This is a genomic window from Citrobacter sp. Cpo091, assembly GCF_030332645.1.
GTDB lineage: Bacteria > Pseudomonadota > Gammaproteobacteria > Enterobacterales > Enterobacteriaceae > Citrobacter > Citrobacter portucalensis.
Window position 1 is genome coordinate 865,072 of the sequence record NZ_JAOWHL010000028.1, and the last position, 230,686, is coordinate 1,095,757.

Sequence of the window (230,686 nt, forward strand, 5' to 3'; positions counted from 1 at the left end):
TTGCCGGTACCACACCGCCTTCACCCTGCACAGGCTCCACGATAACCGCACAGGTGGTGTCATCAATCAGTTGGCTGGCAGAATCGAGATCGTTGTATACGGCATGACGGATATCCGGCGGCAGCGGCGCGAAATCCTGTGAGTAGGCAGGCTGTCCTCCGGCGCTGACGGTAAACAGCGTGCGTCCATGGAAAGCATTTTTAAACGCTACAATCCCGCTCTTCTGACTGCCAAAACGATCGTGGGCATATTTACGCGCCAGTTTTAGTGCCGCTTCGTTGGCTTCCGCACCGGAGTTACAGAAGAAAATGCGCTCGGCGAAGGTGGCGTCAATCAGCTTTTTCGCCAGACGCAGTACCGGCTCGTTGGTGTAGCCATTTCCCGTATGCCAAAATTTGCTCGCCTGGTCGTTTAATGCCTCGCGCAATGCCGGGTGGGCGTGACCCAGCGCGTTAACCGCAATGCCTCCCGCGAAATCGATATACTCTTTACCCTGCTGATCCCACAGACGTGAACCTTCACCCCGCACCGGAATAAAAGGGGCCGGAGCGTATACGGGCATCATCCATTCATCAAAATTTTCACGCGTAATTGACAGAGACATAGCGACCTCAACGGTAAATAAAAGGTTATTTATATGTTAATAAATATAGTGTTTGCGGTGTAAATGTAGATTGCAGGGTTCGTGCCAGCCAGCGAAAAAAGTGCATAAACGGAGGTCGATGACGGAATATCAACAGGTTACAACGTGGCGATATTCACTGCATGTGCATATAAAGTGAATATGTTTGCGCATCAGGCGACTAAACAGAGGAAAAAACGCAGTTTTATTCAGTCGCCAAATATAATTCTGGAATTGTGATCGTATACGAAATTTTTCGGAAATTATTGCCCCATTCCGACGCGCTTCGCGCCAAAACGGTGCAGTTTTTGCTCCATCGTTAACACCATTAGCAATCATTGTTGGAATCAGGTGACAAGAAGCAGTCAGGCTGCAGAAATTCTGCTACCATCCTTGCACTATTCATCTTGCAAAGTGGCAGCGACTATGAAATTTGTCTCTTTTAATATCAACGGCCTGCGTGCCCGTCCCCATCAACTGGCAGCCATTGTCGAAAAACACCAACCGGATGTTATTGGCTTACAGGAGACAAAAGTCCACGACGATATGTTCCCTCTCGAAGAGGTAGCAAAGCTCGGTTACAACGTCTTTTATCACGGCCAGAAAGGTCATTACGGCGTGGCGCTGTTAACGAAAGAAACGCCAATTGCGGTACGTCGTGGCTTCCCGGGCGATGACGAAGAAGCGCAGCGTCGGATCATCATGGCAGAAATTCCGTCCCCTCTGGGCAGCATCACGGTGATCAACGGCTATTTCCCGCAGGGCGAAAGCCGTGACCATGAAACCAAATTCCCGGCCAAAGCCGCGTTTTATCAGAACCTGCAAAACTATCTGGAGACAGAGCTGAAACGCGACAATCCGGTATTGATCATGGGCGATATGAATATTAGCCCAACCGATCTCGATATCGGCATTGGCGAAGAAAACCGTAAACGCTGGCTGCGTACCGGTAAATGTTCCTTCCTGCCGGAGGAGCGTGAGTGGATGGAACGCCTGCTGGGTTGGGGTCTGGTGGATACTTACCGTCACGCAAATCCTGAAAAGAATGACCAGTTCTCGTGGTTCGACTATCGTTCAAAAGGCTTTGACGATAACCGTGGCCTGCGTATCGATCTGCTGCTGGCGAGCAACCCGCTGGCGGAACGCTGTGAAGAAACCGGCATCGACTATGAAATTCGCAGCATGGAAAAACCGTCCGACCATGCGCCTGTATGGGCTAAATTCCGCGTCTGACCTTCTGCGTCTTTTTACTCTCCAGGCCCGGCCTGGAGAGTCTGTTTATTCTGTGCAAAATCAATAAAGTGACGGTAATACATTGTTACGGCCGGGAATTTATTATATCTTCGCGCGCGCTTTTCGCTGACGAAAATGCTCCATTGCACTCGGTTTTACAGGAGAACCCCCATGAAAAAGAAGTTCGCATAAAGCAGAATACCGGCTGCTGATTGTCGCGGTCCTGTTCTGCGTTCTGGCGGGAGTTTTCCATCATTATGGTCTGACCGACCTGATAACCAATTTCCATCATTTACAAGACGTCATCCGCCAAAGCGGTATGTTCGGCTATACGCTTTATATCCTGCTGTTTATTGTTGCAGCGCTGTGTCTGATCCCAGGCAGCATCCTGGTGATCGTCGGCGGTGTGCTGTTTGGCCCCGTGGCTGGGACGCTTATCTCGTTAGTGGCAGCAACCGTGGCCTCAGCGCTGTCGTTTTTGCTGGCTCGCTGGCTTGGACGGGATCTACTACTGAAATACGTTGGGCACACGGCGACGTTTCAGGCTATCGAAAAAGGCATTGCCCATAGCGGAGTAGACTTTCTAATCCTGACCCGGCTCGTGCCGCTGTTCCCCTATAATATTCAAAATTACGCCTATGGGCTGACGGCCATTCCGTTCTGGTCATTTACCGTAATATCGGCACTTACCACCTTACCCGGTATCTTTATCTATACGCTGATGTCGCATGAACTCGCCAGCGAAGGCATTACCCTGGTATTCATCGGTAAGCTCAGCGTGGCAGGGCTGGCGTTATTCGCCCTCGTTCAGGCAGCCAAAGCCTGGGCCCGATATAAGCACATCGATCCGTCAGCCAACCATGAGTGTACGGGTAAATGATAAAACGGAATAAAGCGCGGCTGACTCGCTATTACCGGGCGGGTTTGATTGCTCTGCTACTGCTCGGGCTAATGGCATGGGCATGGATACCTGGCGTGAGTGATTTTCTCCACGGCAGCCTGACAGCATTTACCACACTCGATCAGCATGCTCTTGAGAACTTTATTCGTTCTTATGGAACCCAGGCGGCGGTGGTGTCGTTCTTCCTGATGATCTTACAGGCCATCGTTGCACCGCTTCCTGCGTTTGTGATCACGTTTGCCAATGCCTCGCTGTTTGGCGCATTTTGGGGCGGCGTACTATCCTGGAGCAGCGCAATGGCAGGTGCGGCGCTGTGCTTTTTTATTGCCCGCATTTTAGGTCGCGGTGCGGTGGAAAAGCTGACCGGAAAAACGGTGCTGAACAATATGGACGCTTTTTTCGAGCGCTATGGTAAGCACACTATTCTGGTCTGCCGCCTGTTACCTTTTGTGCCGTTCGACCCGGTAAGCTACGCGGCAGGCCTGACCTCAATTCGTTTTCGCCATTTTTTCATCGCCACAGGCATCGGACAGTTACCCGCCACTATCATCTACTCATGGGCGGGAAGCCTGTTAACCGGCGGCACATTTTGGTTTGTGACGGGTCTGTTTGTCCTGTTTGCCCTAAGCGTGGTGATATCGGTGGCGAGAAGCCTTTATCTTGATCGCCAACGGAAAAAAAGCTGAGACCTTCCCCCATTTTTAGCCATGGAGATATTATGCGTTACTGCTTATTGTGTCTGAGTTTGTTGCTCTGCCCGCTGGCGACGTTTGCCCAGGACGCCAGCTGGCAACAAATCAAAAATGACGCCCGTGGTCAAACGGTGTGGTTCAACGCCTGGGGTGGCGACAATGCAGTTAACCAGTATCTCGACTGGGTTAGCGGCGAGATGAAAACGCACTACAACATTAACCTGAAAATCGTGCGCCTGGCAGACGCCGCCGATGCCGTAAAACGCATCCAGACGGAAGCGGCATCCGGGCGAAAAACCGGCGGCTCTGTCGATTTACTGTGGGTTAACGGCGAAAACTTCCGTACGCTAAAAGAAGCCGGGCTGCTGCAAACCCAGTGGGCACAATCGCTGCCTAACTGGCGCTATGTTGATATACAAAAACCGGTGACCGAAGATTTCTCCGTTCCAACAGAGGGGGCTGAATCACCGTGGGGCGGTGCCCAACTCACCTTTATTGCCCGGCGCGATCTCACCGCGCAGCCGCCGTTATCTCCGCAGGCACTTCTTGAATTTGCGCAGGCGCACCCTGGCACGGTGACCTATCCACGCCCGCCAGACTTTACCGGAACGGCTTTCCTTGAACAGTTGCTAATTTCGCTCACCACCAAACCACAGGCATTGAAAGTTGCGCCAGATGCGGCGACATTCGCTGAAGTTACCGCGCCATTGTGGCAGTATCTTGATACCTTGCATCCTGTACTTTGGCGTGAAGGCAAAGATTTTCCGCCCACGCCAGCACGAATGGATTCACTGCTCAATAGCGGCACCCTGCGTTTATCATTGACCTTTAACCCTGCCCACGCGCAGCAAAAAGTAGCCAGCGGCGAGTTGCCTAAAAGCAGCTACAGTTTTGGTTTCTCACAGGGCATGCTCGGCAACGTGCACTTTGTTGCCATTCCGGCGAATGCCCACGCCAGTGCCGGAGCAAAAGTCGTGGCAAACTTCCTGCTTTCTCCTGAAGCGCAACTGCGCAAAGCTGACCCGGCTGTCTGGGGAGATCCTTCGGTGCTTGATCCACAAAAATTGCCTGACGAACAGCGTGATGCGCTGCTGGCGCGGATCCCTCAGGGGCTCCCTGCCGTGTTGCCAGAACCGCATGCAGCCTGGGTAAACGCTCTGGAACAAGAATGGCTACGCCGCTACGGTACGCATTAATTCTGCTACTCTGGGCCATCATGGCGGCAGTTTATCTGCCGTTGGCGCCAGCGGCATGGTCTCTGATAACACCGGCGCTTAGTATCACACACTGGCTGGCACTCTTTGCCGATCCTCAACTTCCGCAGGCGTTACTGGCAACGCTGGTTTCCGTCGGCCTCGCGGCTGGGGGCGCGCTGATTATCGCGCTGCTGGCGATCCTCGCCTTGTGGCCCGGCGCAGGCTGGGTACGTCTGTATACGCGTCTTCCGTGGCTGCTGGCAATTCCGCACGTTGCCTTCGCCACCAGCGTGCTGTTGATTTTTGCTGAAGGCGGCATACTTTGGCAATGGCTCCCGTTCCTCAGCCCACAGCCGGACCGCTACGGCATTGGACTTGGCGTAACGCTGGCGGTGAAAGAGAGCGCTTTTTTGTTATGGATTCTCTCGGCCCTGCTGAGTGAAAAACAACTTTCTCAGCAGGTTATCGTATTGGATTCGCTGGGTTACAGCCGACTGCAATGCCTGAACTGGCTGGTTCTGCCCGCTATCGGCCCGGCATTAGGTAAAGCTATGCTGGCGATTGTTGCCTGGTCACTCTCCGTTGTTGATGTGGCAATCGTTCTTGGCCCCGGCAATCCGCCAACGCTTGCCGTATTGAGCTGGCAGTGGCTCAGTCAGGGCGACGTCGAACAGCAGGCGAAAGGCGCACTTGCCAGTCTGTTGCTGGTGCTGTTGCTCCTTGTTATCGCGCTGGTGGGTTATCTGCTCTGGCGTGCCTGGCGACATACTATTCCGGCAGTAAACGGTGAACGCCAGCATTTTTCATCTATGACAATCGTACGCCCGCTGGTACAGATTTTGCCCGTCAGCGGTGTGGTATGCGCGCTGGTGCTGGCGCTTATCGCCAGCTATTCCTCGCTAAACAGCGAGGCGCTCAGCAACAGCCTGCAACTGGGGCTCCTTTCCAGCGTGCTGGCGCTTCTGATACTTTTTGCCTGGCTGGAATGGGGTCCACAAACCGGACACCGCTGGGTCTGGCTACCGCTCATTTTGCCTGCGCTACCGCTGGTAACCGGACAATATCTGCTGGCGTTATATGCCGAACAAGATGGACTGATGACGACCATTATCTGGGGCCACCTGCTGTGGGTGATGCCCTGGATGCTATTTGTGCTTAAACCGGCGTGGCAGCGCATTGACCAACGATTAATTTTGATTGCGCAAACCCTGGGCTGGACGCGGTGGCGGATATTCTGGCTGGTGAAATGCCCACAACTGGCACGCCCGGCATTGATTGCCTTCGCGGTTGGCTTCTCGGTTAGTATCGCCCAGTATATGCCAACGCTGTGGCTAGGTGCCGGACGCTATCCCACGTTAACCACCGAAGCGGTGGCATTAAGCAGCGGCGGTAGCAGTGCGATTCTGGCAACACAGGCGTTGTGGCAGCTGCTTTTACCACTGCTCGTTTTCGCACTTGCAGCCTTTCTCACCGCGTGGATTGGCCGCTTTCGACAAGGACTCCGCTAATGCTTACTGTACGAGGCGCTTCGTTGTGCCAGGGCGTGAAAGCGCTGGTGAAAGACGTTAATTTTCAGGTCAACAAAAGTGACATCGTCACTATTATGGGACCTTCCGGCAGCGGGAAATCTTCGCTGTTTTCATGGATGATCGGGGCGTTGTCTCCCCAGTTCCAGGCCTCAGGCGAACTGTGGCTTAATGAACGACGCATCGATACGTTACCTACCGCGCAGCGCCAGATTGGCATTTTGTTCCAGGATGCGCTGCTGTTTGACCATTTCAGCGTTGGGCAGAATTTACTGCTGGCCTTACCCGCCAGCCTGCAAGGTCCCGCCAGACGCCATGAGATTGAATGCGCTCTCGCGCGCGCTGACCTGGCAGATTTTTATTCGCGCGATCCGGCGTCACTCTCCGGCGGACAACGCTCACGTGTCGCCCTGCTCCGCGCACTACTGGCGCAGCCCCAGGCGCTGTTACTTGATGAACCCTTTAGCAGGCTGGATGCGTCGCTACGCGATAACTTTCGCCAATGGGTCTTCACCGAGGTGCGTAAGCTGGGGATCCCGGTGGTACAGGTGACCCATGACGCGCAGGACGTTCCGCCTGCAGGCCACGTATTTCAGATGGAAAACTGGGCGTGAATGTGGCGATATGCTGCGTTAACGCAAGGTTTTTACGTAACTGGCGGCACAGAATGTCGTCTTCTTTTTTTCAACGTCGGGCTATTCGATGAAACGTGTTTCTCAAATGACCGCGCTGGCACTGGCTTTAGGGCTCGCTTGCGCTTCTTCCTGGGCTGCTGAAACAGCACAGACGCTCACCCTCAACCAGTTACAGCAAAAGCAAGGCGCGGCGATCGATACCCGTCAGAGCGCTTTTTACAACGGCTGGCCACAATCGCTCAATGGTCCTTCAGGACACGAACCTTCCGCACTGAACCTGTCTGCCGCCTGGCTCGACAAGATGAATGATGAACAACTCAGCGCCTGGGTTAAGTCACATCAACTTAAGACCGACGCTCCGGTGGCGCTGTATGGTAGCGATAACGACATGCAGGCCGTTAAATCCCGTCTGCAAAAAGTTGGCTTTAACCAGATTTCAACCCTCAGCGATGCGCTGACAGACCCTGCCCGTCTGCAACGTCTGCCGCACTTCGAACAGTTGGTTTACCCACAGTGGCTGCACGATCTTCAGCAGGGTAAAGACGTGACTGCCAAACCGGCGGGTGACTGGAAAGTGATTGAAGCCGCCTGGGGCGCGCCGAAGTTGTATCTGCTCAGCCACATCCCCGGCGCGGGCTACATTGATACCAATGAAGTTGAAAGCGAACCGCTGTGGAATAAAGTTTCCGACGAGCAGCTTAAAGCGATGCTGGCGAAACACGGTATCCGCCACGACACCACGGTAATTTTATACGGCCACGATGTCTATGCCGCCGCTCGCGTGGCGCAAATTATGCTGTACGCAGGCGTGAAAGACGTTCGTCTGCTCGACGGCGGTTGGCAAACCTGGTCCGACTCAGGTTTACCGGTCGAACGCGGCACTCCGCCAACGGTGAAACCAGAGCCTGATTTCGGCGTGAAAATCCCTGCCCAGCCGCAGCTTATGCTGGATATGGAACAGGCGCGCGGTCTGCTGCATCGCCAGGATGCATCTTTGGTGAGCATTCGTTCATGGCCGGAATTTGTCGGTACCACCAGCGGTTACAGCTACATTAAGCCAAAAGGTGAGATCGCAGGCGCGCGTTGGGGTCACGCGGGCAGCGACTCCACCCACATGGAAGATTTCCATAACCCGGATGGCACCATGCGCAGCGCGGATGACATCGCCGCCATGTGGAAGCAATGGAATATCCTGCCGAATCAACAGGTCTCTTTCTATTGCGGCACCGGCTGGCGTGCTTCAGAAACGTTTATGTATGCCCGCGCGATGGGCTGGAAAAACGTCTCTGTTTACGATGGTGGCTGGTACGAGTGGAGCAGCGATCCGAAAAACCCGGTCGCCAGCGGTGAACGGGGTCCGGACGCCAGCAAGTAAGACTGGCATTATTGCCGGATGCGGCGAGAACGCTTTACCCAGCCTGGATATATCATCGTTGTAGGCCGGATAAGCGAAGCGCATCCGGCAACGCATTACCTTACGCCTGACGCTGAACGGTTTTCAGCGTCAGATATCCGCTCCAGATCCGGGTGAACGTTGTCATCCAGCACAACGCGCCAAAGACCCACGCCAGCACGGCAAAATAGTCCGGGAACAGACACCCCAACACAAACAGCAAAATTGTCTCAGTTCCTTCGGTCAGCCCGCCAAGATAATAAAACGATTTATGCGCGTAACCGGGGTTATCAATCTGATGTTTCGCTGCCAGTGCGGCGAAGGCCAGAAAGCTGCTACCGGTGCCAATAAACGCGAACAACAGCCAACTGCCTGCCAGCGCATTCTGCGCCGGAGCGGCAAGAATAAAACCAAACGGCACAAGGGCGTAAAACAAAAAGTCGAGCGAAATATCGAGAAATCCGCCGGCGTCGGAGAGCCCTCTGCGCCGTGCCAGCGCCCCATCCAGTCCGTCAAACAACCGATTGAGCACAATGGCCACCAGCGCCGCCAGATACCAGCCTAACGCCAGAAATGGCAACGCCAGCACGCCAATGGCAAATCCGACCAGCGTAAGTCCGTCCGGGGTAATCGCCGGTTTATCGATAATACCTACGCACCGATGCAACAGCGGTTTTAATCGTGGATGAAGATGGCGGTCAAGCATGCGGGCGTCCCTTAAAACTGTCGCACAGTCCCTGCGAGGGAATATCGAGAGCGGCATTAAAACGCGCCGAGAGATTTTGAAACGCAATCAGCGCGGTCATTTCCGTAATGGCATCATCGGTAAAATGCTGCTTCATCTGCACTTTCAGCGCATCGTCAACCTGTGGAGGCGTTGCGGTAACCGCATCGGCATAGGCCAGCGCTACGCGTTCTTCAGCGCTAAACAGCGTCGAATCTTGCCAGTTGGCAACCTGCATGACTTTATCCAGCGCGCCACAGCGTTCTGCCAGCCGTAAACTATTCGCATCAACACAGAAAGCACAGTGGCAGACCTGAGAAACGCGGGTCATCAACAGCGCACGCATCACCGGCGTTAAGCGCGCCTTTTTACGCTCCAGAAACCCGACAAACAGCGCCACCAGCCAGAACAGAAACGGCATCCGCCCCCACCAGCGCGTGGGATGCAGCACATCGCCATAATGTTTTTTCTGCGTGGCAACGAGCGGTTTTAAACTGGAAGGGATACGCGTTAACGGCTTTACCCACGACTGAGGTTCGTTCAACGGTGGCTCCTGAATACTTTAGATAAAACAAAGATAACGATAGTATGTCATTTTCTGCTGTTAGATCTTGATGAATATGATGAAAACCCTCGACGTGGTCGCCGCTATCATTGAACGTGATGGCAAAATTTTACTGGCTCAGCGTCCGCTGCATGCGGATCAGTCAGGCATGTGGGAGTTTGCCGGGGGTAAGGTTGAGCCGGGCGAAAGTCAGCCCGAGGCGCTGATCCGCGAACTGCGTGAAGAGTTGGGTATTGAGGCAGTCGTGGGGCGCTACATTGCCAGTCATCAACGCGAGGTTTCAGGCCGATTGATTCACCTGCATGCCTGGCATGTGCCTTCGTATCAAGGGGAACTTAGAGCGCATGAACATCAGGATATCGTCTGGTGCTCACCCGAAGAGGCGCTGCGTTATCCGCTGGCACCCGCCGATATCCCGTTGTTAGAGGCGTTTATCCTTTTACACGCCGCCAGACCAGCGGATTCGTGCTGATCGTTTTATCATCGCGCTGGCACTGCAACAGAACGCCATCGGCTTTAATCACCGCCCCTTCAGAGTAGTTTTGATCCTGATAAATACAGCACTGGCTACAGGGCTGAGCCCGCTGACCGCTGGAACTGAACACTTCCGGCGGTACATTCACCTGCACATCCGGGCGATAAAGCTGATTTGCCAGCGTCGCGCTGGACACCAGTACCAACGCTCCTGCCATGATTAAACGGCGCATTGTGTTTCCTTTTTAACTGACATTTATGCTCAGTATAACGGTATAGATCGGCAGAAACTTTAGTCCCTTCCATCATCGCTTTTGGTTATGACCCACGGCGCAATATTAATTTACTTAGCGGGGTTAATTTTTTCTTGCGTCACGTCACACTGCTGATGGTATAGTCAAAAACTGCACAACACATAACATAAATATCAAAAATATAACCATATCAATACATAAGAGGTTCTTATATCTATGGATCAGACATGTTCTCTGGAGTCATTTCTCAACCATGTGCAAAAGCGCGACCCGAATCAAACCGAGTTCGCGCAAGCCGTTCGTGAGGTAATGACGACGCTGTGGCCCTTTCTTGAGCAGAACCCGCGTTATCGTCAGATGTCGTTGCTGGAACGTCTGGTTGAACCGGAGCGCGTGATCCAGTTCCGCGTAGTTTGGCTGGACGATCGCAATCAGGTGCAGGTCAACCGCGCGTGGCGCGTACAGTTTAGCTCTGCCATTGGCCCGTACAAAGGCGGTATGCGTTTCCACCCTTCCGTGAACCTGTCGATCCTGAAATTCCTGGGTTTCGAGCAGACCTTTAAGAACGCCCTCACCACGCTGCCAATGGGCGGTGGTAAAGGCGGGAGCGATTTCGATCCGAAAGGTAAAAGCGAAGGCGAAATCATGCGTTTCTGCCAGGCACTGATGACCGAACTGTTCCGCCATTTAGGTCCTGATACCGACGTCCCGGCGGGCGATATCGGCGTGGGTGGTCGTGAAGTCGGCTTTATGGCCGGGATGATGAAAAAACTGTCCAACAACAGCGCCTGCGTCTTTACCGGTAAAGGTCTCTCTTTTGGCGGCAGCCTTATCCGCCCGGAAGCCACCGGCTACGGTCTGGTGTACTTCACCGAAGCAATGCTCAAACGCCATGGTCTGGGCTTTGAAGGCATGCGCGTGGCGGTTTCTGGCTCCGGCAACGTAGCGCAATTCGCCATTGAGAAAGCCATGGAGTTTGGCGCGCGAGTAGTTACCGCCTCCGATTCCAGCGGTACCGTAGTTGACGAAAGCGGATTTACTAAAGAAAAACTGGCGCGTCTGTGTGCGATCAAAGACAGCCGTGACGGTCGCGTGGCGGATTACGCCCGTGAGTTTGGCCTGACCTATCTGGAAGGCAAACAGCCGTGGTCGGTTCCGGTCGATATCGCCCTGCCGTGCGCCACTCAGAATGAACTGGATGTCGATGCAGCGCGCGTACTGATCGCCAACGGCGTGAAAGCTGTCGCCGAAGGGGCAAACATGCCGACCACTATCGAGGCCACCGATCTGTTCCTCGAAGCGGGCGTACTGTTCGCACCGGGTAAAGCCGCCAACGCCGGTGGCGTAGCGACATCCGGTTTGGAAATGGCGCAAAACGCCGCTCGTCTGGGCTGGAAAGCGGAGAAAGTGGATGCGCGCCTGCACCACATCATGCTGGATATTCACCATGCCTGCGTTGAATACGGCGGCGAAAGCAAGCAGACCAACTACGTACGTGGCGCCAACATCGCGGGCTTCGTGAAGGTTGCCGACGCGATGCTGGGTCAGGGCGTGATTTAATATTGTCTCTGCAGGCCAGTAGGCCGGATTAGGCACAGGTGCCGCATCCGGCTAAGCCTGATGCGCTATGCTTATCAGGCCTACAAACTTACAGACCCGCCTCTTCAGATGGCGGGCTTTTTTTCGCCGGACGTTTACGCGGCGCGCTTTTTTTCTTATCGCTACCACTACCGCCAGGTGCAGCAATTCCACGAAAGCGTCGTACCGGTGTGCTGCGCGCCTGATCGATAAGCTGATACAGCGTCCCCACCAGCGGCTGCATGAAATCCTGATAGCGACACTGCTTTTCGCTGATTTGGGTCAGGATAGATTCCCAGTGCGCTGTCATGTCCGGGCGCGTCGCCATTTCTGGCAACGAGTGGAACAGCGCTTTTCCCGCGTCAGTCGAATGGATATAACGTCCTTTTTTCACCAGGAACCCGCGCTTAAATAGCAGCTCGATAATTCCGGCGCGCGTCGCTTCCGTACCTAAACCATCCGTTGCGCGCAGGATCTTTTTCAGATCTTTATCCTGCACGAATCGCGCAATCCCGGTCATCGCTGACAGCAGAGTTGCATCAGTAAAGTGCCGCGGGGGCTGGGTCTGACGTTCAACTACTTCGCCTTTTTCGCATAGCAGTTCGTCATCTTTTGCCACCACCGGCAGCGGCGTCCCGTCATTATCTTCGTCGCGCTCTTTGTTGCCGAGCAGCGTGCGCCATCCGGCTTCCGCCAGAAAACGCGCTTTGGCGACAAACTTGCCTTTGGCGATGTCCAGCTCAATGACGCACTTCCTGAATACTGCATCTGCGCAAAATTGCATCAGATACTGACGGGCAATCAGGTTGTAAATTTTCGCTTCGTTGTCATTCAGGTTGATGGATGAACTACGCGCGGTAGGAATGATGGCGTGGTGCGCATCCACTTTTTTGTCGTCCCAACAGCGATTTCGCGTATCGGGATTGACCGCCGGCTGCGGGAGCAAATCCGGCGCATGGACGCTAATCGCGTTCAGTACCGCGTGACGTCCGGCAAAGTGTTCTTCCGGCAGATAACGGCTATCCGAACGCGGATAGGTAATCAACTTATGGGTTTCATACAGCTTCTGGCAGATATCCAGAACGTTATGCGCACTTAAACCGAAGCGCTTCGCCGCTTCAATCTGCAACGCAGACAGCGAGAACGGCAACGGCGCGGATTCTGATTCCCGTTTATCGTTATAGCTGGTGACTATCGCCGGCTGACCGTTAATGCGGTTCACCACGTGTTCAGCCAGCGTGCGGTTCAGCAAGCGCCCTTCTTCATCCTGATACGGCTCACACGCTTCGCTCGGCTGCCAGATAGCGGTAAACCGCTCATCGACGGGCGTTACGATATGCGCTTTCACTTCGAAGAAGTCTTTGGCGACGAAGTTCTCTATCTCTTCATCGCGGCGCACAACCAGCCCGAGCACCGGCGTTTGTACGCGCCCGACCGAAAGTACGCCCTGATAGCCCGCGTTACGTCCAAGAATGGTGTAAGCGCGCGTCATATTGATACCGTACAACCAGTCCGCACGCGCTCGCGCCAGTGCCGACACGCACAGCGGGATAAACTCACTGTTGGCACGCAGCCGCTCAATAGCCCGCTCAACGGCCTGCGGGTTGAGGTCGTTAATCAGGCAACGCTGCACCTTCTGACGCTTTTCAGGTGCCAGTTGCAGGTAATCCAGCACTTCATCTACCAGCAGTTGCCCTTCACGATCGGGGTCACCGGCGTGAATAACTTCGCTGGCCTCATGCAAAAAGCGCTTAATGACGTTGAGCTGTTTGGTCACCGAGGGGCGCGGTTGCAGTTGCCACTTTTCAGGGACAATCGGCAGATCGACCAGACTCCAGCGAGCATAACGACTGTCGTAGGCATCCGGCTGCGCCTGTTCAAGCAGGTGACCAATACACCAGGTCACCACTTGTCCATTTCCGCATTCGATAAAACCATCGCCTTTGCGATGCGGCTTCGGCAGCACATCGGCGATAGCACGCGCCAGACTTGGTTTTTCGGCAATAAACAACCGCATCGAGTTAACGAATCTCAACCATGGCGCGACCGCCACGAGCTTCCACTAACTCACCAATGGCGGTGAGATCGATACCGAACTGCGCCGCTGCCGCTTTCACTTCGGCTTCAGCTTCCGGCGTTACCGCCAGCAGTAGACCACCTGAAGTTTGCGGATCGCACAGCAGATCGCGTACCGATTGCGGCATTTCACTCATCAGGTGTCCGTAGCTGGCAAAGTTACGTTGGGTACCACCCGGCACCGCGCCCTGCGCGATGTATTCTTCAACGCCAGGCAGCTTAGGAATATCCTGGTAGACGATCTGTGCCTGAACGCCTGCGCCCTGGCACATCTCACTCAGATGCCCCAGCAGACCAAAACCGGTAACATCGGTCATGGCTTTCACGCCGTCAATATCGGCGAATGCAGCACCGGCAATGTTCATCCGGCACATCACTTCTGTCGCCAGTCCTTTATGTTCTTCCTTCAGCAGTGATTTTTTCTCTGCGGTTGTCAGAACACCTATGCCCAGAGGCTTGGTCAGGAACAACTTACACCCTGCCTCAGCGGTGCTGTTTTTCTTCACGCGTTCGGTCGGCACAACGCCGGTTACCGCAAGGCCGAAGATAGGCTCTGGGGCATCAATAGAGTGGCCGCCCGCCAGCGCAATACCCGCCTGACGGCAGGCAAAGCGTCCGCCTTCGGTGACTTCGCGGGCGATTTCCGGTGCCAGTTTATCCAGCGGCCAGCCCAGAATAGCAATTGCCATAATCGGTTTGCCGCCCATGGCGAAAATATCGCTGATGGCGTTAGTCGCGGCGATGCGTCCAAAATCAAACGGATTATCGACAATCGGCATAAAGAAATCGGTGGTGCTGATAACGCTGGTGCCGTTTCCCAGATCGTATACGGCCGCGTCGTCGCGGGTTTCATTACCCACCAGTAAGTTCGGATCAACAAACTTCGCCTGCTCGCTGTGCAGGATGGTTTCCAGCACTTTTGGGGAAATTTTACAACCGCAACCGGCTCCGTGGCTGTATTGCGTTAAACGAATAGCTTGCTCGCTCATGGACATCTCCTGTCATTGCAATCCGGATATGGTAGCGCTCATTCCTTGATGTGGTAAGAGTGACTGTCTGAATTCGGGTGTCTTTGCTCAGAATCCAGACAGTTTTGCCGTTGATATCAGAAATAACGGACGAATGCGCTCGGATCGGCAAGGTTAATCGTCGTGGATGCTTTTAGCTGCGGTGTGCCCAGATAGAGGAAACCGACGATTTTATCTTGCGGGCGACAGTCGAATGCTTCGCGAACGACCGCACTTTCGGTTAATGCACCACTGCGCCAGATACCGCCAAAGCCCTGGGCAATTGCGGCCATCTGCATAGCCATCACCGCACAACCGGCAGACATTTCTTGTTCCCACAGAGGAACCTTGTCGTTTTCTTCACATTTCGCCACCACGGTAATAATCAACGGCGCGCGAAACGGTGCGCTGCGCGCTTTTTCCTGGGCTTTCTCGTCACTGCCTGCGGCAATCGCCCCTTTTTCAAGCACCGCGCTAAAACGCTCACGCCCTTCGCCCTCAATGACAAAGAATTGCCACGGTTGCAGCGTTTTGTGGTCTGGCGCGCGCATTCCCGCACGCAGAATGTTTTGCAGCTGCTCTCCTGTCGGGGCTGGCTCGACGAGACGAGAGGCGCTACGACGGGTAATCAGTAATTCGAGTGCATCCATTTGCTTAACTCCAACAATGAGATTTGTTCACAAAATTAACACGTGAGCGGATTTTGTTACAGCACAGGCGGTGATTCCTGCTGACAAGTGCCTGTCGGGTCATTACGATAGCCTCATCTTATCGCCTTTCTCCGGAATTTCGGGATGGCGTGTTGTTAATCGGTAGGGAGAATACATGCGAACCCTGTGGCGATTTATTGCCGGATTTTTTAAATGGACATGGCGATTACTCAATTTCGTCCGTGAATTTGTGCTTAACCTGTTCTTCATCTTCTTGGTGCTGGTGGGCGTGGGCATCTGGATGCAGGTCAGCAGCAGCAATACCAGTGAACACGCTGAGCGAGGCGCACTGCTGCTGGATATCTCGGGGGTGATTGTCGATAAGCCTTCGAGCACCAGTCGCTTAAGCGTTATTGGTCGTCAGCTGTTTGGCGCCAGTTCCGATCGTCTGCAGGAAAACTCCCTGTTCGATATCGTGAATACTATTCGCCAGGCAAAAGATGATCGCAACATCACCGGCATTGTGATGGATCTGAAAAATTTTGCCGGGGCCGACCAGCCTTCCATGCAGTATATCGGTAAAGCGCTGCGGGAATTCCGCGACAGCGGCAAACCGGTCTTTGCCGTGGGCGATAACTTCAGCCAGGGGCAGTACTACCTCGCCAGTTTCGCCAATAAAATTTATCTCTCTCCGCAGGGTTCCGTTGATCTGCACGGCTTTGCCACCAACGGTTTGTACTACAAGTCCCTGCTCGACAAGCTGAAAGTTTCCACGCACGTGTTCCGTGTCGGGACTTATAAGTCTGCAGTAGAACCGTTCATTCGTGATGATATGTCTCCTGCCGCGCGCGAGGCCGACAGCCGCTGGATCGGCGAGCTGTGGCAGAACTATCTCGACACGGTCGCTGCCAACCGCCAGATCCCTGCTCAGCAGGTGTTCCCGGGCGCACAGGCCATGCTGGACGGTTTGACAAAAGTCGATGGTGATACCGCGAAATATGCGCTCGACAACAAACTGGTGGATGCACTGGCCTCCAGCGCCGAAGTCGAAAAAATGCTGACCAAACAGTTTGGCTGGAGCAAAGCGGATAAAAATTATCGCGCCGTCAGCTATTACGATTACTCGCTGAAAACGCCAGCGGATACTGGGGACAGCATTGGCGTCGTCTTCGCGAATGGCGCAATTATGGACGGTGAAGAAACCCCTGGGAATGTGGGCGGTGACACGACTGCCGCGCAGATCCGCGAAGCGCGTCTTGATCCGAAAGTGAAAGCAATTGTGCTGCGCGTGAACAGCCCTGGCGGCAGCGTCAGCGCTTCCGAAGTCATTCGCGCTGAGCTGGCTGCGGCAAAAGCGGCAGGCAAGCCGGTTGTCGTGTCCATGGGGGGCATGGCGGCATCCGGCGGGTACTGGATCTCCACCCCAGCAAGCTACATTGTGGCGAACCCCAGCACGCTGACCGGTTCAATCGGGATCTTTGGTGTGATCAACACTGTGGAAAACAGTCTGGATTCCATTGGTGTACACACCGACGGCGTGGCGACATCCCCACTGGCGGATATCTCCATCACCAAAGCGTTACCACCTGAAGTGCAGCAAATGATGCAACTGAGCATCGAGAACGGCTATAAGCGCTTTATCACGCTGGTCGCCGATGCGCGTAAGACAACACCTGAGCAGATTGACAAAATCGCGCAGGGCCACGTCTGGACCGGCCAGGATGCGAAAGCCAACGGTCTGGTAGACAGTCTGGGTGATTTTGATGACGCCGTGGCGAAAGCGGCTGAGCTGGCCAAACTGAAGCAATGGCACATTGAGTATTATCAGGACGAACCGACATTCGTTGATATGGTGATGGATAGCATGTCCGGTTCCGTTCGTGCCATGCTGCCTGAAGCTATCCAGGCGATGCTCCCGGCGCCGCTCGCTTCTGCGGCGAGTACGGTTAAAGCGGAGAGCGATAAGCTGGCCGCGTTTAACGATCCGCAAAACCGCTATGCGTTTTGCCTGACCTGCGCCAACGTTCGCTAATCTGCCAATGCTGCCCCAAGTCGGGGCAGCATTTTTTATGCATTCTGATGTCGCGTACTGCGACAATCTCCAGGCGTACAGCCAAACTCCCGACTAAACAAACGAATAAAGTGCGCACAGTCGCTAAATCCCAGACGCAGCGCAATCTCCGTGACGCTCTCTCCAGAATTCATTAGCAGCCAGTGGGCATAACGCAAACGCGCACGTCGGATAAACTCTCCCGGCGATTGGGCGAACTCGGCGTTAAACAACCGGGTAAGCTGTCGCGGGCTCAGGTTGACTTCAGCGGCCAGCCAACGGGTCGAAATGGGCTTTACCAGTCCTTGCTCAATTAAAAAGACCGCTTTGCGTAACCGACTGTCGCTCACGTGGGTAAAACCTATCGCTCTGGAGACCGCCACTGACGTGCTGTCTATGCGGTTGGGGACGGACATCTGGAAGATGGCTTTTGTCGCCCTGTCGGGACCACAGTGGCGGCGAATAAGCTCTGTTGCCAGCCCTATCGTCGAAATGCCCCCCGGACATGTCAGAATCCCTTTTTCCTCAACAAAATCGACCCCGCTACGGGCAGCCAGCTGAGGAAATTGCGTTTTAAAATCATTCAGATGCCAGGGATGAATCGCCGCCATCAGCCCATTGAGGAAACCTTCTTGCGCCAGAACAAAGCTGCCCGTGCAGATACCTACCAGCGGAATGTTGAGCTGATGCGCAAGATGCAGGTAACGTCGCGCGGCCCGATCGGCTTTCGCCATACTGCGCAGCAAGCCGCCAATCACCACCACATAATCAAATTGTTCCGGTGCAACGAATGCGCTATCCGGCATCATCGCCATTCCTGAACTGCTTAGAACAGGTCGGTCTGGTGTAGCGCTCATCAGACGCCAGGAGCAGCGAATTTTCTGGCTATCATCCCCCATATCCGCCGCATGACGTAACGCATCGGTTAACCCCGCCAGCGCCAGCAGAGGAAATTCCGGCCACAGAAGAATGCCGACATTCAACTGTGGTCTGCGCGGTGTCTCTGTCTGACTCGCATCGATAGCCGTAATGATGTCTCCATCCGCCCACTCGCCTGTCTGAAAAATTCTCAGGTCTTTCTTCACTTCAGGCTCCATGCGTATTGTCATTAGGACGAAACATGATAACGGCAATCGCTATATCCAAAAAGCAAGGCTGCTACTGTAGGGCCGAGGGTGCAAAACCACACTGAACAAACGGGACAAGGCACTGAACATAAATGACATATTGATCGGATGGCAGGTATGCGTCATTTGCACTGTATTTTTTCAGGGGGGACTTTATACTGCGCCTGTTTATGCACAACTTAACCTGTGACGCCCATGCAAAAGAAATCGATTTACGTTGCCTATACCGGCGGTACCATTGGTATGCAGCGCTCAGAACAGGGTTATATTCCTGTTTCCGGTCATCTCCAGCGTCAGCTGGCACTAATGCCTGAATTCCACCGCCCAGAGATGCCAGACTTCACCATCCACGAATACGTCCCGCTGATGGATTCCTCAGACATGACGCCAGAAGACTGGCAGCATATTGCTGAAGACATTAAAGCGCACTACGACGATTACGATGGTTTTGTCATTCTGCACGGCACTGACACCATGGCGTTTACGGCTTCGGCGCTCTCATTTATGCTGGAGAATCTGGGCAAGCCAGTCATTGTGACAGGGTCACAAATCCCATTAGCAGAGCTACGTTCTGACGGACAAATCAATTTGCTGAATGCGTTGTACGTTGCAGCAAATTATCCGATCAATGAAGTGACCCTGTTTTTCAACAACCGACTGTTTCGCGGTAACCGGACCACTAAAGCGCATGCTGATGGTTTTGACGCGTTTGCCTCACCCAACCTTGCACCACTGCTGGAAGCCGGGATCCACATTCGTCGGCTGGGAACACCGCCCGCACCTCACGGCACAGGTGAGTTGATTGTCCATCCTATCACTCCGCAACCGATTGGCGTGGTCACTATTTATCCTGGGATCTCCGCTGATGTAGTACGCAACTTCCTGCGCCAGCCGGTAAAAGCATTAATTTTGCGCTCCTACGGCGTGGGCAATGCGCCGCAGAATAAAGAGTTCCTGAAAGAACTTGAAGATGCGAGCTCGCGTGGCATTGTGGTGGTGAACCTTACGCAGTGTATGTCCGGCAAGGTGAACATGGGGGGCTACGCGACAGGGAATGCGCTGGCGCATGCTGGCGTGATTGGCGGCGCGGATATGACCGTCGAAGCCACTCTCACCAAACTGCACTATTTGCTGAGTCAGGGACTGGATACGCAGACAATTCGTGAAGCAATGACGCAAAATCTGCGTGGTGAGCTCACGCCTGACGATTAAAGGAGTCTATGCCCATGGCCCGAGCCTTACTGTTGGTCGATTTACAAAATGACTTTTGTGCCGGTGGTGCCCTCGCGGTCCCACAAGGTGACAGCACGATCGATATCGCCAACCGCCTGATTGACTGGTGTGCCATACGCGGCGACACGGTCGTTGCCAGTCTGGACTGGCACCCGGAGAATCACGGTAGTTTTGCCAGCCAGCATCAGGTCGAGCCCTACAGCCTGGGACAACTCGATGGCCTGGCGCAGACGTTCTGGCCCGATCATTGCGTACAAAACAGCGAAGGTGCTGCCCTGCATCCGCTGCTGAACCAGCGTGCGATAACTCAAACGTTCACTAAAGGTGAGAACCCGCTGGTCGACAGCTACAGTGCTTTTTTTGATAACGGTCGTCGTCAGGCAACCGCGCTGAATGCATGGCTACTCGAACACCGCATTGCCGAGCTCATCATCATGGGTCTGGCTACCGACTATTGCGTTAAATTCACCGTTCTGGATGCGCTCGATCTTGGCTACACCGTCAGCGTTATAACCGACGGCTGCCGTGGCGTTAATATTCAACCCCAGGACAGTGCAAACGCCTTTATGGAAATGGCGGCTGCGGGCGCAACGCTGTATACGTTGGACGACTGGCTGGAAACCCAGTCGTAAGCGATGCCGACAGGGTCACTCCTGTCGGCGCGTTATCTCAGGCCAGCGCTGAAATCTCTTCCAGCGATACTTTGCGTGTTTCGATGCCAAAACAAAAAAGAATCAGCGCGCATAGCACCAACATTACTCCTAGCACGATAAAGACCGTAACCGAGCCATAGCGGGTCAACAAAATAGCGACGCCATAAGGCGTAAACACAGCGACAATCCTCCCCACCGCATTCACAAAACCCGATCCTCTCAATCTAAGATGCGTGGGCCATAGTTCCGGGACATAAACTGCAGAGGCAAAGCAGACATACATATACAGAAAAAAAATCATCACCAGCCCGTAGCTCAGAATTGCCCACTCTTCAGTTTGAAGCGAATAGAAATACCCAAGCAAGGCGATAATAATCAACAAGAATGAGCCAAACAATCGCCGAGGAAAGCGATCGATAATTAACGCGGCAATAAATATCCCAACCGGCGCGCCAATCATAATTATCGCGGTCATAAATATGGATTTCGTTACATCGATTCCCGAATTAACAAATATCGTCGGGATCCATACCGTAATGGTATAGAGCGAAATATTCATTGCAATAAGCACCGTGATCGCCACCAGCGTACAGCGCAACATTGGCCCCTTAAACAAGAGCCAAAATGAACCACTTATCGTGCTTAAATCCGCCGACGAGCATTCGTTCCGGCAGGATGGTAAAGTGATGTTTTTTTCTTTCTCAATTTGCGATTCCACCTGCATAAGATGTTTTTCAGCTTCGCTTCTCTGCCCTTTGCCAGCCAGCCAACGCGGGGATTCAATATAGTATTTTCCCGACAGATACCAAGCCAACAGCATTGCCATGCCGCCGAGCAGAAACATCACCCGCCAGCTTAAAAGTGCAATAATCACGACGCCAATTGCCGCAGATAGCATTGGTGCCCAGTTGCCGACAAATGACAGACGGGCAGACCATTTCCCACGAACCGCGGGTGGAATGAATTCTGTAAATGAGGCATAGCCCACCATAATTAGCGCCCCCATTCCTATCCCCATCAGACAGCGGAAGAAAATAAGCCAGTACATGTTGGGCACAAACGTTGCAGCGCAGGCTGAGACCCCGACGATTAACAAATTGACGCGGAACGCTTTGCGTCGACCGAGATAATCACCAATAAAGCCACCGGCTAGCGAACCGATAAAGTAACCGAACATCAGCGCTGAAGTAAACGCGGCATTGAGATAATTGTTTGACCAGCCTGTGCTGACTAGTTTTGCTAATACCACATTCCCGGAATAGCTGAGAAAACCAGTTATTAACAAACTAACACTAATAATTCCAAAAATACGAAAATGAAATCGAGATAAAGGTAAGCGATCTAATCTTGCGCCGATAGGGTCACATTGTTCCATCTGGATGCCTCAAATTCAGCTAAATAGAAAGTATGGCGATCGCGGCAGAAAAATTTTGCCGCGCCATCCATCATCATTAGATTCTTATGGCATTTACCCGGTGCAAACTTAAAATAATATCGACACAACCCTCGTTATAGCTAATAAACGAGTTGAATATTATTCTCTTTGCAAAATGCAATCCACTCTGCACCCGGTGCCTTATTGGTTATTAGGTAATTAATATGGCTAAAGTCCACGAGCTGAACGAAAGCTTTACGGTCAAACTTTGAGTGATCAACTAACAGGGCCACCTCAGTCGCCTGGCGGATCATGGTTTTTTTGATTTCCGCTTCCGCTTCATTAGAATCAAGCGCCCCACTCTGCATATCCAAACCTTTGCAGCTCATCACCATGATATCAACATGATAACGGCTGATAATCTCCTTGGTGATTCTTCCCTGCAGCGACAGCGTATTCTTATTCAACTCACCGCCGGTAGAAACCACGTTAATTTCTGACTGCGCCAACTCATGAAATGCTTCAGCCGAATTGGTAAGCAACGTCAGATCGTTTCTTTCCTTCAACAGCTTTAATAATTCCATCGCGGTACTGCTGGAGTCGGCAGCCATTGTGGTCTTATTTTTAATAAACGGTAATGCATTACGGGCAATAATCTGCTTTTCTTCGAAGAAAGATTTTGCACGCTTATAAAAATGAATATTGTCGGACAACGCGGTGGTATTGAGCACTGCACCGCCATATGTTCGGGTCAAAAAACCTTCATCTTCCAGTTTTTCAAGATCGCGGCGAATCGTTTCCTCAGTCACCTGAAAGATTGAACTTAAATTAGATACCGCCACTTTCTTATCGTTAGCCACCATTTGCTTAATGGCTTGAATCCTGTCTTTTGCCGCCACGATGACACCTCTGTTTCCTGCAAAGTAATAATAAGACCCTAGTATCTCACAGGCTATGTTTATTTTCAAAAGAACATGTCTGAATCACAGATTTCAATACTTTTTTACGCAGAAACAGAGGTCAATTCTATCCGACTTAATTTATATCCAACGCTTCCGCCATTCGCCTCATCAATAATGAATCATCATCTGTCAGGGGAATGGTTAACGCCTCGACGTTCTCGCGAACCTGTTCAGGTGCGGTTGCACCACTCAGTAAGGTGATCAAATCGCTTTGCTTTAAAATCCACGCCAGAGCTAATGCGGGGATTGTGCAGCGGTATTTTTCACACAGTGGCTGCCACTGCTCTAGCATATCAATCACCCGCAGCATATTTTCCCGCTGAAACCAAACCTTGTTAGCCCGTGCGCCGCCAGGAACATAATCTCGGGCGATAGTACCAGTCAACAACCCCTGCTCAAGCGGTGAATATACCTGCACGATGATGCCATTCTGCTGGCATAGCGGCAGCAGATCAGCTTCCAGCGCCCGGTCAAGAATGCTGTACTTGGCCTGGATGATATCCAGCTCACCGTGTTTGAGATACTCCCTTATATGCCCGGCATCGACGTTCGCCGCACCAATCGAACGGATTTTTCCCTCTTTTTTCAGTGTGTTCAGCGTGTCTACGGTTTCCGCAATCGGCGTAAAACAGGGTTCAACCGACTGCCAGTGGGTCATATAAATATCAATACTGTCGATACCCAATCTTTGCAGGCTGGCATCAACCTCCTCACGAATCGACTCAGGCGTGAGGTTTTTATACAGCTGGCGATCGCCCACTTTGTTAAACAGGCTGCCTGTTCGCTCCCAGACGATGCCGCATTTGGTTTCAACCACTACCTCGCTGCGCGGTAACTTTTTCAGCGCCTGACCGACTATCACTTCACTGTTGCCAAAGTTGTATCCTGGTGCGGTATCAATCAGATTAATACCGCAGCGATGCGCCTCAACAATGGTATCAATACAAATCTGCAAATCGAGATCGCCATTCCATGCCGGACCGCCGCCAATGGCCCATGTACCTAATCCCATGCGGGAAAGCGTAATATCCGTACTGCCTAAAGGAATCATTTTCATCTGCCGCTATTACCCTTCGTATTCGTCAAGAAGTTGTTCAACCAGCTTTCTGTTCTTCACACCCGTTGTCGCACCCACGCTCAGTACCGATATTGCCGCCGTTGCATTAGCAAACAGCGCGCAGTCGCGAAGCGGCTTACCTTCAAGCAGCGCGGAGATAAATCCTGAAGCAAAGTTATCCCCCGCGCCGATGGTGTCGATGGCGGTAATCCCCGACACGGCCGGGACTACCATTTTCATATCGACACGTTTGATAAAGCAGCCTCTTTTACCGGTCTTAATCACGACGGTTTTCACACCACAGTTCAGGAAACTGTCGGCAATCTCATCCAGCGTATCTTTCCCGGTGAGCAGTTTTGCCTCTTCAAAATTGGGAAACAGATAATCCACGTAGCTCAGCGCTTCACGGATGTCGTCCAGCGTTTCGTTAAGCCGTGGCTTAATCATGTCGGCGCAGATAATTAATCCATGCACTTTGGCCTGAGTGAAAATATCCGTTAACGCCTGGCCATCAAGCAGCGGACTATTAAAAATACTCGCCAGCGACAGCAGCTTTGCCTGCGAGAATCGGTCAAAATCAACATCGTTTATATTCAGTTTCCATAAACTGCCGTTACGGTTAGTCACAAAGGTGCGTTCACCATCAGCGGTGACTAAACCCACGTTAATGGAAGTATCAATATCAACATCCTGCTTCAGGCTTTTAATATCAATATTCTCCCGATGGCAGTGGTCGACAATAAAATAACCGGCTGCATCATTACCTATCCGACTCATTAACGCCGTGCGATGGCCAAGGCGAGAAATAATCGTCGCCTCATTAATAGCGTCACCTCCCGTGGTCATTGCTATTCGTTCTAATGGATAAGAGTCAACATCAAAGATATTTTTACTCACTGGTTGCAAGGGAATATCAACAATTGCCGCCCCTATACAAATAACCTCGATATTATCCATATTGTCATTCCGCTTTACCGTCAGAGCCAAACAGTTTGATTTTCTCCAGCGCGCGCTCTTTTACCGCTTTGCGAACTTCACGCTCAACGTGCAGGAACGGCTGGTTCTGGTTCTCCTGCACCGCCGCCATTGCCGCCTGGCACAGTTCGGTATGAATATTGATTTTCGAAATACCTAATGAAATGGCTTTTTTGATATCCGCATCGCTAATGCCGGACGCGCCGTGCAGCACCAGCGGAACGGATACCGCCTCGCGCACGCGTTTGACCACATCGAAATTCAGTTTCGGTTCAGAGGTATAAACGCCGTGCTGGTTACCAATCGCCACCGCCAGAGAATCGCAGCCGGTACGCTCGACAAATTCCGCCGCCTGGCTCGGGTCAGTATAGTGATAGCCCGCCAGCGCTTCTTCATAAACCGTTTCATTCCCCACGTGGCCCAGCTCCGCCTCAACCGGAATACCCAACGGATGGAAGAAGTCCACCGCCTCTTTAGTCAGGCGAATATTCTCTTCGAAATCAAAAGCGGAGGCGTCGCGCATCAGTGAATTCATGCCGTGAGTCCAGGCGTTATGGATAATTTCCATACTGCGCCCGTGGTCCCAATGGGTAATAACCGGCACTGAGGCTTTTTTCGCCATCGAAACCATCATATGCGAAAAATCTTCAAACGATGTATTACCCACAAAACCGGTGCCGAATGAAATAATTACCGGCGATTTAGACTCTTCCGCCGCATCCATCACCCCCATTAACATTTCCGCATTCCACACGTTAAAGTGGGCAATCGCATAATGTTTATTCTGGGCATCATTTTCCCAATATTTAATATCTGCCAGCATAGTTGTTTCTCCCTTTTCAATAAATTAATGGTTAACTTTAATAACGCCTTTGATAATTTCGCGTTTGTTGTTGACTGACTCATCAAACGCGCGCTGAACATCTTCATAATCATAAATATGCGTCACCATCGACTTGACATCGAAACGCCCGGAGGAAATGGCTTCAATAGTGACCGGATAGCGGTTGGCGTAGCGGAAAACGGTCTGAATGGAGACTTCGCGGTTAATTTTGAGGAAATTAATCGCCGAATCACCGGGAACTGTCCCAACGATCATGATTTTCCCACCGCGCATCACCAGGTACGGAGCCTGCTTAACGGTGATCGCCGAGCCGGCAGTTTCAAAAACAATGTCAGCCCCCATATCGCCGGAGAACTGCTGACAGCGGGCAACGGTGTCCTCTTTCGCCCCGTTGATCACAGTCGTCGCGCCAAGCTGCTCGGCCATGGCCAGACGCTTTTCCAGGACATCAACAACGGCGATGTCGGTAGCACCCAAACATTTACAGGCTTGCAGGGTCATTAAACCAATACAGCCCGCCCCCAAAATGACGATTTTCTTGCCCGGTTTAACGTCCGCCAGCATTGCGGCATGCATCCCTACCGCCGCAGGCTCTACCAGCGCGCCTTCCATGGTGTCCATGTTATCGGGCAACTTGTAAGTGAAGCTCTCCGGATGGCACAGATAGTGGGTTAGCGCGCCGCGATAATTAGGCTGCGTGGCCATAAAGTCGACATCAGGACAGATGTTGTATTTGCCCTCCAGACAGTAGCGGCAGTGACCGCACGGCACGCCGGGTTCAATGTTCACCCGGTCGCCCGGTTTAAATTTACTGACGCGATTTCCTACCGCCACCACCGTACCGGCACATTCATGTCCGAGGCCAATTTCCTGGTTCGGGTCTTTTGGCGGAATAAAGGGACCTGATTCGAAACCGTGAACATCTGAACCGCAAATACCTACGTATTCAATTTTGATCAGTACTTCATGCTCTTTGGGTACCGGGATATCGGCGGCAATAATTTTCATCGTGCCCGGCGTTTTTAATATCGCTTTTGAATTTTTCATTTTATTTCCCATCAATATTATTTGCTGGTAACTGCATCAATACCGAGACTTTCGACAGAGACGCCTTTGGTTTCAATTCCGATGGTAGCAATGGCGACAGCGACAATAATGGAGACCGCACCCAGCAGTACAAATACACCCGTCACTCCATAACCGTTAAGCAATACCGCGACCGCATAAGGCGCGGCGATACCGCTGATACGCCCTACCGCATTCGCCAGACCAGAACCGCGAAGTTTCGCTTCGGTCGGCCATATTTCCGGAACATAGACTGCCGAGGCGTAGCAAACGTACATATAGACAAAAGTAATCAGGAAGAAACCTATTAGCGTAATCAGTAGCATGCTGGTTTGCAGTGAATAGATATATCCCAGCACGGCAATTAACACTAATAATCCCACACCCGTTGTCTTCCTGGGAATTTTATCCATTACCAGCATGGCTATAAAAATCCCAAACGGCGCGCCGAACATACTCATGGTATTTAAGACAATGGAGTCTTTCAGATTAATTCCCTGAGTCATAAATATTGTCGGTAGCCAATTAATTAAGGTGTACTGGACGACGTTCATGGCAATCAGGACAAAGGAACCTAAAATAACGCGCTTCAGTAACACACCCGTTAATAAGGCCGAGTAAGGAACCGTGCGCGGGGCTTTGCCGTCATCTTCAAATACCACAGGCGGCAGTGGCTTGCCGGTCTGCTGAACAACCCCTTCTTCAATGGCCCGCATCACCTTTTCAGCTTCGGCGTAGCGTCCGCGGGATTCCAGCCAACGAGGCGACTCCGGGAAACTACGCCAGGCAATAACGGTCGCCACCAGCGACAGTACGGCCGGGATCAGCAACTGCACGCGCCAGTTCCATTCGGCGCTGATCAACGGCGTCAATCCCATCGCGATCAGCGAACAGAGCGGATAAGACCAGTTACCGATAAACGAGACCCGGCTTGACCAGGTGCCGCGATTCCTGCCTGGCATATATTCGGTGAACCCGGCAAACAGAGTCACCAGCAGCGCGCCTAATCCAACTCCCATTACAAAACGGCAGGCGATCAGGAAAGTCATATTGGGTGAAAACGCGCCAACGATCATAGAAATAATATGAATCGCTTCATATAAAATAAATGCGTTTTTACGTCCGGTTTTATCGCCGATAATTCCCCCACCGAGCGCGCCGAGAAACATTCCCGCTGTCGTAATGGCTGAAAACGTGGCGGTGGTGGAATTATCGGTCCAACCAAGCTCTTTTAACTGCGCGAGAATTAATCCGCCAACGGCATTACTCCAACAAACCAGTAATCCAAAGGCAACCATCGCAAACATCGATGTGTGCCAACGGCAGTCAGGTAGCCTGTCCAGCCTTGCGCCGCAGTGCGGTTTTGCTATTTGTTCCATGCGATAACGTCCTTTTAATAAACATGTTATTCATCAAAGTCGTAAGTCATGATGACTTTAATCGCGGTTTTATCGACCATGGCGTCAAAACCTTCGCGCCATTGCGACAGGCCGATACGGTGAGTGATCATCGGTTTAACGTTGATTGCACCGCTGGCCAGCAGGCGTATGGCGTTGCGCCAGGATGTGGAATCGTAGGCCATATGGCCAATGATGCTTTTATTCCACGCGGTGATGTCGTTGATGGAGAAATCGAGAGGTTTAAAGCCCATACCGACGCGAACGACTTCACCATTCGGGCGCAGCATTTCGATTGATTGTTTAAGGGCGATATTCGCACCAGAGCATTCGATGACCAGCCCCAAATTGTCTTTACCGCAAATTTCCTGGCAGCGTGCAACCACATCTTCGGTCGAACCGTTAACGACAGCTGTCGCGCCCAGCTCTTTGGCGATCGGGAAGCGTACGGCAACATCCTCTTCCAGCCCGACCATCACAATATTAACGGCCCCCATAATGCGCGCCATTTGAACAGAAAAGAGTCCTAACGGACCGGTACCAAAGACCACCACATCCTGGCCTGGAAGAAATTTGGATTGCTGAGCGATAGATTTGTAGGCATTGCAGATAGGATCCAGTACAGCCGCCTCTTCATAATCTACCCCTGCCGGGATTTCCCACAGAGCATGGCGGTGAATTTTGAGGATTTCCCCAGGGACCAGACAATATTTAGAAAACCCACCGCCCCAGGTATTGTTGTCCAGACCTAAATTCACCTTTTCTGTACAACAAAGAAAATCGCCCTGTTCACAGGCCGGACAAACGCCGCAAACGTGCCCGCTGTTGTCAGACACAACTCGCTGTCCCACCTTCCAGTCCTTAACCTTGTCGCCAACCTGCACAATTTGACCCGCAAATTCATGACCACGAATCGAATTAAACTGCTCGGATCCACTGTCGACATTGTAGTGTTTCATGTCAGCGCCGCAGATAGCAGCAGCCTTAATTTCAATCACAACGTCATCCGGACCACATACCGGTTCCGGAACATCAATCATCTTGTAGCCGCCAAAGGCCTTGCCAAATCTCGCCAGTGCTTTCATGGAATTTTCCTTTGTGTTTAGTTTTGCATCAGTGACCATCATACTTATCCATATAATTTTTGAGGTCAACATCAAATCTTTAAAACACAGATTTTGATCTGTATTTCACAACCAAGATCACAAATAAATGCAAAGATGAACTGAAACCCAGGTGAACGTGGCTGCCGCTTCGCTAAAATGGCGTGAACCCCTTCGCATTTTTCCTGTTATGAAACTGTTAACCTGCGGGTGCTGTTTTTTTCGCCACGCCATTTCCGTGGCGTGTTTGCTTGTTTAAATGTCAAAGAGGAACACCGATGAAACTATTGCCTTTGTTGGCAGCATTACCCCTGCTCTGCGCCAGCGTTGTTTCCGCCAGTTCACTGATGTCAGTTGGCTACTTTAATGGTGGTGGCGACGTCACTGCCGGTCCCGGTGGCGACATCAATAAACTGGATGTTCGCCAGATAACCCATCTCAACTATTCGTTTGGCCTTGTCTACAACAACGAAAAAGACGAGACCAATGACGCCTTAAAAGACGCCAGCAAACTGCATCAGATTTGGCTTTCACAGAAAGTGCAGGATGATTTGCTGAAAATTCCACAGCTGCGTAAACAAAATCCAAACCTAAAAGTTTTGCTTTCCGTCGGCGGTTGGGGAGCGCGTGGATTCTCTGGCGCGGCAGCAACGAAGGAAACACGCGCAGTGTTTATTCAGTCTGCGCAGGAGATAATTGCGAAATATGGTCTGGATGGCATCGATCTCGACTGGGAATATCCGGTTAACGGCGCCTGGGGACTGGTTGAAAGTCAACCGGCTGACCGCGCTAACTTCACCGCGCTGCTAACAGAACTGCGCGCCGCATTGGGGCATAAAAAACTGCTGACCATCGCCGTGGGCGCGAATGCGGAAAGTCCGAAAAGCTGGGTGGATGTAAAAGCCATTGCCCCATCGCTCGACTACATCAACCTGATGACCTATGACATGGCTTACGGCACCCAGTATTTCAACTCGAACCTGTATGATTCGACGCAATGGTCGACGGTCGCCGCAGCGGATAAGTACAGCGCCGATTTTGTGGTCAATAACTATCTCGCCGCCGGTCTGAAACCGAGTCAAATGAATCTGGGCATTGGCTTTTATGGACGGGTACCAAAACGCGCCGTTGAGCCAGGTATTGACTGGAGCAAACCTGACGCGCAGAAAAACCCGGCTACCCAGCCCTATTTCGAGTCAGCTCAAATTGAGTTGTTCAAATCACTGGGCGTCGACCTGAGCAAAGACACCTACGTGAAGTACAACGATATCGTGGCGAAGTTGATCAACGATCCGCAAAAACGCTTTAGCCAACATTGGGATGATGAAGCGAAAGTGCCGTGGCTGTCGGTACAATCTGCGGATGGAAAAAAACTCTTTGCCCTCTCCTATGAAAACCCGCGTTCGGTGGCGATCAAAGCCGACTACATCAAAAGCAAAGGGTTGGCAGGCGCTATGTTCTGGGAGTATGGCGCAGATGACAATAATCAGTTGGCGAAGCAGTTAGCCGATTCGTTAGGCATCAAACACTGATCCCAACGCCTGACACAATAGGTTATGATTAGCGCATTCCGCTGCGCCAGCTTTTGGCGCAGCTCTTCATTTCTACTGGAGGCATGCGCTTTTATGGCTTTTATCCCTAAAAATTACGCCCGTCTGGAAGTCGGTTACCGGGAAAAGGCGCTTAAACTCTTTCCCTGGGTCTGCGGACGCTGTTCCCGTGAGTTCGTGTATTCAAATTTGCGCGAGTTGACGGTACACCATATCGATCACGATCACTCGAATAACCCGGAAGATGGTAGCAACTGGGAAATGTTGTGCCTGTACTGCCACGATCACGAGCATTCCAAATATACGGAAGCGGACCAGTATGGTTCAACGGTGGTTGCAGGAGAAGATGCGCAAAAGGCCGTAGGCGAAGCGAAATACAACCCGTTCGCCGATCTGAAGGCGATGATGAACAAGAAATAACATCAACTGCAGGCCCGACACAGATATTTGCCGGGCCTGGGTAATCAGGATTTAAACGTCGCAATCGGTTCTGGCGTAATACCAAACTCAACCTTCAACTGCTGCTTGCTCTTCATCACCATCTCACCGTTGGTATCAATCGTCATATGCTGCGCGTCAATATTGTTTCGCGCCTGCCATAACATCACCAGCTGTAAGCTATTCTCTTTTTGTTCTGCCGTTAGCGCTACGCCATCCGGCCATTTTCCGAGTTCAACGGCAGTCGATAAGCGCTGATAAACTTCCGGCGTCATGCTGTTGATCATCTCATCAAGATTCATGTTAAATCCACTCTCCGTAGAATAATTTGCTGAATCGTTTCTTCAACCCTTGGTTTGCTCACCGTTTTCACCATCGGTGAAGTTCAAAGACGCTGAGTTAACGCAGTACCGTTCACCGGTAGGTTTCGGGCCATCCGGGAAGACGTGTCCCAGGTGTGCATCACAGTTTCCGCAGCGGATTTCAATGCGCTGCATGCCGTGTGACGTATCTTTTATGTAACGGATAGCCTCATCGCTGACAGGCTCGTAAAAGCTGGGCCAACCGCAGCCAGAGTCATATTTTGTCTCGGAACGAAATAGCGGATTATCGCAGATCAAACAGTGGTAGATGCCGTCACGTTTGTTATGTAGCAAACGTCCGGTAAATGGCGGTTCTGTCCCGTGATTCTGCGTCACATAGAACTGCATTTCGGTTAAATTTTTTTTCAGTTCTTCTGGAGAAGGTTGATTAGCCATTTGCTCACATCTCGCTTTATCTAAACTCACATCGCGAGACAGATTCTAACAAAACATTAACACCGGAGTGCGAACTTTTGTTCTAAACTTGATCCTTGCGAAATGGCAGCCTGTAATTCGTGATCAGAATCACGTTTTTATCTTGATTGCCCTTTAAAATTCGGGCCGCCGACCCCATGTGGTTTCAAGCCCAAAGGAAGAGTGAGGCGAGTCAGTTGCGCAAAGCTTAGGCAGCAGATTGATTTGTCGCAATGATTGACACGATTCCGCTTGACGCTGCGTAAGGTTTTTGTAATTTTACAGGCAACCTTTTATTCACTAACAAATAGCTGGTGGAATATATGACTATCAAAGTAGGTATCAACGGTTTTGGCCGTATCGGTCGCATTGTTTTCCGTGCTGCTCAAGAACGCTCTGACATCGAGATCGTTGCAATCAACGACCTGTTAGACGCTGACTACATGGCTTACATGCTGAAATATGACTCCACTCACGGCCGTTTCAACGGTACCGTTGAAGTGAAAGACGGTCATCTGATCGTAAACGGTAAAAAAATCCGTGTTACCGCTGAACGTGATCCGGCTAACCTGAAATGGGACGAAGTTGGTGTTGACGTAGTAGCTGAAGCTACTGGCCTGTTCCTGACAGATGAAACCGCTCGTAAGCACATCACTGCTGGCGCGAAAAAAGTGGTTCTGACTGGTCCGTCCAAAGATAACACTCCGATGTTTGTTAAAGGCGCTAACTTTGACAAATACGAAGGTCAGGACATCGTTTCTAACGCTTCCTGCACCACTAACTGCCTGGCTCCGCTGGCTAAAGTTATCAACGACAACTTCGGCATCATCGAAGGTCTGATGACTACTGTTCACGCGACCACCGCTACTCAGAAAACCGTTGATGGCCCGTCTCACAAAGACTGGCGCGGCGGCCGCGGCGCATCCCAGAACATCATCCCGTCCTCTACCGGTGCAGCTAAAGCTGTAGGTAAAGTACTGCCAGAACTGAACGGCAAACTGACTGGTATGGCGTTCCGCGTTCCTACCCCGAACGTATCCGTTGTTGACCTGACCGTTCGTCTGGAAAAAGCTGCTTCTTACGAAGAAATTAAGAAAGCAATCAAAACTGCTTCCGAAGGCCCGATGAAAGGCGTTCTGGGTTACACCGAAGACGACGTAGTATCTACCGATTTCAACGGTGAAGTTTGCACTTCCGTGTTCGATGCTAAAGCTGGTATCGCACTGAACGACAACTTCGTGAAACTGGTATCCTGGTACGACAACGAAACCGGCTACTCCAACAAAGTTCTGGACCTGATTGCTCACATCTCCAAATAAGTTGAGATGAAACAGTAATCTGTAAGAGCGACTCAGGTCGCTCTTTTTTTTGCCTGAAGAAAGGATTGCGTAATGATTAATAAAATTTTTGCACTTCCGGTAATCGAACAAATTACCCCTGTCCTCTCCCGCCGTCAGCTTGATGAGCTTGAGGTTCTTGTTGTCGATCACCCACAGGTTAAAGCTTCTTTCGCACTGCAGGGCGCACATCTTCTTTCCTGGAAACCAAATGGTGAAGAGGAAGTCCTGTGGTTAAGTAATAATACCCCGTTTAAAACCGGCGTAGCGCTGCGTGGCGGCGTACCAATTTGCTGGCCGTGGTTTGGTCCGGCTGCTACGAAGGGCCTGCCTTCGCATGGTTTTGCCCGCAACCTGCCATGGACGCTGAAAGCGCACAACGAAGACGACAATGGCGTGGTGCTGACGTTTGAACTGCAGAGTAACGCTGAAACGCGTCAGCTATGGCCGCACGAGTTCTGCCTGCTGGCCCGCTTCAAAGTGGGAGTCACCTGTGAAATGGAGCTGGAAGCTCATGGTGAGTTTGAAACCACCTCGGCACTGCATACCTATTTCAACGTTGGTGATATTGCGGCAGTGAAAGTCAGTGGTCTTGGCGATCGCCTGATCGATAAAGTGAATGATGCTAAAGAAGATGTGCTGGCTGATGGTATCCAGACCTTCCCGGACCGCACCGATCGCGTTTATCTGAATCCGGAAGCGTGCAGCGTGATTCATGATGATGCGTTGAATCGCAATATAGATGTTGTCCACCACCACCATCTGAATGTCGTGGGCTGGAATCCTGGCCCGGCGCTGTCCGTCAGCATGGGCGACATGCCGGATGATGGCTACAAAACGTTTGTTTGTGTAGAAACGGCTTACGCGACCGCTCCGCAGAAAACCACAGAAGAAAAACCATCTCGCCTCGCGCAAACTATTCGTGTAGCTAAACGCTAACACAGCTCTGCGCACCATGCCGGATGCGGCTAACGCCTTATCCGGCCTACAAACTACACGCAGCCGCAGGTCTGATAAGCACAGCGCCATCAGGCAGTTACACGTCCCCATGCCGGATGCGGCTAACGCCTTATCCGGCCTACAAACTACATGCAGCCGTAGGCCTGATTAGCGCTGCGCCATCAGACAGCTTTACGCACCGTGCCGGATGCGGCTAACGCCTTATCCGGCCTACAAACTACATATAGCCGTAGGCCTGATAAGTGCAGCGCCATCAGACCGCTCTGCGCAACGTGCCGGATGCGGCTAACGCCTTATCCGGCCTACAAACTACATACAGCCGTAGACCTGATAAGCGCTGCACCATCAGGCAGTTCCGCGCACCATGCCGGATGCGGCTAATGCCTTATCCGGCCTACAAACTACATACAGCCGTAGGCCTGATAAGCACAGCGCCATCAGGCAGTTCCGCGCACCATGCCGGATGCGGCTAATGCCTTATCCGGCCTACAAACTACATACAGCCGTAGGCCTGATAAGCACAGCGCATCAGGCAGTTCCGCGCACCGTGCCGGATGCGGCTAACGCCTTATCCGGCCTACAAACTACATGCAGCCGTAGGCCTGATAAGCTGCGGGAACATCGGCATTTGGCAAATCAGGCCATATCCAGCGCGGTTTTACCGTTTGGCGCCGGATACGCCTTATCTAACTGCTTCAACTCATCTACAGAGAGCGTTATCTCCAGCGCGGCGGCATTTTGTTCGACATGCGCTACGCTTGCGGCTTTCGGGATGGCTATTACACCCGACTGACGAATCACCCATGCCAGCAAAATCTGCGCAGCGCTAACATTGTGCGCACGCGCGATGTCATTCACCACAGAGTTAGAAAGCAAATCGCCACGCAGTCGTCCCGCCTGGGCCAACGGACTGTAAGCCATGACCGGCATCTGCTGCTGCTGGCACCACGGCAGTAAATCATATTCAATACCGCGCGAGGCTAAATGATAAAGCACCTGATTAGTTGCACACTCTCGTCCACCGGGTACCTGCCATAACGCCTGCATATCATCATAATCGAGATTTGAGACTCCCCAACGGCAGATTTTCCCCTGCGCAATCAGTGTTTCCATGGCATCGATGGTCTCTGCAAATGAAAAATCGCCCATCCAGTGCAGCAAATAGAGATCCAGATAATCAGTTTTCAGTCGACGCAGGCTCGCTTCGCAGGCGGCAATGGCTTTCTGTCGACCGGCATTCCATGGGTAAACTTTCGAGACTAAAAAAGCGCTATCACGCCGTCCCGTTAATGCTTCACCCACCACCTCTTCCGCTGCACCATCAGCGTACATTTCTGCGGTATCAATCAATCGCAGGCCGAGATCCAGTCCGGCCTGCAGCGCAGACACTTCATCCCGGCGTCGGCATGGATCCTCGCCCATGTACCATGTTCCCTGCCCAATAGCAGGAAGCGATACCTGGTTTGTAAACGTCACCTGTTTCGCTGTCATCGCACCCTCCTGTGTTAATGCACCACAGTAAAGCAAAACAACGTGCATGTGTCCTGTTAGGGTGCACAAATTGCACCATTATGGATTGGAAACCGATCGTTAAGGCGAGCGAAATAAAAAGCCCGGGAACAGCAAATGTTCCCGGGCCGAAAAAATACAAAATCTTATCTACGAAGTGGTTATTTCAACCGACCCAAATATTTTCCCTCTTTCATAGCGTTGATTTTTCCGTTTTTATAGACGATGACGGAAATCAAACCTGCGCTATAAGACTGAGCTTCAGCACTATTCTCATCATTTGCCGCAGGTTTGCCATTAATATAAGCAATGCCATCAGCACCACGTTTAAAGTCCACTCCAAGTTTATTCACATGCACGGGCGTGATTTTACTGGCGTGTACCGGGGCATTCGTGTCACTGACCATGGTTTTATGTTCATGCTGTAACTGTTGACGATAAGCCTCACTGATGGCATACGCAGGCGCAGCAGAGGAAGCCACCAGAGCAGCGATAATAATTAATTTCTTCATTAGTTAAACCTTAATATTTATCGTGTTTGTGGTGGTGACTGGAATTTGTATCATTTGTGCCATACAAGTTTTGCGCATTTTCCATAGCCTGTTTTTCAGCGGCAGCATTGATTGTCGCCTGACGGTTTTGCTCCGCAACATAACAGGCATCACGGCTCACACCCTTGCTTTCGCAAGCATTCATGCGTGAAGCCTCGGTGGAACAACCAGCCAGAATCCCGCCCATCACAGCTATCATGATTAACTTTATCATTATATATACCAGGTTTATTCTCAAAAAATCCACATGGCGCATTATATTTAATGCTATGAAGAGTTGCTGTCGATACTTTAAAGTTTACTTAATATCTGCAATGGGATATTTAATGTCAATTTAATTTTTTTCAGATAAATACCTAAAGATGTAAAATTAAAATCAATCGATTAATTTTTGTTTTTTTCACATGAAAGTTAACTTTCGCCATGAGATAAACATGCTAAAAGAGTTATCAATAATTTTCATTGTGCTTAACAATAAGAAAATAACGCTTACCTCGATCATAAACCCTAGTATTATCAACGCATTGTATAGCTACAAACCATTACCTCATGACAATGACTTGCTAAACCTTCACGACTATATTTCATTCAAAAATGAATAGATAACAGGCTAATAAAATAGCAGGTTTATTTTTAGTAACAGCGACAGGAATAATACGTTAAAAATTCGTTGTCGCCTGACAGAATGCCAAAACAGCACAAAAAATCAAATCTCATGTTTTAGATCAATATTCATCTCCGTCACGCACAAAAAAGCCCGCACTGATGCGGGCTAGTGCTTGACGCGCAGTAGCATCAGAACTTGTAAGTTACACCCACCGAGAAGATGCCAGACCAGGACTTATCGACCATCGGACTGTCCTTCACTTCATCACTCAAGCGCACATAACGGCCAGTTCCGTATACGTTCCAGTTTCCAATGAAGTTATAGCTCGCGGTCAACTCCAGGTACGGATCCCATCCATCGTCAGCGTTGTAGCTTTTCAGACCACTGCGGCGAGACTCGTGATTGGACACGCCATAATAATAGTCGTTGTAGTTTTCGCTGCTGTACTGCACACCGATACCCGGCGTCAGAGTCAGCCCACCATTAGTGTAACGGTAGAGCCAGGCCAGATCCCAGATAAAGCCGTTGCTGTTATCCAGAGTATCACCCGCCAGTGCAGTACGCAGGAAACCATACTGGGTGTTATGTACATACGAAAGGCCAGCCATCATGCTGCTTTTACGCTTGTCGAGTTGGCGCAAAGCATGGCTATCGCTATCACCTGGCTTGAAATGCGTCGGATCATAGTACGCCATGATGGAAAGCTTATCTGTCGTATCATTCCACAAATAGTAACCGCCACCCAAGCCGTGGAACCAGACATTATCGCCTTCATAGGTGACAACCGGAACAGGGTAAACATCGCGGTCATACTGTTTGTACGGGCTGTTAATCACGCCGACACCCGCGCCAACAGTCCACTGACTTTCCGCCTGTGCGGTGCTAACTGCGGTTGCGGCAAGGACGCCAAGTGCCAGAAGTTTGAGTTTGGTCACAATCCATAATTCCTTATTCAAATGTGTAGCGGTCAAAGTGTAACCGCCAATACGCTTCAGCCCAACTATTTTACGTATTCGCCCCAGAATGTAACCCCCTAATTTCTCAGCGAGTGATGACATTTTGCTTGCAGGACGGTGAACACCGCATGAATCCCGCTCCAATTCTTTACATAAGATGTGCTTTTTTTGCTGATGAGTTATTGATATGCCATTGAAATTCATTTGCGCACACAGGCAAGTTTTGCAAATGCCATCTACGCTTAATTTTAGAAGGTGTATCACCGAATACGTTGATCTCCTGACCACCAAAATGGCATGAGAGTTGCTTATTTATTCAGCAGCGACGTCGTTCAGTTTACCTCTTCAGGGGCCTCTACTATTCATATGAACGGCTCTTAACATGTGCTAAAAAACGAAAGGACGGCATACCATGAATATATTCGATCACTATCGCCAGCGTTATGAAGCTGCCAAGGACGAAGAGTTCACGCTGCAGGAGTTTCTTACCACTTGTCGGCAAGATCGCAGTGCTTATGCCAACGCGGCAGAGCGGCTATTAATGGCTATTGGTGAGCCTGTCATGGTCGACACTGCCCACGAACCTCGACTTTCTCGACTCTTTTCGAATCGGGTAATTGCACGCTATCCCGCCTTTGAAGAGTTTTACGGCATGGAAGATGCCATTGAGCAAATTGTTTCTTATTTGAAACATGCGGCTCAGGGTCTGGAAGAGAAGAAGCAGATCCTGTATCTGCTGGGGCCTGTGGGAGGGGGGAAATCATCTCTTGCTGAGCGACTGAAGTCGCTGATGCAGAGAGTACCGATTTATGTCCTGAGTGCCAATGGCGAACGTAGCCCGGTCAACGATCATCCGTTATGCCTGTTTAATCCGCAGGAAGACGCGCAGATCCTGGAAAAAGAGTATGGGATCCCGCGTCGCTATCTCGGTACGATCATGTCGCCCTGGGCTGCGAAACGTCTGCACGATTTCGGCGGGGACATTACAAAATTCCGCGTCGTCAAAGTCTGGCCGTCTATTCTGGAGCAGATCGCAATCGCCAAAACGGAGCCTGGTGATGAAAACAACCAGGATATTTCTGCGCTGGTCGGGAAAGTGGATATTCGTAAACTCGAACACCACGCCCAGAACGATCCTGATGCCTACGGTTATTCGGGTGCACTGTGCCGCTCAAACCAGGGGATTATGGAGTTCGTTGAGATGTTTAAAGCACCGATTAAAGTGCTGCATCCTCTGCTGACCGCCACCCAGGAAGGAAACTACAACGGGACAGAAGGTATCTCTGCCCTGCCGTTTAACGGGATTATTCTTGCCCACTCGAACGAGTCCGAATGGGTAACGTTCCGTAATAACAAAAACAATGAGGCGTTCCTTGACCGTGTTTACATCGTCAAAGTGCCTTATTGCCTGCGTATCTCTGAAGAGATCAAAATTTACGAAAAACTGCTTAACCACAGTGAGCTGACCCATGCGCCTTGCGCACCGGGCACACTGGAAACGCTCTCTCGCTTTACCATTCTTTCTCGCCTGAAAGAACCTGAGAACTCGAGCATTTACTCGAAGATGCGCGTTTACGATGGCGAAAGCCTGAAAGATACCGATCCGAAAGCGAAATCCTATCAGGAGTATCGGGATTACGCCGGGGTTGATGAGGGAATGAACGGTCTGTCCACGCGTTTCGCGTTTAAGATCCTCTCTCGCGTCTTTAACTTTGACCATGCCGAAGTGGCAGCTAACCCGGTACATCTGTTTTACGTACTGGAGCAGCAAATCGAACGTGAACAGTTCCCGCAGGAACAAGCTGAGCGTTATCTTGAGTTCCTGAAAGGTTATTTGATCCCGAAATATGCTGAATTCATCGGCAAAGAGATCCAGACGGCTTATCTCGAATCCTATTCCGAGTACGGACAGAACATTTTCGACCGTTATGTCACTTATGCGGATTTCTGGATTCAGGATCAGGAGTATCGCGACCCGGATACCGGTCAGCTGTTTGACCGCGAGTCACTGAACTCAGAACTGGAGAAAATTGAGAAACCGGCGGGTATCAGTAACCCGAAAGATTTTCGTAACGAGATCGTCAACTTTGTTCTGCGTGCCAGAGCGAATAACAGCGGTCGCAATCCAAACTGGACCAGTTACGAAAAACTGCGCACGGTCATTGAGAAGAAAATGTTCTCCAATACCGAGGAGCTGCTGCCGGTCATTTCGTTCAATGCTAAAACCTCGACTGACGAGCAGAAAAAACACGACGATTTTGTCGACCGTATGATGGAAAAAGGCTACACGCGTAAACAGGTGCGTTTACTGTGCGAATGGTATTTGCGCGTACGTAAATCGTCTTAACATAAGTGCCCGGTGGCGCATGCGCTTACCGGGCTTGCAAAACAATGTTCCGTAGGCCGGATAGCGCTAGCGCCATCCGGCACTTACAGACATGGCGAACAGTTGGCAGTACGGGGGGCTTATGACCTGGTTTATTGACCGGCGTCTTAACGGCAAAAACAAGAGCACGGTAAACCGCCAGCGCTTCTTACGCCGTTATAAATCGCAAATTAAACAGTCGATCTCCGAGGCCATTAACAAGCGTTCGGTGACTGATGTGGATAGCGGCGAATCTGTCTCTATTCCGACTGATGATATTAGCGAACCAATGTTTCATCAGGGACGTGGTGGCCTGCGCCATCGCGTGCATCCGGGTAACGACCATTTTGTGCAGAATGACCGCATTGAACGCCCACAGGGCGGCGGTGGCGGTTCAGGAAGCGGACAAGGCCAGGCCAGCCAGGATGGTGAGGGTCAGGATGAGTTCGTCTTTCAGATCTCTAAAGATGAATATCTCGATCTGTTGTTCGAAGATTTAGAACTTCCTAACCTGAAGCAGAATCAGCAGCGTCAGCTAACGGAGTACAAAACGCACCGGGCAGGTTTTACCTCTAACGGTGTGCCTGCCAACATCAGCGTGGTGCGATCCCTGCAAAACTCACTGGCGCGCCGCACGGCGATGACAGCGGGTAAGCGTCGCGAACTGCATGCTCTCGAAGCGGATCTGGAAACCATCGCGAAAAGCGAACCAGCACAGTTGCTGGAAGAGGAACGGTTACGCAAAGAGATTGCCGAACTACGGGCAAAAATCGAACGCGTGCCATTTATCGACACCTTTGATTTACGCTACAAGAATTATGAAAAACGCCCCGACCCTTCCAGCCAGGCGGTAATGTTCTGCCTGATGGACGTTTCTGGTTCAATGGATCAGTCGACCAAAGATATGGCTAAACGTTTTTATATCCTGCTGTATCTGTTCTTAAGCCGGACCTATAAGAACGTGGAGGTGGTTTATATTCGCCACCATACCCAGGCGAAAGAAGTGGATGAGCATGAGTTCTTCTACTCTCAGGAAACCGGGGGAACCATTGTCTCCAGTGCGCTGAAGTTAATGGATGAAGTGGTGAAAGAGCGCTACAACCCTGCCCAGTGGAACATCTATGCTGCACAGGCATCGGACGGTGATAACTGGGCTGATGATTCACCACTGTGTCATGAGATTTTGGCGAAAAAACTGCTGCCAGTGGTCCGCTATTACAGCTATATCGAAATCACTCGCCGCGCTCACCAAACCTTGTGGCGTGAATACGAACATCTGCAATCAACTTTTGATAACTTTGCGATGCAACATATTCGCGACCAGGATGATATTTATCCGGTATTCCGCGAACTGTTTCATAAACAAAGTACGACCAGCAATAGTTAACCACCTAAACAAATCAGCCAGAGGTTATCTTCTCTGGCTGATTTGTTACGGGTGCTGTTTTTTCATCTTATCAATATTCATCCGTTTATCCTTTTTATTTTCCCTTTACAGAGCAGCAGGCAATGTAATTGAGTTGATGACGTTGCGAACGGAAGAAGCGAAACATTTTCAGGAAACGACGACGATTTTCGCTCGTGCGTAAGCCGTTAAACACAATTTTTACCGCCCCCGTAAGCCCTTCATCACGAACTAATCCGCGCGGCGACATCAGCGACATGTTGCCATTCTGCTGCAGGACCTGTTCGAACCCGCAGTTAAGAAACAAATCACGCCAGCCTTGTCTGGTCATTGGGCTAACGTTTGATTTCACCACATCGACAAGCTGGCCCTGATCGCCCGCGCCCAGTTTTTGGGCGGTGAACATAATATCGTGGGTGAGCAGACGCCCACCGGGCTTCAACACGCGATAATATTCGGCAATTAACTTCGCCTTCGCTTTATCGGCATACATTGTCAGCATGGCTTCGTTAATCACAACATCGAAACTGTTATCCGCAAAAGGAAGAGTGTTGGCGTTAGCAGCCATCACATGAATATGATTTTCCAGACCATTTGCCGCTACGTTATTCCTTGCATTTGACAGTGCGGTTTTATCCATATCAATGGCGTATACGGTACAGCCATAGCGTTGAACTAACTCTATCGCCGTCGTGGCCATGTTGCACGCCACTTCAAGTACCTGGCTGCCGGGCGTCAGCTGTGACTGGCTAAACAACCATTCTGTTGCTTCAACGCCGCCCGGACGCAGACGGGTTTTGCCCAGGCTGGCTAAAAATGTATGACCCGCTTTTTCAGTCGCGCTCATTGGCCTGTCTCCTTTCCATAAGTTGCATTATAAATACAACATTAAGAGTTAAAGGTGAAGTACGCGAATGATTTTTATTTCAAAATGTCCTTTCCCGTAGCGTTAGAGCGGATGTATGCCGTGTGATAGACTGAAGTATCAGACTTACAGGGCTGTAAATCATTATGAAATTGCATCATAAAGCGCTCAGGATCTTTATCTCCGTCAGCGTAATTGTTTTGACATCTTCTTTTTTGGTTTATGAGCTCATTGCTAGTGATAAAGCAATGAATGCGTACATGCGCTATATCAATGAGAAAGCCGACTCCTCGTTTCTCTATGATAAGTACACAAATCAGAGCATCGCAGCCCATCTGATGCGCACATTTTCGTCCCCTCAGGGGCCTGCTTCTCTCGAACAGCAAAAAGTACTTTGCAACGCTTTCGACAGCGTTAACGGCACTCATGGGCTCAATCTCACTAAGCGCAACTATCTGCCATTACACGGTACGTTGCAGACCACCTCAACAAAATGTAGTGAACAGCTTGATGACATTTTTCTGCTGCCCTCTTTTGACCGGGCGGTCAATGTTAATCGCCAGCAGAAAGATTACGGTCAGGGATTAGGGACGCTGGAGTATAAATTTCGATATTACGTCGATCTCAAAAATAACTACGTTTATTTCTATGATGTGATCGACTCGCGGAAATTTGCGATACACAACTGGTCGTTTTTGCAAAAAGGTACGTTGGGAATCGACCAGAATGATATTGACGGTATTTTTACTGGCCGCACGGTGATCTCCAGTATTTATGAAGATAACCTGACCGAGAAAAAGGTGATGAGCTTTTTAACACCGGTTTACTACGCCAATAAGCTAAAAGGCGTGGTGATGGTGGATATTAATAAAGAGAATTTACAGAATATTTTCTATACCAGCGACCGCCCTCTCGTCTGGCGTTATCTTAACGTAACGGTCTCTGACACCAGTTCAGGTAAAGAGATCCTCGTTCACAAAAGTGAAACCGATCTGTTCCGCTATGTTCACTATGAGAAGGACATACCTGGCGGTATACGTATCACCCTCTCACTTGATGTTATGTATTTTATTGTCTCGTCCTGGAAGATATTCGCCTTCTATCTACTGGCAACGATATTGCTGCTGAATATGGTCAGAACGCATTTTCGCTTGTATCACAACGTCACACGGGAAAATGTCAGTGATGCGATGACAGGGCTCTACAACCGTAAAATTTTAACGCCAGCGCTTGAGCAGCGTTTGCAACAGTTGGTGAACACGGGAACGCTCGTGACCTTTATCGCCATTGATTGTGACAAACTAAAAGTTATTAATGATACGTTGGGGCATAAGGAAGGCGATCGCATTATCACCATTTTGGCCAAAGCTATTCAAACGTCCATTCGCAAAAGCGACTATGCCATCCGCCTCGGCGGCGATGAGTTTTGCATTATCCTCATCGATCACCCCAGTGAATTAACGCCCCGCCTGCTGGAGAGGATTCGCTATAACTTACAAATTATTGCGCAAGATAGATCAATCAGCTTCTCTGTCGGGATTTATAATATGCAGCCAAACGACACCATTGATGATGCCTACAAAGCATCTGATGCACAGCTCTACCTGAACAAACAGAAAAAACGCACCGATGCGTAATTATTTTTCTGACAGGATTTTCATTGTTGTACCAGGAGTAAGTCATGACGGAAGTAAACAAAGGTAACGCAACGCACCAGCGTTTAATCTCCCTGTTGTCAGAACACGGTGCGACCTACCGCGTAGTCAGCCATGAAGCCGTAGGCAAATGTGAAGCTGTCTCTGAAATTCGCGGTACCGCACTGGGTCAGGGTGCAAAAGCGCTGGTCTGCAAAGTAAAAGGCAACGGCGTCAATCAGCATGTTCTGGCGATCCTCTCTGCCGATCAGCAGGCCGACCTGAGCCTGTTGGCCAGCCATATTGGCGGGTTGAGAGCGTCACTTGCCAGCCCGGCGGAGGTAGATGAACTGACTGGCTGCGTATTTGGCGCTATCCCACCGTTTAGTTTTCATCCGAACCTCAAGCTGGTCGCCGACCCGCTGTTGTTTGAGCGTTTTAATGAAATTGCGTTCAATGCCGGAATGCTGGAAAAATCCGTGATCATGGATACCGCAGATTACCTGCGCATCGCACAACCGGAATTAATCCCGTTCCGCAGAGAACAATAACTTCACAAGTTAGCAGTAAAAAACATCGCTTCGTGCGTTAGCCCAAAAAAAATCATAATCATTAAAAAAAGCCTGTTCCGTCACGCATTTACGCGTACAGTAAGCAGGCTTATTTTTTCTTTTGGCAAGGAAACTACGATGTTTGATGTCACTCTGCTGATCCTGCTCGGACTGGCAGCTCTGGGCTTTGTCAGCCACAACACCACTGTCGCTGTTTCAATTCTGGTGCTGATTATTGTCCGTGTTACCCCACTGAATACCTTCTTTCCCTGGATTGAAAAACAGGGCCTGACCGTCGGGATTATAATTCTGACTATTGGCGTCATGGCGCCGATCGCCAGCGGAACGCTACCGCCCTCCACGCTCATCCACTCCTTTGTGAACTGGAAATCACTGGTTGCTATTGCCGTTGGGGTATTTGTCTCCTGGCTTGGCGGACGCGGCGTTACGCTAATGGGTAGCCAGCCTCAGCTTGTTGCTGGTTTACTGGTGGGCACGGTACTGGGCGTGGCGCTGTTTCGCGGTGTGCCAGTGGGGCCGCTTATTGCGGCAGGTCTGGTCTCATTGATTGTTGGGAAGCAGTAGCCAGCCCGTTCAGATAACGGCCTGGTGTCTGTCCCAGGCCTTTTTTGAACATAGAGATAAATGCCGTGGTCGAATCGTACCCGAGCATTTGCGCGACCTGTTGTACATTGCGGCCATCAATCAACGCCTGCAGCGCCAGAATCAGCTGGAGCTGGTGACGCCAGCGGCGAAAACTCAACCCCGTTTCTTTGACGACCAGGCGAGCAAGGTTACGTTCACTCATCGCAAATACGCTGGCCCATTGCCCCAACGTCTGCCATTGTGCAGGCTCTCTCGCCATCGTTGCGACCATTCTGCGAATTTTCGGGTGATCGGAAACCGGCAACTGCATTTGCTCCTGGGGTTGCTGCGGCAGTTCATCAAACAACACTTGCGTAAGCCGCTGGGTTGCCGGCTCCAGCCGTTGGGCATCCGTTTTGGATGCCAGCGCCAGAATAAGCTCCCGGCACAACGGAGCAATTTTCAGCGTGCAGCAACGATCGGGCATCACGACGGCCTGCGGCTCAATAAACAAAAAGCACAATTGTGCGCCAACGGTAACGTGGTTGCTGTGTGGAATTTCACCGGGGATCCACACCGCATATTGCGGGGGCACCATCCACATAGCATTCTCAACCTCACAGGTGATCGCGCCATGCAGTGCCAGAATCAACTGGCCTTTACGGTGCTGATGCAGCGGACTGAAAAGTTCATCTTCCCGGGCCTGAATACAAAACGCCACCGCCGCATCGTGGTGAAGATCGGGTTCGTATCCATCCAGCCTCAGTCCTAACATAAAAATGTCCGATTTAAGCGATAAACTGTCATTTTAGCTTGATTCATCCATTGAGTAAAAACGCTAAGGTATCGCCTCGCCTGACGATATGAGAAAAAAATGACAAATACTCCTTCCTCCCGTGGCAAGAACGCAGCGTTGCTGATCGCGGGGATCCTGATGATTGCCACCACATTGCGCGTCACCTTTACCGGTGCAGCCCCGTTGCTGGATGCAATTCGCGCCGACTACGGTCTGAGCACCGCCCAGACGGGGCTTCTGACCACCCTGCCACTGCTGGCTTTCGCACTGGTTTCACCTCTGGCTGCCGCCGTTGCGCGCCGTTGGGGTATCGAACGCAGCCTGTTTGTCGCTATGCTACTCATTTGCGCGGGTATTGCGATACGTTCGCTGCCCTCACCAGGGTTCCTGTTTAGCGGCACCGCTATCATTGGTTGCGGAATCGCATTGGGAAATGTGCTTTTACCCGGACTGATTAAGCGTGATTTTGCTCAGCATGTGGCGAAACTCACTGGCGCATACTCGCTGACCATGGGCGCAGCAGCGGCACTGGGTTCCGCCATTGTGGTACCGCTGGCGTTGAACGGGTTTGGCTGGCGCGGCGCGCTGATGGTACTGATGGCCTTTCCGCTGCTGGCACTGATTATCTGGTTACCCCAATGCCGCCAGACGGCCAATGCCAGCTTGAGCAACTCACGCGCTCTGCATTCCCGCGCGATCTGGCGCTCCAGCCTCGCCTGGCAGGTGACGCTGTTTCTGGGGATCAATTCGCTTATCTACTACGTCATCATCGGCTGGTTGCCCGCCATTTTGATCAGCCACGGCTACAGCGAGGCGCAGGCCGGTTCGCTGCATGGTTTACTGCAGCTGGCGACCGCCGCGCCGGGATTATTGATTCCTCTCGTCCTGAACAGATTTAAGGATCAGCGCGCCATCGCCGCTCTGGTTTCATTAATGTGCGCCGTCGGCGCGGCGGGATTCGCCATAATGCCCGACCAGGCATTGCTATGGACCATCCTGTTTGGCTTTGGCTCGGGCGCGACGATGATCCTCGGCTTGACCTTTATTGGCCTGCGCGCAAGCTCAGCGCATCAGGCTGCAGCCCTGTCCGGCATGGCACAATCTGTTGGGTATTTACTGGCCGCCTGCGGGCCACCGCTGATGGGGAAAATTCACGACCTCAACGATAGCTGGCTGATTCCTCTTGGCGGGGTCGCCGTGTTAGCGATGCTGATGGCGGCATTTGGTTTGTGCGCGGGGCGCAATCGGGAGATCGCGAGCGCATAATGCACAGGGCAGGTTCGTGAACAACTGCCCGTTTTTTTATCCGCGCGCGGCGCGCAGCATCGCCTGAACTAACGGCACGGGTTTTCCCGCCAGCGCTCCGCGTTCATGCTGAAAGAGCGTGCCAACATAAAATGGATGCGTCACCAGCTCAATGGCACGAATATCACCAGCCTCATCCCAACCGGTCACCCGAAGATCGCCGCTTTCAAGCTCGGCGGCAAAATCCTCCGATACGCCATAGTTGCAGTGATATCCCTCGGTGATAACATCCCGCCCGTAGGCTTTGGCAATCAGCGTATTGGCCCGCAGCTCAATATCATCCGTTTTTTCTACCAGCGAGCAGGTCAATGGTGCTATCACCATCCGACCCGTGGTGTCAGTCTCGGCGTGGGCGGCGTCGCGCCAACCCAGCACGTTGCGGGCGTACTCCAGAATTGCATGTTGAAAGCCGCCGCAGGTCCCCAGGAACGGGATGCTGTTTTCACGCGCGTAGCGTATCGCTATCAGCGCCCCTTCAAGATGGCGATATGGACTGCCTGGAACGACCCAGATGGCATCATAGCCAATCAAGTCCTCACTGCTGTTGATATCAGATGTAGTTAGCCAGTCATAATCAGCCACCAATTCCAGGACGGCGGCAGCATCATCGATAGCAAGGGGAATAGCCTGGTGCGCCACAATATCGGGGCTGTAATCGCCCACCAGCGCAATGCGAAGCGTATCTTTAATTGGGGAAATTTCCATTAAGCTTTCCTTGTGTCCTGACAATAAGGGACAGCATAAGGAGCCTCAGCCTACCGACTTTTTAGTGGTATCACAATCCCTTAAATTGGGAGTCAGGGTGGGCAAAATGCTATAATGGTCACGTTTTACGATCTTATTTAACCGTAATAAAGTTGATGAGCAATACCTGAGCGGTAGCTGAAAGGAGCGGATGAAGAGATGAAGATTCAGTGTAAACGCGTGTATGACCCGGCAGAAAAAAGCGATGGTTATCGCGTGTTGGTCGACCGGTTGTGGCCACGCGGGATAAAAAAGACTGACCTTGCTTTCAACGAATGGAATAAAACGCTGACGCCATCCTCTGAATTGCGCAAAGCATTCCACGCAGAACTGATCGATTTTTCACACTTTTCCGAGCAATATCGCGCAGAGCTGGCCCAACGGCAGCAGGAAGGAAAGCGCCTCGCAGAGATTGCCCGACAGCAAACCTTAACGCTACTGTATGCGGCGAAAAATACCCAGCAAAACCACGCGCTGGTGCTCGCTGAATGGCTACGTCAATGCTGACCGCGTATTACTTGGCCGTTGCCGGATGATCTCTACGCCAGAGTGACCATTCATCAATTACTTCCCCGTTGGGTAGTTTGCAGTCAGACTTAACACCTTGCGGAGTCTGCACCGCAATCAGCGAGCCGCCCTTTTGTTCGCAATACACCGATGCTGGATTCGCCATGCCAACTTTCGGTGGCACAGGCGCTTCCGATTCCGTGGTACACCCCGCCAGCACCAGCAAGCCGGGCAAAACAATAAATGCCAGTTTCATATTTACTCCTGTTTAAAACCTTATCTTGGCAGGTTACCCCGACTTTCCATCTATCTCCATATTTTCCTGCCAGCTATCCATTTTATGTTTACATTCTGAGCTGGATGGCGTGTTTCATCTTTCACCTCGATGTTCTATCATGCGGGCAACGTCAGCCCAGTCATTACTCAGGAGCATTTACATCTCATGTCGGACATGATCCTTGCCAGAGTCTCACAATCCTTAGCCACGGAGCAGTCTGTTGAAAGTCTGGTTCGGCAACTTCTGGAGATGCTGGAGATGGTGACTGAGATGGAATCGACCTACCTGACCAAGATCGATCTGGATGCCCGTCTGCAGCATATTCTGTATGCACGTAATAGCCGCCAAATGCAGATCCCCGAAGGGCTATCCGTGCCGTGGGATGAAACGCTGTGCAAACGCGCTATTGAGGAAAACTGTCTGTACAGTGACAACGTGCCCGCACGCTGGCCGGAATGTACCGCCGCTCGCGCACTGGACATCACCACCTTTCTGAGCACTCCCGTTCATCTTCCTGACGGAACGTTTTACGGTACACTCTGCGCTACCAGCCGCCGCCAGCAGGCATTGAGCCAACGTGGAGAACAAGTATTACATCTGTTTGCCGGTCTGATCGCCCAGTCGATTCAAAAAGAGTCGCTGGTTGCTCAGTTACGTGAAGCGAACGCTGCGCTGATTGCTCACTCCTACACCGATGCCCTGACCGGTTTACCGAATCGGCGCGCAATATTTGAAAATGTGGAAACCCTTTTTTCGCTTGCCCGCCATCTCAGGCAGAAGATAGTTGTCGCCTATATCGATTTGGATGATTTCAAACTGATTAATGACCGCTTTGGCCACGAGGTTGGTGACCAGTTCCTGATCCAGATTGGGCAGCGCCTGCTCCGTGAATGTAATGATAATGACATTCTCGGTCGACTGGGCGGTGACGAATTTTTAGTCGTTCGCCTGTCAGCGGAAGATGAACTTGATCAACTTATGCGTCTGCAGCAGGTGAAAAATCAGCTGCAACAGCAGATTTGCGGTGACTACCACCTGGGTGACATTCATCTGTATTATCCTGGTGCCAGTCTGGGTGTGGTGGAAATTGATCCTCTGGAGACTGATGTAAACTGTGCGCTTCATCTTGCAGACAGCGCAATGTATCAGGATAAAAAGCGTCAGGATAAAACCCCTTTTGTCGTACATTAAGCCCTGCTATGCTGGCTCGTCTTTAAATAACTCTGGTAGATAATCGTATGCGACTCGGTATTATTTTCCCTGTCATTATTTTCATTTCCGCTGTCGTTTTCTTATCCTGGTTTTTTATTGGCGGCTACGCTGCGCCGGGAGCATAACGATGAAAAAAACAACGATTATTATGATTGGCGTGGCGATCATCGTGGTTCTGGGCACGGAACTGGGGTGGTGGTAACCAAAATAAAGGCCACTTATCAGTGGCCCCTATTATCTGTATGTTTACTTAGCTTTTGATTTTTCTATAGATAAACAACACCACAATCGCACCGATAACCGCTACGACGAAACTGCCGAAGTTGAAACCATCAACTTTACCAAAACCAAAGAAGGTACTGATCCAGCCACCCACTACCGCACCGACAACCCCTAAGATAATGGTCATAAAGAATCCGCCGCCATCTTTACCCGGCATAATCCATTTTGCCAAAATCCCAGCGATAAGACCGAAAACCACCCATGAAATAATGCCCATAATTTTCCTCACTTATGTTTTTAAATTAACGATTCACTCGTTGTATAAAAGCATAGCATAGCGCTGAAAAATTAAAATTTGTGATCGTCATCACTTCATATTTTCATCTTTTTCCGATGTTTCATAAGGTTATGACTGCTGACCGGCAGGCTAAATTTTTGCCGCTCCTCGTCATTAATGTCGAATCGTCAGTCATTATGCTTAACTCTTTTGCCGTCAGCCCCGTTATTGCTGGGTTTTCACTTCTGGCACACTTTATGCTTAAACAACCCGTCGATACGACAAATCGTAGTCCGCGGTGCTTATCGCGCGGCTGCGTCTACAATTCGCGCTATTTCAGCATTTAACAGGTCTGTTATTGATGAAAAAAATCACCAGTGTTTGCCCATACTGTGGGGCCGGGTGCAAGCTCAAGCTTGTTGTCGAAAATAACAAAATCATCCGCGCCGAAGCCGCAGAGGGTGTAACGAACCAAAATCAGTTATGCCTGAAAGGCTATTATGGTTGGGACTTTCTTAACGACACACGCCTCCTGACTCCCCGTCTGACTCGCCCGATGATCCGTTATGAAAAAGGTGGCAAATTCACGCCCGTTAGCTGGGATGAAGCCATTCGTTACACCGCAAAACGCTTATCTGAAATCAAAAATACCTATGGCCCTCGCGCCATCATGACCACCGGCTCCTCCCGGGGAACCGGAAATGAAACTAACTACGTGATGCAAAAATTCGCACGTGGCGTACTTCATACCAATAATGTCGATTGTTGCGCCCGCGTCTGTCACGGTCCTTCCGTTGCCGGGTTACAAGAAACGTTAGGCAATGGCGCCATGAGCAATTCCATCAGCGACATTGAAAACTCAAAATGCCTGCTGATCTTTGGTTATAACTGCGCCGACTCGCACCCAATCGTAGCCCGCCGGGTAATTAAAGCTCGCCAGAACGGCGCAAAAATCATTGTCTGCGACCCACGTCGTATTGAAACCGCCCGTATTGCTGACCAACATTTGCAGTTGAAAAACGGTTGCAACATGGCGCTGGTTAATGCCTTTGGTCATGTTCTTATCGAAGAGCAACTCTACGATCGCGAGTATGTGCAAAAGCATGCGGAAGGGCTGGAAACATACTGGGAAACCGTTAAGGACTATGCGCCTGAAGCCGTTGAACATTTGACCGGCGTTCCCGCACAGCAGGTTCGTCAGGCAATGCGTACATTTGCCGCAGCACCATCGGCAACCGTAATGTGGGGGATGGGCGTCACCCAGTTTGGTCAGGCCGTTGATGTGGTTCGCGGTTTGTCGAGCCTGGCGTTGTTGACCGGGAATCTGGGTCGCCCTAACGTCGGCGTTGGTCCGGTGCGCGGGCAAAATAACGTGCAGGGTGCGTGCGATATGGGGGTACTACCTAACCAGTTCCCGGGGTATCAGGATGTGACCGATTCCGCCGTCAGGGAAAAATTCGCCAGCGCATGGGGCATTGACGTTAATCAGATGGATGACAAGGTTGGAACGCGCATCACTGAAGTTCCACATCTGGCTCTCGAAGGCAAAATAAAAGCCTACTACATCATGGGAGAGGATCCGCTGCAAACTGAAGCCGATCTGGGCCTGGTCCGCGAAGGGTTTAACGCGCTCGATTTTATCGTCGTGCAGGATATCTTCATGACTAAGACAGCGGAAATGGCCGACGTCCTCCTGCCGGCCACCTCATGGGGCGAACATGGCGGTGTCTTTACCTGCGCCGATCGTGGCTTCCAGCGTTTTGAGAAAGCGATTGAACCCACCGGTGATGTAAAGCGTGACTGGGAGATTATCAGCCTGCTGGCCAGCGAAATGGGCTATCCGATGCAGTATCAAAATAACCAACAAATCTGGGATGAAATGCGCGAGCTGTGCCCGCTGTTCTACGGCGTGACCTATGAGAAAATGGGGGAAATGGGGCATGTTCAGTGGCCGTGCCCCGATCTCGATAGTCCTGGTACGCCGTACCTTTACGCGCACAGCCAGTTTGATACCGCCAACGGCAAAGGCAAACTGTTTGCCGCACCGTGGCGAGCGCCCGCAGAAGTTCCGGATGACAATTATCCGCTGGTGTTGTGTACCGTGCGTGAAGTTGGGCATTACTCCTGTCGCTCGATGACCGGTAACTGCGCAGCGTTACAAGCGTTGGCTGATGAACCAGGATATGTGCAAATCAATACCCATGATGCCGAAAAACTGGGTATCCGTCATCGTGATCTGGTGTGGGTCAGCTCGCGTCGGGGTAAGGTCATCAGCCGTGCGGATGTATCCGAGCGTATCAATTCCGGAACGGTGTATATGACCTATCAATGGTGGATTGGTGCATGCAACGAGTTGACCCAGGATAACCTCGATCCAATCTCGAAAACGCCGGAAACCAAATATTGTGCCGTAAATATCGAGCACATTAGCGATCAGAGATGGGCTGAAAAGTATGCCGCTCAATCGTATAGCGACATGAAATCACGCTTATGTGAGGCCATTGCGTAATTCCCCACCCTCGCCACCTGAGTCTGGATACCCAGACTCAGGTTTTATCTCATTACTTTACCAGGTGTGGTTCACTGAAGCGGATGGAGGAAGATTCCTCCTGCATATCCCGCTGCATAAAACCGAGGTTCATCAGAAACAGGCCAGCCATAAACGGCAGTTCGTACAATTCTTCAATCATATCGCCATATTGGACATTGTGCAGGAAGATGGGAGCCAGCAGACGATGATGCTCTACCGTATCGGAAATCAAAAATGCGCAGGCGGTGATCGCCAGCAGCCAGAGCGGTAGCGGTTCATTACGCACGCGTCGGACAATATCCAGGCGTAAGCGCTTCGACAACAGCACCGGCAGAATAATCATGGAAATCATTACAACAGAGATAGCTCTGAACAGAAGTTTAGGCTGCTCCGGGAAATAGTCACGGCCCCAACTGGTGCTTCTCCCCAGCAATACCAACCACCACACGGCTGCCCAAAGCCAAAATTGCTTCTCGCCTTCAGGGCGTGATAAAGGCCGGATATAGCCAAGGGTAAATACGGCACCAAACAGTAGCCATAGCGCCTGCCCATTTTCGATCCATCTGACGACAGTGCCGTTAAGCAGCGGAAGATTCCAGTTCGCGGTGAACGGGATCGCCACAATGACCAGTCCTAGAATAAGTGTGGGGAATGTAATTTGGGTATTCAGTTTCATAAGCGCGATGTTCTGTATTGTTACTGTTTTGCGATCATAACTCCTGTGAATGATCGACAATTAGCATTCAATGCGAATCTCTTAAGGTATTCTTAAGGAATCTTTTTTCGGACATCACTACGTTCAACACAAATAAAAAAACCGCACGGCGCCGTCAAAACGCTGTGCGGTTAGTACATTAAAATTCTGTGTATTCAATCAGTAAGAGTATTTAACGCCTACCATCCGCAGACTTCATGCTCATTCTCGGTATCGTACGAACGAACGGTATTGACCAAGTCTTTGACCACTTCTGCTGCCACATCCGGCACCAGTAATGTCATCGGCGCTTCTGTTTCATAATCAACAGAAACACCGTTACTGTTATTGGTCACGGTTACGGTATAGGTTGCTTTGCCCATGATTTACTCCTTGCCGGTGCGCACGACTTTTCGTTGATTTGCACTCTCCATCAGAACTTCCGGTGCAACGAAAAAATCGATATTAAAGTAAGTGTCGTCGGTCATCACTTCGATGTTATGCCATTTTTCCGGCGGAAAAACGCCAAACTGACCGGCTTCAATAACCATCACCTCTACTGGCTCCGGACTGTGTTCATCGGCGTATCCGAGATATTTGACCGCCCCCTGCATAACAGAAAGTCGTGGATAAACCCCGGCACGAGTTCCTTTATCAAGGTGGCGTTCGAAAATTCCGGCAGGCGCAGTTTCTTTGTTCCAGAATGGTGTAGAGCGTGTATGGATATGATTCTGTGGAATTTGAAGCATTTTTCTTCCCTTTTCCAGTCGACAACCAGCGAGTCTTATTGAATCGCTGCTGTACACAGGGTACGCCTCAAAATATACATTTAAAATACCATTTATTGGTTATAACCCTACAATTATAAATGAAAAGCAAAGCGTCATATTGAAGGCCCGCCGCAACCAGCGGGCCGATAGCATCACGACTGAAGCGTGGCCAGACGAGCGGCAAAACCAACGAAAATCAGGCCGATTAGGGAATTACCCACTTTGGCCAGTTTTTTCTTCGTGCGAATATACTGTGTCACGAACGCGCCGGAGAAAATAAGGAAGCTCAGATAGAAAAAGCTCACTACTTCAAGCGTAATGGCCAAAATAAAGAATGACAGCCCTGAGTGCGGTGCATTGACATCAATAAACTGCACAAAGAACGAAACATAAAACAAAATAGCTTTGGGATTCGTCAGGCTCAGAATTAATGCTCGCTTAAAAATAGCGCCAAACGGGACTTCCTCAGGTGCGGAGTCGCTTGCTTTCGATTTCAGTGTCGCATACAGGATCTTCGCACCGAGGTACAGCAGATAAAACGCGCCAAGATAGCGAACGATGTTGAACAAAACGGGCGTTGTTTTGATCAATGCGGCAACACCGGCATAGGCCAAAAACATCAACACGGCATCACCGATAAACACACCACTTGCGGCGAGATAACCACCCTTCACTCCCCGACCGACGCTGTTCTTCAACACAAATATCGTATTTGGCCCCGGTACCAACACGATAAAAATGGCTCCCACCAGATACGTCCAGTAATTCAGAACTCCATACTCTGCGAACACGTTAACCTCTTCCTGAAAAAACACATGCACTTGCTGCGATACAATATGCTAACGAATGCATCGGGTGATGGAAAGAGAAGGTTATGAATTAAAAAACCCGCCACTGGTGACGGGTGTGTACAGATAAGGTTAGCCCGGATTAATGGTGCAGCATCTCATCCACAACCTCTTCTCCCTTCAACTGATAAGGGTAGTAGGTAGGCCAGTTTTCCATCTCTTCAAGCAAGGCTGCCTGCGAGGTATTTCCCATAAAGATATGGAAGTGGCTCGATTTACGCGGCGCGATAATATGATCGCTAAATTGCACATATTTAGGCGCTTTGCTGTCAGCAGCTTTACACTCAAACAGATACCGTACACCTTTCTTGCCTGATTTATAATTCAGGATCTTATATCCGGCGTAGTCGTATTTACATGATGCAACCTGATTCCCGGTATGAAACTCCATCACGCCATTTTCAATACCGATAGTGTCTACGTTGGTTGCATAGCCTGTACGGTAATACGCTTTGATTTGTTCTGCCGTTTTGCTTTTATCTTTCTCCGCTTTCTTTTTGAATACTGGGTCAAGTTCGCCGCTGACCAGATACGGATAAACAGATTGCCACATGCCATCCCAGTCGGTCAGCGCCCTGTTCTGCACCTGGTTGTCATCAAATACCCCTTCCGACGCCTTTTGTTCTGCTTCACTCATTGGCGCACCATGGGAATGATGACCATGCGCCAGAACCGAACTACTGACTAAAAGCATCCCCAGAGCGATTGTCAGTTTCTTAAAACGAATAGCCAAAATTTCACCCTCAAATCATTTGCGAGTGAATTGTTATAATATAACATCACATTTAAATCAACGGCGTTGTGAAGCATTTAACCGCTCTGGTGCGCGATTTTCCAACGGCTGTCAAAATGGGCCTGATACTGCGCAACAACGGCAGGTTCGTCACGAATAACTAACACATTTTCAGAGTTGGCAAATTCTGCGGATTTGGCAAAGTTGAACGAACCGGTTTCCAGCGTGTCGCCATCAATAATCATTACCTTGTCATGCTGGATGTGGTAGTGACCATCCAGTTGCACATCAACCCCATTCGCGGCAGCAAACGCGATGGCCTTCTGGCTAACCTTGCCCTGGTTACGTTTCTTATCGATCACAGCCCGAACCACTACGCCTCTCTTTTCAGCGTTTACCAGGGCCTTAACAATATCTGCAGACTGAAATGAATAAGCCATCATATCGATGCTGTGCTGCGCATGGTTAATTGAATCCAGCACTAAAGCCCGAGCCGACCCTTCCGGTGAAAAACCCACCTGAATGGAAGCATGTGCTGCAAAAGCACCCGCCCCGTACATTAGCGCAGCCACAGCGATAGTTTTTACGATCACGTTAGTTATTTGCCTGAAATGCGAAAGAGACCTAAGAGAGTAGCGCTCGCGTGCAGATCTGATCAAGCAGCGCCTGCTGATGACTGATAATGAGCATACCCAATGGCCGACGCTGAGATTCTTCAAGCAGCAGCGCCCAGATATCCCGTTGAATAGAAGGATCAAGCTGGGCTGTAATTTCATCGGCAATAAGAAAACGTGTCCGCGGGTCCAGCGCGCGAAGTAAAGCAATTCGCGCCAGTTCACCACCAGAAAGTTGTCCGGGACGGCGGGTTAACCACTCTGGATTGATGTGAAGACGGGTAAGCATTGCAGCATCCGGTCGCCATGCATCATGCACCGCATCACCGGTGCTGCGTCGGGGGTTAAAAGTTAATTCTGGATGCTGTGGCACCAGTTGCACCGGACAATACTGGTGCATCGGCAACGGTTGGTCATCAATCAGAATGTCACCGGAAGTTGGTTTCTGCCAGCCCGCCAGCACGCGTCCCAGCGTCGTTTTGCCAGTTCCACTGGGCGCACAAATCCCAATACGTTCTCCAGGGCGTAGAGAAAAGGTCAGATTTTGCCACAGAACCTTTTCCCCCTGACGGGTCGTTACATCACGACAGCACAGCATCGCGCTCTCCAAAAAGTTGATTTCTTTCAGGCAGCGCCCGCCATTGTCGTTGCAGGTGTTCGCTAATCTCTCCGCGTAACAACTGTTCCCGGCTGACGTTATCCGACACTCTTCCCTGATGCAGCGCGACAATACGATCCGCATGGCGGGCCGCCAGCGTGAGGTCATGTGTTACCCATAAAACGCCAGCCCCTTGCTCACATTGCTCACGCAACTGTTCAAGCAGTTGATTAGCGAGAGGTGCATCAAGCCAGGCGGTAATTTCATCCGCCAGAATATAGCGAGCCTGACTCAGAGACGCATGACAAGCCAGAACACGTTTTGCCATACCGCCTGAAAGCTGACGCGGAAAAGCATCTAATACGCGACTTTCCAGTCGGCTACGCTGGAGCAATCGTTCAATTTTTCCGGCATTCCATTGCTGGTCAGAAAGCTGGCATGCCCTGCGCAGATGCTTTTCAATCGAGAGCAGCGGGTTAAGTGCCTGAATACCTTGTGGGACGTAGCTGAAGGTATTGCCACGACATTTGCGAATATCATCACTGCCCAGCGCTTTACCTTCCAGGGTAATAACGCCGTTGAAACGCAAATTGTCTGGTAAGAGATCGAGCAGACATTGCAGCAACAGGCTCTTACCTTCCCCACTTCCCCCAACTAGCGCCACCATCTGACCAGGCGCTACGTCGAAAGAGATATCCTGCAACAGCGAAGACCAGTTTTTCGCGCCGTACCAGCGATAACGCGCCACGTCCAGCGAGACCTGCCTTAAACTCAACATGCGTCACCTCGTAACCATAAACGATGCACCGCCCTTGCGAGCTGATCGAATAACATCACCAGACTGAACAGCATCAGTCCTGGAAACAGCACTAACCACCAGTCGCCATGACTGATAAACCTCAGCGCATCCGCCAGCAGCAGGCCCAGCGACGGTTCATGCGGTGCCAGTCCAAAACCGAGGAAGCTTAACGCCGCGCTGTGTAACACCGCATGGGGAAACATCAGCAATGTCCCGGTTAACCACTGGGGTAACAACGCCGGTAGATAGTGATGCCGCCAGCAGTAAAAATGGCCGTGTCCCAGACGCCAGGTCAACGTCAGATAGTCACTGTGGGCCACGCGCTGCGCTTCAGCACGCAGGATCAGCGCCAGACGCGGCCAGTGCGTTAGTGCAACCGCCATGATTACCCCGTTTTTCCCACCACCCAGCGTAAAACAGATCAAAATAAGCAACAGCAGATGCGGCATCGATAGCATGGCATCAGTAATCAGACGCATAAGCACATCCAGACGCGGATGCATGCGCGAAACCGCCGCCATCATTAGCGCAATCAAGCCACTGCACAACGCCGCACCAATACCAATTTGCAGACTGGTTAGTGCCCCCTGAAAACAACGGATCCACAGATCGCGACCGAGGTTATCGGTGCCAAACCAGTACATCGCATCAGGTGGAAGATGACGGGCAAGCAGATTAACGCTCAACGGGTTATCCAGCATTGCGGCACCATACACTGCAATGAATAACAGGCAGCTAAAAGAGAACAAAAGACGAATTAGCGTCGGCGTCGGGTTATAGAGCATCAGGTCGCTCCAGAGCACGGTTCAACATACGGACAAGCCAGGTAGACAGCGAGTTGCCAATGAACACCAGTACGGTACTGAACAACACAATCCCCATCAGTAACGGCAGATCGCCGCGTAACCCGGCATCAATTGTGGCCTGCCCCAGTCCTGGATAAGCAAAGACTTTTTCGGCCAATAGTGCACCTCCCAACAGTTCTCCCAGTGAGGCAAACTGCAAACACAGCGCAGGCGTAATTGCATGACGCAGAACCTGATGGCGTAACAGTGACCAGCCTTTATCTCCCTGGGAACGTGCAAAACGGACAAATTCGCTTTTCATTACGCTGGCGATGCTTTCCCGCGTGTGAAGCGTAATTTGCCCCAGCCCCAGCAAACTGAGCGCGCAAACGGGAAGCACCAGATGACGCAGACGCTCGGTCAGCGTCGCCATATCGCCGCTGTTGCCCGGCTCCCACGCGCAGCAGACCGGAAATACCGGCCAGCGCACGGCAAATAGCGCCAGCAGCAACATGCCAACCCAGAAGGTCGGCAGCGAAGAAAGCAGATAGCTGAGGCGACAGATTGCTTTGTCCGGCCAGCGATTCAGGTAGCGACCCGCGACAAACCCCATTGCCGTTCCCAATATGCCGGAGAGTAGCCACGCGCCGCCAAGCAGCGCAAACGAGGTGGAAAAGCGTTCCTTGATCACGCTGGCAACCGGCGCATTAAACAACATGGAATAGCCGAGATCGCCCTGCAATACACGAACAAACCAGTGACCAAAACGCTCCCATAGCGGCTGGTCCAATCCCCAGCGAGCAGCAATGCGTGCATATTGCTCCGGCGGCACATGCAGGAGATCGTTGCCGATATAAGCGCGAATCGGATCGACTGGAGAAAAACTGAGCAGCACAAAAGTGCCAGCCGCAACCAGCACTAATAGCACAATCAGCCGTAGAAAATGGCCCACAACAGACTTCATCAACGGCAGGTCCAGGTCCATTCGTCCAAATTATTGAGCAGTGACCAACTACCGTGAATCTCCGGTGCGCCTTTGCCTAAATCAATACACGGATTTGCCAGATAAGTGTGCTGAATATTCAGCAGCCATGCCCAGGCAGCATCGCCCTGCACGCCAGCCCCTTGCTTACCATCCCACTCCACCTGTTGCCAGAAAGGTAACGCCTTTTGCCAGTCTGGGGCGTCGATAGCCTGTTTAAGGTGCTGTTCAACAACAGGATTGCTGTAATAACCTGGGTTGTAATATTCCACGCCCGCGGCCTGATTACTGTAATGATGGAAAAGCTCCATCGGATCCAGACTTCCCCAACCAAATAACGTCGGGTTCGCATGCATGTGACGTTCAACGGTTTCCCAGCTTCCTGACTGTAGTGATACCTGAATGCCCACCGGTTCCAGCATTGCGCGAACAGCTTCGGCTAAATCCCGGCGCGTACTGTCACCGCTGGCGTACCATAAAGTCAGTCGAGCCTCTTTGCCGTCTTTCACTCGTACGCCATCTTTACCCACCTTCCAGCCGGCTTCTTCCAGAATCGTGCGTGCTTTTTCGCTGTCACCATCTTTGAACGCAACGGATTGCCCCTGCCACGGCAGCCCCTGCACTGCGCTATACGCAGGAATCGCATGACCCTCCATGACCTGATCGGCAAGCTGCTTACGGTCGATGGCATAGTTGATGGCGCGCCTGATGGCAACATCGGCAGTGATATCGTTCCCAATCGGATAGCCATTGGCATCTTTTTTACCTGCAGGAACCATCGGGAACACAATGCCCCGGTTTTCCACGCTATCGCGTACCCAAAGTTTCAAATTTGTCTGCTGAGGAGCGACCGCCATCGACGGCGCGATACGTACGAGTCCCAGTTGGCCACTGCGCGCTGCGGCATAAGCGTTATCTTCATCAAGGAAGACAAACACCAGCTTACTGAAATCATTTTTCTTACCGGCATACCAGGGGTTAGCCTCCACGATCAACTGCTGTCCCGGCTGAAAACTCACCAGCCGATAAGGACCTGCGCCAATCGGATTTTTGGCAAATGTTTTTTCGTCATACCGTTTCGCCGGAACAATACCCAAAGAACCCAGCACATTCACAAAGGTGCTCTGTGGGCTATTTAGCGTAATTTCTACCGTACGGTTATCTTTCAGGCTGGCATGGGTGAAGTTTCCCATGTCGATTTTGCCGCCGCTTTTTGCTGCTTTGTTATAGGTGAACACCACATCTTCAGCGGTTAGCGGGGAACCATCAGAGAATTTAAGGTCAGGTTTTAACGTCAATGTCCAGGTTTTGCCGTCTGCGCTGGTTTCTACTTTTTCCGTCAGCAGGTTTCCCCAGCTCATATCTGCATTTTGTTTTAATAATGGTGCATGCAAAAGCAAATAGCTGCCATGACTCCAGCCCAGCATCGGGTCAAACCCTTCCGTTGGTTCTGGTCCAATTGCCAGTTTTAACGTCTGCCCTTCGCTCGCATTTTGCGCGGCAAGAAGTGGTGAGGTTAATGCGAGAGTCAATGCGCACGTAAGCAGTGCCAGCTTGCCTTTGATCATTATGTTATCCAGATTTACGTTATTTTTATGCCGCATAACGATTTACCGTCGTTAAGCAGTCTCCTGGGGAAGGGATTATGGCGGACAGAAATGACGAAAAAAATGATGCGGCGCAGAAAAGTATGACGATTTTCTAAAATTATCATACTTTTTTCTGATACTCCGTTATGAGTACGATGTGAATCTCAGAAAATAGATTAATCCCTCGCCATTTATTCACAGAAATATTAATCCCGAACTAATAATTGCCTATGCGGACTATTGTCCCTTCCTGCTAATTCCTTATCTAAAACTCATGACAATTTATGTATATTTATTCAAGAAAAACACCAGAAGTGACAAGTTATGTAAATTTGTAATGATAATTATTTGTATTATCATTTCCATCAATTATCTTACTGCCTTTGAATTTTTAACAAAGGAAGTTTGACTATGCGTTTAAAACCAGTTGCCTCTGTCGTTCTGTCCTGTTTAGGATTTTCCAGCCCCCTGGTATTTGCTGAAGATGTCATGGTGGTAACCGCTTCCGGTTATGAAAAGAAAATCACCAATGCCGCCGCCAGCGTCTCTGTTATTTCTCAGCAAGAGTTACAAACCAATAAATATAATGACTTAGGTGAAGCCCTGCGTTCTGTTGAAGGGGTAGATGTTGAAAGCAGCACCGGTAAAACCGGCGGTCTGGAGATCAGCATCCGTGGCATGCCTGCCAGCTATACCTTGATCCTGATTGACGGTATTCGTCAAAACGGCAGCAGCGACATAACGCCAAACGGTTTCTCTGCCATGAATACCAGCTTTATGCCCCCGCTGGCGGCAATCGATCATATTGAGGTGATCCGCGGCCCGATGTCGACACTTTATGGGTCCGACGCAATCGGTGGCGTGGTGAATATCATCACCAAAAAAAGCACCGATAAATGGAGCACTTCCATCAATACCGGCGTTAACCTGCAAGAGAGTAATAAATGGGGTAACAGTACGGTCGCCAACTTCTGGTCAAGCGGCCCGTTGATTGCGGGCGTACTGGATATGCAGGTTCGGGGGAGCACAACCCAGCGTCAGGGTTCCAGCGTCACCTCCCTCAGCGATACCGCCTCCACCCGCGTACCTTATCCTACCGAATCGGAAAACTATAATATTGGCACGCGCCTCGACTGGAAAACCAATGAGAACAATACGCTGTGGTTAGATCTCGACTCCGCCAGACAGCGCTATGACAACGATGACGGGCAGTTGGGCAACCTGACAGGGGGGTATGATAAAACGCTACGCTATGAGCGTAACAAAGTGACCCTCGGCCACGATACAGCCTTAACGTTCGGCACCTGGAAATCCTCCCTCGGCTGGAATGAAACCGAAAACAAAGGCCGGCAATTGGTATCTTCCGCACTCACACCAGAGAACGCAGGCCGGGCCGGTGACGCGCGTGAACTGAAGAACACCAACGTCATTCTTGACTCAGTGCTGCTGACGCCATTAGGTGATTCGCACCTCTTAACCCTTGGCGGAGAATACTGGGATGCCCGGATGAAAGATGGTGTGGTACTGGCCAATACCGGCGAGACGTTCCATCAAAAAACGTGGGCAGCCTATGCGGAAGATGAATGGCATATTCTCGACTCGCTGGCCTTAACCGCAGGAACACGCTATGAGCATAACGATGTCTTTGGCGGTCATCTCAGCCCACGAGCCTATATGGTATGGGACGTTTCCGACGCCTGGACGCTCAAAGGTGGCGTGACGACAGGTTATAAAGCACCATCACTAAGCCAGTTGCATAACGGGATCAGCGGTGTAACCGCACAGGGAACGGTGAATACGGTCGGTAACCCGGACCTCAAACCTGAGGAAAGTATCAGCTACGAAACCGGGCTGTATTACGAGAACGACGCCGGGCTTAACGCCAACATTACCGGCTTCTATACCGAATACAAAAATAAAATTGTCTCATATTCTATCGATGATAATACCAACAGCTATACCAACAGCGGCAAGGCGAGGACCGATGGCGTTGAATTTGCCAGCACCTTCCCTCTATGGTCGGATGTGCTGACCCTATCTCTCAACTACACCTACACTCAGAGCAAGCAAAAAGATGGTGACAATAAAGGCGCGCCATTAAGTTACACCCCAAAACATATGGCTAACGCCCGTCTGAACTGGCAGGCAACGGAAGATATGAACGCCTGGCTCAGCGCACGTTATCGCGGCAAAGCCCCACGCTTTACCGAAAATTACGACAACCTTAGCGCGGTACAAAAGGCCGTCTATGACGATAAAGGCGCTGATTTAAAAGCCTGGACCGTTGTCGATATGGGGATGTCTTATAAGCTGACCAAAGATCTGACGCTTAATACGGCGGTTAATAACGTGCTGGATAAAGACTTTAGTGAGGTCAAATTGTACCAGGTGGGCCGCAATAGCACCTACGCAGGTGATTATTATCAGACTGCACAATCCACTACCGGATACGTAAACCCTGGTCGTAACTACTGGGTATCTTTAAATTATCAGTTCTAATTTTATAAGATCCTGCTGGTCGGGGCACACTAATACCCCGACCAGCAGAATATTATTGAAAGAAGACACAAGATATAATCAGCAACTTATTTTAACATATAAGAATATTTAAACAATTAATACAGAAACACCCCTTCCTGCACCATAAGATATAATGCCAAAACAATAACCCCGACGATACCGCCTAAAAATAGTACTGCGGCAATCGCAAGCTGGTTGCGATTTGTGTTCTTCGCTTTGCTTCGCACATCCAACTTATTTTTCGCCGCTCTATGACTTGAATCACGCTCCATCGCGAATGTTATATCTGCCATACCATTATCCAGTTGCTGTATATGAAAACATAAATAACCACCACATCGATAAGGGTATAGATTTTAACTAACAGAATCTGAGATTTGTCTCACGATAAAGATAATCGTCGGATTTTTGCTACCGAAGCAGATTTCATGCTCACTTTTCATCAATTAGGTTATCTTGTATTTATTCGACAAAAACCTTCACTTTAGGCTTTGACAGCAGAATCATGACGAACTCAGTGAAGGTTACTGGTTTATAGAAATAGTACCCTTGCAGGAAAACAATGTTGTTTTTGTTGAGATAATCAAGCTGAGCCTTTGTTTCAACCCCTTCTGCAACGATGCTTAAAGACAGCTTGCGCGCCAGATCGAGGACACAATCTAAAATTCGGGTTGAATCGGGAAGCTCATTTACCCTTCCCACAAAGCTCTGATCGATTTTAATGTAATCAATGTGCAGGTCATGCAAATAAGAAAGCCCAGAATAGCCCGTACCAAAATCATCCAGCGCAATCACAAAGCCATTCTCATGCAGGATATTGAGCCTCTGCACAAGATCTTCATCCACATCTAACGGCTCGCGCTCAGTAACTTCGATTACCAGATTGAGGTCATCGCGGTTAAAACTATCCCTGTAATGCAGACACTCCTGCACGAATGTAGGGGATGTGATATGGGATGCGCTGAAGTTAATGCCGACATGGAAGCCGGATGGCAGTTTGCTGGCAATGGCGTTCATGTTTTCCGCGACCTGCCTCATCAGGCTTTGAGTTAGTGGCACTATCAGGCCTGATTTTTCAGCGACGGGAATGAAGGAAGCAGGAGAGATATATCCGGCCTTAGGATGTTTCCATCGGGCCAGCACTTCAACACCGCGTAACGTCCCCTCGCGACCATTTACGATAGGTTGATAAAAAGGCACGATCTCTCCTTTTACTATCGCCCTGCGCAACGTTTCTTCAGGGGTATCGTTCTTGTTCAGATACTTATCAATGGCATAAGCGGCGGCGAGCGATATCAGTAGGATAAAAATCAGGATCCCTAAGCCATGCCTGATCAGCCTGTTAGCACTAAACAATGGTGGTTCAGCGTAAATGATGCTGAAGGAATATTTCGCGGAATTCACTTGGCCAAACTTCTGTGCATTTGCAGCAACAGGTTTCACATCGCCCAATAAACCGAGTACTGCGTCACCCACAAGCAACGAGTAGGTTACTCCCGCTAACGGGACATTCAGTGCCCCTCGGATATGCACGCCACTTATAGTGACGATGATACGGCCTGTGCGAAAACGTGTTTGATACAGCAGAACTGGTATTTCATTCTCGGTATTGCTTGCGGGAGTCAGTTGTAAATTAGTATCAGCTATAACGGGAATATGCTTAAGTAATATCCGATTACCCGGCAAAGAGGTACACCAAACCTTCCCCTGTCGAATAATTATCAGCGTTCGCAAATGGGGTCGGAGCGCAGCTTCGGTTCCAAGTTGGTATTGCCCCTCCAAATCGCATTTTTTTTCAGCGATGTGCATAGCGGTACGGGTTGCCTGGAAAGCTTCATCAAGTATGTTATCCATATTTTTCGCGGCATATCTGGCCCCCCCGAGGGTTTCCATCGAGGAGGAATACCAAAGCTGCATATTAAGAATAAAAACACCGATTAAAAAAAGACACACCGCAGCAGTTACCGGTAAAAGTGCTTTGCGCATTCTCATGTCCTGTGGTGAAAACTGATCAGTCGTTGCGATGAGCATTGACGTGTTCTAATTTATCTCTACAGAGCATGGTAGACAGAAACAAAAGTCGCCATGCGCCCAGTCACATTTCCTCAATAACAACGTAACTTACTAATTTATTGATAAAATCATTACTGAAATTCGCAGTACAAAACCGGCGTTGCACCTCATCCAATTTTGCTATCATAGGAATGCACTAATAAGAGGTAATCAAATGAAAATCTTTATCACTGACAATGACGGGAACCTGATTCCTGTTGACGGAAAAAGCGTTGTCATCGAATTGAATAGTGGCGGAACCATCGAGATCGCCGAGGAGTACAGCCGGGACGATGTTCCTGAAGGCATTAATCTGTGGGGCGGACGAGAACCCTCCCCTTCACTCTCTTTCGAGGAAATCAAAGCCAGAACAGAAGGCCTGGGCGTTTATCCCATCGCAGCCAACGCTCTGCATGTATTTCCGTACAAACTTTCAGCAAAAGAATAATTGCACACAGCAGACGAAGCGTTTTTCTCAAACCAAAGTAAGGCCATGGTTATCATAAAAAACTCTGGCTTTGGGGGGAAGTCAGCTCGCTGATATCTGCTACTTTCTAATTGCAGCCCATGCCGGCGCTGCATTATTTCATCACTATATACAGAAGGATAATACGCTTTTGAGAGTGAAGACTGAGCATAACCATTTGAATAATTAATAAATGATTAAAATATCAAGAACATAAGCACTCAAGACCGTATGTGCGTGTTCTTAAATATTAATCGTCATCATAATGCTTATGTTTCTTGTGATCACTCATAGCCTCTTTGAAAGCATCCGCTTGTGTATTAGCGGCCTGCAGTCGACTCATATTAGCACTGTAATTATTCCAATATTCTTTTTCTTCGTGATAACAAACATCACGGCTAATTCCCTTCGCTTCGCACTTTGCTAAGCGTTGTTCTTCTGATACACAACCAGACATCAAGGAAACAGCAGAAAACGCACCCAATATTATCATTAATTTATTCATATAAATAACCTTAGAATTTCCAGCCGGCGCCGACTACAATACTATTAGCTTGTGCGCCAAAGACCTTAGAACCTTCATAGCCTGCATCAACAGTGAAACCTGCAATGGGGATAAACTGAATACCAGCGCCATAGGCAAAACCTGTAGAAGTGTCAGTTTCACCATTAGCTTTGATCGCACCTCTCCCAATACCCGCCATTACATAAGGTTTTACCACATCATTTACTTTATAACTTGCGCCGACTAATGCAGAACCATAATCACGATCTATATCATTATCGTCATTTGCTGAAATGGTTAAGGATGTCATAACACCAAAATCACTCTCATCTGGGGTATAACCATATTTAGCGTTAAAACCATTAAGGTTCTGCCCATCTGTCCGGGTATGTACATAACCGCCGGTGACTACGCTTTCTCCTGCATAAACCGTCATAGCAAAACATAATGTAACAGCCACTAAACCTGTTTTTAAACTTAGCATTTTAATAACCATTTTCGTCATCAACTAATAGTGAGTAACACACATAATAAGGAATCATGCTTTGAGTTTTATTTCTCAAGCATGTTGCCAAGAGAAAAACAGAAAGGTAAAAAAACATCAATCGGAGAAAATGTTCTTTTTTGGACATTACTAATGCTCAGAATAATCAACTGTCATAACACGCTGATAAAAATAGATTTAAAATTAGAGTAAAAAATCTTAAAACGCTTCTTCTTTATAAAAATTTCCGATATTTTTCTTATTTTTAAAATGATTATTTCCCATCTGATAATCAATAAGATACAAACACCACTCAATTATAGTTAGTTCTCATACCCGAATAGAGTTAAATAAAGCAATATTGACAGCCATGGGAATTTTTATCAAAAAATAAAATTGTAATGGCAAAGATAAAAATTTGTTCTCCAGTGCTATTTAAATGAGTTTAATAGTATGAGCGCCAGGAAAGCGTTTTGCAGGTAAAAAAAACGGGAACCTCTCGGCTCCCGTTCTCATACAACCCAAGGTCTGGATTACATGTTTTCGATGATCGCGTCACCAAACTCTGAACATTTCAGCAGCTTAGCGCCTTCCATCAGACGTTCGAAGTCATAGGTTACGGTCTTGGCGTTGATCGCGCCTTCCATACCTTTAACAATCAGGTCAGCCGCTTCTACCCAACCCATGTGGCGCAGCATCATTTCAGCAGACAGAATGATGGAACCTGGGTTCACTTTATCCTGACCTGCATACTTCGGTGCAGTACCGTGGGTTGCTTCGAACAGAGCGCATTCGTCACCGATGTTTGCACCCGGCGCGATACCAATACCACCAACCTGTGCGGCCAGCGCATCGGAGATGTAGTCACCGTTCAGGTTCATACAGGCAATCACGTCATACTCAGCCGGACGCAGCAGGATCTGTTGCAGGAACGCATCGGCGATAACGTCCTTAACCACGATCTCTTTACCGGTTTTCGGGTTCTTGATTTTCACCCATGGACCGCCGTCGATCAGTTCACCACCGAATTCTTCACGCGCTAACTGGTAACCCCAGTCTTTGAACGCGCCTTCGGTGAACTTCATGATGTTGCCTTTGTGTACCAGGGTAACTGAATCACGATCGTTGGCGATGGCGTATTCAATCGCTGCACGCACCAGGCGTTTAGTCCCTTCTTCAGAACACGGTTTGATACCAATGCCGCAATGTTCCGGGAAGCGGATTTTCTTCACGCCCATCTCTTCGCGCAGGAATTTAATCACTTTCTCAGCATCGGCAGAGTCAGCTTTCCACTCGATACCCGCGTAGATGTCTTCGGAGTTTTCGCGGAAGATGACCATGTCGGTCAGTTCAGGGTGTTTAACCGGGCTTGGTGTGCCCTGATAATAACGCACCGGACGCAGGCAGACATACAGGTCAAGTTCCTGACGCAGAGCTACGTTCAGAGAGCGAATACCGCCGCCAACAGGGGTGGTCAGAGGGCCTTTAATGGCAACACGATATTCACGAATCAGATCTAAGGTTTCAGCAGGCAGCCAGACGTCCTGGCCATAAACCTGAGTGGATTTCTCGCCGGTGTAGATTTCCATCCAGGAGATTTTACGCTCGCCTTTATAGGCTTTCTCGACAGCAGCATCGACAACTTTGATCATCGGTGGGGTTACATCAACGCCGATACCGTCGCCTTCAATGAACGGGATAATCGGATTTTCAGGAACGTTGAGTTTGCCGTTTTGCAGGGTGATCTTCTTACCTTCCGCCGGAACAACTACTTTGCTTTCCATTCACCTCTCCTTCGAGCGCTTCTGGTTCTGCTCGTCTGTCATCACGCTGCATGTGCGTTTGCGTCCTGCTACACGGATGCGTTAGAGCAACTTTTTGTTAATGATTTGTAATGAGCGTGTCAATACTACCCTATTGTTCGCCGCCATGAAAGACACTCGTTCTTAGGCTATAATGCGGCAATTGATATAATCTGAAAATACCATGCAAAAAACTTCTTTTAGAAATCACCGGGTTGAGCGATTCAGCTCACGACAAGTCACTAAGCAGCGTAAAGAAAACCAGCCAAAACGCGTGGTTTTGTTCAATAAACCCTACGATGTTTTGCCACAATTTACTGACGAGGCTGGCAGAAGCACGTTAAAAGATTTTATTCCCGTGCCGGGAATTTATGCGGCGGGCCGACTCGACCGGGACAGCGAAGGGCTTTTGGTGCTGACCAATGACGGCGCGCTGCAGGCGCGGTTAACGCAACCTGGTAAGCGTACCGGGAAAATTTATTACGTCCAGGTTGAAGGCGAGCCGACAGCAGAAGCGCTGGACGCCCTGCGTAACGGAGTAACGCTCAATGATGGCCCCACGCTACCCGCAGGCATTGAAGTAGTAGAGGAGCCCGTATGGCTGTGGCCGAGAAATCCGCCGATTCGGGAACGGAAAAACATTCCCACCAGCTGGTTGAAAGTTACCTTATATGAAGGTCGCAACCGTCAGGTACGTCGTATGACAGCGAATGTTGGATTTCCTACGCTGCGCCTCATCCGCTATGCCATGGGGGATTACACGCTGGAAAATCTTGCTAACGGCGAGTGGCGGGAACTGAAATCGTAACCGTACGGTTTAACGTGAGTGTTAACAGGGAAGAATGATAAAAAATGGATAAGCAGCTTTTTGCAGCATTCATCCTGCTCGGCGTGTCACCGTTTTGTTCAGCAAAACTGGACTGTGAGACAATTGCCGGAACAGCAGCCGGAGAGGCAAACTACCTTTATGAGTCTGCCAAAGTAAAAACCGACTCACGCCTGCATTTCTATTCTGCACCAGCAACAGAGTGTCAACTCCCCGCGTTCATGGTCAATGGCGACACCGTCGAGGTACTCAGGAGTTCACAGCGCTACAAAAGCACGGGCATGCTTTCCAAAGATGAGCCTTATAGTTACGTACGTTATCGGGACGCTAAAGGAACCTTCGCCACCGGCTGGGTCTCGGTAGATGGATTAACGCCGTTATCCAGTCCGCTTGCAGTAAGCGCGTCTTGCCAGACATGGGCAAATAAAGCGATGTCGCAGCGCGGGTTCTTACCCTCCTCCTCCACAAACCACTATCAGGTAACAGGAGACACCCGCGCATGGTTCTATACGATGCCAACCGAACAGTGTCGCAGCCCGTCCGTATTTTTAGTGCCCGGCGACCTCGTCTCTGTACAAGAACAATCCAACGATGATTTTATGGAAGCGGTCTACTACACCACCGATCGCCAAATTATACGCGGTTGGTTAAAAAAGTCGCAGTTACAGGCTATAAACAGCGGTGACCACTATCGCGACGACATCAACCCGCTGTCGACAGAAAAGGCAACGAGAGTCGCCACCCTTGGGCTACGTCACGACCACCAATGTATCTTTTATGAAAGCTGGAATGCTAAAAAGGCCATTGAGATTATCGTGCGCGAGGATCATCAAACCGCATTGTGCCGTGGAGGGGCCGACCCACAAACGTCACCTCCCGTGGCTTATATCAGTATCGACAAGGCCAGCGGCGAAATTAGCTGGCCAGATGTTACCGAAGGATTTGCTGAGGAATAAGGGGAAAACATGTTCAAACCGCACGTCACGGTCGCCTGCATTGTGCATGCAGAAGATAAATTCTTAGTCGTTGAAGAAACGATCAATGGCAAAGCCTTGTGGAATCAACCAGCAGGACACCTGGAAGCCGATGAAACGCTGGTGCAAGCCGCAGCACGCGAACTGTGGGAAGAAACGGGCATTAAAGCGCAGCCGCAGCATTTCATTCGTATGCATCAATGGATTGCGCCGGACAGAACGCCCTTTTTGCGTTTTCTTTTCTCTATCGAGCTTGCCAATATGTGCGCTACAGAACCCCATGACAGCGATATAGATTGCTGTCGTTGGGTCAGCGCAGAAGAGATTTTCTCTGCGCCAAACCTGCGTTCGCCGTTGGTTGCAGAGAGTATTCGCTGTTATCAGAGCGGACAGCGCTACCCACTGGCCATGATCGGCGAATTTAACTGGCCGTTTACAGAGGGTGTCAAGTAAAGGGCTGCGTGCTAGAATATGCCGCCTTGAAGTTCAATGTCGTGAGTATTCCTATGTCTGAAAGCCCAAAAAAAGTGATCGTCGGCATGTCCGGCGGTGTCGATTCCTCCGTTTCTGCCTGGCTGTTACAACAACAGGGCTATCAGGTAGAAGGCCTGTTCATGAAGAACTGGGAAGAGGACGATGGCGAGGAATACTGCACAGCGGCCGCCGACCTTGCGGATGCGCAGGCTGTCTGTGACAAACTCGGCATTGAACTGCATACCGTCAACTTTGCCGCAGAATACTGGGACAACGTCTTTGAACTGTTCCTTGAAGAGTACAAAGCGGGCCGTACGCCAAACCCGGATATTCTGTGCAATAAAGAAATTAAGTTTAAAGCCTTCCTTGAGTTTGCCGCCGAAGATTTAGGTGCCGATTACATCGCCACCGGTCACTACGTGCGTCGCGCGGATGTCGACGGCAAAAGCCGCCTGCTGCGTGGGCTCGATGGCAATAAAGACCAGAGTTATTTCCTCTATACACTCGGCCATGAGCAAATCGCGCAAAGCCTGTTCCCGGTCGGTGAACTGGAAAAACCGCAGGTGCGTAAAATTGCCGAAGATCTTGGTCTGATTACGGCCAAGAAAAAAGACTCCACCGGCATCTGCTTCATTGGCGAACGTAAGTTCCGCGAGTTTCTTGGTCGTTACCTGCCGGCTCAGCCAGGCAAAATCATCACCGTTGACGGCGAAGAGATTGGCCAGCATCAGGGGCTGATGTACCACACTCTGGGTCAACGTAAAGGTCTGGGTATTGGCGGAACGAAAGAAGGGACAGAAGATCCATGGTATGTGGTGGATAAAGACGTTGAGAACAACATTCTGGTTGTCGCTCAGGGTCATGAACATCCACGTCTGATGTCCGTTGGCCTGGTGGCGCAACAGCTGCATTGGGTCGATCGCGAACCGTTCACCGGCACCATGCGCTGCACGGTGAAAACCCGCTATCGTCAGACCGACATTCCGTGCACCGTTAAGGCACTGGATGCTGAGCGTATTGAAGTCATTTTCGACGAGCCAGTCGCGGCGGTCACGCCGGGTCAGTCGGCTGTCTTTTACAATGGCGAAGTGTGCCTCGGCGGCGGCATTATCGAACAACGATTGCCTCTGCCGGTATAATTACTTACACATTTGATACAAGGAAGCAGTGAACGTGGCAAAGAATTATTATGACATCACCCTCGCCCTGGCAGGCATTTGTCAGTCGGCACGTCTGGTGCAGGAACTGGCGCACCAGGGGCATTGTGATGCCGATGCATTACACGTTTCACTGAACAGTGTCATCGACATGAATCCCAGCTCTACGCTGGGCGTGTTTGGCGGCAGCGAAGCCAACCTGCGTCTTGGCCTTGAAACGCTGCTTGGCGTGCTGAACGCCAGCAGTCGTCAGGGACTGAATGCGGAACTCACCCGCTATACGCTAAGCCTGATGGTGCTGGAGCGTAAGCTGTCAGCGGCCAAGGGCGCTATGGACACGCTGGGAGACCGTATTAGCGGCTTGCAGCGCCAGCTGGACCATTTTGATTTGCAGTCAGAAACGTTGATGAGTGCGATGGCTGGCATTTATGTTGACGTCATCAGCCCACTCGGCCCGCGTATTCAGGTCACGGGTTCCCCGGCCATCCTTCAGAGCCCACAAGTACAGGCTAAAGTACGCGCTTCGCTGCTGGCTGGCATCCGTGCTGCCGTGCTCTGGCATCAGGTTGGTGGAGGCCGTCTGCAACTCATGTTTTCTCGTAATCGCCTGACGACTCAGGCAAAACAAATTCTTGCTCATTTAACCCCGGAGTTGTGATCTATGGAATTATCCTCACTGACCGCCGTTTCCCCTGTCGATGGACGCTACGGCGATAAAGTCAGCGCGCTGCGCGGGATTTTCAGCGAATACGGTTTGCTGAAATTCCGTGTACAGGTTGAAGTACGCTGGCTGCAAAAACTGGCCGCGCACGCAGCGATCAAGGAAGTTCCTGCTTTTGCTGCCGACGCAATCGGTTTCCTTGATGCGATCGTCGCTAACTTCAATGAAGAAGATGCTGCGCGCATCAAAACCATTGAGCGTACGACCAACCATGATGTGAAGGCAGTTGAGTATTTCCTGAAAGAGAAAGTGGCGGATATCCCGGAACTGCACGCTGTTTCCGAATTTATCCACTTTGCGTGTACCTCAGAAGACATCAACAACCTGTCTCACGCGCTGATGCTGAAAACCGCACGCGACGAAGTGGTTCTGCCGTACTGGCGTAAGCTTATCGACGCGGTGAAAGATCTGTCTGTTCAGTATCGCGATATTCCTCTGCTCTCCCGTACCCACGGTCAGCCAGCCACCCCGTCTACGCTAGGCAAAGAAATGGCTAACGTGGCTTACCGTATGGAGCGTCAGTATCGTCAGCTCAACCAGGTTGAAATTCTTGGTAAGATCAATGGTGCAGTCGGTAACTATAATGCCCACATCGCTGCTTACCCGGAAGTTGACTGGCATCAGTTCAGCGAAGAGTTTGTCACCTCGCTGGGCATCCAGTGGAACCCGTACACCACGCAGATTGAGCCGCACGACTACATTGCCGAGCTGTTTGACTGCATCGCCCGTTTCAACACTATCCTGATCGACTTTGACCGCGATGTCTGGGGTTACGTGGCGCTGAACCATTTTAAACAGAAAACCATCGCGGGTGAAATCGGCTCTTCCACCATGCCGCACAAAGTTAACCCCATCGATTTCGAAAACTCCGAGGGTAACCTGGGTCTGTCTAACGCGGTTCTGCAGCACCTGGCGAGCAAACTGCCGGTCTCCCGCTGGCAGCGTGACCTGACTGACTCTACCGTTCTGCGTAACCTGGGCGTAGGTATTGGCTATGCGCTGATCGCCTATCAGTCCACGCTGAAAGGCGTGAGCAAACTGGAAGTGAACCGCGATCATCTGCTGGATGAACTGGACCATAACTGGGAAGTTCTGGCAGAGCCGATTCAGACCGTGATGCGTCGCTACGGTATTGAAAAGCCGTACGAGAAGCTGAAAGAACTGACCCGCGGTAAGCGTGTTGACGCCGAAGGTATGAAGCAGTTTATCGACAGTCTGGCGCTGCCGGAAGAAGAGAAAACTCGCCTGAAAGCAATGACGCCTGCCAATTATATTGGTCGCGCCATCACCATGGTTGATGAACTGAAGTAATCTGTTTGATGCCGGAGCGCGCTTGCACCTGTTCCGGTATTTCGTTCATATCGTAGTAAGCCGGAATGCATCAGCGTTTCCGGCTTTTTTATTGCCCACGAGATTATCCCTTCCCCCGGTTTATTAAATGTTTATCCCCACAGCCACATAATCAGCGTTAAACTATTCATACCATTATTTTAGGGAGAAACGATGATGCGCGTACTGGTTGTCGAGGATAATGCTTTATTACGCCACCACCTCAAGGTTCAGTTGCAGGATTTAGGGCATCAGGTGGATGATGCAGAAGATGCGAAGGAAGCGGACTATTATCTGAATGAACATCTGCCGGATATCGCGATCGTTGATTTAGGACTCCCCGATGAAGATGGTTTGTCGCTGATCCGCCGCTGGCGCAGTAATGAGGTTTCGCTGCCGATTCTGGTATTAACCGCACGCGAAGGCTGGCAGGATAAAGTGGAAGTCCTCAGCGCCGGTGCTGACGATTACGTCACCAAACCGTTTCACATCGAAGAAGTGGCTGCGCGCATGCAGGCACTGATGCGCCGCAACAGCGGTCTGGCATCGCAAATTATCTCCCTTCCGCCTTTTCAGGTGGACCTCTCTCGACGCGAGTTATCCGTCAATGATGAAGTTATCAAGCTCACTGCGTTTGAATACACCATTATGGAAACGCTCATCCGTAATAATGGCAAAGTGGTCAGTAAAGATTCGCTCATGCTGCAGCTTTACCCGGATGCCGAGCTGCGCGAAAGTCACACCATTGATGTTCTAATGGGACGTCTGCGTAAGAAAATTCAGGCGCAATATCCGGACGACGTCATCACCACCGTGCGTGGTCAGGGATATCTTTTTGAACTGCGCTAATGAATAAACTATTGCGTCATTTTTTCCCGCTATCGCTACGGTTGCGCTTTTTACTGGCAACCGCAGGCGTTGTATTAGTGCTCTCGCTGGCCTACGGCATGGTTGCTCTGGTGGGCTACAGCGTCAGCTTTGATAAGACAACGTTTCGCCTGCTGCGGGGTGAAAGTAATCTGTTTTATACCCTGGCAAAGTGGGAAAACGGCAAGATAAACGTCGAGCTGCCTGAAAATCTCGATATGCAAAGCCCAACAATGTCGCTGATCTATAACGAAAGCGGTGAGTTGTTGTGGGCTCAGCGCAATGTTCCCTGGCTGACGAAAAGTATCCAACCGGACTGGCTAAAAACGAACGGTTTTCATGAAATTGAAGCCAATGTAGACGCCACCAGCACTTTACTGGGCGAAGATCACTCCGCTCAGCAGCAGTTAAAAGAAGTCAGAGAAGATGATGACGACGCCGAAATGACCCACTCGGTGGCGGTGAACGTCTACCCCGCCACTGCCAGAATGCCGCAACTGACCATTGTAGTTGTCGATACCATTCCTATAGAGCTGAAGCGCTCTTATATGGTCTGGAGTTGGTTTATTTATGTGCTGGTCGCCAATCTGTTGCTGGTCATTCCGCTGTTATGGGTGGCCGCCTGGTGGAGCCTGCGGCCGATTGAATCGCTGGCCCGCGAAGTCCGTGAGCTTGAGGAACATCATCGTGAGATGCTAAACCCCGCTACCACACGCGAATTGACCAGCCTGGTTCGTAATCTCAATCGACTTTTAAAAAGTGAACGTGAGCGCTACGATAAATACCGCACCACGTTAACCGATCTCACTCATAGCCTGAAAACGCCACTGGCGGTACTGCAAAGTACGTTGCGCTCAATGCGTAATGAAAAGATGAACGTCAGCGACGCAGAGCCTATCATGCTGGAACAAATCAGCCGTATTTCCCAACAGATAGGCTATTACCTGCATCGCGCCAGTATGCGTGGCAGCAGTGCCCTACTCAGCCGCGAGCTGCACCCGGTCGCGCCGTTGCTGGATAAGCTCACCTCGGCGCTGAATAAGGTATATCAGCGCAAAGGGGTCAACATTAATCTCGATATCTCACCTGAGATCAGCTTTGTGGGCGAACAGAATGATTTTGTCGAGGTATTGGGCAACGTCTTGGATAACGCCTGTAAATATTGTCTGGAGTTTGTCGAGATTTCGGCGCAACTGTCTGAGGAGCAGCTGCATATTCTGGTCGAAGACGATGGTCCTGGTATTCCGCAAAGCAAACGGGAAGTGGTGTTTGACCGCGGACAGCGCGTAGATACACTACGTCCCGGACAAGGCGTCGGTCTGGCGGTGGCGCGAGAAATCACCGAACAGTATGACGGGCAGATTATTGCTGGTGATAGCCTGCTGGGTGGTGCGCGCATGGAAGTTATTTTTGGTCGCCAGCAGCCGGGCCAGAAAGACGAGTAACCGTCGCATGTAATAAATATGTACTGACTTCACGCTTGAGGTTAAGTATCCGTTATAATCGGTTGCAGATACCAGCCTGCGGGATGCTCACTATGGAATACCAACTCACACTTAATTGGCCCGATTTTCTTGAACGCCACTGGCAGAAACGCCCGGTGGTCTTAAAACGCGGGTTTAACAACTTTATTGATCCTCTTTCTCCTGACGAACTGGCTGGACTGGCAATGGAAAGCGAAGTCGACAGCCGACTCGTCAGCCATCAGGATGGTAAATGGCAGGTTAGCCACGGTCCCTTCGAAAGCTACGACCATCTTGGCGAGAACAACTGGTCTTTGCTGGTGCAGGCGGTCAACCACTGGCACGAACCTACCGCCGCGCTGATGCGCCCGTTCCGTGAATTACCGGACTGGCGTATCGACGATCTGATGATTTCTTTCTCTGTACCCGGCGGCGGCGTTGGCCCGCACCTGGATCAGTACGATGTATTTATCATTCAGGGAACCGGTCGTCGTCGCTGGCGCGTAGGCGAAAAGCTGCAGTTGAAGCAGCACTGCCCTCACCCGGATCTCCTTCAGGTCGACCCGTTCGAAGCCATCATTGATGAAGAGCTGGAACCCGGCGATATTCTGTACATTCCACCGGGATTCCCGCACGAAGGCTATGCGTTAGAAAACGCGATGAACTATTCGGTTGGCTTCCGTGCGCCAAACACTCGCGAGCTGATCAGCGGCTTCGCCGATTACGTTTTACAACGCGAACTGGGCAGCACCTATTACAGCGATCCTGATCTGCCACCGCGCGATCATCCGGCAGATGTTCTGCCGCAGGAAATGGACAAGCTGCGCGAAATGATGCTGGGCCTGATTAATCAGCCAGAACATTTCCAGCAGTGGTTTGGCGAGTTTATTTCTCAGTCTCGTCATGAGCTGGATATTGCCCCGCCGGAGCCACCGTATCAGCCAGACGAAATTTATGATGCCCTGAAACAAGGTGATGTGTTAGTGCGTCTGGGCGGATTGCGCGTATTGCGCATTGGCGACGACGTCTACGCTAACGGTGAGAAAATTGATTCACCGCATCGTCCTGCGCTGGAAGCGCTGGCCAGTCATATTGTGCTGACGGCTGAGAACTTTGAGGATGCGCTGGAAGATCCTTCTTTCCTTGCAATGCTTGCCGCGCTGGTCAACAGCGGGTACTGGTTCTTCGAAGGGTAATGCGGACTGTGCCTGATGCGACGCAATGCGTCTTATCAGGCTACTGGAGTGAAATATTGTAGGCCGGATAAGCAAAGCGCCATCCGGCAACTACACATATTTTATTTTTGTTTCGCGGCCAATTCAGCAATACGCACAATCACCTGCACCGCTTTTTCCATTCCTTCCAGGGTTACAAACTCATGCTTACCATGATAGTTGTAGCCGCCGGTGAACAGATTCGGACACGGTAATCCCATAAATGACAGCTGTGCGCCGTCAGTGCCGCCACGGATCGGTTTCAGCACCGGCTCAATATCGCAATCGCGCATCGCCTGCTGGGCGATATCCAGCACGTGCGAATGCTCAATCACTTTTTCGCGCATATTGTAGTAACTGTCTTCAATCACCAGTTCGATATAGCAGTCCGGGTGTAACCCTTTGCCGACCTTCTTGGCGATATCCATGATCTTGCGTTTACGCGCTTCAAACTGCTTACGGTCAAAATCACGAATAATGTAGTGCATATCCGCCCGATCGACCGTCCCTTTCATGCTCGCCAGATGATAAAAGCCTTCGTAGCCTTCCGTCTTCTCCGGGCTTTCATCTGCCGGGACCTCAGCGTGAATACGCGCCGCCAGCGACAGCGCATTCACCATCACCCCTTTTGCGGTGCCGGGATGCACATTGTTGCCAACAATTTTGATATTAACCGACGCGGCGTTGAAGTTCTCAAACTCCAACTCACCTACGCCACCACCGTCAACGGTATAGGCCCACTGCGCATCGAATGCCGCAACATCAAAATGCTTCGCCCCTTTACCCACTTCTTCGTCCGGCGTAAAGGCCACGCGGATATCACCGTGCGGAATATTTTTTTGGATAAGCACAGCCAGTGCGGTCATGATTTCCGCCACGCCTGCTTTATCATCCGCGCCCAGCAACGTTTTACCGTCTGTGGTGATCAGCGTCTGACCCAGAAGTTGATGCAGCACCGGGAACATCACCGGCGATAAAACTTCATCACCAATGCCTAACGCAATATCGCCACCGCGATAGTTTTCAACGATTTGCGGATTGACATTTTTACCGCTGAAATCCGGTGAGGTATCCACATGGGAAATAAAGCCGATCGCAGGAATATTGCCAGCAACGTTCGCGGGTAACGTTGCCATCAGCGTGCCTTTTTCGCTCAGTGAAATATTAACCAGCCCCATCTCTTCGAGCTGTTGTTTGAGCAGTTGCAATAATTTCCACTGTCCTTCGGTGCTGGGTACCTGCCGCACGCCCGATTTTGATTGGGTGTCCAGCGACACGTAGTGTAAAAAACGCTCAAGTAGTTTATCCATGCAGTCACCCTCACTTTTTGTGACAACATTATCAATAAGCAACAAAAGACAAATATTGCGTCAGGTCACTTTTATCCCCGCAAGTGAGAATATTTCGCCCTGACATCCCCTCTGACTATAGGGCTAAGTCAGTAATTCGCAACAAGGATTGGCGATTACAATGGTTTGCCGTAGAATAACGGCCCTCATTAAGAGTCATCAAGGTGGTTAACCACAAACCCCGCATCGGTCAGCCATCCGTTGCGTTTACATGGGACAGAGTAAAAAATTGAATAAACAACCGCGTTCGCTTTCTCCACTGGTGCAATTAGCGGGAATTCGCAAAAGTTTCGATGGCAAAGAGGTGATTTCCAGCCTGGATTTGACCATCAATAATGGCGAGTTTCTTACGCTGCTTGGCCCCTCTGGCTGCGGTAAAACAACCGTTCTTCGCCTGATTGCCGGTCTGGAAACGGTTGATTCCGGTCATATTTTGTTGGACAACGAGGACATCACTCACGTTCCAGCGGAAAATCGCTACGTGAATACCGTCTTCCAAAGCTATGCGCTATTCCCCCACATGACTGTGTTTGAAAATGTGGCCTTTGGTTTGCGCATGCAAAAAACGCCCGCAGCCGACATTTCTCCCCGCGTTACCGAAGCCCTGCGCATGGTGCAACTGGAAGAGTTCGCCCAGAGAAAACCGCATCAACTTTCCGGCGGACAGCAGCAGCGCGTAGCGATTGCCCGAGCAGTGGTCAACAAACCCCGCTTACTCTTGTTAGATGAATCCCTCTCTGCGCTGGACTACAAACTGCGTAAGCAGATGCAGAATGAACTGAAAGCACTGCAGCGTAAGCTTGGTATCACTTTTGTCTTTGTCACACACGATCAGGAAGAAGCGCTAACCATGTCCGACCGCATCGTGGTGATGCGCGATGGTAAGATTGAGCAGGACGGTACGCCGCGCGAAATCTACGAAGAGCCAAAGAATCTGTTTGTCGCCGGGTTTATCGGCGAGATCAATATGTTTAACGCCACGGTGATTGAACGTCTGGATGAACAGCGTGTTCGTGCTAACGTTGAAGGCCGCGAGTGCAATATTTATGTCAACTTCGCGGTAGTTCCCGGACAAAAGCTGCACGTCCTGTTACGCCCTGAAGATTTGCGCGTTGATGAAATCAATGATGATAATCATATCGAAGGCCTGATCGGCTACGTGCGCGAACGCAACTACAAAGGCATGACGCTGGAGTCGGTTGTAGAACTGGAAAATGGCAAGATGGTGATGGTCAGTGAATTCTTCAACGAAGACGATCCTGACTTTGACCACTCGCTCGACCAGAAAATGGCAATTAACTGGGTAGAAAGCTGGGAGGTCGTACTGGCTGATGAAGAGCACAAGTAAATTCCAGAGTGTGGTGATCTTCACCATTGTCGGTTGGCTTGTGTTATTTGTCTTTCTGCCCAACCTGATGATCATCGGCACCAGCTTTTTGACCCGTGACGACGCCAATTTCGTCAAAATGGTCTTTACGCTGGAGAACTATACGCGCCTGCTCGATCCGCTCTATTTTGAGGTACTGGTTCACTCCCTCAATATGGCGCTGATTGCCACGCTCGCCTGTCTGGTACTCGGCTACCCGTTTGCCTGGTTTTTGGTGAAACTGCCGGAAAAAGTACGCCCGCTGCTGCTGTTCCTGCTGATTGTTCCGTTCTGGACCAATTCTCTGATTCGCATCTACGGACTCAAAATTTTCCTCAGTACCAAAGGCTATCTCAACGAGTTTCTGTTATGGCTCGGCGTTATCGATACACCCATTCGCATTATGTTTACCCCCAGCGCGGTGATTATCGGGCTGGTATACATCCTGCTGCCGTTTATGGTGATGCCGCTCTATTCCAGCATTGAAAAGCTCGATAAACCGCTGCTGGAAGCCGCACGCGATTTAGGCGCCAGTAAGCTTCAGACCTTCACCCGCATCATTATTCCGTTGACGATGCCGGGGATTATCGCCGGATGCCTGCTGGTCATGCTGCCCGCAATGGGGCTGTTTTACGTTTCCGACTTAATGGGCGGCGCGAAAAACCTGCTGATTGGTAACGTAATTAAAGTTCAGTTCCTGAACATTCGTGACTGGCCGTTTGGCGCCGCCACCAGCATAACGCTGACTATCGTGATGGGGCTGATGCTACTGGTCTACTGGCGCGCCTCCCGCTTACTGAACAAGAAGGTGGAACTCGAATGATCGGTCGACTGCTTCGCGGCGGTTTTATGACCGCTATCTACGCGTATCTGTATATTCCAATCATCATTCTGATTGTGAACTCCTTTAACAGTTCGCGCTTTGGCATCAACTGGCAGGGTTTTACTACTAAATGGTACGGCCTGCTGATGAATAACGACAGCCTGTTGCAGGCGGCGCAGCACTCGCTGACGATGGCGGTGCTATCCGCCACCTTTGCCACCTTGATCGGCTCACTCACTGCGGTTGCGCTGTACCGTTACCGTTTTCGCGGTAAACCGTTCGTCAGTGGCATGCTGTTCGTGGTGATGATGTCGCCGGATATTGTGATGGCAATATCTCTGCTGGTGCTGTTTATGCTGATCGGCATTCAACTGGGCTTCTGGTCGCTGCTGTTCTCGCATATCACTTTTTGTCTGCCTTTTGTGGTGGTGACGGTTTACTCTCGCCTGAAAGGTTTTGATGTCCGCATGCTTGAGGCGGCTAAAGATTTGGGTGCCAGCGAAGTAACTATTCTGCGCAAGATAATACTACCACTGGCTATGCCTGCGGTGGCTGCGGGTTGGTTGCTGAGTTTTACGCTGTCGATGGATGATGTTGTTGTTTCATCTTTCGTCACCGGACCGGGTTATGAAATTTTGCCATTAAAAATCTACTCAATGGTTAAAGTCGGCGTATCACCAGAGGTGAACGCGCTGGCGACCATTTTGTTGGTTCTGTCGCTGGTTATGGTGATTGCCAGCCAGCTTATTGCACGTGATAAAACCAAGGGCCGCTAAGGCCCTTAATTCAGGGGACGTTAAATGATGAAAAAATGGTCACGCCACCTGCTCGCGGCGGGTGCTCTGGCACTGGGCATGAGCGCCGCTCACGCGAATGACAACAACACGCTCTATTTCTATAACTGGACTGAATACGTCCCACCGGGTCTGCTGGAACAGTTCACCAAAGAAACCGGCATTAAGGTTATCTATTCGACCTACGAGTCGAATGAAACCATGTACGCCAAGCTCAAAACCTATAAAGACGGCGCATACGATTTGGTGGTCCCGTCCACCTATTACGTCGATAAAATGCGTAAAGAAGGCATGATCCAGAAGATCGACAAGTCGACGTTGACCAACTTCCACAACCTCGATCCGGAAATGCTCAACAAGCCGTTTGACCCAAACAATGACTACTCCATCCCGTATATCTGGGGTGCAACGGCCATTGGCGTCAACAGCGATGCTATCGATCCGAAAACCGTCACCAGTTGGGCCGATCTGTGGAAGCCGGAGTACAAAGGCAGTCTGCTGTTAACGGATGATGCGCGAGAAGTGTTCCAGATGGCGCTGCGCAAGCTGGGATATTCCGGCAATACCACCGATCCCAAAGAGATTGAAGCCGCCTATAACGAGTTGAAGAAGCTGATGCCTAACGTTGCGGCATTTAACTCTGACAACCCGGCCAATCCGTATATGGAAGGCGAAGTCAATCTGGGAATGGTGTGGAACGGCTCCGCGTATGTTGCGCGTCAGGCGGGCACACCGTTGGAAGTGGTATGGCCGAAAGAAGGTGGCATTTTCTGGATGGACAGCCTGTCTATTCCGGCTAACGCGAAAAACAAAGAAGGTGCGCTGAAGCTGATTAACTTCCTGCTGCGCCCGGACGTCGCGAAAGAAGTCGCAGAAACTATCGGTTACCCGACGCCGAACCTGGCAGCACGCAAGCTGTTAAGTCCTGAGGTCGCGAACGACAAAACGCTCTACCCTGACGCGGAAACCATCAACAAAGGGGAATGGCAAAACGATGTCGGTTCCGCCAGCGCTATCTACGAAGAGTATTATCAGAAGCTAAAAGCAGGACGCTAATACTCGTGCAACCCGGCAGGCGTCGCTGCGCCGGGTTGCTACCTGCCAATCCCTACTTTTTACGCCTTTCGGCTGATTCCCGCTCCCCAGTTTCTGGCTATGCTTACAGTATTCCAGGCCGGCTTCTGAGGCTTCCAATGACAACGTTCTGGCTGCTACTTGAGTTGGCTAATCTGATCGTATTTACGCTGGTGATTCTCCCACGTAAGCAACCGGTAAACGCTCGTCCTTTGCTGCCTGTCACCGCAACCCGCCTGCTACGGCTCACCTTTTTAATACCGATCCTGGTTTTTGGTTATAGCCTGTTTTTCAGTCATCAGATTGGTCCGGTGGAGTGGGGATGTCTGATTTTGGCGATCGTAGGTAACGCGCTGGTCATCAAAGGAAAATGGGATTTGGGGGAGAGCCACACATGGACAGGCTACTATTTACCTCGTGCAAAAAGGGTTACGCGCGGCATTTTTGCCTGGATTGCGCACCCCATGTATACCGGAATTATTCTGGTGATTATCTCGTGCAGCCTGGTTTACATTACCCGACTACCCATATGGCTGAGCGCACTGGGGCTGATCTGTTGTTTTTACATCGTTGGATTTTTGATTATGGCGGCCCTGCGTGAGGACCGCCAGCTTGTACAGGCTTAAACAGTATTATCCGGATAGCCGTTACAGCCCTTTCAATAACTTCTCAACGAACTCAGGCACTACCTGGCTTGCCGGACCGTAATACTTCTCTTCAAACTCACTGCCTACCTGACTCGGTTCGAGATTGAGTTCTACCGTATGTGCCCCATGCAGCCGCGCCTCATGCACAAAACCCGCTGCCGGATAAACATGTCCCGATGTGCCAATCGCAATGAACACATCTGCCATTGCCAGTGCCATATAAATTTCATCCATACCCAGCGGCATTTCACCAAACCACACTACGTGTGGTCGCAGCGGTGCCGGAAACTGGCAGCAATGACATTTATCTTCCGGTGTCACATCGCCCGTCCATTCCAGAATCTGCCCGCTTTGCGAACAGCGAACTTTGAGCAACTCGCCGTGCATATGGATAACGTTCTGGCTACCCGCACGCTCATGCAGATTATCAATGTTCTGCGTCACCAGTAAAAAACGATCGCCCAGCTCGGCTTCGAGTTTTGCCAGTGCGATATGCGCCGCGTTGGGTTGGATTTCAGGCTGCTGCAACTGATGGCGACGGGCGTTATAAAACGACTGAACCAGTTCCGGGTTTCGACTAAATCCTTCTGGAGTCGCAACGTCCTCTACCCGATGTTCTTCCCAGAGACCATCCGCCGCGCGGAATGTTCGAATTCCTGACTCAGCGGAGATTCCCGCTCCAGTCAGTACCAGCACTCTTGGTTTTTCCATCAATTCAGGCACCACTCTGTCTCTGAAAAAGATTCGTTGACGCAGGCGATCGCGCAAATGGCGTTTATTTTTACGAAAGCGGCTTAACCGATGACCCCGACGCGACAGCATAACAACCTCTTTGTATTAATCGGTAAGATGTAGGAAAGCAGCCCCGCGCATCCCGCCGGCATCACCGTGCCGTGCCTGCTCAATACGCGGTACCCGGGCAACCGGCAGCAGATGACGTGGCAGTCGATCCGCCAGTTGCGTCGTAATAGCGGTAAAATTCGACAAGCCTCCGCCAATCACCACCAAATCAGGATCGACGATAGTCAGGATATTCCCAAGACACACCGCCAGCAAATCCAGATAGCGTTCAACGTGGGCACGCGCGTGTTCATCACCCTGCTCCCACAGCGCGATAATTTCGCGGGCATCCAGCGGTTGATGGTAGTAATGCTGATACAACCACGCAAATCCACCGCCGGAAAGATAGCTTTCGATGCATCCCAGTTGACCGCATCCGCAGCGGCGCAGCGGGAAATCAAAGCCCATCAGCGTCAGCGCATCGACCGGCAAACGAATATGACCAAACTCACCTGTGATATAGCTGCGTCCGGTGATGGATTTCCCGTTAAGCACCAGGCCGCCGCCGACGCCCGTACCGAGGATCAACCCCATTACCAGCGGATATTGGGTGAACTCGTCATCCCAGGCTTCGGAGAGAGCAAAACAGTTCGCATCGTTATCCAGACGCACATCGCGGTCAAGGCGAGCGCTGAGATCGGCGCGGAGCGGTTTGCCACTGGCGGCAGGAACATTGGCCGCGTACAGCGTGCCGTCTTCGGTTTCCGGCATGCCCGGAATGCCGATGCCTACCGAACCTTTGATGCCGAACCGCTGATCCGCTTCCGTCACCAGATTGCAGACCGCATCAAGGAAAGCGTCGTAGCTGTCGCGAGGCGTAGGAACGCGAGTTTCCCATTGCAGACGACGTTGCTTATCAAACACGCCCAGCGCAATTTTGGTCCCGCCGATGTCAAATCCGTAATACATCACCGCTCCTTGATACACGTCATCCTTCAAGATGCCTCTACGTTGGCTACGCCTTGATGCAGCATGAATGCTGTCGTGTATTATTGTTGTTATTGGCCGCTAAGTACTCTCGCAGGATCAATATTGCTGGCGCGACGCGCCGGATACCAACTTGCCAAAAGACTCAGCACGAGTGCTGTCACCAGCACGTAAATCACATCCAGCCAGTGTAATTCCGATGGCAGGAAGTCAATGAAATAGATATCGCCGGACAGGAACTGATGGCCGATAAGCGCCTCAATCCCGTTTATGATCGGCGTCAGTTGCAACGACACAACCACCCCTATGACGACGCCTATCAGGCTACCGAACAGACCCGCCAGCAGGCCGTACCAGACAAAAATGGCACGGATCAACCCATCTTTCGCCCCGAGGGTTCTTAATACCGCAATATCGCCGCTTTTGTCTTTTACCGCCATCACTAACGTGGAAACGATATTAAAACAGGCCACGCCAATCACCAGCACCATAGCCAGATACATAATGGCGCGGATCATCTGAATATCGCGGTACATATAGCCGTAGGTGCCGATCCAGCTCTTGATGTAAACATAGTTATTGGTGACTTCACCCGCGTCTCGCACCAGCTTATTGGCTTTAAACACGTCGTTAACCTTCAGCGCGATCCCGGAAACGCTGGTTCCCATATCAAGATATTGCTGCGCATCTTCCATTGGGATCATGGCAAAGCTGTGATCGAGCTGACCACTCAGTTGCAGGATCCCCGTCACGTGCAAACGCACGCGTTTAGGCTGCTGTAGCTTATGATCCGCACTGGCGTTAGGGATCATAATCGACACCCAGTCGCCCTGCTTCACCTTCAGCGCATCGGCAATACCCTTACCAATGATGATTTGTTGTTCACCGGCTTTAAAATTATCCCAGGCGTGGTTTTGCACAAAGGATGGCAACGCGCTTAAACGCTGTTCCTGTTTCGGGTCAACGCCCTTCACCTGCACCGCGCGTAAGTTCGCCCCGCTCTCCACCAGTCCGGTAAAGTTGATATAAGGCGCCGCGGCGACAATACCCGACACTTTTTGTACCTTGTCGAGCGCTTCCTGCCAGTTATTCCACGGCTGATTTACGGCTTCAATCTCTCCGTGTGGGACTACGGCCAGAATACGGTTGTTCAGCTCACGCTCAAATCCGTTCATGGCACTTAAACCGACGATCAACACCGCCACACCCAACGCGATGCCAACGGTAGATATCACCGAAATTAACGAAACCATACCGCCGCGCCGCCGACCACGGCTAAAGCGCAGACCAATCAATAACGATAAAGGCGAAGCCATTACTCAGCTCCCATCAGGCTCAGTTCAGCCGTCAGGCGACCATCGCGCATTTCAAGCTGGCGACTCATTCGCTTCGCCAGTTGCAGATCGTGCGTCACCACCAGAAATGCCGTGCCCTGAGAGCGGTTCAGCTCACCCAGAAGCTCGAAAATGCTGTCCGCGTTACGCGCATCCAGGTTACCCGTTGGCTCATCTGCCAGGACCAGGCGCGGGTTATTCACCAGCGCACGCGCGATGGCCACCCGCTGACGTTCGCCGCCAGACAGTTCAGACGGGCGATGACTGGCACGATGATCCAACCCTACCGCTTTCAGCATATCCCGTGCGCGCTCGGTGATTTCAGCCGGTTTTTTCTTGCCGATCAGCAGCGGCATCGCTACGTTTTCCAGCGCCGTAAAATCCGGCAGCAAATGGTGGAACTGGTAAATAAAGCCCAGCTTCTGATTACGCAGTTCCGCTTTCGCCGCCGACGAGAGCTTGCTCATTGGCTGACCGCTAAAAATGACGTCGCCGGAAGTCGGGGTATCCAACCCACCTAACAGATGCAGCAACGTACTCTTGCCGGAGCCTGAGCTGCCGACAATCGCCATCATCTCACCTTCGCCGACGCAAAAACTGACATCGTGCAGTACATCGGTCTGCACAGTGCCTTCCTGATAGCGTTTGCACAGGTTGTCGCATTGCAACAGGATCTTATTCATAACGTAAAGCCTCAGCGGGTTGAGTGGCGGCAGCGCGCCAGGAAGGATAAAGCGTAGACAGCAGCGCGATGGCCATCGCCACCAGCGCAATGACGATAACCTGCAGCGGCTCGATAGCGACCGGCAGCGCAGCGCCATCCAGCAGCACACCAATAATTGGCATCAGATTGTTCAGTTGGCTGGCGAGCAAGGCACCCAGTACAGCGCCCAGCAGCGCGCCAATCACCCCGGCACTGGCCCCCTGAACCATAAACACCATCATTATCTGCCGCGGCGTTAGCCCCTGCGTTTGTAAAATCGCCACTTCCCCTTGCTTCTCCATTACCATCAGACCCAGCGAGGTAATAATATTAAAAGCCGCCACCGCCACGATCAGGCTAAGCAGCAGCCCCATCATGTTCTTTTCCATGCGCACGGCCTGGAACAGTTCCCCTTTGCGCTCGCGCCAGTCCTGCCATTTGGTGCCTTGCGGCAGCGTTTGCTGGCTCAGCGTGTCAACTTTTAACGGTTCGTTCAGCCACAGACGCCAGCCAGTGATATTACCCACCGGATAGCGCATCAGACGCGAGGCATCCTGAATGTTGGTCAGCATCTGGTAGCCATCGACTTCGCTGTTGGCGGCGAAAGTGCCAATCACCGTAAACAAACGCTGGCTCGGCAAACGCCCCATCGGCGTAAACTGGCTGGCCGAGGGCACCATCACACGGATTTGATCGCCACGGTTCACGCCCAACTGCCCGGCAAGCTGCTCGCCGAGGATGACATTATACTTACCCGGTTGCAGATCTGTTTGCTTCACATTGACCAGATACGGCGTTAACGGATCTTTTTGCGCCGGATCGATACCGAGCATCACGCCGACCGCCACGCTACGCGCACTTTGCAGCACCACATCTCCCGTAGTTATGGGTGCAACGCGGTTGACGCCGTTCAACACCACCGCTTTTTCCGGCAGTTGTTGCGGGTTGAGGGAACCCTGTTCAGACGAGAGTACGGCCTGAGGCATCAGGCCAAGAATATTGTTTTGCAGCTCGCGCTCGAAACCGTTCATCACCGACAACACCGTGACCAGCGCCATTACCCCGAGAGTAATGCCTATGGTGGAGAGCCAGGAAACGAAGCGACCGAAGCGATCTGCTGCACGCCCACGCATATAACGCAGGCCGATGAATAGAGCGACAGGTTGGTACATGAAATCCGTCTGGTTGCTGTTAGCAAAGTCACGAGTATATAAGCGAAAGCGGAATGGGTAAATGACTGAACCGTAAGTGTTCGTCAGCACTATTCCTAAAAGTATAAATAAATCAATTCGCTAAAGTTGTCCCTCTTTCCTTCAGCCCGGGTCCCTGATCTTTATCTTAAAAAAACAAAATGCAGACAGTTACGCATTACAGCGCACAGCGGGTTGCGCAGGATGGCAGGCTATAGCCAACAATATGGATACGCCGTCTCGATGAAGAAAAAAGAACTATGGATTAATCAAATCAAAGGGTTATGTATTTGTCTGGTGGTAATTTACCACTCGGTAATCACGTTTTACCCGCACCTCACTACTTTTCAGCATCCGCTTTCAGAGCTGCTGAGCAAATGCTGGATTTACCTCAATTTGTACCTGGCGCCGTTTCGCATGCCGGTCTTTTTCTTTATTTCGGGGTATCTGATCCGTCGCTACATTGATAGCGTCCCGTGGACAACCTGCGTGGATAAGCGGATCTGGAGCATTGCCTGGGTGCTGGTGCTTTGGGGAGTGGTGCAATGGCTGGCGTTAGTCGCGCTCAATAACTGGCTGGCCCCACAGCGCGATCTGAGTCATGCCGCCAACGCCGCGTATGCCGATTCGATCGCGGGTTTTACCCACGGAATGCTGACCGCCAGCACCAGCTTGTGGTATCTGTACGCGCTGATTGTCTATTTTGTTCTGTGTAAGATTTTCAGCCGCTGGGCGGTGCCGCTGTTGGCGTTATTTGTGGTGCTGAGCGTGGCGATCAATTTTGTCCCGACGCCGTGGTGGGGAATGAACAGCGTGATTCGCAATCTGCCCTGGTACAGCCTCGGTGCATGGTTTGGCGCAACGCTGATGGTATGGATCAAGGAGGTGCCCCTGCGCCGCCATGCGGTCATTGTTCTGGTTAGCGCAATCGCCGCCGTCGTCGCGTGGCTGGCAAATGTCTCACTATTACTTTCTCTGCTTTCCATTGTGCTGATCATGAAGCTGTTTTATCAATTTGAGTTGCGCTTTGGTATGCGTGAGTCCGGCCCGTTAAGCGTGATTGGTGCCAATACCATCGCCATCTACACCACCCACCGTATTCTGGTTGAGCTGTTCAGCTTAACGCTAATCCCCAAAATCAATCATACCGCCTGGCCTGCATATGCGGAGCTGGCCCTGCTGCTGGTGTATCCGTTCGCCTGCCTGCTACTGTGCACCTTGTTTGGCCTGTTGGTACGTAAAATTTCACAAAAAACAGTGGCCGACCTGCTCTTTTCTCCACCTTCTTTATCAGCCGTCTCGCGCTAACCCCAACGCGCTTTTTGCCCCCATCAGGGGGCGAATCAATTTGCTTATGAGAAACGATCACGGATAATAAAGAACATTGCTTATCAGATGTATATCTAAACGAGATCCTGACAACCGAATGCCTGAACAACATCGTTACACGCTCCCAGCGAAAGCAGGCGATCAGCGCCAGTTGGGTGAGCTTACCGGCGCCGCCTGCGCAACGCTGGTTGCCGAAATCGCCGAACATCACGCGGGTCCAGTGGTCCTGATCGCGCCGGACATGCAAAATGCGCTGCGTTTGCATGATGAAATTCGTCAGTTTACCGACCAGATGGTAATGAACCTGGCCGACTGGGAAACGCTGCCTTACGATAGCTTTTCCCCTCATCAGGAGATTATCTCCTCGCGTCTCTCCACGCTGTATCAGCTGCCTGCCATGCAGCGCGGCGTGCTGATCGTTCCGGTAAATACCCTGATGCAGCGTGTCTGTCCGCACAGCTATCTGCACGGCCATGCGCTGGTCATGAAAAAAGGTCAGAGGCTTTCTCGCGACGCCCTGCGCGAACAGCTGGACAGTGCGGGCTATCGCCATGTTGATCAGGTCATGGAACACGGCGAATACGCCACACGCGGCGCGTTGTTGGATTTGTTCCCGATGGGCAGCGAGTTGCCTTATCGTCTGGATTTCTTTGATGACGAAATCGACAGCCTGCGTCTGTTTGATACCGACACCCAGCGCACGCTGGAAGAAGTCGATGCCATTAATTTGCTTCCCGCACACGAATTCCCGACTGACAAAACGGCCATCGAGCTATTCCGCAGCCAGTGGCGTGATACCTTTGAGGTGAAACGCGACGCCGAACATATTTACCAGCAGGTCAGCAAAGGCACGTTACCTGCGGGTATTGAATACTGGCAACCGCTGTTTTTCAGCGAGCCGCTGCCGCCGCTGTTCAGCTACTTCCCCGCCAATACGTTATTGGTGAATACCGGTGATATCGAGACCAGCGCAGAACGCTTCCAGGCCGATACCCTGTCACGCTTTGAAAATCGCGGTGTTGATCCGATGCGCCCACTTCTGCCGCCGGAATCGCTGTGGCTGCGGGTTGATGAGCTTTTTTCTGAACTTAAACGCTGGCCGCGCGTTCAACTGAAAACCGAGAGTCTGGCGAACAAAGCAGCGAATACTAACCTCGGGTTCCAGAAGCTGCCGGATATCGCCGTTCAGGCACAGCAAAAAGAGCCGTTAGATGCGTTACGTAAATTCCTTGAAGGCTTCACCGGTCCGGTGATTTTCTCGGTGGAAAGTGAAGGCCGCCGTGAAGCACTTGGCGAACTGCTCGCCCGTATCAAAGTGGCGCCGAAGCGGATATTGCGACTCGATGAAGCCGTAGATAACGGTCGTTATCTGATGATTGGCGCAGCTGAGCACGGCTTCATCGATAGCAAACGCAATCTGGCGCTGATTTGTGAAAGCGATCTGCTTGGGGAACGCGTGGCGCGCCGCCGCCAGGATTCTCGTCGCACCATCAACCCGGATACGTTAATTCGTAACCTCGCAGAGCTGCATCCCGGTCAGCCGGTGGTGCATCTGGAGCATGGCGTGGGTCGTTATGCCGGTATGACCACGCTGGAAGCGGGCGGCATCACCGGTGAATATCTGATGCTCACCTATGCCAACGACGCCAAACTGTACGTGCCGGTGTCGTCACTGCATCTGATCAGCCGCTATGCAGGTGGCGCAGAAGAGAATGCGCCGCTGCATAAACTTGGCGGCGATGCCTGGTCACGTGCCCGACAGAAAGCCGCTGAGAAGGTGCGCGATGTTGCGGCAGAGCTGCTGGATATTTATGCCCAGCGCGCGGCGAAAGAAGGCTTTGCCTTTAAGCATGACAGTGAACAGTATCAGCTGTTTTGCGACAGCTTCCCGTTTGAAACCACGCCTGACCAGGCGCAGGCGATTAACGCGGTACTCAGCGATATGTGTCAACCGCTGGCCATGGACCGACTGGTCTGCGGCGACGTCGGCTTTGGTAAAACCGAAGTCGCGATGCGCGCGGCCTTTCTCGCCGTAGAGAACCACAAGCAGGTTGCCGTGCTGGTGCCGACCACCCTGCTCGCACAGCAGCACTTCGACAACTTCCGCGACCGCTTTGCCAACTGGCCGGTACGCATTGAGATGTTGTCCCGTTTCCGTAGCGCCAAAGAGCAAGCGCAGATTCTGGAGCAAGTTGCCGAGGGAAAAATTGATATTCTCATCGGCACGCACAAACTGCTGCAAGCGGATGTGAAGTTAAAAGATCTGGGTCTGCTGATTGTCGATGAAGAGCACCGTTTCGGCGTGCGCCACAAAGAACGCATCAAGGCGATGCGCGCAGATGTCGATATTCTGACCCTGACGGCAACGCCAATTCCACGTACGCTCAATATGGCAATGAGCGGCATGCGCGATCTGTCGATTATCGCCACGCCACCCGCTCGTCGTCTGGCGGTCAAAACCTTCGTGCGCGAATACGACAACCTGGTGGTACGCGAGGCGATCCTGCGTGAAGTTCTGCGCGGGGGACAAGTTTATTATCTGTTTAACGACGTCGAAAACATCCAGAAAACCGCTGACAGATTAGCAGAACTGGTGCCGGAAGCGCGTATTGGTATCGGTCACGGACAAATGCGCGAGCGCGAACTGGAACGCGTGATGAACGATTTCCACCATCAGCGTTTTAACGTGCTGGTGTGTACCACCATTATCGAAACCGGGATCGACATCCCCACCGCTAACACCATCATCATCGAACGAGCGGATCACTTCGGTTTAGCGCAATTACACCAGCTGCGCGGTCGTGTGGGACGTTCTCACCACCAGGCTTACGCCTGGCTGCTGACGCCGCATCCGAAAGCAATGACCACCGACGCGCAAAAACGTCTGGAAGCCATCGCCTCGCTGGAAGATTTGGGTGCAGGTTTTGCGCTGGCGACCCACGACCTCGAAATTCGCGGCGCCGGGGAATTACTGGGTGAAGATCAGAGTGGTTCCATGGAAAGCATCGGCTTCTCGCTGTATATGGAACTGCTGGAAAACGCGGTCGATGCGCTCAAAGAAGGGCGTGAGCCGTCACTGGAAGATCTCACCAGCCAGCAAACCGAAGTTGAACTGCGCATGCCGTCTCTGCTGCCGGATGACTATATTCCCGATGTCAACACGCGACTGTCGTTCTACAAGCGTATTGCCAGTGCGAAAGGCGAAAACGAGCTGGAAGAAATTAAGGTCGAGCTGATAGACCGTTTTGGTCTGCTGCCCGATCCGGCCCGTACGCTGCTGGATATCGCCCGTTTACGCCAGCAGGCGCAGAAACTGGGGATCAGAAAGCTCGAAGGCAATGAAAAAGGCGGTACCATTGAATTTGCCGAGAAAAACCACGTCAACCCGGTCTGGCTGATTGGTTTACTGCAAAAGCAGCCGCAGCACTTCCGTCTGGACGGTCCAACCCGGCTGAAATTCATGCAGGAGTTGAGCGAGCGTAAAACGCGGATCGACTGGGTCCGCCAGTTTATGCGTCAGCTTGAAGAAAACGCCGTAGCATAAGCATAGTGAACAGGCCGGGTGAGCACACCACTCACCCGGCCAGATGAATTTACAAACTCTTTGCACTTCCCTGCACTTCCCGACACAGCAAACAGCCATAATTCTCGTTTACTTTTACATAATAAAAACCACGTAAAAACAATGGATTTATGGTGATGTTAAACAATAAACGACTCTCTCGCTGGCTCGCGTTTTTTACGCTTGCAGCGACATTCGCGTTAGCACTTCCGGCTCAGGCAAACACCTGGCCGCTGCCGCCACCGGGAAGCCGTCTGGTGGGTCAGAATGCCGTTCACGTTGTTGAAGACAATGGCGGTTCTCTGGAAGCGATTGCTAAAAAGTACAATGTCGGCTTTCTCGCGCTGCTGCAGGCCAACCCTGGCGTTGACCCTTACGTACCACGTCCGGGCAGCGTTTTGACGATCCCGTTACAAACTCTGCTACCTGATGCCCCGCGCGAAGGTATTGTTATCAACCTCGCCGAACTGCGTCTTTATTATTACCAGCCGGGGACCAATTCGGTGACCGTGTATCCTATTGGTATTGGCCAGTTAGGTGGTGACACGCTGACGCCTACGATGGTAACCACCATCTCAGATAAACGCGCCAACCCCACCTGGACGCCGACGGCAAATATCCGCGCGCGATACAAAGCAAACGGGATTGACCTGCCTGCCGTTGTGCCTGCCGGTCCGGATAACCCGATGGGCCATCATGCGATTCGCTTAGCGGCATACGGCGGCGTGTACCTGTTGCACGGTACAAATGCTGATTTTGGCATCGGAATGCGCGTCAGTTCCGGCTGTATTCGTCTGCGCGACGGTGATATCGAAACCCTGTTCCGTCAGGTAACGCCCGGAACTAAGGTCAATATTATCAATACGCCGATCAAAGCATCCGTTGAGCCTAACGGCGTGCGCCTGGTGGAAGTACACCAACCGCTGTCCGAAAAAATCAATGACGACCCGCAACTGCTGCCGATCGTGCTGAACGCGTCCATGCAGACATTTAAAAATGCGGCGCAAACAGATACCGCCGTCATGGATCATGCGATGGAGATTCGCTCAGGCATGCCGGTCGATGTGACCCGTCATCATGACGTTGCTCAACAACCGCTGTAAACGTAGCGTATAAAAAAACCCCCGCTGGATTTTATTCCGCGGGGGTTTTTTATTTAACTCGCAGTGGCATTGCGATGGGTTAAATCTTATTTGTAGATAACAGCAGTTCCGTGAAGAGTGTTAGGACCGGTAACGGAAGTAATACGGAAAGACTTCGCACCCATCTCATCGGCTTTCTGCGCCAGTTGATCTTCCAAAGAACCTAAGTTAGTCCCCGCATTCGCAGAAATAGTACCGACTTTCTCTTGGCCCGCAGGAGTGGATTGAACTTCAACAGCGGCAAAGCTTGCAAATGACAGTGAGCTAAGAACAGCAGCAACAAACAGTGTTTTTACGTTTTTCATAATAGTGACCTTTAGCAGATGAATGGGTGTCGAAAAGATTAACTTAACGATCGATAGGTAAATCATAGATGTGATCCAGGTCACACGTCAACATTTTTTTATAATGATCGTTATATAAAATATAAAGGTCTTATTTTTCATACTAATAGCTATAAATTATTTTTATCGTGAATCCGCTGGAGTGTGCAGTCGAATATTTTTATAATGGTTATTCAATAAACCCAACAAAGGTACATCGGCGCCATGACAACTGAAACGACAGGTTGTGCAAAAAAAAGCCGTGGCCGACCAAAAGTGTTCGACAGGGAAGCCGCGCTTGATAAGGCCATGACACTCTTCTGGCAGCACGGATATGAAGCGACCTCGCTCGCCGATCTTGTGGAAGCCACCGGCGCAAAAGCGCCCACGCTGTATGCGGAGTTCACCAATAAAGAAGGGTTGTTCCGTGCCGTACTGGACCGCTACATCACCCGCTTTGCGGCGAAACACGAAGCCCAGCTGTTTTGTGAAGAAAAAAGCCTTGAGTCCGCACTGGAAGACTATTTCACCGCTATAGCGACCTGCTTTACCAGCAAGGACACCCCGGCTGGATGTTTCATGATTAATACTTCTGCGACGCTGGCAGCCTCTTCCCGCGATATTGCGCACACGGTGAAATCCCGCCATGCAATGCAGGAACAGACGCTTACCCAGTTCCTTCACCAGCGCCAGCAACAAGGCGAAATTCCGGCCCATTGCGACGTGCAAAAACTGGCCGAATACCTGAACTGTATTTTACAAGGTATGTCGATCAGCGCCCGTGAAGGCGCAACGTTTGAAAAACTGATGCAGATCGCACACACAACTCTGCGGCTGTGGCCCGAACTCGTCAAAGCTTAACCCTTTCCCGCAATTCCCCCGCTGTACTCACACCACCGGGAGCTGATAAAGCCCCCGGTTAGATTCCCGTTCTATTGTCCCTACATTTCTCATTGTTTTCATCGTGTTACCCGATCATTTTTTGTAAAAAGTATTGATAACGACAATTATTATCAGCAATATTCGCATTTGTTTTAATGCCTGTTTCACAATGTAACCATCGGTTTCTCTACCGCTATAACAAAAACAGACCGACTTTTTTTAAAAGGAATACAAATGCATAAGCGTCTCTGGGTGCTCAATCCTCTTCTGTTATCTTTAACTTTACCCGCTGTTGCGGCTGAGGAAGAGAACCTCATCGTCAGCGCCAACCGTAGCCAGCGCACAGTAGCAGAAATGGCGCAAACAACCTGGGTTATTGAAGGAAGCGAGATTGAACAACAGGTTCAGGGAGGAAAAGAGTTCAAGGATGTTCTTGCTCAGCTAATCCCAGGAATCGATGTTAGTAGCCAGGGACGCACAAACTACGGCATGAACATGCGCGGTCGCGCCATTGTCGTGCTAATTGACGGCGTCCGTCTGAACTCCTCGCGAACCGACAGCCGTCAGCTTGACTCCATTGACCCATTTAACATTGCGCATATTGAAGTCATTTCAGGCGCAACCTCTCTTTATGGCGGTGGCAGTACCGGCGGATTAATCAACATTGTCACCAAAAAAGGTCAGCCGGAGCGTGAAGTAGAACTCGAACTGGGGAGCAAAAGCGGCTTCAACAATAGCAACGATCATGATGAACGCGTTGCCGCGGCGGTGAGTGGCGGAACCGATCGCGCTTCCGGGCGTATGTCCGTCGCGTATCAACGATTTGGCGGCTGGTATGACGGTAATCACGATGCCCTGCTGCTCGATAACACCCAAACCGGGCTACAGCACTCCGATCGCCTGGACGTCATGGGCACCGGGACGATTGAACTTGACGACAACCGTCAGTTGCAACTGGTTACGCAGTACTATAAAAGTCAGGGGGATGACGATTACGGGCTGGATCTCGGCGAGAACATGTCCGCCGTGACCGGAAACGGCAAAGCATATACCAGCAGCGGACTGAATTCCGATCGTATTCCCGGCACCGAACGTCATCTTATTAGTCTACAATATTCAGATGCGGATTTTTTTGGCCAGAACCTGGTCAGCCAAATCTATTACCGTGACGAATCGCTGAAATTCTACCCCTTCCCTACGCTCAGCAAAGGCAAAGTCACCAGTTTCTCCGCATCACAGCAGGACACAGACCAGTTTGGTGCCAAAATTACCCTCAACAGCCAGTTGATGGATAACTGGGAGCTGACGTGGGGTGTCGATGCCGATCACGAAACCTTCGACTCTAATCAGAAATTCTTCGATCTGGCCTGGTCCCTGCCCTCCGGCGGCATGGACAACCGTACCGCTTATACCACCGGACGTTACCCCGGTTACAGCATCACCAACTTCGCGCCTTTCCTGCAAAACAGCTATGACATTAACGATATCTTTACCCTCAGCGCCGGCGTGCGCTATCAGTGGACCGAAAACAGGGTTGATGATTTCGTTGGCTATGCTCAACAGCAGGGAATCGCGACCGGGCTTGCGAACTCTGCCGATACTATTCCGGGCGGCAAAACCGATTACGATAATTTCCTGTTCAACGCCGGTATCCTTGCCCACCTGACCGACCGTCAGCAAACGTGGTTTAACTTTTCTCAGGGCGTGGAGCTTCCGGACCCAGGGAAATATTACGGTAATGGTACCTATTCGCTGGTTGGCGATCATTACCAGCTCCAGCGCAGCGTCAACGTGGCGGATTCACGTCTGGAAGGGATTAAAGTTAACTCGTACGAACTGGGGTGGCGCTACACCGGCGATAGTCTGCGCACGCAACTGGCCGCTTACTACTCGACTTCAGATAAATCGATCGTTATCAACCGCAGCGATATGACCATTAACGTTCAGCCCGACGATCGCCGCATTTATGGCGTTGAAGGTGCGGTGGATTATTTCATTGCGGACACGGACTGGAGCCTGGGTGGCAACTTCAACGTCATTAAATCGGAAGTGAAACAGAACGGTAAATGGCAAAAATGGGATGTCACGCTGGCCTCACCGTCCAAAGCAACCGCGTGGGTCGGCTGGGCACCAGAACCGTGGACCTTGCGCGTACAGAGCCAGCAAACATTTGATCTGACCGACGCCAGCGGTAACAAGCTGGATGGCTATAACACGATGGACTTTATCGGCAGCTATCAGCTCCCGTTGGGTAAGCTGACCTTCAGCGTGGAAAACCTGCTGAATGAAGAGTACACCACACTGTGGGGACAACGTGCGCCACTGCTGTATAGCCCAACCTACGGCAGCCCGTCACTGTATGAATACAAGGGCCGGGGTCGTACTTTTGGTCTGAACTACGCCTTAACCTTCTGATAAAAAAAGCCCCCCAGCCTGAGCGAATGGGGGGCTAATGTTCAGGATAATGCTATTTTACGCTTTGTTATTCAGTACCAACTGTCCGTTGTTATCCAACGGAATTTGCGCGCCGGGGTCCTTATCCATACGGATTTTCCCCTGCTGATCGCCAATTTTGTACGTCACGTCGTAGCCCAGCATCTTTTCAGATTTGTCATACACCGTTTTACAACGCTGCTGCGTGGTGGTGTAAGTATCGTTTTCCTGCATCGAACCCTGAATCTGGTTACCTGCATAGCCGCCGCCTAAAGCACCGGCCACGGTAGCAATATCTTTACCACGTCCACCGCCAAACTGATGCCCAATAACACCACCCGCAACCGCGCCCAGTACGGAACCCGCGATACGGTTTTCATCTTGTACCGGCTTGCGGTGGGTGACCGTTACGTTCCGGCACTCCTGACGCGGTGTTTTTACCGACTCTTTAATCGGTGTTGCAGAGACAACTTGCGCATACTGTGGGCCACGCTCGAAAACGTTCAGACTGGCCACCGCTGCAACACCCAGCGCAGCAGCTACGCCAATCCCTATACCCGCCAACATTGATTTATTCACGGGACTACCTCCTTTTTTGCTATTAGCAACAACTTTGCAACAGAAGGTAAGGAATGCCAATCAGATTACGGATGAAAATAGCGGGAGGTGGAGCGAAAGCGGAATGATTCAGACAACTCTGAAGGAAGGCGTCGGATGCGTAAAATCATCCGACGCCACAGGTCGATATTAATGCAGTTTCAGACGCGGGCGAATCACCCGGTTGATACTGCCGACCAGCATCATCAGCCCGGTTTTGAAGTAGCCGTGCAAAGCAATCTGGTGCATGCGGTACAGTGAGATGTACACAAAGCGCGCAATACGTCCTTCCACCATCATCGAACCACGGGTCAGGTTGCCCATCAGGCTACCCACGGTAGAGAAGTTAGAGAGCGAGACCAGAGAGCCGTGATCTTTGTACTGATACGCTTTCAGCGGCTTACCGTTCATCTGTGCCAGAATATTGTTCATCGCGCAGGTCGCCATCTGGTGTGCTGCCTGAGCGCGCGGAGGCACAAAACCGCCTTCCGGGCGAGCGCAGGAAGCGCAATCGCCAATCGCGTACACGTCAGGATCGCGCGTGCTCTGCAGAGTTGGCTCAACCACCAGTTGGTTAATACGGTTCGTTTCCAGACCGCCAATGTCTTTCATAAAGTCTGGCGCTTTGATACCCGCCGCCCACACCATCAGATCGGCTTTAATGTATTCGCCATCTTTGGTGTGCAGTCCGCCTTCATCAGCGCTGGTTACCATCGTCTGGGTCAGTACGCGTACGCCCAGTTTGGTTAACTCATTATGCGCAGCACCGGAAATACGCGGCGGCAACGCAGGCAGAATACGCTCACCGGCTTCGACCAGCGTAACGTTCAGCGCGTCATTGGTCAGCCCTTTGTAACCATAGCTGTGCAGTTGTTTTACCGCATTGTGCAGCTCAGCGGAGAGTTCAACACCCGTCGCACCGCCGCCCACAATGGCGATATTCACTTTTCCGTTAGCGCCCAGATTCGCGGAATACTTCAGGAACAGATTCAGCATCTCCTGGTGGAAACGACGCGCCTGATGCGGGTTATCGAGGAAAATGCAGTTTTCTTTCACGCCAGGGGTGTTGAAATCGTTAGACGTACTGCCCAACGCCATCACCAGCGTGTCATACGGCACTTTACGCTCAGGAACCAGTAGCTCACCCTTCTCATCGCGCAGCTCAGCGAGAGTAATGGTCTTCGCTTCACGATCGATATCCACCACCGAGCCTAACTGGAACTGGAAGCCATGGTTACGGGCATGAGCCAAATAACTCAGCGCATCCACACCTTCGTCCAGTGAACCCGTCGCCACTTCATGCAGTAACGGTTTCCACAAGTGACTGTGGTTTCTGTCTACCAGTGTGATTTTGGCCTTTTTCTTACGCCCGAGTTTTTTACCCAGCTGCGTCGCCATTTCCAGTCCGCCAGCACCGCCGCCGACAATCACGATCCTTTTCAATGGTGTAGTCAACGTGACCCCCTCAAATTTATTAACCAATTGTTAATTAAAAGTTATGAGCATAGCCTTTAATTAACAACAAGTTACGGCAATGAAAATGTTCTTCGAGAGTGAGAATAACACGAACGGTGCATTGGTCATACCAAAATTGATATGTATCAAGTTTTGATGCTGAAAAGATAGACAACCGGAACTTTAAGAACAAAAAAACCAGCCCGATGGCTGGTTTTTTACACACTCAATAAGAATTAACCTAACGTCTTGAACGCTTTGATGCGCTGCAAATGCGGAGAGATATTCTTAAACTTATGCGTCTGCTCTTCGTCCCAGACTATCTCGTAAAAATGATGCAGCTCTTCCGACGAACGCTGACTGTTAAGCGCTTCATCATGACGTGACAGGATCACCAGGCAGCGATCGCGATTCTTCTCACGGAAATTGGTCACGCATTTTGTTGCGATGTCTGCATACTCCTCAGGTCTGTCGATTTTGCCTTCCATGTTCTCATACGGGAACAGGTTGGGATTAAACACTACCTGACGAATATCACACAGGAAACCAATCCGTTCAGCCCAATATCCCCCGAGCCCCACACCACAAATCAGCGGACGGTCATCCACATTCAGCTGCAGCATTTTGTCCACTTCTTTCAGCAGATGCTGCATATCATGTTTAGGATGCCGCGTACTGTAGCTAATCAGCCTGACATCCGGGTCGATGAATTGCAGCTGCAACACCTTCTCATGGTTGCCCGGGCTGTTAGAGTCAAAACCGTGTAAATAGATAATCATCGCATCCTCGCCAAACTTGCGTTAATGACCTGCTTTCTCTTCCTGCCAGCGCTCATGAAGTTGGTTAAGCTGAGCGCTTACCGTCTTCCAGCGTGCCGAGTCCATCAGTTCCTGACGTGAAAATGAACCTTTATGATACAAACGTGTAACACGTTCTGCATTGATCGGCGACAGATTATCTAACACACTGACCGCTCCCTTACGATTATTGCAGACCAGGATCATATCGCAACCTGCATCCAGCGAGGCCTGTCCACGCTCCGCATAGCTTCCCATAATCGCCGCCCCTTCCATCGACAAATCGTCGGAGAAAATGACACCATCGAAGCCAAGCTCCTGGCGTAGCACCGTTTTCAACCAGTGAGGTGAACCACTCGCCGGACGCGGATCGACATCACTGTAGATGACATGCGCAGGCATAATGGCATCCAGTTTGTTTTCCGTAATCAACGTCTGGAACACGGACATATCTTTCGCACGAATCTCGGCTTCTGGGCGTGGATCGGTTGGGGTTTCTTTGTGTGAATCCGCCGTCACCGCCCCATGTCCTGGGAAATGTTTACCAGTCGTTTTCATGCCAGCAGCATGCATCCCGTCAATGAAGCGGGTCGCCATCGCCAGCGCTTTTAGCGGATCGGCATGGTAAGAACGCTCGCCGATTGCCGCGCTGATATGGCCCACATCCAGCACGGGTGCAAAGCTGATATCAATGTCCATCGCGATCATTTCGCTGGCCATCAACCACCCAGCGTCCTGAGCCAGTTTGCCGCCCTCTTCCAGACCGTGCAACGCAGCAAAGGATTGAGCTGCAGGCAGGCGGGTAAAGCCCTCACGAAAACGCTGTACGCGTCCGCCTTCCTGATCTACCGCCACCACCAGATGGTTACGTGACGCAGCCCGGATCTGACGCACTAATTCACGCAGCTGTTCCGGGTCATGATAATTTCGGGTAAAGAGGATCAACCCACCTACCAGCGGATGTGCCAGAATCTCACGCTCTTCAGCGTCCAGCTCATACCCTTCGACATCCAACATTACTGGGCCCACACTGCTCTCCTTATCCTTTCATTGTTAGCTGCCGCCAGGTTTCATCGGCCAGCCTGATAAATTGTCGATCGCCGGTTTGCCGCCAGCGATACTCAAACCACCCCGCCTTCAGCATCATTATCCAGGGTTGCCATTGTCTGACCTGTCGCCACAAAACGTCTGGCTCAATGTGCGCTCGTTGGGCGTAGGTGCTAACCAACTGTTGGTGCTGGGATTCATCGCTAACCCATACTGCCGCCAGCTCCAGGGCAATATCACCGTCTCCGGCGTATTCCCAGTCAATCAGCCGCAGCCCTGATGCCGTACGTACGATGTTGTCACCGTGAACATCCATATGCAGCGGCCCCAGGCGCAAAGGTCGAGGCTCACCTCGTTTCCTTAGCCGCTTCAGCGCGCGCAGCCAGCATGGTGTACGACGCGCCGGATCGCCACACTGCCAGTACTGTTCAAGTAGCGGAAGCAGGTTGATTCGCCAGCCCAATCGGGGTTGCTGGTGCAGATGATACAGTAAGCCTGCGAGTTCGTCGGCGTCCGGTAATCTGGATTCTACCTTACCGTGAAAAAACTCGACTGCCATCCACCCACGCGTATAAAAGTGAGGACGTGGCGCAAGGCTTTCTGGCAGGTGTTTTAGCGCATGATATTGGCGTAAGAAATGAGATTCCGGCGCGTCAGGGTCGTGATGGCAGCGCAGTACCAGTCGGTGGGAACGGTGTTCAATGATGCAGCTCCCGCCGCTCAGGCCGGTTTGGCTGGTTGCGACGGGATGATACTGCGGGAAATAGCGCGACAACACTTCGCCGCGCGTGAGTCTGTTATTGTTGCTGAACGGCACCTTTACCTGACCAGATTATCTCGCCAGTTTGTACCAGCATTAATTGCATTTGCAGCGCAGGCGAATTGACGTTGCCGGATGCGCTGGAATAAAGCACATACTGCGCGCCAACGTTACGGGCGATACCAATCGCTTTACTGCGCGTTCCCAGACTGTCATTCGGCGACAGACCTAACTGCTGTTTGGCGACAGCCAGCTGTTGGGCAGAAATCAGCGTAAACTTACCGTTATTCGCCAGCGCGTTACGTAAGGTTTCGGTGGCTTCACCCGCGTTCAACGAGCCGTTGGTGCGGTTATTCACGCTATCAACCAGCAGAACGCCGCCCGCTTTGACGCCGTCTGCCTGCAGCATTTTGCCGACCATCGGCTGCATAGCCCCGTTCCAGTCATAGTGACGTTGACGTGGCGTAGGCTGCGCTGTTTGGTCCTCGTGCTCAATTGGACCCGGCTGCTGCGGTATGCTTGGCACCGTTGGCACAACCGGCACCGGCTGTTGCGGCTGCGCAGGCTGTTCCGGTACCGGCTTCACTTCCTCTACCGGCGCGGGCTCACGTTGCACCACACAGCCTGAGAGAAACATCGCCAGCGCGGCAATCAATGCGTAGCGATTCATTTTGTTCATCAAGATTCACCCCTTACAAATAAAGATAAAGTCTAACCTTGTGCGCCCCCAGAAAATTGGCGCTGCCGTACAGCGTCACCGACGAATGAGCCGGAATAGTCACACTGCGTGGCGCTTCCAGAGGGTGCATTTCCAGCCCTCTGGCGTCATACCAGTAAAACCGATAATGAACGGTAACGGGTTCTTGTCTTTCGTTATAGAGTCGAGAGGATGCCGAAGCCTGAATATCAGACGTTGTTAACGTGGGCTGCTCTGCTGTAATACCCGCCGCCAGAATTGTTGATTCCATCACCAGCGACTGTTCATCACTTACCGGGATTTCAGGATGTGTTCGACAACCCGCCAGCAACAACAAGCCCAGTGAAAGCGCAATGCATCCTCTGGTCATGCTTACAGACCTTTATGCGCAAGCATTGGGCCAAGCGCACGTCCACCCAGCAGGTGCATATGAATGTGATACACCTCCTGCCCCCCGTGGCGGTTGGTGTTCATGATTAAGCGGTACCCATCTGCAGCAATGCCTTCCTGCTCAGCAATTTTCGCCGCAACGGTGATCATGCGGCCCAATGCCTGTTCATGTTCCGCCGTCACATCATTGACAGTTGGGATCAGAATGTTAGGAATGATCAGGATATGCGTTGGTGCCTGAGGGGAAATATCACGAAACGCAGTGACCAGTTCGTCCTGGTATACGATATCCGACGGAATCTCACGACGAATAATTTTGCTGAATATAGTTTCTTCTGCCACGACGTTTTCCTTTTTCATTATCAGCCCAAGCGTTTTGCCATGCTACGCCGGGTAACTCTGCGAGTATAGAGTATGAGCGAGTTACTCACGCTCTTTCAACTTTAACCCTCGATTTTTTAAGCGAAAACCCCAGTCAGTGCTGCTCTTATAACCATTTCCCTGCGCTATTGCTCAAGCATAGTACTGAAACAATATTTCATTTATGCCGTAGCATCTGTTTACACATTGAGTGCTAATGCGTATATTTCGCATTTGTATTTACATGCGCATTTAATAATTTACAACCAAAGGGTTCATCACAACTACCGGTGATTTGAACTTAATATTAATAATTATCAAGGACTTTTCGATGTCTTTCACAACACTCAACGGGAATGTTCAACGCCAACCGGGCCTTGCCCCTTCTTTGCTGGCAGCATGCATCACGCTAGCGCTTTTACCTTCCACCAGCCTCGCAGCCCCTGCTGAAGAGACAGTGATCGTGGAGGGTTCTGCTCCAGCCGCATCCAGTGAGGAGCAGGATTACAGCGTTAAATCGACGACCGCTGGAACAAAAATGCAGATGACACAGCGCGATATCCCGCAATCAGTCAGCATTGTCAGCCAGCAGCGCATGGAAGATCAGCAGTTGCAAACGCTGGGCGATGTGATGGATAACACGTTGGGGATAAGCAAAAGCCAGGCGGATTCAGATCGCAGCAGCTATTACTCGCGCGGATTTCAGATTGATAACTATATGGTCGATGGGATCCCGACCTATTTTGAATCCCGCTGGAATCTCGGTGACGCCCTTTCTGACACCGCCCTTTTTGAGCGTGTCGAAGTGGTCCGTGGCGCAAACGGGCTAATGACCGGGACGGGTAACCCTTCAGCCTCCATTAACATGATCCGTAAGCATGCCACCAGCCGCGAGTTCACCGGTAATGTTTCAGCGGAATATGGCAGTTGGAACAAACAACGCTATGTGACCGATCTGCAAAGCCCGCTTACAGCAGACGGCAACGTGCGCGGTCGCATCGTGGCGGGTTACCAGAATAACGACTCCTGGCTTGATCGCTACAATAGCGAAAAAATGTTCTTCTCCGGGATTGTCGATGCCGATTTGGGTGACACCACCAGCCTGTCTGCGGGCTATGAATATCAGCGCATTGATATCAACAGCCCAACCTGGGGTGGATTGCCGCGCTGGAATACCGATGGCAGTAAAAACAGCTACGACCGTTCGCGCAGCACTGCACCGGACTGGGCTTACAACGATAAAGACTTCAACAAAGTGTTTGTCACCATCAAACAACGTTTTGCCGATACCTGGCAGGCGACCATGAACGCCACCCACTCCGAGGTCAAGTTCGACAGTAAAATGATGTACGTCGATGCCTATGTTAATAAGGCCGACGGCACGCTGATTGGCCCATATGGTAACTATGGTCCAGGATATGACTACGTCGGAGGAACCGGCTGGAACAGCGGCAAACGTAAAGTGGATGCTGTCGATCTATTTGCCGACGGCGGTTACGATCTGTTTGGTCGTCAGCATAATCTGATGCTGGGCGGCAGCTACAGTAAACAGAATAACCGTTATGAAAGCTCGTGGGCGAACGTTTTCCCCAACGAAATCGGCAGCTTCTATACCTACGATGGTAACTTCCCGGAAACCAACTGGAACCCGCAGTCATTAGCTCAGGACGATACCACGCACATGAAATCGCTGTACGCCGCAACGCGTATTTCGCTGGCCGACCCACTGCATTTGATTGTTGGCGCACGTTACACCAACTGGCGTATCGACACCCTGACCTACAGCATGGAGCAAAACCACACCACGCCGTATGCGGGTCTGGTCTATGACATTGACGATAACTGGTCTACCTACGCCAGCTATACCTCAATCTTCCAGCCGCAGAACAAGCGCGACAGTTCCGGTAAATATCTCTCTCCGATCACCGGCAACAACTATGAGCTTGGCCTGAAGTCCGACTGGATGAACAGCCGTTTAACCACCACGCTCGCGGTGTTCCGCATTGAACAGGATAACGTAGCGCAATCAACCGGCGTGCCAATCGCCGGTAGCAATGGCGACACGGCCTTTAAAGCGATGGATGGTACGGTCAGCAAAGGGGTCGAATTCGAAATTAACGGTGCGATCACCGATAACTGGCAGATGACGTTTGGTGCGACACGCTATGTTGCTGAAGACAACGAAGGCAATGCAGTAAACCCGAATCTGCCGCGGACCACGGTCAAACTGTTTACCCGTTATCGCCTGCCAGCCATGCCGGAACTGACCGTCGGCGGTGGAGTTAACTGGCAGAATCGTGTTTACAGCGATACGGTCACGCCTTATGGCACATTCCGCGCGGAACAGGGAAGCTACGCCCTGGTAGATTTGTTCACCCGCTACCAGGTAACAAAAAACTTCTCAGTGCAGGGTAACCTTAATAACCTGTTCGATAAAACCTACGACACGAATATCGACGGTTCTATCGTTTATGGTGAGCCGCGCAACGTCAGCGTTACCGCCAGCTATCAGTTCTGACACCGGGTATTGCGTAGAATCGCTAACTCGCTGACTTAGGTTGCAAATTCTCATCAAACTCCAGCCGCTTTCTGTCGGGTTCTACCGCAGTCAGCGGCTCCACTTCTGCAAGCGTCTGCTGACAGCGCCCCACCAGCACCTGATACTCGCGAGTGCCCTGTTTTTTCCACACCAGTTCCTGCTCAGTTAACATGCGAATCGCTTTCGCCGGGCTGCCGACAATCAGATGGTTGGCGGGCATCTCAGCGCGCGCTTTCACAAACGCCGAAGCACCAACGATACTGTTTTCACCGATGATCGCGCCATCGATAATCACCGCGCTCATGCCGATCAGCGCGTTACGCCCAATCACACAGCCGTGCAGAATCGCGCCGTGGCCGATATGTCCGTCCTCTTCCACCACCGTATCCTGGCCGGGAAATCCGTGCATCACGCAGTTATCCTGGATATTCGCCCCATCTTTAACCACGATACGCCCAAAATCTCCGCGCAGGCTGGCGTTGGGACCAACATAAACACCTTTGCCGAGAATGACATCGCCAATCAGCACTGCGGTTGGGTGAACATAGCTTTCTGCAGGAACTACCGGGATCATCCCGTCAATCTGGTAAATCGGCATGGCTTCTCCTGTTACACCTCGGCTAATCCGCCGAAGCGTTGATAATAGAGCGGACCCGGCGCGGGCAGTTCCCCCACCGAGCTCTCGCCTTTTTCGCTGACGAAAACCTGGGCGCCGGGCGCAACACGTTGATAAATATTAATGCACAGCTGACGCGCCGTCTGACCCAGCCAGTGAGCAGGCAACAATTCTTCCGGCAACAGCGGATCTTTGAGCACAACCCGACGATAGAAGTGAATGAGCAACAGGCGGATCTGGAAGCAGCGCTCTGGCGTAAGTTCGTCCGGCCCGGCGTCACGCAGTAGCGGTAACAACGGACGGAACAGCGTGATAAACGCCTCGTACATGGCATTTTGTTCGGTTAAGTGCCAGCACCCTTCTACCCGCTCACGCAGCGCAGCGCGGGAGAGTGCCAACGGCGAATGCGCCTCAAAAACGATGACGTTTTCCGCTACCCCAGCTTCATGAAGCAGCGACTGTACGTCCGCCAGCTTTTGCGATGGCGACGCCAGCAGACTCGGCGCCAGTACGCCAAAACCTTGCCATAACAGCTGCTTTTTAACTTCGGCCAGGGTATTTTTCTCCAGCCCCTCCGACAGCAGCAGCAGCCAGGTACCGTCCCACTCAGGGGCGCTGGCACGGTAGATTTTGCTCTCGGCGCGGCGCGTCAAGCGTAGCCCTTTATCACTCAGGCGGTAGAAACTGCGGCGGCCGATACGTACTACGTCCAGCCATTCTTCTTTATTAAGGCGAAACAGCGCGGTACGTACAAAACGTTCACCGAAGCCAAGCCCTTCCAGCAGCGCGGCAACGCTACCGAGCCAGACTTCTCCACCGCGTTGCGATAAACAGTCCCCGTAAAGCGAGGCGATAAGAGAGGTGCCGCTGACCGGCATTGCGGTTACCGCCTGCTGAATAAAACTATCGAGTTTTTCCATATGATTCATACTGTTGTCTTTTTTGTCCTTTTTGAATCATAGCACAGGATAATTTCCGCGATATGGCAGGAATTTGTAGGCCGGATAAGGCAACGCCGCCATCCGGCAACTTGTGCGCTCTCGCCTGGTGGCGCTGCGCTTATCAGGCCTACGAGTCTTAACCGTTGGCGGCAACTTTGCGCAGGTCGAACACCCGGCACGCCTTTCCTTCTGAGCGCGGAATGCTGCCGCAGTTAACAATGCTTACGTCCGTTGAAATACCGACCATCGACTTAATACGATGACGCAAATGATGGCAAATCTGGCAGCGCTGCTCATGGCTTAGCACCAGGCTACTCTCTTTAAGCTCCACGCGTACCGAAAGCGAATCAAGATGCCCTCGGCGATCCACTTCCAACTGGTAATGCGGAGCCAGATGTTCAATCTTGAGGATCTCTTCTTCCACCTGCGATGGGAAGACGTTGACGCCGCGAATAATCAGCATATCGTCGCTGCGCCCGCTAATGCGATCCATACGACGCATCGTGCGCGCGGTACCCGGCAGCAGGCGCGTCAGGTCGCGGGTACGATAACGAATGACCGGTAGCGCTTCTTTCGTCAGCGTGGTGAACAGCAGTTCGCCGTGCTCGCCGTCGGCCAGTGGCGTACCGTCATCCGGATTGACCACTTCCGGGAAGAAATGATCCTCCCATATTGTCGGACCATCACCCGTTTCGATGCACTCCATCGCCACGCCCGGCCCCATCACTTCCGAGAGGCCATAAATATCCAGCGCCGTAATACCCAGGCGACGTTCGATCTCCGCGCGCATCCCCGTTGTCCACGGCTCTGCGCCAAAGACACCGGTACGCAGCGAACAACCCCGTGCGTCACCGCCCATCTGGCGCTCCAGCTCTTCAATCAGGTTCAGACAGTAGGATGGCGTGACCATAATCATGTCAGGTTTGAAATCGCGAATCAGCTGCGCCTGTTTCTCGGTTTGACCGCCGGACATCGGGATGACCGTTGCCCCCAGGCGTTCCGCGCCGTAGTGCGCGCCCAGTCCGCCGGTGAAAAGGCCATAGCCATAAGCGACGTGGATTTTATCTTTCGCGGTACCGCCTGCGGCACGCAGCGAGCGGGCGACGATGTTAGCCCAGGTATCGATATCATTTTGCGTATAGCCCACCACCGTCGGTTTACCCGTGGTGCCGGATGATGCATGGATACGCACCACCTGCTCCATCGGTACCGCGAAGGTGTCGAAGGGATAGTTGTCACGCAGGTCCTGCTTGGTGGTGCAGGGAAACTTGCTCAGATCGCTCAGCTCACGGAAATCATCCGGGTGAACCCCCGCCGCGTCGAACTTACGGCGGTACATCGGGACATTTTCATAGGCGTGTTTTAACGTCCATTTCAGGCGCTTGGTTTGCAAAGCCTGTAATTCGTCACGCGATGCGGTTTCAATCGGATCTAATTTTGTTGTTGTCGTTGTCATTTTGTAGGGCACTCGCAGGTCAATTAGCTCACACTCGCTCAAGGATCATGGCAATGCCCTGACCCACGCCAATACACATCGTACACAGCGCATAACGTCCATTGCGTCGTTCCAGCTCCAGCGTTGCAGCCAGCGCTAACCGCACACCGCTCATCCCCAGCGGGTGACCTAAAGCGATAGCCCCCCCATTGGGATTCACGTGTTCTGCGTCATCTGCCAGTCCAAGCTGTCTCATCACACCCAACGCCTGGGCGGCAAAGGCTTCATTCAGCTCAATCACATCCATATCGTTGATATTCAGCCCGGCGCGCTCCAGCACTTTTCGTACCGCAGGAACTGGCCCAAGCCCCATAAACTTCGGCTCCACGCCCGCCGTCGCCATCGCGACAATGCGTGCACGCGGCGTTAGTCCCTGGGCCTTTATGTGTTGCTCGCTGGCTACGATCATTGCTGCCGCGCCGTCGTTCACCCCAGAGGCATTGCCTGCGGTGACCACGCCGTTCTTACGAAACGGTGTTTTCAGTTGTGCGAGTTGCTCCAGCGTGGTTTCTGCACGCGGATGTTCATCTTCACGTACTGCGCTAACTGCCCCTTTCTTGCCAATGATTTGTACCGGCACAATTTCCTGCGCCAGAATGCCGTCACGCTGGGCTTTCGCCGTGCGCTGCTGGCTGCGATACGCAAAGGCGTCCTGGTCCTCTCGGCTTATATTTAACAATTCAGCTACATTCTCCGCCGTTTCCGGCATGCTGTCAGTTCCGAATTGTTGCTGCATGAGCGGGTTCACAAAACGCCAGCCAATGGTGGTATCAAACATCTCGGCCTGACGCTGAAACGGCGCGGTGGCTTTGCCCATTACAAACGGCGCGCGTGACATTGACTCAACACCACCAGCGATCAGCAGGTCGGCATCACCGGCTTTGATCGTGCGAGCAGCGAAGCCGATCGCATCAAGCCCGGAGCCGCACAGACGGTTGATGGTCGTGCCGGCAACGCTGTGCGGATAACCCGCCAGCAGGGTCGCCATATGCGCCACGTTGCGGTTATCCTCGCCCGCCTGGTTGGCGCAACCGAAGATCACATCGTCAATAGCACTGGGATCCAGGCGTGGGTTGCGGTTGAGTAATTCACGCAACGGGATGGCCGCCAGATCGTCGGCACGCACGCCTGCCAGCGCCCCGCCGTAGCGACCAATCGGGGTACGAATACCGTCACAAATAAATGCGTCACGCATTAGACTTCTCCTGTAATCGTGCCACCGATGCGGTGGGATTTGCCGCGAAACAGAGCCACGGTTTTGTGTTGCTGATTGACAATTTCAATGTCGTAAACGCCAGTGAGTTTGCCTTGCTGCTTGACCCGCGCGGTGGCGGTCAGTTTGTCACCTGCAAAGGCCGGACGCAGAAAGTCGATACTGGCCGCTGAGGCTACTGCCGCCAGTCCCTGACTGTTGCAGGCGTAAGCAAAGGCAGTATCCGCCAGTGAAAACAGTTGCCCGCCGTGACAGGTCTGATGGCCATTCAGCTGCGACGGCGACACGGTCATAGTCATCTGCGAATAACCGTCGTCCATCTCAATAATTTCAATCCCCAGCGCCTGCGCGCAGGTGTCTTTCACATACATGGCGCGGGCGTTGCGCCAGGCTTCGTTACTCATGACACATCTCCATCAGCGCTTTCTGGCGCAGCAGCGCACTCGGGCGATAGCGTTCTTCGCCGTAGTGCTGTTGTAGATTTTCCAGCAGACGAAGCACACGTCCCCAGCCTAGCGATTCGCCCCAGGCCAGCGGCCCGTGCGGGTAGTTGACCCCCAAGCGCATGGCGGCATCGATATCCTCGGCGCTGGCGACTCCTTTTTGCAGCGTATCCAGCGCTTCGTTCACCAGCATCGCTACCGTGCGCCATACCAGCAGCCCTGGGTAGTCGGCAATACGCAGCACTTTTTTGCCCTGCTGCTGGAAGTAGTACACCGCTTTGTCGGTGGCTGAAGCCGGGTTGGTTGGTGCGCTTGCCAGCACGACGGTGTCGCCCGCAGCATGGTCATACACCACCACCGGGCGCTGGTGCCGCACGCTTAAGGCCAGCGCGGTTTCACCGGTAGTTTCAAGGAGCAGCACATCATCCAGTTCAGTGACAACGTCACTCTTGATATTTTTTGCTGCATTTTCAGGCGCTACCGCTGCAATAGCCAGTTCAGGCGATACTTCAGCAGGCCAGCGATAGACGCCGTGGCCGCTCTTCTTTCCCAGACGCCCCGCCAGAGCGAGCTCCTGTTGCAGCAAAGACGGTAGAAAACGGCGGTCCTGCCAGAAGGCGTTAAACACCGAACAGGTCACGGCAAAGTTGACGTCCTGACCAATCAAGTCGGTCAGCGCCAGCGGTCCCATCGGGAAGCCGCCGCCATCACGCAGCGCCGCATCAATCACTTCCGCTGACGCAACCTGTTCTTCCAGCGCGCGCCAGGCTTCAGCGTAGTACGGACGCGCCACACGGTTGACGATAAAACCCGGCGTTGAGCGGCAGCGCACCGGCTGCTTGCCCCAGGCAGTCACGCACTGGCAAAGCTGCTCGACTACCTCGGTTGAGGTGGCAAGCCCGCTCACCACTTCCACCAGTTTCATCACCGGTGCCGGGTTAAAGAAATGCAGCCCCGCCACACGTTCCGGATGCTTCACTCCCGCCGCAATTGCGGTAATTGAGATCGACGAGGTATTACTGGTCAGCAGCGTTGACGGCAAACAGATCTCCGCCAACTGACTAAACAGCGCTTTTTTAATTTCCAGCCGCTCGGAAGCGGCTTCAATCACCAGTTGTGCATCGGCAAGCTGATTCAGTTCAGTCGCGGGGGCGATCCGTGCCAGCAGCTCACTAGCCTGTTCCGCACTGATTTTTCCACGACCAACACGAACGTCAAGTCGCTGGCGAATACCCTCAATGGCGCGAGTAATCGCCTCAGCGGAAATGTCATACAGCAGGACCGAATGTCCGGCGCTGGCAGCCACCTCGGCAATGCCTGCACCCATTGTTCCGCCGCCGATCACGGCAACGCGGTGAAGAGTTTGCGTCATGGCTTATTTCCCGCTGAACTGTGGTGGACGTTTGGCGAGGAAGGCGCTGACCCCTTCGCGATAGTCGTCGCTGCGACCGGCCATGCGCTGGTAGTCGCGCTCAAGCTCAAGCTGCTGATCCAGCGTGTTGGTTTCGGAAAGCTGCAAGGCTTTCTTAATCAGCCCCAGGCCATAGGTCGGCTGCGTCGCGAAATGGCGCGCCATGGTCAACGCGGTATCTTTCAACTCGGCATCGTCGACCACTTGCCAGATCATGCCCCACTGCGCGGCCTGTTCGGCGCTGAGGTTATCGCCAAGCATCAGCAAACCCACGGCACGAGCGCGACCGGCTACGCGCGGCAGCACCCAGCTTCCGCCGCAGTCCGGCACCAGACCGAGCTTGCTGAAGGCCATGACAAACTTCGCCGAGCGCGCGGCGAGGACGATGTCGCAGCCCATTGCCAGCGTGGCACCAGCACCAGCGGCAACGCCGTTGACGGCGCAGATAACCGGCTTCGGCAGCGCGGCTAAGCGGCGCACCAGCGGGTTGTAGAAGCGTTCCACCGACATGCCCAGATCCGGCGCGGGGCCGCTCGGGTCAACGTTACGGTCGTTCAGATCCTGTCCGGCGCAAAATCCGCGTCCGGCGCCGGTGATCAGCAGGCAACGAATGGTGTCGTCGCGCTCGGCCTGTTTCAGGCAATCGGCAAGCTGCTGGTGCATCACGTCGTTAAAGCTGTTGAGTCGGTCCGGGCGGTTCAGGGTGATAGTCATCACGCCCTGCTCCACTTCGCTGAGAATAAATGCGTCCACGATTAGCGTCCTTTAAATTCCGGTGTGCGTTTTTCTAAAAAGGCGCTGACGCCTTCACGACGATCTTCGGTGCCGCTCAGCAGCGTAAACAGCTGACGTTCCTGCACCAGACCGGCCTGGAGACCCACTTCTTGCGCAGCGCGTAGAGACTGTTTTGCCGCCCGCAGCGCCAGCGGTGAGTGACGGGCGATGGTCGCCGCCAGCTTGAGCGCGTATTCATCGGAGAGGTTCGCCGGGTGAATGTCACTCACCAGCCCGGCCTGTTGCGCTCGTTCGGCATCAATGCTTTCACCGCTCAGCACCATTCGGCTGGCCAGCGCTTTGCCAACACAACGGATAAGCCGCTGCGTACCGCCCGCCCCTGGCATGGTGCCGAGAGTAATCTCCGGCAGACCAAAGCGGGCGTTATCCCCGGCAATCACCAAGTCGCACAGCAGAGCCAGCTCGCACCCGGCTCCCAGCGCGTAACCGTTAACCACCGCGATCAACGGCTTGTTGAAGGCATCAATACGTGCCCACAGGCGAGGACGAATATCGTCGAAAGTGGCGGGCAGATCTTTTTCCGCCATTTCATTAAGATCGGCCCCGGCGGCGAAATAGCGCGGGTTGCCGCCAATCACGCAAACGCTGATGCTGGCGTCCGCCGCCGCGCTTTCCAGCGCATCAGCAATCTGCGTTAGCAGCGCATTGTTCAGGGCGTTACGCGCCTGCGGACGGTTCAGGGTCAGTTGCAGTACACGGTCGTGACGGGAAATCAGCAGTTCGCTCATGCCATCCCCCGCGCATCGAAGTCGACCACTACGTCACCGCTGGTTGGCAGCGCCTGGCAGCTCAGCACATAGCCCGCCGCCAGTTCATCGGCTTCAAGGCTGTAGTTGGCGGCCATCGCCACCTCGCCGCTGACCACCTTGCATTTGCAGGTGGCGCACACGCCGCCTTTACAGGCGAACGGCAGGTCAGCGCCCTGGCGCAGCGCGGCGTCGAGAATGCTGTCATCTTCCGCATTCAGTGAAATCAGGCGATCGCGCCCATCCTGACGAAGGGTGACCGTGCGGCCTTCCGCCTGCACGCCGGTGGCGCGTTTCACGCTGGTCCCCGGCGTATTGAAACGCTCAAGGTGAATGGATTTTTCCGCTATGCCCAGTTCGCGCAGTGCCACTTCGGCTTCATCCATCATTGCCGATGGGCCACAGATAAAGGCGTCGTCAAAGCGGCTGAAATCGAGCAGGTTTTTGCCCAGCGCACGCAGTTTGTCGCCGTCGATACGACCCTGTAGCAGATCGCTGTCCATCGACTCCTGACTGAACAGGTGCACCACCTGTAAACGCTGCGGATAGCGGTCTTTCAGATCGGCCAGCGCCTGACGGAACATCATGCTGTGGCTGCTGCGGTTGCCGTAGATCAGGGTGAACTGGCTGGCCGGTTCGGTCGTCAGCGTCGCTTCAATAATCGCCATCATCGGCGTAATGCCGGACCCGGCGGCAATCGCCAGATATTCGGCTTCGCGCTCGGCCTGCGGCTGGTAGCCGAAGTGCCCCTGCGGCACCATCACCTCCAGCGCCATACCCTGCTGGATATCCTGCTGGGCATAGCGGGAGAAACGCCCACCGTCGATAGCTTTAACCGCGACGCTAATTTCCGACGGCGAGCGGCTGCGACAAATGGAGTAACACCGACGCAGCTCTTCTCCACCGAGGTGAGCTTTCAGCGTCAAATGCTGGCCCGGTCGGAAGGCGTAGTCATTACGCAGCGCGTCGGGAATGGTGAAAGTGATGGTCACCGCATCGCGCGTTTCCGCTTCGACGTTGGCCACGGTAAGCGAATGAAATGTTGTCATCGCAACCTCAGATGCATTTAAAGTAATCAAAGGGTTCACGGCAACTGTCGCAGCGATACAACGCTTTACAGGCCGTGGATCCGAATTCGCTAATCAGCGAGGTATGGGTGCTGGCGCAGCGCGGGCACTGTACGTCAGTTGGCATTTCGGCATGACAGGCATGGGCCTGCGGCGGGCTGATACCATACTGGCGCAGGCGTTCGCGGGCGTCCGGGCTCATCCAGTCAGTGGTCCACGGTGGGTCAAGCTGCAGGACGATATGTACTGGCGTATAGCCGTGCTCCGCCATCACCATGCGAATTTCACCCAGTAGATGCTCGGTGGCCGGGCAGCCGGAGTACGTCGGCGTAAAGCCGATTACCCAGCCGTCGCCGCAGCGCTCAACGCTGCGTACCATGCCGAGATCGGTGATGGTCAGCACCGGCACTTCCGGATCGGAAATCGCACTTAACAGCCCCCAAACGGTGTGCACCTCTGGCGGTGCGATCGCGGTAAGACGTTGCATAGCCACCTCCTGCTACCACTGCTGCCCAGGATACGCACGCTGCAAGTACTGCATCTCGGCCAACATCGGCCCGAGATGTTCGCTGTGTAGCCCCTGCTTACCGCCGTTGCGAAACGCCGCCTCTTGCGGAACCTGTAAACCAGAATCAATCAGCGCAGTGTGTACCGTCGTTTGCCATTCGGTTTGCAGTTCGCGCGGATCGACGGCAATACCCTGCCTGGCCAGAGCGAGCTCCAGTTCGTCGGCAAGGAACAATTCGCCGGTGTAACGCCACAGATTGTCCACCGCCTTCTGCATCAGTTGCGCGGAGTAATCAGTACCATTCCCCAGTCGTTCCAGCCAGCCGCGGCTGAAGCGCAGGTGATAACGCACTTCTTTCAGTCCTTTGGCAGCGATAGCGGCAATCTGCTTATCGCGGCTGTTAACCAAACGAGTGAACAGCGCCACATGCCAGACGTCGATAAAGAACTGGCGAGCGATCGTGTCGGCAAAGTTGCCGTTAGGCTGTTCCACCAGCAACAGATTGCGGAACTGACGCTCGTCACGACCAAAAGCCAGTGTGTCTTCGTCGCCGCTACCCGCCAGTTCGGCGGCGTAGCTGAGGAAATTGCGCGCCTGCCCCAGCAGGTCGAGGCCGATATTAGCCAGCGCCAGATCAATCTCCAGCTCCGGCGCATGACCGCACCAGGCACCCAGACGCTGAGCCAGCACCAGGCCGTTATCGCCCAGACGCAGGGCATAGGTTGCAACGGGATTCAGGTTATTCATCGTTGCCTCACATATGTTCCATGCCGTCCGGCACGGTGTAGAACGTGGGATGGCGATAGACTTTGCTCTCCGCCGGGTCAAAAAACTCACCGCGTTCTTCCGGCTGTGACGCAACAATTTCGCTGGCTTTCACCACCCAGATGGAGCAGCCTTCGCTGCGGCGTGTATAGGCATCGCGGGCATTTTCCAGCGCCATCTGGTCATCGGCGGCATGCAGACTGCCAACGTGACGGTGTGATAACCCCTGTTTGCTGCGGACAAAAACTTCGTATAACGGCCAGTATGTTTTGCTCATGACTCTCTCCTTACGCCGCGTCGCGGGCCTGTTGCTTTTCGGCGTGCGCCAGTGCGGCCTCGCGCACCCATGCCCCTTCTTCCCAGGCCTTACGCTTTGCGCCCAGACGTTCGTGGTTGCAGACACCACGACCGTTGATGACCTCATTAAATTCCTGCCAGTCGATCTCACCGAATCGATATTTCCCCGTCGCTTCATCAAGCTGTAGGTCGGCGTCCGGCACGGTCATACCGAGAATTTCTACCTGCGGGACCGTGTTATCAACAAAGCGCTGACGCAGTTCGTCGTTGGAGTGCAGTTTGATTTTCCACGCCATGCTGCGGGCGCTGTTCGGTGAGTTGTCGTCGTTCGGGCCAAACATCATTAGTGCAGGCCACCAGAAACGGTTGATGGCGTCCTGCAGCATCTGACGCTGATCCTCGCTACCGGTAGCCAGCGCCATACACGCTTCGAAGCCCTGACGCTGATGGAAGCTCTCTTCTTTGCAGATTTTGACCATCGCCCTGGCATACGGGCCGTAGGAGGTACGACACAGCGCCACCTGGTTAACAATCGCCGCGCCATCGACCAGCCAGCCGATCACACCGATATCCGCCCAGCTCAGGGTTGGGTAGTTGAAGATGGAGGAGTATTTCATCTGGCCGTCGAGCATCTTCTGGTACAGATCTTCACGCGCGCAGCCCAGTGTTTCCGCCGCGCTGTAGAGGTACAGACCGTGTCCGGCCTCGTCCTGTACTTTTGCGAGCAGAATGGCCTTACGCCGCAGCGTGGGTGCGCGGGTTATCCAGTTGCCTTCCGGTAACATGCCGACAATTTCCGAGTGCGCATGCTGGCCAATCTGGCGGATCAGCGTCTTACGGTATGCGTCCGGCATCCAGTCCTGCGGCTCGATGGCCGTTTCCTGCGCGATGCGCTGGTCAAAGCGTTGTTCTTCTGTCACGTCATCACCTTATGATTCCGATAATTTCAACAAATCAATATTTGCGAATCACTTTGTTTTATAAAAGTTACATCTTGGTTAAATAAAACCACAAATTTTGTTTGCTGATTTTGCGATACTTGTCGCAAATGGTTTTTGTTTATTCATTAATAACAGATAGATAACCAATAAAGGTAAAGTGTTCGCGATCTCATTGTTAACAAATTATTAAAATCCCACTTGCATTTTGTGATTCATAAAAGAACTATTTAAAGAGATATTACGGAACACATCTGGAGATTAACGATGCAGCAGTTAGCCAGTTATTTATCCGGTGCCTGGCAGACAGGCCGGGGCCGCACCCGCACCATCCACCACGCCCTTACCGGTGAAGCGCTTTGGGAAGTGACAAGCGTTGGACTGGATATGGCGCAGGCGCGCCGCTTTGCTATTGAGCACGGCGGCAAAGCGTTACAGGCAATGAGTTTTATTGAGCGCAGCGCGATGCTAAAAGCGGTGGCGAAGCATTTAATGGAACTGAAAGCCGATTTCTATGCCATATCCGCGCAAACCGGAGCAACGCGCGGTGACAGCTGGGTCGATATCGAAGGCGGTATTGGCACGCTTTTCACTTATGCCAGTCTCGGTGGCCGCGAGCTGCCGGACGATACGCTGTGGCCGGAAGACGAACTGATCCCGCTGTCCAAACAGGGCGGTTTTGCCGCACGCCACGTGCTGACCTCCAAATCCGGTGTTGCGGTGCATATCAACGCCTTTAACTTCCCCTGCTGGGGTATGTTAGAGAAGCTGGCGCCAACCTGGCTTGCCGGGATGCCTGCCATTATCAAACCTGCAACCGCCACCGCGCAGCTCACTCAGGCAATGGTGAAAGCGATTATCGACAGTGGCCTGGTACCGAACGGCGCAATTAGCCTTATCTGCGGCGGCGCGGGTGACCTGCTCGATCACCTCGACAGCCAGGATGTGGTGACCTTTACCGGTTCTGCTCATACCGGACAGCAGCTGCGCGTGCACCCCAATCTGGTGGCTAAATCGGTTCCTTTCACCATGGAAGCGGATTCACTCAACTGCTGCGTGCTGGGTGATGACGTCACCCCAGAACAGCCTGAGTTTGCATTGTTTGTACGTGAAGTCGTGCGCGAGATGACGACCAAAGCCGGGCAGAAATGTACCGCTATCCGCCGCATTATCGTGCCACAGGCGCAGGTGAAAGCGGTCAGCGAGGCGCTGATTACCCGTCTGCAAAAAGTGGTAGTGGGCGATCCGGCGCAGGAAGGCGTGAAGATGGGGTCGCTGGTGAATAACGATCAGCGTCAGGACGTGCAGGATAATGTGAATCGTCTGGTTGAAGCCGGGTGTGAGGTGCTGCTGGGTGGAAAAGCAGATCTGAGCACGGCTGGGGCTTTCTTCCCGCCAACTCTGCTGTTTTGTCCGCAGCCGGATGAAATTGCCGCGGTACATGCAATTGAAGCCTTTGGTCCGGTCGCCACGCTGATGCCGTATCAAAATACCGAGCATGCCATGACGCTGGCGCGCGCCGGTGAAGGCAGTCTGGCAGGAACGCTGGTGACGGCGAGCGGCGAACTGGCGCGAGAGTTTATCCTCGGTGCGGCCCGCGCCCACGGGCGTATTCAGGTGCTGAACGAAGAGTCCTCGATGGAATCGACCGGTCACGGATCTCCGCTGCCACAGTTGGTCCACGGTGGGCCTGGACGTGCAGGCGGCGGTGAAGAGCTGGGTGGGCTGCGCGCGGTGAAACACTACATGCAACGCACCGCCATTCAGGGCAGCCCAACCATGCTCGCGGCGGTAAGCCAACAGTGGGTGCGTGGCGCTCGGGTGGAGGAAGATCGTATTCACCCGTTCCGTAAATACTTCGAAGAGATCCAGCCGGGCGACAGCCTGCTGACGCCACGTCGTACACTGACCGAAGCGGATATCGTTAACTTTGCCTGCCTCAGCGGTGACCACTTCTACGCCCATATGGACAAGATTGCAGCAGCCGATTCCATTTTCGGCGAGCGCGTGGTGCACGGTTACTTCCTGATTTCCGCCGCAGCCGGTCTGTTTGTTGACGCGGGCGTCGGTCCGGTGATTGCCAACTATGGCATGGAAAACCTGCGCTTTATCGAGCCGGTTAAGCCGGGCGACACTATCCAGGTGCGTTTAACCTGCAAACGCAAAACGGTGAAACGTCAGCGCAATGCCGAAGAAAAAGCGACCGGCGTGGTGGAGTGGTCGGTGGAGATCTTTAATCAGCACCAGCAGGCGGTGGCGCTGTATTCCATTCTGACGTTGGTTGCGCGTCAGCATGGGGATTTCCCGGCGTAAGATTCCGGCGTAGCTTCGCTCGATCAGGCTTGAAACAAAAAAGCAAAAAGCCTGCTTAGTTTCCTAAGCAGGCTTCTTAAATATGGCTCCTCTGACTGGACTCGAACCAGTGACATACGGATTAACAGTCCGCCGTTCTACCGACTGAACTACAGAGGAATCGTTGTGGAGGCTTATCTTAGCGGCGAAAAAAATTTTGTCAAACTCCATTTCCTCAAATGCGAATCAATTGATGCTTCTCTCGACAGTTTGTTGCATTTACAGACATTTTAAATAGAAAAAACTTTGCAGCTTTTTTGATTCTCCCTCATCATTTGAAATGAGGTTTCAACTTTCTTCGTTAAGGTCCACTTTGAACGTCTCCGCTGCCTTACGCCAGGTCGCTTCCCGCACGCCCTGGTATGCCAAACGCAAGAGTTATAAGGTTCTCTTTTGGCGCGAAATCACTCCGCTGGCTGTCCCCATTTTTCTGGAAAACACCTGTGTGCTATTGATGGGTGTTCTGAGTACTTTCCTGGTCAGCTGGTTGGGAAAAGAAGCGATGGCCGGGGTTGGACTCGCCGACAGCTTTAATATGGTCATCATGGCATTTTTCGCCGCCATCGATCTGGGCACCACCGTGGTTGTAGCATTTAGCCTCGGGAAACGAGATCGTCGACGGGCCAGAGCCGCGGCCAGACAATCACTGGTGATCATGACAATTTTTGCTACCGTGCTGGCAGCTGTCATTCACTATTTTGGTCAACAGATTATTGACGTTGTCGCAGGTGAAGCAACGCCAGACGTTAAAGCTTTGGCACTCACCTATCTGGAGCTGACGGTGCTCAGCTACCCGGCGGCAGCCATTGCGCTGATTGGCAGTGGCGCACTACGTGGAGCCGGAAATACAAAAATACCGTTGTTGATTAACGGCGGCATGAACATCCTGAATATCATCATCAGTAGCATCCTGATTTACGGGATCTTTTCCTGGCAAGGTCTGGGATTTGTGGGAGCAGGCCTGGGACTGACCATTTCGCGCTACATCGGGGCGATTGCCATCATCTGGGTACTGATGATTGGTTTTAACCCCGCGCTGCGAATTCCCTTCAAAAGCTATTTTAAGCCACTCAATCTCGCCATTATCTGGGAGGTGATGGGGATCGGCATTCCGGCAAGTATCGAGTCCGTGCTGTTCAATGGCGGTAAACTTTTGACGCAGATGTTTGTTTCAGGCATGGGAACCAGCGTTATCGCCGGGAACTTTATTGCATTTTCTATCGCCGCGCTTATCAACTTACCGGGGAATGCTTTAGGTTCCGCGTCGACAATCATTACCGGCAGGCGTCTGGGAAATGGCCAGATTGCCCAGGCTGAAATCCAGCTACGGCATGTATTTTGGCTGTCGACGATCGGCCTGACGGCAATTGCCTGGTTAACCGCTCCTTTCGCCGGGGTGATGGCCTCATTTTATACCCACGATCAGGATGTAAAAGAGGTCATAGTCATCCTGATTTGGCTCAACGCAGCATTTATGCCGATATGGGCAGCCTCCTGGGTGTTACCAGCAGGCTTTAAAGGTGCGCGAGATGCACGTTTTGCTATGTGGGTATCGATGCTGGGCATGTGGGGCTGCCGCGTAGTCGCGGGTTACACCCTGGGTATCGTATTAGGATGGGGAGTTGTCGGCGTTTGGTTAGGTATGTTCTTCGACTGGGCCGTACGCGCCGCGTTATTTTACTGGCGTATGGTCACCGGCCGCTGGCTGTGGAAATACCCGCGCCCCGAACGCGAAAAGTGCATAAAACAACCGGTTGCGTCTGAATAAGCGGCGAAATGGGGAATATTTCAGCAAACGATCGCATTTATCCATTCAGGCTTTGACAACGCTGAGCGGCATCGCTAATATTCGCCTCGTTCAAACGATTCCTCTGTAGTTCAGTCGGTAGAACGGCGGACTGTTAATCCGTATGTCACTGGTTCGAGTCCAGTCAGAGGAGCCATATTTAAGAAGCCTGCTTAGGAAACTAAGCAGGCTTTTTGCTTTTCTGCGATCCCATTCGCCAGGTAGAGCGCTTCACTCCACACCAGGTTTTTCCATACTGCCGACGGGAGAATGTCCGTCTGCTTATGCAAAATGTCTCTATGATCCAATTCGTTAACGTCAGGGTTAAGTATCTTATCGTGCAACGACATCAGAATGAGACCCATACTTGCCCATGCCGATACTGCTGAAAGCAGCGCTAACCGCTTTATTAGTAATCCCACTGAGTACAATAGCCGGTGAGAAAGTCACGCTACGTTGCCCGGACAGAGGCTGGGCGGAGGTGACATTTCATTTGTTCCAGCACGTTAGCGTGCTGTGGGAAAACAATAGTTTTTATATTTCCGATGCCCGCCGTAGTCAGAGTAATAAATTCTATACGTTTACCAATCGAGATGTTCTTTCGGTGAAGAATGGATTTCAGTTTATTTATGCGGATTCGGGCCGGGCGGTGTCTTGTTCGATATTGTCGCGGGTGCCGACGCAGGATCTGAGGCTGGAGACCTTGAGGTAACGCAGCTTTCTACCCGCCATTCAGCGACGTCAGAGAAGCCCGTTCGCTCACGGGCTTTTGTAGTTAAATCTGATAATCAATCACCGCCTCATCTGGCTCCATCGCCTGGCGCTTAATTTCATCGACGGATAGCCCTGCATTGCATAGCTCGATGAATCGCCAGACGTAGTTGCGCTGCAGCTGTCCGCGTTTAAGCCCCAGCCAAACGGTATTTGCATCAAACAAATGCCGGGTATCCAGACGGGTTAAGGTCCCCTCTTCCTGCTCGCCGCTGGATTGCTCTGCCACCAGCCCAATCCCCAACCCCAGCGACACGTAAGTTTTAATCACATCTGAGTCCTGGGCGCTGAGAATAATATCCGGTATCAGCCCTTTGCGAGCAAATGCTTCATCGATGCGGGAACGCCCTGTAATCCCCTGACGATAGGTAATTAACGGCCAGTGAGCAATAGACTCCAGCGTGAGCGGAGAGGCTTTCACTAACGGATGGTCATGAGGAACAAGCAGGCTGTGGTGCCAACGAAACCAGGGAAAAGCCACCAACAATGGATCGCTGCTCAGCCGCTCACTGGCAATTCCGATATCTGCCCCGCCATTTTGTAGCAGGACATCAATCTCCTGTGGCGTACCCTGAATAAGTTCCAGACGCACCTCAGGGAACAGCTCACGAAAATCTTTTATCACCGCAGGCAAGCTATAGCGTGCCTGGGTATGCGTGGTGGCAATCGTCAGAACGCCGGACGTGTCATTGGTAAACAGATCCGCCAGTCGACGAACATTGCTGGCCTCATTCAGAATACGCTCGGCAATAACCAGCAAGGCTTTACCCGGTTCGGTCATGCCCAACAGGCGTTTACCGCGACGGATAAAAATCTCGATACCAAGCTCATCTTCAAGTTCACGAATGTGTCGGCTGACGCCCGACTGCGAGGTGTACAGTATATTCGCGACCTCTGTCAGGTTGTAATCCTGACGGGCCGCCTCGCGGATTATTTTAAGTTGCTGGAAATTCACGTTTCGCTCCGGGCACATCAGACATTACGTTATTGTTAAAGTCTGATGCCCGGCATAACAAATAATAAAAACCTGCATCTTATTCCTTGCGGGAATAAGGTTTAGCTGACCAGCTGCAGCTCGCGATTTTCCAGCGCCGGACGGCTGACCAGCGACAACAGGATCTCCTTCACGGCCTGCGCCTGGGGCGATAAGCTCCCTCTGGCGGATACGTTCAACGATAATGGCAGATTCATCGACGGTGTTGTGATGCGCGCCATCCAGCCGTTAGCCGCATTGCATAATGAACGGGCGGCCGACTCAGGCAACACTGTGACACCCATACCACTGGCAATGGCGGCCGTTAGGGTGGAGATAGACTCAATTTCGCCAATCACTTTAGCCGTTAAGCGACGTAGCGAAAAAGCTTCATCCACGCGCAGGCGAACCGCGCTGTAATCCCGTGGCAAGAACAAATTCATCTGCGCCACTGCGGCTAAATCGACGCTTTGCCCCGGACACTCACGCGTGCCAACCAGGTACAGATCCTCTTTAAGCAACGGTTGACTGCTGATGCCCGCCACGGGTGAACGCTCATAGAGCACTGCCATATCTAATTGCCCGCTGAGCAGCTTGTCATTCAGCACTGCCCCACTGTTTTCATGCAAATAGACCAGCACATCAGGCAGTTCGGCACGTAGCGTCTGTAATAACGGCATGGTAATGGATGACGCGGCTGTCCCCGGCGCAAGGCCGATAGAGACCTGTCCACTCAAGGTCTGGCCCACGTTATTAACCGCAAGTTGCGCCTGTTCGCACTGACGTAAAATCGTCCGGGCGTGGGTATATAGCACTTTTCCTGCTTCCGTCGGCGTGACGCCACGCTTGGTACGAATCAGCAATTGCTGATCCAGCTCACCTTCCAGCGTAGCGACCTGCTGGCTCAGCGCGGGTTGCGCAATGTGCAACACTTCCGCTGCCTGGGTCAGGCTACCAATATCGACGATTTTCACGAAATATTTCAGTCGTCTGAAGTTCATTTTGCCTCCTGTCGGAATACCAGAACCCGTGCTGGCAGTCATTAAATTCAGGATTGCAAGATGCTTGCCACTTTCGTCTAAAACGGTGTTTTACGGTTAAAGCCGCGTAAAGTCAGGAGTAAAAGCGAAGGAAGATCATTCTGCACACCTAAGTATCTCATTCAGGCTGCCCTGGAAGAGGTAGACACGCACCAGAATGGGGCAAAAGCATAAAAAGACGGAAAGATCGCCGCTTTGCTGATTTTGTCAGCAAACGAACACACAAATGTATTTACCCCTTTGACAAGCCTCACCACCCTCGCTAATATGCGCCTCGTTCAAACGATTCCTCTGTAGTTCAGTCGGTAGAACGGCGGACTGTTAATCCGTATGTCACTGGTTCGAGTCCAGTCAGAGGAGCCATATTTAAGAAGCCTGCTTAGGAAACTAAGCAGGCTTTTTGCTTTTATGCCATTGCTCATTGCGCATATCAAAACCTCAACTTAGTCTGGCCAACACTTCATTCATAATAGCCGCAGGTATTTGTTCCAGACGCTTGCCGTTCCAGGCTTCCATATCAATAGACCGGAACAACAATGAGTTGAGATGTCCACTCTTCGCTCACAGTAGACTTTAAACTCACCCAGTACGTCCGCTCTGTGCCCAGAAGCGGCGTTTTCTATCACCGCTGATATATTAATCAATGTAGAGCAGGCCATATTTATAATATAAATTGACGGGTACGCTGAATTTTACAGGAACATCTCCAATGAATATTGCCGCCTCAATTGCCCTTTTGGGCGCTTGCCCATTTGTGAGTCTGGCGGCAGTACCGGTGACCTTTTCCGAAACTGCCCTGGATGCCGCAGGGCCAAAAGGCCCTTTGAAAGGCACGTTACTCACCCCGAATTCAAAACCAACAGCCGTTGTTCTTATCGTTCCTGGCTCCGGGCCAACCGATCGGGATGGAAACAACCCGCTTGGTGTGAATGCATCGCCTTACCGACTTCTTGCTGAAGGCCTGGCTGCCAAAGGTTTTGCGACGCTTCGTATCGACAAACGTGGAATGTTCGCTAGCGCAATGGCCGTAGACGATGCCAATGCGGTGACGATTGCTGACTATGTTGACGACATTCGATCCTGGGTAGACGTGCTTAGACGTCACATGCACACTCCCTGTGTTTGGGTTTTAGGACACAGCGAAGGGGGTGTAGTCGCACTTGCCTCGGCTCAAGAAGAGAATGTGTGCGGTGTGGTTCTTATCGCAACGCCTGGGAGGCCGATGGGCGAGGTGTTGAGGGGGCAACTTAACGCTAATCCGGAAAATGAAATTCTATTAAAGCAGGCGCTGCCGATAATTGATGCTCTGGAGCATCGGCGGCGAGTCGATATTACGAATATTCACCCAGCACTGCAAAGTATCTTTAATCCTGCTGTTCAGGGGTTTTTGATCAATGCATTTTCATATAATCCGGGTCATCTCATTTCGAGTATTTCCAAACCCGTGTTAGTGCTACAAGGGCAACGCGATCTCCAGGTGGAAGAAACGGATGCAAGACTGCTTAAGGCCGCGAATCCTCAAGCGTCCCTGGTTATACTGCCCAATATGAACCATGTTATGAAAGAGGTGACTTCGGACGATCGCAAAGCGAATATCGCGACATACGCTGAACCCGCGCTCCCCTTAGCTCCCGGTTTAATCGACTCGATTGAGCATTTCCTGATCCGCAACTCACCTTTTCCCGAAAAGTAACAGCTGCTCTGCTCTCGGTGTCCTCCCAAGACGGTTTACTTTTAAAGAGTTCAGCATGCTTTAAAGCATTCGTCTGCTCCATGCTCACAGCAGACATGGTCAGATGTCATTCCAACCGTCACATGCCAGAAGCAGACTCCCCTTCCCCATCCGATATCCACCTCATAACATTTTTATAAATAACAACGCATTAAGAAGTTCAACGTAATACAATTATATTTATAATTGTAATGATAACCATTCTCATATTACTATAATCGCGTGATAATTAACTTTTGATACATTCCACATGTCTGACCACGCCACTACCACTGCTTCCTTTACGCTCGAGTCGCTTTATGGCGCACATCACGGCTGGTTGAAAAGCTGGCTGACGCGCAAACTCCAGTCCGCCTTTGATGCAGATGACATTGCCCAGGACACTTTTCTACGGGTAATGGGCAGCGACTCGCTCTCGACGATCCGCGATCCGCGCTCCTTTCTGTGCACTCTAGCCAAACGGGTGATGGTCGACCTGTTTCGCCGAAACGCGCTGGAAAAAGCCTATCTGGAGATGTTGGCGCTTATGCCGGAGGCGCTCGCGCCTTCCCCCGAGGAACGCGAGAGCCAGCTCGAAACCCTGCAACTCATCGACAGCATGCTTGACGGGCTGAACGGAAAAACACGAGAAGCGTTTCTGCTTTCGCAACTGGATGGTCTGACATACAGCGAGATCGCGCTGAAGCTCGGTATCTCCGTCAGTTCGGTGAAAAAGTATATGGCAAAGGCTATCGAACATTGTCTGCTGTTTCGTCTGGAGCACGGTCTGTGAACGCTTCTATCACCGATTCTCGCCGCCAGGCATTGCGCTCGGCATCGCACTGGTATGCTGTATTGAGCGGCGAGCGTGTCAGCCCACAGCAAGAAGCGCGCTGGCAACAATGGTACGAAGAGGACAAAGATCATCAGTGGGCCTGGCAACAGGTTGAAAACCTGCGCAGCCAGCTCAGCCGCGTACCGGGCGATGTTGCCAGCCGGGCGCTGCACGATACGCGCCTTACCCGTCGTCATGTCATGAAAGGGCTACTGCTGCTGCTCGGCGTGGGCGGCGGCTGGCAGCTCTGGCAGTCTGAAGCCGGTGAAGGTCTGCGCGCGGATTACCGCACCGCCAAAGGCGCGGTCAGCCATCAGCGGCTGGAAGATGGCTCGCTGCTGACGCTCAACACACAAAGCGCCGCGGACGTTCATTTTGATACGCGTCAACGCGCTGTCCATCTCTGGTACGGAGAAATTGCTATTACTACCGCAAAAGACGCGCAGCAGAGACCTTTCCGCGTTGTGACCCGTCAGGGCCAGCTCACCGCATTAGGCACAGAATTTACCGTCTACCAGCATGACAACGTCACACGCGTTGTCGTTCAACAACACGCTGTTGAAGTCTTACTGGCAAATCGTCCGCAGGAAAAACGCATCGTCAGCGCTGGCGAGAGCCTGCAGTTTAGCGCGTCTGAATTTGGTGCAGTAGCCTCAGCGGATGATGAAAGCGCCACCTGGACGCAGGGCATTCTGAGCTTCAGCGATAAACCTTTGAGTGAAGTGATTGCCACGCTGAGCCGTTATCGCAACGGCGTGCTGCGCTGCGATCCGGCTGTAGCCGGGTTACGCCTGAGTGGCACTTTCCCGCTGAAAAATACTGATGCAATCCTGGATGTTATTGCCAAGACTCTTCCAGTGAAAATTCAGTCAGTTACGCGATACTGGGTAAATATTTCCGCACTGTAAGAAAAATAATTCTCATTTCGATTGTCCTTTTTCCCCTTCTCATTCGACTCATAGATGAACACAACAAAAATGATGATGGAGAAGGTATGACGCCTTTACGCGTTTTTCGCAAAACAACACCTTTGGTTAACGCCGTTCGCCTGAGCCTGCTGCCGTTGGCCGGGCTGTCGTTATCCGCCTTCGCAGCGCAGGTTGATATTGCACCGGGTTCGCTCGACAAAGCCCTTAATCAGTATGCCGCGCTCAGCGGAATTACCCTGTCGGTTGACGCCAGCCTGACGCGCGGCAAACAGAGTAACGGTCTTCACGGTGACTACGACGTCGAAACCGGCCTGCAACACCTGCTGAACGGTAGTGGCCTGCAGGTGAAACCGCTGGGTAATAACAGCTGGACGCTGGAGCCCGCACCAACACCGCAAGAAGATGCCCTGACCGTGGTGGGCGACTGGCTGGGGGATGCGCGCGAAAACGACGTTTTCGAACATGCTGGCGCACGTGACGTTATCCGCCGTGAGGATTTCGCCAAAACCGGCGCAACATCCATGCGCGAGGTACTGAACCGCATTCCTGGCGTTACCGCCCCAGAAAACAACGGCACCGGTAGCCACGATCTGGCAATGAACTTTGGTATTCGCGGCCTGAACCCGCGCCTGGCCAGCCGTTCAACGGTGCTGATGGACGGTATTCCCGTGCCGTTTGCCCCTTACGGCCAGCCGCAGCTTTCACTGGCGCCCGTCTCACTCGGAAATATGGACGCCATCGACGTGGTTCGCGGCGGTGGCGCGGTGCGTTACGGGCCACAGAGCGTGGGCGGGGTGGTGAACTTTGTTACCCGCGCTATTCCGCAAGACTTCGGCATGGAAGCCGGCGTGGAAGGCCAGCTCAGCCCAACATCTTCACAAAATAACCCAAAAGAAACGCACAACCTGATGGTGGGCGGCACGGCGGATAACGGTTTTGGTACCGCCCTGCTTTACTCCGGTACACGTGGAAGCGACTGGCGCGAACACAGCGCGACCCGCATCGACGACCTGATGCTGAAAAGCAAATATGCGCCAAACGAAGTGCATACCTTCAACAGTCTGTTGCAATACTACGACGGTGAAGCTGACATGCCCGGCGGCCTGTCTCGCGCGGATTACGACGCCGACCGCTGGCAATCCACGCGCCCTTACGATCGCTTCTGGGGGCGCCGCAAGCTGGCAAGCCTCGGCTATCAGTTCCAGCCGGACAGCCAGCATAAATTCAATATTCAGGGCTTCTACACTGAAACCCTGCGCAGCGGCTACCTGGAACAGGGAAAACGCCTCACCCTTTCACCGCGTAACTACTGGGTACGCGGCATTGAACCACGCTACAGTCAGAGCTTTATGGTGGGGCCTTCCGCGCACGAAGTGGGCGTGGGATACCGTTATGTGAGCGAGTCGACGCATGAAATGCGTTACTACACTGCCACCAGCAGCGGACAACTGCCGTCCAGCGCCAGCCCTTACGATCGCGACACTCGTTCGGGCACCGAAGCGCACGCCTGGTATCTGGATGACAAAATCGACATTGGCAACTGGACTATCACACCGGGTATGCGCTTTGAACATATCGAGTCATACCAGAACAACGCCATCAAAGGCACACATGAGGAAGTAAGCTACAACGCCCCACTTCCGGCGCTAAATGTGCTTTATCACCTGACTGATAGCTGGAATCTTTATGCAAACACTGAAGGCTCATTCGGCACCGTACAGTACAGCCAAATTGGCAAGGCTGTGCAAAGCGGCAATGTGGAACCGGAAAAAGCGCGAACCTGGGAGCTCGGAACCCGATACGACGATGGCGCGCTGACGGCGGAAATGGGGCTGTTCCTGATTAACTTTAATAATCAGTACGATTCCAACCAAACCAACGACACCGTTACTGCACGCGGTAAAACGCGCCATACCGGACTGGAAACTCAGACTCGCTATGATCTCGGCACATTGACGCCAACGCTCGACAACGTTTCAGTCTACGCAAGCTATGCGTATGTGAACGCTGAGATTCGCGAGAAAGGCGATACCTATGGCAATCAGGTGCCGTTCTCGCCGAAACACAAAGGCACGTTGGGCGTGGACTATAAGCCGGGCAACTGGATCTTCAACCTGAACAGCGATTTCCAGTCCAGCCAGTTTGCGGACAACACCAACACCGTTAAAGAGAGCGCTGACGGCAGTACCGGTCGCATCCCTGGCTTTATGCTCTGGGGCGCACGCATGGCCTATGACTTTGGTCCGCAGATGGCAGACCTGAACCTGGCGTTTGGCGTGAAAAATATCTTCGACCAAGAGTATTTCACCCGCTCTTACGACGACAACAACAAAGGCATCTACGCAGGCCAGCCGCGCACGCTGTATATGCAGGGTTCGTTGAAGTTCTAAACCCCGTTTACCCGGCCTGCATGCTGTTTTGTAGGTCGGGCAAACGAAACGCCACCCGACACAGGCAATTTACATGTTCACACCATTACGCACGCTATTCGCCGCTCTGCTGCTCACCGGCCATGCTTTTGCCGCCACGGTTCATGACGAACATGGCACCTTTACGCTTGATAAAACGCCACAACGGATAGTGGTGCTGGAACTGTCGTTCGCGGACGCACTGGCTGCTGTCGATGTCAGTCCGGTCGGCATTGCCGACGATAACGATGCCATGCGCATTCTTCCAGAGGTTCGTGCCCATCTGAAACCCTGGCAGTCTGTCGGCACGCGTGCGCAGCCGAGTTTAGAAGCCATCAGCGCGCTGAAACCGGATCTGATCATTGCCGACAGCAACCGCCATGCGGGTATTTACAGCGCCTTACAGCAAATCGCACCTGTGCTGCTGCTCAAGTCCCGCAATGAAACTTACGCTGAAAATCTGCAATCTGCGGCCATCATCGGTGCAATCGTGGGTAAAAAGGCACAGATGCAGTCACGCCTGGCGCAACACCAACAACAGATGTCAGCGTGGGCCAACCAACTGCCAAAAAACACGATGGTGGTGTTTGGTACGTCCCGGGAGCAGCAGTTCAACCTGCACACGCAGGAGACCTGGACCGGGGGCGTCCTGACCTCTCTGGGGCTGACAGCGCCTGCGGCTATGGCGGGTTTGTCTATGCCGTCCATCGGTCTGGAACAGCTGCTGGCGCTCAATCCGGCATGGCTGCTGGTCGCGCACTATCGTGAAGAGAGCATCGTGAAACGCTGGCAACAAGACCCGCTGTGGCAGATGCTAACTGCGGCGCAAAAACAGCAGACGGCGTCGGTCGACAGTAACGCCTGGGCGCGGATGCGCGGCATTTTCGCAGCCGAACGCATTGCCAGCGACACGGTAAAAATCTTTCACCACCAGCCTTTATCCGATGTGAAATGACAGTTTTCAAACATCCAGCGCTACAGTGGGGGCTTCCCCTTGTCGCGCTTATCGCTATCTTCTGGCTGAGTCTGTTTTGCTACTCGGCCATTCCTGTTTCTGGCGTTGATGCCATTCACGCCCTGCTGCCAGGCCATACGCCGACGCTTCCACAAGCGCTGGTGCAAAACCTTCGTTTGCCGAGAAGCCTGGTCGCCATTTTGATCGGCGCAAGCCTGGCTCTGGCGGGAACGCTGCTGCAGACCCTGACGCATAATGCAATGGCCTCCCCTTCACTACTCGGTATTAACAGTGGCGCAGCGCTGGCGATGGCGCTTACCAGCGCTATCAGCCCTGCGCCAGCTACGGGTTACTCCATCGCCTTTATCGCCGCCTGCGGCGGTGGCGTAAGCTGGCTGATGGTGATGACCGCAGGTGGTGGATTTCGCCACACCCAGGACAGAAACAAACTGATCCTCGCGGGCATCGCGTTCTCGGCTTTCTGCATGGCCCTTACCCGCATCACTCTGCTGCTGACGGAAGATCACGCCTACGGCATTTTTTACTGGCTTGCGGGAGGCGTATCCCACGCACGTTGGCAGGAGTTCTGGCAGCTTTTCCCAATGGTAGTGGTTGCTGTACCGGTGGTATTGCTGCTGGCTAATCAACTGAACCTGCTTAACGTCAGTGACAGCACCGCCCGCACGCTGGGGGTGAATCTGCCGAAGCTCCGTTTGATCATCAATATTCTGGTGCTGCTTCTGGTCGGTACCTGCGTCAGCGTGGCAGGTCCGGTGGCGTTTATCGGTCTGCTGATGCCGCATCTGGCTCGCTTCTGGGTGGGATTCGATCAGCGCAAGGTCCTGCCGATGAGCATGCTTATGGGCGCCACGCTGCTGCTGCTGGCTGATGTTCTGGCCCGAGCGCTGGCCTTCCCTGGCGAATTGCCCGCGGGGGCAGTAGTGGCGCTGATTGGTGCACCCTGTTTTGTCTGGTTGGTCAGGAGGCGTGGATGAAAATTGCGTTCGTCATTTTCATCGCCCTCGCGTTGGCAGGACTTTCGGCTTTGTCACTACAAATGGGGGTGATCGCCGTTCCCTGGCGTGCTCTGCTGAGCGACTGGCAGACCGGGCGCGAATATCATTACGTATTAACGGCGTACCGCCTGCCGCGACTGCTGCTGGCGCTGCTTGTCGGTGCAGCCCTCGCGGTGGCAGGCGCGCTGGTGCAAGGGATCGTGCGTAACCCTTTGGCATCACCGGATATCCTCGGCGTAAACCATGCCGCCAGTCTTGCCTCTGTAGGCGCACTGCTTCTCTTACCGTCACTACCGGTGATTGCTCTGCCGCTGCTGGCCTTTGCCGGTGGCATGGCGGGCCTGATCCTGCTGAGAATACTGGCGAACACCAGCCAGCCGATGAAGCTGGCGCTCACGGGTGTTGCGCTCTCTGCCTGCTGGGCCAGCCTGACGGATTATCTGATGCTTTCGCACCCGCAGGATGTGAACAGCGCCCTGCTGTGGCTGACCGGCAGCTTATGGGGCCGTGACTGGAGCTTTGTGAAAATAGCCGCCCCACTGCTGATTTTGTTTCTGCCGCTGAGTCTGCGTTTTTGCCGCGATCTCGACCTCCTGGCATTGGGCGATGCGCGCGCCACCACGCTCGGTGTGTCGGTGCCGCGTATTCGGCTCCAGGCTTTACTACTGGCCGTCGCCATGACATCGACCGGCGTGGCCGTCTGCGGCCCAATTAGCTTTATTGGTCTTGTGGTGCCGCATATGGTGCGCAGCATTACCGGTGGAAGTCACCGCTGGCTGCTGCCCGTTTCAGCCATGGCAGGTGCGTTGCTGCTGGTGGTTGCCGACCTGCTGGCGCGAATTGTTCATCCTCCTCTGGAACTTCCGGCTGGCGTGCTGACCGCCATTATCGGTGCACCATGGTTTGTCTGGCTGCTTGTGAGAATGCGATAAATGACATTACGAACTGAAAATCTGACGGTCTGTTACGGTACAAACAAGGTGCTTGATGGCGTTTCACTCGCCCTACCAGCGGGGAAGACAACCGCCCTGCTCGGCCCTAACGGCTGCGGGAAGTCAACGTTGTTAAACTGTTTTTCACGACTGTTAACGCCGCAGTCCGGCGGCGTATTTCTCGGCGATAGTGCCATCAATACGCTCTCATCACGCCAGCTAGCCCGCAGGCTGGCGCTGCTGCCCCAGCACCATCTAACTCCCGAGGGGATCACCGTCCAGGAGCTTGTTTCGTACGGTCGCAACCCGTGGTTGTCACTCTGGGGGCGTCTCTCCGTTGAAGACAATACGCGGGTCCATGATGCTATGAGCCAGACGCAGATCCAACATCTTGCCGACCGACGGTTAACCGATCTTTCTGGCGGTCAGCGACAGCGCGCATTTCTGACGATGGTCCTGGCGCAGGATACGCCCGTTGTACTACTCGATGAGCCAACCACCTATCTCGATATCAATCATCAGGTGGAACTGATGCGGCTGATGGGCGGGCTCCGGGCTCAGGGGAAAACGGTGGTCGCCGTGCTGCACGACCTTAATCAGGCCAGCCGGTACTGTGACCATCTGGTGGTCATGGCGAACGGACATATTATGGCGCAAGGCACACCAGAAGAGGTGATGAACCCTGGATTGCTGAGAACCGTATTCAGCGTGGATACGGAGATACACCCCGAACCAGTATCTGGCAGGCCGATGTGTGTAGTGAGATAGATGATACAGTCTGTAATGGTAGCAGGGTCTCAACAGGTCGCTTGTCATATCACGCATGCTGCGATGACTTCACTCTGCCCTGTGAGTTCAATCGGTCGATGCAACGCTATCCTTAATCGAAGGGGGACGTTGGACGCTGTATGTTCACTAGAATACGGTAGATTCAGGTATGATGATTAACCATTACGCGTGGTTGCCGTTGTATCAACGTACTATCCTGGAGAGGATAAAATCCACACATCCCTCTATAGAAGCGCATAGCAATTCATAAGAAAATCTGTCGGCGCATCACCACTGATTTTTTTATGAAAATTATTTGACTGATCGTTCCATAATCAATACTATGCCGCCTCAACTCATTTCAAGTCCCACATCCCTATGAGTGCTGAAAAACCAACCTTTCCAGGTCGTCCACGAAAGTTCGAAGATCAGGATGTCATTGATGCTGCCGTCGCTGTTTTCAGCGCCAATGGTTATGCAGGCACCTCTGCGCAAGATTTATGCAATGGTACGGGATTAGGGCGGGGAAGCCTATACAATGCCTTTGGAAGCAAGCAAGCCCTGTACGAGCAAGCTTTGTTGCGCAGCCACGAACAAACTATGTCAGCACAGTTAACAATACTCACACAACCAGGTCTGGTAAAAGAGCGATTGCATACCCTTCTGCTCTGGGGTATTGCCGAAGATCTTTCTCAGCCAGAGCAGCATGATGCGATGGTCTTATTTTCAGCCTTAGAGATGGGCAGTAAAGATGAAGCCGTTGCGAGCCTGAATAATGAATATCGTCAGCATTTAGAAAAAACGCTGGTGTCGGTATTCATCGAAGGCCAACGAAGCGGCGAACTGAACAATAAAGCATCAGCCGTCGAAATGGCGAGAGGCTTTATGGCAGGCTATTACGGTTTACGTGTCCTGAATAAAAACATTACAGATAGAAAAATCCTCGAAGATGTCGTCGCTGGTCTGTTAATCAATTTATAAATTTAAGCGAAAAAATTCATTATTTACTTGCACTCATTTTTGTAACGATCATTCCAATACAAGGAAAAATAAAAAAACATGCCATTAGTCGTTTATATTTTAGGGTTAGCCATTTTTTCATTAGGTACAGCAGAGTTAATGGTGGCGGGTATGATGACCACGCTATCTGAAGCATTTGGTGTTACAGTCGGCGAAGTCGGGCATTTGATTTCATATTATGCATTCGGTGTAATGCTAGGTGGCCCGGTATTAACCTACACCTTTCTTAAGTTTAAAGCGCCCTATCGCTCAACGTTATTATGGCTGTTAGGGTTATATGTTATCGTACAAGGATTAAGCGTCTTTGCCTCTGATTACAATGTGTTAGTTGCTATTCGAATCGTGACAGGTATTTTATGTGCAGGGTGTTTAAGTCTTTCACTCGCGACAAGTATGGCTCTTGTATCTGTTGAAAATCGCCCTCGTGCCGCATCAATAGTGATAGCTGGTTTTATGGTATCCAATGTCTTTGGTGTACCTATCGCGACAATCATTGACCAGCACTGGGGCTGGAAAATGAGTTTTGGGCTGGTTGCGGTCCTGGTTTTCATATGCCTGCTAGCATTAGTACGTTTATTGCCACATATGAGCGGCGGCGGTGCTATCAAGATGGCTGAAGAGATTAAGGCATTTAAAAATAAAGCCTATTGGAAAGCCTGTGCAACTAGCTGTTTGATTTTGGGAGCAAGTTTTGCGGCATTCAGTTATTTTGTCCCCGTGCTGACTGATGTCAGTGAATTTACAATGCAGACGGTTCCCTTAATTTTGATGCTTTATGGACTAGCCAATATCATCGGGAATATGGTAACGGGACGTCTTGCATATCGCCATAGTTTAACTGTTATGGTTGTCGGCTTAACAATATTGAGTATTTCTTTGCTCGGCATGGCGCTATTTGTTCAATATCAGGTCATTGCTATTCTGGCTGTTATACTTATCGGTTTATCTGGCGTACCAATGAATCCGGCAATGATGGCAAGAATTGTCAGCGTGGCACATCCAGGGCCAATGGTCAATGCCGTTCATACTTCCGTGATCAATATTGGATTAGGTGGCGGTTCTTATTTAGGTGGAATGGCAATTTCATCTGGATTCGGTTTACGTTCAGCTCTATGGATTGGAATGGTATTAGCGGTTCTGGCTTTATTATCCGTATTACCTTATATCCGTCGTAGTAAACAAGGCTGGAGTTAATAGGTTCTGAAGATAAAAATGCCCCACTTATAAAAATTACGGGGCGTCGATTTATCCGTTAAATTTTATTCAAAACTCACTGGCTGCATGTCGCTCAAAGTTGCCCCTCAGTTCCACGACAGGTGCGGAGTAAACCCATCCGTGTAAGTGCACAATTTTCATGTGTTACTAAAGCAGTGTGTTCCCATCAACATTCAGTCAGTTTTATACGCCTGCCACTCGCGCCAGACATTCTCAGGATCAATATCGCGGTAGCCGCGCTCTCTGATTATATCCTCGGCTGCTTCGGCTGGCAGGCGGATGGCTGTAGCGCCATCGCGAATGGACTCAACCTCATAGCGGGTCAATTCCCGTCCTATGTCCTGTTCTTTATCAATCAGAACTACGATCAACGCAGGGATAAAAACAATCTTCATACTGATAAGCCTCTGAAATGTTCGCATCCCACTGTATCACTGACAGTTTTGATATAGTTCAGTAATCGTTAATTTATTACCAGGACAGGAATCATTCATGACATTACAAATCCGTGAAGCCACACCTGCCGACGCGATGTTGCTTAATGCGCTGGGCTACCGCATCTACCGCGCACACTTTGAACATCTGTGGGAGTCAAAGTCTGAACTGGAAGCTTTTTTAGCAAGCGAATATTCTCTGGACGAGCTGGAACAGAGCCTGAATGAGCAAGCGGTCTGTTGGTATGTAGCAGAGACCGATAGGCCAATTGGTTTTGCGAAAGTGACCTATGAAAGCAGCATCCCTGATACGAATATGTCAGGGATGCTGCTTAACAAACTCTATCTTGATCCTGCAGACACCCGTAAAGGTTACGGTCAGGTCATGTTTGACACCGTCAAAGACCTGGCCCGGGCCAGGGGGAAAGACTTTGTATGGCTGGAGGTTCTTGAACAGAACGAACGCGCCTGTAATTTCTACCGCAAACAGGGCATGACCTTAATTAAAAGAGACTATTTCAAAACAGCTTCACAGCAGAGCGTCATCAGGATTATGGGGATTGCTGTCTAGCGGGTGACCGGCCGCTTCGTGCCAACAGCGGACATTGTTTCGGTCTACTGTCAGTGTTGTAACTTTTCTTAACTGACTGTTTTTGTGGGGCTGGCGGGAATTGAATCTGCGAGCACACAGAAAAGTGATCCAGAAAATTAACCATTAAAGGCAATTTATCCGTAACCGAGCCCCACTTAACATAAGTGCACGACTGGTTATTTCATTAATTTAGTAATATTGGGCCGATTGCGATATTTATTATCCCATGGCATACCATAGCCAATGAGTAGATCATCACTCTCCATTTCATAGGCAAAATACTGTTTTACAGGAATATTCACTCTTCCAGGTTTGACGAAGAGGACGGCAACAGACAGGGATGCTGGATTGAAATTATCTAAGATATATTTAATAAGGCGCTTCATTGTACCACCTGATTCTATTGCATCATCAATAAGAATGACATGACGATTTTCAATCTCAATATTTTGATGGTAAACAATAGTGGAGTTGTTATTTCGTTCCCCAGGTGTGTGAGGGCAGGATATGTAATCCATGCTTACATCAAACTTCAGCTTTCTTGTTAAGTCTGCTGTATAGAGAATACCGCCTGGAACAACAGTTATAACAACAGCATCGGTGTAGTCATTGTTCAACTGCTCAGCCACACGACTGACACCGACAGCAATACTTTCTTCATCAAGAATAACTTCACCAATATGATGATTCATCGTTCGAACTCCACGTATGTTGTAATAACGAACTAAGCATTCAACTTATCAATCAAAAAGACTTCTTTCCGATTAATTTTCAACCAGAGACAATAGCCTGTTTGCAAGTATTTCACCATCGTGTTTACCACGCACCCAGACATCTTCAAACTCATCCAGCACACAGGTGTAGCGGGTTGATTCATTGATTTCATCCGAGAGATAGGCAAATTCACCCACATATTTTTCAATTGAAAGAAATCTCTGATTTCCCAGAACCATCAACTCAGGCAAGGCAATGGATGCGTCTGCATCGTGCCATTGCTGGATAAAACGATTAGCAACATCCTGCAAACCCAGTCCATGACTCTCACGGCATTCTAAAATATTAGCGATCAGTGCTACGGGGCATCCTGCTTTTGCTATGGCTGCGATTACGCCCTTAACCTGAAGATGTGGCATGATACTGGTATAAAAACTGCCAGGACCGAAAGCGACAAGATCCGCGTTCTTTATGGCTTCCAGCACGGCAGTATTTACCTGAGCATTGCTTCCGTTGGACGTTTGCAATGTGACAGAATTGATGCCAATCTCCGCCTGTTGCCTAGAAAGATGGGTAATTCTGTCCTGAGGTGAAACATGCTGCCCATCATTAAGATTAGCGGAAAGCACAAGATCATTATTGAGTGAAGAAGGCCAGACTTCTCCTGTAATGCCGCAGAGTTTTCTGAAAACAAAAATCGCGGTATTCATATCCCGATTATGTGCCAAATAGGCGCCGGTTAAGATGAAATTCCCGATACTGCCATTACGGTAGTCAAATGCGACACCCACCGTGGTAGAAAAAATCTGGAGATAATTAACAATTGCGCCTCTCAATCCAGTATCGAGGCGCTCAAGCAAAGGATGTCTGTCCTCCGCATAAGCCTGAAATTCTCTCAAAGCTTCCTGAGTTTCCCCCTCGGATGATAAACGGGTATTGCAGATGCGAACGATATCACCCGAACAGTTTTCACCATAGGCCATGGTCATTAGCGCCTGGCGGATATCACCTACAGATAATACATCGATATTTTCTCTAATTGATCGTGAGCTTCCACCGCTATCCCACGCAGGAACAATACGAGTCAAAGAAACTGGATGGTGGCAAAGCGCAATATTCAGAGAACGGCATGCACTGCCACCAGAAAACAAAACAATACGCTTCACTTTAAATCTCCTGGTGCAATTTTAGTGTTTTACTTAATGCCAGACTTAGCATTAATACGAGAATCATGAGTGCCGCTACAAAGATAAAGGCAGCAGGCAAAGAACTTCGGTGGGCAATAAAACCAATCATGGCTGGTCCTGCAAGTACGCCGATATACCCCATCGTAGTCACAGCTGGAACTGCAACTGCCTGCGGCATGCTCTGCTGTTTGCCAATCTGGCTGAACATAACAGGTACAATGTTTGCGCAGCCTGCGCCTATAAAGAAATAGCCGGCAAGGAGTGCGGGAATTGAGCTAACCAGGATAATGAGGCAAAAACCGAAAAAGGCCAGAATTGCACCGTAAATGACGACAGGCAAAGGGCCAAGGCGACTAATGACCGCATCACCGCTAAGTCTTCCCACCGTCATAGCGACAGCAAAGCAAGTGAAACCGAGACCTGCCTGAGAATCCGCAACTTGCCTTACTTCCGACAGATAAACAGCACTCCAGTCAAGTACGGTTCCTTCAGCCAGAAAAACGATAAAGCAGATGACACCTAAGAGCAGGACATCTCCTTTAGGAAAGGAAAATGATGGGCCTTCTGCTGGGCTGGCATAGGTAAGAAGTTGTCTGTAACTGGCTATTAACAACAAGAAGATAATGAGACAGACTGACAATGATGCTGTGTGAATGTTCAGACCAACAGTGAGCAGGCCGGTCATTACGCCAGCTCCCGCAATACCTCCTACGCTATACATCCCATGGAAACCGGACATAAGTGGGATGCTTTCGTTTTTCTCTACCAGTATTGCCTGAATATTCATGGCGCAGTTGGCAAGGCCAATCCCAGTGCCGAACGTGAGTAGAAGAAGGCCAAGTGAAACGGGGTCATTGGCTAATGTTAAAAACGGCATGGATAACAGAATAATCAGTACTGCACAGCCGATAATTTTACGACAGCCGAAGCGAGCTGTGAGAGGCCCTGCAAGGGGCATAGAAATAATAGCGCCCCCTCCTAGGCACAGGAGTAAAACACCCAAAACTGCCTCGTTAGCTCCAGTATTAATTTTTGCAAAAGGGACCATCACAGCCCAGGCTGACGTTGCCAATCCTGCGATGAAGAATATGCATCGTGTTGCAACTTTTTCGTTCATTCTTGTGCTCGCTTTGCGTTCGTTACGAGAGCGGTCTTTCGCATTTTCGCACTGCACCAGCCTGACTCATGGATACACAAATGTTGCTCTGATAATGAGATAAAGGGGCACGGTCGAAACATGCTTTAACCAGCTGAAATTTATGTTGATTTATGAATCCCCTATGCGCCGGGGAGTAATGTAAATCAACGGAGTTGACACAGATAATATGAATGCACGATCATGCACCCTCTTGCTCGTTTAAATGAACTTAGGAGTTAACGTGCTCGATTATGCAGCTTTCCCGGATCAACGACAAGCCCTAATTCGTGAGCTCTTACAAGAAAAAGGACGGGTTGTTTGTGTCGAGCTTTCTGCTCAACTAGGTGTGTCAGAACACACAATTCGCCGTGATTTACATGAGCTTAGTAAGGATGGCGTTTGCAAAAAGGTATACGGTGGAGCTGTGGCCACACTGCCTGAAGTAGGGAATTATGCTGATCGCACAACTACAAAAACAGAAGAAAAGAGCATGATCGCGCAAAAGTGCGCGCAACTTATCAAAGCAAATAGCTGTATCTTTATCGATTCAGGCACGACGAATCTTGCTATGGCCATAGCTCTTCCGGAGTCAGTGGCTTTAACTGTGGTGACAAACTCGCCAGAAATAGCTGCCATTCTATTAAGAAAACCGTTATGCGAAGTCATCATGCTGGGTGGAGCGGTTCAACGCTCATCTGGAGGGTGTGTTGGCAGTCCTGCCCTTGAACAAATTAAAGCAATTATCTTCGATCAGGGTTTCATCGGAGGTTGTGCAATGTCGTTAGAATCAGGTCTGACTGGTTTCGATTATGCTGATTGTGAGTTCAAGAAAGCGGTTATCAGACAGTGCAGCGAAGTGATTGTGGGATTAACATCCGACAAGATCCCTGCGGCCGCTCGCTATGTCGTTGCAAGTAGCAGCCAGATAGATGTGCTCGTCATTGAGGGGGGTGTGAGCAAAAAATATGCTGAAGTATTCCAGGAAGCTGATCTTCAGATTTATGAAATTTAGGGTAAGACTGTGCTGCCAGTCCGCAGAACCCCCATGTCTGACTGTTTATGCTAACGCCGTTGTGGGGGGGGAAGTGCAAACGTCTGCTGTTCGCTCACAGCGGACCTTCAGCTCAGTTGCCTGGTCCGCTTCGCGCCAAGAGCGGACATTGAACAAGATTTGATGTAGGGTATTGCGCGATTCGTATAGCCGCAACGTTAATGAGAGCCAGACTTATGAACTACTTTATTCGACCAGCTACGCCTGACGATATCAATAAAATAATCGAATTCACCACTCAGGAAGCACAAGAATCTGAAGGTTCAGTGATTGACCTTGTTGCTGTGGAGCGTGGCGTTTCGTCGGCGTTTAGTGAAAACCCACGTTCAAAATATTGGGTCATGGAAGATTCTTCAGGAACAGTGATCGCCAATACCTCTGTCGTAAAAGAATGGAGTGATTTTCATGGAAATGACTACTGGTGGATCCAAAGTTTTTATATCGCCCCGGAGCATCGTGGGATGGGGTTAGCTGATGAGCTCATCAAACATCTTACAAAAGAAGCTAAATCAGAAAAGGCACTGGAGCTTCGTTTATATGTCCATGGAGATAACGGGCGTGCGATTCGTGCTTATGAGCGATGTGGTTTCACCGAATCTCCGTATACCATTATGAAAGTGGGTTTATAACTTCCCCAAATACAGCGCTCCTAATGCTCCACCTGAAATCAGAACACCCCTGACAGCCCACGATTCCACCAAGTTCAGATTTCTCATTCATCTTATTTTTCATGTTGCCATCAGATGAGGGAGATAATCGTTTTCACTTCCTGTCTGTCGCGGTAATCTCATAACGGTCGTTAATATTGCGACTGCAATGTGTGTAACCCAACTCAAATACTAATAACTAAAAAACAGTACAGACAGGATAACTATGGATTCCTCCCTCACCTCCACGGGTCCCCAACAGGACGCCTCTTCACTTAACCGCGCCCGACGCGCTGCGCTTGGTAGCTTCGCGGGTGCCGTGGTCGACTGGTATGATTTTCTGCTTTACGGCATCACTGCCGCACTGGTCTTTAACCGCGAGTTCTTCCCGCAAGTCAGCCCGGCGATGGGGACACTTGCCGCATTTGCTACCTTTGGCGTCGGATTTTTGTTCCGCCCGTTAGGCGGGGTGATCTTCGGCCACTTCGGCGATCGCCTGGGGCGTAAACGTATGCTGATGCTCACCGTCTGGATGATGGGGATCGCCACTGCACTGATAGGGATTATTCCTTCCTTTGACACCATTGGCTGGTGGGCTCCCGTTCTGCTGGTGACGCTGCGTGCTATTCAGGGATTCGCCGTTGGCGGTGAATGGGGCGGCGCGGCGTTGCTCTCGGTCGAAAGCGCGCCGAAAAATAAAAAAGCCTTCTACAGCAGCGGTGTTCAGGTCGGTTATGGCGTCGGGCTACTGCTTTCTACCGGTCTGGTCTCGCTGATTAGCTCGCAAACCACCGATGAGCAGTTCCTGAGTTGGGGCTGGCGTATTCCATTCCTGTTCAGCATCGTGCTGGTATTGGGCGCGTTGTGGATGCGTAACCGAATGGATGAATCAGCCGAATTCGAACAGCAGCAGCAGGCACCGCAACCAGAGAAAAAGAGACTACCTGTAGTCGAGGCGTTAATCCGTCATCCAGGTGCCTTTTTGAAAATTATCGCTCTGCGCCTGTGTGAACTGCTGACGATGTATATCGTCACTGCGTTTGCCCTAAATTACTCCACGCAGAATCTGGGCTTACCCCGTGAACTGTTTCTGAATATCGGCTTGTTGGTGGGTGGGCTGAGCTGTCTGACCATCCCCTGCTTCGCCTGGCTCGCCGACCGTTTTGGTCGCCGGCGCGTTTACATTACCGGCGCACTGGTCGGGACGCTCAGCGCATTCCCGTTCTTTATGGCGTTAGAAGCGCAATCCATTTTCTGGATCGTGTTCTTCGCGATTATGTTGGCCAACATTGCACACGATATGGTGGTCTGCGTGCAGCAACCTATGTTTACCGGTTTGTTTGGCGCAAGCTATCGCTACAGCGGTGCGGGCGTTGGTTATCAGGTAGCAAGCGTGGTTGGCGGCGGTTTTACCCCCTTCATTGCTGCTGCGCTGGTAACATTCTCCGGCGGAGACTGGCACAGTGTGGCCATTTATCTGATGGCGGGTTGTCTTATTTCCGCCACTACAGCATTGCTGATGCGGGATAAGCAGCACGGTTAAGCCAGGGTGCGGAGGCCGTCCGGTCTTCGCACAATCTTCCTCAACGTCTGACTTTTGTTTCACATTCCTGTGACATACTATCGGGAGAGCAGTACATCTGTGGAACAAGGAGACAGACATGAACAATAAGGGCTCCAGCCTGACCCCGGCTCAGGCACTGGATAAACTGGACGCGCTGTACGAGCAGTCGGTTAAAGCACTGCGTAGCGCCATTGGTAAGTATATTGAAACAGGGACGCTCCCTGACGTAATTGCCCGCCATAACGGTCTTTTTGTTTACCCATCACTGTGTGTCACCTGGGATGGCAGCGCCACCAATCCCCCGAAAACCCGCGCCTATGGTCGTTTTACCCATGCGGGCTGCTACACCACTACGATTACCCGTCCGTCGCTTTTTCGTCCGTATCTTGAAGAACAACTCACGCTGCTGTATCAGGATTATGATGCGCATATCTCCGTTGAGCCGTCGCAGCATGAAATCCCCTATCCGTATGTCATTGACGGTTCTGAACTGACGCTCGACCGCTCGATGAGTGCCGGCCTAACGCGCCATTTCCCCACAACCGAGCTGTCACAGATTGGCGATGAAACAGCCGACGGTACCTATCATCCGGCGGAATTCTCCCCGTTGTCGCACTTCGACGCCCGACGAGTAGATTTTTCGCTGGCTCGACTACGCCACTACACGGGAACACCGGTTGAACATTTTCAGCCGTTTGTGCTGTTCACCAACTACACCCGCTACGTCGATGAGTTTGTGCGTTGGGGTTGCAGCCAGATCCTCGACCCAGACAGCCCGTATATCGCGCTTTCTTGCGCGGGCGGGATCTGGATCACCGCTGAAACTGAAGCGCCTGAAGAAGCGATCTCCGATCTCGCCTGGAAGAAACACCAGATGCCCGCCTGGCATTTAATCACCGCCGACGGTCAGGGGATCACACTGGTTAATATCGGCGTTGGCCCGTCTAACGCCAAAACCATTTGCGATCATTTGGCCGTACTGCGTCCTGATGTCTGGCTGATGATTGGTCACTGTGGCGGGCTGCGTGAAAGCCAGGCGATTGGCGACTATGTTCTGGCCCACGCTTATCTGCGTGACGACCACGTGCTGGATGCCGTACTGCCGCCAGATATTCCAATTCCGAGCATCGCGGAAGTGCAGCGCGCACTGTATGACGCCACCAAAGAAGTCAGCGGTATGCCCGGCGAAGAGGTTAAACAGCGCCTGCGTACCGGTACCGTCGTCACCACTGACGATCGCAACTGGGAGCTACGCTATTCCGCTTCTGCGCTACGCTTTAACCTCAGCCGCGCGGTGGCTATCGATATGGAAAGCGCCACCATCGCCGCCCAGGGATATCGTTTCCGCGTTCCGTACGGCACGCTGCTGTGCGTTTCCGACAAGCCGCTGCACGGTGAGATCAAACTGCCTGGTCAGGCCAACCGTTTTTATGAAGGTGCCATTTCTGAGCATCTGCAAATAGGTATCCGGGCTATCGATCGTTTGCGTGCTGAAGGCGACCGACTGCACTCCCGTAAATTACGTACATTCAACGAACCGCCGTTCCGTTAAGGCCTGAAGGTAACTATGCACAACTCAACTCCTCTTTCCGCCCTGCGTAACCTGCTGATAGCGCAGGGGCTGGATGGCATGATTGTCCCGCGCGCCGACGCTCATCAAAGCGAAGATTGTACGCCGCATGACAATAAACTAGCCTGGCTGACCGGTTTTAGCGGCTCTGCTGGCCTCGCGTTGGTCCTTCGGGATCGCGCGTTAATGTTTGTCGATGGACGCTATCAGGTCCAGGTACGCAATGAAGTCTCGCTGGATGATTTTGAAATTCATCATTTACACGATGAACCGCTGGCCGACTATTTGCAGTCTCATGTTGCAGCAGGCAAACGTATCGGCTTTGAACCGATGCTGATGGTCAATAGCCAGTTTGAAGCACTGTCGGCAACCCACTGCGAGCTGGTGCCTCTTGAGCAAGATCCTTTTGACCAGGTATGGCTAGACCGCCCGGCAGCACCCTGCGGCATCATTCGTGAAATGCCCATTGAAATCAGCGGGGAAAGCAGCACGCAAAAGCGTGCCCGCGTCGTGGAACAACTCGCTCAACACCAGGCTGACGTGCTGGCAATTACCCTGCCGGATAACATTGCCTGGTTATTGAATGTGCGCGGTTCGGATCTGGCCATGGTGCCAGTGCCGTTTTCGTTTGCCCTGCTCCATCGCAGCGGTGAGCTGGAATGGTTTGTGGATAGCAATAAAACGCAACAGCTCCCCGCATCACTGCTGGATACGCTTACTCTGGCCCCGCAAGATAATTTTCTGACTCGCTGCCAGCAATTAGCTAATGGGAAGCGTTTCCTGGTCGATAAAGACTACGCCCCGGTCGCATTGCGTTTTGCCATTGAAGAACACGGTGGCAACGTTCTTTGGGCGCCCGATCCCATCACTCTGATGAAATCCCACAAAAATGACGTTGAACTGGCAGGCTATCGGGAATGCCATGAACAAGATGGCGCAGCCTGGGTAAACTTCCTTGCCTGGCTGGCCCATGAAGTTCCTTTGCGCGAAGCGGCAGGCAATCCGGTCACCGAGCTGGAAGCGCAGGCCAAGCAACTGGAATTTCGCCAGCAGCAGCCGGGATTTATCGAGCAAAGTTTCAGCACGATTTCGGCCTCTGCCAGCAATGCCGCAATGTGCCATTACCACTCCAGTGAAAAAACCAATACGCCAATTACCTCGCAGGCCATGTATCTGAATGATTCCGGTGGCCAGTACCACAATGGTACGACGGATACGACGCGTACCCTCGCGTTTGGCCCACAGGATCCACAACGTCGCCTGCATTACACCGCCGTGTTGAAAGGCTTTTTGTCGCTTATTTCGCTGCAGTTTCCCAGCGGGACTCAGGGCCATCAACTGGATGCTTTTAGCCGCCGGGCGTTGTGGGAGCTGGGTCTGGATTTTGATCATGGTACGGGACACGGCGTGGGTCACCAGTTGCTTATTCATGAGCAACCCCATCGCATCGCCAAAAAGGTAAACCCGTGGCCACTGGTCGCAGGCAACATCATCACCATCGAGCCGGGTTATTATCTGGTCGGACAATATGGGATCCGTATTGAGAATCAGGTGGAGATTATCAACAGTCGTCCTGCTTTCTGTCGTTTCTCAACGCTGACGCTGGTACCGATTGATTTGAATCTGGTCGAACTGCATCTGCTGAGTGATGCTGAGAAACAGTGGATTGATGATTACCACCAGCAGGTCAGAGAGACGCTATCCCCGCGCGTGAACGCAGAGGCACGTCCCTGGCTGTTCGCCGCCACCGCACCGATTCGCGTTCAGGCTAATTAATGCAATAAAAAAGGCAGCCCGCAGGCTGCCTTATTTCTCCCCAACTTCTTACTGCTTAGCTGTTACGGATGTACTCATCCATTTCAGTTTTCAGGTTATCGGACTTAGTCCCGAAGATAGCCTGAACACCGGAACCAGCTACCACAACGCCTGCCGCACCCAGTTTCTTCAGGCCAGCCTGATCCACTTTAGCAACGTCAGCCACGCTGACACGCAGACGAGTGATGCACGCATCGAGGTTAGTGATGTTTTCTTTACCGCCGAATGCAGCAACCAGAGCCGGAGCCATTTCACCGGTCGCACCTGCTTTGCTGTCTTCGGTAGCATCTTCACGACCTGGCGTTTTCAGGTCCAGCGCTTTGATCAGCACACGGAAGATGGTGTAGTAAACAATCGCATAACCGATACCGACAATCGGGAACAGCCACAGTTTGCTGCTGTTACCGGACAGAACGATAAAGTCGATCAGACCGTGGGAGAACGACGTACCGTCGCGCATACCCAGCAGGATACAGATCGGGAATGCCAGACCAGCCAGAATCGCGTGGATGATGTACAGGATCGGCGCCACGAACATGAAGGAGAACTCGATCGGCTCGGTAATACCGGTCAGGAACGAGGTCAGCGCCGCGGAGATCATGATACCGCCCACTTTCGCGCGGTTTTCTGGTTTAGCAGAGTGCCAGATAGCGATAGCAGCAGCCGGCAGACCGTACATTTTGAACAGGAAGCCACCGGACAGTTTGCCCGCAGTCGGGTCACCCGCCATATAGCGAGGAATATCACCGTGGAACACCTGGCCCGCAGCGTTGGTGTATTCACCGATCTGCATCTGGAATGGAACGTTCCAGATATGGTGCAGACCAAACGGTACCAGGCAGCGCTCAATGAAGCCATAGATACCGAACGCCACGACCGGGTTCTGGTATGCAGCCCACTGAGAGAACGTCTGAATAGCAGTACCAATCGGCGGCCAAATGAAGGACAGAACCACACCTGTGAAGATGGCAGCCAGACCAGAAATGATAGGAACGAAGCGCTTACCCGCAAAGAAGCCAAGATACTCAGGCAATTTGATACGGTAGAAACGGTTGAACATATACGCTGCAATCGCACCGGAGATAATCCCCCCGAGAACACCCGTATCAGCAAGGTGTTTAGCGGCGATCTCTTCAGCAGGTAAATGCAGAACCAGCGGCGCAACAACAGCCATGGTCTTAACCATGATGCCGTAAGCAACAACGGATGCCAGTGCAGATACACCGTCATTATTAGTGAAGCCTAACGCAACACCGATAGCAAAAATCAGCGGCATGTTCGCAAAAACAGAACCGCCTGCTTCTGCCATTACGTGCGATACAACGGCTGGCAGCCAGCTGAAGTTAGCGGAACCGACGCCCAGCAGGATACCTGCAATCGGGAGTACGGATACCGGCAGCATCAGCGATTTACCGACCTTTTGCAGGTTAGCAAATGCATTCTTAAACATAATTAGGAGTGCTCCTGAGTATTTGTGCTTATACACTTCATCCTTCAAACCGCCTCAGGGCGGGCTGCGCTCGCTCATCCCAGTCACTTACTCTAGTAAGCTCCTGCAATTCACTCACTTGCCGCCTTGATGCAGCTTGATTGACTTTGTGTATTCTACGTTCTCACGCATTGGCGAGGGGGGAGAACCTCGCCGTGTACAGGGCATCTAAGTACCCTTTATTTATTACACAGAGTAAAATAATTCAGTTTGTTTTTGTTTGACGGCTATCACAGTTCAGTCGTGAATGGCCGCAAAATCCGCACATTCCGATAAAATGCGTTTCTGAATGTGTCAAACTGATGATTCACCGCCCATTTTGTGGCGGTGAACTTTACTCGCATTAGTGATTAATTACGAGCTTTAAAAAAAGTCAGTTAACGAACAGATTGCAGGCGAGAAGCGTCGATGTGAAACAGGCGGGCAAAGTTATCAGTGGTTGCCTGCGCCAGTTCTTCAACGGCAACACCTTTCACTACGGCCATGTACTCTGCAACGTCACGAGTCATGGCGGGCTGGTTCTCTTTTCCACGATGCGGTACAGGCGCAAGGTAGGGAGAATCCGTCTCGACCAATAACCGGTCCAGAGGAACATAGCGGGCGGCATCACGGAGCTGCTCTGCATTTCGGAACGTGACGATGCCGGAAAACGAGATATAGAATCCAAGGTCCAGTAATTTGCCCGCCGTTTCTCTGTCCTCTGTAAAACAGTGTAGTACGCCGCCACAATCCGTCACTTTTTCTTCGCGCAGAATAGACAGCGTATCGGCTCGCGCATCGCGGGTATGCACGATAACCGGCTTCTGTAACTCACGGCCGATCTGAATATGGTGGATAAAAGATTCCTGCTGGCGCACCTTTGTTTCCGGCGTGTAAAAATAGTCCAGCCCGGTTTCTCCCATCGCCACAACCCCCTCTTCGGCGGCAAAACGACGCAGGTCCTCAACATCATAGGTTTCATCCTGATTTAACGGATGCACGCCGCAGGAGAAAACCACATTGTCACGCTCACCGACCAGTTCGCGCATACTGCGATATCCTGGCAGGGTGGTCGCGACGGCAAGACAGAATTTCACATCACGTGCGGCCGCTTTTGCCAGCACGTCATCCACGTCCTTATGCAGAGATTGATAATCCAGGCCATCAAGATGGCAGTGTGAGTCGACTAAAAACATAATGTCTCTCTCAAAGATGGGGAACAGGCAGTACGGTGCCTGGTTGCAGGTAATGCTCAATACGAAGAATAAGATCGGTTAACACCAGCTCACGGTTTACGCCTGTTACGTTCAGCAGTTGCTGACGACAATGACAAACGTCACCGAGTATCGCCTGTATCTGGGCAACGGATAACCGTTCTGCGATAGAAGATATCAGGTCCAACGCATCAGGATTCGTTAAATGGGAAACCCCATATGGACGTTTCAACGCATCCGTCAACAACGTTGCCAGCCAGTGTAAACGGGCGGCAGCCTGATCGTGGTTTAACGCCGCGAGCAAGATATACCAGTCGCCTGCGTTTAATGTGTTCACCAGTGCCGCACAAAAATCTGTGCGGTGCGCCCAGCTTTCAGCCTGTAACAACGTGAGTGCCGCGCCTGGCGAACCTGCACTCAGGCGTAACGCGCTCAGCAGCGCTTCTGACGATGCAGTCACCTCACGAGCAAGCCAGGAGATCGCATACGACTCCGGAGGTGGCGCAAGATGATGTAACCGGCAACGACTGCGTAATGTCGCCAGCAAGCGAGCTGGCTCTGTGCTGGCGAGGAAAAACCAGGTTTGTGCCGGGGGTTCTTCCAGCGTTTTCAGCAAGGCGTTGGCGGCGGCATCGGTTAACTGGGCAGCATCCGGGATCCACACGACCTTCGCACCGCCGAGACGCGAATGCTCGTACAGCTTTTCACTGACTTCGCGTACCGCATCAACCCCGAGCGTGCTTTTGCCTTTTTCCGGCAGCAGCGAATAGTAGTCAGGGTGCGTCCCCGCCTGCATTAGCTGACAGCCGCGGCACTGTCCACAGCTTTTATGCCCTTCCGGCTGCTGGCACATTAAATAGCGGCTGAGGGCGTAAATCAGCGCGTCGTCGCCCATTCCGGGTAACGCCTGAATCAGTAACGCATGGTGACCACGACCCGTCTGGTAGCTGGCTACCAGTTTTTCAAAATCCGGTCGTAACCATGGGTACCATTTCATGCGCCCTGCTCCTTCACCCATTGGGTGATGGTATGACGGATATCAGCCATCACAGCCTCCAACGGCTGCGTAGCGTCTATAGTACGAATGCTGGTGTCTTTGGCAGCCAGCTCAAGATAGCGCGCGCGAGTACGATTAAAGAAGTCGAAAGATTCCTGCTCAATACGATCCAGCTCGCCGCGGGCACGGGCACGCTTCAACCCGACTTCTGGCGTCACATCCAGATAGATCGTCAGGTCCGGGCGAAAATCACCAAGCACCGCATCACGCAGGGTTGCCAGCATGTTTTGATCGATACCGCGTCCACCACCCTGATACGCCTGGGTCGACAGATCGTGACGATCGCCAATTACCCACGCGCCTTTCGCCAGTGCAGGTTTAATAACGGTTTCGACCAACTGTACACGCGCCGCGTAAAACATCAGAACTTCGGCTTTATCGGTAATGACCTCGTCACCGACCGATTTAATATCCAGCACCAGACTTCTTAGTTTCTCAGCCAGCTGCGTTCCACCAGGTTCACGGGTGAAAACCATGTCACGAATACCGAGTTGCTCAAGTGTCTCCACCACCACGTTACGCGCGGTGGTTTTTCCGGCGCCTTCCAGGCCTTCAATGACGATATAGTTACTGCCCATTTTTTTCCTTAAGCACTTTCAGGTAATCCTGCACGGACCGGTTATGGCTGGCAAGATTGGTGTTAAACGTGTGGCCGCCTTTACCGTCAGCCACAAAATAGAGATACGGCGTTTTTGCCGGATGCGCCGCGGCCTGCAATGAAGCCTCTCCCGGCATGGCAATCGGGCCTGGCGGCAGTCCCGTAATGGTATAGGTGTTATAGGCGGTCGGGGTGTCTAAATCCACACGCGACAATTTGCCATTATACCGTGTACCCATCCCGTAAATCACGGTCGGATCGGTTTGTAAACGCATACCGATACGTAAGCGGTTAATAAAGACCGAAGCCACCTGGTCGCGCTCGCTGGCAACCGCAGTTTCTTTTTCAATAATAGAAGCCATGGTTACCAGCTGATTTTTGTCCTGATAAGGCAGGCCATCAGCGCGTCCCTCCCAGACAGTATCCACCGCTTTAACCATTTTCTGATGCGCACGTTTTAGCAACGCTACGTCAGTAGTATTGGCGGTATACATCCAGGTATCTGGCCAGAACCAGCCCTCCACCCATTGCGGGTTTTCCAGCTTCAGCGCCTCGGCAACAGTCTCATAGCTATCGTCGCTCAGCGTATGTTTGATATACGGGGCATCACGCAGCTGTTTGAGGTAATCGCTCAGGCGCATCCCTTCAACCAGACGTAACGGGAACTGCGCCTCTTTGCCGCTTTCCAGCAGTTGCAGCATGTCCCGCACCGTCATGTCAGGCGTGAAGCGATATGTTCCGGCCTTAAAATGCGACAGCTCGGGCTCCACACGCAGCAGCCACTGGAACACGCGCGGACGATTGATAACTTTGTCTGCATACAGCTGTTCGCCGAGAGCCAGACGGCCCGTTCCCGCTTTCAGCGTAAAAATCGTTTCTTCTTTAATCAATAATTTGCTGTCCGCCAGATGGCGAACTTTCCACATTCCCACTCCAGCGGCAATGCCCAGCACAACCAGCAATAACAGGACAACAAGTAACAGTTTTTTCATGACTAATTCGGGTGCTCACAAAGTGGGGCTAAATAATCGAATAACAAACGTGAAGACAACAACGTGTCGCCACAGGCACGCACGGGAATAATGGGCATTAACGCGTTACAGACGACGATTTCATCAGCCTGCATTACCTCCTCCAACCCGGCATACACTTCGACAATACTGAATGGCGATTGTGCCAGCATCCGGATACAGAATTGTCGCATAATACCGTTCACTCCGGCCTGGTCCAGCCGGGGCGTGTAAACCACATCGCCTTTACGCCAGAACAAATTAGCCGCACAGCATTCCGTAACCCATCCCTCGCTGTCAAGAACCAGCGCTTCATCGGCGTCCGTCTGTTCAAGATGAGAGCGAATCAACACCTGCTCCAGTCGATTCAAGTGTTTAAGCCCGGCAAGCAGTGGATTACGTCCCAGCCGCACTGGGCTTAGCGCCAGCGTAATACCTTCTTGCCGCCAACGATCGTAATGATCGGGCCAAGATGAAACGGAGAGGATGCGTGTGGCACTATGACAATTTTTGCCACTGTAACCCCGGCCTCCACTGCCACGGCTGATAATCACTTTCAACACACCGCGTACGTGCCCTTTCGCCAGCATTTTCATTTCATTTTGCAGCTCGGACCAATCTTCAAAAGAGATCAGCAGTTTTTGGCAAGCGTCTTGTAAACGCTCAAGATGCGCTGCAAAGAGAGGAATTTCACCGTCGATAATACAGGCAGTGGTAAAACAGCCATCACCAAATTGGGTCGCTCGATCGCTTGCGGCCAGCATATCTTGCTCGCAGCCATTAATTAAGAACATGGTGGCTCCTTATTTCTGGTCCGCTAGTTTGGCAGGATGAGTAACACAGGACAAGGGCGGAAAACCGAATAAAAAAAGGCCCGACAAGCGGACCTTTTCAATTTGCTATCGATGCTAGCGCATCACCTGACGGACTTAAATCTTTTTAAAGATCAAAGAGCCGTTGGTACCACCGAAGCCAAAGGAGTTACACAGCGCATACTCCAGACCACTAACCTGACGCGCTTCGTGAGGTACGAAGTCCAGGTCACAACCTTCATCCGGGTTATCCAGGTTGATGGTTGGCGGAATAGCCTGATCGCGCAGCGCCAGGATAGAGAAAATAGACTCTACCGCGCCCGCCGCACCCAACAGGTGTCCGGTCATGGATTTGGTGGAGCTTACCATCACACGGCTTGCCGCATCGCCAAAGACAGATTTCACTGCCTGGGTTTCAGCTTTATCGCCTGCAGGCGTAGACGTACCATGCGCGTTCACATAGCCAATCTGACCCGCTTCGATAGCCGCATCGCGCAGTGCGTTGACCATTGCCAGCGCAGCGCCTGCACCGTTTTCCGGCGGCGACGTCATGTGGTAAGCATCGCTGCTCATACCGAAGCCAACGACTTCAGCATAGATTTTTGCACCGCGCGCTTTCGCATGCTCGTACTCTTCCAGTACCACCATGCCAGCGCCGTCGCCCAGCACAAAGCCGTCACGCTCTTTGTCCCATGGGCGGCTTGCCGCTTGCGGGTTATCATTACGCGTAGACAGTGCACGTGCCGCGCCAAAGCCACCCACACCCAACGGCGTACTGGCTTTTTCAGCACCACCCGCAACCATCGCGTCTGCATCGCCGTATGCAATGATACGTGCGGCATGACCGATGTTATGCACGCCTGAAGTACAGGCGGTCGCGATGGAGATGCTTGGCCCTTGCAGGCCGTACATGATGGTCAGGTGACCAGCCACCATGTTAACAATCGTCGACGGAACGAAGAACGGGCTGATCTTACGCGGTCCACCGTTTACCAGTGAGGTATGGTTTTCTTCGATAAGACCGAGACCGCCAATACCAGAGCCGATAGCGGCGCCAATACGATGAGCGTTCTCTTCCGTAATTTCGAGGCCAGAATCCTGCATGGCCTGAACGCCAGCGACAATTCCATATTGAATGAAGGCATCCATCTTGCGCTGTTCTTTGCGCGAGATAATGTCTTCACAGTTAAAATCCTTTACTAAGCCAGCAAATTTCGTTGCATAGGCGCTAGTATCGAAATGGTCGATCAGGCTGATGCCACTCTGACCGGCAAGGAGAGCTTTCCAGGTAGACTCTACGGTATTGCCGACAGGAGACAACATGCCCAGTCCGGTCACAACTACACGACGCTTAGACACGGTTGTCCTCCAGGGAGGGAAAATAATTCAAGTGGGATAAAAAGATAAAACTCAGGCGGTCGAATGACCGCCTGGAGATGTTCACTTACGCCTGGTGGCCGTTGATGTAATCAATGGCAGCCTGAACGGTAGTGATTTTCTCAGCTTCTTCGTCCGGAATCTCAGTATCAAACTCTTCTTCCAGAGCCATTACCAGCTCAACGGTGTCAAGAGAATCTGCGCCCAGGTCTTCAACGAAGGAAGCATTGTTGGTTACTTCTTCCTGCTTAACGCCCAGCTGTTCGCCGATAATTTTCTTAACGCGTTCTTCGATAGTGCTCATACTCTTAAATTTCCTATCAAAACTCGCTTTCGCGATGGTTTTCGTAGTGTATAAAATGTTGAAAAATTTGCAACTAAATCCCGGCAGGTCTTACCACGATTTTACGTTATTTTGAGGCCAAGACCTACAATAACGCAAATATTTTTCATCGTGGTTAAACCATGTACATCCCGCCGTTGACGTGCAAAGTCTCACCTGTGATGTAACTTGCTTCGTCAGAAGCTAAAAATGCAACCGCACTGGCGATTTCCTGAGCGCCACCGAGGCGACCCGCAGGAACCTGCGCCAGAATACCCGCACGCTGATCATCAGACAGCGCACGCGTCATGTCCGTTTCAATAAAGCCCGGAGCAACAACGTTTACAGTAATGCCACGAGACGCAACTTCGCGCGCCAGTGATTTACTGAAGCCGATCAGACCCGCTTTCGCCGCAGCGTAGTTAGCCTGACCCGCATTTCCCATGGTACCAACCACAGAACCGATAGTGATAATACGCCCATGACGCTTTTTCATCATAGCTCGCATTACCGCTTTTGACAGACGGAAAACAGATGACAGGTTGGTTTCGATGATATCGTTCCACTCGTCATCTTTCATGCGCATTAACAGGTTATCACGAGTAATCCCGGCATTATTGACCAGGATATCGACTTCACCAAATTCTGCGCGAATATTTTCCAGAACAGATTCGATAGATGCCGGATCGGTCACATTCAACATCAGACCTTTACCATTTGCACCTAAGTAATCGCTAATGGCCTGCGCGCCGCTTTCGCTGGTAGCAGTACCGATAACTTTCGCGCCACGGGTAACAAGTGTCTCAGCAATTGCGCGGCCAATGCCACGGCTTGCACCGGTAACCAGCGCGATTTTTCCTTCAAAACTCATGGTCTTCCTCTTTTATTGCTCTAGCGCCGCAGACAGTGCCGCCGGCTCATTCAGTGCCGAAGCAGTCAGGGTGTCAACAATACGTTTCGTCAGACCGGTCAGAACTTTACCCGGACCGACTTCATACAGGTGCTCTACGCCCTGGGATGCCATAAATTCAACGGTTTTAGTCCACTGAACCGGGCTATACAGCTGACGAACCAGCGCATCGCGAATTGCGTCTGCCGTGGTCTCGCACTTCACGTCGACGTTGTTCACAACCGGAACAGTCGGCGCGTCAAAGGTGATTTTCTGCAGCTCAACGGCCAGTTTCTCAGCGGCAGGCTTCATCAGCGCGCAGTGAGAAGGAACGCTGACCGGCAGCGGCAGCGCACGCTTAGCGCCCGCGGCTTTACAGGCAGCACCAGCACGTTCTACGGCTTCTTTATGCCCGGCAATAACCACCTGACCCGGTGAGTTAAAGTTTACCGGTGAAACCACCTGGCCTTCGGCAGACTCTTCGCACGCTTTAGCGATAGCGGCATCGTCCAGACCGATAATAGCAGACATGCCGCCAGTGCCTTCCGGAACCGCTTCCTGCATGAATTTGCCACGCAGTTCAACCAGACGTACGGCATCGGCAAAACCGATAACACCCGCACATACCAGCGCAGAATATTCGCCCAGGCTATGACCCGCCATCAGCGCAGGTGTTTTACCCCCCTGCTGCTGCCATACGCGATAAAGCGCAACAGATGCGGTCAACAGCGCGGGCTGCGTCTGCCAGGTTTTATTCAGTTCTTCAGCCGGACCTTGCTGAGTCAACGCCCACAGATCATAGCCCAGTGCAGCTGATGCTTCAGCAAATGTTTCTTCAACAATTGGGTAGTTTGCTGCCATTTCAGACAACATCCCAACGGTCTGGGAACCCTGCCCCGGAAACACAAATGCAAATTGCGTCATGTTTAAATCCTTATACTAGAAACGAACCAGCGCGGAGCCCCAGGTGAATCCACCCCCGAAGGCTTCAAGCAATATCAACTGCCCAGCTTTAATACGCCCGTCGCGGACGGCTTCGTCCAGCGCGCACGGTACGGAGGCAGCAGAGGTATTACCATGTCTGTCGAGCGTCACGACAACATTATCCATCGACATACCCAGCTTTTTAGCTGTCGCGCTGATAATGCGCAGGTTAGCCTGATGCGGCACCAGCCAGTCCAGCGCAGAACGGTCGAGATTATTGGCTTCCAGCGTTTCATCAACGATGTGGGCAAGCTCGGTCACCGCGACTTTAAATACTTCGTTACCCGCCATCGTCAGGTGGATCGGGTTTTCCGGGTTCACGCGATCGGCGTTAGGCAGCGTCAACAGTTCGCCGTAGCGACCGTCAGCGTGCAGATGCGTGGAGAGAATGCCTGGCTCTTCTGATGCGCTCAGTACAACCGCACCAGCCCCATCACCGAAAATGATGATCGTTCCGCGATCGGTTGGATCGCAGGTACGGGCCAGGACATCGGAGCCAACGACCAGAGCATGCTTAACTGCGCCAGATTTAACGTACTGGTCGGCAACGCTCAGGGCGTAAGTGAAGCCAGCACAAGCGGCTGCAACGTCAAACGCCGGACAGCCTTTGATCCCCAGCATACTTTGGATCTGGCACGCCGCGCTTGGAAATGCGTGAGTGGATGATGTGGTAGCAACCACAATCAGACCAATTTGTTCTTTGTCGATGCCCGCCATTTCAATCGCACGGTTTGCGGCGGCAAAGCCCATCGTCGCAACTGTTTCATTTGGCGCTGCAATATGGCGTTCACGGATACCTGTACGAGTGACGATCCACTCATCAGATGTCTCAACCATTTTTTCCAAATCGGCGTTAGTACGCACTTGTTCAGGCAGATAGCTGCCAGTACCAATAATCTTCGTATACATGTACGCTCAGTCACTTTTTGGTTATATACCGCTACGAGCAAATCGCTGATACGTTGGCCACATTCACAAACGCACGGTTATCTGTGTGCTCGTGATTTTGCGCTTTCGCCACCGTCCAGCAGTTCGAATCCAGCTGGGTATACAGATTCCAGGCGAGCGGCAATTCGCTGAGGAACTTGTCGCTGCACCGCCTGCACTGCCTGTTCAATCGCGACTTCAAATGCTCGCTGATTGGCCGCACCATGACTCTTAATCACCGTGCCGCGCAATCCTAACAGACAGGCGCCATTATACTGGTCGGGGTTGAGGTGACTAAATCGCCTTGTCAGGCTTTTTTGTAACCAACGTTTTAATAACAGAAGCCACCACGACCGTTTTTTGCCCTCACCCTGAGATTTCAGCAGTGAAAGGAACATTCTGACAACACCTTCCATCGTCTTTAATGTGACATTACCTGTAAAACCGTCACAGACCAACACATCGGTTTTGCCAGTCAGTAACTCATTGGCTTCAAGATAGCCGATATAATTAATGGAAGGGATTGTTTTTAGCACAGCTGAAGCATCTCGAATACTGTCAAGACCTTTCGTTTCTTCTTCGCCGATGTTGAGTAACGCCACGCGAGGATTGGCAATGCCAACAACCTCTTCTGCCAGCACGGAACCCATGACGGCAAATTGCACCAACATCGTGCTATCACAATCTACGTTGGCGCCCAAATCCAGCACCACCGTTTTGCCCTTTTGCTGATGGGGTAACACCGTCACCAACGCAGGACGCTCAATCCCCTCAAGAGGTTTGAGCAATAACTTCGCAAGTCCCATGAGTGCGCCCGTATTACCGGCGCTGACACAAGCTTGTGCCTGACCTTCTTTCACGAGCTCCAGGGCAACACGCATTGAGCTTCCACGACTGGCGCGAATAGCTTGCGAGGGCCGGGCATCACTGGCAATAACTGACTGAGCAGGGATAATCTGCAGACGCGAACGTTGTTCGAAGTCAGCTTTGGCAAGTAATGGCGTGATTGTATCGGGATCCCCGACTAAAAGAAGTGTGAGTTGCGAATTAGAATTCAGTGCCTGCAATGCTGCAGGCACTGTCACGGTAGGGCCAAAATCTCCCCCCATGACATCTAACGCCAGGGTTAGACGTGTCAAGGTATCGTCGCTGCCCGGTTAGGTGTTTCCCCAGTCACCCGGGGAAAGCCTCACTAAGCTTCATCACGCGTTCACTCTTTGTCTTTCTCACCAGAAGTGGGAAAGCCATTGAGTCATGCGTGATTACTTAGCGATTACCTTACGGCCACGGTAGAAACCGTCGGCAGTGATGTGGTGACGCAGGTGTTGTTCACCAGAAGTTTTGTCTACAGACAGGCTGGTGACTGCGGTCAGAGCGTCATGAGAACGACGCATGCCACGTTTGGAACGGGTTGGTTTATTCTGTTGTACGGCCATGGACCTTACTCCTCAATTACTTACGCTTTAAGCTGGCTAATACGGCAAATGGGTTTGGTTTTTGCGCTTCATCAGGCAATTTGCCAAAGACCATGTCCGCCTCGGACACTTCACAGTGTTCAGAATCATGCACCGGAACTACCGGCAAGGAGAGGATAATCTCATCTTCAACCATTGCAAGCAGATCGATTTCACCGAATTCGTTAACCTCAATCGGCTCATACGCTTCCGGGAGTGCTTCAGCCTGCTCGTCAGAACGGACAGGACTAAAACAATATGTTGTGTGAACATGAAGTGGGAACGGTTTCCCGCAACGCTGACATTCGAGCGTAACCGATACCTTCGCATCACCGGTTATAACGGCGAGACGCTGGTTATCGATAGCGAACGACATGGAGCATTCCACATCACTGTCCACACTGACTACAGAATCGGCGACGCGCTCAACCAGATCAGAAGTATAGATACCTTCATAATCGAGGCGTTTTTGAGCCGTACGAACCGGATCAAGAGTCAGGGGTAATTTTACCTTTTGCATAGGGCGCGCATATTAACTTTGTAACGTCATATAGTCAAAGAAAAAGGCAGCCTGTGGTTGCCTTTTGCCAATAATTCGCACACATTGCGGGTCATCGACTTAAAATCGCTCAAGACAAGCCACTACAGCCAGCTTGTAGGTCGAAGTCCATAGTTTAAAATGGCTCTCATCAATACGCTATATGCGAGGGAAAAAATATGCCTCAACTTATTCTTGCTTCTACCTCCCCCTGGCGTCGCGCTTTACTCGAAAAACTGGCAATCCCGTTTGAATGCGCTGCGCCAGAGGTTGATGAAACGCCGTTGCCCGGCGAAGCACCACGCCATTTAGTCTTGCGACTGGCGCAGAAAAAAGCGCAATCTCTCGCCCACCGTTACCCATCGCATCTGATTATTGGCTCCGATCAAATTTGTGTTCTTGATGGTGAAATAACCGGCAAACCATTAACTGAAGAAAATGCCCGCCAACAATTACTCAAAGCCCGTGGCAATATTGTGACGTTTTACACCGGACTGGCGCTGTATAATTCTGCGACCGGACATTTACAAACTGAAGTAGAACCTTTTGACGTCCATTTCCGTCATTTAAGCGAGGCGGAAATTGATGATTATCTGCGTAAAGAGCGCCCGCTCCATTGTGCAGGTAGTTTCAAAAGTGAAGGGTTAGGTATTGCACTCTTTGAACGCCTGGAGGGTCGTGATCCAAATACCCTGATCGGTTTGCCGCTTATCGCGTTGTGTCAAATGCTGCGGCGGGAAGAGATGAACCCGTTGAATGCCTGATTGATCTGCCTGATGGCGACGCGATGCGTCTTATCAGGCCTACGGTGCATCACACGATTGTAGGCCTGATAAGCAACGCGCATCAGGCTTTACTGCGTAAAACCTCAAGGCAGCGCTTCAATTGCTTATCCATCGGCGCCTCAATACGCATCACTTCACCCGTTCCCGGATGGGTAAATTTCAACGCTGCGGCGTGCAGGAAAAGTCGATTCAACCCCGTATCCGCCAGTTGCTTATCGAACTCACGGTCACCGTAGCGATCGTCAAATGCAATTGGATGACCGGCATACTGGGTATGCACACGAATCTGGTGCGTACGTCCGGTCACCGGGCTACAGCGCACAAGCGTGGCAAACGCATAGCGCTCTTCCACTTTAAAACGTGTTTCTGACGGTTTGCCTTCCTGGTTCACCCGCACGATACGCTCGCCGCTTTGCAGAATGTTCTTTAACAGCGGCGCCTGCACGGTTTTGACATGCGACTGCCATTGACCTCGAACCAGCGCGAGATAGTCTTTCTGCATGCCTTTTTCACGCAGTTGTTCATGCAATGAACGCAAGGCTGAGCGCTTTTTAGCCACCAGCAAAACGCCGGAGGTATCCCGGTCGAGGCGATGCACCAGTTCAAGGAAACGCGCTTCAGGTCGCAACGCACGTAATCCTTCAATGACGCCAAAGCTTAACCCGCTTCCGCCATGTACGGCCGTACCTGAAGGTTTGTTAAGCACCAGAATGTGGTCATCTTCATATAAAATGACGTCGGTCAGCGCCGCGACCTTTTGCAGGTTCGGTGAAATGGCCTCTTCTTCACGTTCAGCGACACGCACAGGTGGAATACGCACAATATCCCCGTCTTCGAGTTTGTACTCGGGTTTAATGCGTTTTTTATTCACCCGCACTTCGCCTTTACGCAAAATGCGATAAATCATACTTTTCGGCACGCCCTTAAGCTGGGTGCGCAAAAAGTTATCGATGCGTTGCCCTGCTTCGTCGGCAGTAATGGCAACTGTTTTTACGGCTGGAGTCTCTGTTTTCATGGGGGCCGATTTTAAATAGCCATCAAGATTCGCGCCACACATTTTTCTATGCTTATATTAACTGCTATACCCTATTACTTAAGTTTGACATAGCCGATTTGGTGGTTATTAAAGCAATCACTACGCGGAAGTGAAAAAACTGTGAGTAACCGGGTGATAAATGGCAAAAGTCATCTTGCTATAACAAGGTTAGCAGTGGAATAATGAGGTTGTTTCCGTGTTGAATCTTGTTAAAACAAGAACTTTTCCGGAATGACCCAATTTTGCCCGACCGATCATCAACGCAGCAATGGCGTAAGACGTATTGATCTTTCAGGCAGTTAGCGGGCTGCGGGTTGCAGTCCTTACCGGTAATATGGAAGCTTTTCTGGAGAGTAACACCCAGACTGTTCCCCTGATAATTGCGCTGTGTTTCCGTATGAAATGCAGGCAACCGACACTCTGCGCCTCTTTGAGCTGACGATAACCGTGAGGTTGGCGACGCGAATAGACACGAGGCCATCGGTTCACACCCGGAAAGGCATTACTCTGCCCGCAGCTTAGTCGTCAATGTAAGAATAATGAGTAAGTTACGATGAAAAGAATGTTAATTAACGCAACTCAGCAGGAAGAGTTGCGTGTCGCCCTTGTAGATGGGCAACGTCTGTACGATCTGGATATTGAAAGTCCTGGACACGAACAGAAAAAAGCCAACATCTATAAAGGCAAAATTACCCGTATTGAACCGAGTCTGGAAGCTGCTTTTGTTGATTACGGCGCTGAACGTCACGGTTTCCTCCCGTTAAAAGAAATTGCCCGCGAATACTTCCCCGCTAACTACAACTCCCATGGTCGTCCCAACATTAAAGACGTGTTGCGCGAAGGTCAGGAAGTCATCGTTCAGATCGATAAAGAAGAACGCGGCAATAAAGGCGCTGCGCTGACTACCTTTATCAGCCTGGCGGGTAGTTATCTGGTTCTGATGCCGAACAACCCGCGCGCGGGCGGTATCTCCCGCCGCATTGAAGGCGACGACCGTACCGAATTAAAAGAAGCGCTGGCAAGCCTGGAACTGCCTGATGGCATGGGCCTTATCGTGCGTACCGCAGGGGTCGGCAAATCCGCCGAAGCGCTGCAGTGGGACCTGAGCTTCCGCCTGAAGCACTGGGAAGCGATTCAAAAAGCCGCTGACAGCCGCCCTGCTCCGTTCCTGATCCACCAGGAAAGCAACGTTATCGTTCGCGCTTTCCGTGACTACTTACGTCAGGACATCGGCGAAATCCTTATCGATAACCCGAAAGTGATGGAGATGGCGCGTCAGCACATCGCCGCATTGGGTCGTCCGGATTTCAGCAGCAAAATCAAACTGTACACCGGCGAAATCCCGCTGTTCAGCCACTATCAGATCGAGTCTCAGATTGAATCCGCGTTCCAGCGCGAAGTGCGCCTGCCGTCCGGCGGCTCAATCGTTATTGACAGCACAGAGGCCCTGACCGCTATCGATATCAACTCCGCGCGTGCAACTCGCGGCGGCGACATCGAAGAAACTGCGTTCAACACTAACCTTGAAGCAGCCGATGAAATTGCCCGTCAGCTACGTCTGCGCGACCTCGGCGGTCTGATTGTAATCGACTTCATTGATATGACGCCGGTTCGCCACCAGCGCGCGGTTGAAAACCGTCTGCGCGAGGCCGTACGCCAGGACAGAGCGCGTATTCAGATCAGCCATATTTCTCGCTTCGGTCTGCTGGAGATGTCTCGTCAGCGTCTGAGCCCGTCTCTGGGTGAATCCAGCCATCACGTGTGCCCGCGCTGTTCCGGCACCGGTACCGTACGTGATAACGAATCACTGTCGCTGTCTATTCTGCGTCTGATCGAAGAAGAAGCACTGAAAGAAAATACGCAAGAAGTTCACGCTATTGTTCCTGTGCCAATCGCCTCTTACCTGCTTAACGAAAAACGTACCGCGGTTAATGCTATCGAAACGCGTCAGAATGGCGTGCGCTGTGTGATCGTGCCAAACGATCAGATGGAAACCCCGCACTATTCTGTGCTGCGCGTACGCAAAGGGGAAGAAACACCGACCCTGAGCTACCTGCTGCCGAAACTGCATGAAGAGGCAATGGCATTGCCGACGGAAGAAGAGTACGTCGAGCGTAAACAGCCTGAGCAACCGGCGCTGGCCACCTTCGCCATGCCTGACGTTCCGCCAGCCCCTGCTCTGCAGGAACCTGCCGCGAAAGCCGCCGCGCCTAAAGCTGCAGCAGCAACCGCAGCCGCTGCCGCACAGCCCGGTTTGATTAGCCGTTTCTTTGGCGCACTGAAGTCCATCTTCGGTGGTAGCGAAGAAGTGAAACCGGTTGAACAACCTGCGCCGAAAGCTGAAGAGAAAACCGAACGCCAGCAGGATCGTCGTAAACCGCGTCAGAACAACCGTCGCGACCGTAACGATCGTCGTGATAACCGTGATAATCGCGGTGACCGTGACAACCGTAGCGAACGTTCAGAAAACGGCGAAAACCGTGAAGATAACCGCCGTAACCGTCGTCAGTCCCAGCAGCAAAATGCGGAAGCTCGCGATAACCGCCAGCAAACCACTGATGTTGTAGACAAAGCGAAATCCGGTGATGAACAGCAGGCGCCGCGTCGTGAACGCAACCGCCGTCGTAACGATGACAAGCGTCAGGCTCAGCAGGAAGTTAAAGAGCTGAACCAGGCTGAACAACCTGTGCAGGATACCGAGCAGGAAGAGCGCGTACGTCAGCCTCAAACCCGCCGCAAACAGCGTCAGTTGACTCAGAAAGTGCGTTTCACAGACAGTCCGGCGGTTGAAGCCGAAGTGGCTACTGTTGCTGCAATCGCTGAAACTGCTGTTGCTCAACCAACAGAACAGCCGGTACCGGCACAGCGCACCGAACTGGCGAAAGTTGATCTGCCAGCCGTCGTTGCGACTGAGCAGGAAGACAACAGCGAAGCTCGTGACTCCAACGGTATGCCGCGTCGTTCTCGCCGCTCTCCTCGCCATCTGCGCGTCAGTGGACAGCGTCGTCGTCGTTACCGTGACGAGCGTTATCCGGTTCAGTCGCCGATGCCGTTAACGGTCGCCTGCGCATCTCCTGAATTAGCGTCCGGTAAGGTTTGGATCCGCTACCCTGTTGCACGTCCTCAGGATCAGCAGGTTGAAGAACAGCGCGAACAGGAAATGGTCCAGCAGCAAGCTGCACCTGTCGCCGTAGAGCCTCAGGTTGCTGCCGCTGCCGTTGAACACATTGTGGATACCCCTGCGCCGGTTGAAGCCGTGCAACCAGAGGTTGTCGTAGCTGAGCCTCAGGCCGCCGTTGTTGAAACCACACAGGTTGAAACCACGCATCCGGAAGTGATTGAGACCCCGGTCGAGGAAGAACCGCAAATTATCGCTGCATCTGATGCGCCCGTAGCAGAAGAAATCACCGCTGAAGCCGAACCTGTGGCTGACGTTGTGACTGCACCGGTTGCCGAAGAGCCTGCAGAGGTTGTTATTCCCCAGCCAGAAGTGGTTGAAGAGATTACTGAGGTTGTGGAAACAGCGCCAGTTGTTGAAGAAGTTGCAGCGCCGAAAGACGTTGTTGCCGCGCCTGTCGTCGAAACTGAAGTCGTTAAGGCTGAAGTTGTCGCAGCCAGCGCTGATGCTGAACACCTGCACAGCCATGCAACCGCGCCAATGACCCGCGCTCCGGCACCGGAATATGTGCCAGAAGCGCCGCGTCATAGCGACTGGCAGCGTCCGGCATTCGCCTTTGAAGGCAAAGGTGCCGCAGGTGGACATAGCGCAACGCATCAAGCGACTGCGCCAGCAACACGTCCACAGCCTGTTGAGTAAGCCATAATCAATATCAAAGCCGGCCTTCGGGTCGGCTTTTTTATATCTGTTCTACGCCTTTCATCCCCGTCAGCTGCGGCATAACATCCTTCATTAGGGCCAGAAACTTGCGTAAGCGGGTCGGATAGTAACGCGCCCACGGATAAACCAAATGTACAGGCAACGGCGCCGCATGCCACTCAGGTAGCAACGCAACCAGACGTCCGTCGGCAATGTCCTCCGCCACCATCCAGCTTGAAACAATAGTCACTCCCAACCCTGCCTGCGCGGCATTTCTTGCGACATAAATACTGTCTGTGCTTAATCTGGGTGAAATATTCAGCGTGACTGGCTCATTACGCAATTGGTGCAACAACGAAACGCTATGCTGATAAAACGTGTTCACGGCAATCCAGGGCAGCGCTGATAACTGCTCAGGATGAGAAAGCTCGCCATATTGCTCCAGCAGTCCTGGACTCACCACCATACTACGGGGGACTTCAGCCAGTAAGACGGAAACCGTGGCCGGATCCACCTCAGCACCAACCCTGATCGCGCAATCAATATTATCGCTCAGAAAATCAACGGTTTTATCGTTGAGCATCCACTCTACTGCCAACTGGGGATAGCGCGAAAGAAACTGCAAAAGCGGCTCAAGTAGTTGTTGTTGCCCGAAGGCATGCGGTGCGCGGACTCGCAACGTCCCCACCGGTTCATCTTCTGTGACATTAAGTCCATCTTCCAGCGCCAGCCAGGCATCAATAATCTTCTTAGCATGCTGATAGCCTCTTTCGCCGTCGTCGGTCAATTTCATCGCATGCGTGGTACGCATAAGCAGTTTCACACCCAGCAGCGTCTCCAGCGATTGCAGCCGTCGGCTAACGGTCGCCTGTGTCGTCCCTATCTGTTTTGCCGCTGCCGAAAGCGATCCTGCTTCGACAATACGTACAAACGTACGCATCAGCTCCACCCTGTCTATACGTTCATTTTTTATCATTTTCAGTTTCATCATACGTCTGACGTATAACTGTTTTACCACTGCGCTCGCTACCGCGCCACTCGCTTATGGATAAAAATAGCCGTACATCCTGTGATTGAGGAATCATTTGTGAACACACATACCGCACTTTCCCGTTGGGTCATTTTTGTTCTGGCAATGGGCGCCGGATTCAGCGTGGCCGCTATCTACTACGCCCAGCCTCTTCTGCCTTTAATGGGTCAGGATCTGGCCTTAAGTCTCACCGGTATGGGGTTGGTCCCGACGCTGACCCAGGCGGGATATGCGTTAGGTATATTGTTTTTATTGCCATTAGGCGATCGTTATGACCGCCGGACATTAATCCTGCTGAAAAGCATCTCTCTTGCCGCGCTGCTGCTGGCCTGTAGCTTTACCGGTCAGTTGCATTCGCTATTACTGGTGAGCCTGCTGATGGGGATGGCGGCAACCATGGCACAAGATATTGTGCCTGCGGCGGCAATACTGGCGCCCGACGGCAAGCAGGGAAAAACGGTGGGCACCGTGATGACTGGCCTTCTGCTGGGGATTTTACTCTCACGTACCGTCAGTGGACTGGTGGGCGAAGCGTTTGGCTGGCGCGAGATGTATCAACTCGCTGCCGTCAGCATTGCCATAATTACCGCGATTATGTGGAAAGTACTGCCTCGCTTTACGGTCCATTCCACGTTGAGCTATCCATCATTAATGCTCTCAATGGCGCAACTTTGGCAACGATATTCCACCTTGCGCCGCGCAGCACTGGCACAAGGCTTTCTGTCCATTGCTTTTAGCGCCTTCTGGTCTACGCTGGCGGTAATGTTATCTGAGCATTACCACATGGGTAGCGCTATAGCGGGTGCTTTTGGTATCGCGGGAGCAGCCGGAGCGCTTGCCGCACCGATGGCAGGCCATCTTGCCGATAAAGTGGGTGCGGCAAAAGTGACGCAATTGGGTGCTTTGCTGGTAACGGTATCTTTCGCACTAATGTTTTTGTTACCCGCCCTGCCCGTTCAGGGGCAGTGGCTGCTCATCGCCCTTTCGGCGGTAGGTTTTGATCTCGGATTGCAATCCAGCCTGGTTGCTCACCAGAATCTGGTCTATAGCCTGGAGCCTCTGGCACGAGGACGATTGAACGCTCTGCTGTTTACGATGGTGTTTATCGGTATGGCGCTGGGTTCGGTTCTCGGAAGTCAGGTCTACGCCCTGGCAAATTGGGAAGGTGTCGTTGCGTTGGCTACCTTCAGCAGTACAATTGCGTTGGTCATAAGACTGACGGGGAACCCGTCGCTTAGTAAGACGTCGGTTGCCTAAAAAAATGCCCGCTCCGGGGTGTTAAAGGAGCGGGCAGACAAACATACCCAGTTTCAAGATATGTTTCAAAACGAGACGTTAACGATTGAGCTGGAACAACGACATTCCCTGCATATCGGTGAACGCTTTATAGGATGCCTGTAGCGCAGCCTGCTGCATGACATAAGACGAGATCGCGGCGTTCCAGTCGACATCCACCAGATTACTCATCTGCTGAGTTTGGCCTAATGCACGATCGGCGCCCAGTGAATCCAGCGAGCTTAATTCACTCAGTTGCGTACCTAATTCTGCACGAACGGACAGGACGTTATTCAACGAGTTTTTCAGGCCACGGTTGGTTTTATCAATGGCAGCAGCGGCGGTAGCTTTTGCCACGTCATTACCCTCAATAGGGGTTTTGAGCGCATCAATAGCGGTATCCAGCATTTTGAACAGGTTCTTTTCCTGAGTGCCGCCACCAGGTTCCGGTACAGCGTTGCTGGTCAGGTTGGCGAATACTTTATCGCCAGTATGACCAATCACCATGGTTCGGGAGGCATCGACCTGTTGGGTAACGTTTGTTGTACCGCCGCTGTAAGCGCCATCTGTCTGGGCAAACGGTGCGGATTCTGTTTTATATCCACCGAAAATATAGCGACCATTACCGTCGGTACTGTTTGCCAGGTTCATCAGCTGATCGCGGATCCCCTGTAGGTCGGTGGCCAGCGATGCACGGTCATCATCACTTAACGTTCCGTTCCCGGCATAAACGATTTTTTCCTGTGCAGCCTGAATTGCCGTCGTCACCTGGCTCAGAACATTCTCTTCCAGCGACACCTTTTGCGTCGCGAATGAGCGTGCCAGCGTATATTGGCTGTTCTGCGCCTGAGCCTGAGAAAGTACCACGGCCTGCGAGGCGGCAATCGGATCGTCTGATGGGTTGATCACGCGTTTGCCCGTTGACATCTGCTCGCCGAACTTCATCCATTCAGCCTGAGAGTTAGTGATGCCACGCATATTCTGCTGGTACATCATCTGGGTGCTGATACGCATTGTGTCCCTCTCCCTTAGCGGATATTAATCAGTGCATCAAACAACGCATTCGCGGTCTGCAGCACTTGCGCGTTAGCCAGGTAATACTGCTGAAAACGCTGTAAATTACCGTACTCTTCGTCGAGGTTAACGCCGGAAATAGACTGTTGCTGCCGGTAAAGCTGTGTCACCACGTTGTTCTGGGTGGTGGCGCTGGTTTTCAGCGTAGCGGTTTTGTTCCCGACATCGCTTACCAGCGTGGCATATGCATCGTTGAAGGTCTTATTACCGACAGTCGCTTTGGTTTGCAGATCTAACAGTTTCTGACCGTTACGGTTGTCGCTCTTGCCTTTATCGATGGTGGGGTCCGTATCATTTTTAGACACTTGAGCCATGGCGATTTTCGACTCGTCGGTCACCATAACTTTCATATCAACGATAGCGTTACTCACGGGTTTTACAGTAAAACTGTCATTAGCTTTCGCGCCAGCATTAACGGTGATTTCCATCCCGTCAAAAGACATTTTTCCACCGGTAACGGTGGCTTTGAAGCTGGTATTATCCGCCAGGCGAGTAACCTGCCAGTCCGTCCCATCAAAAACGATTTTATAATCTGTCGCCTGCACAGCGGAGCTGTCAGTGATCTTAGCGCTTAACGATTCTGTGCCCGTATTTTTCGCGTTGTTGAAGACTTCCGGGCTGCCGATAGCAAAGAAATCCTTACCCTGATCGCCGTTGGCATCAAAACCTTCTTTATGCTGGGCGTTAAATGCACTGGCAAATGCAAGCGCCAGTTGACCGAGGGTATTACGCGTCTGATCCAGCTCCTGAGAACGGAAGGTGAGCAGTCCGCCCAGTGAACCGGTATTCAGCAGTTTCTCCGGAATTTCAACAGCTCCGGCAACGCCATCAACGTAGGCCACGGTTGTACGATTAGGATCATCGCTGGAAGGCACTGCCGCCAGTTGACGTGCATTGCTGCCCTGCACCAGCGAATAGCCGTTGGCCATGGTCAGGTTGTAAGTGCCACCATCCTGAACGCTGACTTCAACACCGACAATCTGATTCAATTCACTGACCAGCTGATCGCGCTGGTCAAGCAGGTCGTTAGGAGACGCGCCTGCGCCGACGCCTGTCATACGAGAAATCTGGTCGTTGAGGCTGGCAATTTGTTTCGAATAGTTGTTGATCTGATCAACGCTGGCTTTAATCGCGGTGTTGACCTGCTTATCCTGATCGCGCAGATACTGGTCGGTCGTTTTAAACTGATTCACCAACCCATCAGCTTTACCGATTAGCGCCTGGCGTGCCGCCGGATCTTCGGCGTTGCTGACCAGCGTTTGCAGGCTGGTAAAAAAGTCCTGCATGGAGGTCGAAATAGAACTGGTTTTGCTGGAGAGCAGATTGTCGATTTTTGACATTTGCTCATAACGTGTCGTCAGACCGCTGCTCTGGTTCTGCGCTGCTCGCAACTGGTTAGTGATAAAGGAGTCATATTCACGTTGTACACCAGAAACATAGACACCATTGCCTACCCAGCCCCCCGCACCCAGCGTGCTGTTCGCTTGCGCCATAATTGTCGTCTGTCGGGTATATCCGGCAACGTTATAGCTGGAGATGTTGTTACTGGCAGTATTCAACGCGGCCTGCGCTGCGCTGAGTCCACTCATCGCGTTATTAATCAAGCTGGACATGGAGGTTCCTTGTAATCCTTCAATACTCGTTATTATCGGCAGCAGGTCGGTAGACTTGAGCTATTTAAAAGAGATTATCGATGTTCGTGCTGTAGGTTTTGCTCACTTTTTCACTCATCGATTTCAACTGCTGGATCATGCTGGTTAATTTTCGCGCATAGTTAGGGTCCGTGGCGTAACCCGCATTTTGCAATGCCTGCGCCCCTTGCTCGGCGGTCGCGGCAGCGGTCACTGCCGCATAGCGCGGGTTACGCGATATCAGACCGACATAATCCGACAACGCTTCAAGGTAAGAGCTATAGACGCGGAATCTGGCTTTCACCTTTTTCGCCTCACCGTTCTCATATTCAGTCGTGGTGATTTCAGTGGTTGGACCTTTCCAGCTTCCTGAAGCCTTCACGCCAAAAATGTTAAAGCTTGGTTCACCGTTCTCACGGCGAATTTGTCGCTGCCCCCATCCGGATTCCAGCGCCGCCTGTGCCAGAATCAGATGATGCGGGACGCCGCTTTGCTGGCTGGCCAGCTTAGCCGGCAGCGATAGCTGGGCGAGGAAGTCTTTACTGTCACCTGACAGCGGCTCATCATTGCTTTCTGTCGCCCGGGGGATGGCTTTGCGGACCAGTTGCGTCAATGCCTGATTTTGATAGCTGGTCACCGTTTCCAGTGAAAACTTCATCGGCACCTGCGGCGCGTCATCCGCAGGTTGCGCTTGCCCTTCAGTCATCTGCTTGACCATCATTTCAGCCAGCCCCAGACCTTTGCCTGCGGTCATTTGCTGCGCAATTTGTTGGTCATACATACTGGTATACAAGCGCGTTGAATCGCTGCTAAACACGCCATCTTTCGGCAGCGCTTCACGCATGCTTTTCAGCATCATCTGCACGAACATCCCTTCAACCTGACGGGCGACCGGACGGATATTCGCCGCCGGGTCCTGGCCCGCTTTCGCTTTCAGTTCGTTCAGTGATTGCGCATCCCAGGCAGCGCTGGTCAACAGTTTGCTGTCACCAATCATTAGATGATTTCCAGTTTGGCGCGTAAGCAACCCGCGCTCTGCATCGATTGCAGAATGGACATCAGATCCATCGGCGTTGCCCCCAGCGCATTCAGCGCACGTACCACATTGTTCAGGTTGGCGCTGGAACGCACGCTCTGCAGCGAGCCACCGCTCTGGCGCAGGTCAATCTGGGTTTGAGGCGTCACCACGGTTTGTCCACCGCCAAACGGTGTGTCCGGCTGGCTGACGTTCGCCTGGCGGTTTACCGTAATCGACAAGTTGCCTTGTGCCACGGCACAGCTATCCAGCGTCACTTCACGGTTCATGACGACAGATCCGGTGCGCGAGTTGATAATCACTTTCGCATCCTGCGGCGTAACGTTCACCTCAATATTCTGGATATCAGCGAGGAAACGCACCTGCGAGCTGTTGCCACTTGGCACGCGCACCTGAATGGTTCGGGCATCCAACGCTGTTGCGCTACCAAAGCCACGCGCGCGGTTGATGGTGTCGGTAATCTGCTGCGCCATCGTGAAATCTTCATTATTGAGCTGCAGATTAATGGTGTTACCACCGCCGAACTGGCTGGGTAATTCACGTTCGATAATCGCACCGTTGGTAATGCGTCCACCATTGAGCTGGTTAACCTGCACGCTACTGCCACCTGCAGCCGCGCCCGCACCGCCCACCAAAATATTCCCCTGGGCCAGCGCATATACCTGACTATCGACCCCTTTTAACGGGGTCATCAGCAGCGTACCGCCGCGCAGGCTTTTGGCATTCCCCATAGAGGAGACCACTACGTCGATGGTTTGTCCCTGACGACCGAATGCAGGAAACGACGCGGTAACCATCACCGCCGCCACATTTTTCAGCTGCATATTGGTACCAGTTGGCACGGTTATCCCCAACTGCGAAAGCATGTTATTGAGCGTTTGCGTCGTAAACGGCGTCTGGGTGGTCTGGTCACCGGTACCATCCAGCCCGACCACCAGCCCGTAACCTATCAACGAGTTTTCCCGCACGCCCTGCACGCTTGTCAGGTCACGAATACGGTCAGCATGCGCAAAGGTGGTTATCAGCACCAGTACCATTCCAACAAAAGATTTAAACACTGGGTACCTCGCTTACATCGGCGACAAGTTAAGGAAGAAACGCTGCAACCAGCCCATATTCTGCGCTTCATTGATGTAGCCGTTACCGACGTACTCAATACGCGCGTCCGCAACCTGGGTTGACGGTACGGAGTTGCTGCCACTGATGGTGCGCGGGTTAACAACCCCGGAGAAGCGGATGAATTCAGTGCCCTGATTTATAGCGATCTGTTTTTCACCCACGACATGTAAGTTGCCATTCACCAGTACCTGATCGACCGTTACGGTCAGCGTACCGCTGAAGGTATTTCTGGCGTTCGCGCCGCCTTTACCGTTAAAGGAGTTACCGCCGGAGGCTTCTACGTCTGCACGTTCGTTACCGAACAATCCTTCCAGATAGCGCGGTACGGTATCAAAGCCAAAGTTTGTCTTGCCGTCGCGACTGGCGTTCGCCGAAGAGCTTTTGCTCGCGCTGACGTTTTCCTGCAATACGATGGTCAGCGTATCGCCAATATTGCGTGGACGACGATCTTCAAAGAGTGGCTGATAACCATAGTTAATCGGTTGTGCCGACTGGAAGATTGAGCCATTCGCCACCGGCGTTGGACCTGGAACGGGCTGGGCGGACGTTGCGCCCTGCACGAGCGGCGTGGCCGGGATCCAGGCACATCCTGTTAGTGAAACCACCAGCAGGGCTAAAATTGGGTATGGGTGAAGCGCGTATTTTCGCATTGCGGTCATCTTCAAAATCAGTGTGCCGGTGAGGTTTTCACCCCACCGGGCTCCACTTTAGAGTTGCGTCAGTTTTTGCAGCATCTGATCGGTGGTCGATACCGCTTTACTGTTGATTTCGTAAGCGCGCTGAACCTGGATCATGTTTACCAGCTCTTCCGCCACGTTGACGTTAGAGGTTTCAACATAGCCCTGATACAGCAGACCCGCGCCGTTCAGCCCTGGCGTGCTCTCATTCGGCGCACCGGATGACTGCGTTTCGGTGTACAGATTCTCACCAATGCTTTCCAGACCGGTATCGTTCATGAAGGTTGTCAGGTTAAGCTGCCCGACCTGAACAGGCGCCGCCTGCCCCTGTTGGGTCACGCTGACAATACCGTCACGTCCAATGGTGATACTGAGCGAGTTAGCCGGAATGGTGATGGCAGGCTGAACCTGAAAACCACCCGCCGTCACCAACTGACCGTTCTGATCCACCTGGAAAGAACCGTCGCGGGTATAAGCGGACGTACCATCGGGCAACATGACCTGGAAAAAGCCCTGGCCTTTTATCGCCACATCTTTACTGTTGTTGGTCTGCGACAGGTTACCCTGGCTGTGTAAACGCTCGGTCGCAACCGGACGTACGCCGGTACCAATCTGCAAACCAGACGGCAGTGTGGTCTGCTCAGAAGACTGTGCGCCAGGCTGACGAATCGTCTGGTACAACAGATCTTCAAATACGGCACGTTGGCGCTTAAATCCGTTGGTGCTGACGTTTGCCAGGTTGTTGGCAATCACATCCATGTTGGTTTGCTGCGCATCCAGGCCGGTTTTGGCGATCCATAATGAACTGATCATAAAATGTCCTGTATTAACTCATCGACAGCAGTTGGTTGGCGCGGCCCGCGTTATCATCCACGCTACTGATAATTTTCATCTGCATTTCAAAGCGGCGGGCGTTGGCGATCATGTCGCTCATCGCAGCAACCGGTTTAACGTTACTGCCTTCCAGCACGCCAGACATCACACGGATGCTGGGGTCAGCCTGTAACGTCGCACCACGGGTTGCCTGTGTGGCCTGGGTCAGACGGAACATACCGTCATCGCCACGTTGCACTTCAAGCCCTGTAGCCTTCACCAGCTTCAACCGCCCCACTGGCGCGACCGTATTAGCCGGATCGCCAGGGTTAAGTGCAGAAATGGTCCCGTCCGCCGCAATGGTGACTTCCGAGCCTTCTGGTACGGCGATCGGTCCGGCTTCGCCAATTACCGGGTGTCCCTGAATAGTCAGTTCACCCGTTGGGCTTACCTGAATAGCGCCGTTACGGGTATATCCTTCGCTACCGTCCGCAGTCTGCACAGCCAACCAGCCATCTTGTTGCAGCGCCACATCCAGCGGGCGGGAGGTATAGTCCATCTGACCGGGCGTCATATCGGCCCCCGGCGTGGAGGCCACCACCAGCGTACGCGTTGGTAAAGACAATCCTTCTACAGGAACCGCGCGCAGTGCATTGAGCTGCGCACGAAACCCTGGCGTGGAGGCGTTTGCCAGGTTGCTGGCCGTCACCGCCTGTTGATTCAGCGTCTGACTGGCCGCGCCCATGGCGGTATAAATTGCGTGATCCATTAAGCCATCCCGTCAGGCGCTTAGCGCAGGTTGACCAGCGTGTTGAGGATCTGATCCTGGGTTTTGATGGTCTGCGCGTTCGACTGATAGTTACGCTGGGCGACAATCATATTCACCAGTTCTTTACTCAAATCCACGTTTGACGCTTCCAACGCGCCGTTGGTCAGCTTGCCGAAGTTACCTTCGCCTGCGGTCCCCAGCAGCGCCACGCCAGAAGACTGAGTCGCCGCCCAGACGTTGTCGCCCTGAGACGCCAGACCTTCGTTGTTGGCAAAGTTTGCCAGCACGATCTGCCCCAGAACCTGTTGCTGTTCGTTGGAGTAGTTACCGACCACGGTACCGTCATTGTTAATCTGGTAGCTCACCAGATCGCCCGGCTTGTAGCCGTTCTGATTCGTGGCAACGATGTTGTTGGCACCGGTGTTCTGCTGCATGGAATTCAGGAAGCTCAGGGAGAAGTTCGCCGGAACTGCGCCATTGATCGGACCGGTTGTAATTTTGATATCCTTTGGCCAGACGGCTGGAGCCGTCGGTGGTACTTCGGCTGCCGTGGCGCTAATACCTAAAAACAAACCATTATTATCAAAACGCATAAACCCTGCCGATTTCTCAGCATCCCCAGTAGAAGCATCTTGAGTGAAGACTTCCCAGGTGTTGCTCTGCGCGTTTTTGACATAAAAAATGTTCATGTCATGAGCGTTACCCTGGCTATCGAAAACGGTAACACTACCTTTTTTGTTGTAGGAATCCGCATCGCTTGGATTAAACGGGGTCTTGGTTGGCACTTTGTCAGTGGAATTCAGGTTGACCTGCATTGACGCAGTAGTGGTTGATTTAGCCGCCATCAGCGTATTCGGGATAGTGATCGGTGCCGGGTTCGCACCCTGCTGAACTGTTGGCGGTGTACCGGTAGCCGGATAGCCTGTCAGCTGCAGCCCCTGCATGTTAACGATATTGCGGTTTTCATCGAGCTTGAACTGACCGTTACGGCTGTAGAAAACGGAACCGTTGCTGTCTACCATACGGAAAAAACCGTTCTGGCTGATAGCAACATCCAGACCACGTCCGGTGTTGGTGGTAGTACCGTCGGTAAAGTCCTGAGTAATACCCGCAACTTTAACGCCCAAACCGACTTTCGAACCGGCAAACATATCGGCAAAAGATGCCGTGCCAGATTTAAAACCGTAGGTAGCGGAGTTGGCGATGTTGTTACCAATGACATCGAGGTTGGTCGCTGCAGCGTTCAGACCGCTGACCGCTTGAGAAAAGGCCATGACTTACTCCTGATAAGTGTGAAGGCTTAAATTATCTGCCGTACTTCGTCGAGGGTGGTGGTTCCATAGGTGCCCAGATCCAGCGTATTACCGCCGTTACTGCGAATAACGCCCTGCACCAGCGCAAACTGAAGCGGCTGGGCCACCAGTTGCGTTCCGCCATTACTGGCAGCAATTGACACATTGTAAGAACCGCTTGGTGCATCCGTGCCATCGGTCATGGTGCCGTCCCAGGTGAAGGTATGAACGCCTGCTTTCAACCCGCCAATGTCAATGGTGCGCACCACTTTGCCGTCTTTATCGGTAATGGTTGCGGTAACCTTATCTGCCGGTTGCTGCAGTTCAATTCCAAATGGTGTTGTCGTGGTTTTGGCACCCTCTTCTGTCCCTTTACCGGTCAGGATGGTGGTACCCGGGATCATGACCCCGTGGCCAATCAGCGTACTGGCCTGCAGCGACTGACTGTTGTCGATCTGCCCGGAGATCGACCCTAACGTGGTGTTCAGTTTCTCAATCCCGCTCACGGTACTGATTTGCGCCAACTGGGTAGTCAGCTCGTTGTTTTGCAGCGGGTTGGTAGGATCCTGGTTTTTCAGTTGTGCAACCAGCAGCGTAAGAAAGCTGCTTTGCAGGTCAGCGGCGTTGCTGCCCGTCAGTGAGCTATTCCCCGTGGCGGCATTAACCCCCGTCGTGCTCGGGTCATTCATTTTTACAGCAATAGACATGTGCGCCTCCTTTACTGGCCTAGCGTCAACGTTTTAAGCATCAAGCTTTTCACGGTGTTGAGCACTTCGACGTTTGCCTGATAGCTACGTGAGGCAGACATGGTGTTGACCATCTCACCAACAACGTCCACATTCGGCATTTTCACGTAACCGTTCGCATCGGCCAGCGGATTACCGGGTTCATAAACCAGCTTATCCGGCGCCTGACTTTCAATGACATCAGCGACTTTTACGCCACCTGTCGCCGCGCCTGGCGCAGCATCTACCTGAAAAACAACCTGCTTCGCGCGATACGGCTGACCGTCGGGTCCGCTGACGCTATCCGCATTCGCCATGTTGCTGGCCGCGACGTTCAGGCGTTTAGACTGAGCCGTCAGCGCAGAACCTGCGATATCAAAAATATTTAACAGCGCCACGGATTAGTTCCCTCCTTGCAGCACATTCATCATGCCTTTGATTTGTCCGCCCAGCGCCGTCAGCCCCATTTGATATTTGAGGCTGTTGTCTGCAAATTGCGTGCGCTCCCGGTCCATATCTACCGTGTTGCCATCAAGAGATGGCTGGTCAGGAATACGGTAGAGCAGCTCCGTAGACGGCGCAGAAACGGTCTGGGCCGGAATGTGTTGTGCAGAGGTCAGCGTCAACGAAACGCCGCCGGTTTCTTCCCGTCCTCGCACCATGACTTTTTTTAATTCACTGGCGAAATCCAGATCGCGCGCCTGGTACCCCGGCGTGTCGGCATTGGCAATGTTGGCCGCCAATATTTCCTGGCGTTGGGCGCGCAAATTCAGCGCTTCCTGTTGAAAACGTAAGGCGGCGTCGAGCTTATCGAGCATATCTCCTCCGCAAATGACAAAATTCAGCCGACAGCTTAAATCCCATTACGCGCGCGTTATCGCCGGAATAAACGCAAAATGCGTCGCTATTTGTTGCGTTGATGACTGCGTCACACAGGTAAAATCCTGCCACTACCTGAAAAAGCGCGAGGTTTTGATGCAAACGTTTAAACGTGGAATAGTCGTGGCAGCACTGCTGTTCAGCCCTATGACGCTGGCACAAGACCTGAATTCGCAGCTAACGGCATGGTTTTCCCAGCGCCTGGCCGGATTTAGCGATGAGGTGGTAGTCACTATCCGAACGTCACCAAACTTATTGCCCAACTGCGAACAACCGGCATTAAGCGTGTCAGGTAGCGCAAAACTGTGGGGCAATGTGAATGTGCTGGCCCGCTGTGCCAACGAAAAACGTTATCTGCAAGTGAACGTGCAGGCGACGGGAAACTACGTTGTTGCCGCTGCATCCGTAGCGCGAGGTAGCACCCTGACCCCAGCCAGCGTAACGCTGAAACGTGGTCGACTGGACCAACTACCGCCGCGCGCGGTGCTGGATATGAGTCAGGTGCAGGATGCAGTGAGCCTGCGCGATCTGGTGCCGGGCCAACCGATACAGCTTTCGATGTTGCGCCAGGCATGGCGGATCAAGGCCGGTCAGCGCGTACTGGTAATTGCCAACGGAGATGGCTTTCGGGTCAATGCCGAAGGTAAAGCGCTGAACAACGCCGCTGTCGCACAGAATGCGCGAGTGCGGATGATTTCAGGCCAGGTGGTGAGCGGCGTCGTCGATTCTGATGGGAATATTCTTATTAACCTATAATAGGTTAAAGATTTTTTAGCGTGTGCCGATAGATAAACAACCAATGATTACAGCGGGCCGCTATAGCGTAACCCCTCGATGAGGAAAAATAAAATGAGCATTGATCGTACCTCACCATTGAAGCCAGTAAGCACCGTTCAGCCGCGTGAAACCAGCGATGCGCCGGTACAAAAAGCGCGGAAGGAAAAAACCACCGCGACCACCAGCACCAGCGTCATGCTGAGCGACGCCCAGGCCAAACTGATGCAGCCCGGCAGCAATGACATCAATATGGAACGCGTGGAAGCACTGAAAACCGCAATCCGTAACGGTGAATTGAAAATGGATACCGGAAAAATTGCCGACTCGCTGATTCGCGAGGCGCAGAGCTACCTACAGAGTAAATAAAGTATGACTCGTTTGTCAGAAATACTTGACCAGATGACGACCGTCCTCAATGACCTGAAAACGGTAATGGATGCTGAACAGCAGCAGCTTTCCGCAGGGCATATCAACGGCAGCCAGCTACAGCGTATTACAGAAGAAAAAAGCTCCTTGCTGGCAACCCTTGATTATCTTGAGCAGCAGCGCCGCCTGGAGCATGACGCCACGCGCAGCGCCAATGATGAGATTGCTGAACGCTGGCAGACTATCACCAAGAAAACACAGCATTTACGCGACCTCAACCAGCACAACGGTTGGCTGCTGGAAGGGCAGATCGAGCGTAATCAACAAGCAATACAAGTGCTGAAACCGCACCAGGAACCGGCGTTGTATGGCGCAAACGGTCAAACCTCTGCTGCGCACCGCGGCGGGAAAAAATTCTCTATTTGATGTCAGCCTGATAACGTTTTGCTTATCAGGCCTACGCCTTTTGTAGGCCGGATACGGCGTTATGCCGCCATCCGGCATTGATCCATTACGCCGTCCGGCGCACGAACTCTTTTACTTTAAAGCCCAGTACGGCGAGTGCTGCGAAGTAAGCGGCAATACCTGCCACCACGACCGCCATCAGACGCAGCAGACGCCACAACATCGTTCCCTGCGACCAATCCGGCATGATGTAGAGCATGCCAACCAGAACCGCAGACATGACCAGCACGGAAATCACCAGACGCGCCAGGAACCAGCTCCAGCCCGGTTGTGGGGTAAAGATTTTCTGTTTCCGCAGTTGCCAGTACAGCAGTGAAGCGTTCAGACATGCCGCCAGACCAATCGACAGCGACAATCCGGCATGCTTTAACGGCCCGATAAACGCCAGGTTCATCACCTGGGTCATAATCAGCGTCACAATGGCAATCTTCACTGGCGTTTTAATATCCTGGCGCGAGTAAAAGCCCGGAGCCAACACTTTCACCACGATCAAGCCAATCAAACCTACCGAGTACGCCACCAGCGCACGCTGGGTCATCGCGGCATCAAAGGCGGTAAATTTACCGTACTGGAACAGAGACACCGTCAGCGGTTTGGCCAGAATACCCAACGCTACGGCACTCGGTAATGCCAACAGGAAACACAAGCGCAGGCCCCAGTCCATCAGGCGACAATATTCATCATGATTACCGCTGGAAAAGCTTTTGGACAGCGATGGCAGCAGGATAGTCCCCAGCGCCACGCCCAGAACACCGGACGGAAACTCCATCAGACGGTCGGCATAATACATCCATGAAACTGAGCCAGAGGCCAGAAACGAGGCGAAAATCGTATTGATGATCAGTGAAATCTGGCTGACCGATACCCCAAGGATCGCCGGGCCCATTTGCTTGACGACACGCATCGCCCCCGCATCACGGAAGTTCACGCGCGGCAGCACCAGCATGCCAATTTTCTTCAAGTGCGGAAGCTGATAAATCAGCTGTAGCACGCCGCCAACCGTAACGGCCCACGCCAGCGCCAGCACCGGCGGGTTAAAATAGGGTGCCGCAAATAGCGCGAAGCCGATCATGCTGATATTCAGAAAGGTCGGGGCAAACGCAGGAATGGAAAAGCGGTTCCAGGTATTAAGGATCGCACCAACCAGTGAGGCCAATGAAATCAGTAGAATATAGGGAAAAGTGATCCGCAGCAGTTGAGTGGTCAGCGCAAATTTATCCGCTGTGTCGGCAAATCCCGGCGCGGTGACTAATATCACCCATGGCGCAGCCAACATCCCGGCTACTGTCACCACGGCCAGCGCCAGCGTCAACAGTCCGGAAACGTAGGCAACAAACACGCGGGTAGCATCTTCCCCCTGCTTGCTTTTGTACTCAGCAAGAATCGGCACAAATGCCTGCGAAAATGCGCCTTCGGCAAAAATTCGGCGCAACAGGTTAGGAAGTTTGAATGCCACAAAAAAGGCATCTGTCGCCATCCCTGCACCAAAGATTCTGGCGACAATCGCATCACGCGCAAAACCCAGCACACGTGAAAACATCGTCATCGAGCTGACGGCTGCCAGCGACTTTAATAAATTCATCTATGTTGTATTCCAGACTCTGAGGCAAAACCCCGACAAACCTGCCCGTAGGTCGGATAAGGCATTCTCGCCGCCATCCGACACTTTTGCTGTGCCTGATGGCGACACCCTGGCACCTTATCAGGCCGACAAACCAGCCTATGGTTGAAAAGAGGTGTTATTTTGAGTGGGCATATAGTACCTGGATTACAATGAATTACTACCGCCAGATGTTACAGGGGGTTATTCAGCCATCGCCTCCCGCCACAGCTTTTCAACAACACGCTGGGCCAGTAGCGCCTGCTCGCCTGCCGTTTGGGGAACCGTCTGATTTTGCACGCACTCAATGAAATGACGCGCACATCCGGCAAAACCACGCTGTTCTAAGGTCGTTTGCCAGCCCGCTATCGGCTTATGAACAACACCTTGCCCACGCTCTTCCCGCCATTCCCGCATATCAGTTACGTCAATCAGGCCGCCGTCCGTCACCGCCTGCACGCTCTCGCGCTGGCTACCGGCACGGCGGTGCATACTGGTCGTTATCTGCATTTGACCGACAGAAAAATGATGCTCGGCGTAGAGCATCGCACCAGATTCATTGGTCAGCAGCGTGCCGTTTTTTAACTGCGCCTGCCCTCCCGTCAGCCACAAAGCGGTATCGACCACGTGCAGATAGTCGTCCAGCAGAGTGAAGCGCAGATCGTGCGGCCCAACGCTATCCGTACGGTGCTTATCCATACGTACAGACGCTGCGGTGCCCAACTGGGTTTTGAGATCCTGGTACAGCGGTGCAAATCGACGGTTAAACCCGACCATCAGCGTGAGTTTTTTCCGCGCGGCCAGCTCGACCAGTTGCTCAGCCTCGTGCAGGTTTTCCGCCAGCGGTTTATCCACACACACGTGAACTCCGGCATTCAGCAATTCACTAACTACCGCATAGTGCGTCGCGGTACTGGAATGGACGAAAACCGCGTCGCAGGTTTGCGCCAGATTCTTCAATGAATCCACGTAGGGTATTCGCCAGGTGTCACAGATACGCTGTGCTTTATCGCGTGAAGGTGAAAATGCGCCTTGCAGCGTCCAGTCCGCGGAGGTGCCTAGCACGGGTAGCCAGGCCTTTTGTGCAATACCTCCCAGGCCGACTACGCCGATACGTAATTTTTTCACGTTAGTCTCCCAGGTGCGCTAGCAAGGAATCAAGTCGCTGCTTAAGCTCTGCGACTTCCGTTTCCAGCGCTTCCACGCGCGCCTGCAGATCACCGGAGGCTACAGGGGGTTCATCTGCCGCGGCAATGGCTTCATCAACCTCACCACAAAACAGGTGCATATAGCGACTTTCACGTTTGCCCGGCTCACGCGCCAGGCGGATCACATAAGGCCCATCTTCCCGGTTCGCCAGATTTTCCAGCGTCGACTCCACTTCGGCCATATCGCTGAATTCGTACATACGGGATGCGCGGCTACGCAGTTCACCAGGCGTCTGAGCGCCCCGCAGCAGCAGTGTGGTGATTATGGCCACCTCTGCGGCACTAAGCTTCAGATTGCCAAATTCAGAGTTGCAGAAACGCTGCTCATATTTCGTGACGCGATTGCCAAAACCGCTCACCGTGCGCAGAAAATGTCGCTTAACCAGGTTATCCAACTGCTCCTGCACGTCCGATTCCGACAGGTTCATCACCGGTTCACGATTCGTTTTTTGATTGCAGGCTGTTACGACTCCATTAACGGAGAGTGGGTACTGTTCCGGCGTGGTCACTTGTTTTTCTAATAAACAGCCAATCACTCGTGCTTCGGTGGCGGTTAATTCGTATTTCATCGTCTTCTCCATTAATCATGGCTGCATCTGAAACTTAGCGGCCGGGGATCCATTCTGATGTGGTCAACGCCGTCAGCACGTGATCGCGCCACTGCCCGTCAATCAGCAGGTAGTCTTTGGCATACCCTTCTTTTTCAAAACCCAGTCGCGCCAGCAGGTCACCGCTGCGCTTATTATGTGGCATGTAGTTAGCCATAATGCGGTGAATATGCTGCGTGCGCTGCATATAACGGATGGCCGAGGTTAAGGCTTCATACATTAGCCCCTGCCCCTGCCATTTCTGCGCAATGGAGTAGCCGAGATAACAGGCATGGAAGGATCCCCGCACTACGTTTGAGAAGTTCGCAACGCCGATAATCTCTTTTTCGTCCGGATCGAGCAGCGCAAAATAATAGGCGGTGCCCTGTTTATGAAACTCAGAGATCATGCTCAGACGCGCCTGCCAGCCGGACGGATAGCAGTGGCTTTCATCGCGAATAGGTTCCCAGGGTTTTAAGAAATGACGATTTTCTGCGTAATAATCTGCCAGACGCCAGGCATCACGCTCATGCACTAAACGCACGACCAGGCGGTCGGTGGTTAAGCGCACTTTTGGCACGTTACTGCGATAGCCAAACATTCTATACCTACTCCTTCCCGTAACGTCTTCAATACGCTATTCGCATTACTATACCTGTGCGAATACGCCCTGTGAAAAGAGCAAAATGCCATTTTTTGAATTATTCACACATTTTGATGAAAACTCTCTATCAAGACGGACTTTTGATAAAAAAATATTGTCCCGCGAAGGGTGGGAAAAGCGATGACGACACCGCAGAATAGGAGGTGCTTATCTTTTAAACTCTATCCAGAGTGACGAGTTTTTCCCTGGAGGGGAAATGTCGCAAGTCTCGCAGGCAAGGAACCTGGGTAAATACTTCCTTCTCATCGATAATATGCTGGTCGTGCTGGGTTTCTTCGTCGTTTTCCCGCTGATCTCAATTCGTTTCGTCGACCAAATGGGCTGGGCCGCCGTGATGGTCGGTATTGCACTAGGATTACGTCAATTTATCCAGCAGGGGTTGGGTATTTTCGGCGGTGCTATTGCGGACCGTTTCGGTGCAAAACCGATGATCGTCACCGGCATGCTGATGCGCGCTGCCGGGTTCGCCACCATGGGCATTGCCCATGAGCCGTGGCTGCTGTGGTTTTCCTGCTTTCTCTCCGGACTGGGCGGTACACTATTCGACCCACCCCGCTCGGCGCTGGTGGTTAAACTGATCCGCCCGGAAAAGCGCGGGCGCTTTTTCTCTATTCTGATGATGCAGGATAGCGCCGGGGCCGTGGTTGGCGCGTTGCTTGGCAGTTGGTTATTGCAATACGATTTCCGTCTTGTCTGTGCCACCGGCGCAATTTTGTTCGTTCTGTGCGCGGCGTTTAACGCCTGGCTGCTCCCGGCATGGAAGCTGTCGACGGTGAAAATTCCAGTGCGCGAAGGGATGAGCCACGTGATGCATGACAAGCGCTTTGTCACCTATGTGCTGACGCTGGCGGGCTATTACATGCTGGCGGTACAGGTGATGCTGATGCTGCCAATCATGGTGAACGACATCGCAGGTTCACCGGCCGCTGTGAAATGGATGTATGCCATCGAGGCGTGCCTCTCATTGACGCTGCTCTACCCAATTGCCCGCTGGAGTGAAAAACGTTTTCGCCTTGAACATCGTCTGATGGCCGGTCTGCTGGTGATGTCTCTGAGCATGATGCCGATCGGTCTGGTGGGGAATTTGCAGCAGTTGTTCACCCTGATCTGTACGTTCTATATTGGCTCGATCATCGCCGAACCCGCGCGTGAAACCCTTAGCGCCTCACTGGCGAATGCTCGTGCCCGAGGAAGCTATATGGGCTTCAGTCGACTGGGGCTCGCTATCGGCGGCGCAATTGGATATATCGGCGGCGGCTGGCTGTTTGATATGGGCAAGGCCCTGGCACAGCCTGAGTTGCCCTGGATGATGCTCGGTATTATCGGCCTCATCACCTTCCTGGCGCTGGGCTGGCAATTCAGTCTCAAACGCCCAACGAGAGGCATGCTTGAGCCAGACGCCTGATAGCCGAACCTGCGTCCGGGCGCTTTTCAGTTTTTTCTGCTGGCGTCCGGGGCGCTGGTACTCGATGATGCTTTGTGTCACGATTACGCCACATGCATCATGTTGAGGAACCCCATGAAAAAGTTTTTTTTTGCCGCTGCACTGATTGTCAGCGGCCTGTTGGTTGGTTGTAATCAACTCACGCAATACACGGTTAGCGAGCAAGAAATTAATCAGGCCCTGGCAAAGCATAATAACTTTTCTAAAGATATCGGCTTGCCCGGCGTTGCTGAAGCACACATCGTACTAAATAATCTCGCCAGTCAGATTGGCCGTGAAGAACCCAATAAAGTGACGCTGACCGGTGATGCCAACCTGGACATGAATTCCCTGTTTGGCAGCCAAAAAGCGACCATGAAGCTGAAGTTAAAAGCCTTACCGGTATTCAACAAAGAGAAAGGCGCAATTTATCTGCAAGAGATGGAAGTCGTGGATGCGACCGTTACACCAGAAAAAATGCAGTCGGTACTGCAAACGCTGATGCCTTATTTAAACCAGTCGCTGCGTAACTATTTCAACCAGCAGCCAGCCTACATTCTGCAGGATGACAGTAGCCAGGGTGAAGCACTGGCGAAAAAACTGGCGAAGGGAATTGAGGTGAAACCGGGGGAAATCATCATCCCGTTCACCGACTAATAAAACTGAGGGCGCCGATGCGCCCTTTTTTTTCGTGCAAACGAAAACGTTTCCGCTTATCCTTTGTTTCCGGCAAAAAAGACTATCCTCAGCCGGAGCATATTAATGACTGCACCATCCCAGGTTTTAAAGATCCGCCGCCCAGACGACTGGCATCTTCACTTTCGCGATGGCGACATGTTAAAAACTGTCGTGCCCTACACCAGTGAAATTTATGGTCGCGCCATTGTCATGCCGAACCTGGCACCGCCCGTCACCACGGTTGACGCGGCTATCGCTTATCGCCAACGCATTCTTGACGCGGTACCTGCCGGACACGACTTCACACCATTAATGACCTGCTACTTAACGGATACGCTGGATCCCAACGAGCTGGAACGTGGATTTAACGAAGGCGTATTCACCGCAGCAAAACTCTATCCGGCCAATGCCACCACCAACTCGACGCATGGCGTAACCTCTATTGACGCCATCATGCCGGTGCTGGAGAGGATGGAAAAATTGGGTATGCCGCTGCTGGTGCACGGCGAAGTGACGCATGCAGATATCGATATTTTCGATCGCGAAGCGCGCTTTATTGAAACGGTGATGGAACCGCTGCGCCAGCGTTTGACCTCGCTGAAAGTAGTGTTCGAGCATATCACTACCAAAGATGCTGCCGAATACGTGCGCGACGGTAACGAGCTTCTGGCAGCGACTATTACGCCACAGCACCTGATGTTTAACCGCAACCACATGCTGGTTGGCGGGATTCGTCCTCACCTGTACTGCCTGCCGATCCTCAAACGTAACGTCCACCAACAGGCGCTGCGTGAACTGGTTGCCAGCGGGTTTACGCGCGCCTTCCTCGGTACCGACTCAGCGCCGCACGCACGTCATCGCAAAGAGTCAAGCTGTGGCTGTGCTGGATGCTTTAATGCACCGACCGCACTAGGCAGCTATGCCACCGTGTTTGAAGAGATGAATGCGCTGGACCATTTCGAAGCCTTCTGCTCACTCAACGGCCCACAGTTCTATGGTTTGCCGGTAAATGAGACCTTTATTGAGCTGGAACGCGTGGAGCACCTGGTTCCTGAGAGCATAGCGTTGGAAGACGATACGCTGGTGCCTTTCCTGGGTGGCGAAACGGTACGCTGGTCAGTAAAAAGCTAAAAAAAGTGTAGCCAACCGATTCGAATAACTGTATAAATAACCAGTATATTCCACAGGGGGCTACTATGCGTATTGAAGTCACTATTGCCAAAACTTCACCTTTACCTGCCGGTGCAATTGACGCACTGGCAGGTGAACTCTCCCGCCGTATTCAGCACCATTTTCCGGATAACGAAGGTAACGTTACCGTCCGTTATGCCGGCGCAAACAATCTGTCGGTTATTGGCGCGACCAAAGAGGACAAAGAACGCATCAGCGAAATCCTACAGGAAACCTGGGAAAGCGCGGATGACTGGTTCATCAACGAATAAATAATGATATGCAGTGATGTTTGTTTGCCGGGTCGCCCCGGCTTTTTTATACACGCTATCTTGTAATCAATCGCACATTTCTTCTGACGAGCATTTAATTTAATATTAACCCACCGATTATCTTTTAACCAAAACAACAAAATAATTGTGCAACATACTAAAAAAAAATGAATAACATGTCGGTTTCTTAGTCAGATAACGCTGAAAACAAAAAATTTATGCTCTTCCCTCTTTAAATTTTCAATGAATACCCTTATTTATTGATATACTGAAGTTGCTTCAGAAAAAAACGCATTGAACCTCGAAAACCGTTGTCTAGTAACACGAATTAGGGGGCATGATGGAAAAGAATAATGAAGTCATTCAGACTCATCCGCTTGTAGGGTGGGACATCAGCACTGTTGATAGCTACGATGCGCTGATGCTGCGTTTGCACTACCAAACCCCGAACCGCCCTGACCCGGATGGGACTGAAGTTGGTCAAACGCTCTGGTTAACCACTGATGTTGCCAGGCAATTTATTTCGATATTAGAAGCAGGAATCGCCAAAATTGAATCTGGCGATTACCAGGTAAATGAGTATCAGCGACATTAAACCTGATACATCCAACCATCAAAAGGCACCTTAGCGGTGCCTTTCTTATTTCCAGGTTGAATATTCCAGGTCAGTTATTTACCCTTCTACTATCGCGATTGCAGAGAGAAGCGGATGAAATACGACTTAATCATTATTGGCAGCGGTTCGGTAGGCGCCGCAGCTGGATACTATGCCACTCGTGCCGGTCTGAAGGTTCTGATGATCGATGCGCATATGCCACCACATCAACAGGGCAGCCACCACGGCGATACTCGATTAATTCGTCATGCTTATGGCGAAGGCGAAAAATACGTTCCGCTGGTGCTACGTGCGCAAACATTGTGGGATGAACTGTCCACCCATAATGAAGAACCGATTTTTGTTCGCTCCGGAGTTATCAACCTCGGTCCGGCAGAGTCAACCTTCTTAGCAACTGCAGCGCAAAGCGCAAAACAGTGGCAACTTAACGTTGAACAATTAGATGCAGCGGCCATCATGGCTCGCTGGCCGGAAATTCGCGTACCTGACAACTATATCGGTCTGTTTGAAGCGGAGTCCGGTTTTTTACGCAGTGAGTTAGCAATTAAAACCTGGATCCGTCTGGCGGAAGAAGCAGGCTGTGCGCAACTGTTTAAATGCCCGGTCAGCGCAATTCATCACGGTGATGATGGCATCACGGTAGAAACGGCTGACGGTGACTACCACGCGAAGAAAGCAGTGATCAGCGCCGGCACCTGGGTGCAGGCTTTAGTCCCTGAACTACCGATACAACCTGTGCGCAAAGTGTTCGCCTGGTATCAGGCCGATGGGCGCTACAGCGTTAAGAATAACTTCCCGGCCTTCACCGGCGAACTGCCAAATGGCGATCAATACTACGGTTTCCCGGCTGAAAACGACGAGCTGAAAATTGGTAAGCACAATGGAGGACAGGTAATTCACTCTGCAGAAGAGCGTAAGCCATTTGCCGCTGTAGCCAGCGACGGTTCTGAAGCCTTCCCATTCCTGCGCACAATTCTGCCTGGCGTTGGCTGTTGCCTGCACGGCGCATCCTGCACTTACGATAATTCACCGGATGAGGACTTTATAATTGATACTCTGCCGGAACATGACAATACGCTGATCATTACCGGGCTGAGCGGACATGGCTTTAAGTTTGCTTCTGTACTGGGAGAGATTGCGGCAGACTTCGCTCAGGACAAACCGTCTGAATTTGACCTGACCCCCTTCAGGCTAAGCCGTTTTAAGTGATAATAAGTGAATGGCCTCGTTGGTGAGGCCATTTTTAATGACAGGAATAACGTCAATGCGCCGTATCTTTCACTATCTGGTTAATAATATTCGCGAGCACCTTATGCTCTACATTATTTTATGGTCGCTGCTGGCCATTATGGATGTAATATATATTATGTTTTTCTAATTCCTGCGCGCTGACAATAGTTGACAAAAATTGAGATTAGCTTAATTTTCATTGCAATAAACTGAACAATAACAAAAACCATAACATCCCATAGACTAAGCCCCACCACATATTTTCGCACTAATCCCTTGATGATTACCTCAACAATCAGTCAACTTTATTGAACAAAAAATAAATATCATCACAATTGTTATTTATTAGTTGCATTAATGTCTTTTACACGCCATTTTCATTCACTTCTGAAATATCAATCGGTGTGCTTATGCAATTCAATAATACTCCACAGCGCTATGGCGTAGTGTCAGCCACATTACATTGGCTGGTTGCGATTGCTGTATATGGCATGTTTGCGTTGGGGTTATGGATGGTCACGCTTAGCTACTATGATGGCTGGTATCACCAGGCCCCCGAACTGCATAAAAGCATCGGCATCCTACTCATGATGGGACTGGTTATCCGCGTTATCTGGCGGTTGTTCTCCCCTCCGCCTGCTGCGTTGGCAAGCTACTCCCGTTTAACCCGTATCGCCGCGGCAATGGGTCACCTCGCACTTTATTTGCTGCTCTTTTCAATAGTCATCAGCGGATATCTGATTTCCACCGCAGATGGCAAAGCGATAAGCGTCTTTGGCTGGTTCGACATTCCCGCCACCCTGGCCAATGCGGGTTCCCAGGCCGACCTCGCCGGTAGCTTGCACCTGTGGCTTGCGTGGACCGTGGTGATTTTATCCCTACTACACGGACTGATGGCCCTGAAACATCACTTTATTGATAACGACGATACCCTCAATCGCATGTTGGGAAAATCGTCATCTGACTATGGAGCTTAAAATGAAAAAAAACCTGCTGGGACTTACACTCGCTTCTCTTTTATTCACCACCGGGTCGGCCGTGGCGGCAGATTACAAAATTGACAAGGAAGGACAGCATGCCTTTGTTAATTTCCGTATTCAGCATCTGGGTTACAGCTGGCTGTACGGCACTTTCAAAGATTTCGACGGTACGTTTACCTTTGATGAGAAAAATCCCGCAGCCGATAAGGTTAACGTAACCATCAACACCAACAGCGTTGACACTAATCACGCCGAACGCGACAAGCATCTGCGCAGTGCAGATTTCCTTAACGTGGCAAAATTCCCGCAGGCTACCTTCAGCTCCACCAGCGTGAAAAAAGAGGGGAATGACCTGGATATCACCGGTAATTTGACCCTGAACGGCGTTACTAAACCGGTTACGCTGGACGCGAAGCTCATCGGTCAGGGTGGCGATCCCTGGGGCGGTACGCGCGCTGGTTTTGAAGCGCAAGGTAAGATTAAGCTGAAGGATTTCAACATCACCACCGATCTCGGACCTGCATCGCAGGAAGTCGATTTGATCATCTCAGTGGAAGGTGTTCAGCAGAAGTAACGCATGAATTACCGGATGAGGTTCTGCCCCTCATCCGGCATCATGTTATTGCGCAGGGTCTGGAATACCCAGTTTGGTATTCAGGTGACCGCGTGATTTATTGAAGATTTTATTGCCATTTTCACGTCCCGCACGACGACGCCGTTGTTCCTCTTCCGGCAACTCACTCTCTTCGCTACACAGCTCGCTACAGCAGCCTTTATATTTCTGCGCACAAGCCGGGCACTGAATAAACAACAGATGGCAGCCATCATTTTTGCAATTAGTATGGCTATCGCACGCCGTGCCGCACTGATGGCAATGCGCGATAACATCTTCAGAGATCCTTTCGCCCATACGCTCATCAAAGACAAAGTTTTTACCGACAAAACGTACCGGAAGTCCCTGTTCACGCGCCTTGCGGGCATACTCAATAATACCGCCCTCAATGTGCCAGACTCTGCTAAATCCATTGTGTTTCATCCAGGCGCTGGCTTTCTCACAGCGGATCCCACCCGTGCAGTACATCACGATTTTTTTATCTTTATGCGCCTGCATCATTTCAACAGCTTTCGGCAACTGGTCGCGGAACGTGTCTGCCGGGATCTCCAGCGCATTCTCGAAATGACCCACCTCATATTCATAGTGATTGCGCATATCAATGAATACCGCTTCAGGATCGTCCAGCATGGCGTTCACTTCTGCTGCCTTGAGATAATCCCCCACGTTGCTGGCGTCAAAGTCTGGATCGTCAATACCATCCGCCACGATACGTTCGCGGACTTTCATACGCAGTACCCAGAACGATTTACCGTCATCATCCAGCGCAATATTCAGACGTAAATCCTTCAATGCAGCATCAAACGCATAGAGCTGCTGGCGAAATGCCTCGACGTTGCTTTGCGGTACGCTGATTTGCGCGTTAATTCCTTCATGGGCAAGATATACTCGCCCGAAGACGTTCAATGCGGTGAACATCTGGTACAGCGCATCACGCGTGTGCTGAGGATTGGCAATGGTGAAATATTTATAGAATGAGATCGTCGTGCGCGGCTCGGTCTCGGCCAGCATTTTGGCTTTGAGGGCGTCGTTCGAAATGCGGTTGTGTAACACTGGCATGGTGTACGTATCCTGCAAATAAGGAATAAATGAAAATCGGCGGCATAATAAAGCAAACATCGCCAATTTACATCCACACATTTTACGCTACATTTCATACTTCACGATAAAATCGCAACAACAATTGCGGAATTAATCACCGTTCTCCCGTCACAAATTTTTGATACGCGCGAAAAAATGCGACAATACAGGGAATTGGTCGTTTGAAGACAGGATAGACATGACGAATTTACCCAAGTTTTCGGCTGCGTTACTGCATCCACGTTATTGGTTAACCTGGCTGGGTATTGGCATCCTTTGGTTAATCGTGCAGTTACCCTACCCCATCCTCTTTAAGTTGGGCTGTGCATTAGGTCGACTGGCGCTACGTTTGATGAAACGTCGGGCAAAAATTGTTTCCCGAAATCTGGAACTGTGCTTCCCGCAGATGAGTGAGCAGGAACGCCAGCAGATGGTCGTCAAAAACTTTGAATCAGTAGGCATGGGCGTAATGGAAACCGGGATGGCCTGGTTTTGGTCCGATAAGCGTATTTCGCGCTGGACGGAAGTGATCGGAATGGAACATATCCGTGACGTTCAGGCGCAAAAACGCGGGATTCTGTTAGTGGGTCTGCACTTTCTGACTCTGGAACTGGGTGCGCGCCAGTTTGGCTTGCAGGAGCCGGGTATTGGTGTGTATCGCCCTAATGACAATCCGCTGCTGGACTGGCTACAAACCTGGGGCCGCATGCGCTCGAATAAATCAATGCTCGATCGTAAAGACCTGAAAGGGATGATTAAAGCCTTGAAAAAGGGCGAAGTGGTCTGGTACGCGCCGGATCATGATTACGGCCCTCGCGCCAGCGTGTTTGTACCACTTTTCGCCGTTGAACAAGCCGCAACAACCTCAGGGACCTGGATGCTTTCACGCATGTCCAATGCCTGCCTGGTACCGTTTGTTCCCCGCCGCAAACCTGACGGTAAAGGGTATCAATTGATTATGTTGCCTCCAGAATGTTCACCACCGTTGGACGACGCAGAGACTACAGCTGCGTGGATGAACAAAATTGTTGAGCAATGCATCATGATGGCGCCAGAGCAGTATATGTGGTTGCATCGTCGCTTCAAGACGCGTCCTGAAGGCTCCCCTTCTCTGTACTGACGCAGAGTTGCAGCCCAGTGGGCTGCAACCCGCTCTCTACCCGTTTTAGGTTTAACTGCTATCCGCATTGCAGCAACTATCAACCAGGCGCATAATTAGCCTGCTTACTTATATTCAATCGATAGCGCAAACAGCGCATCACACTGCGGATCGCTATGTCACCCTCAGATGCCCCCATAAACTGGAAACGCAACCTCACCGTTGCCTGGTTAGGTTGTTTTTTAACCGGAGCAGCATTTAGCCTGGTCATGCCCTTTTTGCCTCTTTACGTCGAGAGTCTCGGCGTCACGGGTCATAGCGCCCTGAATATGTGGTCAGGCCTGGTCTTCAGCATCACCTTTCTCTTTTCAGCCATTGCTTCTCCTTTCTGGGGTGGCCTTGCCGATCGCAAAGGACGAAAAATCATGCTGCTGCGTTCCGCGTTGGGCATGGCAATTGTGATGCTGCTGATGGGACTGGCGCAAAATATCTGGCAGTTCTTAATCCTGCGCGCCTTGTTAGGGCTGCTTGGTGGATTCATCCCCAATGCGAATGCACTGATCGCCACCCAGGTTCCACGCAATAAAAGCGGCTGGGCACTGGGAACGCTTTCAACCGGTGGCGTTAGTGGCGCACTGCTCGGGCCGCTAGCTGGCGGCCTCCTCGCGGATCAGTACGGATTACGCCCGGTATTTTTCATCACCGCCAGCGTGCTGCTGGTCTGCTTCATCCTGACGCTATTTTTTATCCGCGAGCGTTTCCAGCCGGTGAGCAAGAAGGAGATGCTGCACATTCGTGAAGTCGTGGCCTCTTTAAAGAACCCCAAACTGGTGCTGAGCCTGTTTATCACCACTTTGATCATTCAGGTAGCCACCGGTTCTATCGCGCCAATACTGACCCTGTACGTTCGAGAGTTGGCTGGCAACGTCAGCAATATTGCGTTTATCAGTGGGATGATAGCCTCTGTCCCCGGCGTTGCGGCATTAATCAGCGCCCCGAAACTTGGCAAATTAGGCGATCGAATTGGCCCGGAGAAGATCCTGATCGTCGCGCTGATCGTTTCTGTGTTACTGCTTATTCCGATGTCATTTGTCCATACGCCCTGGCAGCTTGGTGTTCTGCGCTTTTTATTGGGTGCGGCCGACGGCGCTCTGCTCCCGGCGGTACAAACGCTGCTGGTTTACAACTCGACCAATCAAATAGCTGGACGTATTTTCAGTTATAACCAGTCATTTCGCGATATCGGTAACGTAACAGGACCTCTAATGGGGGCAGCGATATCCGCCAACTACGGTTTTCGTGCCGTTTTCTGTGTGACCGCGGGCGTCGTACTGTTTAACGCCCTGTACTCGTGGAATAGCCTGCGCCGTCGTCGGAGTACAGAGGTCGTGGGATGATTTGTGTATTTGTATTCGCCGGTTCGGAATAATAAACTTATCTTACACGGCGTATATTTCAACCTTAATGATAATAGTAACACACCTTATTTCTGCCAGAATTTTTGGCTTCATACAATGCGGCATCGGCGTATGAAACAACTTTATCCGCTGATTCATCATCAATTTTACTGCAATATACACCGATACTTATCGTCATTTTTTCTTTTAACTCATACGAATTTGGTATTGTCGTAGCATTCTCTACATTTCGCCTAATTCGCTCTGCAACAACAATTGCCTCATCTTTATCGTTACACTTAAGAAGGATCGCAAATTCTTCGCCGCCTACTCTGGCAAAAATATCCGTATCTCTGATTGATTTATTGACAATATCGACAATGCTGATTATCACTCTGTCACCTTCCTGATGACCGTAAGTATCATTAATCCGTTTGAATTTATCAATATCCAGAACCATTACACATACTGTGCCTTTTGCTAATGATGATTTTAATGACTTATAGAATAGTTTACGATTATATATTTTAGTCATTGCGTCTTTAATAGCTGAATCCGTTTCTTTTTTTAAGATGATGAAGGTGTTGTACATCAGTATTGAGATTATACACAGGGCACTTATCACCTCAATCCCCCGGCTTACATACCAAATATACATGCTATATTCATCCAGGCTCAGAAGTAGTACATTGGTCAATATTGCTGAGCAACACAGTAGCCCTATACTTTTCCACAAGATGTTATGCGTTCTGGTTTTAATGATTAAATACAACAGGACCAGTCCCCAGGATACAATAAGCGAATAAATGTACCCAATATGCCAGTGCACGGTGACATTATCAGGCTTCAGGCTTGTGATCTCGAGTGTAAAATTAGGGTTGTAACTGGCCAGAGCGTGCGCCACCACCGCGATAACAAGCATGATTAAAAAAGACAGAACGATATAGCAAGGTTCTCTTTCTTTGGTTTCAATAACTGTCGAGGATACTTTATAAGATTTTAATGAAACAAATAGCAGAGCAATGAAACTAATCTGCCGAAAGTAATAGAATATGGCTATATCGTTAGTTCTTTTTTCGATTGAGGCATAATCATTAATCAAGTCCTGAACGATGTAGATAGTCTCGATGAAAAATATGTTATTCCCAAGAAACGCCATGCCTAATATCATAAGGCAGGTGAGATCTTTTCTACAAAGATACTGGAATAACATAAACAGGAAGATTATCCCATATAAAAAGAATAACCCTACAATTATAATCAGATATACTGTTTGCGGCACACTTTGTATCGTTAATTTAAATTGTGTAAGACACACTCCACCAAGAACATAGCTAGCCAAACAGATTATATAGAAAGCCATTAACCTTCTATTATTTGAATTGCCGTTATCCATAACAACCTTAAGGGCTCTCTTAATTTTGCATTTTATATAATAAAGCATAAGATTTTGCAAACTATTATATCTGCACAGATTCAATGACACTAATTCATTTCTTATTTAATGGTTTCTTATAGATTTATAACCTTTGTCATTAATAACATTTTATTATGTATACTATTTTAGTATCACTCACACCATTCACAGCCCCCATACACAAAAGATACTTTGTCACTACCAGAGACACCACTAAGTTTAGCCACTTTCATTGATTGCCCCTGCGACACTTCCGTATTGGGCATTAATTTTCTTCTTTATTTTTATTAAGTTATGAAATATTACGTCATAAGCGATCGGATTCCCCCTCTAAAACACATAAAAGATAACGTTTAACCCTGAAGATTTCCTTATATAACGTCATTTTTTAATTTTTCGATTTTCATTACTACATTGCAAACCACATACATTACTATTTTTTCTTGAATTTTTTTCCTGATATTACGTCGGCTTCAGTATCTGCCAATGTAAATTTTTTCATAAACAACCGAAGTTACTTTCCCCCAGTCTCGTAGGCATTGCAGGCAGTAATCATCTGATTGAGTGAGCCATGCAGCTAACGGGTTTGACGCTCTGCGGATCGCCGTCTATAGATTGAATCATCCCCCTTTATTGTTCGCCTTAGGAGAAGAAATATGGCAAAGAATGACATGAATTTTTATGCCACGTTGGAAGAGGCTATTGATGCAGCTCGTGAAGTGTTTCTGGCTGATAACCCTGACCTTGAGTCAGACGACGCCAGCGTTCAACAGCTAAGCGTCCAAAAATACGTGCTACAGGATGGCGACATTATGTGGCAGGCGGAATTCTTTGCTGACGAGGAGGATGTAGATGGTGAATGTCTTCCAATCCTGAGCGGAGAAGCGGCCCAGAGCGTTTTTGATGGCGACTATGATGAAATTGAAATCCGCCAGGAGTGGCAGGAAGAAAATACGCTTCACGAATGGGATGAAGGTGAATTCCAGCTGGAACCTCCCCTTGATACTGAAGAGGGACAGACCGCAGCCGATGAATGGGATGAGCGATAATTACTCGTAAGGTCCATGATGTATGTCGAGCGGCAGCAGCAACGTATCAAACACCAGCGAAAATGGCAGATCGAGGATAGTGACGTAGCGCCATGCGGAGTCCCTAACATCCCATTGCACGCCAGGATAGTATTGGTTTCCGTGTCCTTGCCCTGGGATGGTACGACTAATAATGCTGCCGCATCCGCTCAGGAAGAAGATCATTATTCCTACAGCCAATATTCGCACCTGCTACCTCACGACTCATTCTATTCAATATAAAAAAATACCGGCACCAGGCCGGTATTTTCACGTTACAGAACGCTTATTTTTTCCTGAGCGCCAGCGGGTTCAGTGTCAGTCCCTGATAGTAGTTCACCCACGAAGAATACTTATCAGGTGAATTCCAGACACGGTAATGTAAACGCGCCATGGTCACCGGATCGCTCAACAACACCAGGCGACGATCGCGATTCAGTTTCTCCGGCGTTTCGTTCAGTGCCTGTTCCACATGACGATCGCGTGCAATCTCCAGCACGTTGCTGGCGCGGTGGCGTGCAGTCGCCATGGCCGTGGCCAGTGCGTTAAACGACGGATTAAACACCGCATGCATAAAGCCATCGTCCAGCGTACGTTTACGGTTCATCACCAGATAAGTATCGGTATCCACCAGCACCTGCGGCGGAGAATACTCTTCCGGGATCAGGAACAGCTTCCAGCGCTTGGTACGTAACCCCACCGTGGAACGGCTGGAAATCACGGAAACAAACGGTGACAGGATCAGCGAGAAGACAATCGGTGCCAGCCAGAACAGGAAACGCAGATCCAGCCAGGCCATACCCACAGCCCACACCAGCCCCAGCAGTAACTGAGAACCGTGACGCATAAACGCTTCACCCCACGGGGTCGAATCGTCATCACGCTGCGGCGAATTCCACACAACTTCCCAACCGAGGAAGGCACTCACGACGAAGACGGTGTGGAACAACATACGCACCGGCGCCAGCAACACGGAGAACAGAACTTCCAACAGTAGCGACAGCGTGACGCGGATAAACCCGCCGTACTCTTTCGTCCCTTTACACCAGATGAGCAAAATACTCAGCAGCTTCGGCAGGAACAGCAGCACCATCGTTGAAGCAAACAGCGCGATCGCCAGTTCAGGTCGCCACTGCGGCCAAACCGGGAACAGCTGACGCGGTTGCAGGAAGTACTGCGGCTCCGTCAACGCATGCACCACCTGCAATGCGGTAGAGAGCGCGAGGAACATAAACCAAAGCGGCGCAGACAGATAGGACATTACACCGGTCAGGAATACCGCACGGTGAACCGGGTGCATCCCTTTCACCAGGAACAAACGGAAGTTCATCAGGTTACCGTGGCACCAGCGGCGGTCGCGCTTGAGTTCATCCAGCAGGTTCGGCGGCAGCTCTTCATAAGATCCCGGCAGATCGTAAGCAATCCACACACCCCAGCCAGCACGACGCATCAATGCCGCTTCCACGAAGTCATGGGAGAGGATCGATCCCGCAAACGAGCCTTCGCCCGGTAACGGCGCGAGCGCACAGTGCTCGATAAATGGCTTCACGCGGATAATTGCGTTGTGGCCCCAATAGTGTGATTCCCCTAACTGCCAGAAGTGAAGCCCGGCGGTAAACAGCGGTCCGTAAACACGGGTCGCAAACTGCTGGCAGCGCGCATACAGCGTATCCATACCGGAAGCCTTCGGTGAAGACTGGATAATCCCGGCATTCGGATTCGCTTCCATCAGACGCACCAGGCCGCTCAGACAGTCACCACTCATCACTGAGTCAGCGTCCAGCACCACCATGTAGCTGTACTGATTTCCCCAGCGACGACAAAAGTCATCAATGTTGCCGCTTTTACGCTTCACGCGACGACGACGACGGCGGTAGAAAATCTGTCCTTCGCCCTGCACCTCAGCAATCAGCTCCATCCACGCTTTTTGTTCTGCCACGCAGATATCAGGATTGTAGCTGTCGCTCAGGATATAAACATCGAAATGTTCGGCGTTGCCCGTTGCTTTGACCGATTCCCACGTGGCGCGAAGTCCCGCAAATACGCGGTCAACGTCCTCGTTACAGATAGGCATAATCAGCGCGGTACGGTGTTCGGGATTCAGCGGTTCGTCCCCGACCGTTGAGGCCGAGATACTGTACTTATCTCGTCCAATCAACAGTTGCAGGAAGCCCATCAGCGCGGTCCAGAATCCCGCAGACACCCAACAGAAAAGCACGGCAAACAAAATGAGAATTCCGGTTTGCAGCATGTAGGGCAGCAGTTGCATAAAGGAGACCCACAAGTTCTGTCCCATCATGTCTACCGGATTAATAAATGCCCACCCCTGATACGGGAGGATCGTCTTCATATACCAGGTTGCTACGACCGTTTGCGCCAGCGTTAGAATCAACAGCGTATAGCGGCGGATGGTGCCTACGGTACGCCATTTTTGCTCGCTTTCCTGTTCTTCTTTCGTCAAACGCGAAAGATAACGCGGCGTCACATCGCGCCCACGCAAGCGATCCCAAAAACGACCAACCGGGTTGGTACGCCAGGGATCGGGGAACATAGAGGTACGCGTTGCTTTTGGCATCGCCTGCAGCTGATCGCGGCCCTCATCGTCCTTAACCAACTGCTCTTTAGCCAAAGAATCCGGCCATGCTTGCTCAAGGCGAGCTTTCACAGAACCCTGCGGTGAATCATCTTCGCGCGAGTAAGTACGATGCTCGGCATCCAACGCCTGATGAACGGCGCGGATGTCAGTTTTCGGCAGTGCCGCTTTCTCGATATCCGAAAGCGGCATTGCGTCAATATACTCAGTTGTCTTATTCATTGGCAGGTAACTGGTAGCTCCAGGTTTCACTCAGCGTCTGATCGGCATTGACCAAGGCAGCACGCATTTCAGTGGTTTTCTTCACGTCTTTCACTTTCACGCGCAGCATCAAACGCCAACCCTTAGATACCGGGTTATAGCGCACAGTGCTTTCAACGATTTCACCGTTGTCGCCAATACTGGTTTGTGCGGTAACCGGGGTATCCTGCGGCAGCTTTTTCATATCTGTGCCGGTAAAGTCCACCACAAACGCGATGGTACCGTCAGGCTGACGAATCAGGTTGGACTGTTTTACATCACCGGTAGAACGACGAGTCTGCTGTACCCAGGCGCTTTCCGGCGCATGAAGCTTGTCTTCATCACGCGTGAACGTCAAAGTGTACTTGAAGTTCATCTCTTTGCCCGCTTCAGGCAGTTGATCCGGCGTCCAGTACGCAACGATGTTATCGTTCGTTTCATCGTTAGTTGGGATTTCAACTAACTCAATCTTACCTTTACCCCAGTCACCTTTTGGCGTGATCCAGGCGCTTGGGCGCAGATCGTAACGATCGTCGATATCTTCAAAACGCGAGAACTGACGGCCACGCTGCAACAGTCCGAATCCTTGCGGGTTTTCCATTGCGAAGCTGCTCACCGCGAGATGTTTCGGGTTATTCAGCGGACGCCAAATCCACTCCCCATTGCCCGCGTGGATAGACAAACCGTTAGAATCATGCAGTTCCGGACGATAGTTTGTCGCCGGAGACGGCTGGTTCGGTCCAAACAGGAACATACTGGTTAACGGTGCCACACCCAGTTTGCCCACTTTGTCGCGCAGGTAAACTTTGGACTGAACATCAACGACCGTGTCACGGCCTGGAATAATGACAAAACGATACGCTCCGGTTGCACGCGGAGAATCCAGCAAAGCATAAATGGTTAAACGTTTATCAGTCGGTTTCGGACGTTCGATCCAAAACTCACGGAAGCGGGGAAATTCTTCACCAGAAGGCAGAGCGGTATCAATCGCGAGGCCACGCGCTGACAGGCCGTAGACCTGACCTGCACCCAGAACGCGAAAATAGCTGGCACCGAGCATGCTGACGATTTCATCGTTTTTATCTTTGCTGTTGATCGGATACAGCACTTTGAACCCGGCGAAGCCGAGATCTTTTACCGTGTCTTTATCATGCTGAACATCGCCAAAACTAAAATAATCCGGGCTGTATTTGATTCTTTTCACCGCCGTGGCGGTAACTTCGTTGATTTTGACCGGCGTGTCGAAGTACATACCCTGGTGGTAGAACTCGAGCTTAAATGGGGTCTTGAGATTGCTCCAGTACGCTTTATCGCGATTGAACTGGATCTGTTGATAATCCGCATATTTCATGTCGCGGAAAACGGAGGGCAAGTTACTTTTTGGCGCCTCATAGCCTTTCCCGGCTAAGGATTGAGCTTGTTTTGCAACATCATCAATACTGAACGCCCAGCTCGATGATGTGTACAGCGTTAACATGACTGCTGCACCCAACCAACGCATTTTCATCATTTGTAGTTTATGTTTCATAATTAGTAAGCACTTCCCCCTTTGTGTGCTTATATTGATCCGATCCATTTTAATGGATAATCGGGTACTCCGACAACTGAATCCCTGTATTGTTCGCGCGCTGGCTCATGGTTTAAGCAGGTTCATCTGCCTGTTTTCACTTTGCGTGCTTATCCTGGAGACAGGTTGTTGGACTTCGTGTAGGGTTGCCCTCGAATGTAACCATTATTCGTCTTAGGGATAAGACGAAAAGTCTGAGAATACGTAACTGTCTATGAGCTCTGTATCACCACCACGTGAATATTTTCTTGACTCCATCCGTGCCTGGCTAATGTTGTTAGGGATCCCATTCCATATTTCATTGATCTACTCCACCCACACCTGGCACGTGAACAGCGCAGAACCGTCATGGTGGTTAACCCTTTTTAACGACTTTATCCATGCATTTCGCATGCAGGTCTTCTTTGTCATTTCAGGTTATTTTTCCTACATGCTTTTTTTGCGCTATCCGTTAAAACGCTGGTGGAAGGTGCGTGTAGAACGCGTGGGGATCCCCATGCTGACCGCGATTCCGCTGCTTACGCTGCCGCAATTTATCATGCTGCAATACGTGAAAGGGAAAGCAGACAGCTGGCATACCCTCAGCGGCTATGACAAATACAATGCGCTGGCCTGGGAGCTGATTTCCCATCTGTGGTTTTTACTGGTTCTGGTGGTGTTAACGACCCTGAGCATGTGGGTGTTTACCCAGATGAAAAACAGACTATCGCGTGGAGACGGTACCCCTGCATCGGGGGTGTCAATGACCAAATTAACGCTGATTTTTATATTGTTGGGTGTCGGCTATGCCGCCGTCAGAAGAACGATTTTCATCCTCTACCCTTCGATTCTCAGCGATGGCATGTTTAATTTTATCGTTATGCAAACGCTGTTCTATGTGCCTTTCTTTATGCTCGGTGCGCTGGCGTTTATCAATCCGAATCTGAAAGCACTGTTTACCACGCCATCGCGCTGCTGCACGCTAGGCGCCGCATTCGCATTTGTCGCATACCTGCTCAATCAACGTTACGGCAACGGCGATGCCTGGATGTATGAAACCGAATATGTCATTACCATGGTCATGGGGCTATGGATGGTGAATGTCGTCTTTTCGCTTGGCCACCGTTTACTGAATTTCCAGTCGGCTCGCGTGACCTATTTTGTCAACGCGTCGCTGTTCATCTATTTGGTGCACCACCCGTTAACGCTGTTTTTTGGCGCGTATATCACACCGCATATCAAGTCGAATCTGCTGGGTTTTCTCTGCGGTCTGCTTTTTGTGGTTGGAATTGCGGTCATACTGTACGAAATCCATTTACGGATCCCGGTGCTGAAGTTTCTCTTTTCGGGTAAACCGCCCATTAAGCAGGATAAAAACAAGGCGGTAGCCGGTTAGTTTTCTTGCATTGAATGGTTCAGAGCAGCCATTCAATGGGCAACACGGATGCAAGCCTCACCAGAACCCGCTTCCAGAATCCTGTAGCGGGTTCTTTTTTCAGTACCTTTTCGCTGCCAGAAAGCCGATCAACCCAGTTGATTCTGCCCCAACGGTCAAGACGTAGTTGCCAGGCCATGTCACGCTGACTTTGCATAAAACGTTTATGAATCAACTCGGCCAGTACTTCACTCTCAATCACAAACCCCATTTCCGTATTGAGCAGCGTTGAACGGGGATCAAAATTAAGCGATCCTATAAACACTTTACGACCGTCAATACTGAAGGTTTTCGCATGCAAGCTGGAGCCTGAATTACCGGTTAATCCCCGGTCATGAACTGCTGAAACGCGATCGCGGGTTGGTTTGAGCTCGTATAACTCCACACCGTAGCGCAAGAGTTTTTTTCGCCAGCGCGCGTAGCCTGCGTGAACAACCGCGACATCATTCGCTGCCAGAGAATTAGTTAAAATTGCGATCTTAACGCCTTTTCTCACCAGTCTCAGGAGCTGCGCCACACCGGCGCGAGTTGGTACAAAGTAGGCGGAAATAATATCAATACGCTCGGTGGGAGATCCCATCACGTCAAACAAACGCTGTGGTAATAGTGAGTGGCGCGGCGCTTTCCCCTCTCCTTTTGCAGGATCATCACTCAGCAAGCGCGTTTTCGCCCAAATTAGCGGCAGCGACCTCTGATCGAGATGGGTCATAAACTGGCTGGTTTCCAGCTTATGTAGATAGCGACGCGTGATGTCATCATTATACCAGGATTCGGGAAGTTCGATTTTTTGCGTAGAAGCTGGTTCAGCCACCTCAAGTACGTTTTGCAATGTTGAAACCGAGCGGCTGTGCCAGTAACGCTCAAAGTCGTCTGCAACATCCTGGACAACCGGTCCAATAGCCATAACGTCCAGATCGGAAAACAGTGGTTGTTCGCCTGCGCCAAAGTAGGCATCGCCTATATTTCGCCCCCCCACAAGAGTTACGACGCCGTCAGCGGTATAACTTTTGTTGTGCATACGCCGATTCAACCGGGCAAAATCGGTTAAATAGCCCAGGGCACGCAGGATGCGAAAGGAAAAGGGATTAAACAGGCGAACTTCAATATTAGGGTGATTGTCCAGCAAACGCAGCGTGTCATCCAGACCTGGCGTGTTGTTATCATCCAGCAACAAACGCACCCGGACGCCCCGCTTCGCTGCGGCCAGCAAAACGGAAAATAACAATAGCCCGGACATGTCGCTTTCCCAGATGTAATACTGAACATCCAGGGTACGTTCCGCCATTTCCGTCAACCGATAGCGAGCAGCAAACGCATCCAGGCTGTCATCCAACGTCAGAATGCCGCATTCTCCCGGGTGGTTTACGCATAGCGGCGTGATGGCACGCTCAAGTCGCGTCATATCAGTCCGTGCGTTCATCGCCTTGTTGGGTAAGTAATCTCTTGTATAGTCGAGCGTTTTCTTCATCAAAGCACACGAAGTATATTTGATCGGGTAGCGTACGTCGGGTGATAAATTTCAACACCGTTTTCACCGCGATCTCTGCCGCTGCAGCACGTGGGTAACCATAAGCTCCGGTGCTTATAGCAGGAAAAGCAATGGATTGATAACCATTGGCTAAGGCCAGTTGCAATGTATTTAGATAGGCCTCTTCAAGTCGTTCAGCCTCGTGGTGATCACCGCCTTGCCAGACGGGTCCTACGGTGTGAATAACTGCTTTTGCCGGAAGCGCGCCAGCCAACGTGATAACGGCATGCCCGGTCGGGCATTCTCCCTGTTGTTGTATAACCTGTTTGCAGGCCTCCAACAACGCAGGCCCGGCAGCACGATGAATCGCGCCATCGACTCCACCTCCTCCCAGTAACGAGGAGTTGGCCGCATTGACGATCACATCTACCGCGATCGTCGTAATGTCGCCCTGTAACACATGAACACGCGATTGCATAAGTTCCCCCTGACAAAACACTCTCCGTTAAGTGTACAGCAGGGTTTTCCTTGAAATCTCACTTTTTAGCCATAAGCGTGCATACCTACGCCAGAATGATTCATTTATATTCAATATTCAGAATAGCCATGCTTTTCTGTTCATTGAGGTAATGCATTTTCACCGTGGCAATTTGTTGCACACTCTGAGGCGCTGTCGTGACCTGTTGCAGGTCGTAGAGACTATTACTCATCGTGCCATCACGCATACATGACAATTCAATCTGTTGTTGTCGAGTGTTAACGTCGCAAGGTGCTTCAACTATTGCACCACGAAAATGAATTACCCCGCCGGGTAAGATTTGCGTCGCCATTGCGGGGAGGGTTAAAAGAGAAAAAGCCCACAAACCGGTATTTAAAATACGCTTTAATAATGTACACATAAGGGTTCCTCAATGATTAATCATCCTTGAGGGATCGCAATGATCCTTCACCGCTGCGAGTTACGATCAAATAAAACGTTTGTTCGTTTCTATATTCATAGAACAGCACTGCACTCCCAGCCACACCCTTAATGCAAATCCGGCAAAAAATTATGGGTGACTGTTTGAGTCAGGCCATTGTTGCGACAGATGCAGAGACTGCCCGTCAGAAACGGTAACGATAATTTTGACCGAATCCTCCGGTGAAATATTAAAGCTCATTTTTGTTAATTCAATTGGCCGATTAGCAGGGACCGAAAGGCTTGTTTTCTGCTGTGACTGACTTTGTCCGCCCTTTCCTTTACGTACGGCAAGGACTTGCACTTCACATACGCACGGTTGAGCTAATGTCACCTGAGGAATAATGGTGTACATGTCACCTTGCTGAGTTGTATTGAATGTTATTTGATTTGCCAACGCGGCAATGAGTAATAGCGTGTGCATAATATTCTCCCGAAAAAAAACAGGGCTTTCGCCCTGTTTATTATCAGTCAGAAAACTGAATTAGTGCTGGTTAGCTGTAGCATTGTTGCCATAACCAACCTGCTGAATCAGCACATTGGAGTCAGACGCTGTCTGATTAACCACAGCACCGTTACGACCACCGAACTGAGTTACGCTGATATCAGCATTTTTTGCATTCCACTGATTGATATCAGCACTGTTCTGGAAGCCGGTCTGTTTCAGGCTAATGGTACTGTCATCAGCACCTTGGCCGACGGTCGCACCGTTACCATGTCCGTGTTGTGTGATAGTCACGTCTGATTTACGTGCATCACTTTGCAGCGCATTCGCAACGTTACTAGAACCAAATTGGTAAATACTCATTGAAGAGTCTGGGCCATAGTTGCTACCGCCACCATGATGATTACCGCCCCATTGCGGAACAACACCTGCCAGAGCACTGCCAGAAACTACGATTGCTGCGAATGCTGCCACTTTTAAAAGTTTCATGGTAAACCCCCATCGGATTGATTTAAACGTCGTTTATGGATTAGCGTTGAGTAACGCGAATTGCCATTTGCGACTGTCTCTGCACCACAACTGCTGTTTTTTGTGTACCGTACTGGGTAATATTGGCTTTATTACCAGAGCCTTTCTGGATAATCATCGCCGTATTACCGTAAGAGCTTTGTTTAATACTCGCATCATTAGAGCTACCCGTTTGATCAATATATGCAAAGTTATTTGATCCCGTCTGGTCTGTTTTCGCCCGGTTACCTGAACCTTCTTGCGAAATGACCGACAATAACTTGGTGCCCTCCTGGCGAGTATTTGCACTATTAGCAGTACCAACCTGACCAATAATGGCTGCCTGATTAAATGAAGACTTACTTAATTCATTTACCGCAAAGTTATATTCTGAATTAGCTAAATCATAACTGGTTGCGGATGCAATCCCAGGCACTCCCAGTATTGTAAACATCATAAATAACAACTTGTTTTTCATGTTGTCACCCTGGACCTGGTCGTACATGAAGTTAAATTAATTACCACTCAAATTGTTGTTAACATGACTTACATTTGTTAACGCCACGTTACGATGAAGAGTATGTCCGTGGAAACATTTTAAATAACTCACCCGCGAGTGGTATTTTTATATCCGGATTCACACCAAAGTACTAATTAACAGTGAATAACACCGCTTCAGGTCTGGCTTTTATTTTTATTTTGCTATCAGTAATGAATTTCTATGCAGTCACTGAGAAAGTGCATTTTGCACGATATCAGGGCCTCTCAGTACAACGTCGAGATAGACATCGGTACAAGTCGTGACAAAGGTCATTTTTTTCCATCTAAAATTGACCAACGTAAATTGAGACAAGGATTTTAGAATTCATTAGAAATCTAAAACTCAACATCTATTAATTAAATGATTTAAAATCAATGGGTTACTATAATTTGTATGATTTTTTAAATCTATGCAGCAAAGGTAAAATGTACAACTTTCCTATCAAATCTAAACTCTAATAAAACCATAAAATCACATTTCAATATATAATTTTACAAGTTGTTACATGTTTAACACTTGCTTTAAGATTTGTAATAGCTAGATTGAAATCAGTTGAAGTCCATTTGTTTTAATATTTTCACCCCTTTGGGTCGATATTTTATATCTACACAGCAGTGCAACATCTGTCAGTACTTCTGGTGCCTCTATTTTAGTAGAGACAGCTGTCAGGTGTGCGACTAAAAAGTGGAGTTTCATCATGTTTAATGAAGTCCATAGTATTCATGGTCATACATTATTGTTGATCACAAAACCTTCTTTGCAGGCAACTGCATTATTACAGCATTTAAAACAATCACTGGCACTCACCGGAAAACTACATAATATTCAACGTTCTCTGGATGATATATCCTCCAGCTGCATTGTTTTACTGGATATGATGGAGGCAGATAAAAAACTGATCCATTACTGGCAAGATAATTTGAGTAGAAAAAACAACAATATAAAGACGTTATTGTTGAATACTCCTGATGATTACCCTTATCGGGATATCGAAAACTGGCCGCATATCAATGGTGTTTTTTACGCAACTGAAGACGAGCAGCGTGTCGTAAGCGGCTTGCAGGGTATCTTGCGCGGTGAATGTTACTTCACGCAAAAACTTGCCAGTTATCTGATCACGCACTCTGGAAATTATCGTTATAACAGCACGGAGTCGGCACTGCTGACGCACCGTGAAAAAGAGATCCTTAATAAATTGCGTATCGGCGCCTCAAATATTGAAATCGCTCGCTCACTGTTTATCAGTGAAAATACGGTAAAAACACATCTTTATAATCTTTTCAAAAAGATAGCTGTCAAAAACCGTACGCAGGCGGTCTCATGGGCCAATGATAACCTCAGGCGATAAAGCCATGAAACGGTATTTGACCTGGATTGTGGCAGCAAATTTATTCTTTGCTGCCGGGAGTCTGCACGCAGCGACAACCGTAGAGGTGGAGGTTCCCGGGCTGTTAACTGACCACACTGTCTCTTCAATCGGGCATGATTTTTATCGGGCCTTTAGTGATAAGTGGGAAAGCGAGTACACAGGAAACTTAACCATTAATGAAAGACCCAGTGCGCGTTGGGGAAGTTGGATCACCATAACGGTCAATCAGGACGTTATCTTCCAGACTTTTTTATTTCCGACGAAAAAAGACTTCGACAAAATTGTAGTCTTCGCATTGGCACAAACTGAGGAAGCATTAAATCGCCGGCAAATAGATCAAACACTATTAAGCACTAGCGATTTAGCGCGTGATGAATTCTAAAACATGATTTTGTCCGGAGGCTTTCATGCGTGTTAAACATGCAGTGGTTTTGCTCATGCTAATTTCACCATTAAGTTGGGCCGGAAACATGACGTTCCAGTTTCGCAACCCAAACTTTGGTGGCAACCCGAATAATGGTGCTTTTCTGTTGAACAGCGCCCAGGCCCAGAACTCATATAAAGATCCAAGCTATGACGATTACGGTATTGAAACCCCGTCAGCTCTGGATAACTTTACTCAGGCGATTCAGTCACAAATTCTCGGTGGCCTACTCACCAACATTAATACCGGTAAACCAGGAAGAATGGTGACCAATGATTTTATCATTGATATCGCCAACCGGGACGGACAACTGCAATTGAATGTCACCGACAGGAAATCGGGGAAAACTTCGACAATTGAAGTGTCGGGTTTACAAACACAGTCGACCGACTTCTAAGTTATAGCCACGAAAGGAAATAATCATGCAGCGTTTACTTATCATGGTGGCAGTAATTTTACTCAGCGGATGTTTAACAGCTCCGCCTCAAGAAGCCGCTAAGCCGACATTAATGCCCCGAGCCCAAAGCTATAAAGACTTGACGCATCTGCCTATGCCTACAGGTAAGATCTTTGTGTCGGTATACAACATTCAGGATGAGACTGGCCAATTTAAACCTTACCCGGCAAGTAACTTCTCAACCGCCGTCCCGCAAAGCGCCACGGCTATGCTTGTCACTGCATTGAAAGATTCTCGTTGGTTCGTCCCACTGGAACGTCAGGGGTTACAGAACTTGCTTAACGAACGCAAAATCATTCGTGCAGCTCAGGAAAACGGTACGGTTGCGATTAATAACCGGATCCCGCTACAGTCCCTGACCGCGGCAAACGTCATGGTTGAAGGGTCAATTATCGGTTATGAAAGCAACGTTAAATCGGGTGGTGTCGGTGCACGTTATTTTGGTATTGGCGCCGATACGCAATACCAGCTCGACCAGATAGCGGTAAACCTGCGCGTAGTTAACGTCAGCACCGGTGAGATCCTGTCGTCAGTGAATACCAGTAAAACCATTCTGTCTTATGAAGTACAGGCTGGGGTGTTCCGCTTTATTGACTACCAGCGTCTGTTGGAAGGTGAAATTGGCTACACCTCTAACGAACCGGTTATGCTTTGTCTGATGTCAGCGATTGAAACGGGCGTTATCTTCCTGATTAATGACGGCATCGATCGCGGATTGTGGGATTTGCAGGATAAGAAACAAGTTGATAATGACATCCTGGTTAAATACCGTCATATGTCGGTACCGCCAGAATCCTGATGGGTCTATACAGCATAAAAAGCGTGAGGAAAACCCTCACGCTTTTTTATTTACTGGTCAGCGTCGACGATATTCTATTTTCACGGCGAGATGCCAGCCACAGACCACTGTTTTTCATTGCATAGCCGAATACGAGGCCCAGTGCCAGTGACGGTACAACCAGTCGCCAGTCGCCCTGCCCTGCAAATGTTGCACATGCGCCAATGAACGTGCCCGGTACAAATGAAAGCAACCATTGCTTTGCCTGGATACACATCAGAAACGCGACAATTCCTGTCATGACATAACCAATAATGTCCATATGCGGAGCAAGCGCGCTACCGTTAATAATCACCAACGCCCACACCACACCGCTTAACAGCGTACACGCCGAGATCCACAGTCCTTTTAACCCACCTTGCGGGCAGGCGAAATAAGCCGTGCAACCCAGAAAGCCAGCCCAACTGAGTAAACCAAGAGAAACGGCCACCCATCCCCAGATCCCGGAGAGAATGCCCGTTGTGATTGCAATTGAGAGAAGTATGTTCATGCCGCGCATCTTAGCAGAAAAACGGCATGGTAATGAGATCGCGCACACAATTTATGCAAGCTTATAAATTGAGTTGCACTATTGGGTGACGCACGTCACATTTATTCGTCTGTATCTTCCTGCAATTCGTCCCACATCGCACCAATGGCATCACGCGTCAGCGGTGCTATCGTACGCCAGAAAGGCGTGTTCGCGTGCGCTTCAACTTTACCAAGGAACGTACCGCACCAGGGCAGCAAGTAGTCTACAAACAAGGTTTCAAGCGCCTCACTTTCATCTTCCGCAGACTGGTCTTCAAGCCATGAAGCCGCCAGCAACAGCGTACCAATGTGATCTGCCGGTGTATCAGCAAGCGGCATGCCCCGGGCTGAAAGAAATGCACGAACATCGGATTCTTTCGCCCCTTCTACCCAGGCACTACGATAAGGCGGCACTGCACACTCGTCACCGACAAACAGCGCGTTGTAATCTGCAGCCAGCTGGGGCATATCGCAGCTCTTCTGTAAACGGGTGAGCAGTTCGTCCTGTTCCAGCGGCCAGTTGGCGGACAGTTTACCTTCACTAATCAGGGTAAACAGGGGAACCAGTAAAGGGTCCTGCGGTTGGCGGTAAAACAGCGAGCCCAGTACACGACACAGGATAGAAAACTCGTTCATTGATATATTCCAGTTAGTAACAATTACAGTTCAGCAAATTCCGCGATCGGCTCCATGCCTCGCGATTCCAGAAACGCCAATAGACGTTTAGGTGTGACGTTTAAAATTCTGTCTTCAGGGAAATTAACATCATCCAGGATTTTACGGCATTCGCCAAATTCTCCCAGCGTGAAAGCGGTATGTGAATCCGACCCTAACGCCACCCATCCACCAGCATCACGCACAGCCGCAGCAACCGCACGGCAATTATCCTCACTGCCCTTACGCGAATGCAAAAACGAAGAGTTATTGATTTCCAGTGCAACCTGGTACTTTGCCGCCGCCTGCGCAATTGCTTTAATATCAACAGGATATTTTGGATTTCCCGGATGACTGATGATGTGCACATTACCGCTGGCCATCGTAGCTATCATTGCCTGGGTATTGGTGTCTTTATCGTGAGGTGCAAAAACCGGCTCATGGAAGCCCGCAATAATGAGGTCCAGGGAGGTAAACATCGGACCTGAACAGTCAATTTCACCTTCAATATTCTTAATATTGGCTTCTATTCCACGCAGGATCCCCACGCCATCCACGACACGCGGCCAAATACGCATATTGATAAAGTGCCAGTGGTGAGGTGCATCCGCCATGTCCGGTCCATGATCGGTAATGGCAAATAGCTTGATGCCTTTGCGACGAGCTTCCGCGATGTAATCACTTAAGGTGCTGTAGGCGTGGGTGCTGGCGACGGTATGCATATGCAGGTCAACGGGATACATAACTCTCTCCTGTAGTCATTTTCCGTCAAGGATAGCAGGTATCGCCGCCATTAATACCCTAAAAATTCGAGTCGCAGGCAGGTGGCAAGGGAGTGATACCCGAATCACTTACTTAAGTAAGTGATTCGGGTGAACAACCGTAGCCAACGCACATGCAGCTTGAAGTATGACGGGTATTTTAGCTGAAACCCGGTACCTGCCGGGTTACCATTAATATCCCCGAACGCGATTGACCTGACCTGTTACGACTTGCCCGCTCTCCAGGTTCATAATCGTGCGGGAGATATAGTCCACCGCTTCTGCCGGACGGGTAACTGCGGCAATATGTGGCGTCATCGCCACACGCGGATGTTTCCATAATGGGCTGTTTTCTGGCAGCGGTTCACGGCTATAAACATCCAGCATGGCCCCCTTCACCTTGCCGCTTTCCAGCGATGCCAGAAGATCGTCTTCATTGAGATGAACACCGCGTGCAAGGTTTAGCACGTAGGCGCCATCCTGCAATTGGCTAAGTAAATCAGCGTTAATAATGCCTACGGTTTCTGCCGTATTAGGCAGAAGGTTGATCAGCACGCGAGTTTGACTCAAAAACGCGCCCAGTTCCTCAGTACCGGCGAAGCTTTCCACGCCAGACCAGGATTTACGCGTACGACTCCAGCAGCGCAGTGGGAATCCCCATGCCTGCAGGCTTTCGGCAACTTTTGCGCCCAATACCCCAGCCCCCATGATCCCGACGGTAAACTCCTCGCGAGTATATTCTGGCAACGGCTGCCATTTCGCCTGATTTTTCAATGCTTGATAATCATCAAAGCGACGAAACCAGTGCAGCACCTGACTGACAGCATATTCCTGCATTTGCAGGCCCATACCCGTATCTTCCAGACGGAAAAGCGGGATCGACGCATCCAACATTTCCGGATGAGCATTGAGTTTACTGAGAATAGAATCGACGCCCGCGCCCAGCGCAAATACGGCTTTTAATTTTCGTCCTGCGAGCATTTCAACCGGCGGATGCCAGACCAGCGCATAGTCAGCATGTGCATTATCACCCGCTTTCCACTCACGTACGTTCGCACCAGGTATTGCCTTTGCCAACGCATTAATCCACCAGGTCGTATCGAATGTTGGGTGATAGAAAATTATATCCATATTGTCTCCTGAACATTGTTGTGCGGAACTTTCTCGCACTTATTATCATCATTTTTCGAGGGAACATCAGAGTAGCAAATTTTAGGATGCTGGCAAAAAAAACAATTCCCGCTTATTTATGCTCCATGTTGCTTGAAGTTTGTGTAAATGCACATTTTTTTCAAAAAGTTGATTGACGGCGGGGCGGTGTTTCCCCTACATTAGCGCCCGTTCCGGTAGCACAGGAACAACAATATGGTGAGGTGTCCGAGTGGCTGAAGGAGCACGCCTGGAAAGTGTGTATACGGCAACGTATCGGGGGTTCGAATCCCCCCCTCACCGCCATATTTTAAGAAGAGCTCGTACGCAAGTACGGGCTTTTTTTTCGCATGTTGCACATCTGCGGGGGGATGAGAAACCCCGACCGGGGTTCGACTGCTGGCGCAGCCAGCTGGACAGACCGCGAACGGAGTGAGTGGGCTGCCCGAAGGGCGAGCAAAGCGAGTCAATCCCCCCCTCACCGCCATATTTTAAGAAGAGCTCGTACGAAAGTACGGGCTTTTTTTTCGCATGTTGCACATCTACGGGGGGATGAGAAACCCCGACCGGGGTTCGACTGCTGGCGCAGCCAGTTGGACAGACCGCGAACGGAGTGAGTGGGCTGCCCGAAGGGCGAGCGAAGCGAGTCAATCCCCCCCTCACCGCCATATTTTAAGAAGAACTCGTACGCAAGTACGGGCTTTTTTTTCGCATGTTGCACATCTACGGGGGGGATGAGAAGCCCCGACCGGTCATGTACTGGCGTCAAACAACAAAGCCCGGTTTCCCAGGCCTTGAAGACGGAGTACTTATCAGTTGTAAGCGTTGAGCGTCCGCTGACAGAGCGCAGAGCGGACGCAATCGTCTTTATTGAAACGAACAATCCCAACCATCTCATCTTCTTCGAAACGGGCCAGCGCATCGCTAAGCCCTGAGCGAACGTGGGCTGGTAGATCGCACTGGGTCACATCCCCATTCACAATCACCGTCACATTCTCCCCGAGGCGGGTCAAAAACATCTTCATTTGCGCAGCAGTGACGTTCTGAGCCTCGTCAAGAATGACCACTGCATTTTCAAATGTACGTCCACGCATATAGGCGAACGGCGCGATTTCCACCTTACCAATCTCAGGTCGCAGGCAATATTGCATGAAGGAGGCTCCCAGCCGTTTGACAAGCACGTCATACACGGGGCGAAAATAGGGAGCAAACTTCTCGGAAACATCTCCAGGTAAGAAGCCGAGGTCTTCATCAGCTTGCAGAACTGGACGGGTTACAATGATCCTGTCCACATCTTTATGGATCAGGGCCTCTGCTGCTTTTGCCGCGCTGATCCAGGTTTTACCACACCCGGCTTCACCGGTGGCGAAGATCAGCTGTTTACTCTCGATAGCATTCAGGTAGTGCGCCTGAGCTTCATTCCGCGCCGTGATTGGCGAGGCGTCGCGACTGTCACGCGCCATACCAATCGCTTCTACGCCGCCCATCTGCACAAGCGAGGTGACCGATTCATCTTCACGTTGCTTATGGCTACGCGAATCCCGCCTCAGCACACGTTTTGCTTCACGACGAGCTTTGATCACTGCTTTTTGTCTTCCCATGGATAGCACCTTGAGTTGTAGGTATACATCACACGCGCCGTTGGCGGCACGATTATGCGCACGAACATCTGAGGGTTGGCTTCCTTGTAAGCCATTGCTTGCTTTCGGATAAGACGCCACGCACAGCTACGCGCACCGTACAGGGCGTCAGTTGCGAAGATAAGAAGTGAATGAGAGAGAGATTTAGCGGTGACGAGGAGGCTACCGGAAGAGAAACGTCCGCGTAAGGTACTGCTGTTACTGTGAAAAACGTGTCCAATACAGGACTTTTCCATTCGCGATCTCCATAGTGAATGACAATCACCGCCGGGAACTACCGCTATTACTTATAAGTACATCATAACCTTTCGCTAATGCAACAATATTTTTACTTGTTGTTAACTTAAATTCTATCTTATCACCAGAGACAGTCTCTTGCAGAGAGATGACAGAATTATTTCAGTCGCATACCGATCATAAAAAATAGTTTGTTCCTTCATCAAGATGTCAGGAAAAACCCCGCTGTACTGCGGGGCATAATCATCAGGCTTCAAGCAGAGACTGTCCCAGATAATTATCTGCAGTTTTAACACCCGGCAAAGCAAAGAAATATCCCCCACCAATCGGTTTGACATATTCTTCCAGCGCTTCACCGTTCAGACGTTTCTGCACTGTCAAAAAACCTTTTTCCAGATCGTGTTGATAGCAGACAAACAACAGCCCCATATCCAGTTGACCGGAATTAGTCACACCGAGCGAATAACTGTAGCCACGACGCATCATCAGGCTGGAGTCGGTCTCTTTCGTACGCGGATTTGCGAGACGGATATGGCTGTCGAGCGCAATCACCTCGCCTTCAGGATCGCTGGCATAGTCAGGCACATCATGCTCATGCTGCATACCCAGCGGTGCGCCGGTGTGTTTATCGCGACCAAAAATCGTTTGCTGCTCTTTCAGCGGCGTACGATCCCAGAACTCAACGCGAAACTGAATGAGCCTGACGGCCTGATAGCTTCCGCCTTGCGCCCAGGCAGGCTCGCCCTGCCCGTCCGTAACCCACACCACGTCTTGCATCAACTTCGCATCCGTAGCGTCCGGATTCGCGGTGCCGTCTTTAAAGCCAAGCAAATTGACCGGGGTCTCTTTGCCTTTACTACGTGCGGCGTGGTCGGAAATAAAACCTTCACGTTTCCAGCGCACGCTAAGGAGATCGGGCGTATGTTTAATGATATCGCGCAACGCGTGGATGACGGTGTCCTGGGTGTTGGCACAAATCTGCAGCAACACATCGCCATGACATAGCGCCGCATCCAGTGAATCATTCGGGAAGCGGGTCATTTTTTGCAGCTTTTTCGGCATCTGGGATTTCAGGCCATAGCGTTCATCAAACAGCGAGGAGCCGACTGACAACGTCATCGTCAGGTTGTCTGGCGCAATGTATGCGCCAAGGATACCTGAATCCATAGGGGGAAGACGCGGATTCGGCGTATCCGGCGCCGGTCCACCGGTGGTCAGAAACGCAAACCGGCTGGTCAGCAACCGGAATAAACGCTCAAGATCGGCCTTGTCGCTGGCGAGAACATCGAATGCCACCAGCATCATTGATGCCTGCTGCGGCGTCAGGATCCCCGCCTGATGCTGACCATAAAACGGCTGCGCTTCACTACGTGCATCCGGAGACAACGTGCCCGGCGCGCTTTGTGGTTTTTGCGCGTGGGCAACCGGACACCCACCCGCCAGCGCCAGCGCCCCACCCAGGGCGCCCATCCCTTTCAGTAAACGTCGGCGTGACGGTTCGCTCACGCCGTTTTCATTATCTTGCTGCATAGTGCTTAATCCAGACCCAGAACACCGCGTAATTGCGACAAATCTTCCGCCAGCGTCGTGATTGGCCCTTTCAGTGCATTACGATCGGCATCAGTCAGTTTGTCATAGGTTTCAAAGCCGTCTTTGGTACGGTACTTGCTCAGAATGGTATCGACCTTTTTGAAGTTCGCATCCACCTTCGCAAGCAGTTCAGCATTGGATTTTTGCAACTGAGGACGCAAGAGATCGACAATTTTCTGCGCACCATCGACGTTAGCCTGGAAATCCCACAGATCGGTATGGCTATAGCGATCTTCTTCCCCACTGATTTTGCTGGCAGCAACTTCTTCAATCAGTCCTGCTGCCCCGCCAACAACTTTAGACGGTGGGAAAGCCAGCTCGCTAATACGCGTTTGCAGGTCAAGAACATCGCTGTTTAATTGGTCGGCGTACTTATCCATACCTTTGGTGGTATTGTCGCCAAACAGCGCTTTCTCCAGGCGGTGGAAGCCGGTGAATTTAGGATCGGCGGCTTTTTGTTCGTAATCATCTTCCCGCGCATCGATGCTGCCGTCGAGATCGGAGAACAGTTCAGCAATCGGTTCAATACGCTCATAATGCTGACGGGTTGGCGCATACAGCGATTTCGCTTTTTCCAGATCACCTGCCTTAATCGCATCGGTAAAGGCTTTAGTGCCCGCAACCAACTGCGCGGTTTCGGCTGTCACATAGGCTTTGTATTCGGTAATCGCGCTGCTCAGACTCAGCAGAGCATCGCTTTGCGCGGCATCCGCCGTTGCGCTACCTTTTACGATCAGTTTGCCTTTCGGGTTAGTCAACAGACCGCAGGTCATATCATATTCGCCTGGCTGGAGGTTAGCGGTCATTTTCTGGCTAAAGCCTGGTGCAATGTTTTCGCGCTCTTCAACCACCATAACGCCTTTGAGGATCTCCCACTCCAGCGCTTTCTGGCTATGGTTCTGGATGATGAACTGCGTTTTCCCGGCATTAACCGTGATAATCATCGGTTCACATTGTTTGTCGTTAACAGTGACTTTCACCTGCGGAATATCGGCAGCTTGTGCATTAAAAGCGGAGGCAAACAGCGCGGCGATACCTAGCTGCAGCGCACTACGGCGAAAATTAAACGTCATAACCTATCCCTATAAATAAGTATGTTGTAACTAAAAAGTATTCTGCATCGCGTTTTTATCAAGGTGCGGTACGCGATGCCGTAGTGCCTGAACGCGGCGGTAACGCAAACATAATCAACGCCGGAATCAGGTAGATAAACCAGACAGCGACTTCACTAACGCTTGGCGCTTCCTGATAGCCGAAAATGCCTTCCATCAATGTGCCAAACAGCGAATGCGTCGACAGCACACTGCTCAGGTCAAACGCCACATCCTGAAAATGATTCCACAACCCAGCTTCGTGGAAAGCGCGGATCGCCCCAGCGGCAAGACCGGCAGCCACCAGCAAAATGAACAGGCTGGTCCATTTAAAGAATGCCCCGAGGTTGAGGCGAATGCCGCCGAGGTAAATCAGGTAACCCAGTACCACCGCGGTAGCCAGTCCCAGCATCGCGCCTAACGGCGGCCAGATACCTACATCCTGCTGGAAAGCTGCCAGCAGGAAGAACACCGACTCCAGCCCTTCACGGGCAACAGCAAAAAAGACCATCATCACCAGCGCCCAGCCGTGATGGTTGCCGCGTTGCAACGCGTTATCGACAGCCTGTTCAAGCTGGACTTTGACGTTGCGCGAAACTTTACGCATCCAGAACACCATCCAGGTGAGGATCACCACGGCAATGACCGCCACGATGCCTTCAAACAGCTCCTGTTCTTTTTGCGGAAATTCACCGGTGGTTTCGTTGATGAAAATCCCTAACGCCAGGCATAACGCCGCCGCCAGCAGAACACCAATCCACATCACACCAATCCATCGACCACGCTGAGTCCGTTTCAGGTAGCTGGCAATCAGGCTGACAATCAGCGCGGCCTCTAACCCTTCGCGCAACATAATTAGAAATGGAACAAACATGCGAAGAACCCTTAAACGTTATTCTCAGTCAATTGATGAAAAGAAAAGTAAATTACAGTGATATTGATTATCATTACAGCAAAGAAAAACTCAAGCAGAATGTTTTGAGAATGATGACTGAATGTAAAAAGCCAGGCGGGTAATGGTTATAGCAGGTTTACAACGGAAGCAATAAAAAAGCCCGCACGCGGCGGGCTTGAAGACAGAGGCAGATTATTCTGCCTGTAAACGCGATGGCGGAGCTGAGTGATAATGCGCATCAGCCTCGGCAAAACGTTGCTGCATAGCAGTTGAAGGCGCTTTACCCAACAGGCTGAAGACCACAATACCGATGCTGCCGAAAACAAAGCCCGGGATGATTTCATACAGACCCAGCCAGGCAAACTGTTTCCAGACGATTACCGTCACCGCACCAATGATCATCCCTGCCAGCGCGCCGTTGCGGGTCATACGCGACCACATTACGGAGAACAGGACTACCGGACCAAACGCAGCGCCGAAGCCCGCCCAGGCGTAGCTTACCAGACCAAGTACGCGGTTCTCCGGGTTCGCCGCCAGCGCGATAGACACCAGCGCCACGACCAACACCATGATGCGGCCAATCCATACCAGCTCTTTCTGGCTGGCATTTTTACGCAGGAACGCTTTGTACAAATCTTCGGTGATTGCGCTGGAGCACACCAGCAGCTGGCAGCTCAGGGTCGACATAACCGCAGCGAGGATCGCAGACAGCAGGATACCGGCAATCCACGGGTTGAACAGGATTTGCGCCAGTTCAATAAACACACGCTCGGCGTTCTGGTTAACGGCACCGGCAAACTGTGGGTTGTTGTTAAAGTAAGCAATACCAAAGAAGCCCACGGCCACAGCACCTGCCAGACACAGAATCATCCAGGCCATGCTAATGCGGCGAGCATGAACGATGCTATGGTGGGAATCTGCAGCCATAAAGCGCGCCAGAATATGCGGCTGACCAAAGTAGCCCAGACCCCAGCCCATCAGGGAAATGATGGCAACAAAATTCAGCCCTTTGAACATGTCCACGTTCTCAATGCTCTTTTGTTTAATCACTTCCAGCGAATCGTCGAATCCACCCACGCCAATGACTACCATCACCGGCGTCAGGATCAGAGCAAAGATCATCAGGCTGGCCTGGACGGTATCGGTCCAGCTAACCGCCAGGAAACCACCAATAAAGGTATAAATGATCGTCGCGGCCGCGCCCGCCCACAGTGCTGTTTCGTAGCTCATGCCAAAGGTGCTTTCAAACAGACGTGCCCCTGCCACAATACCGGAAGCGCAATAGATGGTGAAAAACAGCAGAATAACCAGCGCGGAGATAATACGCAGAATTCGGCTTTTATCTTCAAAGCGACCGGTAAAGTAATCCGGTAACGTCAGCGCATTGTTATTGTATTCGGTGTGTACGCGTAAACGTCCGGCCACCAGCTTCCAGTTGATCCAGGCGCCCAAAATAAGGCCGATGGCGATCCAGCTTTCTGAAATCCCCGACAGGAAAATCGCGCCAGGCAGACCCATCAGCAACCAGCCGCTCATGTCAGATGCCCCGGCGGATAACGCGGTCACGAATGGACCCAGACTGCGTCCACCCAGAATGTAATCGTCAAAGTTTTTGGTTGAACGCCATGCAATAAACCCTATCAATATCATGCCGAAAATATAGACACAGAATGTCACTAACATCGGTGTGCTAATAGCCATCAAAACTCTCCAAAATTATGTATCAGCAATGCCGTGGCTTGCCGTTTTATTACCCTGCCGGAACGTGGCAAAGATATCTATGTTGACCAGGGCGACCGTATCCTGCCGGAAGCGATGGTTATTCACAATCGATTTAACACACCATTTACATCAAATTTGATCCAGAGTAGATAGCATTTTTCTGTAGGTTGCACTCTCTCACATTTTTTTCGGTTGCACCTTTTAAAAGTGTTAACTACCGCAGAGAAAAAGATTCTGTAATTTATACAGCCCACATCATAAGACTCATATTTATTAACATCTCATTCATTTTCAAGCTTGCAAACCAAGTCACATTTAACACGGTTGCACAAAGTTGCAACATAGTGGATATTTCTCGGTAACTATCAGACCCGTATTTCAGTACAACAGGAGTAAACGGCATGGGAACCACCACGATGGGGGTTAAACTGGATGACGCCACTCGCGAGCGTATTAAAACAGCAGCATCACGAATCGATCGCACGCCACATTGGCTGATCAAGCAAGCCATCTTTAATTATCTCGAAAGACTGGAAAATGACGATGCGCTTCCTGAACTGCCGGCCCTGCTGGCGGGTGCCGCGAATGAGGGTGAGGAGTCAACCACGCCGCAGAATGAAGCGCATCAGCCTTTCCTGGAATTTGCCGAACAGATCCTGCCGCAGTCAGTTTCCCGCGCAGCAATCACCGCCGCGTACCGCCGAGCCGAAACCGATGCTGTGCCGATGTTGATGGAACAGGCTCGTCTGCCGCAACCCATTGCGGAGCAAGCGCACAAGCTGGCGTACGATCTGGCCGACAAACTGCGTAACCAAAAGACCGCCAGCGGCCGCGCCGGGATGGTACAGGGTTTATTGCAGGAATTCTCACTTTCTTCGCAGGAAGGGGTCGCGCTGATGTGCCTGGCCGAAGCCCTGCTGCGTATTCCTGATAAGGCAACCCGCGATGCGTTAATCCGCGACAAAATCAGCAACGGCAACTGGCAGTCGCACATTGGACGTAGCCCGTCCCTGTTCGTCAACGCGGCGACCTGGGGGCTGTTGTTTACCGGTCGTCTGGTTTCTACGCATAATGAAGCCAGCCTCTCACGCTCACTCAACCGTATTATCGGTAAAAGCGGTGAACCACTGGTGCGTAAAGGCGTCGACATGGCAATGCGCCTGATGGGCGAGCAGTTCGTCACCGGAGAGACTATCGCCGAAGCGCTGGCTAACGCCCGTAAACTGGAAGAAAAAGGTTTCCGCTACTCTTACGACATGCTGGGCGAAGCGGCTCTGACCGCCGCCGATGCCCAGGCTTATATGGTTTCGTACCAACAGGCAATCCACGCCATTGGTAAAGCCTCAAATGGTCGCGGCATCTATGAAGGGCCGGGCATTTCTATCAAGCTGTCAGCGCTGCATCCGCGTTATAGTCGCGCGCAGTATGACCGCGTAATGGATGAACTCTATCCGCGCCTGAAGTCGCTTACTCTGCTGGCCCGCCAGTACGACATCGGTATCAATATCGATGCTGAAGAGGCCGACCGACTGGAGATCTCCCTCGATCTGCTGGAGAAACTGTGCTTTGAACCTGAACTCGCGGGCTGGAACGGTATCGGCTTTGTTATTCAGGCCTACCAGAAGCGCTGCCCGTATGTTATCGACTACCTGATTGACCTCGCCACGCGCAGCCGCCGTCGCCTGATGATCCGTCTGGTTAAGGGCGCCTACTGGGATAGCGAAATCAAACGTGCGCAAATGGACGGTCTGGAAGGTTATCCGGTCTATACCCGTAAGGTCTACACCGACGTTTCCTATCTGGCCTGCGCGAAAAAACTGCTTGCGGTACCGAATCTGATCTACCCGCAGTTCGCCACCCACAACGCCCATACGCTGGCGGCGATTTATCAGTTGGCCGGTCAAAACTACTATCCGGGTCAGTACGAGTTCCAGTGCCTGCACGGTATGGGCGAACCGCTGTATGAGCAGGTCACAGGTAAAGTTGCCGATGGCAAACTGAACCGTCCATGCCGTATTTATGCGCCAGTCGGCACGCATGAAACGCTGCTTGCGTATCTGGTGCGTCGTCTGCTGGAAAACGGCGCCAACACCTCGTTCGTCAACCGCATTGCAGACACTACCCTGCCGCTGGATGAACTGGTCGCCGATCCGGTCGAAGCCGTTGAAAAACTGGCGCAGCAGGAAGGCCAGGCTGGTCTGCCACATCCGAAGATTGCCCTGCCGCGTGACCTGTACGGTAAAGGCCGCGAAAACTCAGGCGGGCTGGATTTAGCGAACGAACATCGTCTGGCCTCACTGTCCTCCGCCCTGCTTAACAGCGCGCTGCAAAAATGGCACGCTAAACCGATGCTCGAACATCCGGTTGCTGACGGTGAAATGACCCCAGTCGTCAACCCGGCCGAACCGAAAGACATTGTCGGTTATGTGCGTGAAGCGACTCACAGCGAAGTGGAACAGGCATTGCAGAACGCGGTAAATAACGCGCCGATCTGGTTCGCCACACCGCCACAAGAGCGCGCCGCTATTTTGCATCGCGCCGCCGTTCTGATGGAAGGCCAGATGCAGCAGTTAATTGGCATTCTGGTGCGCGAAGCGGGCAAAACCTTCAGCAACGCCATTGCGGAAGTGCGCGAAGCGGTAGACTTCCTGCACTATTATGCCGGTCAGGTCCGCGATGATTTCGATAATGAAACCCATCGTCCGTTAGGGCCGGTGGTCTGTATCAGCCCCTGGAACTTCCCGTTGGCCATTTTCACCGGGCAGATTGCCGCTGCGCTGGCGGCGGGCAACAGCGTGTTGGCAAAACCCGCGGAACAAACTCCGCTGATTGCCGCCCAGGGTATTGCCATTTTACTCGAAGCAGGTGTGCCGCCAGGCGTGGTGCAACTGTTGCCCGGCCAGGGCGAAACGGTCGGGGCACAGCTCACTTCCGATGAGCGCGTACGCGGCGTCATGTTTACCGGCTCAACGGAAGTCGCCACGCTGTTGCAACGTAATATCGCGACCCGCCTGGATGCTCAGGGGCGTCCAATCCCGCTTATCGCCGAAACCGGCGGGATGAACGCCATGATCGTCGACTCTTCTGCGTTAACGGAACAGGTCGTGGTCGACGTTCTGGCTTCTGCCTTTGACAGCGCCGGACAGCGCTGCTCCGCGCTTCGCGTCCTGTGCCTGCAGGACGATGTCGCCGACCATACGCTGAAAATGCTGCGTGGCGCAATGGCGGAATGTCGCATGGGTAACCCGGGCCGCCTGACCACCGATATTGGACCGGTAATCGATGAAGAAGCCAAAGCCAATATTGAGCGCCATATTCAGGCCATGCGCGCCAAAGGGCGTCCGGTGTTCCAGGCCGCGCGCGAAAACAGCGACGATGCGCGTGAATGGCAAACCGGTACCTTTATCGCGCCGACGCTTATCGAGCTGGAAAGCTTCGACGAATTGCAAAAAGAGGTGTTCGGTCCGGTACTGCACGTTGTGCGTTACACCCGCAACAATCTGGGCAGTCTGATTGAGCAAATTAATGCCTCCGGCTACGGCCTGACGTTGGGCGTGCACACTCGTATCGATGAAACCATCGCCCAGGTCACGGGTTCGGCACATGTGGGGAACCTGTACGTTAACCGCAATATGGTCGGCGCCGTCGTCGGAGTGCAGCCATTCGGTGGCGAAGGCTTGTCAGGAACCGGGCCAAAAGCGGGTGGACCGCTGTATCTGTACCGCCTGCTGGCAAACCGTCCGGAAAATGCGTTAGGCATTACGCTTGCCCGTCAGGATGCCGAATACCCTGTCGATGCACAGCTTAAAACGGCGCTCGTTCAGCCGCTGGAAGCGCTTAGCGAATGGGCAACCGATCGTCCAGCACTGCGTGCGCTCTGCCAACAGTTTGGTGAACTGGCGCAGGCCGGAACGCAACGCCTGCTGCCAGGCCCCACCGGCGAGCGCAATACCTGGACGCTGTTGCCGCGCGAACGCGTGCTGTGTATCGCCGATGATGAACAGGATGCGCTGGTACAGGTTGCCGCTGTAACTTCCGTTGGTAGCTTAATCCTGTGGCCAGATGATACATTCCATCGCGACCTGGCAAAACGCCTGCCAGCAGTAGTTTCCGGGCGCATCCAGTTTGCCAAAACAGACAACATCACTACACAGCCGTTTGATGCGGTTATTTTCCACGGTGATTCCGATCAGCTTCGCGCACTGTGTGAAGCGGTGGCGGCCCGCGAAGGGGCGATTGTGTCGGTCCAGGGCTTTGCCCGCGGCGAAAGCAATATCCTACTGGAAAGGTTGTATATTGAGCGCTCCCTGAGCGTCAATACCGCCGCAGCCGGGGGGAACGCCAGCCTGATGACAATCGGCTAAGGTTGTGGTTAATTAAGGCTCCGGTAACGGGGCCTTTTTTTATTAAGCCAGAGGGAAGCATGAAACGAATCGTACTGACATGTGCAGCGCTGCTGCTGAGCGGCCAGGCGCTGGCGGATGACTGCGCCAACGCGAACACGCAGATTGAGATGAACACCTGTGCGGCAGAGCAGTATAAGGCGGCCGACGCCAAACTTAATGAAACTTATCAGAATGCGCTGAAGCGCGCCGCCCCAACCCAGCGCGATTTACTGAAAAAAGCGCAAGTATCCTGGATAACTTTGCGCGATGCGGACTGTGCGTTAATCAGTTCTGGCACTGAAGGCGGTAGCGTTCAGGCGATGATTTCCAGCCAGTGCCTGACGGATAAGACCAACGAGCGCGAAGCGTTTCTCGCCTCACTTTTGCAGTGTGAAGAAGGCGATTTAAGCTGCCCGTTACCACCGGCCAGTTAACGCACGCGGATCCCTTCAATAATCATCCGCTGTACGCTCTCCACCGTTTGGTTAAAAAAGGCTTCATCACGCAGCGTTGCGCCCGTCACCGCCTCTACCTGTGGGGCAAAATCGGCGTAGTGCTGAGTTGAAGCCCAAATCATAAAAATCAGATGATGCGGATCGACCGGAGCCAGTTTTCCGCTTTTGATCCAACCGGCAATCAGCGCGGATTTCTCATCAATTAGAGTTTTGAGATCCCCCTCCAGTTCTGCCATCAATAAAGGCGCTCCGGCCAGCATCTCCATACAAAACAGCCGTGAGGCCTGAGGGTAATCGCGCGACACTTCCAGCTTAAGGCGAATGTATTCTTTAATGGCCACCAGCGGCGCAAAGTCTTCGCGAAAAGCTTTCAATGGAGCCAGCCAGATGTCGAGGATCTGCCGTAAAACGGCAATATAAAGCACCTCTTTTGACGGGTAGTAATAAAGTAGATTGGTTTTTGACACGCCCGCCTGCTCTGCCACCTGCTCCAGGCGCGTGCCGTGGATCCCATATTGGGAGAAGATATTTAATGCCGCGGTTAAGATGGCCTGGCGTTTTGCACTGACGGCCTGCGAGCGCTTACCTGTTTTTTTCTCTGCGCGTTGGACCATGCGCCCTCTCCTTCTTGTGAGGGCGTCAGCATACCAAATCACGCGGTGAATGGTTAAATTAAAGCGATTCCGGCGGCGCCTCTTGTCCAAGCGCTTTTTTCTTTTTGAACTTCAGCTCGCTGACCAGTACGCCAACAATAATGAATGCCGCACCAAGCAATGCAAGTAGCGGTAAGCGTTCACCCGCCAGACGGCCAAAGATCCCCGCCCACACCGGTTCACCGGTATAAATAACCGTCGCGCGCGTCGGCGAAACGCTGCGCTGCGCCCAGTTCATGGTGACCTGAATAATCGCGCTAAAAATCCCCAGCCCCAGCGCCACCACCAGCAATCCGGTAGACATTGGTGGTACGGTCTCTCCGGCCGGTCCCATCGCCATAAACGCCACTATCGAAGCGGTTGCCAGTTGCACTACAGTTACCCGACGAACATCCACTTTTCCCGCCCACGCGCTAATCAGGATAATTTCTGCCGCAATCGCCACCGCACCGGCGAGCGTGATCCACTCGCCTTCGCCTAAAGCCAGTAAATTGCCTCCCGGTCCGGCAAGAAAAATCAATCCGATAAAGGCCAGCACAATGCCGACGCACGGCATCAGACCTGGCATGCGTCCCAGACACAACCATTGTAAAAGCGGCACCAACGGTACGTACATCGCGGTAATAAACGCCGATTTACTGCTGGGAATAAACTGTAACCCCCAGGTTTGCAGACTATAGCCCAGCGCAATTGCGATACCGATTGCAACCCCTGCTTTAACTTCCAGCCACGTCAGCTTATGCAGTGTGTGTAGCGACAAAAGCGCGACCGCCAGCGCGGCAGTGGCAAAACGCACACCGACAAAGAAAAAAGGGCCGCTCAGGGTAACGGCATATTGCACCGCCAAAAACGTGCCACCCCAGAACATGGTGATCACAATGAGGATCGCTTCCTGAGGTTTAACAGAGAAGGAATAACGAGAAAGTAATGACATGAGACACCCGATTAACTGAATGTCATTAGTCTGCGTTGCGTTTTGTTACAGTTCAACCTTGCAGACAAAAAAAACCGCCGGAAAGACCCGGCGGCGGTGGCTACGTAACGTCTGTCTCTGACTCTCAGCCGTCACGACATATCTGACAGATAGCCCGACAATTACGATTTGTTGTTGCCGTGACTATTTTTGCCCCCTTTTTTGCCTGCCTCTGAAGCGCGTTGCGGGTCATTCTTGAAGTTGCCCCCGCTGTGCTGGCCACCTTTTCGACCTGCTTCTGATGCTCTTTCGCGGTCTTCCGCAAAGTTGCCGGAACCGCCCCGATGGTTTGCCATTACTGACCTCCGTCATTGATTAGACATCATATTGCATAGGTACTGAGGAGTGATACCTCACGCAGCGTTACGGGCGAGGCCCTGAAAATAACTGCGTGGGAATAAGCATAGTGAAGTGTGGCCAGGGCAGACGCTAACTGTAATATCCTGCAACAGGATCAGGAGTGACAAATAAATAATCACCATAAGAAATCAATAAGTCTTTCTTATGACTACCGAATTCTACCCGGTTAAATATGTATCATTTTGCTACAAAGAAGGTTGTTATAAAAATTGTTATAAATCAAAGAAGTGATTGTGAAATTTGCACTCCTGACAGTACGTCATATCTTTAAAGGTAGGTAGCGAATCGCTACGGACACGGTTAACTCGAGGAGTAGTGTAAAATGGCAAAAGTTCTGGTGCTTTATTATTCCATGTACGGACACATTGAAACTATGGCCCACGCAGTCGCAGAAGGCGCAAATAAGGTAGATGGCGCGGAAGTGATTATTAAGCGTGTACCAGAGACCATGCAGCCCGAGATTTTCCTTAAGGCTGGCGGCAAAACACAAAACGCACCAGTCGCAACCCCACAAGAACTGGCTGATTACGACGCCATCATTTTTGGTACTCCCACGCGCTTTGGCAATATGTCCGGTCAGATGCGTACCTTCCTCGACCAGACTGGCGGGCTGTGGGCCTCTGGCGGCCTGTACGGCAAACTCGCCAGCGTATTCAGCTCAACGGGAACCGGCGGCGGTCAGGAACAAACCATTACATCAACCTGGACTACGCTTGCCCACCATGGGATGGTGATTGTACCTATCGGTTACGCGGCGCAAGAGCTGTTTGATGTCTCTCAAGTTCGCGGAGGTACCCCTTACGGTGCAACCACCATTGCCGGAGGCGACGGCTCCCGCCAGCCAAGTCAGGAAGAATTATCTATCGCCCGCTATCAGGGTGAATATGTCGCAGGTCTGGCAGTAAAACTCAACGGCTAATCTTCAACAGGAGGATTCGAATGCCAACTCAAGAAGCGAAAGCCCATCGCGTCGGCGAATGGGCAAGTCTGCGCAATACATCGCCGGAAATAGCCGAAGCCATTTTTGAAGTCGCACATTATGACGAGAAACTGGCGGAAAAAATTTGGGAAGAAGGTAGCGATGAGGTACTCATCAAAGCCTTTGAAAAAACAGACAAAGACTCGCTCTTTTGGGGTGAACAGACTATCGAACGCAAAAACGTCTAGCGCGCTGACTCCCCCGCGAACACGGGGGAGTTTTCTTTTACTTAGCCGCCTCATTCAGCACGCTATCGAACTTATCTATCGGGCAAAAACCATCCGCATCTATCGGACATCCTTTCAGCTCCAGCGTTACGCGCTGCGCCGGGGATTTCAGCGTCAGAACGTCTGCATTACGCAACTGCTGCGAGCTCTGATACACATACTCGATTTTCATCAGATCACGATTTGCATTGCTGTCATGCCAGCGCTGGAAGACAATCTTCCCGCCAATCGGCGTACGCTCGTTCTGATCGTGAAGCTGGTACGGTTTAAAATCCAGCGCGGTGAGCAGCGAAGCGATATTTGAATCATGCCCCACCAGCACGGTTATTTTCGGTGCTTTCGCGCGTTCAGTAACCAGCGCATTATCAATATATTTCACCAGCGGTTTGGCGACGTTCTGCGCCACTTCCGGGGAGGTGAACAGGCTATCCTGATAGCCGTTTTTCAGCTTCGACAGAACCTTCCACTGCTGATCCGATTTAATCTCGCCCCAGGCAACCTTGTCCATCGGGAAGCCTTCGTAATATTGCAGCGTGAAGGCATCAACCAGCGAATTCCCCACCTTCAGCGGCCCCGAAACCCCAGGCTCCTGCTGGTACTTCGCGCTAAACGTATCTTTGGCATCGGTCAGGGAACACTGCTGTTTTTCTTTGCAGGACGGAGAGTCTTTGTAGTCGGTCATTTGCTCAAGCAACTGATAGCTATCGTTGAGCTGCATTTTGCTGCGCTCTTTCTCCATGGCCTGAACGGCCTGCTGGCTGAAGGCGGTGGAATCATCGGTGATCACCGGGTTAAAGGTGGGATCCATGGTGCCCATTTTTTCCTGATGATGGACCGGAACATCGCAACCAGGGAAAGCACCGGTGACAAAGAACTGCGCCGTGGCGACCGTACGCTGCAGACTGTTAGCATAGGTATAGACCGTGTTCTGTGCCGGGCATTCGCCCGATGTCACCATCCCCTGCTCTGCCAGCCACTCTCGCATGTAGTGGCCCATATAGATTTCCAGCACACCGCCTTTAGTAGTGAGTTGCCCACCGGGGACATCCCATTCTGGCCATTGTTTGGGGGTGGACTGCTCAAGAACGCTGCCATTATTGGCTAAAGGTGCGCGTAAGTTATGCCGACTCATCATCAATACTTGCTGAAGCTGATAGCCTTCCGGCGCGGTCTGCGCCTGCGCGGCGGTTGACAATAAGACAGCCCCTGCCACGGCTGTGGCGATTAACGATTTATTCATCCCTACGACCTCTTGTTGTTATCAATCACAACAGAGTGTGACAGAAATATGACATATTTCCGGGAACGCTTTCGCAAAACAGACCATCTAGCGTGTCGTTTTAACACCAAACTCGGTTTCGAGTTTACGAATGCCAAGAGGTGTGAAGATGACATGGCGGCTGCCCTGTTCGGTTTTTATCCATCGCTGTTCACTGAACCAGCGCAGCAGCGTTGCGCCAAGCACACCACCAGGATGATAACGTCGTTCGCTCCAGTCCAGACAACCGCAGGTTAACTTCCGCCGGGATGAGCCCGCCGCCAGGACAATCCCCATCTGTGCCAGCTTTTCCAGGCCAAGTGGAGTCAGCGTTTCACCATCCGGCGTTAACCACTGACGGGAAACCAGCGTATCGAACAACCTCACCGCAACCTCTCC

General features: G+C 51.7%; 228 protein-coding genes, 4 tRNA genes, 2 other RNA genes and 2 pseudogenes (2 of these 236 running past the window's edge). 101 read left to right on the plus strand and 135 right to left on the minus strand.

Annotated features, from left to right (window positions below):
• On the minus strand, positions 1-604 hold the beginning of the coding sequence (astC, locus tag OGY04_RS07635) for a succinylornithine/acetylornithine transaminase (RefSeq protein WP_048214345.1). 617 nt of this gene lie to the left of the window's left edge; the window shows 604 of its 1,221 coding nt (coding positions 1-604); its start codon is at positions 602-604; its stop codon lies beyond the left edge, outside the window.
• A 444-nt stretch (positions 605-1,048) separates the two neighbouring features.
• Between astC and xthA the strand changes: the two genes are divergently transcribed.
• From xthA to OGY04_RS07670, 7 genes are all read left to right on the plus strand, one after another.
• Entirely contained in the window at positions 1,049-1,855 is an 807-nt protein-coding gene (xthA, locus tag OGY04_RS07640; protein WP_003030642.1) for an exodeoxyribonuclease III, read from the plus strand.
• A 223-nt stretch (positions 1,856-2,078) separates the two neighbouring features.
• Positions 2,079-2,735 carry a TVP38/TMEM64 family protein gene (locus OGY04_RS07645; protein ID WP_170974252.1) on the plus strand — a complete coding sequence of 219 codons (657 nt, stop codon included), beginning with the start codon at positions 2,079-2,081 and terminating at the stop codon, positions 2,733-2,735.
• A complete protein-coding gene (locus OGY04_RS07650) occupies positions 2,732-3,442 on the plus strand; it encodes a TVP38/TMEM64 family protein (RefSeq protein WP_057068352.1) in 711 nt (236 codons plus the stop codon). The genes OGY04_RS07645 and OGY04_RS07650 overlap by 4 nt, the downstream gene beginning before the upstream one ends.
• A 32-nt stretch (positions 3,443-3,474) precedes the next feature.
• Positions 3,475-4,644 carry an ABC transporter substrate-binding protein gene (locus tag OGY04_RS07655; RefSeq protein ID WP_286585070.1) on the plus strand — a complete coding sequence of 390 codons (1,170 nt, stop codon included), beginning with the start codon at positions 3,475-3,477 and terminating at the stop codon, positions 4,642-4,644.
• A complete protein-coding gene (locus OGY04_RS07660; protein ID WP_286585071.1) occupies positions 4,617-6,152 on the plus strand; it encodes an ABC transporter permease family protein in 1,536 nt (511 codons plus the stop codon). The genes OGY04_RS07655 and OGY04_RS07660 overlap by 28 nt, the downstream gene beginning before the upstream one ends.
• A complete protein-coding gene (locus OGY04_RS07665; protein ID WP_286585072.1) occupies positions 6,152-6,784 on the plus strand; it encodes an ATP-binding cassette domain-containing protein in 633 nt (210 codons plus the stop codon). The genes OGY04_RS07660 and OGY04_RS07665 overlap by 1 nt, the downstream gene beginning before the upstream one ends.
• An 88-nt stretch (positions 6,785-6,872) precedes the next feature.
• On the plus strand, positions 6,873-8,180 hold the full coding sequence (locus tag OGY04_RS07670) for a sulfurtransferase (protein ID WP_286585073.1): 1,308 nt from the start codon (positions 6,873-6,875) through the stop codon (positions 8,178-8,180).
• A 100-nt stretch (positions 8,181-8,280) separates the two neighbouring features.
• On the opposite strand, the gene OGY04_RS07675 is transcribed toward OGY04_RS07670, so the two are convergent.
• Both OGY04_RS07675 and OGY04_RS07680 read right to left on the minus strand, forming a co-directional pair.
• The gene (locus OGY04_RS07675; protein ID WP_008784544.1) at positions 8,281-8,904 is read right to left on the minus strand and encodes a CDP-alcohol phosphatidyltransferase family protein; all 624 of its coding nucleotides are present in this window, start codon (positions 8,902-8,904) and stop codon (positions 8,281-8,283) included.
• On the minus strand, positions 8,897-9,466 hold the full coding sequence (locus tag OGY04_RS07680; RefSeq protein WP_048235522.1) for a carboxymuconolactone decarboxylase family protein: 570 nt from the start codon (positions 9,464-9,466) through the stop codon (positions 8,897-8,899). The genes OGY04_RS07675 and OGY04_RS07680 overlap by 8 nt, the downstream gene beginning before the upstream one ends.
• Before the next feature lie 79 nt (positions 9,467-9,545).
• Between OGY04_RS07680 and OGY04_RS07685 the strand changes: the two genes are divergently transcribed.
• Positions 9,546-9,959 (plus strand): pyrimidine (deoxy)nucleoside triphosphate diphosphatase, encoded by a 414-nt coding sequence (locus OGY04_RS07685; protein ID WP_008784542.1) that lies wholly within the window; start codon positions 9,546-9,548, stop codon positions 9,957-9,959.
• On the opposite strand, the gene OGY04_RS07690 is transcribed toward OGY04_RS07685, so the two are convergent.
• On the minus strand, positions 9,919-10,179 hold the full coding sequence (locus OGY04_RS07690) for a YnjH family protein (RefSeq protein ID WP_170974251.1): 261 nt from the start codon (positions 10,177-10,179) through the stop codon (positions 9,919-9,921). The two genes, OGY04_RS07685 and OGY04_RS07690, sit on opposite strands and share 41 nt — an antisense overlap.
• Positions 10,180-10,431: 252 nt before the next feature.
• Between OGY04_RS07690 and gdhA the strand changes: the two genes are divergently transcribed.
• The gene (gdhA, locus tag OGY04_RS07695; protein ID WP_003832501.1) at positions 10,432-11,775 is read left to right on the plus strand and encodes an NADP-specific glutamate dehydrogenase; all 1,344 of its coding nucleotides are present in this window, start codon (positions 10,432-10,434) and stop codon (positions 11,773-11,775) included.
• Positions 11,776-11,863: 88 nt separating this feature from the next.
• On the opposite strand, the gene OGY04_RS07700 is transcribed toward gdhA, so the two are convergent.
• From OGY04_RS07700 to OGY04_RS07710, 3 genes are all read right to left on the minus strand, one after another.
• A complete protein-coding gene (locus OGY04_RS07700) occupies positions 11,864-13,810 on the minus strand; it encodes a DNA topoisomerase III (RefSeq protein WP_286585163.1) in 1,947 nt (648 codons plus the stop codon).
• A gap of 4 nt (positions 13,811-13,814) precedes the next feature.
• Entirely contained in the window at positions 13,815-14,858 is a 1,044-nt protein-coding gene (gene selD, locus OGY04_RS07705; RefSeq protein WP_286585074.1) for a selenide, water dikinase SelD, read from the minus strand.
• Between the two features lie 116 nt (positions 14,859-14,974).
• The gene (locus OGY04_RS07710) at positions 14,975-15,526 is read right to left on the minus strand and encodes an NAD(P)H nitroreductase (protein ID WP_008784540.1); all 552 of its coding nucleotides are present in this window, start codon (positions 15,524-15,526) and stop codon (positions 14,975-14,977) included.
• A gap of 175 nt (positions 15,527-15,701) precedes the next feature.
• Here OGY04_RS07710 and sppA point away from each other — a divergent pair, with 175 nt between their 5' ends.
• Entirely contained in the window at positions 15,702-17,558 is a 1,857-nt protein-coding gene (sppA, locus tag OGY04_RS07715) for a signal peptide peptidase SppA (protein ID WP_008784539.1), read from the plus strand.
• Between the two features lie 35 nt (positions 17,559-17,593).
• On the opposite strand, the gene OGY04_RS07720 is transcribed toward sppA, so the two are convergent.
• A complete protein-coding gene (locus OGY04_RS07720) occupies positions 17,594-18,661 on the minus strand; it encodes a GlxA family transcriptional regulator (protein WP_286574056.1) in 1,068 nt (355 codons plus the stop codon).
• A 237-nt stretch (positions 18,662-18,898) separates the two neighbouring features.
• Here OGY04_RS07720 and ansA point away from each other — a divergent pair, with 237 nt between their 5' ends.
• Positions 18,899-19,915 (plus strand): asparaginase, encoded by a 1,017-nt coding sequence (gene ansA, locus OGY04_RS07725; RefSeq protein ID WP_003832492.1) that lies wholly within the window; start codon positions 18,899-18,901, stop codon positions 19,913-19,915.
• Between the two features lie 14 nt (positions 19,916-19,929).
• A complete protein-coding gene (pncA, locus tag OGY04_RS07730) occupies positions 19,930-20,568 on the plus strand; it encodes a bifunctional nicotinamidase/pyrazinamidase (protein ID WP_502872409.1) in 639 nt (212 codons plus the stop codon).
• 37 nt (positions 20,569-20,605) lie between these two features.
• Here pncA and OGY04_RS07735 read toward each other — a convergent pair whose 3' ends face one another.
• The 8 genes from OGY04_RS07735 to OGY04_RS07770 all read right to left on the minus strand — a co-directional run bounded on the left by OGY04_RS07735 (position 20,606) and on the right by OGY04_RS07770 (position 29,349).
• On the minus strand, positions 20,606-21,964 hold the full coding sequence (locus tag OGY04_RS07735) for an MFS transporter (RefSeq protein ID WP_286585076.1): 1,359 nt from the start codon (positions 21,962-21,964) through the stop codon (positions 20,606-20,608).
• A gap of 140 nt (positions 21,965-22,104) precedes the next feature.
• On the minus strand, positions 22,105-22,863 hold the full coding sequence (locus OGY04_RS07740) for a DeoR/GlpR family DNA-binding transcription regulator (RefSeq protein ID WP_032943120.1): 759 nt from the start codon (positions 22,861-22,863) through the stop codon (positions 22,105-22,107).
• 136 nt (positions 22,864-22,999) lie between these two features.
• Positions 23,000-23,983 (minus strand): NADH-dependent methylglyoxal reductase, encoded by a 984-nt coding sequence (ydjG, locus tag OGY04_RS07745; protein ID WP_032943118.1) that lies wholly within the window; start codon positions 23,981-23,983, stop codon positions 23,000-23,002.
• A gap of 9 nt (positions 23,984-23,992) precedes the next feature.
• Complete coding sequence (locus OGY04_RS07750; protein WP_057068373.1) at positions 23,993-24,940, minus strand: sugar kinase; 948 nt, start codon at positions 24,938-24,940, stop codon at positions 23,993-23,995.
• A 4-nt stretch (positions 24,941-24,944) separates the two neighbouring features.
• Positions 24,945-25,781 (minus strand): ketose-bisphosphate aldolase, encoded by an 837-nt coding sequence (locus OGY04_RS07755; RefSeq protein WP_003832486.1) that lies wholly within the window; start codon positions 25,779-25,781, stop codon positions 24,945-24,947.
• A gap of 24 nt (positions 25,782-25,805) precedes the next feature.
• A complete protein-coding gene (locus OGY04_RS07760; RefSeq protein WP_003832485.1) occupies positions 25,806-26,849 on the minus strand; it encodes an NAD(P)-dependent alcohol dehydrogenase in 1,044 nt (347 codons plus the stop codon).
• Positions 26,850-26,866: 17 nt separating this feature from the next.
• Entirely contained in the window at positions 26,867-28,246 is a 1,380-nt protein-coding gene (locus tag OGY04_RS07765) for an MFS transporter (RefSeq protein WP_060682322.1), read from the minus strand.
• A 26-nt stretch (positions 28,247-28,272) separates the two neighbouring features.
• On the minus strand, positions 28,273-29,349 hold the full coding sequence (locus OGY04_RS07770; protein ID WP_003832481.1) for a zinc-binding dehydrogenase: 1,077 nt from the start codon (positions 29,347-29,349) through the stop codon (positions 28,273-28,275).
• Positions 29,350-29,645: 296 nt separating this feature from the next.
• Between OGY04_RS07770 and chiD the strand changes: the two genes are divergently transcribed.
• Together chiD and yajD are read left to right on the plus strand one after the other, a co-directional pair.
• Complete coding sequence (chiD, locus tag OGY04_RS07775) at positions 29,646-30,899, plus strand: chitinase ChiD (RefSeq protein ID WP_286585077.1); 1,254 nt, start codon at positions 29,646-29,648, stop codon at positions 30,897-30,899.
• A gap of 93 nt (positions 30,900-30,992) precedes the next feature.
• A complete protein-coding gene (yajD, locus tag OGY04_RS07780) occupies positions 30,993-31,337 on the plus strand; it encodes an HNH nuclease YajD (protein WP_003832478.1) in 345 nt (114 codons plus the stop codon).
• A gap of 44 nt (positions 31,338-31,381) precedes the next feature.
• Here the strand turns inward: yajD and OGY04_RS07785 are convergent, their stop codons facing one another.
• Both OGY04_RS07785 and msrB read right to left on the minus strand, forming a co-directional pair.
• On the minus strand, positions 31,382-31,657 hold the full coding sequence (locus tag OGY04_RS07785; RefSeq protein WP_003030693.1) for a YeaC family protein: 276 nt from the start codon (positions 31,655-31,657) through the stop codon (positions 31,382-31,384).
• A 42-nt stretch (positions 31,658-31,699) separates the two neighbouring features.
• A complete protein-coding gene (msrB, locus tag OGY04_RS07790) occupies positions 31,700-32,113 on the minus strand; it encodes a peptide-methionine (R)-S-oxide reductase MsrB (RefSeq protein WP_003832475.1) in 414 nt (137 codons plus the stop codon).
• Between the two features lie 341 nt (positions 32,114-32,454).
• Here msrB and gapA point away from each other — a divergent pair, with 341 nt between their 5' ends.
• Both gapA and OGY04_RS07800 read left to right on the plus strand, forming a co-directional pair.
• Positions 32,455-33,450 carry a glyceraldehyde-3-phosphate dehydrogenase gene (gapA, locus tag OGY04_RS07795; protein ID WP_286585078.1) on the plus strand — a complete coding sequence of 332 codons (996 nt, stop codon included), beginning with the start codon at positions 32,455-32,457 and terminating at the stop codon, positions 33,448-33,450.
• Positions 33,451-33,522: 72 nt separating this feature from the next.
• Positions 33,523-34,407 (plus strand): D-hexose-6-phosphate mutarotase, encoded by an 885-nt coding sequence (locus OGY04_RS07800; protein ID WP_286585079.1) that lies wholly within the window; start codon positions 33,523-33,525, stop codon positions 34,405-34,407.
• Positions 34,408-35,064: 657 nt separating this feature from the next.
• Here OGY04_RS07800 and OGY04_RS07805 read toward each other — a convergent pair.
• The 4 genes from OGY04_RS07805 to OGY04_RS07820 all read right to left on the minus strand — a co-directional run bounded on the left by OGY04_RS07805 (position 35,065) and on the right by OGY04_RS07820 (position 38,030).
• Positions 35,065-35,919 carry an aldo/keto reductase gene (locus OGY04_RS07805; RefSeq protein ID WP_286585080.1) on the minus strand — a complete coding sequence of 285 codons (855 nt, stop codon included), beginning with the start codon at positions 35,917-35,919 and terminating at the stop codon, positions 35,065-35,067.
• A 179-nt stretch (positions 35,920-36,098) separates the two neighbouring features.
• Entirely contained in the window at positions 36,099-36,449 is a 351-nt protein-coding gene (locus OGY04_RS07810) for a hypothetical protein (RefSeq protein ID WP_032943110.1), read from the minus strand.
• A gap of 10 nt (positions 36,450-36,459) precedes the next feature.
• Positions 36,460-36,702, minus strand: coding sequence for a hypothetical protein (locus OGY04_RS07815; protein ID WP_286585082.1), 243 nt, complete (start codon positions 36,700-36,702; stop codon positions 36,460-36,462).
• A gap of 581 nt (positions 36,703-37,283) precedes the next feature.
• Complete coding sequence (locus OGY04_RS07820) at positions 37,284-38,030, minus strand: MipA/OmpV family protein (RefSeq protein WP_032943108.1); 747 nt, start codon at positions 38,028-38,030, stop codon at positions 37,284-37,286.
• Between the two features lie 433 nt (positions 38,031-38,463).
• On the opposite strand from OGY04_RS07820, the gene yeaG reads away from it, so the two are divergent.
• Together yeaG and OGY04_RS07830 are read left to right on the plus strand one after the other, a co-directional pair.
• Positions 38,464-40,398 (plus strand): protein kinase YeaG, encoded by a 1,935-nt coding sequence (gene yeaG, locus OGY04_RS07825; RefSeq protein ID WP_003030707.1) that lies wholly within the window; start codon positions 38,464-38,466, stop codon positions 40,396-40,398.
• Between the two features lie 121 nt (positions 40,399-40,519).
• Complete coding sequence (locus OGY04_RS07830; RefSeq protein WP_286585083.1) at positions 40,520-41,803, plus strand: YeaH/YhbH family protein; 1,284 nt, start codon at positions 40,520-40,522, stop codon at positions 41,801-41,803.
• Between the two features lie 94 nt (positions 41,804-41,897).
• Here OGY04_RS07830 and OGY04_RS07835 read toward each other — a convergent pair whose 3' ends face one another.
• Positions 41,898-42,668 (minus strand): class I SAM-dependent methyltransferase, encoded by a 771-nt coding sequence (locus tag OGY04_RS07835; RefSeq protein WP_008784518.1) that lies wholly within the window; start codon positions 42,666-42,668, stop codon positions 41,898-41,900.
• A gap of 164 nt (positions 42,669-42,832) precedes the next feature.
• On the opposite strand from OGY04_RS07835, the gene dgcJ reads away from it, so the two are divergent.
• The 3 genes from dgcJ (at position 42,833) to OGY04_RS07850 (ending at position 45,456) form a co-directional block, all read left to right on the plus strand.
• Positions 42,833-44,323 (plus strand): diguanylate cyclase DgcJ, encoded by a 1,491-nt coding sequence (dgcJ, locus tag OGY04_RS07840; RefSeq protein WP_008784517.1) that lies wholly within the window; start codon positions 42,833-42,835, stop codon positions 44,321-44,323.
• A gap of 44 nt (positions 44,324-44,367) precedes the next feature.
• Complete coding sequence (locus OGY04_RS07845) at positions 44,368-44,871, plus strand: YbaK/prolyl-tRNA synthetase associated domain-containing protein (protein ID WP_032943105.1); 504 nt, start codon at positions 44,368-44,370, stop codon at positions 44,869-44,871.
• A 138-nt stretch (positions 44,872-45,009) separates the two neighbouring features.
• A complete protein-coding gene (locus OGY04_RS07850) occupies positions 45,010-45,456 on the plus strand; it encodes a DUF441 domain-containing protein (RefSeq protein ID WP_003832453.1) in 447 nt (148 codons plus the stop codon).
• On the opposite strand, the pseudogene OGY04_RS07855 reads toward OGY04_RS07850, so the two are convergent.
• Positions 45,433-46,231: pseudogene (locus OGY04_RS07855) on the minus strand (AraC family transcriptional regulator). The gene OGY04_RS07850 and the pseudogene OGY04_RS07855 overlap by 24 nt on opposite strands.
• 99 nt (positions 46,232-46,330) lie before the next feature.
• Here OGY04_RS07855 and OGY04_RS07860 point away from each other — a divergent pair.
• Positions 46,331-47,518, plus strand: a complete 1,188-nt coding sequence (locus OGY04_RS07860) for a CynX/NimT family MFS transporter (protein WP_213752532.1) — start codon at positions 46,331-46,333, stop codon at positions 47,516-47,518.
• Positions 47,519-47,554: 36 nt separating this feature from the next.
• Here OGY04_RS07860 and OGY04_RS07865 read toward each other — a convergent pair whose 3' ends face one another.
• Positions 47,555-48,262: a CTP synthase C-terminal region-related (seleno)protein gene (locus tag OGY04_RS07865; RefSeq protein ID WP_048214377.1), complete on the minus strand. Its 708-nt coding sequence runs from the start codon at positions 48,260-48,262 to the stop codon at positions 47,555-47,557.
• 198 nt (positions 48,263-48,460) lie between these two features.
• Between OGY04_RS07865 and OGY04_RS07870 the strand changes: the two genes are divergently transcribed.
• A complete protein-coding gene (locus OGY04_RS07870; protein ID WP_286585084.1) occupies positions 48,461-48,808 on the plus strand; it encodes a DUF488 domain-containing protein in 348 nt (115 codons plus the stop codon).
• A 7-nt stretch (positions 48,809-48,815) separates the two neighbouring features.
• Here the strand turns inward: OGY04_RS07870 and OGY04_RS07875 are convergent, their stop codons facing one another.
• A complete protein-coding gene (locus OGY04_RS07875) occupies positions 48,816-49,064 on the minus strand; it encodes a putative hemolysin (protein ID WP_267445693.1) in 249 nt (82 codons plus the stop codon).
• A gap of 186 nt (positions 49,065-49,250) precedes the next feature.
• Between OGY04_RS07875 and OGY04_RS07880 the strand changes: the two genes are divergently transcribed.
• Genes OGY04_RS07880 through yoaJ form a run of 3 tightly spaced genes read left to right on the plus strand, consistent with a single transcriptional unit; the run spans position 49,251 to position 50,499 of the window.
• Complete coding sequence (locus OGY04_RS07880) at positions 49,251-50,276, plus strand: sensor domain-containing diguanylate cyclase (RefSeq protein ID WP_060682330.1); 1,026 nt, start codon at positions 49,251-49,253, stop codon at positions 50,274-50,276.
• Between the two features lie 47 nt (positions 50,277-50,323).
• Positions 50,324-50,422, plus strand: a complete 99-nt coding sequence (locus OGY04_RS07885) for a YoaK family small membrane protein (RefSeq protein WP_032941789.1) — start codon at positions 50,324-50,326, stop codon at positions 50,420-50,422.
• A 2-nt stretch (positions 50,423-50,424) separates the two neighbouring features.
• Complete coding sequence (yoaJ, locus tag OGY04_RS07890; protein WP_095533175.1) at positions 50,425-50,499, plus strand: protein YoaJ; 75 nt, start codon at positions 50,425-50,427, stop codon at positions 50,497-50,499.
• A 48-nt stretch (positions 50,500-50,547) separates the two neighbouring features.
• On the opposite strand, the gene OGY04_RS07895 is transcribed toward yoaJ, so the two are convergent.
• Entirely contained in the window at positions 50,548-50,796 is a 249-nt protein-coding gene (locus tag OGY04_RS07895) for a GlsB/YeaQ/YmgE family stress response membrane protein (RefSeq protein ID WP_003832440.1), read from the minus strand.
• A 361-nt stretch (positions 50,797-51,157) separates the two neighbouring features.
• Between OGY04_RS07895 and fdhF the strand changes: the two genes are divergently transcribed.
• Positions 51,158-53,305, plus strand: coding sequence for a formate dehydrogenase subunit alpha (gene fdhF / locus OGY04_RS07900; RefSeq protein WP_111465761.1), 2,148 nt, complete (start codon positions 51,158-51,160; stop codon positions 53,303-53,305).
• 52 nt (positions 53,306-53,357) lie between these two features.
• Here fdhF and OGY04_RS07905 read toward each other — a convergent pair whose 3' ends face one another.
• The 11 genes from OGY04_RS07905 to OGY04_RS07955 all read right to left on the minus strand — a co-directional run bounded on the left by OGY04_RS07905 (position 53,358) and on the right by OGY04_RS07955 (position 61,753).
• On the minus strand, positions 53,358-54,002 hold the full coding sequence (locus tag OGY04_RS07905) for a hypothetical protein (RefSeq protein ID WP_213752531.1): 645 nt from the start codon (positions 54,000-54,002) through the stop codon (positions 53,358-53,360).
• A 218-nt stretch (positions 54,003-54,220) separates the two neighbouring features.
• Entirely contained in the window at positions 54,221-54,403 is a 183-nt protein-coding gene (locus tag OGY04_RS07910; RefSeq protein WP_003832433.1) for a DUF1869 domain-containing protein, read from the minus strand.
• A 3-nt stretch (positions 54,404-54,406) separates the two neighbouring features.
• Positions 54,407-54,769, minus strand: a complete 363-nt coding sequence (gene yeaR / locus OGY04_RS07915) for a DUF1971 domain-containing protein YeaR (protein WP_003030735.1) — start codon at positions 54,767-54,769, stop codon at positions 54,407-54,409.
• A gap of 173 nt (positions 54,770-54,942) precedes the next feature.
• On the minus strand, positions 54,943-55,581 hold the full coding sequence (leuE, locus tag OGY04_RS07920; RefSeq protein WP_048216323.1) for a leucine efflux protein LeuE: 639 nt from the start codon (positions 55,579-55,581) through the stop codon (positions 54,943-54,945).
• A 139-nt stretch (positions 55,582-55,720) separates the two neighbouring features.
• A complete protein-coding gene (gene zinT / locus OGY04_RS07925; RefSeq protein WP_003832427.1) occupies positions 55,721-56,371 on the minus strand; it encodes a metal-binding protein ZinT in 651 nt (216 codons plus the stop codon).
• Between the two features lie 77 nt (positions 56,372-56,448).
• Positions 56,449-56,964 (minus strand): phospholipase D family nuclease, encoded by a 516-nt coding sequence (locus tag OGY04_RS07930; RefSeq protein ID WP_286585085.1) that lies wholly within the window; start codon positions 56,962-56,964, stop codon positions 56,449-56,451.
• Positions 56,965-56,995: 31 nt separating this feature from the next.
• Positions 56,996-57,583 (minus strand): ATP-binding cassette domain-containing protein, encoded by a 588-nt coding sequence (locus OGY04_RS07935; protein WP_286585086.1) that lies wholly within the window; start codon positions 57,581-57,583, stop codon positions 56,996-56,998.
• Positions 57,567-58,361 carry an ATP-binding cassette domain-containing protein gene (locus OGY04_RS07940; RefSeq protein ID WP_008784504.1) on the minus strand — a complete coding sequence of 265 codons (795 nt, stop codon included), beginning with the start codon at positions 58,359-58,361 and terminating at the stop codon, positions 57,567-57,569. The genes OGY04_RS07935 and OGY04_RS07940 overlap by 17 nt, the downstream gene beginning before the upstream one ends.
• Positions 58,355-59,167, minus strand: a complete 813-nt coding sequence (locus OGY04_RS07945) for an ABC transporter permease (protein ID WP_270422503.1) — start codon at positions 59,165-59,167, stop codon at positions 58,355-58,357. The genes OGY04_RS07940 and OGY04_RS07945 overlap by 7 nt, the downstream gene beginning before the upstream one ends.
• The gene (locus OGY04_RS07950; RefSeq protein WP_286585087.1) at positions 59,157-60,131 is read right to left on the minus strand and encodes an ABC transporter permease; all 975 of its coding nucleotides are present in this window, start codon (positions 60,129-60,131) and stop codon (positions 59,157-59,159) included. The genes OGY04_RS07945 and OGY04_RS07950 overlap by 11 nt, the downstream gene beginning before the upstream one ends.
• Entirely contained in the window at positions 60,131-61,753 is a 1,623-nt protein-coding gene (locus tag OGY04_RS07955) for an ABC transporter substrate-binding protein (protein ID WP_191214801.1), read from the minus strand. The genes OGY04_RS07950 and OGY04_RS07955 overlap by 1 nt, the downstream gene beginning before the upstream one ends.
• 396 nt (positions 61,754-62,149) lie before the next feature.
• Between OGY04_RS07955 and OGY04_RS07960 the strand changes: the two genes are divergently transcribed.
• The gene (locus OGY04_RS07960; RefSeq protein ID WP_286585088.1) at positions 62,150-64,237 is read left to right on the plus strand and encodes a TonB-dependent receptor; all 2,088 of its coding nucleotides are present in this window, start codon (positions 62,150-62,152) and stop codon (positions 64,235-64,237) included.
• A 116-nt stretch (positions 64,238-64,353) separates the two neighbouring features.
• On the opposite strand, the gene OGY04_RS07965 is transcribed toward OGY04_RS07960, so the two are convergent.
• The gene (locus tag OGY04_RS07965; RefSeq protein WP_079935314.1) at positions 64,354-64,551 is read right to left on the minus strand and encodes a hypothetical protein; all 198 of its coding nucleotides are present in this window, start codon (positions 64,549-64,551) and stop codon (positions 64,354-64,356) included.
• Positions 64,552-64,720: 169 nt separating this feature from the next.
• Positions 64,721-66,244 carry a cyclic di-3',5'-guanosine monophosphate phosphodiesterase PdeG gene (gene pdeG / locus OGY04_RS07970; RefSeq protein ID WP_286585089.1) on the minus strand — a complete coding sequence of 508 codons (1,524 nt, stop codon included), beginning with the start codon at positions 66,242-66,244 and terminating at the stop codon, positions 64,721-64,723.
• 241 nt (positions 66,245-66,485) lie between these two features.
• Here pdeG and OGY04_RS07975 point away from each other — a divergent pair, with 241 nt between their 5' ends.
• Together OGY04_RS07975 and OGY04_RS07980 are read left to right on the plus strand one after the other, a co-directional pair.
• Positions 66,486-66,758 carry a hypothetical protein gene (locus OGY04_RS07975; RefSeq protein ID WP_063941461.1) on the plus strand — a complete coding sequence of 91 codons (273 nt, stop codon included), beginning with the start codon at positions 66,486-66,488 and terminating at the stop codon, positions 66,756-66,758.
• Positions 66,759-66,846: 88 nt separating this feature from the next.
• A pseudogene (locus tag OGY04_RS07980) lies at positions 66,847-66,966 on the plus strand (cytochrome b); the annotation flags it as partial.
• A gap of 60 nt (positions 66,967-67,026) precedes the next feature.
• On the opposite strand, the gene OGY04_RS07985 reads toward OGY04_RS07980, so the two are convergent.
• The 3 genes from OGY04_RS07985 to icd all read right to left on the minus strand — a co-directional run bounded on the left by OGY04_RS07985 (position 67,027) and on the right by icd (position 69,549).
• Positions 67,027-67,281, minus strand: coding sequence for a hypothetical protein (locus OGY04_RS07985; protein ID WP_048214393.1), 255 nt, complete (start codon positions 67,279-67,281; stop codon positions 67,027-67,029).
• 10 nt (positions 67,282-67,291) lie between these two features.
• Positions 67,292-67,777, minus strand: a complete 486-nt coding sequence (locus tag OGY04_RS07990) for an Ail/Lom family outer membrane beta-barrel protein (RefSeq protein WP_286585090.1) — start codon at positions 67,775-67,777, stop codon at positions 67,292-67,294.
• A 521-nt stretch (positions 67,778-68,298) separates the two neighbouring features.
• Positions 68,299-69,549 carry an NADP-dependent isocitrate dehydrogenase gene (icd, locus tag OGY04_RS07995; protein WP_088902426.1) on the minus strand — a complete coding sequence of 417 codons (1,251 nt, stop codon included), beginning with the start codon at positions 69,547-69,549 and terminating at the stop codon, positions 68,299-68,301.
• A 202-nt stretch (positions 69,550-69,751) separates the two neighbouring features.
• Here icd and rluE point away from each other — a divergent pair, with 202 nt between their 5' ends.
• From rluE to roxA, 9 genes are all read left to right on the plus strand, one after another.
• Complete coding sequence (gene rluE, locus OGY04_RS08000) at positions 69,752-70,375, plus strand: 23S rRNA pseudouridine(2457) synthase RluE (RefSeq protein ID WP_137378236.1); 624 nt, start codon at positions 69,752-69,754, stop codon at positions 70,373-70,375.
• A gap of 44 nt (positions 70,376-70,419) precedes the next feature.
• Positions 70,420-71,349 (plus strand): hypothetical protein, encoded by a 930-nt coding sequence (locus tag OGY04_RS08005; protein WP_286585091.1) that lies wholly within the window; start codon positions 70,420-70,422, stop codon positions 71,347-71,349.
• A gap of 9 nt (positions 71,350-71,358) precedes the next feature.
• Positions 71,359-71,820 (plus strand): NUDIX hydrolase, encoded by a 462-nt coding sequence (locus OGY04_RS08010; protein ID WP_008784446.1) that lies wholly within the window; start codon positions 71,359-71,361, stop codon positions 71,818-71,820.
• A gap of 53 nt (positions 71,821-71,873) precedes the next feature.
• On the plus strand, positions 71,874-72,980 hold the full coding sequence (gene mnmA / locus OGY04_RS08015) for a tRNA 2-thiouridine(34) synthase MnmA (RefSeq protein WP_003832402.1): 1,107 nt from the start codon (positions 71,874-71,876) through the stop codon (positions 72,978-72,980).
• Positions 72,981-73,014: 34 nt separating this feature from the next.
• Positions 73,015-73,656: a high frequency lysogenization protein HflD gene (gene hflD / locus OGY04_RS08020; protein ID WP_003832401.1), complete on the plus strand. Its 642-nt coding sequence runs from the start codon at positions 73,015-73,017 to the stop codon at positions 73,654-73,656.
• A gap of 3 nt (positions 73,657-73,659) precedes the next feature.
• Positions 73,660-75,030 (plus strand): adenylosuccinate lyase, encoded by a 1,371-nt coding sequence (gene purB / locus OGY04_RS08025; RefSeq protein ID WP_032943086.1) that lies wholly within the window; start codon positions 73,660-73,662, stop codon positions 75,028-75,030.
• Between the two features lie 195 nt (positions 75,031-75,225).
• On the plus strand, positions 75,226-75,897 hold the full coding sequence (gene phoP / locus OGY04_RS08030) for a two-component system response regulator PhoP (protein ID WP_003846709.1): 672 nt from the start codon (positions 75,226-75,228) through the stop codon (positions 75,895-75,897).
• Positions 75,897-77,360 (plus strand): two-component system sensor histidine kinase PhoQ, encoded by a 1,464-nt coding sequence (gene phoQ / locus OGY04_RS08035; RefSeq protein ID WP_174770443.1) that lies wholly within the window; start codon positions 75,897-75,899, stop codon positions 77,358-77,360. The genes phoP and phoQ overlap by 1 nt, the downstream gene beginning before the upstream one ends.
• Before the next feature lie 92 nt (positions 77,361-77,452).
• Positions 77,453-78,574 (plus strand): [50S ribosomal protein L16]-arginine 3-hydroxylase, encoded by a 1,122-nt coding sequence (gene roxA / locus OGY04_RS08040; protein WP_003030786.1) that lies wholly within the window; start codon positions 77,453-77,455, stop codon positions 78,572-78,574.
• Positions 78,575-78,675: 101 nt separating this feature from the next.
• On the opposite strand, the gene pepT is transcribed toward roxA, so the two are convergent.
• Complete coding sequence (pepT, locus tag OGY04_RS08045; protein ID WP_286585092.1) at positions 78,676-79,902, minus strand: peptidase T; 1,227 nt, start codon at positions 79,900-79,902, stop codon at positions 78,676-78,678.
• A gap of 250 nt (positions 79,903-80,152) precedes the next feature.
• On the opposite strand from pepT, the gene potA reads away from it, so the two are divergent.
• The 5 genes from potA to OGY04_RS08070 all read left to right on the plus strand — a co-directional run bounded on the left by potA (position 80,153) and on the right by OGY04_RS08070 (position 84,624).
• Positions 80,153-81,289, plus strand: a complete 1,137-nt coding sequence (potA, locus tag OGY04_RS08050) for a spermidine/putrescine ABC transporter ATP-binding protein PotA (protein WP_003832287.1) — start codon at positions 80,153-80,155, stop codon at positions 81,287-81,289.
• Positions 81,273-82,130: a spermidine/putrescine ABC transporter permease PotB gene (potB, locus tag OGY04_RS08055; RefSeq protein ID WP_286585093.1), complete on the plus strand. Its 858-nt coding sequence runs from the start codon at positions 81,273-81,275 to the stop codon at positions 82,128-82,130. Before potA ends, potB begins: the two co-directional genes overlap by 17 nt.
• Complete coding sequence (gene potC / locus OGY04_RS08060; RefSeq protein ID WP_003030794.1) at positions 82,127-82,906, plus strand: spermidine/putrescine ABC transporter permease PotC; 780 nt, start codon at positions 82,127-82,129, stop codon at positions 82,904-82,906. Before potB ends, potC begins: the two co-directional genes overlap by 4 nt.
• Positions 82,907-82,933: 27 nt before the next feature.
• The gene (gene potD / locus OGY04_RS08065) at positions 82,934-83,980 is read left to right on the plus strand and encodes a spermidine/putrescine ABC transporter substrate-binding protein PotD (RefSeq protein ID WP_003030797.1); all 1,047 of its coding nucleotides are present in this window, start codon (positions 82,934-82,936) and stop codon (positions 83,978-83,980) included.
• A gap of 137 nt (positions 83,981-84,117) precedes the next feature.
• Positions 84,118-84,624 (plus strand): methyltransferase family protein, encoded by a 507-nt coding sequence (locus OGY04_RS08070; RefSeq protein WP_235124158.1) that lies wholly within the window; start codon positions 84,118-84,120, stop codon positions 84,622-84,624.
• Between the two features lie 21 nt (positions 84,625-84,645).
• Here the strand turns inward: OGY04_RS08070 and cobB are convergent, their stop codons facing one another.
• The 5 genes from cobB to lolC form a co-directional block, all read right to left on the minus strand.
• Positions 84,646-85,467 (minus strand): Sir2 family NAD+-dependent deacetylase, encoded by an 822-nt coding sequence (gene cobB / locus OGY04_RS08075; protein WP_003832281.1) that lies wholly within the window; start codon positions 85,465-85,467, stop codon positions 84,646-84,648.
• 15 nt (positions 85,468-85,482) lie between these two features.
• Complete coding sequence (gene nagK, locus OGY04_RS08080; RefSeq protein ID WP_020996481.1) at positions 85,483-86,394, minus strand: N-acetylglucosamine kinase; 912 nt, start codon at positions 86,392-86,394, stop codon at positions 85,483-85,485.
• 89 nt (positions 86,395-86,483) lie between these two features.
• Complete coding sequence (gene lolE / locus OGY04_RS08085) at positions 86,484-87,728, minus strand: lipoprotein-releasing ABC transporter permease subunit LolE (RefSeq protein ID WP_218659365.1); 1,245 nt, start codon at positions 87,726-87,728, stop codon at positions 86,484-86,486.
• The gene (gene lolD, locus OGY04_RS08090; RefSeq protein ID WP_003832278.1) at positions 87,728-88,429 is read right to left on the minus strand and encodes a lipoprotein-releasing ABC transporter ATP-binding protein LolD; all 702 of its coding nucleotides are present in this window, start codon (positions 88,427-88,429) and stop codon (positions 87,728-87,730) included. The genes lolE and lolD overlap by 1 nt, the downstream gene beginning before the upstream one ends.
• Complete coding sequence (gene lolC, locus OGY04_RS08095) at positions 88,422-89,621, minus strand: lipoprotein-releasing ABC transporter permease subunit LolC (protein ID WP_032934420.1); 1,200 nt, start codon at positions 89,619-89,621, stop codon at positions 88,422-88,424. The genes lolD and lolC overlap by 8 nt, the downstream gene beginning before the upstream one ends.
• Positions 89,622-89,882: 261 nt before the next feature.
• Here lolC and OGY04_RS08100 point away from each other — a divergent pair, with 261 nt between their 5' ends.
• The 3 genes from OGY04_RS08100 (at position 89,883) to ldtC (ending at position 95,633) form a co-directional block, all read left to right on the plus strand.
• Positions 89,883-90,947 (plus strand): acyltransferase family protein, encoded by a 1,065-nt coding sequence (locus OGY04_RS08100; RefSeq protein WP_258735606.1) that lies wholly within the window; start codon positions 89,883-89,885, stop codon positions 90,945-90,947.
• Between the two features lie 118 nt (positions 90,948-91,065).
• The gene (mfd, locus tag OGY04_RS08105) at positions 91,066-94,512 is read left to right on the plus strand and encodes a transcription-repair coupling factor (RefSeq protein ID WP_286585094.1); all 3,447 of its coding nucleotides are present in this window, start codon (positions 91,066-91,068) and stop codon (positions 94,510-94,512) included.
• Positions 94,513-94,667: 155 nt separating this feature from the next.
• Entirely contained in the window at positions 94,668-95,633 is a 966-nt protein-coding gene (gene ldtC, locus OGY04_RS08110; protein WP_032944376.1) for a L,D-transpeptidase LdtC, read from the plus strand.
• Positions 95,634-95,719: 86 nt separating this feature from the next.
• Here the strand turns inward: ldtC and bhsA are convergent, their stop codons facing one another.
• On the minus strand, positions 95,720-95,977 hold the full coding sequence (bhsA, locus tag OGY04_RS08115) for a multiple stress resistance protein BhsA (RefSeq protein ID WP_003030810.1): 258 nt from the start codon (positions 95,975-95,977) through the stop codon (positions 95,720-95,722).
• Between the two features lie 243 nt (positions 95,978-96,220).
• Here bhsA and comR point away from each other — a divergent pair, with 243 nt between their 5' ends.
• Positions 96,221-96,856 carry a TetR family copper-responsive transcriptional repressor ComR gene (gene comR / locus OGY04_RS08120; RefSeq protein WP_286585095.1) on the plus strand — a complete coding sequence of 212 codons (636 nt, stop codon included), beginning with the start codon at positions 96,221-96,223 and terminating at the stop codon, positions 96,854-96,856.
• A 255-nt stretch (positions 96,857-97,111) separates the two neighbouring features.
• Positions 97,112-99,292: a TonB-dependent siderophore receptor gene (locus OGY04_RS08125; RefSeq protein WP_008784431.1), complete on the plus strand. Its 2,181-nt coding sequence runs from the start codon at positions 97,112-97,114 to the stop codon at positions 99,290-99,292.
• Positions 99,293-99,349: 57 nt separating this feature from the next.
• Here the strand turns inward: OGY04_RS08125 and OGY04_RS08130 are convergent, their stop codons facing one another.
• From OGY04_RS08130 to hinT, 8 genes are all read right to left on the minus strand, one after another.
• The gene (locus OGY04_RS08130; RefSeq protein WP_003030814.1) at positions 99,350-99,889 is read right to left on the minus strand and encodes a glycine zipper 2TM domain-containing protein; all 540 of its coding nucleotides are present in this window, start codon (positions 99,887-99,889) and stop codon (positions 99,350-99,352) included.
• A 168-nt stretch (positions 99,890-100,057) separates the two neighbouring features.
• Positions 100,058-101,362, minus strand: coding sequence for an NADH-quinone dehydrogenase (ndh, locus tag OGY04_RS08135; protein WP_003832263.1), 1,305 nt, complete (start codon positions 101,360-101,362; stop codon positions 100,058-100,060).
• A gap of 236 nt (positions 101,363-101,598) precedes the next feature.
• Positions 101,599-102,141 carry an alpha/beta hydrolase YcfP gene (gene ycfP / locus OGY04_RS08140; RefSeq protein ID WP_003030817.1) on the minus strand — a complete coding sequence of 181 codons (543 nt, stop codon included), beginning with the start codon at positions 102,139-102,141 and terminating at the stop codon, positions 101,599-101,601.
• A gap of 21 nt (positions 102,142-102,162) precedes the next feature.
• Entirely contained in the window at positions 102,163-103,188 is a 1,026-nt protein-coding gene (gene nagZ / locus OGY04_RS08145) for a beta-N-acetylhexosaminidase (RefSeq protein ID WP_032943019.1), read from the minus strand.
• A 10-nt stretch (positions 103,189-103,198) separates the two neighbouring features.
• Complete coding sequence (gene thiK / locus OGY04_RS08150; RefSeq protein ID WP_048235622.1) at positions 103,199-104,023, minus strand: thiamine kinase; 825 nt, start codon at positions 104,021-104,023, stop codon at positions 103,199-103,201.
• On the minus strand, positions 104,004-104,645 hold the full coding sequence (gene lpoB / locus OGY04_RS08155; protein ID WP_057066440.1) for a penicillin-binding protein activator LpoB: 642 nt from the start codon (positions 104,643-104,645) through the stop codon (positions 104,004-104,006). Before lpoB ends, thiK begins: the two co-directional genes overlap by 20 nt.
• Before the next feature lie 13 nt (positions 104,646-104,658).
• A complete protein-coding gene (locus tag OGY04_RS08160; RefSeq protein ID WP_008784425.1) occupies positions 104,659-105,033 on the minus strand; it encodes a YcfL family putative periplasmic lipoprotein in 375 nt (124 codons plus the stop codon).
• 2 nt (positions 105,034-105,035) lie between these two features.
• Positions 105,036-105,395: a purine nucleoside phosphoramidase gene (hinT, locus tag OGY04_RS08165; protein ID WP_003030826.1), complete on the minus strand. Its 360-nt coding sequence runs from the start codon at positions 105,393-105,395 to the stop codon at positions 105,036-105,038.
• Between the two features lie 349 nt (positions 105,396-105,744).
• Between hinT and fhuE the strand changes: the two genes are divergently transcribed.
• Positions 105,745-107,931, plus strand: coding sequence for a ferric-rhodotorulic acid/ferric-coprogen receptor FhuE (fhuE, locus tag OGY04_RS08170; RefSeq protein ID WP_057066438.1), 2,187 nt, complete (start codon positions 105,745-105,747; stop codon positions 107,929-107,931).
• 22 nt (positions 107,932-107,953) lie between these two features.
• Here the strand turns inward: fhuE and paaY are convergent, their stop codons facing one another.
• The 13 genes from paaY to paaA form a co-directional block, all read right to left on the minus strand.
• Positions 107,954-108,550: a phenylacetic acid degradation protein PaaY gene (gene paaY, locus OGY04_RS08175; protein ID WP_279850534.1), complete on the minus strand. Its 597-nt coding sequence runs from the start codon at positions 108,548-108,550 to the stop codon at positions 107,954-107,956.
• Positions 108,551-108,561: 11 nt separating this feature from the next.
• The gene (gene paaX, locus OGY04_RS08180) at positions 108,562-109,488 is read right to left on the minus strand and encodes a phenylacetic acid degradation operon negative regulatory protein PaaX (protein WP_020996484.1); all 927 of its coding nucleotides are present in this window, start codon (positions 109,486-109,488) and stop codon (positions 108,562-108,564) included.
• Between the two features lie 157 nt (positions 109,489-109,645).
• Entirely contained in the window at positions 109,646-110,965 is a 1,320-nt protein-coding gene (paaK, locus tag OGY04_RS08185) for a phenylacetate--CoA ligase PaaK (RefSeq protein ID WP_048214429.1), read from the minus strand.
• A 28-nt stretch (positions 110,966-110,993) separates the two neighbouring features.
• The gene (gene pcaF, locus OGY04_RS08190) at positions 110,994-112,199 is read right to left on the minus strand and encodes a 3-oxoadipyl-CoA thiolase (protein ID WP_048214430.1); all 1,206 of its coding nucleotides are present in this window, start codon (positions 112,197-112,199) and stop codon (positions 110,994-110,996) included.
• On the minus strand, positions 112,199-112,621 hold the full coding sequence (gene paaI, locus OGY04_RS08195) for a hydroxyphenylacetyl-CoA thioesterase PaaI (RefSeq protein ID WP_003832239.1): 423 nt from the start codon (positions 112,619-112,621) through the stop codon (positions 112,199-112,201). The genes pcaF and paaI overlap by 1 nt, the downstream gene beginning before the upstream one ends.
• Positions 112,614-114,032 (minus strand): 3-hydroxyacyl-CoA dehydrogenase, encoded by a 1,419-nt coding sequence (locus OGY04_RS08200; protein ID WP_286585096.1) that lies wholly within the window; start codon positions 114,030-114,032, stop codon positions 112,614-112,616. Before OGY04_RS08200 ends, paaI begins: the two co-directional genes overlap by 8 nt.
• Before the next feature lie 3 nt (positions 114,033-114,035).
• Positions 114,036-114,824, minus strand: a complete 789-nt coding sequence (gene paaG / locus OGY04_RS08205) for a 2-(1,2-epoxy-1,2-dihydrophenyl)acetyl-CoA isomerase PaaG (protein ID WP_286585097.1) — start codon at positions 114,822-114,824, stop codon at positions 114,036-114,038.
• A gap of 2 nt (positions 114,825-114,826) precedes the next feature.
• Positions 114,827-115,594 (minus strand): 2,3-dehydroadipyl-CoA hydratase PaaF, encoded by a 768-nt coding sequence (gene paaF / locus OGY04_RS08210; RefSeq protein ID WP_048235629.1) that lies wholly within the window; start codon positions 115,592-115,594, stop codon positions 114,827-114,829.
• The gene (gene paaE, locus OGY04_RS08215) at positions 115,591-116,661 is read right to left on the minus strand and encodes a 1,2-phenylacetyl-CoA epoxidase subunit PaaE (RefSeq protein WP_008784414.1); all 1,071 of its coding nucleotides are present in this window, start codon (positions 116,659-116,661) and stop codon (positions 115,591-115,593) included. The genes paaF and paaE overlap by 4 nt, the downstream gene beginning before the upstream one ends.
• A gap of 7 nt (positions 116,662-116,668) precedes the next feature.
• Positions 116,669-117,166 (minus strand): 1,2-phenylacetyl-CoA epoxidase subunit PaaD, encoded by a 498-nt coding sequence (paaD, locus tag OGY04_RS08220; protein ID WP_032943004.1) that lies wholly within the window; start codon positions 117,164-117,166, stop codon positions 116,669-116,671.
• A 12-nt stretch (positions 117,167-117,178) separates the two neighbouring features.
• Positions 117,179-117,934, minus strand: a complete 756-nt coding sequence (paaC, locus tag OGY04_RS08225) for a 1,2-phenylacetyl-CoA epoxidase subunit PaaC (protein WP_032943002.1) — start codon at positions 117,932-117,934, stop codon at positions 117,179-117,181.
• 7 nt (positions 117,935-117,941) lie between these two features.
• The gene (gene paaB, locus OGY04_RS08230) at positions 117,942-118,229 is read right to left on the minus strand and encodes a 1,2-phenylacetyl-CoA epoxidase subunit PaaB (RefSeq protein WP_032943000.1); all 288 of its coding nucleotides are present in this window, start codon (positions 118,227-118,229) and stop codon (positions 117,942-117,944) included.
• A 10-nt stretch (positions 118,230-118,239) separates the two neighbouring features.
• Complete coding sequence (gene paaA, locus OGY04_RS08235) at positions 118,240-119,169, minus strand: 1,2-phenylacetyl-CoA epoxidase subunit PaaA (RefSeq protein WP_008784410.1); 930 nt, start codon at positions 119,167-119,169, stop codon at positions 118,240-118,242.
• Positions 119,170-119,454: 285 nt separating this feature from the next.
• On the opposite strand from paaA, the gene paaZ reads away from it, so the two are divergent.
• Positions 119,455-121,500, plus strand: a complete 2,046-nt coding sequence (paaZ, locus tag OGY04_RS08240; RefSeq protein WP_286585098.1) for a phenylacetic acid degradation bifunctional protein PaaZ — start codon at positions 119,455-119,457, stop codon at positions 121,498-121,500.
• A gap of 83 nt (positions 121,501-121,583) precedes the next feature.
• On the opposite strand, the gene OGY04_RS08245 is transcribed toward paaZ, so the two are convergent.
• Positions 121,584-121,659, minus strand: a tRNA-Asn gene (locus OGY04_RS08245).
• A gap of 6 nt (positions 121,660-121,665) precedes the next feature.
• Between OGY04_RS08245 and OGY04_RS23130 the strand changes: the two genes are divergently transcribed.
• From OGY04_RS23130 to OGY04_RS08255, 3 genes are all read left to right on the plus strand, one after another.
• A complete protein-coding gene (locus OGY04_RS23130; RefSeq protein WP_223115835.1) occupies positions 121,666-121,773 on the plus strand; it encodes a DUF5951 family protein in 108 nt (35 codons plus the stop codon).
• Positions 121,774-121,819: 46 nt separating this feature from the next.
• Positions 121,820-123,307, plus strand: coding sequence for an EmmdR/YeeO family multidrug/toxin efflux MATE transporter (locus OGY04_RS08250; protein ID WP_003846749.1), 1,488 nt, complete (start codon positions 121,820-121,822; stop codon positions 123,305-123,307).
• Between the two features lie 99 nt (positions 123,308-123,406).
• Positions 123,407-123,482 (plus strand) — tRNA-Asn (locus OGY04_RS08255).
• A gap of 618 nt (positions 123,483-124,100) precedes the next feature.
• Here OGY04_RS08255 and cbl read toward each other — a convergent pair.
• The gene (cbl, locus tag OGY04_RS08260; protein WP_032942990.1) at positions 124,101-125,051 is read right to left on the minus strand and encodes an HTH-type transcriptional regulator Cbl; all 951 of its coding nucleotides are present in this window, start codon (positions 125,049-125,051) and stop codon (positions 124,101-124,103) included.
• A 101-nt stretch (positions 125,052-125,152) separates the two neighbouring features.
• Complete coding sequence (nac, locus tag OGY04_RS08265; RefSeq protein WP_181508813.1) at positions 125,153-126,070, minus strand: nitrogen assimilation transcriptional regulator NAC; 918 nt, start codon at positions 126,068-126,070, stop codon at positions 125,153-125,155.
• A 326-nt stretch (positions 126,071-126,396) separates the two neighbouring features.
• Between nac and OGY04_RS08270 the strand changes: the two genes are divergently transcribed.
• From OGY04_RS08270 to OGY04_RS08325, 11 genes are all read left to right on the plus strand, one after another.
• Positions 126,397-126,472 (plus strand) — tRNA-Asn (locus tag OGY04_RS08270).
• 346 nt (positions 126,473-126,818) lie between these two features.
• Positions 126,819-127,802: an alpha/beta hydrolase gene (locus OGY04_RS08280; protein WP_137378174.1), complete on the plus strand. Its 984-nt coding sequence runs from the start codon at positions 126,819-126,821 to the stop codon at positions 127,800-127,802.
• Positions 127,803-128,091: 289 nt separating this feature from the next.
• A complete protein-coding gene (fecI, locus tag OGY04_RS08285; RefSeq protein WP_008784388.1) occupies positions 128,092-128,613 on the plus strand; it encodes a ferric citrate uptake sigma factor FecI in 522 nt (173 codons plus the stop codon).
• On the plus strand, positions 128,610-129,563 hold the full coding sequence (gene fecR, locus OGY04_RS08290) for a ferric citrate uptake sigma factor regulator FecR (RefSeq protein WP_153753331.1): 954 nt from the start codon (positions 128,610-128,612) through the stop codon (positions 129,561-129,563). The genes fecI and fecR overlap by 4 nt, the downstream gene beginning before the upstream one ends.
• 86 nt (positions 129,564-129,649) lie before the next feature.
• Positions 129,650-131,974, plus strand: a complete 2,325-nt coding sequence (gene fecA / locus OGY04_RS08295) for a TonB-dependent Fe(3+) dicitrate receptor FecA (protein ID WP_286585099.1) — start codon at positions 129,650-129,652, stop codon at positions 131,972-131,974.
• Positions 131,975-132,047: 73 nt separating this feature from the next.
• Positions 132,048-132,947, plus strand: coding sequence for a Fe(3+) dicitrate ABC transporter substrate-binding protein FecB (locus OGY04_RS08300; RefSeq protein WP_286585100.1), 900 nt, complete (start codon positions 132,048-132,050; stop codon positions 132,945-132,947).
• Complete coding sequence (gene fecC / locus OGY04_RS08305) at positions 132,944-133,942, plus strand: iron-dicitrate ABC transporter permease FecC (protein ID WP_032942983.1); 999 nt, start codon at positions 132,944-132,946, stop codon at positions 133,940-133,942. Before OGY04_RS08300 ends, fecC begins: the two co-directional genes overlap by 4 nt.
• Positions 133,939-134,895, plus strand: coding sequence for a Fe(3+) dicitrate ABC transporter permease subunit FecD (fecD, locus tag OGY04_RS08310; protein WP_286585101.1), 957 nt, complete (start codon positions 133,939-133,941; stop codon positions 134,893-134,895). Before fecC ends, fecD begins: the two co-directional genes overlap by 4 nt.
• On the plus strand, positions 134,896-135,663 hold the full coding sequence (fecE, locus tag OGY04_RS08315) for a Fe(3+) dicitrate ABC transporter ATP-binding protein FecE (protein WP_286585102.1): 768 nt from the start codon (positions 134,896-134,898) through the stop codon (positions 135,661-135,663). It abuts the gene before it with no gap.
• Between the two features lie 378 nt (positions 135,664-136,041).
• Positions 136,042-136,644 (plus strand): TetR/AcrR family transcriptional regulator, encoded by a 603-nt coding sequence (locus OGY04_RS08320; protein ID WP_032942979.1) that lies wholly within the window; start codon positions 136,042-136,044, stop codon positions 136,642-136,644.
• Positions 136,645-136,722: 78 nt separating this feature from the next.
• The gene (locus tag OGY04_RS08325) at positions 136,723-137,877 is read left to right on the plus strand and encodes an MFS transporter (protein WP_286585103.1); all 1,155 of its coding nucleotides are present in this window, start codon (positions 136,723-136,725) and stop codon (positions 137,875-137,877) included.
• A 194-nt stretch (positions 137,878-138,071) separates the two neighbouring features.
• On the opposite strand, the gene OGY04_RS08330 is transcribed toward OGY04_RS08325, so the two are convergent.
• Positions 138,072-138,293, minus strand: coding sequence for a hypothetical protein (locus OGY04_RS08330; protein ID WP_071444820.1), 222 nt, complete (start codon positions 138,291-138,293; stop codon positions 138,072-138,074).
• Positions 138,294-138,390: 97 nt separating this feature from the next.
• On the opposite strand from OGY04_RS08330, the gene OGY04_RS08335 reads away from it, so the two are divergent.
• On the plus strand, positions 138,391-138,903 hold the full coding sequence (locus OGY04_RS08335; RefSeq protein WP_032942975.1) for a GNAT family N-acetyltransferase: 513 nt from the start codon (positions 138,391-138,393) through the stop codon (positions 138,901-138,903).
• Positions 138,904-139,100: 197 nt separating this feature from the next.
• Here the strand turns inward: OGY04_RS08335 and OGY04_RS08340 are convergent, their stop codons facing one another.
• The 3 genes from OGY04_RS08340 to OGY04_RS08350 all read right to left on the minus strand — a co-directional run bounded on the left by OGY04_RS08340 (position 139,101) and on the right by OGY04_RS08350 (position 141,942).
• Complete coding sequence (locus OGY04_RS08340; RefSeq protein WP_003832724.1) at positions 139,101-139,616, minus strand: phosphoribosyltransferase; 516 nt, start codon at positions 139,614-139,616, stop codon at positions 139,101-139,103.
• A gap of 72 nt (positions 139,617-139,688) precedes the next feature.
• The gene (locus tag OGY04_RS08345) at positions 139,689-140,804 is read right to left on the minus strand and encodes a gluconeogenesis factor YvcK family protein (protein ID WP_032942972.1); all 1,116 of its coding nucleotides are present in this window, start codon (positions 140,802-140,804) and stop codon (positions 139,689-139,691) included.
• A 1-nt stretch (position 140,805) separates the two neighbouring features.
• A complete protein-coding gene (locus tag OGY04_RS08350) occupies positions 140,806-141,942 on the minus strand; it encodes an MFS transporter (RefSeq protein WP_286585104.1) in 1,137 nt (378 codons plus the stop codon).
• A 262-nt stretch (positions 141,943-142,204) separates the two neighbouring features.
• Between OGY04_RS08350 and OGY04_RS08355 the strand changes: the two genes are divergently transcribed.
• From OGY04_RS08355 to OGY04_RS08375, 5 genes are all read left to right on the plus strand, one after another.
• Positions 142,205-142,975: a DeoR/GlpR family DNA-binding transcription regulator gene (locus tag OGY04_RS08355; RefSeq protein WP_286585105.1), complete on the plus strand. Its 771-nt coding sequence runs from the start codon at positions 142,205-142,207 to the stop codon at positions 142,973-142,975.
• Between the two features lie 215 nt (positions 142,976-143,190).
• Complete coding sequence (locus tag OGY04_RS08360; protein WP_048235644.1) at positions 143,191-143,643, plus strand: GNAT family N-acetyltransferase; 453 nt, start codon at positions 143,191-143,193, stop codon at positions 143,641-143,643.
• Positions 143,644-143,887: 244 nt separating this feature from the next.
• Positions 143,888-145,204: a shikimate transporter gene (gene shiA / locus OGY04_RS08365; protein ID WP_003832199.1), complete on the plus strand. Its 1,317-nt coding sequence runs from the start codon at positions 143,888-143,890 to the stop codon at positions 145,202-145,204.
• Positions 145,205-145,322: 118 nt separating this feature from the next.
• Entirely contained in the window at positions 145,323-146,777 is a 1,455-nt protein-coding gene (locus OGY04_RS08370; protein WP_032942969.1) for an AMP nucleosidase, read from the plus strand.
• Between the two features lie 15 nt (positions 146,778-146,792).
• Complete coding sequence (locus tag OGY04_RS08375; protein ID WP_286585106.1) at positions 146,793-148,571, plus strand: aminopeptidase P family protein; 1,779 nt, start codon at positions 146,793-146,795, stop codon at positions 148,569-148,571.
• Between the two features lie 55 nt (positions 148,572-148,626).
• Here OGY04_RS08375 and ptsG read toward each other — a convergent pair whose 3' ends face one another.
• The 14 genes from ptsG to yceD all read right to left on the minus strand — a co-directional run bounded on the left by ptsG (position 148,627) and on the right by yceD (position 161,242).
• Positions 148,627-150,060 carry a PTS glucose transporter subunit IIBC gene (gene ptsG / locus OGY04_RS08380; RefSeq protein WP_003836725.1) on the minus strand — a complete coding sequence of 478 codons (1,434 nt, stop codon included), beginning with the start codon at positions 150,058-150,060 and terminating at the stop codon, positions 148,627-148,629.
• A gap of 416 nt (positions 150,061-150,476) precedes the next feature.
• Positions 150,477-151,274 carry a metal-dependent hydrolase gene (locus OGY04_RS08385; RefSeq protein ID WP_020996495.1) on the minus strand — a complete coding sequence of 266 codons (798 nt, stop codon included), beginning with the start codon at positions 151,272-151,274 and terminating at the stop codon, positions 150,477-150,479.
• A 10-nt stretch (positions 151,275-151,284) separates the two neighbouring features.
• Positions 151,285-152,289 carry a DNA polymerase III subunit delta' gene (gene holB / locus OGY04_RS08390; protein WP_103285018.1) on the minus strand — a complete coding sequence of 335 codons (1,005 nt, stop codon included), beginning with the start codon at positions 152,287-152,289 and terminating at the stop codon, positions 151,285-151,287.
• Positions 152,286-152,927 (minus strand): dTMP kinase, encoded by a 642-nt coding sequence (gene tmk / locus OGY04_RS08395; protein WP_008784374.1) that lies wholly within the window; start codon positions 152,925-152,927, stop codon positions 152,286-152,288. The genes holB and tmk overlap by 4 nt, the downstream gene beginning before the upstream one ends.
• The gene (yceG, locus tag OGY04_RS08400) at positions 152,917-153,939 is read right to left on the minus strand and encodes a cell division protein YceG (protein ID WP_008784373.1); all 1,023 of its coding nucleotides are present in this window, start codon (positions 153,937-153,939) and stop codon (positions 152,917-152,919) included. Before yceG ends, tmk begins: the two co-directional genes overlap by 11 nt.
• 2 nt (positions 153,940-153,941) lie before the next feature.
• Positions 153,942-154,751, minus strand: coding sequence for an aminodeoxychorismate lyase (gene pabC / locus OGY04_RS08405; RefSeq protein WP_057066415.1), 810 nt, complete (start codon positions 154,749-154,751; stop codon positions 153,942-153,944).
• A gap of 135 nt (positions 154,752-154,886) precedes the next feature.
• Positions 154,887-156,128 (minus strand): beta-ketoacyl-ACP synthase II, encoded by a 1,242-nt coding sequence (fabF, locus tag OGY04_RS08410; protein WP_003036260.1) that lies wholly within the window; start codon positions 156,126-156,128, stop codon positions 154,887-154,889.
• A gap of 85 nt (positions 156,129-156,213) precedes the next feature.
• Positions 156,214-156,450 (minus strand): acyl carrier protein, encoded by a 237-nt coding sequence (gene acpP, locus OGY04_RS08415; protein ID WP_000103754.1) that lies wholly within the window; start codon positions 156,448-156,450, stop codon positions 156,214-156,216.
• Positions 156,451-156,604: 154 nt separating this feature from the next.
• On the minus strand, positions 156,605-157,339 hold the full coding sequence (gene fabG / locus OGY04_RS08420; RefSeq protein WP_286585107.1) for a 3-oxoacyl-ACP reductase FabG: 735 nt from the start codon (positions 157,337-157,339) through the stop codon (positions 156,605-156,607).
• Positions 157,340-157,351: 12 nt separating this feature from the next.
• Positions 157,352-158,281 (minus strand): ACP S-malonyltransferase, encoded by a 930-nt coding sequence (fabD, locus tag OGY04_RS08425; protein WP_286585108.1) that lies wholly within the window; start codon positions 158,279-158,281, stop codon positions 157,352-157,354.
• A 15-nt stretch (positions 158,282-158,296) separates the two neighbouring features.
• Positions 158,297-159,250: a beta-ketoacyl-ACP synthase III gene (gene fabH, locus OGY04_RS08430; protein WP_003832181.1), complete on the minus strand. Its 954-nt coding sequence runs from the start codon at positions 159,248-159,250 to the stop codon at positions 158,297-158,299.
• 77 nt (positions 159,251-159,327) lie between these two features.
• On the minus strand, positions 159,328-160,407 hold the full coding sequence (plsX, locus tag OGY04_RS08435; RefSeq protein WP_071846967.1) for a phosphate acyltransferase PlsX: 1,080 nt from the start codon (positions 160,405-160,407) through the stop codon (positions 159,328-159,330).
• 123 nt (positions 160,408-160,530) lie between these two features.
• On the minus strand, positions 160,531-160,704 hold the full coding sequence (gene rpmF, locus OGY04_RS08440) for a 50S ribosomal protein L32 (RefSeq protein WP_003036242.1): 174 nt from the start codon (positions 160,702-160,704) through the stop codon (positions 160,531-160,533).
• A 16-nt stretch (positions 160,705-160,720) separates the two neighbouring features.
• Positions 160,721-161,242: a 23S rRNA accumulation protein YceD gene (yceD, locus tag OGY04_RS08445; RefSeq protein ID WP_124022145.1), complete on the minus strand. Its 522-nt coding sequence runs from the start codon at positions 161,240-161,242 to the stop codon at positions 160,721-160,723.
• Positions 161,243-161,439: 197 nt separating this feature from the next.
• On the opposite strand from yceD, the gene OGY04_RS08450 reads away from it, so the two are divergent.
• Positions 161,440-162,024 carry a Maf family protein gene (locus OGY04_RS08450; RefSeq protein WP_003832177.1) on the plus strand — a complete coding sequence of 195 codons (585 nt, stop codon included), beginning with the start codon at positions 161,440-161,442 and terminating at the stop codon, positions 162,022-162,024.
• A gap of 82 nt (positions 162,025-162,106) precedes the next feature.
• Here OGY04_RS08450 and rluC read toward each other — a convergent pair whose 3' ends face one another.
• Positions 162,107-163,060, minus strand: coding sequence for a 23S rRNA pseudouridine(955/2504/2580) synthase RluC (gene rluC, locus OGY04_RS08455; RefSeq protein ID WP_003036228.1), 954 nt, complete (start codon positions 163,058-163,060; stop codon positions 162,107-162,109).
• A 574-nt stretch (positions 163,061-163,634) separates the two neighbouring features.
• Here rluC and rne point away from each other — a divergent pair.
• Positions 163,635-166,898 carry a ribonuclease E gene (gene rne / locus OGY04_RS08460; protein WP_286585109.1) on the plus strand — a complete coding sequence of 1,088 codons (3,264 nt, stop codon included), beginning with the start codon at positions 163,635-163,637 and terminating at the stop codon, positions 166,896-166,898.
• A gap of 40 nt (positions 166,899-166,938) precedes the next feature.
• Here the strand turns inward: rne and OGY04_RS08465 are convergent, their stop codons facing one another.
• Entirely contained in the window at positions 166,939-167,886 is a 948-nt protein-coding gene (locus OGY04_RS08465) for a LysR family transcriptional regulator (protein WP_411909589.1), read from the minus strand.
• 99 nt (positions 167,887-167,985) lie between these two features.
• Here OGY04_RS08465 and OGY04_RS08470 point away from each other — a divergent pair, with 99 nt between their 5' ends.
• Entirely contained in the window at positions 167,986-169,185 is a 1,200-nt protein-coding gene (locus OGY04_RS08470; RefSeq protein ID WP_286585110.1) for an MFS transporter, read from the plus strand.
• Between the two features lie 78 nt (positions 169,186-169,263).
• Here OGY04_RS08470 and flgL read toward each other — a convergent pair whose 3' ends face one another.
• The 11 genes from flgL to flgB all read right to left on the minus strand — a co-directional run bounded on the left by flgL (position 169,264) and on the right by flgB (position 179,157).
• Positions 169,264-170,217 (minus strand): flagellar hook-associated protein FlgL, encoded by a 954-nt coding sequence (gene flgL, locus OGY04_RS08475; protein WP_125363408.1) that lies wholly within the window; start codon positions 170,215-170,217, stop codon positions 169,264-169,266.
• Between the two features lie 14 nt (positions 170,218-170,231).
• Positions 170,232-171,890 carry a flagellar hook-associated protein FlgK gene (gene flgK / locus OGY04_RS08480; protein WP_286585111.1) on the minus strand — a complete coding sequence of 553 codons (1,659 nt, stop codon included), beginning with the start codon at positions 171,888-171,890 and terminating at the stop codon, positions 170,232-170,234.
• A gap of 64 nt (positions 171,891-171,954) precedes the next feature.
• Positions 171,955-172,905 carry a flagellar assembly peptidoglycan hydrolase FlgJ gene (flgJ, locus tag OGY04_RS08485; RefSeq protein ID WP_016152632.1) on the minus strand — a complete coding sequence of 317 codons (951 nt, stop codon included), beginning with the start codon at positions 172,903-172,905 and terminating at the stop codon, positions 171,955-171,957.
• A complete protein-coding gene (locus OGY04_RS08490) occupies positions 172,905-173,981 on the minus strand; it encodes a flagellar basal body P-ring protein FlgI (RefSeq protein ID WP_050579918.1) in 1,077 nt (358 codons plus the stop codon). Before OGY04_RS08490 ends, flgJ begins: the two co-directional genes overlap by 1 nt.
• 33 nt (positions 173,982-174,014) lie before the next feature.
• Positions 174,015-174,713, minus strand: a complete 699-nt coding sequence (locus OGY04_RS08495; protein WP_032934415.1) for a flagellar basal body L-ring protein FlgH — start codon at positions 174,711-174,713, stop codon at positions 174,015-174,017.
• Positions 174,714-174,770: 57 nt separating this feature from the next.
• Positions 174,771-175,553, minus strand: a complete 783-nt coding sequence (gene flgG / locus OGY04_RS08500) for a flagellar basal-body rod protein FlgG (protein ID WP_003036202.1) — start codon at positions 175,551-175,553, stop codon at positions 174,771-174,773.
• A 13-nt stretch (positions 175,554-175,566) separates the two neighbouring features.
• Positions 175,567-176,322: a flagellar basal body rod protein FlgF gene (locus tag OGY04_RS08505; protein WP_103285015.1), complete on the minus strand. Its 756-nt coding sequence runs from the start codon at positions 176,320-176,322 to the stop codon at positions 175,567-175,569.
• Between the two features lie 20 nt (positions 176,323-176,342).
• On the minus strand, positions 176,343-177,596 hold the full coding sequence (flgE, locus tag OGY04_RS08510) for a flagellar hook protein FlgE (protein WP_048214467.1): 1,254 nt from the start codon (positions 177,594-177,596) through the stop codon (positions 176,343-176,345).
• 26 nt (positions 177,597-177,622) lie between these two features.
• Positions 177,623-178,321, minus strand: a complete 699-nt coding sequence (gene flgD, locus OGY04_RS08515) for a flagellar hook assembly protein FlgD (protein WP_008784359.1) — start codon at positions 178,319-178,321, stop codon at positions 177,623-177,625.
• A gap of 11 nt (positions 178,322-178,332) precedes the next feature.
• Positions 178,333-178,737, minus strand: a complete 405-nt coding sequence (flgC, locus tag OGY04_RS08520; RefSeq protein ID WP_003036191.1) for a flagellar basal body rod protein FlgC — start codon at positions 178,735-178,737, stop codon at positions 178,333-178,335.
• A 3-nt stretch (positions 178,738-178,740) separates the two neighbouring features.
• Entirely contained in the window at positions 178,741-179,157 is a 417-nt protein-coding gene (gene flgB, locus OGY04_RS08525) for a flagellar basal body rod protein FlgB (protein WP_003036189.1), read from the minus strand.
• Positions 179,158-179,314: 157 nt separating this feature from the next.
• Between flgB and flgA the strand changes: the two genes are divergently transcribed.
• The 3 genes from flgA to flgN all read left to right on the plus strand — a co-directional run bounded on the left by flgA (position 179,315) and on the right by flgN (position 180,787).
• Complete coding sequence (gene flgA / locus OGY04_RS08530; RefSeq protein WP_008784358.1) at positions 179,315-179,974, plus strand: flagellar basal body P-ring formation chaperone FlgA; 660 nt, start codon at positions 179,315-179,317, stop codon at positions 179,972-179,974.
• A 93-nt stretch (positions 179,975-180,067) separates the two neighbouring features.
• On the plus strand, positions 180,068-180,361 hold the full coding sequence (flgM, locus tag OGY04_RS08535; RefSeq protein WP_032942956.1) for a flagellar biosynthesis anti-sigma factor FlgM: 294 nt from the start codon (positions 180,068-180,070) through the stop codon (positions 180,359-180,361).
• 3 nt (positions 180,362-180,364) lie between these two features.
• Positions 180,365-180,787, plus strand: coding sequence for a flagella biosynthesis chaperone FlgN (gene flgN / locus OGY04_RS08540; protein WP_003036178.1), 423 nt, complete (start codon positions 180,365-180,367; stop codon positions 180,785-180,787).
• A gap of 85 nt (positions 180,788-180,872) precedes the next feature.
• On the opposite strand, the gene murJ is transcribed toward flgN, so the two are convergent.
• From murJ to rimJ, 4 genes are all read right to left on the minus strand, one after another.
• Positions 180,873-182,408 (minus strand): murein biosynthesis integral membrane protein MurJ, encoded by a 1,536-nt coding sequence (gene murJ / locus OGY04_RS08545; RefSeq protein WP_003832150.1) that lies wholly within the window; start codon positions 182,406-182,408, stop codon positions 180,873-180,875.
• Between the two features lie 222 nt (positions 182,409-182,630).
• The gene (locus tag OGY04_RS08550) at positions 182,631-183,554 is read right to left on the minus strand and encodes a Gfo/Idh/MocA family protein (protein ID WP_286585112.1); all 924 of its coding nucleotides are present in this window, start codon (positions 183,552-183,554) and stop codon (positions 182,631-182,633) included.
• Between the two features lies 1 nt (position 183,555).
• Entirely contained in the window at positions 183,556-184,203 is a 648-nt protein-coding gene (locus OGY04_RS08555) for a YceH family protein (protein ID WP_020996497.1), read from the minus strand.
• Between the two features lie 34 nt (positions 184,204-184,237).
• Positions 184,238-184,822: a ribosomal protein S5-alanine N-acetyltransferase gene (gene rimJ / locus OGY04_RS08560; RefSeq protein ID WP_128611792.1), complete on the minus strand. Its 585-nt coding sequence runs from the start codon at positions 184,820-184,822 to the stop codon at positions 184,238-184,240.
• 259 nt (positions 184,823-185,081) lie between these two features.
• On the opposite strand from rimJ, the gene mdtH reads away from it, so the two are divergent.
• The 9 genes from mdtH (at position 185,082) to OGY04_RS08605 (ending at position 191,828) form a co-directional block, all read left to right on the plus strand.
• Entirely contained in the window at positions 185,082-186,290 is a 1,209-nt protein-coding gene (gene mdtH, locus OGY04_RS08565; protein ID WP_003832142.1) for a multidrug efflux MFS transporter MdtH, read from the plus strand.
• Between the two features lie 114 nt (positions 186,291-186,404).
• On the plus strand, positions 186,405-186,965 hold the full coding sequence (locus OGY04_RS08570) for a lipoprotein (protein ID WP_020996498.1): 561 nt from the start codon (positions 186,405-186,407) through the stop codon (positions 186,963-186,965).
• A gap of 105 nt (positions 186,966-187,070) precedes the next feature.
• The gene (gene pyrC, locus OGY04_RS08575) at positions 187,071-188,117 is read left to right on the plus strand and encodes a dihydroorotase (RefSeq protein ID WP_032942952.1); all 1,047 of its coding nucleotides are present in this window, start codon (positions 187,071-187,073) and stop codon (positions 188,115-188,117) included.
• 65 nt (positions 188,118-188,182) lie between these two features.
• Positions 188,183-188,428, plus strand: a complete 246-nt coding sequence (gene dinI, locus OGY04_RS08580) for a DNA damage-inducible protein I (RefSeq protein ID WP_003036157.1) — start codon at positions 188,183-188,185, stop codon at positions 188,426-188,428.
• Between the two features lie 340 nt (positions 188,429-188,768).
• Entirely contained in the window at positions 188,769-189,023 is a 255-nt protein-coding gene (bssS, locus tag OGY04_RS08585; protein ID WP_003036154.1) for a biofilm formation regulator BssS, read from the plus strand.
• Positions 189,024-189,137: 114 nt separating this feature from the next.
• Complete coding sequence (gene solA, locus OGY04_RS08590; RefSeq protein ID WP_279274888.1) at positions 189,138-190,253, plus strand: N-methyl-L-tryptophan oxidase; 1,116 nt, start codon at positions 189,138-189,140, stop codon at positions 190,251-190,253.
• Positions 190,254-190,308: 55 nt separating this feature from the next.
• Positions 190,309-190,422, plus strand: a complete 114-nt coding sequence (locus OGY04_RS08595) for a YceO family protein (RefSeq protein ID WP_003036148.1) — start codon at positions 190,309-190,311, stop codon at positions 190,420-190,422.
• 262 nt (positions 190,423-190,684) lie between these two features.
• On the plus strand, positions 190,685-191,251 hold the full coding sequence (locus tag OGY04_RS08600) for a cytochrome b (RefSeq protein ID WP_032942950.1): 567 nt from the start codon (positions 190,685-190,687) through the stop codon (positions 191,249-191,251).
• 1 nt (position 191,252) lies between these two features.
• Positions 191,253-191,828, plus strand: a complete 576-nt coding sequence (locus tag OGY04_RS08605) for a YceI family protein (protein WP_003832130.1) — start codon at positions 191,253-191,255, stop codon at positions 191,826-191,828.
• Positions 191,829-191,873: 45 nt separating this feature from the next.
• Here the strand turns inward: OGY04_RS08605 and trhO are convergent, their stop codons facing one another.
• Complete coding sequence (gene trhO / locus OGY04_RS08610) at positions 191,874-192,926, minus strand: oxygen-dependent tRNA uridine(34) hydroxylase TrhO (RefSeq protein WP_125363403.1); 1,053 nt, start codon at positions 192,924-192,926, stop codon at positions 191,874-191,876.
• A 220-nt stretch (positions 192,927-193,146) separates the two neighbouring features.
• On the opposite strand from trhO, the gene OGY04_RS08615 reads away from it, so the two are divergent.
• Both OGY04_RS08615 and mdtG read left to right on the plus strand, forming a co-directional pair.
• On the plus strand, positions 193,147-194,067 hold the full coding sequence (locus OGY04_RS08615; protein WP_003036136.1) for a Kdo(2)-lipid IV(A) acyltransferase: 921 nt from the start codon (positions 193,147-193,149) through the stop codon (positions 194,065-194,067).
• 155 nt (positions 194,068-194,222) lie between these two features.
• Positions 194,223-195,443: a multidrug efflux MFS transporter MdtG gene (mdtG, locus tag OGY04_RS08620; protein ID WP_032942948.1), complete on the plus strand. Its 1,221-nt coding sequence runs from the start codon at positions 194,223-194,225 to the stop codon at positions 195,441-195,443.
• A gap of 64 nt (positions 195,444-195,507) precedes the next feature.
• On the opposite strand, the gene OGY04_RS08625 is transcribed toward mdtG, so the two are convergent.
• The gene (locus OGY04_RS08625) at positions 195,508-196,839 is read right to left on the minus strand and encodes a sensor domain-containing diguanylate cyclase (protein ID WP_286585113.1); all 1,332 of its coding nucleotides are present in this window, start codon (positions 196,837-196,839) and stop codon (positions 195,508-195,510) included.
• A 692-nt stretch (positions 196,840-197,531) separates the two neighbouring features.
• On the opposite strand from OGY04_RS08625, the gene OGY04_RS08630 reads away from it, so the two are divergent.
• On the plus strand, positions 197,532-197,909 hold the full coding sequence (locus OGY04_RS08630) for a MysB family protein (protein ID WP_286585164.1): 378 nt from the start codon (positions 197,532-197,534) through the stop codon (positions 197,907-197,909).
• Here OGY04_RS08630 and OGY04_RS08635 read toward each other — a convergent pair whose 3' ends face one another.
• The 3 genes from OGY04_RS08635 to mdoG form a co-directional block, all read right to left on the minus strand.
• Complete coding sequence (locus OGY04_RS08635) at positions 197,910-198,137, minus strand: YceK/YidQ family lipoprotein (protein ID WP_003832117.1); 228 nt, start codon at positions 198,135-198,137, stop codon at positions 197,910-197,912.
• 76 nt (positions 198,138-198,213) lie between these two features.
• Entirely contained in the window at positions 198,214-200,742 is a 2,529-nt protein-coding gene (gene mdoH / locus OGY04_RS08640) for a glucans biosynthesis glucosyltransferase MdoH (protein WP_048235662.1), read from the minus strand.
• Positions 200,735-202,270 (minus strand): glucans biosynthesis protein MdoG, encoded by a 1,536-nt coding sequence (gene mdoG / locus OGY04_RS08645; RefSeq protein WP_286585166.1) that lies wholly within the window; start codon positions 202,268-202,270, stop codon positions 200,735-200,737. The genes mdoH and mdoG overlap by 8 nt, the downstream gene beginning before the upstream one ends.
• A 271-nt stretch (positions 202,271-202,541) precedes the next feature.
• On the opposite strand from mdoG, the gene mdoC reads away from it, so the two are divergent.
• Positions 202,542-203,702 (plus strand): glucans biosynthesis protein MdoC, encoded by a 1,161-nt coding sequence (gene mdoC / locus OGY04_RS08650; RefSeq protein ID WP_286585114.1) that lies wholly within the window; start codon positions 202,542-202,544, stop codon positions 203,700-203,702.
• A 19-nt stretch (positions 203,703-203,721) separates the two neighbouring features.
• On the opposite strand, the gene OGY04_RS08655 is transcribed toward mdoC, so the two are convergent.
• The 6 genes from OGY04_RS08655 to csgB all read right to left on the minus strand — a co-directional run bounded on the left by OGY04_RS08655 (position 203,722) and on the right by csgB (position 207,597).
• On the minus strand, positions 203,722-205,212 hold the full coding sequence (locus OGY04_RS08655; RefSeq protein ID WP_375167792.1) for a phospholipase D family protein: 1,491 nt from the start codon (positions 205,210-205,212) through the stop codon (positions 203,722-203,724).
• On the minus strand, positions 205,145-205,687 hold the full coding sequence (gene ymdB, locus OGY04_RS08660; RefSeq protein WP_003832103.1) for an O-acetyl-ADP-ribose deacetylase: 543 nt from the start codon (positions 205,685-205,687) through the stop codon (positions 205,145-205,147). Before ymdB ends, OGY04_RS08655 begins: the two co-directional genes overlap by 68 nt.
• Positions 205,688-205,787: 100 nt before the next feature.
• Entirely contained in the window at positions 205,788-206,108 is a 321-nt protein-coding gene (locus tag OGY04_RS08665; protein ID WP_100272659.1) for a YmdA family protein, read from the minus strand.
• Positions 206,109-206,258: 150 nt separating this feature from the next.
• Entirely contained in the window at positions 206,259-206,591 is a 333-nt protein-coding gene (gene csgC, locus OGY04_RS08670) for a curli assembly chaperone CsgC (protein ID WP_020996502.1), read from the minus strand.
• A 60-nt stretch (positions 206,592-206,651) separates the two neighbouring features.
• Positions 206,652-207,101: a curli major subunit CsgA gene (csgA, locus tag OGY04_RS08675; protein ID WP_008784338.1), complete on the minus strand. Its 450-nt coding sequence runs from the start codon at positions 207,099-207,101 to the stop codon at positions 206,652-206,654.
• A gap of 40 nt (positions 207,102-207,141) precedes the next feature.
• The gene (gene csgB / locus OGY04_RS08680; protein WP_032941802.1) at positions 207,142-207,597 is read right to left on the minus strand and encodes a curli minor subunit CsgB; all 456 of its coding nucleotides are present in this window, start codon (positions 207,595-207,597) and stop codon (positions 207,142-207,144) included.
• Between the two features lie 760 nt (positions 207,598-208,357).
• Here csgB and csgD point away from each other — a divergent pair.
• Genes csgD through csgG form a run of 4 tightly spaced genes read left to right on the plus strand, consistent with a single transcriptional unit; the run spans position 208,358 to position 210,709 of the window.
• Complete coding sequence (csgD, locus tag OGY04_RS08685) at positions 208,358-209,008, plus strand: biofilm master transcriptional regulator CsgD (protein ID WP_003832092.1); 651 nt, start codon at positions 208,358-208,360, stop codon at positions 209,006-209,008.
• 4 nt (positions 209,009-209,012) lie between these two features.
• Positions 209,013-209,411 (plus strand): curli production assembly/transport protein CsgE, encoded by a 399-nt coding sequence (gene csgE, locus OGY04_RS08690; RefSeq protein WP_008784336.1) that lies wholly within the window; start codon positions 209,013-209,015, stop codon positions 209,409-209,411.
• A 25-nt stretch (positions 209,412-209,436) separates the two neighbouring features.
• On the plus strand, positions 209,437-209,850 hold the full coding sequence (gene csgF / locus OGY04_RS08695) for a curli production assembly/transport protein CsgF (protein WP_003832089.1): 414 nt from the start codon (positions 209,437-209,439) through the stop codon (positions 209,848-209,850).
• A gap of 25 nt (positions 209,851-209,875) precedes the next feature.
• Positions 209,876-210,709 (plus strand): curli production assembly/transport protein CsgG, encoded by an 834-nt coding sequence (csgG, locus tag OGY04_RS08700; RefSeq protein ID WP_003036082.1) that lies wholly within the window; start codon positions 209,876-209,878, stop codon positions 210,707-210,709.
• 46 nt (positions 210,710-210,755) lie between these two features.
• Here the strand turns inward: csgG and OGY04_RS08705 are convergent, their stop codons facing one another.
• The 4 genes from OGY04_RS08705 to ghrA form a co-directional block, all read right to left on the minus strand.
• Positions 210,756-211,238 (minus strand): DUF1097 domain-containing protein, encoded by a 483-nt coding sequence (locus tag OGY04_RS08705; RefSeq protein ID WP_032934412.1) that lies wholly within the window; start codon positions 211,236-211,238, stop codon positions 210,756-210,758.
• A 101-nt stretch (positions 211,239-211,339) separates the two neighbouring features.
• Positions 211,340-211,894, minus strand: a complete 555-nt coding sequence (locus OGY04_RS08710) for a TorD/DmsD family molecular chaperone (RefSeq protein WP_003832084.1) — start codon at positions 211,892-211,894, stop codon at positions 211,340-211,342.
• Between the two features lie 23 nt (positions 211,895-211,917).
• On the minus strand, positions 211,918-212,655 hold the full coding sequence (locus tag OGY04_RS08715) for a phosphatase (RefSeq protein WP_008784332.1): 738 nt from the start codon (positions 212,653-212,655) through the stop codon (positions 211,918-211,920).
• A gap of 210 nt (positions 212,656-212,865) precedes the next feature.
• The gene (gene ghrA, locus OGY04_RS08720; RefSeq protein ID WP_057067489.1) at positions 212,866-213,804 is read right to left on the minus strand and encodes a glyoxylate/hydroxypyruvate reductase GhrA; all 939 of its coding nucleotides are present in this window, start codon (positions 213,802-213,804) and stop codon (positions 212,866-212,868) included.
• Positions 213,805-214,040: 236 nt separating this feature from the next.
• On the opposite strand from ghrA, the gene OGY04_RS08725 reads away from it, so the two are divergent.
• From OGY04_RS08725 to OGY04_RS08735, 3 genes are all read left to right on the plus strand, one after another.
• Positions 214,041-214,128 (plus strand) — tRNA-Ser (locus OGY04_RS08725).
• A 44-nt stretch (positions 214,129-214,172) separates the two neighbouring features.
• Positions 214,173-214,309, plus strand: a non-coding RNA gene (locus OGY04_RS08730) — RtT sRNA.
• 44 nt (positions 214,310-214,353) lie between these two features.
• Positions 214,354-214,490, plus strand: a non-coding RNA gene (locus OGY04_RS08735) — RtT sRNA.
• A 144-nt stretch (positions 214,491-214,634) separates the two neighbouring features.
• Here OGY04_RS08735 and phoH read toward each other — a convergent pair.
• The 6 genes from phoH to putP all read right to left on the minus strand — a co-directional run bounded on the left by phoH (position 214,635) and on the right by putP (position 220,976).
• A complete protein-coding gene (phoH, locus tag OGY04_RS08740; protein ID WP_003832078.1) occupies positions 214,635-215,423 on the minus strand; it encodes a phosphate starvation-inducible protein PhoH in 789 nt (262 codons plus the stop codon).
• The gene (locus OGY04_RS08745; protein ID WP_172111178.1) at positions 215,402-215,698 is read right to left on the minus strand and encodes a hypothetical protein; all 297 of its coding nucleotides are present in this window, start codon (positions 215,696-215,698) and stop codon (positions 215,402-215,404) included. The genes phoH and OGY04_RS08745 overlap by 22 nt, the downstream gene beginning before the upstream one ends.
• A 247-nt stretch (positions 215,699-215,945) precedes the next feature.
• Positions 215,946-217,229, minus strand: a complete 1,284-nt coding sequence (gene efeB / locus OGY04_RS08750; RefSeq protein WP_008784328.1) for an iron uptake transporter deferrochelatase/peroxidase subunit — start codon at positions 217,227-217,229, stop codon at positions 215,946-215,948.
• A 5-nt stretch (positions 217,230-217,234) separates the two neighbouring features.
• On the minus strand, positions 217,235-218,362 hold the full coding sequence (gene efeO, locus OGY04_RS08755; protein WP_267454197.1) for an iron uptake system protein EfeO: 1,128 nt from the start codon (positions 218,360-218,362) through the stop codon (positions 217,235-217,237).
• Between the two features lie 58 nt (positions 218,363-218,420).
• Positions 218,421-219,254 (minus strand): iron uptake transporter permease EfeU, encoded by an 834-nt coding sequence (gene efeU, locus OGY04_RS08760; RefSeq protein ID WP_003036041.1) that lies wholly within the window; start codon positions 219,252-219,254, stop codon positions 218,421-218,423.
• A gap of 213 nt (positions 219,255-219,467) precedes the next feature.
• Positions 219,468-220,976 carry a sodium/proline symporter PutP gene (gene putP / locus OGY04_RS08765; protein WP_286585115.1) on the minus strand — a complete coding sequence of 503 codons (1,509 nt, stop codon included), beginning with the start codon at positions 220,974-220,976 and terminating at the stop codon, positions 219,468-219,470.
• Between the two features lie 422 nt (positions 220,977-221,398).
• Between putP and putA the strand changes: the two genes are divergently transcribed.
• Both putA and OGY04_RS08775 read left to right on the plus strand, forming a co-directional pair.
• Complete coding sequence (gene putA, locus OGY04_RS08770; protein WP_192464032.1) at positions 221,399-225,361, plus strand: trifunctional transcriptional regulator/proline dehydrogenase/L-glutamate gamma-semialdehyde dehydrogenase; 3,963 nt, start codon at positions 221,399-221,401, stop codon at positions 225,359-225,361.
• A 59-nt stretch (positions 225,362-225,420) separates the two neighbouring features.
• Entirely contained in the window at positions 225,421-225,816 is a 396-nt protein-coding gene (locus tag OGY04_RS08775; RefSeq protein WP_008784323.1) for a lysozyme inhibitor LprI family protein, read from the plus strand.
• Here the strand turns inward: OGY04_RS08775 and rutR are convergent.
• The 3 genes from rutR to OGY04_RS08790 form a co-directional block, all read right to left on the minus strand.
• Positions 225,813-226,451 (minus strand): HTH-type transcriptional regulator RutR, encoded by a 639-nt coding sequence (gene rutR / locus OGY04_RS08780; protein ID WP_003036026.1) that lies wholly within the window; start codon positions 226,449-226,451, stop codon positions 225,813-225,815. The genes OGY04_RS08775 and rutR overlap by 4 nt on opposite strands.
• Before the next feature lie 58 nt (positions 226,452-226,509).
• Entirely contained in the window at positions 226,510-227,424 is a 915-nt protein-coding gene (locus tag OGY04_RS08785; RefSeq protein WP_003832060.1) for a DMT family transporter, read from the minus strand.
• Positions 227,425-227,585: 161 nt separating this feature from the next.
• A complete protein-coding gene (locus tag OGY04_RS08790) occupies positions 227,586-227,759 on the minus strand; it encodes a con-10 family general stress protein (RefSeq protein ID WP_003036022.1) in 174 nt (57 codons plus the stop codon).
• Positions 227,760-228,145: 386 nt separating this feature from the next.
• Here OGY04_RS08790 and wrbA point away from each other — a divergent pair, with 386 nt between their 5' ends.
• Both wrbA and OGY04_RS08800 read left to right on the plus strand, forming a co-directional pair.
• Positions 228,146-228,742, plus strand: coding sequence for an NAD(P)H:quinone oxidoreductase (gene wrbA, locus OGY04_RS08795; RefSeq protein ID WP_003832057.1), 597 nt, complete (start codon positions 228,146-228,148; stop codon positions 228,740-228,742).
• A gap of 20 nt (positions 228,743-228,762) precedes the next feature.
• Positions 228,763-228,990 (plus strand): YccJ family protein, encoded by a 228-nt coding sequence (locus tag OGY04_RS08800; RefSeq protein ID WP_003036015.1) that lies wholly within the window; start codon positions 228,763-228,765, stop codon positions 228,988-228,990.
• Between the two features lie 37 nt (positions 228,991-229,027).
• Here OGY04_RS08800 and agp read toward each other — a convergent pair whose 3' ends face one another.
• Together agp and OGY04_RS08810 are read right to left on the minus strand one after the other, a co-directional pair.
• Positions 229,028-230,269, minus strand: a complete 1,242-nt coding sequence (agp, locus tag OGY04_RS08805) for a bifunctional glucose-1-phosphatase/inositol phosphatase (RefSeq protein ID WP_286585116.1) — start codon at positions 230,267-230,269, stop codon at positions 229,028-229,030.
• 87 nt (positions 230,270-230,356) lie between these two features.
• Positions 230,357-230,686, minus strand: the final stretch of a protein-coding gene (locus tag OGY04_RS08810) for an ArsR/SmtB family transcription factor (protein ID WP_125363224.1). The gene runs 378 nt beyond the window's last position; 330 of the gene's 708 nt are visible here — the last part of the coding sequence; its start codon lies beyond the right edge, outside the window; its stop codon occupies positions 230,357-230,359.

Excerpts from the sequence above, each read along its gene's own strand:
- xthA (WP_003030642.1), top strand. The coding sequence starts at position 1,049 with ATGAAATTTGTCTCTTTTAATATCAACGGCCTGCGTGCCCGTCCCCAT.
- OGY04_RS07650 (WP_057068352.1), top strand. The coding sequence starts at position 2,732 with ATGATAAAACGGAATAAAGCGCGGCTGACTCGCTATTACCGGGCGGGT.
- OGY04_RS07655 (WP_286585070.1), top strand. The coding sequence starts at position 3,475 with ATGCGTTACTGCTTATTGTGTCTGAGTTTGTTGCTCTGCCCGCTGGCG.
- OGY04_RS07660 (WP_286585071.1), top strand. The coding sequence starts at position 4,617 with ATGGCTACGCCGCTACGGTACGCATTAATTCTGCTACTCTGGGCCATC.
- OGY04_RS07665 (WP_286585072.1), top strand. The coding sequence starts at position 6,152 with ATGCTTACTGTACGAGGCGCTTCGTTGTGCCAGGGCGTGAAAGCGCTG.
- OGY04_RS07670 (WP_286585073.1), top strand. The coding sequence starts at position 6,873 with ATGAAACGTGTTTCTCAAATGACCGCGCTGGCACTGGCTTTAGGGCTC.
- OGY04_RS07675 (WP_008784544.1), bottom strand. The coding sequence starts at position 8,904 with ATGCTTGACCGCCATCTTCATCCACGATTAAAACCGCTGTTGCATCGG.
- OGY04_RS07685 (WP_008784542.1), top strand. The coding sequence starts at position 9,546 with ATGAAAACCCTCGACGTGGTCGCCGCTATCATTGAACGTGATGGCAAA.
- OGY04_RS07690 (WP_170974251.1), bottom strand. The coding sequence starts at position 10,179 with ATGGCAGGAGCGTTGGTACTGGTGTCCAGCGCGACGCTGGCAAATCAG.
- gdhA (WP_003832501.1), top strand. The coding sequence starts at position 10,432 with ATGGATCAGACATGTTCTCTGGAGTCATTTCTCAACCATGTGCAAAAG.
- OGY04_RS07700 (WP_286585163.1), bottom strand. The coding sequence starts at position 13,810 with ATGCGGTTGTTTATTGCCGAAAAACCAAGTCTGGCGCGTGCTATCGCC.
- selD (WP_286585074.1), bottom strand. The coding sequence starts at position 14,858 with ATGAGCGAGCAAGCTATTCGTTTAACGCAATACAGCCACGGAGCCGGT.
- OGY04_RS07710 (WP_008784540.1), bottom strand. The coding sequence starts at position 15,526 with ATGGATGCACTCGAATTACTGATTACCCGTCGTAGCGCCTCTCGTCTC.
- sppA (WP_008784539.1), top strand. The coding sequence starts at position 15,702 with ATGCGAACCCTGTGGCGATTTATTGCCGGATTTTTTAAATGGACATGG.
- ansA (WP_003832492.1), top strand. The coding sequence starts at position 18,899 with ATGCAAAAGAAATCGATTTACGTTGCCTATACCGGCGGTACCATTGGT.
- pncA (WP_502872409.1), top strand. The coding sequence starts at position 19,930 with ATGGCCCGAGCCTTACTGTTGGTCGATTTACAAAATGACTTTTGTGCC.
- OGY04_RS07735 (WP_286585076.1), bottom strand. The coding sequence starts at position 21,964 with ATGGAACAATGTGACCCTATCGGCGCAAGATTAGATCGCTTACCTTTA.
- ydjG (WP_032943118.1), bottom strand. The coding sequence starts at position 23,983 with ATGAAAATGATTCCTTTAGGCAGTACGGATATTACGCTTTCCCGCATG.
- OGY04_RS07750 (WP_057068373.1), bottom strand. The coding sequence starts at position 24,940 with ATGGATAATATCGAGGTTATTTGTATAGGGGCGGCAATTGTTGATATT.
- OGY04_RS07755 (WP_003832486.1), bottom strand. The coding sequence starts at position 25,781 with ATGCTGGCAGATATTAAATATTGGGAAAATGATGCCCAGAATAAACAT.
- OGY04_RS07760 (WP_003832485.1), bottom strand. The coding sequence starts at position 26,849 with ATGAAAAATTCAAAAGCGATATTAAAAACGCCGGGCACGATGAAAATT.
- OGY04_RS07765 (WP_060682322.1), bottom strand. The coding sequence starts at position 28,246 with ATGGAACAAATAGCAAAACCGCACTGCGGCGCAAGGCTGGACAGGCTA.
- OGY04_RS07770 (WP_003832481.1), bottom strand. The coding sequence starts at position 29,349 with ATGAAAGCACTGGCGAGATTTGGCAAGGCCTTTGGCGGCTACAAGATG.
- chiD (WP_286585077.1), top strand. The coding sequence starts at position 29,646 with ATGAAACTATTGCCTTTGTTGGCAGCATTACCCCTGCTCTGCGCCAGC.
- yajD (WP_003832478.1), top strand. The coding sequence starts at position 30,993 with ATGGCTTTTATCCCTAAAAATTACGCCCGTCTGGAAGTCGGTTACCGG.
- OGY04_RS07785 (WP_003030693.1), bottom strand. The coding sequence starts at position 31,657 with ATGAATCTTGATGAGATGATCAACAGCATGACGCCGGAAGTTTATCAG.
- msrB (WP_003832475.1), bottom strand. The coding sequence starts at position 32,113 with ATGGCTAATCAACCTTCTCCAGAAGAACTGAAAAAAAATTTAACCGAA.
- gapA (WP_286585078.1), top strand. The coding sequence starts at position 32,455 with ATGACTATCAAAGTAGGTATCAACGGTTTTGGCCGTATCGGTCGCATT.
- OGY04_RS07800 (WP_286585079.1), top strand. The coding sequence starts at position 33,523 with ATGATTAATAAAATTTTTGCACTTCCGGTAATCGAACAAATTACCCCT.
- OGY04_RS07805 (WP_286585080.1), bottom strand. The coding sequence starts at position 35,919 with ATGACAGCGAAACAGGTGACGTTTACAAACCAGGTATCGCTTCCTGCT.
- OGY04_RS07810 (WP_032943110.1), bottom strand. The coding sequence starts at position 36,449 with ATGAAGAAATTAATTATTATCGCTGCTCTGGTGGCTTCCTCTGCTGCG.
- OGY04_RS07815 (WP_286585082.1), bottom strand. The coding sequence starts at position 36,702 with ATGATAAAGTTAATCATGATAGCTGTGATGGGCGGGATTCTGGCTGGT.
- yeaG (WP_003030707.1), top strand. The coding sequence starts at position 38,464 with ATGAATATATTCGATCACTATCGCCAGCGTTATGAAGCTGCCAAGGAC.
- OGY04_RS07830 (WP_286585083.1), top strand. The coding sequence starts at position 40,520 with ATGACCTGGTTTATTGACCGGCGTCTTAACGGCAAAAACAAGAGCACG.
- OGY04_RS07835 (WP_008784518.1), bottom strand. The coding sequence starts at position 42,668 with ATGAGCGCGACTGAAAAAGCGGGTCATACATTTTTAGCCAGCCTGGGC.
- dgcJ (WP_008784517.1), top strand. The coding sequence starts at position 42,833 with ATGAAATTGCATCATAAAGCGCTCAGGATCTTTATCTCCGTCAGCGTA.
- OGY04_RS07845 (WP_032943105.1), top strand. The coding sequence starts at position 44,368 with ATGACGGAAGTAAACAAAGGTAACGCAACGCACCAGCGTTTAATCTCC.
- OGY04_RS07850 (WP_003832453.1), top strand. The coding sequence starts at position 45,010 with ATGTTTGATGTCACTCTGCTGATCCTGCTCGGACTGGCAGCTCTGGGC.
- OGY04_RS07860 (WP_213752532.1), top strand. The coding sequence starts at position 46,331 with ATGACAAATACTCCTTCCTCCCGTGGCAAGAACGCAGCGTTGCTGATC.
- OGY04_RS07865 (WP_048214377.1), bottom strand. The coding sequence starts at position 48,262 with ATGGAAATTTCCCCAATTAAAGATACGCTTCGCATTGCGCTGGTGGGC.
- OGY04_RS07870 (WP_286585084.1), top strand. The coding sequence starts at position 48,461 with ATGAAGATTCAGTGTAAACGCGTGTATGACCCGGCAGAAAAAAGCGAT.
- OGY04_RS07875 (WP_267445693.1), bottom strand. The coding sequence starts at position 49,064 with ATGAAACTGGCATTTATTGTTTTGCCCGGCTTGCTGGTGCTGGCGGGG.
- OGY04_RS07880 (WP_060682330.1), top strand. The coding sequence starts at position 49,251 with ATGTCGGACATGATCCTTGCCAGAGTCTCACAATCCTTAGCCACGGAG.
- OGY04_RS07885 (WP_032941789.1), top strand. The coding sequence starts at position 50,324 with ATGCGACTCGGTATTATTTTCCCTGTCATTATTTTCATTTCCGCTGTC.
- OGY04_RS07895 (WP_003832440.1), bottom strand. The coding sequence starts at position 50,796 with ATGGGCATTATTTCATGGGTGGTTTTCGGTCTTATCGCTGGGATTTTG.
- fdhF (WP_111465761.1), top strand. The coding sequence starts at position 51,158 with ATGAAAAAAATCACCAGTGTTTGCCCATACTGTGGGGCCGGGTGCAAG.
- OGY04_RS07905 (WP_213752531.1), bottom strand. The coding sequence starts at position 54,002 with ATGAAACTGAATACCCAAATTACATTCCCCACACTTATTCTAGGACTG.
- OGY04_RS07910 (WP_003832433.1), bottom strand. The coding sequence starts at position 54,403 with ATGGGCAAAGCAACCTATACCGTAACCGTGACCAATAACAGTAACGGT.
- yeaR (WP_003030735.1), bottom strand. The coding sequence starts at position 54,769 with ATGCTTCAAATTCCACAGAATCATATCCATACACGCTCTACACCATTC.
- OGY04_RS07935 (WP_286585086.1), bottom strand. The coding sequence starts at position 57,583 with ATGCTGTGCTGTCGTGATGTAACGACCCGTCAGGGGGAAAAGGTTCTG.
- OGY04_RS07940 (WP_008784504.1), bottom strand. The coding sequence starts at position 58,361 with ATGTTGAGTTTAAGGCAGGTCTCGCTGGACGTGGCGCGTTATCGCTGG.
- OGY04_RS07945 (WP_270422503.1), bottom strand. The coding sequence starts at position 59,167 with ATGCTCTATAACCCGACGCCGACGCTAATTCGTCTTTTGTTCTCTTTT.
- OGY04_RS07950 (WP_286585087.1), bottom strand. The coding sequence starts at position 60,131 with ATGAAGTCTGTTGTGGGCCATTTTCTACGGCTGATTGTGCTATTAGTG.
- OGY04_RS07955 (WP_191214801.1), bottom strand. The coding sequence starts at position 61,753 with ATGCGGCATAAAAATAACGTAAATCTGGATAACATAATGATCAAAGGC.
- OGY04_RS07960 (WP_286585088.1), top strand. The coding sequence starts at position 62,150 with ATGCGTTTAAAACCAGTTGCCTCTGTCGTTCTGTCCTGTTTAGGATTT.
- OGY04_RS07965 (WP_079935314.1), bottom strand. The coding sequence starts at position 64,551 with ATGGCAGATATAACATTCGCGATGGAGCGTGATTCAAGTCATAGAGCG.
- pdeG (WP_286585089.1), bottom strand. The coding sequence starts at position 66,244 with ATGCGCAAAGCACTTTTACCGGTAACTGCTGCGGTGTGTCTTTTTTTA.
- OGY04_RS07975 (WP_063941461.1), top strand. The coding sequence starts at position 66,486 with ATGAAAATCTTTATCACTGACAATGACGGGAACCTGATTCCTGTTGAC.
- OGY04_RS07985 (WP_048214393.1), bottom strand. The coding sequence starts at position 67,281 with ATGAATAAATTAATGATAATATTGGGTGCGTTTTCTGCTGTTTCCTTG.
- OGY04_RS07990 (WP_286585090.1), bottom strand. The coding sequence starts at position 67,777 with ATGGTTATTAAAATGCTAAGTTTAAAAACAGGTTTAGTGGCTGTTACA.
- icd (WP_088902426.1), bottom strand. The coding sequence starts at position 69,549 with ATGGAAAGCAAAGTAGTTGTTCCGGCGGAAGGTAAGAAGATCACCCTG.
- rluE (WP_137378236.1), top strand. The coding sequence starts at position 69,752 with ATGCAAAAAACTTCTTTTAGAAATCACCGGGTTGAGCGATTCAGCTCA.
- OGY04_RS08005 (WP_286585091.1), top strand. The coding sequence starts at position 70,420 with ATGGATAAGCAGCTTTTTGCAGCATTCATCCTGCTCGGCGTGTCACCG.
- OGY04_RS08010 (WP_008784446.1), top strand. The coding sequence starts at position 71,359 with ATGTTCAAACCGCACGTCACGGTCGCCTGCATTGTGCATGCAGAAGAT.
- mnmA (WP_003832402.1), top strand. The coding sequence starts at position 71,874 with ATGTCTGAAAGCCCAAAAAAAGTGATCGTCGGCATGTCCGGCGGTGTC.
- purB (WP_032943086.1), top strand. The coding sequence starts at position 73,660 with ATGGAATTATCCTCACTGACCGCCGTTTCCCCTGTCGATGGACGCTAC.
- phoP (WP_003846709.1), top strand. The coding sequence starts at position 75,226 with ATGCGCGTACTGGTTGTCGAGGATAATGCTTTATTACGCCACCACCTC.
- phoQ (WP_174770443.1), top strand. The coding sequence starts at position 75,897 with ATGAATAAACTATTGCGTCATTTTTTCCCGCTATCGCTACGGTTGCGC.
- roxA (WP_003030786.1), top strand. The coding sequence starts at position 77,453 with ATGGAATACCAACTCACACTTAATTGGCCCGATTTTCTTGAACGCCAC.
- pepT (WP_286585092.1), bottom strand. The coding sequence starts at position 79,902 with ATGGATAAACTACTTGAGCGTTTTTTACACTACGTGTCGCTGGACACC.
- potA (WP_003832287.1), top strand. The coding sequence starts at position 80,153 with ATGGGACAGAGTAAAAAATTGAATAAACAACCGCGTTCGCTTTCTCCA.
- potB (WP_286585093.1), top strand. The coding sequence starts at position 81,273 with ATGAAGAGCACAAGTAAATTCCAGAGTGTGGTGATCTTCACCATTGTC.
- potC (WP_003030794.1), top strand. The coding sequence starts at position 82,127 with ATGATCGGTCGACTGCTTCGCGGCGGTTTTATGACCGCTATCTACGCG.
- potD (WP_003030797.1), top strand. The coding sequence starts at position 82,934 with ATGAAAAAATGGTCACGCCACCTGCTCGCGGCGGGTGCTCTGGCACTG.
- OGY04_RS08070 (WP_235124158.1), top strand. The coding sequence starts at position 84,118 with ATGACAACGTTCTGGCTGCTACTTGAGTTGGCTAATCTGATCGTATTT.
- cobB (WP_003832281.1), bottom strand. The coding sequence starts at position 85,467 with ATGCTGTCGCGTCGGGGTCATCGGTTAAGCCGCTTTCGTAAAAATAAA.
- nagK (WP_020996481.1), bottom strand. The coding sequence starts at position 86,394 with ATGTATTACGGATTTGACATCGGCGGGACCAAAATTGCGCTGGGCGTG.
- lolE (WP_218659365.1), bottom strand. The coding sequence starts at position 87,728 with ATGGCTTCGCCTTTATCGTTATTGATTGGTCTGCGCTTTAGCCGTGGT.
- lolD (WP_003832278.1), bottom strand. The coding sequence starts at position 88,429 with ATGAATAAGATCCTGTTGCAATGCGACAACCTGTGCAAACGCTATCAG.
- lolC (WP_032934420.1), bottom strand. The coding sequence starts at position 89,621 with ATGTACCAACCTGTCGCTCTATTCATCGGCCTGCGTTATATGCGTGGG.
- OGY04_RS08100 (WP_258735606.1), top strand. The coding sequence starts at position 89,883 with ATGAAGAAAAAAGAACTATGGATTAATCAAATCAAAGGGTTATGTATT.
- mfd (WP_286585094.1), top strand. The coding sequence starts at position 91,066 with ATGCCTGAACAACATCGTTACACGCTCCCAGCGAAAGCAGGCGATCAG.
- ldtC (WP_032944376.1), top strand. The coding sequence starts at position 94,668 with ATGTTAAACAATAAACGACTCTCTCGCTGGCTCGCGTTTTTTACGCTT.
- bhsA (WP_003030810.1), bottom strand. The coding sequence starts at position 95,977 with ATGAAAAACGTAAAAACACTGTTTGTTGCTGCTGTTCTTAGCTCACTG.
- comR (WP_286585095.1), top strand. The coding sequence starts at position 96,221 with ATGACAACTGAAACGACAGGTTGTGCAAAAAAAAGCCGTGGCCGACCA.
- OGY04_RS08125 (WP_008784431.1), top strand. The coding sequence starts at position 97,112 with ATGCATAAGCGTCTCTGGGTGCTCAATCCTCTTCTGTTATCTTTAACT.
- ycfP (WP_003030817.1), bottom strand. The coding sequence starts at position 102,141 with ATGATTATCTATTTACACGGTTTTGACTCTAACAGCCCGGGCAACCAT.
- lpoB (WP_057066440.1), bottom strand. The coding sequence starts at position 104,645 with ATGAACAAAATGAATCGCTACGCATTGATTGCCGCGCTGGCGATGTTT.
- OGY04_RS08160 (WP_008784425.1), bottom strand. The coding sequence starts at position 105,033 with ATGACCAGAGGATGCATTGCGCTTTCACTGGGCTTGTTGTTGCTGGCG.
- fhuE (WP_057066438.1), top strand. The coding sequence starts at position 105,745 with ATGTCTTTCACAACACTCAACGGGAATGTTCAACGCCAACCGGGCCTT.
- paaY (WP_279850534.1), bottom strand. The coding sequence starts at position 108,550 with ATGCCGATTTACCAGATTGACGGGATGATCCCGGTAGTTCCTGCAGAA.
- paaX (WP_020996484.1), bottom strand. The coding sequence starts at position 109,488 with ATGGAAAAACTCGATAGTTTTATTCAGCAGGCGGTAACCGCAATGCCG.
- paaK (WP_048214429.1), bottom strand. The coding sequence starts at position 110,965 with ATGACAACGACAACAACAAAATTAGATCCGATTGAAACCGCATCGCGT.
- pcaF (WP_048214430.1), bottom strand. The coding sequence starts at position 112,199 with ATGCGTGACGCATTTATTTGTGACGGTATTCGTACCCCGATTGGTCGC.
- paaI (WP_003832239.1), bottom strand. The coding sequence starts at position 112,621 with ATGAGTAACGAAGCCTGGCGCAACGCCCGCGCCATGTATGTGAAAGAC.
- OGY04_RS08200 (WP_286585096.1), bottom strand. The coding sequence starts at position 114,032 with ATGACGCAAACTCTTCACCGCGTTGCCGTGATCGGCGGCGGAACAATG.
- paaF (WP_048235629.1), bottom strand. The coding sequence starts at position 115,594 with ATGAGCGAACTGCTGATTTCCCGTCACGACCGTGTACTGCAACTGACC.
- paaE (WP_008784414.1), bottom strand. The coding sequence starts at position 116,661 with ATGACAACATTTCATTCGCTTACCGTGGCCAACGTCGAAGCGGAAACG.
- paaD (WP_032943004.1), bottom strand. The coding sequence starts at position 117,166 with ATGCAACGTCTTACCGCGATCGCACCGCCAGAGGTGCACACCGTTTGG.
- paaC (WP_032943002.1), bottom strand. The coding sequence starts at position 117,934 with ATGAATAACCTGAATCCCGTTGCAACCTATGCCCTGCGTCTGGGCGAT.
- paaB (WP_032943000.1), bottom strand. The coding sequence starts at position 118,229 with ATGAGCAAAACATACTGGCCGTTATACGAAGTTTTTGTCCGCAGCAAA.
- paaZ (WP_286585098.1), top strand. The coding sequence starts at position 119,455 with ATGCAGCAGTTAGCCAGTTATTTATCCGGTGCCTGGCAGACAGGCCGG.
- OGY04_RS08250 (WP_003846749.1), top strand. The coding sequence starts at position 121,820 with ATGAGGTTTCAACTTTCTTCGTTAAGGTCCACTTTGAACGTCTCCGCT.
- nac (WP_181508813.1), bottom strand. The coding sequence starts at position 126,070 with ATGAACTTCAGACGACTGAAATATTTCGTGAAAATCGTCGATATTGGT.
- OGY04_RS08280 (WP_137378174.1), top strand. The coding sequence starts at position 126,819 with ATGAATATTGCCGCCTCAATTGCCCTTTTGGGCGCTTGCCCATTTGTG.
- fecI (WP_008784388.1), top strand. The coding sequence starts at position 128,092 with ATGTCTGACCACGCCACTACCACTGCTTCCTTTACGCTCGAGTCGCTT.
- fecA (WP_286585099.1), top strand. The coding sequence starts at position 129,650 with ATGACGCCTTTACGCGTTTTTCGCAAAACAACACCTTTGGTTAACGCC.
- OGY04_RS08300 (WP_286585100.1), top strand. The coding sequence starts at position 132,048 with ATGTTCACACCATTACGCACGCTATTCGCCGCTCTGCTGCTCACCGGC.
- fecC (WP_032942983.1), top strand. The coding sequence starts at position 132,944 with ATGACAGTTTTCAAACATCCAGCGCTACAGTGGGGGCTTCCCCTTGTC.
- fecD (WP_286585101.1), top strand. The coding sequence starts at position 133,939 with ATGAAAATTGCGTTCGTCATTTTCATCGCCCTCGCGTTGGCAGGACTT.
- fecE (WP_286585102.1), top strand. The coding sequence starts at position 134,896 with ATGACATTACGAACTGAAAATCTGACGGTCTGTTACGGTACAAACAAG.
- OGY04_RS08320 (WP_032942979.1), top strand. The coding sequence starts at position 136,042 with ATGAGTGCTGAAAAACCAACCTTTCCAGGTCGTCCACGAAAGTTCGAA.
- OGY04_RS08325 (WP_286585103.1), top strand. The coding sequence starts at position 136,723 with ATGCCATTAGTCGTTTATATTTTAGGGTTAGCCATTTTTTCATTAGGT.
- OGY04_RS08330 (WP_071444820.1), bottom strand. The coding sequence starts at position 138,293 with ATGAAGATTGTTTTTATCCCTGCGTTGATCGTAGTTCTGATTGATAAA.
- OGY04_RS08335 (WP_032942975.1), top strand. The coding sequence starts at position 138,391 with ATGACATTACAAATCCGTGAAGCCACACCTGCCGACGCGATGTTGCTT.
- OGY04_RS08340 (WP_003832724.1), bottom strand. The coding sequence starts at position 139,616 with ATGAATCATCATATTGGTGAAGTTATTCTTGATGAAGAAAGTATTGCT.
- OGY04_RS08350 (WP_286585104.1), bottom strand. The coding sequence starts at position 141,942 with ATGAACGAAAAAGTTGCAACACGATGCATATTCTTCATCGCAGGATTG.
- OGY04_RS08360 (WP_048235644.1), top strand. The coding sequence starts at position 143,191 with ATGAACTACTTTATTCGACCAGCTACGCCTGACGATATCAATAAAATA.
- shiA (WP_003832199.1), top strand. The coding sequence starts at position 143,888 with ATGGATTCCTCCCTCACCTCCACGGGTCCCCAACAGGACGCCTCTTCA.
- OGY04_RS08370 (WP_032942969.1), top strand. The coding sequence starts at position 145,323 with ATGAACAATAAGGGCTCCAGCCTGACCCCGGCTCAGGCACTGGATAAA.
- OGY04_RS08375 (WP_286585106.1), top strand. The coding sequence starts at position 146,793 with ATGCACAACTCAACTCCTCTTTCCGCCCTGCGTAACCTGCTGATAGCG.
- ptsG (WP_003836725.1), bottom strand. The coding sequence starts at position 150,060 with ATGTTTAAGAATGCATTTGCTAACCTGCAAAAGGTCGGTAAATCGCTG.
- OGY04_RS08385 (WP_020996495.1), bottom strand. The coding sequence starts at position 151,274 with ATGTTTTTAGTCGACTCACACTGCCATCTTGATGGCCTGGATTATCAA.
- holB (WP_103285018.1), bottom strand. The coding sequence starts at position 152,289 with ATGAAATGGTACCCATGGTTACGACCGGATTTTGAAAAACTGGTAGCC.
- tmk (WP_008784374.1), bottom strand. The coding sequence starts at position 152,927 with ATGGGCAGTAACTATATCGTCATTGAAGGCCTGGAAGGCGCCGGAAAA.
- yceG (WP_008784373.1), bottom strand. The coding sequence starts at position 153,939 with ATGAAAAAACTGTTACTTGTTGTCCTGTTATTGCTGGTTGTGCTGGGC.
- pabC (WP_057066415.1), bottom strand. The coding sequence starts at position 154,751 with ATGTTCTTAATTAATGGCTGCGAGCAAGATATGCTGGCCGCAAGCGAT.
- acpP (WP_000103754.1), bottom strand. The coding sequence starts at position 156,450 with ATGAGCACTATCGAAGAACGCGTTAAGAAAATTATCGGCGAACAGCTG.
- fabG (WP_286585107.1), bottom strand. The coding sequence starts at position 157,339 with ATGAGTTTTGAAGGAAAAATCGCGCTGGTTACCGGTGCAAGCCGTGGC.
- fabD (WP_286585108.1), bottom strand. The coding sequence starts at position 158,281 with ATGACGCAATTTGCATTTGTGTTTCCGGGGCAGGGTTCCCAGACCGTT.
- fabH (WP_003832181.1), bottom strand. The coding sequence starts at position 159,250 with ATGTATACGAAGATTATTGGTACTGGCAGCTATCTGCCTGAACAAGTG.
- rpmF (WP_003036242.1), bottom strand. The coding sequence starts at position 160,704 with ATGGCCGTACAACAGAATAAACCAACCCGTTCCAAACGTGGCATGCGT.
- yceD (WP_124022145.1), bottom strand. The coding sequence starts at position 161,242 with ATGCAAAAGGTAAAATTACCCCTGACTCTTGATCCGGTTCGTACGGCT.
- OGY04_RS08450 (WP_003832177.1), top strand. The coding sequence starts at position 161,440 with ATGCCTCAACTTATTCTTGCTTCTACCTCCCCCTGGCGTCGCGCTTTA.
- rluC (WP_003036228.1), bottom strand. The coding sequence starts at position 163,060 with ATGAAAACAGAGACTCCAGCCGTAAAAACAGTTGCCATTACTGCCGAC.
- rne (WP_286585109.1), top strand. The coding sequence starts at position 163,635 with ATGAAAAGAATGTTAATTAACGCAACTCAGCAGGAAGAGTTGCGTGTC.
- OGY04_RS08465 (WP_411909589.1), bottom strand. The coding sequence starts at position 167,886 with ATGAAACTGAAAATGATAAAAAATGAACGTATAGACAGGGTGGAGCTG.
- flgL (WP_125363408.1), bottom strand. The coding sequence starts at position 170,217 with ATGCGTATCAGCACCCAGATGATGTACCAGCAGAATATGCGTGGCATC.
- flgK (WP_286585111.1), bottom strand. The coding sequence starts at position 171,890 with ATGTCCAGCTTGATTAATAACGCGATGAGTGGACTCAGCGCAGCGCAG.
- flgJ (WP_016152632.1), bottom strand. The coding sequence starts at position 172,905 with ATGATTGGTGACAGCAAACTGTTGACCAGCGCTGCCTGGGATGCGCAA.
- OGY04_RS08490 (WP_050579918.1), bottom strand. The coding sequence starts at position 173,981 with ATGGTACTGGTGCTGATAACCACCTTTGCGCATGCTGACCGTATTCGT.
- OGY04_RS08495 (WP_032934415.1), bottom strand. The coding sequence starts at position 174,713 with ATGCGAAAATACGCGCTTCACCCATACCCAATTTTAGCCCTGCTGGTG.
- flgG (WP_003036202.1), bottom strand. The coding sequence starts at position 175,553 with ATGATCAGTTCATTATGGATCGCCAAAACCGGCCTGGATGCGCAGCAA.
- OGY04_RS08505 (WP_103285015.1), bottom strand. The coding sequence starts at position 176,322 with ATGGATCACGCAATTTATACCGCCATGGGCGCGGCCAGTCAGACGCTG.
- flgE (WP_048214467.1), bottom strand. The coding sequence starts at position 177,596 with ATGGCCTTTTCTCAAGCGGTCAGCGGTCTGAACGCTGCAGCGACCAAC.
- flgD (WP_008784359.1), bottom strand. The coding sequence starts at position 178,321 with ATGTCTATTGCTGTAAAAATGAATGACCCGAGCACGACGGGGGTTAAT.
- flgB (WP_003036189.1), bottom strand. The coding sequence starts at position 179,157 with ATGCTCGATAAGCTCGACGCCGCCTTACGTTTTCAACAGGAAGCGCTG.
- flgA (WP_008784358.1), top strand. The coding sequence starts at position 179,315 with ATGCAAACGTTTAAACGTGGAATAGTCGTGGCAGCACTGCTGTTCAGC.
- flgM (WP_032942956.1), top strand. The coding sequence starts at position 180,068 with ATGAGCATTGATCGTACCTCACCATTGAAGCCAGTAAGCACCGTTCAG.
- flgN (WP_003036178.1), top strand. The coding sequence starts at position 180,365 with ATGACTCGTTTGTCAGAAATACTTGACCAGATGACGACCGTCCTCAAT.
- murJ (WP_003832150.1), bottom strand. The coding sequence starts at position 182,408 with ATGAATTTATTAAAGTCGCTGGCAGCCGTCAGCTCGATGACGATGTTT.
- OGY04_RS08555 (WP_020996497.1), bottom strand. The coding sequence starts at position 184,203 with ATGAAATACGAATTAACCGCCACCGAAGCACGAGTGATTGGCTGTTTA.
- rimJ (WP_128611792.1), bottom strand. The coding sequence starts at position 184,822 with ATGTTTGGCTATCGCAGTAACGTGCCAAAAGTGCGCTTAACCACCGAC.
- mdtH (WP_003832142.1), top strand. The coding sequence starts at position 185,082 with ATGTCGCAAGTCTCGCAGGCAAGGAACCTGGGTAAATACTTCCTTCTC.
- OGY04_RS08570 (WP_020996498.1), top strand. The coding sequence starts at position 186,405 with ATGAAAAAGTTTTTTTTTGCCGCTGCACTGATTGTCAGCGGCCTGTTG.
- pyrC (WP_032942952.1), top strand. The coding sequence starts at position 187,071 with ATGACTGCACCATCCCAGGTTTTAAAGATCCGCCGCCCAGACGACTGG.
- dinI (WP_003036157.1), top strand. The coding sequence starts at position 188,183 with ATGCGTATTGAAGTCACTATTGCCAAAACTTCACCTTTACCTGCCGGT.
- bssS (WP_003036154.1), top strand. The coding sequence starts at position 188,769 with ATGGAAAAGAATAATGAAGTCATTCAGACTCATCCGCTTGTAGGGTGG.
- solA (WP_279274888.1), top strand. The coding sequence starts at position 189,138 with ATGAAATACGACTTAATCATTATTGGCAGCGGTTCGGTAGGCGCCGCA.
- OGY04_RS08595 (WP_003036148.1), top strand. The coding sequence starts at position 190,309 with ATGCGCCGTATCTTTCACTATCTGGTTAATAATATTCGCGAGCACCTT.
- OGY04_RS08600 (WP_032942950.1), top strand. The coding sequence starts at position 190,685 with ATGCAATTCAATAATACTCCACAGCGCTATGGCGTAGTGTCAGCCACA.
- OGY04_RS08605 (WP_003832130.1), top strand. The coding sequence starts at position 191,253 with ATGAAAAAAAACCTGCTGGGACTTACACTCGCTTCTCTTTTATTCACC.
- trhO (WP_125363403.1), bottom strand. The coding sequence starts at position 192,926 with ATGCCAGTGTTACACAACCGCATTTCGAACGACGCCCTCAAAGCCAAA.
- OGY04_RS08615 (WP_003036136.1), top strand. The coding sequence starts at position 193,147 with ATGACGAATTTACCCAAGTTTTCGGCTGCGTTACTGCATCCACGTTAT.
- mdtG (WP_032942948.1), top strand. The coding sequence starts at position 194,223 with ATGTCACCCTCAGATGCCCCCATAAACTGGAAACGCAACCTCACCGTT.
- OGY04_RS08625 (WP_286585113.1), bottom strand. The coding sequence starts at position 196,839 with ATGGATAACGGCAATTCAAATAATAGAAGGTTAATGGCTTTCTATATA.
- OGY04_RS08630 (WP_286585164.1), top strand. The coding sequence starts at position 197,532 with ATGAATTTTTATGCCACGTTGGAAGAGGCTATTGATGCAGCTCGTGAA.
- mdoH (WP_048235662.1), bottom strand. The coding sequence starts at position 200,742 with ATGAATAAGACAACTGAGTATATTGACGCAATGCCGCTTTCGGATATC.
- mdoG (WP_286585166.1), bottom strand. The coding sequence starts at position 202,270 with ATGATGAAAATGCGTTGGTTGGGTGCAGCAGTCATGTTAACGCTGTAC.
- mdoC (WP_286585114.1), top strand. The coding sequence starts at position 202,542 with ATGAGCTCTGTATCACCACCACGTGAATATTTTCTTGACTCCATCCGT.
- ymdB (WP_003832103.1), bottom strand. The coding sequence starts at position 205,687 with ATGCAATCGCGTGTTCATGTGTTACAGGGCGACATTACGACGATCGCG.
- OGY04_RS08665 (WP_100272659.1), bottom strand. The coding sequence starts at position 206,108 with ATGTGTACATTATTAAAGCGTATTTTAAATACCGGTTTGTGGGCTTTT.
- csgC (WP_020996502.1), bottom strand. The coding sequence starts at position 206,591 with ATGCACACGCTATTACTCATTGCCGCGTTGGCAAATCAAATAACATTC.
- csgA (WP_008784338.1), bottom strand. The coding sequence starts at position 207,101 with ATGAAACTTTTAAAAGTGGCAGCATTCGCAGCAATCGTAGTTTCTGGC.
- csgB (WP_032941802.1), bottom strand. The coding sequence starts at position 207,597 with ATGAAAAACAAGTTGTTATTTATGATGTTTACAATACTGGGAGTGCCT.
- csgD (WP_003832092.1), top strand. The coding sequence starts at position 208,358 with ATGTTTAATGAAGTCCATAGTATTCATGGTCATACATTATTGTTGATC.
- csgE (WP_008784336.1), top strand. The coding sequence starts at position 209,013 with ATGAAACGGTATTTGACCTGGATTGTGGCAGCAAATTTATTCTTTGCT.
- csgF (WP_003832089.1), top strand. The coding sequence starts at position 209,437 with ATGCGTGTTAAACATGCAGTGGTTTTGCTCATGCTAATTTCACCATTA.
- csgG (WP_003036082.1), top strand. The coding sequence starts at position 209,876 with ATGCAGCGTTTACTTATCATGGTGGCAGTAATTTTACTCAGCGGATGT.
- OGY04_RS08705 (WP_032934412.1), bottom strand. The coding sequence starts at position 211,238 with ATGAACATACTTCTCTCAATTGCAATCACAACGGGCATTCTCTCCGGG.
- OGY04_RS08710 (WP_003832084.1), bottom strand. The coding sequence starts at position 211,894 with ATGAACGAGTTTTCTATCCTGTGTCGTGTACTGGGCTCGCTGTTTTAC.
- OGY04_RS08715 (WP_008784332.1), bottom strand. The coding sequence starts at position 212,655 with ATGTATCCCGTTGACCTGCATATGCATACCGTCGCCAGCACCCACGCC.
- ghrA (WP_057067489.1), bottom strand. The coding sequence starts at position 213,804 with ATGGATATAATTTTCTATCACCCAACATTCGATACGACCTGGTGGATT.
- phoH (WP_003832078.1), bottom strand. The coding sequence starts at position 215,423 with ATGGGAAGACAAAAAGCAGTGATCAAAGCTCGTCGTGAAGCAAAACGT.
- OGY04_RS08745 (WP_172111178.1), bottom strand. The coding sequence starts at position 215,698 with ATGGAAAAGTCCTGTATTGGACACGTTTTTCACAGTAACAGCAGTACC.
- efeB (WP_008784328.1), bottom strand. The coding sequence starts at position 217,229 with ATGCAGCAAGATAATGAAAACGGCGTGAGCGAACCGTCACGCCGACGT.
- efeO (WP_267454197.1), bottom strand. The coding sequence starts at position 218,362 with ATGACGTTTAATTTTCGCCGTAGTGCGCTGCAGCTAGGTATCGCCGCG.
- efeU (WP_003036041.1), bottom strand. The coding sequence starts at position 219,254 with ATGTTTGTTCCATTTCTAATTATGTTGCGCGAAGGGTTAGAGGCCGCG.
- putP (WP_286585115.1), bottom strand. The coding sequence starts at position 220,976 with ATGGCTATTAGCACACCGATGTTAGTGACATTCTGTGTCTATATTTTC.
- putA (WP_192464032.1), top strand. The coding sequence starts at position 221,399 with ATGGGAACCACCACGATGGGGGTTAAACTGGATGACGCCACTCGCGAG.
- OGY04_RS08775 (WP_008784323.1), top strand. The coding sequence starts at position 225,421 with ATGAAACGAATCGTACTGACATGTGCAGCGCTGCTGCTGAGCGGCCAG.
- rutR (WP_003036026.1), bottom strand. The coding sequence starts at position 226,451 with ATGGTCCAACGCGCAGAGAAAAAAACAGGTAAGCGCTCGCAGGCCGTC.
- OGY04_RS08785 (WP_003832060.1), bottom strand. The coding sequence starts at position 227,424 with ATGTCATTACTTTCTCGTTATTCCTTCTCTGTTAAACCTCAGGAAGCG.
- OGY04_RS08790 (WP_003036022.1), bottom strand. The coding sequence starts at position 227,759 with ATGGCAAACCATCGGGGCGGTTCCGGCAACTTTGCGGAAGACCGCGAA.
- wrbA (WP_003832057.1), top strand. The coding sequence starts at position 228,146 with ATGGCAAAAGTTCTGGTGCTTTATTATTCCATGTACGGACACATTGAA.
- OGY04_RS08800 (WP_003036015.1), top strand. The coding sequence starts at position 228,763 with ATGCCAACTCAAGAAGCGAAAGCCCATCGCGTCGGCGAATGGGCAAGT.
- agp (WP_286585116.1), bottom strand. The coding sequence starts at position 230,269 with ATGAATAAATCGTTAATCGCCACAGCCGTGGCAGGGGCTGTCTTATTG.